This window comes from Streptococcus toyakuensis (genome assembly GCF_024346585.1).
GTDB lineage: Bacteria > Bacillota > Bacilli > Lactobacillales > Streptococcaceae > Streptococcus > Streptococcus toyakuensis.
Genome location: NZ_AP024523.1, coordinates 366,384 through 597,069 on the forward strand (window position 1 = coordinate 366,384; position 230,686 = coordinate 597,069).

At 39.4% G+C, this 230,686-nt stretch carries 228 protein-coding genes, 20 tRNA genes, 3 rRNA genes, 15 pseudogenes, 1 riboswitch and 2 other annotated features (2 of these 269 only partly in view); of the genes and pseudogenes, 196 read left to right on the forward strand and 70 right to left on the reverse strand.

The window, feature by feature from the left end; translation table 11 throughout:
- The 36 genes and pseudogenes from STYK_RS01895 to STYK_RS02070 all read left to right on the forward strand — a co-directional run.
- Positions 1 to 86 carry the final stretch of a bacteriocin class II family protein gene (locus STYK_RS01895; protein WP_261233410.1) on the forward strand. The gene continues 145 nt to the left of window position 1, outside the view, so only the last 86 of its 231 coding nucleotides appear in the window; its start codon lies beyond the left edge, outside the window; it ends in the stop codon at positions 84 to 86.
- Positions 87 to 88: 2 nt separating this feature from the next.
- Positions 89 to 208 (forward strand): PncF family bacteriocin immunity protein, encoded by a 120-nt coding sequence (locus STYK_RS01900; protein WP_033679746.1) that lies wholly within the window; start codon positions 89 to 91, stop codon positions 206 to 208.
- Between the two features lie 300 nt (positions 209 to 508).
- On the forward strand, positions 509 to 739 hold the full coding sequence (locus STYK_RS01905; RefSeq protein WP_261233410.1) for a bacteriocin class II family protein: 231 nt from the start codon (positions 509 to 511) through the stop codon (positions 737 to 739).
- Between the two features lie 2 nt (positions 740 to 741).
- Entirely contained in the window at positions 742 to 861 is a 120-nt protein-coding gene (locus STYK_RS01910) for a PncF family bacteriocin immunity protein (RefSeq protein WP_033679746.1), read from the forward strand.
- 298 nt (positions 862 to 1,159) lie between these two features.
- Positions 1,160 to 1,396, forward strand: coding sequence for a Blp family class II bacteriocin (locus STYK_RS01915; protein WP_033684811.1), 237 nt, complete (start codon positions 1,160 to 1,162; stop codon positions 1,394 to 1,396).
- Positions 1,397 to 1,415: 19 nt separating this feature from the next.
- Positions 1,416 to 1,820, forward strand: a complete 405-nt coding sequence (locus STYK_RS01920) for an immunity protein (RefSeq protein WP_261805133.1) — start codon at positions 1,416 to 1,418, stop codon at positions 1,818 to 1,820.
- 160 nt (positions 1,821 to 1,980) lie between these two features.
- A complete protein-coding gene (locus STYK_RS01925) occupies positions 1,981 to 3,015 on the forward strand; it encodes a DUF6568 family protein (protein ID WP_261805134.1) in 1,035 nt (344 codons plus the stop codon).
- A 440-nt stretch (positions 3,016 to 3,455) separates the two neighbouring features.
- Entirely contained in the window at positions 3,456 to 3,704 is a 249-nt protein-coding gene (locus STYK_RS01930; RefSeq protein ID WP_064276253.1) for a hypothetical protein, read from the forward strand.
- A 364-nt stretch (positions 3,705 to 4,068) separates the two neighbouring features.
- Positions 4,069 to 4,425, forward strand: a complete 357-nt coding sequence (locus STYK_RS01935) for a hypothetical protein (protein WP_064276254.1) — start codon at positions 4,069 to 4,071, stop codon at positions 4,423 to 4,425.
- Positions 4,426 to 4,636: 211 nt separating this feature from the next.
- Positions 4,637 to 4,870, forward strand: a complete 234-nt coding sequence (locus STYK_RS01940; protein ID WP_064276255.1) for a ComC/BlpC family leader-containing pheromone/bacteriocin — start codon at positions 4,637 to 4,639, stop codon at positions 4,868 to 4,870.
- A gap of 31 nt (positions 4,871 to 4,901) precedes the next feature.
- A complete protein-coding gene (locus STYK_RS01945) occupies positions 4,902 to 5,591 on the forward strand; it encodes a CPBP family intramembrane glutamic endopeptidase (protein ID WP_261036268.1) in 690 nt (229 codons plus the stop codon).
- 227 nt (positions 5,592 to 5,818) lie between these two features.
- Positions 5,819 to 6,045 (forward strand): annotated as a pseudogene (locus STYK_RS01950) (ComC/BlpC family peptide pheromone/bacteriocin).
- A gap of 14 nt (positions 6,046 to 6,059) precedes the next feature.
- On the forward strand, positions 6,060 to 6,380 hold the full coding sequence (locus STYK_RS01955; protein WP_000645118.1) for a hypothetical protein: 321 nt from the start codon (positions 6,060 to 6,062) through the stop codon (positions 6,378 to 6,380).
- Between the two features lie 28 nt (positions 6,381 to 6,408).
- Positions 6,409 to 7,098, forward strand: a complete 690-nt coding sequence (locus STYK_RS01960; RefSeq protein WP_261805135.1) for a CPBP family intramembrane glutamic endopeptidase — start codon at positions 6,409 to 6,411, stop codon at positions 7,096 to 7,098.
- Between the two features lie 41 nt (positions 7,099 to 7,139).
- Positions 7,140 to 7,388, forward strand: coding sequence for an immunity protein BlpZ (gene blpZ / locus STYK_RS01965; RefSeq protein WP_061759576.1), 249 nt, complete (start codon positions 7,140 to 7,142; stop codon positions 7,386 to 7,388).
- 30 nt (positions 7,389 to 7,418) lie between these two features.
- A complete protein-coding gene (locus tag STYK_RS01970) occupies positions 7,419 to 8,030 on the forward strand; it encodes a CPBP family intramembrane glutamic endopeptidase (RefSeq protein ID WP_261036264.1) in 612 nt (203 codons plus the stop codon).
- A gap of 160 nt (positions 8,031 to 8,190) precedes the next feature.
- Entirely contained in the window at positions 8,191 to 8,985 is a 795-nt protein-coding gene (ccrZ, locus tag STYK_RS01975; RefSeq protein ID WP_261036263.1) for a cell cycle regulator CcrZ, read from the forward strand.
- Positions 8,982 to 9,617: a tRNA (guanosine(46)-N7)-methyltransferase TrmB gene (gene trmB, locus STYK_RS01980; protein ID WP_261805136.1), complete on the forward strand. Its 636-nt coding sequence runs from the start codon at positions 8,982 to 8,984 to the stop codon at positions 9,615 to 9,617. Before ccrZ ends, trmB begins: the two co-directional genes overlap by 4 nt.
- A gap of 126 nt (positions 9,618 to 9,743) precedes the next feature.
- Positions 9,744 to 10,223 carry a ribosome maturation factor RimP gene (rimP, locus tag STYK_RS01985; RefSeq protein ID WP_080977204.1) on the forward strand — a complete coding sequence of 160 codons (480 nt, stop codon included), beginning with the start codon at positions 9,744 to 9,746 and terminating at the stop codon, positions 10,221 to 10,223.
- A 43-nt stretch (positions 10,224 to 10,266) separates the two neighbouring features.
- Positions 10,267 to 11,403, forward strand: coding sequence for a transcription termination factor NusA (gene nusA, locus STYK_RS01990; protein ID WP_000032285.1), 1,137 nt, complete (start codon positions 10,267 to 10,269; stop codon positions 11,401 to 11,403).
- 21 nt (positions 11,404 to 11,424) lie between these two features.
- Positions 11,425 to 11,718, forward strand: coding sequence for an RNase P modulator RnpM (gene rnpM / locus STYK_RS01995; RefSeq protein WP_020903127.1), 294 nt, complete (start codon positions 11,425 to 11,427; stop codon positions 11,716 to 11,718).
- The gene (locus STYK_RS02000; RefSeq protein WP_001041390.1) at positions 11,711 to 12,010 is read left to right on the forward strand and encodes a YlxQ-related RNA-binding protein; all 300 of its coding nucleotides are present in this window, start codon (positions 11,711 to 11,713) and stop codon (positions 12,008 to 12,010) included. The genes rnpM and STYK_RS02000 overlap by 8 nt, the downstream gene beginning before the upstream one ends.
- Before the next feature lie 16 nt (positions 12,011 to 12,026).
- Complete coding sequence (gene infB, locus STYK_RS02005) at positions 12,027 to 14,816, forward strand: translation initiation factor IF-2 (RefSeq protein ID WP_261805137.1); 2,790 nt, start codon at positions 12,027 to 12,029, stop codon at positions 14,814 to 14,816.
- A gap of 166 nt (positions 14,817 to 14,982) precedes the next feature.
- Positions 14,983 to 15,333 carry a 30S ribosome-binding factor RbfA gene (gene rbfA, locus STYK_RS02010; protein WP_001273601.1) on the forward strand — a complete coding sequence of 117 codons (351 nt, stop codon included), beginning with the start codon at positions 14,983 to 14,985 and terminating at the stop codon, positions 15,331 to 15,333.
- 216 nt (positions 15,334 to 15,549) lie between these two features.
- Positions 15,550 to 15,732 (forward strand): hypothetical protein, encoded by a 183-nt coding sequence (locus STYK_RS02015; protein ID WP_004257575.1) that lies wholly within the window; start codon positions 15,550 to 15,552, stop codon positions 15,730 to 15,732.
- On the forward strand, positions 15,729 to 15,881 hold the full coding sequence (locus tag STYK_RS02020; protein ID WP_004257578.1) for a hypothetical protein: 153 nt from the start codon (positions 15,729 to 15,731) through the stop codon (positions 15,879 to 15,881). The genes STYK_RS02015 and STYK_RS02020 overlap by 4 nt, the downstream gene beginning before the upstream one ends.
- 115 nt (positions 15,882 to 15,996) lie before the next feature.
- A complete protein-coding gene (locus STYK_RS02025; protein ID WP_000368734.1) occupies positions 15,997 to 16,230 on the forward strand; it encodes a DUF1858 domain-containing protein in 234 nt (77 codons plus the stop codon).
- A complete protein-coding gene (locus STYK_RS02030; RefSeq protein ID WP_261805138.1) occupies positions 16,230 to 17,564 on the forward strand; it encodes a DUF438 domain-containing protein in 1,335 nt (444 codons plus the stop codon). The genes STYK_RS02025 and STYK_RS02030 overlap by 1 nt, the downstream gene beginning before the upstream one ends.
- A gap of 9 nt (positions 17,565 to 17,573) precedes the next feature.
- Positions 17,574 to 17,828, forward strand: a complete 255-nt coding sequence (locus tag STYK_RS02035; protein WP_000119706.1) for a DUF1912 family protein — start codon at positions 17,574 to 17,576, stop codon at positions 17,826 to 17,828.
- A 95-nt stretch (positions 17,829 to 17,923) separates the two neighbouring features.
- Entirely contained in the window at positions 17,924 to 18,319 is a 396-nt protein-coding gene (locus STYK_RS02040) for a helix-hairpin-helix domain-containing protein (RefSeq protein WP_000038635.1), read from the forward strand.
- A gap of 282 nt (positions 18,320 to 18,601) precedes the next feature.
- Positions 18,602 to 19,180, forward strand: a complete 579-nt coding sequence (locus tag STYK_RS02045) for a flavin reductase family protein (protein ID WP_261805139.1) — start codon at positions 18,602 to 18,604, stop codon at positions 19,178 to 19,180.
- Positions 19,167 to 19,727: a GNAT family N-acetyltransferase gene (locus STYK_RS02050; protein ID WP_084923442.1), complete on the forward strand. Its 561-nt coding sequence runs from the start codon at positions 19,167 to 19,169 to the stop codon at positions 19,725 to 19,727. Before STYK_RS02045 ends, STYK_RS02050 begins: the two co-directional genes overlap by 14 nt.
- Positions 19,727 to 20,305 (forward strand): AAA family ATPase, encoded by a 579-nt coding sequence (locus tag STYK_RS02055; RefSeq protein WP_084923440.1) that lies wholly within the window; start codon positions 19,727 to 19,729, stop codon positions 20,303 to 20,305. Before STYK_RS02050 ends, STYK_RS02055 begins: the two co-directional genes overlap by 1 nt.
- Entirely contained in the window at positions 20,298 to 22,949 is a 2,652-nt protein-coding gene (locus STYK_RS02060) for a valine--tRNA ligase (protein WP_261805140.1), read from the forward strand. Before STYK_RS02055 ends, STYK_RS02060 begins: the two co-directional genes overlap by 8 nt.
- Positions 22,950 to 22,972: 23 nt before the next feature.
- Entirely contained in the window at positions 22,973 to 23,950 is a 978-nt protein-coding gene (locus tag STYK_RS02065) for a HamA C-terminal domain-containing protein (protein ID WP_261805141.1), read from the forward strand.
- Entirely contained in the window at positions 23,920 to 26,205 is a 2,286-nt protein-coding gene (locus STYK_RS02070; protein ID WP_000375690.1) for a helicase-related protein, read from the forward strand. The genes STYK_RS02065 and STYK_RS02070 overlap by 31 nt, the downstream gene beginning before the upstream one ends.
- 57 nt (positions 26,206 to 26,262) lie before the next feature.
- Here the strand turns inward: STYK_RS02070 and STYK_RS02075 are convergent, their stop codons facing one another.
- A complete protein-coding gene (locus STYK_RS02075) occupies positions 26,263 to 26,667 on the reverse strand; it encodes a hypothetical protein (protein WP_001125911.1) in 405 nt (134 codons plus the stop codon).
- Positions 26,668 to 26,794: 127 nt separating this feature from the next.
- Between STYK_RS02075 and STYK_RS02080 the strand changes: the two genes are divergently transcribed.
- From STYK_RS02080 to STYK_RS02140, 13 genes are all read left to right on the forward strand, one after another.
- On the forward strand, positions 26,795 to 28,015 hold the full coding sequence (locus STYK_RS02080) for a DNA cytosine methyltransferase (protein ID WP_084923437.1): 1,221 nt from the start codon (positions 26,795 to 26,797) through the stop codon (positions 28,013 to 28,015).
- A 71-nt stretch (positions 28,016 to 28,086) separates the two neighbouring features.
- A complete protein-coding gene (locus STYK_RS02085) occupies positions 28,087 to 29,691 on the forward strand; it encodes a hypothetical protein (protein WP_192851949.1) in 1,605 nt (534 codons plus the stop codon).
- A gap of 104 nt (positions 29,692 to 29,795) precedes the next feature.
- Positions 29,796 to 30,383: a DNA-directed RNA polymerase subunit delta gene (gene rpoE / locus STYK_RS02090; protein ID WP_261805142.1), complete on the forward strand. Its 588-nt coding sequence runs from the start codon at positions 29,796 to 29,798 to the stop codon at positions 30,381 to 30,383.
- A 236-nt stretch (positions 30,384 to 30,619) separates the two neighbouring features.
- Positions 30,620 to 32,227 (forward strand): CTP synthase, encoded by a 1,608-nt coding sequence (locus tag STYK_RS02095; RefSeq protein ID WP_000105246.1) that lies wholly within the window; start codon positions 30,620 to 30,622, stop codon positions 32,225 to 32,227.
- Between the two features lie 119 nt (positions 32,228 to 32,346).
- Positions 32,347 to 33,423, forward strand: a complete 1,077-nt coding sequence (locus tag STYK_RS02100; protein WP_192851948.1) for an N-acetylmuramoyl-L-alanine amidase family protein — start codon at positions 32,347 to 32,349, stop codon at positions 33,421 to 33,423.
- A 90-nt stretch (positions 33,424 to 33,513) separates the two neighbouring features.
- A complete protein-coding gene (locus STYK_RS02105; protein ID WP_084923435.1) occupies positions 33,514 to 33,813 on the forward strand; it encodes a DUF4651 domain-containing protein in 300 nt (99 codons plus the stop codon).
- On the forward strand, positions 33,810 to 34,127 hold the full coding sequence (locus tag STYK_RS02110; protein WP_000615777.1) for a thioredoxin family protein: 318 nt from the start codon (positions 33,810 to 33,812) through the stop codon (positions 34,125 to 34,127). The genes STYK_RS02105 and STYK_RS02110 overlap by 4 nt, the downstream gene beginning before the upstream one ends.
- Before the next feature lie 14 nt (positions 34,128 to 34,141).
- The gene (gene ytpR, locus STYK_RS02115) at positions 34,142 to 34,768 is read left to right on the forward strand and encodes a YtpR family tRNA-binding protein (RefSeq protein ID WP_084923434.1); all 627 of its coding nucleotides are present in this window, start codon (positions 34,142 to 34,144) and stop codon (positions 34,766 to 34,768) included.
- 41 nt (positions 34,769 to 34,809) lie between these two features.
- On the forward strand, positions 34,810 to 35,571 hold the full coding sequence (locus tag STYK_RS02120; RefSeq protein ID WP_261805143.1) for an SDR family NAD(P)-dependent oxidoreductase: 762 nt from the start codon (positions 34,810 to 34,812) through the stop codon (positions 35,569 to 35,571).
- 77 nt (positions 35,572 to 35,648) lie between these two features.
- Positions 35,649 to 36,044: a single-stranded DNA-binding protein gene (locus STYK_RS02125; RefSeq protein WP_261805144.1), complete on the forward strand. Its 396-nt coding sequence runs from the start codon at positions 35,649 to 35,651 to the stop codon at positions 36,042 to 36,044.
- A 155-nt stretch (positions 36,045 to 36,199) separates the two neighbouring features.
- On the forward strand, positions 36,200 to 36,484 hold the full coding sequence (groES, locus tag STYK_RS02130; RefSeq protein ID WP_261805145.1) for a co-chaperone GroES: 285 nt from the start codon (positions 36,200 to 36,202) through the stop codon (positions 36,482 to 36,484).
- 15 nt (positions 36,485 to 36,499) lie between these two features.
- Complete coding sequence (gene groL / locus STYK_RS02135) at positions 36,500 to 38,122, forward strand: chaperonin GroEL (protein ID WP_143952463.1); 1,623 nt, start codon at positions 36,500 to 36,502, stop codon at positions 38,120 to 38,122.
- 138 nt (positions 38,123 to 38,260) lie between these two features.
- Complete coding sequence (locus STYK_RS02140) at positions 38,261 to 39,028, forward strand: epoxyqueuosine reductase QueH (RefSeq protein WP_261019251.1); 768 nt, start codon at positions 38,261 to 38,263, stop codon at positions 39,026 to 39,028.
- Between the two features lie 70 nt (positions 39,029 to 39,098).
- Here the strand turns inward: STYK_RS02140 and ntdP are convergent, their stop codons facing one another.
- A complete protein-coding gene (gene ntdP / locus STYK_RS02145) occupies positions 39,099 to 39,632 on the reverse strand; it encodes a nucleoside tri-diphosphate phosphatase (RefSeq protein ID WP_261805146.1) in 534 nt (177 codons plus the stop codon).
- Between the two features lie 88 nt (positions 39,633 to 39,720).
- The gene (gene recX, locus STYK_RS02150) at positions 39,721 to 40,497 is read right to left on the reverse strand and encodes a recombination regulator RecX (protein WP_261805147.1); all 777 of its coding nucleotides are present in this window, start codon (positions 40,495 to 40,497) and stop codon (positions 39,721 to 39,723) included.
- Positions 40,498 to 40,534: 37 nt separating this feature from the next.
- Here recX and rlmD point away from each other — a divergent pair, with 37 nt between their 5' ends.
- The 23 genes from rlmD to STYK_RS02265 all read left to right on the forward strand — a co-directional run bounded on the left by rlmD (position 40,535) and on the right by STYK_RS02265 (position 48,663).
- Positions 40,535 to 41,890 carry a 23S rRNA (uracil(1939)-C(5))-methyltransferase RlmD gene (rlmD, locus tag STYK_RS02155; RefSeq protein WP_023948262.1) on the forward strand — a complete coding sequence of 452 codons (1,356 nt, stop codon included), beginning with the start codon at positions 40,535 to 40,537 and terminating at the stop codon, positions 41,888 to 41,890.
- Between the two features lie 61 nt (positions 41,891 to 41,951).
- Positions 41,952 to 42,023, forward strand: a tRNA-Glu gene (locus STYK_RS02160).
- A gap of 243 nt (positions 42,024 to 42,266) precedes the next feature.
- A 16S ribosomal RNA gene (locus STYK_RS02165) occupies positions 42,267 to 43,812 on the forward strand.
- 51 nt (positions 43,813 to 43,863) lie between these two features.
- A tRNA-Ala gene (locus STYK_RS02170) sits at positions 43,864 to 43,936 on the forward strand.
- 125 nt (positions 43,937 to 44,061) lie between these two features.
- Positions 44,062 to 46,962: ribosomal RNA gene (locus STYK_RS02175) — 23S ribosomal RNA — on the forward strand.
- 76 nt (positions 46,963 to 47,038) lie between these two features.
- Positions 47,039 to 47,154: ribosomal RNA gene (rrf, locus tag STYK_RS02180) — 5S ribosomal RNA — on the forward strand.
- Together the 16S, 23S and 5S rRNA genes with 19 tRNA genes alongside form the textbook arrangement of a ribosomal RNA operon.
- A gap of 4 nt (positions 47,155 to 47,158) precedes the next feature.
- Positions 47,159 to 47,231, forward strand: a tRNA-Val gene (locus STYK_RS02185).
- A gap of 2 nt (positions 47,232 to 47,233) precedes the next feature.
- Positions 47,234 to 47,306: transfer RNA gene (locus STYK_RS02190), tRNA-Asp, on the forward strand.
- A gap of 24 nt (positions 47,307 to 47,330) precedes the next feature.
- Positions 47,331 to 47,403: transfer RNA gene (locus STYK_RS02195), tRNA-Lys, on the forward strand.
- Between the two features lie 5 nt (positions 47,404 to 47,408).
- Positions 47,409 to 47,490: transfer RNA gene (locus STYK_RS02200), tRNA-Leu, on the forward strand.
- Between the two features lie 18 nt (positions 47,491 to 47,508).
- Positions 47,509 to 47,581: transfer RNA gene (locus STYK_RS02205), tRNA-Thr, on the forward strand.
- 22 nt (positions 47,582 to 47,603) lie between these two features.
- Positions 47,604 to 47,675: transfer RNA gene (locus STYK_RS02210), tRNA-Gly, on the forward strand.
- 7 nt (positions 47,676 to 47,682) lie between these two features.
- A tRNA-Leu gene (locus tag STYK_RS02215) sits at positions 47,683 to 47,768 on the forward strand.
- 11 nt (positions 47,769 to 47,779) lie between these two features.
- Positions 47,780 to 47,853, forward strand: a tRNA-Arg gene (locus STYK_RS02220).
- A 15-nt stretch (positions 47,854 to 47,868) separates the two neighbouring features.
- Positions 47,869 to 47,942, forward strand: a tRNA-Pro gene (locus STYK_RS02225).
- Between the two features lie 5 nt (positions 47,943 to 47,947).
- Positions 47,948 to 48,021 (forward strand) — tRNA-Met (locus STYK_RS02230).
- Positions 48,022 to 48,034: 13 nt separating this feature from the next.
- Positions 48,035 to 48,108, forward strand: a tRNA-Ile gene (locus tag STYK_RS02235).
- 12 nt (positions 48,109 to 48,120) lie between these two features.
- Positions 48,121 to 48,210, forward strand: a tRNA-Ser gene (locus STYK_RS02240).
- Positions 48,211 to 48,220: 10 nt separating this feature from the next.
- Positions 48,221 to 48,294: transfer RNA gene (locus STYK_RS02245), tRNA-Met, on the forward strand.
- Positions 48,295 to 48,297: 3 nt separating this feature from the next.
- A tRNA-Phe gene (locus tag STYK_RS02250) sits at positions 48,298 to 48,370 on the forward strand.
- 20 nt (positions 48,371 to 48,390) lie between these two features.
- Positions 48,391 to 48,461, forward strand: a tRNA-Gly gene (locus STYK_RS02255).
- A 34-nt stretch (positions 48,462 to 48,495) separates the two neighbouring features.
- Positions 48,496 to 48,569, forward strand: a tRNA-Ile gene (locus STYK_RS02260).
- A 6-nt stretch (positions 48,570 to 48,575) separates the two neighbouring features.
- A tRNA-Ser gene (locus tag STYK_RS02265) sits at positions 48,576 to 48,663 on the forward strand.
- A 177-nt stretch (positions 48,664 to 48,840) separates the two neighbouring features.
- Here STYK_RS02265 and tnpA read toward each other — a convergent pair.
- From tnpA to STYK_RS02280, 3 genes are all read right to left on the reverse strand, one after another.
- Entirely contained in the window at positions 48,841 to 49,305 is a 465-nt protein-coding gene (gene tnpA, locus STYK_RS02270; RefSeq protein ID WP_261805148.1) for an IS200/IS605 family transposase, read from the reverse strand.
- 266 nt (positions 49,306 to 49,571) lie between these two features.
- Positions 49,572 to 50,507: a bifunctional biotin--[acetyl-CoA-carboxylase] ligase/biotin operon repressor BirA gene (gene birA / locus STYK_RS02275; protein WP_261805149.1), complete on the reverse strand. Its 936-nt coding sequence runs from the start codon at positions 50,505 to 50,507 to the stop codon at positions 49,572 to 49,574.
- A complete protein-coding gene (locus STYK_RS02280) occupies positions 50,504 to 51,364 on the reverse strand; it encodes an AraC family transcriptional regulator (RefSeq protein WP_000959991.1) in 861 nt (286 codons plus the stop codon). The genes birA and STYK_RS02280 overlap by 4 nt, the downstream gene beginning before the upstream one ends.
- Before the next feature lie 107 nt (positions 51,365 to 51,471).
- Between STYK_RS02280 and STYK_RS02285 the strand changes: the two genes are divergently transcribed.
- From STYK_RS02285 to STYK_RS02345, 13 genes and pseudogenes are all read left to right on the forward strand, one after another.
- A complete protein-coding gene (locus tag STYK_RS02285) occupies positions 51,472 to 53,634 on the forward strand; it encodes an alpha-galactosidase (RefSeq protein WP_261805150.1) in 2,163 nt (720 codons plus the stop codon).
- Between the two features lie 34 nt (positions 53,635 to 53,668).
- On the forward strand, positions 53,669 to 54,919 hold the full coding sequence (locus STYK_RS02290) for an extracellular solute-binding protein (RefSeq protein WP_060628735.1): 1,251 nt from the start codon (positions 53,669 to 53,671) through the stop codon (positions 54,917 to 54,919).
- 18 nt (positions 54,920 to 54,937) lie between these two features.
- Complete coding sequence (locus STYK_RS02295) at positions 54,938 to 55,810, forward strand: carbohydrate ABC transporter permease (protein WP_261052658.1); 873 nt, start codon at positions 54,938 to 54,940, stop codon at positions 55,808 to 55,810.
- A gap of 16 nt (positions 55,811 to 55,826) precedes the next feature.
- Positions 55,827 to 56,660: a carbohydrate ABC transporter permease gene (locus STYK_RS02300; RefSeq protein WP_261020800.1), complete on the forward strand. Its 834-nt coding sequence runs from the start codon at positions 55,827 to 55,829 to the stop codon at positions 56,658 to 56,660.
- A gap of 306 nt (positions 56,661 to 56,966) precedes the next feature.
- Complete coding sequence (gene gtfA, locus STYK_RS02305) at positions 56,967 to 58,409, forward strand: sucrose phosphorylase (RefSeq protein WP_261805151.1); 1,443 nt, start codon at positions 56,967 to 56,969, stop codon at positions 58,407 to 58,409.
- Positions 58,410 to 58,546: 137 nt separating this feature from the next.
- Positions 58,547 to 59,740 carry an O-antigen ligase family protein gene (locus STYK_RS02310; RefSeq protein WP_227325837.1) on the forward strand — a complete coding sequence of 398 codons (1,194 nt, stop codon included), beginning with the start codon at positions 58,547 to 58,549 and terminating at the stop codon, positions 59,738 to 59,740.
- Positions 59,741 to 59,884: 144 nt separating this feature from the next.
- Positions 59,885 to 60,328 (forward strand): MarR family winged helix-turn-helix transcriptional regulator, encoded by a 444-nt coding sequence (locus STYK_RS02315; RefSeq protein WP_020903524.1) that lies wholly within the window; start codon positions 59,885 to 59,887, stop codon positions 60,326 to 60,328.
- Between the two features lie 34 nt (positions 60,329 to 60,362).
- Positions 60,363 to 60,554: pseudogene (locus STYK_RS02320) on the forward strand (nuclear transport factor 2 family protein); the annotation flags it as partial.
- A 14-nt stretch (positions 60,555 to 60,568) separates the two neighbouring features.
- The gene (locus STYK_RS02325; RefSeq protein ID WP_004259046.1) at positions 60,569 to 61,297 is read left to right on the forward strand and encodes an ATP-binding cassette domain-containing protein; all 729 of its coding nucleotides are present in this window, start codon (positions 60,569 to 60,571) and stop codon (positions 61,295 to 61,297) included.
- Positions 61,290 to 62,807, forward strand: a complete 1,518-nt coding sequence (locus STYK_RS02330; RefSeq protein WP_261048375.1) for an ABC transporter permease/substrate-binding protein — start codon at positions 61,290 to 61,292, stop codon at positions 62,805 to 62,807. The genes STYK_RS02325 and STYK_RS02330 overlap by 8 nt, the downstream gene beginning before the upstream one ends.
- A 154-nt stretch (positions 62,808 to 62,961) precedes the next feature.
- Entirely contained in the window at positions 62,962 to 63,678 is a 717-nt protein-coding gene (locus STYK_RS02335; protein WP_084946772.1) for an ABC transporter ATP-binding protein, read from the forward strand.
- 1 nt (position 63,679) lies between these two features.
- Positions 63,680 to 64,762, forward strand: a complete 1,083-nt coding sequence (locus STYK_RS02340) for an ABC transporter permease (RefSeq protein ID WP_084946775.1) — start codon at positions 63,680 to 63,682, stop codon at positions 64,760 to 64,762.
- Positions 64,763 to 64,801: 39 nt separating this feature from the next.
- Complete coding sequence (locus STYK_RS02345) at positions 64,802 to 65,425, forward strand: TetR/AcrR family transcriptional regulator (protein ID WP_261048381.1); 624 nt, start codon at positions 64,802 to 64,804, stop codon at positions 65,423 to 65,425.
- A gap of 205 nt (positions 65,426 to 65,630) precedes the next feature.
- On the opposite strand, the pseudogene STYK_RS02350 reads toward STYK_RS02345, so the two are convergent.
- Together STYK_RS02350 and STYK_RS02355 are read right to left on the reverse strand one after the other, a co-directional pair.
- Positions 65,631 to 66,090: pseudogene (locus STYK_RS02350) on the reverse strand (HXXEE domain-containing protein); the annotation flags it as partial.
- A 31-nt stretch (positions 66,091 to 66,121) separates the two neighbouring features.
- Complete coding sequence (locus STYK_RS02355; RefSeq protein WP_261048382.1) at positions 66,122 to 66,661, reverse strand: TetR/AcrR family transcriptional regulator; 540 nt, start codon at positions 66,659 to 66,661, stop codon at positions 66,122 to 66,124.
- Positions 66,662 to 66,793: 132 nt separating this feature from the next.
- Here STYK_RS02355 and STYK_RS02360 point away from each other — a divergent pair, with 132 nt between their 5' ends.
- The 3 genes from STYK_RS02360 (at position 66,794) to STYK_RS02370 (ending at position 69,315) form a co-directional block, all read left to right on the forward strand.
- Positions 66,794 to 67,684, forward strand: coding sequence for a cation diffusion facilitator family transporter (locus STYK_RS02360; protein WP_261805152.1), 891 nt, complete (start codon positions 66,794 to 66,796; stop codon positions 67,682 to 67,684).
- Between the two features lie 239 nt (positions 67,685 to 67,923).
- On the forward strand, positions 67,924 to 68,277 hold the full coding sequence (gene nmlR, locus STYK_RS02365; protein WP_001022624.1) for a stress response transcriptional regulator NmlR: 354 nt from the start codon (positions 67,924 to 67,926) through the stop codon (positions 68,275 to 68,277).
- Positions 68,278 to 69,315, forward strand: a complete 1,038-nt coding sequence (locus STYK_RS02370) for a zinc-binding dehydrogenase (protein ID WP_004259103.1) — start codon at positions 68,278 to 68,280, stop codon at positions 69,313 to 69,315. It abuts the gene before it with no gap.
- Between the two features lie 67 nt (positions 69,316 to 69,382).
- Here STYK_RS02370 and galR read toward each other — a convergent pair whose 3' ends face one another.
- A complete protein-coding gene (gene galR / locus STYK_RS02375) occupies positions 69,383 to 70,384 on the reverse strand; it encodes a DNA-binding transcriptional regulator GalR (RefSeq protein ID WP_261052675.1) in 1,002 nt (333 codons plus the stop codon).
- Between the two features lie 163 nt (positions 70,385 to 70,547).
- On the opposite strand from galR, the gene STYK_RS02380 reads away from it, so the two are divergent.
- The 3 genes from STYK_RS02380 (at position 70,548) to STYK_RS02390 (ending at position 73,700) form a co-directional block, all read left to right on the forward strand.
- Positions 70,548 to 71,726 (forward strand): galactokinase, encoded by a 1,179-nt coding sequence (locus STYK_RS02380; protein ID WP_261805153.1) that lies wholly within the window; start codon positions 70,548 to 70,550, stop codon positions 71,724 to 71,726.
- Between the two features lie 18 nt (positions 71,727 to 71,744).
- The gene (locus STYK_RS02385; RefSeq protein ID WP_261805154.1) at positions 71,745 to 73,226 is read left to right on the forward strand and encodes a UDP-glucose--hexose-1-phosphate uridylyltransferase; all 1,482 of its coding nucleotides are present in this window, start codon (positions 71,745 to 71,747) and stop codon (positions 73,224 to 73,226) included.
- Between the two features lie 69 nt (positions 73,227 to 73,295).
- A complete protein-coding gene (locus STYK_RS02390; protein WP_000651223.1) occupies positions 73,296 to 73,700 on the forward strand; it encodes a PaaI family thioesterase in 405 nt (134 codons plus the stop codon).
- Positions 73,701 to 73,737: 37 nt separating this feature from the next.
- Here STYK_RS02390 and STYK_RS02395 read toward each other — a convergent pair whose 3' ends face one another.
- The 4 genes from STYK_RS02395 to STYK_RS02410 all read right to left on the reverse strand — a co-directional run bounded on the left by STYK_RS02395 (position 73,738) and on the right by STYK_RS02410 (position 77,257).
- Positions 73,738 to 75,000 (reverse strand): nucleobase:cation symporter-2 family protein, encoded by a 1,263-nt coding sequence (locus tag STYK_RS02395; RefSeq protein ID WP_261805155.1) that lies wholly within the window; start codon positions 74,998 to 75,000, stop codon positions 73,738 to 73,740.
- Complete coding sequence (locus STYK_RS02400) at positions 75,000 to 75,581, reverse strand: xanthine phosphoribosyltransferase (RefSeq protein WP_261805156.1); 582 nt, start codon at positions 75,579 to 75,581, stop codon at positions 75,000 to 75,002. The genes STYK_RS02395 and STYK_RS02400 overlap by 1 nt, the downstream gene beginning before the upstream one ends.
- A gap of 130 nt (positions 75,582 to 75,711) precedes the next feature.
- Positions 75,712 to 75,807, reverse strand: a riboswitch (purine riboswitch).
- A gap of 224 nt (positions 75,808 to 76,031) precedes the next feature.
- A complete protein-coding gene (locus STYK_RS02405; RefSeq protein WP_101782369.1) occupies positions 76,032 to 76,418 on the reverse strand; it encodes a bleomycin resistance protein in 387 nt (128 codons plus the stop codon).
- Positions 76,419 to 76,429: 11 nt separating this feature from the next.
- Positions 76,430 to 77,257 (reverse strand): exodeoxyribonuclease III, encoded by an 828-nt coding sequence (locus STYK_RS02410; RefSeq protein WP_261805157.1) that lies wholly within the window; start codon positions 77,255 to 77,257, stop codon positions 76,430 to 76,432.
- A 219-nt stretch (positions 77,258 to 77,476) separates the two neighbouring features.
- Between STYK_RS02410 and STYK_RS02415 the strand changes: the two genes are divergently transcribed.
- The 28 genes from STYK_RS02415 to trpA all read left to right on the forward strand — a co-directional run bounded on the left by STYK_RS02415 (position 77,477) and on the right by trpA (position 108,614).
- Complete coding sequence (locus STYK_RS02415; protein ID WP_261805158.1) at positions 77,477 to 78,376, forward strand: CPBP family intramembrane glutamic endopeptidase; 900 nt, start codon at positions 77,477 to 77,479, stop codon at positions 78,374 to 78,376.
- Positions 78,360 to 78,647 carry an autorepressor SdpR family transcription factor gene (locus tag STYK_RS02420; RefSeq protein ID WP_000006509.1) on the forward strand — a complete coding sequence of 96 codons (288 nt, stop codon included), beginning with the start codon at positions 78,360 to 78,362 and terminating at the stop codon, positions 78,645 to 78,647. Before STYK_RS02415 ends, STYK_RS02420 begins: the two co-directional genes overlap by 17 nt.
- A complete protein-coding gene (locus tag STYK_RS02425; protein WP_082242398.1) occupies positions 78,628 to 79,269 on the forward strand; it encodes an SdpI family protein in 642 nt (213 codons plus the stop codon). The genes STYK_RS02420 and STYK_RS02425 overlap by 20 nt, the downstream gene beginning before the upstream one ends.
- 126 nt (positions 79,270 to 79,395) lie before the next feature.
- A complete protein-coding gene (locus STYK_RS02430; RefSeq protein ID WP_000675332.1) occupies positions 79,396 to 79,851 on the forward strand; it encodes a DUF3290 family protein in 456 nt (151 codons plus the stop codon).
- Positions 79,848 to 80,483, forward strand: a complete 636-nt coding sequence (locus STYK_RS02435) for a DUF421 domain-containing protein (RefSeq protein ID WP_020901636.1) — start codon at positions 79,848 to 79,850, stop codon at positions 80,481 to 80,483. The genes STYK_RS02430 and STYK_RS02435 overlap by 4 nt, the downstream gene beginning before the upstream one ends.
- Positions 80,484 to 80,537: 54 nt before the next feature.
- Positions 80,538 to 82,283, forward strand: coding sequence for an ABC transporter ATP-binding protein (locus tag STYK_RS02440; protein ID WP_033684820.1), 1,746 nt, complete (start codon positions 80,538 to 80,540; stop codon positions 82,281 to 82,283).
- A complete protein-coding gene (locus tag STYK_RS02445; protein ID WP_261805159.1) occupies positions 82,273 to 84,015 on the forward strand; it encodes an ABC transporter ATP-binding protein in 1,743 nt (580 codons plus the stop codon). Before STYK_RS02440 ends, STYK_RS02445 begins: the two co-directional genes overlap by 11 nt.
- A 183-nt stretch (positions 84,016 to 84,198) precedes the next feature.
- The gene (locus STYK_RS02450) at positions 84,199 to 84,891 is read left to right on the forward strand and encodes a sugar transferase (RefSeq protein WP_049502473.1); all 693 of its coding nucleotides are present in this window, start codon (positions 84,199 to 84,201) and stop codon (positions 84,889 to 84,891) included.
- A gap of 42 nt (positions 84,892 to 84,933) precedes the next feature.
- The gene (locus STYK_RS02455) at positions 84,934 to 86,160 is read left to right on the forward strand and encodes a DegT/DnrJ/EryC1/StrS family aminotransferase (RefSeq protein WP_261805160.1); all 1,227 of its coding nucleotides are present in this window, start codon (positions 84,934 to 84,936) and stop codon (positions 86,158 to 86,160) included.
- A gap of 921 nt (positions 86,161 to 87,081) precedes the next feature.
- Positions 87,082 to 89,190: a glycosyl hydrolase family 28-related protein gene (locus tag STYK_RS02460; RefSeq protein WP_125393369.1), complete on the forward strand. Its 2,109-nt coding sequence runs from the start codon at positions 87,082 to 87,084 to the stop codon at positions 89,188 to 89,190.
- Positions 89,174 to 89,920: a protein phosphatase 2C domain-containing protein gene (locus tag STYK_RS02465; RefSeq protein WP_023935650.1), complete on the forward strand. Its 747-nt coding sequence runs from the start codon at positions 89,174 to 89,176 to the stop codon at positions 89,918 to 89,920. The genes STYK_RS02460 and STYK_RS02465 overlap by 17 nt, the downstream gene beginning before the upstream one ends.
- A gap of 57 nt (positions 89,921 to 89,977) precedes the next feature.
- On the forward strand, positions 89,978 to 90,619 hold the full coding sequence (locus STYK_RS02470; RefSeq protein WP_261805161.1) for a phosphate signaling complex PhoU family protein: 642 nt from the start codon (positions 89,978 to 89,980) through the stop codon (positions 90,617 to 90,619).
- Between the two features lie 12 nt (positions 90,620 to 90,631).
- Complete coding sequence (gene galT, locus STYK_RS02475) at positions 90,632 to 92,107, forward strand: UDP-glucose--hexose-1-phosphate uridylyltransferase (RefSeq protein WP_261023639.1); 1,476 nt, start codon at positions 90,632 to 90,634, stop codon at positions 92,105 to 92,107.
- 12 nt (positions 92,108 to 92,119) lie between these two features.
- A complete protein-coding gene (galE, locus tag STYK_RS02480; protein WP_261805162.1) occupies positions 92,120 to 93,130 on the forward strand; it encodes a UDP-glucose 4-epimerase GalE in 1,011 nt (336 codons plus the stop codon).
- Between the two features lie 183 nt (positions 93,131 to 93,313).
- Positions 93,314 to 93,973, forward strand: a complete 660-nt coding sequence (locus STYK_RS02485) for a DUF1868 domain-containing protein (protein WP_000793811.1) — start codon at positions 93,314 to 93,316, stop codon at positions 93,971 to 93,973.
- A gap of 24 nt (positions 93,974 to 93,997) precedes the next feature.
- Entirely contained in the window at positions 93,998 to 95,065 is a 1,068-nt protein-coding gene (locus tag STYK_RS02490; RefSeq protein WP_000738380.1) for an extracellular solute-binding protein, read from the forward strand.
- Between the two features lie 102 nt (positions 95,066 to 95,167).
- Positions 95,168 to 96,178 (forward strand): ABC transporter ATP-binding protein, encoded by a 1,011-nt coding sequence (locus tag STYK_RS02495; protein WP_000589137.1) that lies wholly within the window; start codon positions 95,168 to 95,170, stop codon positions 96,176 to 96,178.
- 11 nt (positions 96,179 to 96,189) lie between these two features.
- A complete protein-coding gene (locus STYK_RS02500) occupies positions 96,190 to 97,881 on the forward strand; it encodes an ABC transporter permease (protein WP_166732130.1) in 1,692 nt (563 codons plus the stop codon).
- A 2-nt stretch (positions 97,882 to 97,883) separates the two neighbouring features.
- Positions 97,884 to 98,594 (forward strand): MgtC/SapB family protein, encoded by a 711-nt coding sequence (locus STYK_RS02505; RefSeq protein ID WP_001149044.1) that lies wholly within the window; start codon positions 97,884 to 97,886, stop codon positions 98,592 to 98,594.
- A 686-nt stretch (positions 98,595 to 99,280) separates the two neighbouring features.
- Complete coding sequence (locus tag STYK_RS02510; RefSeq protein WP_000410752.1) at positions 99,281 to 100,276, forward strand: LacI family DNA-binding transcriptional regulator; 996 nt, start codon at positions 99,281 to 99,283, stop codon at positions 100,274 to 100,276.
- A gap of 220 nt (positions 100,277 to 100,496) precedes the next feature.
- Positions 100,497 to 100,720 (forward strand) — a binding site (T-box leader).
- A 162-nt stretch (positions 100,721 to 100,882) separates the two neighbouring features.
- A complete protein-coding gene (trpB, locus tag STYK_RS02515) occupies positions 100,883 to 102,061 on the forward strand; it encodes a tryptophan synthase subunit beta (RefSeq protein ID WP_000208440.1) in 1,179 nt (392 codons plus the stop codon).
- Positions 102,058 to 102,283: a binding site (T-box leader), on the forward strand. Its footprint overlaps the gene before it by 4 nt.
- Before the next feature lie 71 nt (positions 102,284 to 102,354).
- Positions 102,355 to 103,716, forward strand: coding sequence for an anthranilate synthase component I (gene trpE, locus STYK_RS02520; RefSeq protein WP_261805163.1), 1,362 nt, complete (start codon positions 102,355 to 102,357; stop codon positions 103,714 to 103,716).
- Positions 103,713 to 104,279, forward strand: a complete 567-nt coding sequence (locus STYK_RS02525) for an aminodeoxychorismate/anthranilate synthase component II (protein WP_223336281.1) — start codon at positions 103,713 to 103,715, stop codon at positions 104,277 to 104,279. Before trpE ends, STYK_RS02525 begins: the two co-directional genes overlap by 4 nt.
- Positions 104,280 to 104,289: 10 nt before the next feature.
- Entirely contained in the window at positions 104,290 to 105,294 is a 1,005-nt protein-coding gene (gene trpD / locus STYK_RS02530) for an anthranilate phosphoribosyltransferase (RefSeq protein WP_261805164.1), read from the forward strand.
- The gene (gene trpC / locus STYK_RS02535; protein WP_261805165.1) at positions 105,291 to 106,058 is read left to right on the forward strand and encodes an indole-3-glycerol phosphate synthase TrpC; all 768 of its coding nucleotides are present in this window, start codon (positions 105,291 to 105,293) and stop codon (positions 106,056 to 106,058) included. The genes trpD and trpC overlap by 4 nt, the downstream gene beginning before the upstream one ends.
- The gene (locus tag STYK_RS02540) at positions 106,045 to 106,644 is read left to right on the forward strand and encodes a phosphoribosylanthranilate isomerase (RefSeq protein WP_042768741.1); all 600 of its coding nucleotides are present in this window, start codon (positions 106,045 to 106,047) and stop codon (positions 106,642 to 106,644) included. The genes trpC and STYK_RS02540 overlap by 14 nt, the downstream gene beginning before the upstream one ends.
- Complete coding sequence (gene trpB, locus STYK_RS02545) at positions 106,622 to 107,845, forward strand: tryptophan synthase subunit beta (RefSeq protein ID WP_261805166.1); 1,224 nt, start codon at positions 106,622 to 106,624, stop codon at positions 107,843 to 107,845. Before STYK_RS02540 ends, trpB (STYK_RS02545) begins: the two co-directional genes overlap by 23 nt.
- Positions 107,838 to 108,614 carry a tryptophan synthase subunit alpha gene (gene trpA, locus STYK_RS02550; RefSeq protein WP_261805167.1) on the forward strand — a complete coding sequence of 259 codons (777 nt, stop codon included), beginning with the start codon at positions 107,838 to 107,840 and terminating at the stop codon, positions 108,612 to 108,614. The genes trpB (STYK_RS02545) and trpA overlap by 8 nt, the downstream gene beginning before the upstream one ends.
- Here trpA and STYK_RS02555 read toward each other — a convergent pair.
- A pseudogene (locus tag STYK_RS02555) lies at positions 108,586 to 108,687 on the reverse strand (prepilin peptidase); the annotation flags it as partial. The gene trpA and the pseudogene STYK_RS02555 sit on opposite strands and share 29 nt — an antisense overlap.
- A 120-nt stretch (positions 108,688 to 108,807) precedes the next feature.
- On the opposite strand from STYK_RS02555, the pseudogene STYK_RS02560 reads away from it, so the two are divergent.
- Positions 108,808 to 109,538: pseudogene (locus STYK_RS02560) on the forward strand (spr1630 family ClpXP-sensitive toxin).
- Positions 109,539 to 109,552: 14 nt separating this feature from the next.
- Complete coding sequence (locus STYK_RS02565) at positions 109,553 to 110,704, forward strand: spr1629 family repressor/antitoxin (RefSeq protein ID WP_000481755.1); 1,152 nt, start codon at positions 109,553 to 109,555, stop codon at positions 110,702 to 110,704.
- Between the two features lie 51 nt (positions 110,705 to 110,755).
- On the opposite strand, the gene STYK_RS02570 is transcribed toward STYK_RS02565, so the two are convergent.
- Positions 110,756 to 111,415 carry a prepilin peptidase gene (locus STYK_RS02570; protein WP_261805168.1) on the reverse strand — a complete coding sequence of 220 codons (660 nt, stop codon included), beginning with the start codon at positions 111,413 to 111,415 and terminating at the stop codon, positions 110,756 to 110,758.
- A gap of 69 nt (positions 111,416 to 111,484) precedes the next feature.
- Here STYK_RS02570 and STYK_RS02575 point away from each other — a divergent pair, with 69 nt between their 5' ends.
- The gene (locus STYK_RS02575; protein WP_261805169.1) at positions 111,485 to 111,940 is read left to right on the forward strand and encodes a GNAT family N-acetyltransferase; all 456 of its coding nucleotides are present in this window, start codon (positions 111,485 to 111,487) and stop codon (positions 111,938 to 111,940) included.
- Positions 111,941 to 112,092: 152 nt separating this feature from the next.
- Here STYK_RS02575 and STYK_RS02580 read toward each other — a convergent pair whose 3' ends face one another.
- The 5 genes from STYK_RS02580 to STYK_RS02600 form a co-directional block, all read right to left on the reverse strand.
- The gene (locus STYK_RS02580; protein ID WP_049497560.1) at positions 112,093 to 112,296 is read right to left on the reverse strand and encodes a CsbD family protein; all 204 of its coding nucleotides are present in this window, start codon (positions 112,294 to 112,296) and stop codon (positions 112,093 to 112,095) included.
- A 23-nt stretch (positions 112,297 to 112,319) separates the two neighbouring features.
- On the reverse strand, positions 112,320 to 112,928 hold the full coding sequence (locus tag STYK_RS02585; protein ID WP_049497563.1) for an Asp23/Gls24 family envelope stress response protein: 609 nt from the start codon (positions 112,926 to 112,928) through the stop codon (positions 112,320 to 112,322).
- A 65-nt stretch (positions 112,929 to 112,993) separates the two neighbouring features.
- On the reverse strand, positions 112,994 to 113,155 hold the full coding sequence (locus STYK_RS02590) for a DUF2273 domain-containing protein (protein ID WP_000455067.1): 162 nt from the start codon (positions 113,153 to 113,155) through the stop codon (positions 112,994 to 112,996).
- Positions 113,156 to 113,166: 11 nt separating this feature from the next.
- Positions 113,167 to 113,739: an alkaline shock response membrane anchor protein AmaP gene (gene amaP / locus STYK_RS02595; protein WP_261805170.1), complete on the reverse strand. Its 573-nt coding sequence runs from the start codon at positions 113,737 to 113,739 to the stop codon at positions 113,167 to 113,169.
- 76 nt (positions 113,740 to 113,815) lie between these two features.
- Positions 113,816 to 114,052 carry a GlsB/YeaQ/YmgE family stress response membrane protein gene (locus tag STYK_RS02600; protein ID WP_049522036.1) on the reverse strand — a complete coding sequence of 79 codons (237 nt, stop codon included), beginning with the start codon at positions 114,050 to 114,052 and terminating at the stop codon, positions 113,816 to 113,818.
- A 285-nt stretch (positions 114,053 to 114,337) separates the two neighbouring features.
- Here STYK_RS02600 and mgaSpn (STYK_RS02605) point away from each other — a divergent pair.
- Positions 114,338 to 114,831, forward strand: a pseudogene (gene mgaSpn, locus STYK_RS02605) (virulence factor transcriptional regulator MgaSpn); the annotation flags it as partial.
- A 55-nt stretch (positions 114,832 to 114,886) separates the two neighbouring features.
- Here the strand turns inward: mgaSpn (STYK_RS02605) and STYK_RS02610 are convergent.
- On the reverse strand, positions 114,887 to 115,567 hold the full coding sequence (locus tag STYK_RS02610) for an IS6-like element IS1216 family transposase (RefSeq protein WP_001015311.1): 681 nt from the start codon (positions 115,565 to 115,567) through the stop codon (positions 114,887 to 114,889).
- Positions 115,568 to 115,628: 61 nt separating this feature from the next.
- On the opposite strand from STYK_RS02610, the gene STYK_RS02615 reads away from it, so the two are divergent.
- From STYK_RS02615 to STYK_RS02625, 3 genes are read left to right on the forward strand one after another with little or no spacing between them, the layout of a single operon-like run.
- The gene (locus STYK_RS02615; protein ID WP_261805171.1) at positions 115,629 to 115,805 is read left to right on the forward strand and encodes a hypothetical protein; all 177 of its coding nucleotides are present in this window, start codon (positions 115,629 to 115,631) and stop codon (positions 115,803 to 115,805) included.
- A 41-nt stretch (positions 115,806 to 115,846) separates the two neighbouring features.
- Positions 115,847 to 116,518 (forward strand): hypothetical protein, encoded by a 672-nt coding sequence (locus STYK_RS02620; protein ID WP_261805172.1) that lies wholly within the window; start codon positions 115,847 to 115,849, stop codon positions 116,516 to 116,518.
- The gene (locus STYK_RS02625; protein ID WP_261805173.1) at positions 116,508 to 116,927 is read left to right on the forward strand and encodes a hypothetical protein; all 420 of its coding nucleotides are present in this window, start codon (positions 116,508 to 116,510) and stop codon (positions 116,925 to 116,927) included. Before STYK_RS02620 ends, STYK_RS02625 begins: the two co-directional genes overlap by 11 nt.
- A 48-nt stretch (positions 116,928 to 116,975) precedes the next feature.
- On the opposite strand, the pseudogene mobP2 reads toward STYK_RS02625, so the two are convergent.
- The 21 genes and pseudogenes from mobP2 to STYK_RS02730 form a co-directional block, all read right to left on the reverse strand.
- Positions 116,976 to 119,344 (reverse strand): annotated as a pseudogene (gene mobP2, locus STYK_RS02630) (MobP2 family relaxase).
- Positions 119,345 to 119,362: 18 nt separating this feature from the next.
- Positions 119,363 to 119,923, reverse strand: a pseudogene (locus STYK_RS02635) (hypothetical protein).
- Positions 119,924 to 119,933: 10 nt separating this feature from the next.
- Positions 119,934 to 120,383, reverse strand: coding sequence for a hypothetical protein (locus STYK_RS02640; RefSeq protein WP_261805174.1), 450 nt, complete (start codon positions 120,381 to 120,383; stop codon positions 119,934 to 119,936).
- A 10-nt stretch (positions 120,384 to 120,393) separates the two neighbouring features.
- Positions 120,394 to 121,182 (reverse strand): DNA/RNA non-specific endonuclease, encoded by a 789-nt coding sequence (locus STYK_RS02645; RefSeq protein ID WP_261805175.1) that lies wholly within the window; start codon positions 121,180 to 121,182, stop codon positions 120,394 to 120,396.
- 2 nt (positions 121,183 to 121,184) lie between these two features.
- The gene (locus STYK_RS02650) at positions 121,185 to 121,532 is read right to left on the reverse strand and encodes a hypothetical protein (protein ID WP_049510603.1); all 348 of its coding nucleotides are present in this window, start codon (positions 121,530 to 121,532) and stop codon (positions 121,185 to 121,187) included.
- Positions 121,525 to 121,858: pseudogene (locus STYK_RS02655) on the reverse strand (hypothetical protein). The gene STYK_RS02650 and the pseudogene STYK_RS02655 overlap by 8 nt, the downstream one beginning before the upstream one ends.
- A gap of 402 nt (positions 121,859 to 122,260) precedes the next feature.
- A complete protein-coding gene (locus tag STYK_RS02660) occupies positions 122,261 to 122,548 on the reverse strand; it encodes a hypothetical protein (protein WP_084939918.1) in 288 nt (95 codons plus the stop codon).
- 33 nt (positions 122,549 to 122,581) lie between these two features.
- Positions 122,582 to 122,938, reverse strand: coding sequence for a hypothetical protein (locus STYK_RS02665; protein ID WP_261805176.1), 357 nt, complete (start codon positions 122,936 to 122,938; stop codon positions 122,582 to 122,584).
- A gap of 417 nt (positions 122,939 to 123,355) precedes the next feature.
- Entirely contained in the window at positions 123,356 to 124,357 is a 1,002-nt protein-coding gene (locus STYK_RS02670; RefSeq protein ID WP_261805177.1) for a hypothetical protein, read from the reverse strand.
- Positions 124,358 to 124,409: 52 nt separating this feature from the next.
- On the reverse strand, positions 124,410 to 124,634 hold the full coding sequence (locus STYK_RS02675; RefSeq protein ID WP_261805178.1) for a multidrug transporter MATE: 225 nt from the start codon (positions 124,632 to 124,634) through the stop codon (positions 124,410 to 124,412).
- Between the two features lie 9 nt (positions 124,635 to 124,643).
- Positions 124,644 to 124,874 (reverse strand): hypothetical protein, encoded by a 231-nt coding sequence (locus STYK_RS02680; protein ID WP_009730751.1) that lies wholly within the window; start codon positions 124,872 to 124,874, stop codon positions 124,644 to 124,646.
- Positions 124,867 to 125,313: a thioredoxin domain-containing protein gene (locus STYK_RS02685; protein ID WP_261805179.1), complete on the reverse strand. Its 447-nt coding sequence runs from the start codon at positions 125,311 to 125,313 to the stop codon at positions 124,867 to 124,869. The genes STYK_RS02680 and STYK_RS02685 overlap by 8 nt, the downstream gene beginning before the upstream one ends.
- The gene (locus STYK_RS02690) at positions 125,310 to 125,732 is read right to left on the reverse strand and encodes a hypothetical protein (RefSeq protein ID WP_009730753.1); all 423 of its coding nucleotides are present in this window, start codon (positions 125,730 to 125,732) and stop codon (positions 125,310 to 125,312) included. The genes STYK_RS02685 and STYK_RS02690 overlap by 4 nt, the downstream gene beginning before the upstream one ends.
- Positions 125,733 to 125,747: 15 nt before the next feature.
- Positions 125,748 to 125,951 carry a hypothetical protein gene (locus tag STYK_RS02695; protein ID WP_261805180.1) on the reverse strand — a complete coding sequence of 68 codons (204 nt, stop codon included), beginning with the start codon at positions 125,949 to 125,951 and terminating at the stop codon, positions 125,748 to 125,750.
- Positions 125,952 to 125,959: 8 nt separating this feature from the next.
- The gene (locus tag STYK_RS02700; protein WP_261805181.1) at positions 125,960 to 126,121 is read right to left on the reverse strand and encodes a hypothetical protein; all 162 of its coding nucleotides are present in this window, start codon (positions 126,119 to 126,121) and stop codon (positions 125,960 to 125,962) included.
- An 88-nt stretch (positions 126,122 to 126,209) separates the two neighbouring features.
- Complete coding sequence (locus tag STYK_RS02705; RefSeq protein ID WP_261805182.1) at positions 126,210 to 127,712, reverse strand: primase C-terminal domain-containing protein; 1,503 nt, start codon at positions 127,710 to 127,712, stop codon at positions 126,210 to 126,212.
- Positions 127,713 to 127,743: 31 nt separating this feature from the next.
- Positions 127,744 to 127,989 (reverse strand): synthase, encoded by a 246-nt coding sequence (locus STYK_RS02710; protein WP_261805183.1) that lies wholly within the window; start codon positions 127,987 to 127,989, stop codon positions 127,744 to 127,746.
- Positions 127,990 to 128,032: 43 nt separating this feature from the next.
- Positions 128,033 to 128,344, reverse strand: coding sequence for a hypothetical protein (locus STYK_RS02715; RefSeq protein ID WP_261805184.1), 312 nt, complete (start codon positions 128,342 to 128,344; stop codon positions 128,033 to 128,035).
- A gap of 24 nt (positions 128,345 to 128,368) precedes the next feature.
- A pseudogene (locus STYK_RS02720) lies at positions 128,369 to 129,040 on the reverse strand (DUF2786 domain-containing protein).
- Between the two features lies 1 nt (position 129,041).
- Entirely contained in the window at positions 129,042 to 129,503 is a 462-nt protein-coding gene (locus tag STYK_RS02725; protein WP_009730759.1) for a hypothetical protein, read from the reverse strand.
- A 3-nt stretch (positions 129,504 to 129,506) separates the two neighbouring features.
- Positions 129,507 to 130,007 (reverse strand): modification methylase Sau96I, encoded by a 501-nt coding sequence (locus STYK_RS02730; protein WP_261805185.1) that lies wholly within the window; start codon positions 130,005 to 130,007, stop codon positions 129,507 to 129,509.
- Between the two features lie 280 nt (positions 130,008 to 130,287).
- Between STYK_RS02730 and STYK_RS02735 the strand changes: the two genes are divergently transcribed.
- From STYK_RS02735 to nrdE, 7 genes and pseudogenes are all read left to right on the forward strand, one after another.
- Entirely contained in the window at positions 130,288 to 131,925 is a 1,638-nt protein-coding gene (locus STYK_RS02735) for an LPXTG cell wall anchor domain-containing protein (protein ID WP_315972288.1), read from the forward strand.
- A 212-nt stretch (positions 131,926 to 132,137) separates the two neighbouring features.
- Positions 132,138 to 133,804, forward strand: a pseudogene (locus STYK_RS02740) (hypothetical protein).
- Positions 133,805 to 134,085: 281 nt separating this feature from the next.
- The gene (locus tag STYK_RS02745; RefSeq protein WP_014612064.1) at positions 134,086 to 134,793 is read left to right on the forward strand and encodes a YoaK family protein; all 708 of its coding nucleotides are present in this window, start codon (positions 134,086 to 134,088) and stop codon (positions 134,791 to 134,793) included.
- 267 nt (positions 134,794 to 135,060) lie between these two features.
- Positions 135,061 to 137,058 (forward strand): methionine--tRNA ligase, encoded by a 1,998-nt coding sequence (gene metG, locus STYK_RS02750; protein ID WP_261805186.1) that lies wholly within the window; start codon positions 135,061 to 135,063, stop codon positions 137,056 to 137,058.
- A 531-nt stretch (positions 137,059 to 137,589) separates the two neighbouring features.
- Positions 137,590 to 138,603 carry a class 1b ribonucleoside-diphosphate reductase subunit beta gene (nrdF, locus tag STYK_RS02755; RefSeq protein WP_003055629.1) on the forward strand — a complete coding sequence of 338 codons (1,014 nt, stop codon included), beginning with the start codon at positions 137,590 to 137,592 and terminating at the stop codon, positions 138,601 to 138,603.
- A 3-nt stretch (positions 138,604 to 138,606) separates the two neighbouring features.
- Complete coding sequence (nrdI, locus tag STYK_RS02760; RefSeq protein WP_014612066.1) at positions 138,607 to 139,080, forward strand: class Ib ribonucleoside-diphosphate reductase assembly flavoprotein NrdI; 474 nt, start codon at positions 138,607 to 138,609, stop codon at positions 139,078 to 139,080.
- Positions 139,064 to 141,250, forward strand: coding sequence for a class 1b ribonucleoside-diphosphate reductase subunit alpha (gene nrdE, locus STYK_RS02765; protein ID WP_003055626.1), 2,187 nt, complete (start codon positions 139,064 to 139,066; stop codon positions 141,248 to 141,250). Before nrdI ends, nrdE begins: the two co-directional genes overlap by 17 nt.
- Positions 141,251 to 141,598: 348 nt before the next feature.
- On the opposite strand, the gene STYK_RS02770 is transcribed toward nrdE, so the two are convergent.
- Complete coding sequence (locus tag STYK_RS02770; protein WP_001015311.1) at positions 141,599 to 142,279, reverse strand: IS6-like element IS1216 family transposase; 681 nt, start codon at positions 142,277 to 142,279, stop codon at positions 141,599 to 141,601.
- Between the two features lie 75 nt (positions 142,280 to 142,354).
- On the opposite strand from STYK_RS02770, the pseudogene mgaSpn (STYK_RS02775) reads away from it, so the two are divergent.
- The 4 genes and pseudogenes from mgaSpn (STYK_RS02775) to STYK_RS02790 form a co-directional block, all read left to right on the forward strand.
- Positions 142,355 to 143,344 (forward strand): annotated as a pseudogene (gene mgaSpn, locus STYK_RS02775) (virulence factor transcriptional regulator MgaSpn); the annotation flags it as partial.
- 361 nt (positions 143,345 to 143,705) lie between these two features.
- On the forward strand, positions 143,706 to 144,719 hold the full coding sequence (locus STYK_RS02780) for a LacI family DNA-binding transcriptional regulator (protein ID WP_223336293.1): 1,014 nt from the start codon (positions 143,706 to 143,708) through the stop codon (positions 144,717 to 144,719).
- A 108-nt stretch (positions 144,720 to 144,827) separates the two neighbouring features.
- Positions 144,828 to 146,138 carry an ABC transporter substrate-binding protein gene (locus STYK_RS02785; RefSeq protein WP_060628702.1) on the forward strand — a complete coding sequence of 437 codons (1,311 nt, stop codon included), beginning with the start codon at positions 144,828 to 144,830 and terminating at the stop codon, positions 146,136 to 146,138.
- A 96-nt stretch (positions 146,139 to 146,234) separates the two neighbouring features.
- Positions 146,235 to 146,570: pseudogene (locus STYK_RS02790) on the forward strand (carbohydrate ABC transporter permease); the annotation flags it as partial.
- 31 nt (positions 146,571 to 146,601) lie between these two features.
- Here the strand turns inward: STYK_RS02790 and STYK_RS02795 are convergent.
- Positions 146,602 to 147,950, reverse strand: a protein-coding gene (locus tag STYK_RS02795; protein ID WP_261804640.1) for an IS3 family transposase whose coding sequence is annotated in 2 segments (ribosomal slippage) — positions 146,602 to 147,509 and positions 147,509 to 147,950 — 1,350 coding nt in all. Because the reading frame shifts where the segments join, the coding sequence is not laid out codon by codon here.
- 56 nt (positions 147,951 to 148,006) lie between these two features.
- On the opposite strand from STYK_RS02795, the pseudogene STYK_RS02800 reads away from it, so the two are divergent.
- From STYK_RS02800 to STYK_RS02810, 3 genes and pseudogenes are all read left to right on the forward strand, one after another.
- Positions 148,007 to 148,576, forward strand: a pseudogene (locus STYK_RS02800) (carbohydrate ABC transporter permease); the annotation flags it as partial.
- Between the two features lies 1 nt (position 148,577).
- Positions 148,578 to 149,423, forward strand: coding sequence for a carbohydrate ABC transporter permease (locus STYK_RS02805; protein WP_261805187.1), 846 nt, complete (start codon positions 148,578 to 148,580; stop codon positions 149,421 to 149,423).
- Positions 149,424 to 149,432: 9 nt separating this feature from the next.
- The gene (locus STYK_RS02810) at positions 149,433 to 150,752 is read left to right on the forward strand and encodes a glycoside hydrolase family 32 protein (protein ID WP_261805188.1); all 1,320 of its coding nucleotides are present in this window, start codon (positions 149,433 to 149,435) and stop codon (positions 150,750 to 150,752) included.
- A 207-nt stretch (positions 150,753 to 150,959) separates the two neighbouring features.
- Here STYK_RS02810 and STYK_RS02815 read toward each other — a convergent pair.
- Together STYK_RS02815 and STYK_RS02820 are read right to left on the reverse strand one after the other, a co-directional pair.
- Positions 150,960 to 151,032, reverse strand: a tRNA-Lys gene (locus STYK_RS02815).
- 264 nt (positions 151,033 to 151,296) lie between these two features.
- The gene (locus STYK_RS02820) at positions 151,297 to 152,568 is read right to left on the reverse strand and encodes a replication-associated recombination protein A (protein ID WP_261805189.1); all 1,272 of its coding nucleotides are present in this window, start codon (positions 152,566 to 152,568) and stop codon (positions 151,297 to 151,299) included.
- Positions 152,569 to 152,687: 119 nt separating this feature from the next.
- Here STYK_RS02820 and STYK_RS02825 point away from each other — a divergent pair, with 119 nt between their 5' ends.
- The 7 genes from STYK_RS02825 (at position 152,688) to pepF (ending at position 158,783) form a co-directional block, all read left to right on the forward strand.
- Positions 152,688 to 153,158 carry a DUF3013 family protein gene (locus tag STYK_RS02825; protein ID WP_000257122.1) on the forward strand — a complete coding sequence of 157 codons (471 nt, stop codon included), beginning with the start codon at positions 152,688 to 152,690 and terminating at the stop codon, positions 153,156 to 153,158.
- An 18-nt stretch (positions 153,159 to 153,176) separates the two neighbouring features.
- Entirely contained in the window at positions 153,177 to 154,244 is a 1,068-nt protein-coding gene (locus STYK_RS02830; RefSeq protein ID WP_173213091.1) for a M50 family metallopeptidase, read from the forward strand.
- A gap of 1 nt (position 154,245) precedes the next feature.
- Positions 154,246 to 154,677 carry an NUDIX hydrolase gene (locus STYK_RS02835; protein WP_173213090.1) on the forward strand — a complete coding sequence of 144 codons (432 nt, stop codon included), beginning with the start codon at positions 154,246 to 154,248 and terminating at the stop codon, positions 154,675 to 154,677.
- A complete protein-coding gene (locus STYK_RS02840; RefSeq protein ID WP_173213089.1) occupies positions 154,670 to 155,143 on the forward strand; it encodes a GNAT family N-acetyltransferase in 474 nt (157 codons plus the stop codon). The genes STYK_RS02835 and STYK_RS02840 overlap by 8 nt, the downstream gene beginning before the upstream one ends.
- 137 nt (positions 155,144 to 155,280) lie before the next feature.
- On the forward strand, positions 155,281 to 156,231 hold the full coding sequence (gene prmA / locus STYK_RS02845) for a 50S ribosomal protein L11 methyltransferase (protein ID WP_315972281.1): 951 nt from the start codon (positions 155,281 to 155,283) through the stop codon (positions 156,229 to 156,231).
- 1 nt (position 156,232) lies between these two features.
- Entirely contained in the window at positions 156,233 to 156,976 is a 744-nt protein-coding gene (locus STYK_RS02850) for a 16S rRNA (uracil(1498)-N(3))-methyltransferase (protein WP_247939726.1), read from the forward strand.
- A gap of 10 nt (positions 156,977 to 156,986) precedes the next feature.
- Positions 156,987 to 158,783 (forward strand): oligoendopeptidase F, encoded by a 1,797-nt coding sequence (gene pepF / locus STYK_RS02855; protein WP_261805191.1) that lies wholly within the window; start codon positions 156,987 to 156,989, stop codon positions 158,781 to 158,783.
- Positions 158,784 to 158,951: 168 nt separating this feature from the next.
- Here the strand turns inward: pepF and STYK_RS02860 are convergent, their stop codons facing one another.
- A complete protein-coding gene (locus tag STYK_RS02860; protein WP_261805192.1) occupies positions 158,952 to 159,341 on the reverse strand; it encodes a nuclear transport factor 2 family protein in 390 nt (129 codons plus the stop codon).
- Between the two features lie 150 nt (positions 159,342 to 159,491).
- On the opposite strand from STYK_RS02860, the gene STYK_RS02865 reads away from it, so the two are divergent.
- Entirely contained in the window at positions 159,492 to 159,824 is a 333-nt protein-coding gene (locus STYK_RS02865; protein WP_000182730.1) for a winged helix-turn-helix transcriptional regulator, read from the forward strand.
- Positions 159,825 to 159,835: 11 nt separating this feature from the next.
- Complete coding sequence (locus tag STYK_RS02870) at positions 159,836 to 160,627, forward strand: DUF2785 domain-containing protein (RefSeq protein ID WP_045611099.1); 792 nt, start codon at positions 159,836 to 159,838, stop codon at positions 160,625 to 160,627.
- Positions 160,628 to 160,734: 107 nt separating this feature from the next.
- On the opposite strand, the gene STYK_RS02875 is transcribed toward STYK_RS02870, so the two are convergent.
- Positions 160,735 to 161,499, reverse strand: a complete 765-nt coding sequence (locus STYK_RS02875; protein ID WP_261805193.1) for a (S)-acetoin forming diacetyl reductase — start codon at positions 161,497 to 161,499, stop codon at positions 160,735 to 160,737.
- Positions 161,500 to 161,754: 255 nt separating this feature from the next.
- Between STYK_RS02875 and STYK_RS02880 the strand changes: the two genes are divergently transcribed.
- On the forward strand, positions 161,755 to 162,423 hold the full coding sequence (locus tag STYK_RS02880) for an MIP/aquaporin family protein (RefSeq protein WP_261805374.1): 669 nt from the start codon (positions 161,755 to 161,757) through the stop codon (positions 162,421 to 162,423).
- A 57-nt stretch (positions 162,424 to 162,480) separates the two neighbouring features.
- Here STYK_RS02880 and queF read toward each other — a convergent pair whose 3' ends face one another.
- The 7 genes from queF to STYK_RS02915 all read right to left on the reverse strand — a co-directional run bounded on the left by queF (position 162,481) and on the right by STYK_RS02915 (position 166,031).
- Positions 162,481 to 162,972 (reverse strand): preQ(1) synthase, encoded by a 492-nt coding sequence (gene queF, locus STYK_RS02885; RefSeq protein WP_084911471.1) that lies wholly within the window; start codon positions 162,970 to 162,972, stop codon positions 162,481 to 162,483.
- Between the two features lie 18 nt (positions 162,973 to 162,990).
- Complete coding sequence (queE, locus tag STYK_RS02890; protein ID WP_261805194.1) at positions 162,991 to 163,707, reverse strand: 7-carboxy-7-deazaguanine synthase QueE; 717 nt, start codon at positions 163,705 to 163,707, stop codon at positions 162,991 to 162,993.
- Complete coding sequence (gene queD / locus STYK_RS02895) at positions 163,700 to 164,143, reverse strand: 6-carboxytetrahydropterin synthase QueD (RefSeq protein ID WP_261026732.1); 444 nt, start codon at positions 164,141 to 164,143, stop codon at positions 163,700 to 163,702. The genes queE and queD overlap by 8 nt, the downstream gene beginning before the upstream one ends.
- The gene (gene queC / locus STYK_RS02900) at positions 164,143 to 164,796 is read right to left on the reverse strand and encodes a 7-cyano-7-deazaguanine synthase QueC (protein ID WP_124787224.1); all 654 of its coding nucleotides are present in this window, start codon (positions 164,794 to 164,796) and stop codon (positions 164,143 to 164,145) included. The genes queD and queC overlap by 1 nt, the downstream gene beginning before the upstream one ends.
- Positions 164,797 to 164,997: 201 nt before the next feature.
- On the reverse strand, positions 164,998 to 165,312 hold the full coding sequence (gene trxA / locus STYK_RS02905; RefSeq protein ID WP_001029581.1) for a thioredoxin: 315 nt from the start codon (positions 165,310 to 165,312) through the stop codon (positions 164,998 to 165,000).
- A 15-nt stretch (positions 165,313 to 165,327) separates the two neighbouring features.
- A complete protein-coding gene (locus STYK_RS02910) occupies positions 165,328 to 165,549 on the reverse strand; it encodes a DUF4649 family protein (protein ID WP_000570255.1) in 222 nt (73 codons plus the stop codon).
- Positions 165,550 to 165,650: 101 nt separating this feature from the next.
- On the reverse strand, positions 165,651 to 166,031 hold the full coding sequence (locus STYK_RS02915) for a MarR family winged helix-turn-helix transcriptional regulator (RefSeq protein ID WP_042750621.1): 381 nt from the start codon (positions 166,029 to 166,031) through the stop codon (positions 165,651 to 165,653).
- A 281-nt stretch (positions 166,032 to 166,312) separates the two neighbouring features.
- On the opposite strand from STYK_RS02915, the gene STYK_RS02920 reads away from it, so the two are divergent.
- Positions 166,313 to 166,687 (forward strand): CidA/LrgA family protein, encoded by a 375-nt coding sequence (locus tag STYK_RS02920; RefSeq protein WP_000781325.1) that lies wholly within the window; start codon positions 166,313 to 166,315, stop codon positions 166,685 to 166,687.
- Entirely contained in the window at positions 166,684 to 167,379 is a 696-nt protein-coding gene (locus STYK_RS02925; RefSeq protein WP_261805195.1) for an LrgB family protein, read from the forward strand. The genes STYK_RS02920 and STYK_RS02925 overlap by 4 nt, the downstream gene beginning before the upstream one ends.
- Before the next feature lie 28 nt (positions 167,380 to 167,407).
- Here STYK_RS02925 and STYK_RS02930 read toward each other — a convergent pair whose 3' ends face one another.
- The 9 genes and pseudogenes from STYK_RS02930 to STYK_RS02965 form a co-directional block, all read right to left on the reverse strand.
- The gene (locus STYK_RS02930) at positions 167,408 to 167,530 is read right to left on the reverse strand and encodes a chlorohydrolase (RefSeq protein WP_164925512.1); all 123 of its coding nucleotides are present in this window, start codon (positions 167,528 to 167,530) and stop codon (positions 167,408 to 167,410) included.
- Positions 167,531 to 167,585: 55 nt separating this feature from the next.
- A protein-coding gene (locus tag STYK_RS02935) for an IS3 family transposase (RefSeq protein ID WP_261804648.1) occupies positions 167,586 to 168,934 on the reverse strand; the annotation gives its coding sequence in 2 pieces (ribosomal slippage) (positions 167,586 to 168,493 and positions 168,493 to 168,934; 1,350 coding nt in all).
- Between the two features lie 97 nt (positions 168,935 to 169,031).
- The gene (gene gggC / locus STYK_RS02940) at positions 169,032 to 170,579 is read right to left on the reverse strand and encodes a streptosactin export ABC transporter GggC (protein WP_261805196.1); all 1,548 of its coding nucleotides are present in this window, start codon (positions 170,577 to 170,579) and stop codon (positions 169,032 to 169,034) included.
- Positions 170,572 to 171,771: a streptosactin maturase GggB gene (gggB, locus tag STYK_RS02945; protein ID WP_261805197.1), complete on the reverse strand. Its 1,200-nt coding sequence runs from the start codon at positions 171,769 to 171,771 to the stop codon at positions 170,572 to 170,574. Before gggB ends, gggC begins: the two co-directional genes overlap by 8 nt.
- A gap of 53 nt (positions 171,772 to 171,824) precedes the next feature.
- Positions 171,825 to 171,932, reverse strand: coding sequence for a streptosactin (gggA, locus tag STYK_RS10320; RefSeq protein WP_447466043.1), 108 nt, complete (start codon positions 171,930 to 171,932; stop codon positions 171,825 to 171,827).
- A gap of 77 nt (positions 171,933 to 172,009) precedes the next feature.
- Positions 172,010 to 172,874: pseudogene (locus tag STYK_RS02950) on the reverse strand (Rgg/GadR/MutR family transcriptional regulator).
- 269 nt (positions 172,875 to 173,143) lie between these two features.
- Entirely contained in the window at positions 173,144 to 173,911 is a 768-nt protein-coding gene (locus STYK_RS02955) for a hypothetical protein (RefSeq protein ID WP_049535005.1), read from the reverse strand.
- 15 nt (positions 173,912 to 173,926) lie between these two features.
- Positions 173,927 to 174,622 (reverse strand): ABC transporter ATP-binding protein, encoded by a 696-nt coding sequence (locus tag STYK_RS02960; RefSeq protein ID WP_004256110.1) that lies wholly within the window; start codon positions 174,620 to 174,622, stop codon positions 173,927 to 173,929.
- A gap of 4 nt (positions 174,623 to 174,626) precedes the next feature.
- Positions 174,627 to 174,992 carry a GntR family transcriptional regulator gene (locus STYK_RS02965; protein ID WP_061425668.1) on the reverse strand — a complete coding sequence of 122 codons (366 nt, stop codon included), beginning with the start codon at positions 174,990 to 174,992 and terminating at the stop codon, positions 174,627 to 174,629.
- A 139-nt stretch (positions 174,993 to 175,131) separates the two neighbouring features.
- Between STYK_RS02965 and nrdR the strand changes: the two genes are divergently transcribed.
- The 13 genes from nrdR to recG all read left to right on the forward strand — a co-directional run bounded on the left by nrdR (position 175,132) and on the right by recG (position 188,788).
- Entirely contained in the window at positions 175,132 to 175,605 is a 474-nt protein-coding gene (gene nrdR / locus STYK_RS02970) for a transcriptional regulator NrdR (protein ID WP_001203672.1), read from the forward strand.
- The gene (locus STYK_RS02975; protein ID WP_261805198.1) at positions 175,606 to 176,775 is read left to right on the forward strand and encodes a replication initiation and membrane attachment family protein; all 1,170 of its coding nucleotides are present in this window, start codon (positions 175,606 to 175,608) and stop codon (positions 176,773 to 176,775) included. It begins immediately after the preceding gene.
- Positions 176,776 to 177,672 carry a primosomal protein DnaI gene (dnaI, locus tag STYK_RS02980; RefSeq protein WP_261805199.1) on the forward strand — a complete coding sequence of 299 codons (897 nt, stop codon included), beginning with the start codon at positions 176,776 to 176,778 and terminating at the stop codon, positions 177,670 to 177,672.
- Complete coding sequence (locus STYK_RS02985; RefSeq protein WP_261805200.1) at positions 177,669 to 178,382, forward strand: NADPH-dependent oxidoreductase; 714 nt, start codon at positions 177,669 to 177,671, stop codon at positions 178,380 to 178,382. Before dnaI ends, STYK_RS02985 begins: the two co-directional genes overlap by 4 nt.
- Before the next feature lie 13 nt (positions 178,383 to 178,395).
- Entirely contained in the window at positions 178,396 to 179,706 is a 1,311-nt protein-coding gene (gene der, locus STYK_RS02990) for a ribosome biogenesis GTPase Der (protein WP_261805201.1), read from the forward strand.
- An 84-nt stretch (positions 179,707 to 179,790) separates the two neighbouring features.
- Entirely contained in the window at positions 179,791 to 180,126 is a 336-nt protein-coding gene (locus STYK_RS02995) for a hypothetical protein (RefSeq protein ID WP_261805202.1), read from the forward strand.
- A gap of 33 nt (positions 180,127 to 180,159) precedes the next feature.
- Positions 180,160 to 180,450 (forward strand): hypothetical protein, encoded by a 291-nt coding sequence (locus tag STYK_RS03000; RefSeq protein ID WP_261805203.1) that lies wholly within the window; start codon positions 180,160 to 180,162, stop codon positions 180,448 to 180,450.
- Between the two features lie 145 nt (positions 180,451 to 180,595).
- Complete coding sequence (gene secA, locus STYK_RS03005; RefSeq protein ID WP_261072929.1) at positions 180,596 to 183,109, forward strand: preprotein translocase subunit SecA; 2,514 nt, start codon at positions 180,596 to 180,598, stop codon at positions 183,107 to 183,109.
- A gap of 80 nt (positions 183,110 to 183,189) precedes the next feature.
- Positions 183,190 to 184,221 (forward strand): 3-deoxy-7-phosphoheptulonate synthase, encoded by a 1,032-nt coding sequence (locus STYK_RS03010; protein WP_049500894.1) that lies wholly within the window; start codon positions 183,190 to 183,192, stop codon positions 184,219 to 184,221.
- Between the two features lies 1 nt (position 184,222).
- Positions 184,223 to 185,254 carry a 3-deoxy-7-phosphoheptulonate synthase gene (locus tag STYK_RS03015; RefSeq protein ID WP_261043773.1) on the forward strand — a complete coding sequence of 344 codons (1,032 nt, stop codon included), beginning with the start codon at positions 184,223 to 184,225 and terminating at the stop codon, positions 185,252 to 185,254.
- Positions 185,255 to 185,298: 44 nt separating this feature from the next.
- Positions 185,299 to 185,661, forward strand: a complete 363-nt coding sequence (acpS, locus tag STYK_RS03020; protein ID WP_261805375.1) for a holo-ACP synthase — start codon at positions 185,299 to 185,301, stop codon at positions 185,659 to 185,661.
- Positions 185,651 to 186,754 carry an alanine racemase gene (gene alr / locus STYK_RS03025; RefSeq protein WP_261805204.1) on the forward strand — a complete coding sequence of 368 codons (1,104 nt, stop codon included), beginning with the start codon at positions 185,651 to 185,653 and terminating at the stop codon, positions 186,752 to 186,754. Before acpS ends, alr begins: the two co-directional genes overlap by 11 nt.
- Positions 186,755 to 186,772: 18 nt before the next feature.
- Positions 186,773 to 188,788 (forward strand): ATP-dependent DNA helicase RecG, encoded by a 2,016-nt coding sequence (recG, locus tag STYK_RS03030; RefSeq protein ID WP_261805205.1) that lies wholly within the window; start codon positions 186,773 to 186,775, stop codon positions 188,786 to 188,788.
- 558 nt (positions 188,789 to 189,346) lie between these two features.
- Here recG and STYK_RS03035 read toward each other — a convergent pair.
- Positions 189,347 to 190,261: an Rpn family recombination-promoting nuclease/putative transposase gene (locus STYK_RS03035; protein WP_261805206.1), complete on the reverse strand. Its 915-nt coding sequence runs from the start codon at positions 190,259 to 190,261 to the stop codon at positions 189,347 to 189,349.
- A gap of 147 nt (positions 190,262 to 190,408) precedes the next feature.
- Here STYK_RS03035 and STYK_RS03040 point away from each other — a divergent pair, with 147 nt between their 5' ends.
- The 13 genes from STYK_RS03040 (at position 190,409) to STYK_RS03100 (ending at position 202,018) form a co-directional block, all read left to right on the forward strand.
- Positions 190,409 to 190,579 carry a hypothetical protein gene (locus STYK_RS03040; protein WP_261805207.1) on the forward strand — a complete coding sequence of 57 codons (171 nt, stop codon included), beginning with the start codon at positions 190,409 to 190,411 and terminating at the stop codon, positions 190,577 to 190,579.
- A gap of 90 nt (positions 190,580 to 190,669) precedes the next feature.
- Positions 190,670 to 191,650: an acetylxylan esterase gene (locus STYK_RS03045; RefSeq protein WP_261805208.1), complete on the forward strand. Its 981-nt coding sequence runs from the start codon at positions 190,670 to 190,672 to the stop codon at positions 191,648 to 191,650.
- Between the two features lie 201 nt (positions 191,651 to 191,851).
- Positions 191,852 to 192,550, forward strand: coding sequence for an N-acetylmannosamine-6-phosphate 2-epimerase (locus tag STYK_RS03050; RefSeq protein ID WP_001135679.1), 699 nt, complete (start codon positions 191,852 to 191,854; stop codon positions 192,548 to 192,550).
- 24 nt (positions 192,551 to 192,574) lie between these two features.
- Positions 192,575 to 193,027, forward strand: a complete 453-nt coding sequence (locus STYK_RS03055) for a YhcH/YjgK/YiaL family protein (RefSeq protein WP_261084332.1) — start codon at positions 192,575 to 192,577, stop codon at positions 193,025 to 193,027.
- Between the two features lie 18 nt (positions 193,028 to 193,045).
- Complete coding sequence (locus STYK_RS03060; RefSeq protein ID WP_261805209.1) at positions 193,046 to 194,383, forward strand: ABC transporter substrate-binding protein; 1,338 nt, start codon at positions 193,046 to 193,048, stop codon at positions 194,381 to 194,383.
- A gap of 78 nt (positions 194,384 to 194,461) precedes the next feature.
- Positions 194,462 to 195,346 (forward strand): carbohydrate ABC transporter permease, encoded by an 885-nt coding sequence (locus STYK_RS03065; RefSeq protein WP_000237988.1) that lies wholly within the window; start codon positions 194,462 to 194,464, stop codon positions 195,344 to 195,346.
- Positions 195,346 to 196,179: a carbohydrate ABC transporter permease gene (locus tag STYK_RS03070; protein ID WP_000730332.1), complete on the forward strand. Its 834-nt coding sequence runs from the start codon at positions 195,346 to 195,348 to the stop codon at positions 196,177 to 196,179. The genes STYK_RS03065 and STYK_RS03070 overlap by 1 nt, the downstream gene beginning before the upstream one ends.
- A gap of 17 nt (positions 196,180 to 196,196) precedes the next feature.
- A complete protein-coding gene (nanB, locus tag STYK_RS03075; protein ID WP_261805210.1) occupies positions 196,197 to 198,290 on the forward strand; it encodes a neuraminidase NanB in 2,094 nt (697 codons plus the stop codon).
- A gap of 12 nt (positions 198,291 to 198,302) precedes the next feature.
- Complete coding sequence (locus tag STYK_RS03080; protein ID WP_000241736.1) at positions 198,303 to 199,406, forward strand: Gfo/Idh/MocA family protein; 1,104 nt, start codon at positions 198,303 to 198,305, stop codon at positions 199,404 to 199,406.
- 68 nt (positions 199,407 to 199,474) lie between these two features.
- Positions 199,475 to 200,392 (forward strand): dihydrodipicolinate synthase family protein, encoded by a 918-nt coding sequence (locus STYK_RS03085; RefSeq protein ID WP_261805211.1) that lies wholly within the window; start codon positions 199,475 to 199,477, stop codon positions 200,390 to 200,392.
- Between the two features lie 17 nt (positions 200,393 to 200,409).
- Positions 200,410 to 201,294, forward strand: coding sequence for an ROK family protein (locus STYK_RS03090; RefSeq protein WP_261805212.1), 885 nt, complete (start codon positions 200,410 to 200,412; stop codon positions 201,292 to 201,294).
- A gap of 96 nt (positions 201,295 to 201,390) precedes the next feature.
- On the forward strand, positions 201,391 to 201,678 hold the full coding sequence (gene relB / locus STYK_RS03095; RefSeq protein WP_261805213.1) for a type II toxin-antitoxin system RelB/ParD family antitoxin: 288 nt from the start codon (positions 201,391 to 201,393) through the stop codon (positions 201,676 to 201,678).
- A complete protein-coding gene (locus STYK_RS03100; protein WP_261805214.1) occupies positions 201,668 to 202,018 on the forward strand; it encodes a type II toxin-antitoxin system RelE/ParE family toxin in 351 nt (116 codons plus the stop codon). The genes relB and STYK_RS03100 overlap by 11 nt, the downstream gene beginning before the upstream one ends.
- Positions 202,019 to 202,079: 61 nt before the next feature.
- On the opposite strand, the gene STYK_RS03105 is transcribed toward STYK_RS03100, so the two are convergent.
- A complete protein-coding gene (locus STYK_RS03105; RefSeq protein WP_261805215.1) occupies positions 202,080 to 202,931 on the reverse strand; it encodes a MurR/RpiR family transcriptional regulator in 852 nt (283 codons plus the stop codon).
- 192 nt (positions 202,932 to 203,123) lie between these two features.
- Between STYK_RS03105 and pbp2b the strand changes: the two genes are divergently transcribed.
- From pbp2b to STYK_RS03190, 17 genes are all read left to right on the forward strand, one after another.
- A complete protein-coding gene (gene pbp2b, locus STYK_RS03110) occupies positions 203,124 to 205,181 on the forward strand; it encodes a penicillin-binding protein 2B (RefSeq protein ID WP_261805216.1) in 2,058 nt (685 codons plus the stop codon).
- A 10-nt stretch (positions 205,182 to 205,191) separates the two neighbouring features.
- Positions 205,192 to 205,788 carry a recombination mediator RecR gene (recR, locus tag STYK_RS03115; protein ID WP_261805217.1) on the forward strand — a complete coding sequence of 199 codons (597 nt, stop codon included), beginning with the start codon at positions 205,192 to 205,194 and terminating at the stop codon, positions 205,786 to 205,788.
- Between the two features lie 174 nt (positions 205,789 to 205,962).
- Positions 205,963 to 207,006, forward strand: coding sequence for a D-alanine--D-alanine ligase (locus STYK_RS03120; protein WP_261805218.1), 1,044 nt, complete (start codon positions 205,963 to 205,965; stop codon positions 207,004 to 207,006).
- A gap of 84 nt (positions 207,007 to 207,090) precedes the next feature.
- Positions 207,091 to 208,464, forward strand: a complete 1,374-nt coding sequence (locus STYK_RS03125) for a UDP-N-acetylmuramoyl-tripeptide--D-alanyl-D-alanine ligase (protein WP_261805219.1) — start codon at positions 207,091 to 207,093, stop codon at positions 208,462 to 208,464.
- Between the two features lie 94 nt (positions 208,465 to 208,558).
- Entirely contained in the window at positions 208,559 to 209,263 is a 705-nt protein-coding gene (locus tag STYK_RS03130; RefSeq protein ID WP_254753905.1) for a YwaF family protein, read from the forward strand.
- Positions 209,264 to 209,475: 212 nt separating this feature from the next.
- A complete protein-coding gene (gene ftsA / locus STYK_RS03135; RefSeq protein ID WP_140224369.1) occupies positions 209,476 to 210,855 on the forward strand; it encodes a cell division protein FtsA in 1,380 nt (459 codons plus the stop codon).
- 17 nt (positions 210,856 to 210,872) lie between these two features.
- Entirely contained in the window at positions 210,873 to 212,129 is a 1,257-nt protein-coding gene (gene ftsZ / locus STYK_RS03140) for a cell division protein FtsZ (protein WP_045605920.1), read from the forward strand.
- Positions 212,130 to 212,133: 4 nt separating this feature from the next.
- Positions 212,134 to 212,805 (forward strand): YggS family pyridoxal phosphate-dependent enzyme, encoded by a 672-nt coding sequence (locus STYK_RS03145; protein WP_004261850.1) that lies wholly within the window; start codon positions 212,134 to 212,136, stop codon positions 212,803 to 212,805.
- A gap of 9 nt (positions 212,806 to 212,814) precedes the next feature.
- Complete coding sequence (locus STYK_RS03150; protein WP_000053356.1) at positions 212,815 to 213,348, forward strand: cell division protein SepF; 534 nt, start codon at positions 212,815 to 212,817, stop codon at positions 213,346 to 213,348.
- On the forward strand, positions 213,348 to 213,611 hold the full coding sequence (locus STYK_RS03155) for a YggT family protein (protein ID WP_004257761.1): 264 nt from the start codon (positions 213,348 to 213,350) through the stop codon (positions 213,609 to 213,611). Before STYK_RS03150 ends, STYK_RS03155 begins: the two co-directional genes overlap by 1 nt.
- Positions 213,608 to 214,393, forward strand: a complete 786-nt coding sequence (locus STYK_RS03160) for a YlmH family RNA-binding protein (protein WP_261805220.1) — start codon at positions 213,608 to 213,610, stop codon at positions 214,391 to 214,393. The genes STYK_RS03155 and STYK_RS03160 overlap by 4 nt, the downstream gene beginning before the upstream one ends.
- Before the next feature lie 8 nt (positions 214,394 to 214,401).
- Positions 214,402 to 215,277, forward strand: a complete 876-nt coding sequence (locus STYK_RS03165; RefSeq protein WP_045605923.1) for a DivIVA domain-containing protein — start codon at positions 214,402 to 214,404, stop codon at positions 215,275 to 215,277.
- A gap of 252 nt (positions 215,278 to 215,529) precedes the next feature.
- Positions 215,530 to 218,322 carry an isoleucine--tRNA ligase gene (gene ileS, locus STYK_RS03170; protein ID WP_261805221.1) on the forward strand — a complete coding sequence of 931 codons (2,793 nt, stop codon included), beginning with the start codon at positions 215,530 to 215,532 and terminating at the stop codon, positions 218,320 to 218,322.
- 146 nt (positions 218,323 to 218,468) lie between these two features.
- Positions 218,469 to 219,161, forward strand: a complete 693-nt coding sequence (locus tag STYK_RS03175) for a phosphoglycerate mutase (protein WP_000240129.1) — start codon at positions 218,469 to 218,471, stop codon at positions 219,159 to 219,161.
- Positions 219,162 to 219,213: 52 nt separating this feature from the next.
- Positions 219,214 to 221,625 carry a glycoside hydrolase family 95 protein gene (locus STYK_RS03180; RefSeq protein WP_261805222.1) on the forward strand — a complete coding sequence of 804 codons (2,412 nt, stop codon included), beginning with the start codon at positions 219,214 to 219,216 and terminating at the stop codon, positions 221,623 to 221,625.
- A 130-nt stretch (positions 221,626 to 221,755) separates the two neighbouring features.
- Positions 221,756 to 222,457, forward strand: a complete 702-nt coding sequence (locus tag STYK_RS03185) for an ABC transporter ATP-binding protein (RefSeq protein WP_049494632.1) — start codon at positions 221,756 to 221,758, stop codon at positions 222,455 to 222,457.
- A 1-nt stretch (position 222,458) separates the two neighbouring features.
- Positions 222,459 to 225,167: an ABC transporter permease gene (locus tag STYK_RS03190; RefSeq protein WP_261805223.1), complete on the forward strand. Its 2,709-nt coding sequence runs from the start codon at positions 222,459 to 222,461 to the stop codon at positions 225,165 to 225,167.
- A 95-nt stretch (positions 225,168 to 225,262) separates the two neighbouring features.
- Here the strand turns inward: STYK_RS03190 and tpx are convergent, their stop codons facing one another.
- From tpx to STYK_RS03210, 4 genes are all read right to left on the reverse strand, one after another.
- On the reverse strand, positions 225,263 to 225,754 hold the full coding sequence (tpx, locus tag STYK_RS03195; protein WP_000256026.1) for a thiol peroxidase: 492 nt from the start codon (positions 225,752 to 225,754) through the stop codon (positions 225,263 to 225,265).
- A gap of 422 nt (positions 225,755 to 226,176) precedes the next feature.
- Complete coding sequence (gene psaA / locus STYK_RS03200; RefSeq protein WP_172930281.1) at positions 226,177 to 227,106, reverse strand: metal ABC transporter substrate-binding lipoprotein/adhesin PsaA; 930 nt, start codon at positions 227,104 to 227,106, stop codon at positions 226,177 to 226,179.
- Positions 227,107 to 227,137: 31 nt separating this feature from the next.
- Positions 227,138 to 227,986 (reverse strand): metal ABC transporter permease, encoded by an 849-nt coding sequence (locus STYK_RS03205; RefSeq protein ID WP_000559787.1) that lies wholly within the window; start codon positions 227,984 to 227,986, stop codon positions 227,138 to 227,140.
- Positions 227,983 to 228,705: a metal ABC transporter ATP-binding protein gene (locus tag STYK_RS03210; protein ID WP_000619142.1), complete on the reverse strand. Its 723-nt coding sequence runs from the start codon at positions 228,703 to 228,705 to the stop codon at positions 227,983 to 227,985. The genes STYK_RS03205 and STYK_RS03210 overlap by 4 nt, the downstream gene beginning before the upstream one ends.
- A gap of 177 nt (positions 228,706 to 228,882) precedes the next feature.
- Here STYK_RS03210 and pepO point away from each other — a divergent pair, with 177 nt between their 5' ends.
- On the forward strand, positions 228,883 to 230,686 hold the 5' portion of the coding sequence (gene pepO / locus STYK_RS03215; RefSeq protein WP_261805224.1) for an endopeptidase PepO. Its footprint extends 89 nt past the window's final position; the window shows 1,804 of its 1,893 coding nt (coding positions 1–1,804); it begins with the start codon at positions 228,883 to 228,885; its stop codon lies off the right edge, out of view.

Genomic DNA, 230,686 nt, shown 5'->3' on the forward strand with positions numbered 1-230,686 from the left:
CAAGAACATGGCAAGGTGCAGCAGCTGGTGCTGCAGGAGGAGCTATACTTGGAGGTGTAGCTTATGCAGCCACATGTTGGTGGTAATTATGGATTTTAAAAGTTTTATTATTGGTTTAGTAGTTGGTATATTAGGCCCCTATATGGATGATTTAATTAGAAAAATATTTTCAAAATCTCCCAAAAAGAATAAGGATAGCACTTTCTAAAAAATCAATTTCTCCCCTGTATTTGCTAGATTAATTTACAGGGGAGTTTCTTTAATATTATTTCGTCTGTCAAAGTGATATGGGATAGCAGGGTGAAAAGTTTACCAACAAGTCGGTATCAAGACAATATAAAGAGGAAAGTATGTTTTTCATGCTTGCTTTTTTTAATTTTTTTACAATTCAAGACGTTTCGATGACAATTCAAGATTTGGATGAAAAATTTTAAAAAACAATGATATACTAAACTTGTCAAAGTTGCAACAGTACAAAAAATTAAAAATAAAAAAAGGAGTATTTGTCATGAATACAAAAATGATGGAACAATTTGAGATTATGGATACTGATATGCTTACTTGCGTTGAAGGTGGCGATTGTAATTGGGGAGATTTTGCAAAAGCAGGTGTTGGAGGAGGAGTAGCAAGAGGTCTTCGGCTAGGAATTAAAACAAGAACATGGCAAGGTGCAGCAGCTGGTGCTGCAGGAGGAGCTATACTTGGAGGTGTAGCTTATGCAGCCACATGTTGGTGGTAATTATGGATTTTAAAAGTTTTATTATTGGTTTAGTAGTTGGTATATTAGGCCCCTATATGGATGATTTAATTAGAAAAATATTTTCAAAATCTCCCAAAAAGAATAAGGATAGCACTTTCTAAAAAATCAATTTCTCCCCTGTATTTGCTAGATTAATTTACAGGGGAGTTTCTTTAATATTATTTCGTCTGTCAAAGTGATATGGGATAGCAGGGTGAAAAGTTTACCAACAAGTCGGTATCAAGACAATATAAAGAGGAAAGTATGTTTTTCATGCTTGCTTTTTTTAATTTTTTTACAATTCAAGACGTTTCGATGACAATTCAAGATTTGGATGAAAAATTTTAAAAAACAATGATATACTAAACTTGTCAAGGTTGCAACAGGACAAAAATTAAAAATAAAAAAGGAGTATTTGTCATGGATACAAAAATGATGTCACAATTTTCTGTTATGGATAATGAAATGCTTGCTTGCGTTGAAGGTGGAGATATTGATTGGGGAAGAACAATTGCTTGTGGAGCAGGGATTGCGTATGGCGCACTTGATGGGTATGCAACAACTTATGGTTCGACATTTCTATTGGGACCATATGCTATAGGAACAGGAGCAATTGGTGCTGTGCTAGGTGGGATTGGTGGTGCACTTACCTGTTAGCATAGGAAAGGAGATAGTAATGAAAAAAATATTTGCAACAAAACACAATGTTTTCTTAGTGAGGTTGTTGTTCGGACAGATACCTTTGGTTGTTTCTACTTATCTATTTCTATCTCGTCAGTTTTTAAATTTTTCCGTAGTTTTCCAATTTCTTTTAGTAGTTATTAACTTGGCTTCTATTTTGGCTACTGTTTATCTCACTAGGGAAATGAGGGTAAGAGAGTTTGAAGATGATGATTTGGTTAGTCCTAGAACCAATCAACTCATGTTCGTCGGCTTGACAGGTTTTATGTCTATTATTTGTTTGTATAGAGGTGTCACAGCAGGAGAATCTTACCAACAAATAATCGCTTATATTTGCGCTATTCTCTGCTTGGTTGTCATGTTTTTACTCATTTGGGGCTTGAAGTATTATAAAAAGTAGAGCTTGATGAAGTATAAAGGGGTAAGTGTTTTTGAAATACTTACCCTTTTATAATGAATTTTTTGCAATTCAAGATGTTTCGATGACCATTTAAGATTTAGATGAATTTGTAATCTTAAATAAGGTAAGATAAAGATAACAAATGTAAAGGAGTATTCTTATGAAGAAACAAAAGATAAAATCACTATTACTTGTACCACTTGTATTTGCATCTATTACTACAGGTATTGTATATGCAGAAGAACATCCTACTTCATCTATTCAGGCGAATGATAGTTCTGTTGTGGCACCAGATTTGCCATCGGCTAAGGAAAAGGTGGAGCATAAACCTTCCGTTGTAACTCCCGAAGAGTATGAACAGAATGTTGCGGACTTTAAAAAGGTAGATATTGAAGCTGTACGTCAATCTTTTACAGAGGACCAATTGGAACATACTATTTATTTTGGTAGAAAAACTTGCTCTCATTGTCGTCAATTTTCTCCTGAATTGAAAGAATTTAATAACTTGATTGAAAAGAAGTTAGAGTATTATGATTTGGATGGTAAGGATTTTGATGGGGAAGCGAGAGAGTTTCTATTTAAAAAAGTCGGTATTCCAGGAACACCAACAATTTTGTATTTAAAAAATGGACATCCGATATCTGGATGGGTTGGTGGCGGAGCAACTGCACAACAGGTGTATGATTATATGTACTCGAGAAACTCACCTAAGCAAGCGGAGACAGTGAAATCTTCTGAAGAGACAGTAACTGAAAGTGTCCGTGATGAGAAAACCAGAAATGACAGCATGAGTATTAGTGACAAAGTTGTGAGTGACAGCAAAGGTATGAGTGATGAAAAAAGAACCGAAATGAAAATATCCAATGATAATCCCAAATCTAATAGTGAAAATAGTGGGAAAGTGGAGAGTACAAACTCAACTTCTAAAGCTAAAACTACTCAATCTGACAATTTAGCAATGTTAGACAATAAGAATCAATTGGAAACTCCCAAACCTATTTTTGATGTTGCTCAAGAAAATAAAGCTCCTTCAACTGATGTTAAGGGGACTGATTATGTAAGCAAATCTATTACTTCGAATGAAAAATTATTACCGAAAACAGGAGAGAAAGAAAGTTACCAACTGCTTCGGCTAGCTGTCGCGTTTTTTATGACTTATGCAATGATTAAAGTGAAACAAAAAATTCATAAATAAAAATAGATGGTAAACAGGTGCAATGATATTATTTGTTTGTAATAACATATAGCTAACATTTGCCTATAGACACGAGTGAGGAAATAGATGTATTTAGTTTATATATAAAAGATTATAATTGTATATGAAATGGACTGAATGGTAAAAGGTCAAGTATTTCCGAAATGCTTTCTTTTTCGATTATTTTAACGCCTCAAGATGTTTTGATGACTATTTATGATTTGGATGGAAAATTTCAAAGAATAGTAGTATACTAACATTGTTAAGATTGTATCCGAAAGTGGAATACCAACTCTTATAGAGGAGAAAACTAACCACTTTTAGAGAATTAAATAGTAGTTGATGTATAGGTAAAAAAGCATGGTAAATAGTTAGTATTAATGGTAAATAGTTAGTATTAGCGGAAGTAGAAACAAGAAAAATACGAACGGAAAAATACAATGAAAAAGAGTAGAAAAATTAAAAGAGCAGTGCATAGCATTGCGAACGGGGGAGCATATTTTTTAATCGTTGCACTCCTAATTAATGTGGTTCTTGTCTATTTTTCAGAAGATTTTGACCCAAGGTGGGCAAAAGTTGTACAAATAGTTGGAACACCGTTTTCTTTAGGTTTAGGTTTTTTCATTTATGGTGAAGGCGTAAAAGCACTAAACGAATATAAAAAAGAAGACGACGAGAAGGGGAAATAATAATTAAAAAAACTGAAACAGTACTAAAAAATGTAAAATAAAGGGGGAAAAATGGCGAGTAAAAAGAAGTTACTTGGAGAAGAGTTTGGGAAGATGGTGTTGTCAAGGACGATAGCGACCTATGAAAAAGCAATCAACGCTGAAAAATAACATTTTCAGATGAAAAGATGGAGGAGCTAGACAACATACTATCTAATGGAATGGGGTTGCTTGATGGAGTACAAGCATACGGTATTCTAACAGGACGAAAATAAAAAAAGCATTCCTCGTGAATACAAAAACAATGTTTCAATTAGCAGAAGTTAACAGATAAAGTTTGTCTTTATCGAGCCTGACTTTTACCAGAGTATGTGAGGTATATTAAATGAATAAGAAATCCTTTTTTATCATCTGCTCTACGTTGATTATAGCATCGAATCTTCTCATGATTTCCGTGGTGAACAAGGGAGAAGAAACAGGGAGCAATCTGTTTGTGATTGCTATAGCCTGTGTTATGTTACCAGCCTTTTTATATGCAGTTGAAAATCAACTGACTTCATTGGTAAGAGTAGAATCAATACTCCTGATTCAGCTGACAGTTATATCCCTACTCCGTCTTATCAACAGAATAGGGAGGACGCCTGAAATCCTCAACATTATCATTACCCTTATCGCTTTGGCAAGTGGGACAGCTGCTATCCTTGTTGCGATTATGAGAATATATGAGAACATACGGAAGTGAGGGTGAGTAGTTTTCTATTTTGTATTTTCACATTGTCAAGTTCCCTCAGGGCAAGTATGTTTTTCATGCTTGCTTTTTTAAATTTTTTAACAATTCAAGATGTTTTGATGACCATTTATGATTTGAATGAAAAAAATTAATAAACAGTGATATACTAAACTTGTCAAAGTTGCAACAGGACAAAAATTAAAAATAAAAAGGAGTATTTGTCATGGATACAAAAATGATGGAACAATTTGAAATTATGGATACTGAAATTCTTGATCATATAGAGGGTGGGGATGTATCTGATATTTATAAAGGGTACGCTTATCAGGAAGGTCCATTTGGTGCTTACCCTTCTATATTAAAAAATTCAGGTCCTTTTCCAGTAAGTGGGTACTGCCCGCGTGGTTATCATGACCGTGGTTATATAGGAGCAGGTTTCCATTTATGTGGAATATAGGCTGAAATATAAGAAATGAGGAAGAGTTTCTATGAAAAAGTATCAGCTTCTACTCAAAATAAGTGCAGTTTTCTCTTACTTATTTTTCGTATTTGGACTTGCTAAGCTGACGCTTATTGTTCAAAATTATTGGCAATTTTCTTCCCAGATTGGCAATTTCGTCTGGATTCAAAATCTCTTGAGTTTGCTATTTAGCGGAGTCATGATTTGGATTCTGGTTAAGACAGGTCATGGTTATCTCTTTCGCATTCCGAGAAAAAAATGGCTTTGGTATTCGATTTTGACAGTATTAGTGGTAGTGCTCCAGATCTCTTTTAACGTTCAGACAGCTAAACATGTTCAGTCAACTGCTGAAGGTTGGGCTGTATTGATCGGTTATAGTGGGACCAACTTTGCTGAGCTAGGTATCTATGTAACCCTGTTTTTTCTGACTCCACTGATGGAAGAGTTGATTTATAGGGGATTACTGCAACACGCCTTTTTTAAGCATTCGAGATTTGGCATTGATTTGCTTCTTCCGTCAATTTTATTTGCTCTTCCTCATTTTTCAAGCCTGCCTAGTTTGTTAGATATCTTCGTCTTTGCAACATCTGGCATCATCTTTGCTAGTTTGACCCGCTATACCAAGAGCATTTATCCTTCCTATACGGTGCATGTGATCAATAATATTTTCGCAACATTACCATTTTTGCTTACTTTTTTACACAGGGTATTTAGCTAAAAATAGTAGATTAAAAATAATTATCGATTTTAAGAAGTGAATAATGGAATTTAATATTATTCACTTCTTATTAGTTGATTGGGAAGATTGTACTCTTTGAGTAATTTAAGATGTTTTGATGATAATTCAAGATTTGTATGAAAAACTTTAACAAATAGTGTTATACTAAAATTGCCAATTGCAACAGGATAACAATTAAAATTAAAAATAAAAAAGAGGTATTCGTTATGAATACAAAAACGATGTCACAATTTGAAATGATGGATACTGATATGCTTGCGAAAGTTGAAGGAGATTTCGGAGGTTGGGGAGATATGATTTCTGGTTTATTGGGTGGGCTAGCACTTTCTCCAACTTTGGATCAATTAATGGTAAGTGGCCTATTATACATCCTTCAAAACCATGTAGTCCTTATGGTATTGGGGGAACTCCAAACTCATGTAATGGTATTTAAAAAGGATTGAAACTATGAAGGCAAAATATGGGAATCAAATTGTTGATGTTTGGGAAATTGGTCAAGCGACTCCTAAACCAAGTTGGGTAGAGGAAGCTTTTCAAAAAAATTATATGGTTTGGTTGGATAATCATGTGCGCATTCTAATGGCAGGTCTTAATACTTCTCTCGCAACGAATATCAAGTTTGGTCTAGTTGGAACAGTTGGAGGAGGATTCGCTGGTTATGGGATGTATGTTCTTGGTTATCCAGGTGATTATATAGATATCACCAATCATAGAGTTGTTTCTGCTAAAACATTTCACAAAAGTTATCAAATTTTAGAAAATGATTAGATATCATTTAATTGTAATGGAGAAAGCTATGAAAAAACATCCTATTCTTTTCAAAGCGAGTGCAATTCTTTCTTATTTGTTTCTGTTTTTCGGACTGTTTTGGACAACCCGATTTTGGAGCAACTATTGGGAGTTCTCGTCTTGGGTAGGAAATCTTATCTGGATTCGAAACATCATCAGCCTTCTCTTTATCAGCTTGATGGTTTGGATTTTGGTCAGGTCGGGCCATGCTTATCTCTTTCGCATCCCTAGGAAAAAGTGGTTGAGCTATTCTGTCCTGACGGTGTTAGCAGCTGTTGTGCTTATCTGTTTTAACTATCTGACAGCTAAACACGTTCAGGGGACGAACGAAGGGTGGAATTTGTTTATTGTCTATAGTGAGACCAATTTTGCGGAGTTCGGTGTTTACCTAACTTTAATCGTACTAGGACCTCTGATGGAAGAATTGGTATGTAGGGGATTGCTTCAACATGCCTTCTTTAAGAATTCGAGGTGGGGGCTGGATCTTCTCTTTCCGTCATTCTTATTTGCCTTGCCCCATTTTTCTAGCTTGCCAAGTCTCGCAGATATTTTTGTCTATACGGCAGTGGGTTGTCTATATGCCTGGCTGACACGTTATACGAAGAGTATCTATCCTTCTTATTCGATTCATATTGTTAATAATATCATCGCAAACTTACCATTTTTGCTCACTTTTCTACACAGGGTCCTGGGCTAAAAAACCAGAAGACTTGCTTTTCAGCCATAGAGGAGGTTATTATGTATAAACACTTATTTTTCCTAGATTCCAAAACCTTAGACTGGTTGACACCCTATATTCTAGTCTTGGCTTCTGACACCATTGCTTTTAATGTTTTTGTGTTAACCTTTGTATCTGCGGTGGTCTTTAATTCCCTAAATTCCATGCTAGCTTTAATGGCTATCTTCTTAGGGGCTGGCTATGTGGTCGGATTTTGGTTACTAAAATGGTTTGTTTTGGAAAGGTTAGAGCTAAAGGATGACGTGTAGGGAAGTCTGTTTGTTGAGGAGGATATTTTTATGGAGTTTTTTGATAAATTTCATGCCTTTTGTTTTGGATTTTTAGTACTACTAATCGTCATTACAGTGCCTTATACGATTAACCATGGGGATTTTTTTCAAAATGAATCTGAATTGATTATTGTAAGTCTTCTAGTAACCTCGCTAAGTGTTGCTTATGCTAGAAAGTTTGAAATGATTTCTTTTGGGATGTTAAGCAAGAAAGAACTTTTGCTTTTCGTTGCAATCTTTCTTCTGAGTGTACTTGAGACGCTGGTTTATATTCATTTCTTCGCTGTTTCTTCTGGCGCAGGAGTTCAACACTTATCGGAAGTCAGCAGAGGAATTTCTCTGTCTTTGATTTTGACTTCCTCAGTTTTTGGCCCCATCCAGGAGGAACTCATTTTCAGAGGACTTCTTCAAGGTGCCGTTTTTGACAATTCTTGGTTAGGGCTTGTGCTAACTTCCTCTCTTTTTTCTTTCATGCATGGACCTTCTAATGTCCCTTCGTTTATTTTTTATCTACTTGGGGGCTTGTTGCTGGGCTTTGCTTATAAAAAGAGCCAAAACTTATGGGTTTCTACTCTAGTTCACATGTTTTACAATGCTTGGCCACTCTTATATTATTTATAAAAATCATGAAAAGGTAAGCAGAAGACGGTGCTTGCCTTTTCTTTCTACAATGATACCCAAGCCAATCCAGAGGCTTTTCTTTGAGAATCGGGCGTGGAGCGGTTGACGAATAGGCCAAAAACTAGTAGAATAGTAAGGAAACTTTATACGGAGGAAAGAAATGGATTTGGGTGATAATGAGCTAACACTGACTCCCATACCTGGGAAAAGTGGTAAGGCTTATATGGGTAGCTATCCTGATGGGAAGCGCATCTTTGTAAAAATGAACACCTCTCCAATCCTACCTGGTCTAGCTAGAGAACAAATTGCTCCACAATTATTATGGAGTCGCCGTTTGGCAGATGGGCGTGATATGTGTGCTCAAGAATGGTTGACAGGCAAGATATTGACCCCCTATGATATGAATCGTAAACAAATCGTCAATATTTTAACCCGTCTTCATCGCTCACGTCCGTTGATGACACAGTTGAGTCGTTTGGGATATGCCATGGAAACACCTGTAGATTTACTACAGTCTTGGCAGGAAACTGCTCCAGATGCTTTGCGTAAAAATCATTTTATCAGTGAAGTGATGGCTGATTTACGTCAGACTATTCCAGGATTTAGAGAGGACCATGCGACCATTGTCCATGGAGATGTACGACATAGTAATTGGATTGAGACAGACAGTGGCTTGATTTATTTGGTGGATTGGGATTCGGTTCGTTTGACCGACCGCATGTTTGATGTGGCCCATATGCTCTGTCATTATATTCCAGAACATCAGTGGAAGGAATGGTTGACCTACTACGGTTACAAGTACAATCAAACAGTATTAAGTAAATTGTATTGGTACGGTCAGTTCTCTTATTTGAGCCAGATTTCCAAGTATTATATGAACCAAGATTTAGAAAATGTCAATCGGGAGATCCATGGCTTGCGTCACTTCCGAGACAAGTATGGAAAGAGAAGATGAGAGTTAGAAATCGTAAAGGGGCGACAGAATTACTAGAGGCAAATCCCCAGTATGTGGTCCTCAATCCCTTGGAAGCCAAGGGGAAATGGCGGGACTTGTTTGGCAATGATAATCCCATTCATGTGGAAGTTGGAAGTGGAAAGGGTGCTTTTGTTTCAGGTATGGCTAAGCAAAACCCTGACATCAACTATATCGGGATTGATATTCAAAAGTCTGTTTTGAGCTACGCTTTGGACAAGGTGCTTGAAGTTGGAGTGCCTAACATCAAGCTCTTGTGGGTAGATGGTTCTGACTTGACCGACTACTTTGAAGACGGTGAGATTGATCGTTTGTATCTGAACTTTTCAGATCCTTGGCCGAAAAAACGCCATGAAAAGCGTCGTTTGACCTACAAAACCTTCTTGGATACCTTCAAACGTATCTTGCCTGAAAATGGAGAAATTCATTTCAAGACGGATAACCGTGGCTTGTTTGAGTACAGCCTAGTGAGCTTTTCTCAGTATGGCATGAAGCTCAATGGTATCTGGCTAGACTTACATGACAGTGATTTTGAAGGCAATGTCATGACAGAATACGAGCAAAAATTCTCCAACAAGGGGCAAGTTATCTACCGAGTTGAGGCAGAATTTTAAGAAATAGCCTGAAATCAGGCTGTATAAGTGCTTTTGCTTTACATAAGTTGGCAAATGTGCTATACTAAGAGTAAGAATATGAGAAAGAGAGGCGGGGAAATATCTTCGCCTCTTGCTTATGAGGAGGTGGACGCAATCGCAACAATCGTAGAATTAGTCAGAGAAGTTGTAGAACCTGTCATAGAAGCGCCTTTCGAACTCGTGGATATCGAGTATGGAAAGATTGGCAGTGACATGATTCTCAGTATTTTTGTAGATAAACCTGAAGGAATTACCTTGAACGACACGGCAGACTTGACAGAAATTATCAGTCCTGTCCTAGACACCATCAAGCCAGATCCCTTCCCAGAACAATATTTCCTAGAAATCACCAGTCCAGGCTTGGAACGTCCTTTAAAAACCAAGGATGCCGTCGCTGGAGCGGTTGGGAAATACATCCATGTCGGGCTCTACCAAGCCATCGATAAGCAAAAGGTCTTTGAAGGAACCTTGTTGGCCTTCGAAGAGGACGAGTTGATCATGGAATATATGGACAAGACGCGTAAGAAAACGGTCCAAATTCCATACAGTTTAGTATCAAAAGCACGTTTAGCAGTAAAATTATAGAAAAAGAAAGGATAGCTTTTGAGGATTCAAAAGTGAAGAAAACATGAGTAAAGAAATGCTAGAGGCCTTCCGCATTTTGGAAGAAGACAAGGGAATCAAAAAAGAAGACATCATCGACGCAGTAGTAGAGTCGCTTCGTTCCGCTTATCGCAGACGCTATGGTCAATCAGACAGCGTAGCTATTGATTTCAATGAAAAAACAGGTGATTTCACAGTCTATACTGTTCGTGAAGTTGTGGATGAAGTCTTTGATAGCCGTTTGGAAATCAGCTTGAAAGATGCTCTTGCCATTAATTCAGCCTACGAGCTTGGTGACAAGATCAAGTTTGAAGAAGCACCTGCTGAGTTTGGTCGTGTAGCAGCTCAATCTGCCAAACAAACCATCATGGAAAAAATGCGCAAGCAAACACGTGCCATCACTTACAATACTTACAAAGAACATGAGCAAGAAATCATGTCTGGTACAGTAGAACGCTTTGACAACCGCTTTATCTATGTCAACCTCGGCAGCATCGAAGCCCAATTGTCAAAACAAGACCAAATTCCTGGTGAAGTTTTTGCTTCTCATGATCGTATTGAAGTTTATGTTTACAAGGTTGAAGACAACCCTCGTGGTGTCAACGTCTTTGTTAGCCGTAGCCATCCAGAAATGATCAAACGTTTGATGGAGCAAGAAATTCCAGAAGTTTATGATGGAACTGTTGAAATCATGAGCGTGGCTCGTGAAGCTGGTGACCGTACTAAGGTTGCAGTTCGTAGCCATAATCCAAACGTGGACGCTATCGGAACAATCGTTGGACGCGGTGGAGCGAATATCAAGAAGATCACTAGCAAATTCCACCCAGCTCGTTACGATGCCAAGAGCGACCGTATGGTCCCAATCGAAGAAAATATCGACGTTATCGAGTGGGTAGCAGATCCAGCTGAATTTATTTACAATGCCATCGCTCCTGCTGAAGTGGACCAAGTTATCTTTGACGAAAACGACAGCAAACGTGCCTTGGTTGTTGTACCAGACAACAAACTTTCTCTTGCTATCGGTCGTCGTGGGCAAAACGTTCGTTTGGCAGCTCACTTGACTGGTTACCGTATTGATATCAAGTCTGCTAGTGAATTTGAAGCCATGGAAGAAGCTGGTTCGGTAGATTTGGAAGCAGAAAACGATACTGTAGAAGAATAAAAGCTGCTAGAGGAGGGAAAGATGAAAACGAGAAAAATCCCTTTGCGCAAGTCTGTTGTGTCTAACGAAGTGATTGATAAGCGTGATTTGCTCCGTGTTGTCAAAAACAAAGAAGGACAAGTCTTTATCGATCCGACAGGCAAGGCCAATGGCCGCGGCGCTTATATTAAGCTAGACAATAAAGAGGCCCTAGAGGCCAAAAAGAAGAAAGTCTTTAACCGTAGCTTTAATATGGAAGTTGATGAAAGCTTTTATGACGAGTTGATCGCTTATGTGGATCACAAAGTGAAAAGAAGAGAGTTAGGACTTGAATAAGCAAAAGATAAGCAATCTCTTGGGACTTGCTCAGCGAGCAGGGCGGATTATATCGGGTGAAGAATTGGTGGTCAAAGCCATTCAAGACGGCAAGGCCAAGTTGGTCTTTCTTGCCCATGATGCTGGACCCAATCTGACCAAGAAGATTCAAGATAAAAGTCATTATTATCAAGTAGAAATTGTAACCGTGTTTTCAACACTGGAATTAAGCATAGCAGTCGGAAAATCGAGAAAGGTTTTAGCTGTAACAGATGCTGGATTTACAAAGAAAATGAGGTCTCTTATGGAATAGAAGAGGAGGACATGATTTGTCTAAGAAAAGATTGTACGAAATCGCAAAAGAACTTGGAAAAGAAAGTAAAGAAGTTGTAGCGCGTGCAAAAGAGTTGGGCTTGGATGTGAAAAGCCACTCATCAAGTGTGGAAGAAGCTGTCGCTGCAAAAATCGTTGCTAGCTTTAAGCCTGCTGCTCCGAAAGCAGAAGCAAAACCTGCAGCACCAAAAGCAAGTGTAGAAAAGAAAGCCGAAAAATCTGAGCCAGCTAAACCAGCTGTAGCCAAGGAAGAGGTAAAACCAGCTGAGCCAGTTGCTCCTAAAACAGAAAAAGTAGCAGCTAAACCGCAAAGCCGTAATTTCAAGGCTGAGCGTGAAGCCCGTGCCAAAGAGCAGGCAGAACGACGCAAGCAAAATAAGGGCAATAACCGTGACCAACAACAAAATGGGAACCGTCAGAAAAATGACGGCCGTAATGGTGGAAAACAAGGTCAAGGCAACCGCGACAATCGTCGTTTTAATGACCAAGCTAAGAGACAGCAAGGTCAGCAAAATCGTGGAAACGATCGCCGTCAACAAGAGGACAAACGTCCAAATCAAGCGGCTCCACGCATTGACTTTAAAGCCCGTGCAGCAGCATTGAAAGCAGAGCAAAACGCAGAGTACGCTCGTTCAAGCGAGGAACGTTTCAAGCAGACTCAGGCTGCCAAAGAAGCCTTGGCTCAAGCTAACAAACGCAAGGAACCAGAGGAAATCTTTGAAGAAGTGGCTAAGTTAGCTGAACAAGCACAACAAGTTCAAGCAGTGGTTGAAACAGCTCCTGTGAAAAAAGAAGTTGCAGTGGATACACGTCGTAAGAAGCAAGCCCGACCAGACAAAGAACGTGACGATTACGATCGCGAAGAAGATGGTCCTAGAAAACAACAAAAGAATCGAAGTAGTCAAAATCAAGTGAGAAATCAAAGAAATAGTAACTGGAATAACAACAAGAAGAACAAAAAAGGCAATAACAAGAACAATCGTAATCAGGCTCCAAAACCTGTTACAGAGCGTAAATTCCATGAATTGCCAACAGAATTTGAATATACAGATGGTATGACCGTTGCGGAAATCGCAAAACGTATCAAACGTGAACCAGCTGAGATCGTTAAGAAACTCTTTATGATGGGCGTCATGGCCACACAAAACCAATCCTTGGATGGGGAAACAATTGAGCTCCTCATGGTGGATTATGGTATCGAAGCCAAACAAAAAGTTGAAGTGGATAATGCCGACATCGAACGTTTCTTTGTCGAAGATGGTTATCTCAATGAAGATGAATTGGTTGAGCGTCCACCAGTTGTAACTATCATGGGGCACGTTGACCACGGTAAAACAACACTCCTAGATACCCTTCGTAACTCTCGTGTTGCGACAGGTGAAGCAGGTGGTATCACTCAGCATATCGGTGCCTACCAAATCGTTGAAAATGGCAAGAAGATTACCTTCCTTGATACACCAGGACACGCGGCCTTTACATCAATGCGTGCGCGTGGTGCATCTGTTACCGATATTACTATTTTGGTTGTAGCGGCAGATGACGGGGTTATGCCTCAGACTATCGAAGCCATTAACCACTCAAAAGCGGCGAACGTTCCAATCATCGTAGCCATTAACAAGATTGATAAACCAGGTGCCAACCCAGAACGCGTTATCGGTGAATTGGCAGAGCATGGAGTTATGTCAACTGCTTGGGGTGGAGATTCTGAATTTGTTGAAATCTCAGCTAAATTCAATCAAAACATCGAAGAATTGTTGGAAACAGTCCTTCTTGTGGCTGAAATCCAAGAGCTTAAGGCAGACCCAACAGTGCGTGCGATCGGTACGGTTATCGAAGCGCGCTTGGATAAAGGAAAAGGTGCGGTAGCAACCCTTCTTGTTCAACAAGGTACCTTGAATGTTCAAGACCCAATCGTTGTCGGAAATACCTTCGGTCGTGTCCGTGCTATGACCAACGACCTTGGTCGTCGTGTTAAGGTTGCAGGGCCATCAACACCAGTTTCAATCACAGGTTTGAACGAAGCACCGATGGCGGGTGACCACTTTGCTGTTTACGAGGATGAAAAATCTGCGCGTGCGGCTGGTGAAGAACGTGCCAAACGTGCCCTTATGAAACAACGTCAAGCTACCCAACGTGTCAGCCTTGAAAACCTCTTTGATACGCTTAAAGCTGGTGAACTCAAATCAGTTAACGTTATTATCAAGGCCGACGTACAAGGTTCTGTTGAAGCCCTTTCTGCCTCACTTCAGAAAATCGATGTGGAAGGTGTTAAAGTTACCATCGTCCACTCAGCGGTCGGTGCAATCAACGAATCAGACGTGACCCTTGCTGAAGCTTCAAATGCTTTTATCGTTGGTTTCAACGTACGCCCTACACCACAAGCTCGTCAACAAGCAGAAGCTGACGATGTGGAAATCCGTCTCCACAGCATTATCTACAAGGTTATCGAAGAGATGGAAGAAGCCATGAAAGGGATGCTTGATCCAGAATTCGAAGAAAAAGTTATCGGTGAAGCAGTTATCCGTGAAACCTTCAAGGTGTCTAAAGTGGGAACTATCGGTGGATTCATGGTTATCAACGGTAAGGTTACCCGTGACTCTAAAGTCCGTGTTATCCGTGACGGTGTCGTTATCTATGATGGTGAACTCGCAAGCTTGAAACACTACAAAGACGACGTCAAAGAAGTTACAAACGGTCGTGAAGGTGGATTGATGATTGATGGCTACAATGATATCAAGACTGATGATGTGATTGAGGCATACGTCATGGAAGAAATCAAACGATAATAGAGAAACGATAGCCAATTTGACTCGTCGTCAACAGCGCCTTGATGAACCTTCAGTTCTATCTAAGGCTTGTTTCCTAGATTCAAATGGCTCTAGTTCCTCTATCTAATAAAAATAGCTAGGTCTGCTGGCCTAGCTTTTGGTTCAAAGTAGAGAAAGGAATATCATGGCAAATCATTTCCGTACGGATCGTGTGGGCATGGAAATCAAACGTGAAGTCAACGAGATTTTGCAAAAGAAAGTCCGTGATCCGCGTGTCCAAGGCGTGACCATCACAGATGTTCAGATGCTAGGTGACTTGTCTGTTGCTAAGGTTTACTACACCATTTTGAGTAACCTTGCTTCGGATAATCAAAAAGCTCAAATCGGGCTTGAAAAAGCAACTGGTACCATCAAACGTGAACTTGGTCGCAATTTGAAATTGTACAAAATCCCAGATTTGACCTTCGTCAAAGACGAGTCCATCGAATATGGAAACAAGATTGACGAAATGCTACGCAATCTGGATAAGAACTAAAGAAGAGGGGAAACCCTCTTTTTTGGTGGAGGAAAAAGCAATAAAACATGCTGGCGGAATCTTTCCAGAGTTAAACATTATTAAAAAGCTTTATAAAATTCAACTTGTATGATATTATAGGAAATGAAAGAGTGAGATAAAACGATTTTTCAGCAATAGCCAGCAAGGCTGGTATCGTTAACATTTTCAAAGTGCAGTTAAACGAGGGAAGATAATATGGGACTCATAAAAACTCTAGCTAAAACTTACGGGAATTACTTTTTGACCATGCAAGGTGTAAAAGTCATGAAAACGATAAAGAAAGATGACCATGTCGTTGTTGGTCTGGGGAAACTTTTTATTGCAGACAAGTTAATGGATACGGCTCGGTGGCTCATCAAGCCAGAGGAGAGAGAATGAAATTTTTCTGGGCGATTCTTGCTATTCTTTTTATCAAACCGATTATTGGGATTGTGAAATTCTTGTGGATGATTATCTCTTTTGCAGTCCAATTGCTGTTTTACAAGATAGTGTTTAAGATATTGGATTGGCTCTTTAAACTTATTTAGATAGTAATTCAAGTCGTGGGGAACTAGCAAGTCTTGTACTGCTAGTTTTTTAATCTCTTTCCTTATGGTATAATAAAATAAATAATATCATTTATAAACGATAATGGAGGTCGTCATGGACAATATCATCGATGTGTCAATTCCTGTTGCAGAAGTGGTGGATAAGCATCCAGAAGTCTTGGAAATCCTAGTGGAGTTGGGTTTTAAACCCCTTGCTAATCCCCTGATGCGTAATACTATCGGTCGTAAAGTATCACTCAAACAGGGTTCTAAGCTCGAAGGAACTCCTATGGATAAGATTGTCCGCACACTGGAAGCAAATGGCTACGAAGTGATTGGATTAGACTAATGGCAGATGAACGGATTCATGTCCTACGGGATATTTTGTTAGAATTGCATAATGGCGCCTCTCCTGAGTCGGTTCAGGAGCGCTTTGATGCGACCTTTACAGGTGTTTCAGCTATCGAGATTTCCCTTATGGAGCACGAGCTGATGAACTCAGACTCAGGTGTCACCTTTGAAGATGTCATGGAACTCTGTGATGTTCATGCCAATCTTTTTAAAAATGCTGTTAAGGATGTCGAAGTTGCAGATACCGAGCACCCAGGTCACCCAGTTCGGATTTTCAAAGAAGAAAATCTAGCCCTCCGTGCAGCCTTGATTCGCATTCGTAGATTGTTAGATACCTATGAGTCTATGGAAGATGAAGAGATGCTTGCGGAGATGTGCAAGGGCTTGGTGCGTCAGATGGGACTTGTAGGTCAATTTGACATCCACTACCAGCGCAAGGAAGAGCTCTTTTTCCCCATCATGGAGCGCTATGGACACGATTCACCTCCCAAAGTTATGTGGGGAGTGGATGATCAGATCAGGGAACTCTTTCAAACAGCTTTAGCGACAGCCAAGTCACTACCTGAAGTGTCGATTTCCACTGTAAAAGATACTTTTGAAGCCTTTGCGACAGAGTTTGAAAGTATGATTTTCAAGGAAGAATCCATCCTCCTCATGATTCTCCTTGAGTCCTTTACTCAGGATGACTGGCTTCAGATTGCGGAGGAGAGCGACACCTATGGTTATGCCATCATCCGTCCGTCTGAGAAATGGGTGCCAGAAAGACAGAGTTTTGTTGAGGAAAAGATTGCAGAGGAGCCTATTCAGCTAGATACGGCAGAGGGACAAGTTCAGCAGGTTATCGATACGCCAGAAGGACAGTTTACCATTACCTTTACCCCTAAGGAAAAGGAAGCAGTGCTGGACCGCCATAGTCAACAGGCTTTTGGCAATGGCTATCTCTCAGTCGAGCAGGCCAATCTCATTCTCAATCATCTCCCTATGGAGATTACTTTTGTCAATAAAGACGATATTTTCCAGTATTACAATGACAATGCGCCAGCTGATGAGATGATCTTCAAACGAACACCGTCCCAAGTTGGGCGCAATGTCGAACTCTGCCATCCACCTAAGTACTTGGACAAGGTCAAGACCATCATGAAGGGGCTTCGTGAAGGAAGCAAAGATAAGTATGAAATGTGGTTCAAGTCTGAGTCGCGAGGCAAGTTTGTCCACATCACCTACGCAGCAGTGCACGATGAAGAGGGAGAATTCCAAGGTGTGCTGGAGTATGTTCAGGATATTCAACCCTACCGTGAGATTGACACAGACTATTTCCGTGGATTAGAATAAGGAGAAAAAATGAGTTACGAACAAGAATTTATGAAGGAATTTGAAGCCTGGGTCAATACCCAGATTATGATTAACGATATGGCGCACAAGGAAAGCCAAAAAGTCTACGAAGAAGACCAAGACGAGCGTGCCAAAGATGCCATGATTCGCTATGAAAGTCGCTTGGATGCTTATCAGTTCTTGCTTGGTAAGTTTGAAAACTTCAAAGCAGGCAAGGGATTCCATGATTTGCCAGATGGCTTGTTTGGTGAGCGAAATTATTAAACGAGATAGATTCTTGATTTTTTACTAAAATCTTGATAGAATATTTATATTAAATCCTTGTCAGAACAGGGATTTTTTATTGAAAGGATTTTATCATGTCAAAGAAACTCAATCGTAAAAAACAATTACGAAATAGCCTCCGTCGCGCAGGTGCCTTTTCAAGTACTGTGACTAAGGTTGTAGAAGAGACAAAAAAAGTCGTGAAACGTGCAGAGCAATCAGCAAGCCAAGCTGGTAAGGCTGTTTCTAAAAAAGTTGAGCAAGCAGTAGAAGCTACCAAAGAGCAAGCTCAAAAAGTAGCCAATTCTGTAGAAGATTTTGCAGCAAACTTGGGTGGACTTCCACTTGACCGTGCTAAAACCTTCTATGATGAAGGAATCAAGTCTGCTTCAGATTTCAAAAACTGGACTGAAAAAGAACTCCTTGCCTTGAAAGGAATCGGCCCAGCTACCATCAAGAAATTGAAAGAAAATGGCATCAAGTTCAAGTAATTTTTCTTGTGCCTTGCATTTCCGAAAAAATCTTGCTACAATAGAGCCATTAGAGGTGTTTTGAATCTCACATTTTACAGAAAGTGGCGGTGCTGAGAAGTCCACAAATGTGTCAAAACTGGTTGCTAATGGATGAAAAATTGAAATAAAAGTGTCTTTTTGTTTTAAAGACGAGAGTTGCGGGCTCTGCCCGAAATTGGGTGGTACCGCGGATAAGCACATTCGTCCCTGTCATGTAGATGGCAGGGCTTTTCTTTTGCGTCTTAGTCAAAGGGGGTTGTTATGAAGCAATCTTTTAAAACAAGTAAACTCTATTATGGTTTTCCTATCTTCATTTTGGGGTATCAGGACCAGAATTTTGGACACAAGATAACGACCTGCAGCTCCTCTTATAGTCTGGGAGATTGGCTAGTCATCGGTGTTGGTTCTGAGGAAAATGCGGCTGAGCAAATCAAGCATTACCAGAAGTTTAGTGTGAATATTCCTGATGAAAATCTCATGCTCGAGATGGAGCAGGCTGGTTTTATCAGTCATCGAGAGAAATTGAAACACCTGCGACTAGACTACGAGATTTCTGAAAGGACTCAGGCACCGATTTTAGAGGCTTGTCCAGTCGTGTTGGACTGTCAGGTAGATCGGATTATCGAGGAAGATGGAATCTGTCATATCTTTGCCAAGATTATCGAGCGACTTGCTGATCCAGATCTCTTGGATGAGAAAGGTCATTTTAAAAATGACCGTTTTTCACCGACTTACTTTATGGGGGACGGTCACCAGCGCGTTTATCGCTATTTAGATAATCGTGTTGACCCTATGGGGAGCTTCATAAAGAAAGCGAGGAAGAAGGATGACAAGAGCTGAATTACCAGAACGATTAGAAACCGAACGTCTCGTCCTACGAGTTCGTACAGTGGCAGATGCTGAGGATATCCATACCTACGCTAGTCTCCCAGAGGTCTCTTACCCAGCAGGCTTTCTACCCGTCAAGACTTTGGAAGATGAGATTTATTATCTGGAGCATATCCTTCCTGAGCGCAAACAAAAGGAAAATCTCCCAGCTGGCTATGGAATTGTCGTCAAAGGAACTGATAAAGTCATTGGTTCTGTTGACTTCAATCACCGTCACGAAGATGATGTTCTTGAGCTCGGCTATACCTTGCACCCCGACTATTGGGGTAGAGGATATGTACCAGAAGCAGCGCGAGCCTTGATTGATTTAGCCTTTAAAGAACTTGGTCTTCACAAGATTGAACTAACTTGCTTTGGATATAACCTTCAAAGTCAACGAGTCGCGGAAAAGCTTGGCTTTACCCTCGAAGCTCGTATAAGAGATCGCAAAGATGCCCAAGGCAATCGCTGTGATGATTTGAGATATGGCTTGCTGAGGAGTGAGTGGGAGGTGATTTGATGCATCTTTTCATCATTGGTGCTCCAGCCTCAGGAAAAATGACGATTGGTCAAGAACTGTCTCGACTGACGGATTCTACCCTCTTTTATAACCATCAAGCCATCGATTTTGCACTAGAAATCTATCAGGACTACACAGAGGAAATGTGGGAATTTGTTCGTGGAATTACCTTTTCTTTCCTTAGAGCTAGTGCTCGGAATCAGCGATATGTGATTTTAACAGACGTAATTGATTTTTCAAATCAGTACCAGCTGATGTATTTGAAGCAAATTCAAGATTTGTTGAATGACTATCATCAAGAGATTCTTTTTGTTGAATTGGAAACAAGCCTTGAAGAGCGCTTACATCGAAATCGAACGGAGAATCGATTAAAGCACAAACCCTTAAAACGACATATTGAGGTATCTGAAAGAGAAATTTTAGAGACAGCTGAAACCATTCAATTAAATTCCCAACATCAACCGAATGAGTTGCACCACTACTTTAAAATAAATAATACGAATTTATCTGCAGAAGAAGCTGCTAAGCAAATTCAAAATAAAATAAATACAATAGAGAAAGGACAAACACATGTCTAAAGAACTTTCACCTAAATACAATCCAGCCGAGGTTGAGGCTGGTCGTTACCAAAAATGGCTTGATGCTGATGTTTTCAAGCCTTCAGGCGATCAAAAAGCCAAGCCTTATTCAATCGTGATTCCACCACCAAATGTAACCGGTAAGCTTCACCTTGGTCACGCTTGGGATACGACTTTGCAGGATATCATTATCCGTCAAAAACGTATGCAAGGTTTTGATACCCTTTGGCTTCCAGGGATGGACCATGCGGGGATTGCAACTCAAGCTAAAGTTGAGGAGCGCTTGCGTGGAGAGGGCATTACACGTTATGACCTAGGTCGTGAGAAATTCCTCGATAAGGTCTGGGAATGGAAAGACGAATATGCCACTACTATCAAGGAACAATGGGGCAAGATGGGGCTCTCTGTCGACTACTCTCGCGAGCGTTTCACTCTTGATGAAGGCTTGTCAAAAGCTGTTCGCAAGGTCTTTGTGGACCTTTACAAGAAAGGCTGGATCTACCGTGGTGAGTTTATCATCAACTGGGACCCAGCAGCTCGCACAGCCCTTTCTGATATCGAGGTTATCCATAAGGATGTCGAAGGTGCCTTCTACCACATGAACTATATTCTAGAAGACGGCTCACGCGCCCTTGAAGTGGCAACAACTCGTCCTGAGACTATGTTTGGGGATGTTGCCGTTGCGGTCAATCCAGAAGATCCACGCTACAAGGACTTGATAGGAAAAAACGTCATCCTTCCAATCGCTAATAAATTGATCCCAATCGTTGGAGACGAACACGCAGACCCTGAGTTTGGGACTGGTGTCGTGAAAATCACGCCTGCCCACGATCCAAACGACTTCTTGGTTGGTCAACGTCATAACTTGCCACAAGTCAACGTGATGAACGACGACGGAACTATGAATGAGCTTGCCTTCGAGTTTGCAGGTATGGACCGTTTTGAAGCTCGTAAGGCAGTCGTTGCCAAGTTGGAAGAAATTGGTGCCTTCGTTAAAATCGAAAAACGTGTCCACAGTGTTGGTCACTCAGAGCGTACAGGTGTTGTGGTTGAACCACGCTTGTCTACTCAATGGTTCGTTAAGATGGACCAATTGGCTAAGAATGCTATTGCCAACCAAGACACAGAGGACAAGGTAGAATTCTACCCACCTCGTTTCAACGATACCTTCCTCCAATGGATGGAAAATGTTCACGACTGGGTAATCTCTCGTCAGCTCTGGTGGGGTCACCAAATCCCTGCTTGGTACAATGCTGAGGGTGAAATATATGTCGGCGAAGAAGCTCCAGAAGGCGACGGTTGGACTCAGGACGAAGATGTCTTGGATACTTGGTTCAGTTCTGCCCTTTGGCCGTTCTCAACTATGGGCTGGCCGGATGTCGACTCAGAAGACTTCAAACGTTATTATCCAACATCAACTTTGGTGACTGGTTATGATATTATCCCGTTCTGGGTATCTCGAATGATTTTCCAAGGTTTGGAATTTACTGGCAAATCGCCATTCAAAAATGCATTGATTCATGGTCTGATTCGTGACGAGGAAGGCCGTAAGATGTCTAAATCACTGGGCAATGGGATTGATCCGATGGATGTTATTGATAAGTACGGAACAGATAGCCTGCGTTGGTTCCTTTCAAACGGTTCTGCACCAGGTCAAGACGTGCGCTTCTCTTACGAGAAAATGGATGCTTCATGGAACTTCATTAACAAGATCTGGAACATCTCTCGCTACATCCTCATGAACAATGAAGGCTTGACCCTTGAGCAAGCAACTGCCAATGTGGAAAAAGTTGTCAACAAGGAAGCTGGAAACGTCACTGACCGCTGGATTCTCCACAACCTCAATGAAACCATCGGAAAAGCAACTACCAACTTTGACAAGTTTGAGTTTGGTGTGGCTGGTCACATCCTCTACAACTTTATCTGGGATGAGTTTGCGGACTGGTACGTTGAGTTGACTAAGGAAGTCCTTTACAGCGATAATGAAGAAGAGAAAGTTATCACACGTTCTGTTCTCCTTTATACTTTGGACAAGATTCTTCGTCTCCTTCACCCAATCATGCCATTCGTGACAGAGGAAATCTTTGGGCAAATCTCAGAAGGCTCTATCGTGACAGCAGCATACCCAACTGTTAATCCAGCCTTTGAAGACCTCGCTGCTCACACAGGTGTAGAGAGCCTCAAAGACTTGATCCGTGCCGTTCGTAATGCGCGTGCGGAAGTAAACGTAGCACCAAGTAAGCCAATCACCATCCTTGTTAAGACAAGCGATAGCGACTTGGAAGCCTTCTTTAACAGCAATGTCAACTACATCAAACGCTTCACAAATCCAGAACACTTGGAAATCGCATCAAACATCCCTGCACCTGAACTCGCTATGTCAAGTGTCATCACAGGAGCAGAAATCTACCTGCCACTCGCAGATCTCCTAAATGTCGAAGAAGAACTAGCTCGTCTCGACAAGGAACTGGCTAAATGGCAAAAAGAACTGGACATGGTCGGCAAGAAGCTCTCTAACGAACGCTTCGTAGCCAATGCCAAACCAGAAGTCGTCCAAAAAGAACGCGACAAACAAGCCGACTATCAAGCTAAGTACGACGCGACTGTAGCACGTATCGATGAGATGAAGAAGTTGGTGAAATAAACACAGAAACACGGTGATGAACCGTGTTTTTTTGGTATAATGAAATCAATATTTATTGGGTCGGGAGTGGGATATCGAGAGATAATCTTAGAAAATTAATAAATAGTGCAATAGTAAAATATACTTTTCCTATTATACTTACTGACGAACAAGAACAAGTAACTTCAATTAATAAGAGTAATTTAACAACTGCTGGAAAGGATGAATATTGTTTTAAAGGCAATGATAATGACATTTCAAAGATAATTTATAATGGAATTGTTGAATTCGCTGAGAATGAATTTAAGATTGATTATGATAATTTGGATAGAGAACAAACAAAGGTGATCAAAACTAAATTAAAATATAATGAAAACGATTTCTCTCAAACAAAACTTCAATACGGATTTTATGGGGAAGTACTTTTAGATTTATTTTTAAGAAATTATTTTCATACGGATGTTCTAATTGCTAGAGGTTATTTTTATTCACCTCTTGAAAAGTCTGAACCAAAAGGGTTTGATGCTTTTCATATTATTGATAATAAAGGAAATTTAGAACTCTGGTTTGGAGAAGCAAAATTTCATCAAAGTTTTACATCTGGAATCAACTCTGTACTTTTCAAGATAAATTATTCTATTTCAGATGACTATTTGAATAATCATATGTTTGCAATTATTAATGAGAAAGATAATATCTCTCATTTGCATCCAATTTTAGAAGGAATAATTAAAAAATGGGAAGATAATCCTGATATTATTCTTACCGATGAATTACAAAATAATAATATTGAATTAGTGTATCCTGTTTTTATTGCATATCAAAAACAGCAAACCTACGATTACGAAAAATCAATTGCATCCAGTGTAGATAAAATCAATAGGGAGTTAGGAAAATATTCGTTAAATTTAGCTATTAAAATAAAGGTTAGTATATTTGTAATGCTCTTACCTGTTGATGATTCTAATAAATTAAAGGAAGAAGTGATTGAATGGATAGAAACGAAAGAACCGCTCATCTAATTAAGGAATTGAATTTATACAAACGATACCCTGAAAGAAGAGGTATCTTTGTCAAGGCAACTTGTGACTATTACGACGCTGTTAAAATAGACGAACTTACAAGTAGTGATTTAAATTTTTTGCGTTATATAGCAAATGAAGCTGGAGTACCACAATACTTTGAGCTACTTGAAAGAAAATATCAAGAAGGTAATGAAATAAATCAAGAGGATATGAATTTATTATCCATAAGCTCGTTTTTAAATGAAGCACATTTAACTTTGAATAATTATATGTTACATAAATATCAAAAAGAAGTTCTAGAATTATTTGAATTCCATTTTGATAATAGGTATATCCTTTCTGCCCCAACTTCATTTGGTAAAACTTTTATTGTTTATGCAATTATAAAAAAGATGGGATATTCTAACATATTGTTAATTTTTCCTACTATTAGCTTGTTATCAGAAAATTATTTAAAGTTGCAAAATGATGAATTTTTCTCTACATATAAAATACATACACTAAGCGAAATATCCGAGGAAGAACTTGGCGAAAAAAATATTTTTATTTACACTCCTGAACGATATCTGTCATTTTTAGATAATAATACTAGATATTTTAATTTTTCTTTCGTAGATGAAATATATAAAATAGATAATGATTTCATTATAGATAATGATACTCCAGAAGAAAATGAAAGGGATACTGCCTATAGACTTGCTTTAGAATATGTATGTCGCAATAGTAAAGATATTTTGCTTGCTGGGCCTTATATTCAATTTCAAAAACTTGAAACAGAAATAAATTCATTTAATAATTTTACTCTATTTAACAAATTTAAAATACTTGAATATAATGATGTTGAGATTGTGTCTAAGAATATTACACATATTGATAGAAATAAGTTTGAACTTGGAAATATAAAATATAGATTAGATCATGGTGCTTCATCATTACAAGATAAAGTAATACAAACAATTGTAAAAATAGATGATAATACTTTGATTTATTGTGGAAGAAAGTCAGAGGTAGAAAGACTAGCAAATCATTTGTTGGAAAATGATGAATATCTTTCTCTTATCTCAGAAAAACATTATAGCGAAGATGAGGAACTATATTCTATTTTTTTGAATCATGTGGGAAACACCTTTGGGTATGATTGGATTCTATATAGAGCACTTGAAAAGAGAATCGGAATTCATCATGCAGGGATACCAAAATATATTCAGAATGAATTAATTAATTTGTTCAATAAAGGTGATTTACAATGTCTTTTTTCTACAACAACAATTACTGAAGGTGTGAATACGACTGCCAAAAATTTGATTGTTACTGCTATCAAAAAGGGGAAAAAGAGACTAAAACAGTTTGATGCTAAAAATATTGCTGGGAGAGCAGGTCGTTTTAATGTCCATTATAGTGGTAATGTTATTGATTTAACAAAACAATTTGAAACTCTAATTAATTCGCAACAGGCAGAAATTGAACATAAAAATTATGATAATCGTAACAATAAAACTGACATTGATTTAGAAGTAACTTTAGATGAATTTTTGACAGATGATGATAGAAAGTTTAAAGATGAAATCAATGAGGCAAAACAAGAATCGGGATTACCAAATTTTATTTTTCATTCATATAAAGCGATAGGCCCTTTGGATAAAATCTCTATTTATAATCGAATTAAAAAAATGTCTCCAGCAGAGTTTCAAAAAATCGAACAATTAAAGCGAGTCTTAAATACATCTAAAGGTAAAGAAATTCATTGGGAAGGATTTCAAACGGTTATTAATATTTGTTCTGAATTTGTTTCTAATTCTGATTTAAAACAATTAATGGAAAAGAAAGTTGGGAAAAAACAGTTCTCTTTAATTGTTATACAGTTAGCAAGTTATTTACAGAATGGATTTTTAGGAACAGTGGATTACTATGTAGAGGAACAGAAACTGAGTAAAGATAAAGCAATTAGTAGAACCTCTAAATTAATTTATACTACATTTAAATATCATCTTGTAAAGTATTTAGGAGTATTTGATTTATTATATAGATTCCATTATTCACAAGTTTATAGAAAAGATTTTGACAATGTTGCTGGAATTCAAATTCTTCTACAAAGGCTAGAGTATAATGCTCTTACTAATACTGCTCGAAAATTAAGTGATTTTGGAGTACCTTTTGAATTAGTAAGATATTATGATAGAGTAGTAGAGAATAAAAACTTTGATTTGTATGAGAGTTATGTCGATGAAAAGATTCAAAATCTACTTAAGTGAGAGAATAAAAATAAGAACCTCATTATTATCATGAGGTTCTTATTTGTGTAATTACATTTAGAGAATCGTCAATATAATATCGTCGGGACTAGTCCACTCTACTTTGATTCTTGTCCCAACGGTTACATTCATTTGATTGAACCAGTCGTTAAAAGCTCTCAAGTTTCTGTGACCAGAAAGATTTTTAGCATAGGGATCTCCACCCCGAGAATTTCCTGATGATTTTACTATTCCAACGAAGTATCCATCTGTTGATCTAGCATTAAATATATTTTGTCCTAAAACATCTTTTCCTTGAGTATGTTTAGAATTAAATATTCCATACTGATGTGCTGCTGAACTTGGAATTGGGATATAACATTCTCCTGTTATCTGAGGACGAGAATTTGTATTCCTGTATGTGCCCCAGTCAATATTAGTTTTTTTAAGTTCTACTATGAATTGGTCTCCTTGTTTTGGCATTATGCACCTCCTTAAGTTTATATATTCATTATATCATATATATATGGAAAATGTTTATATTTCAGTATTAATTTAAAAATGATATACTAGTATAGTTAAACAAATTTCTTAGAAAGCAGGTTACTACATGACAAATTCTGTAAGTTCGAACCGACCTGAGAAGTACAATATTGCAGCCTTCTTCTCAGGTGTTGGAGGAATTGAGTTGGGATTTGAACAGACCAACGAGTTCAGAGTGGTGTACGCCAATGAATTTGATAAGTATGCGCGTCAGACTTATCAATTAAACCATCCAGATACCTATTTGGATGGTCGTGATATTCACGATGTTCAGCCAGAGGACATTCCAGCTGAGCGCGTGGATGTGATTATGGGAGGTTTCCCTTGTCAGGCCTTTAGCATTGCGGGTTATCGCAAGGGATTTGATGATGATCGTGGGGATCTTTTCTTCGAATTGCTTCGCATGATTGATGGATGCAAACCTCGTGCCATTTTCATCGAAAATGTCAAGAACATGGTCGGTCATGACCATGGTAATACCTTCAAGGTTATTCGTGAAGCCTTGACTGAGAACAACTACTTTATTAAGTGGAAGGTTCTCAACGGGAAAGACTATGGGAATATCCCACAAAACCGTGAACGAATCTACATCGTTGGTTTTGATACTAAGGAAGCTTATGATTTGTTTGAATTTCCAGAGGAAATTAAGCTGACTACGAGTCTTCAGGATGTGATTAACTTTGATGATAAGCTAGACGAGGTCTACTACTACCGTGAAGGCAAGCAGAATTTCTACGACCAGTTGAAGTTTGAAGTTACCAGTCAAGACACCGTTTACCAATGGCGCCGTCAGTATGTCCGTGAAAATAAAAACGGCGTTGTTCCTACCTTGACAGCCAATATGGGAACAGGTGGACACAACGTTCCATTGATTTTGACAGACAGCGGTGAGATTCGCAAGTTGACACCGAAAGAAACCTTTAATGTTCAAGGCTATCCTAAATCCTTTAAAATCCCAGAAGGAGTTTCCAATGGTCAGCTATACAAGCAGGCTGGAAATAGCGTAGTCGTTCCCGTGATTAAACGCATCGCGAAAAATGTTGCCAAGGCCTTGAATGACAGCCAAGGGCAATCTCAACTTAACCGCTCAGGAAAATTCGCTATTATCTACACCAAGATGAATGGACAATTTGAAGGGCAATCCTATGTCAAGGACTTTGTAGATAGCTATGATCAAGCTCTTGAAAAAATCCAATCTTATGATGATGGTCTAGCCCTTCTGTCTGGTGAAGATTATTTAAAATTGGTTAAAAAACGAGGCAATCTTGAATTTTACAGTATTAATTAACGAATATATAAAGAGGATTAGTGAAAAACTAATCTTCTTTTGATATACTGAAAATAGAAAAGAGGGTGCTTATGTGGGAATATCTAAAGTCTGAACAAAAAGAAAAATACAAAACCTTAATTACCAACTTCGCTAGCTTGAGCCAAGCTTTCTCTCAAAAGGCTGAGTCCGAAGATGAGGGACAAACAGAGAATTATGTTGCTCCGATTGTTAATTCTAAATTTCAAGAAACAGTCTTCCAGAAGGCTTTTAATGCGGTTGGGGAAGATATTGCAAATACCTCCTATGATGCCTCTGTCGTTGTGGATGAAAATCATAAATACCTAGTGGGTATTAAGTCTTTTGGGATTAATTCTGGAGACCAAAAGATCGCTCAGTTTAAGAAGGATTCTCAAGATTGGACGGACTTGTTGGGTGATATCAAATTCCATGCAGATATCTCAGCAGATAAAGAAACGGCAGACAAGCAAAACTATCAACGCTATGAAGAGTTGGCACGAAAGATTGCGTCCTTAAGAAATCAGAGAATCGAATCTTCTAAGGCACAAATCAAGGGATTTAGTTCGGACTCGGTCAATGTTGAAGCAGTTTATCACGTTCTGATGCCAACACCAAAGGGAGAAAATCCTAAGATTTTTGTCGGTGAAACATCTTATTTGCCAGTTGATATTGATAATCTGGTCATTGAAGGATCAACTACCAAAAACAATCCAACCAATTTTCGATTTACGGATGGGCAACACCACTACAAGTACACGGCAGCTGACAGTCAGCTCCACATGACTTTTAATAATAAAGACATTGTGGTAGATACTTGGGATGTCCATTATATCGAAGATCCTTTTTCGCTATTTGAAAATCTTCATTTACTGACAGCTGAAAAGGATAAAACTGAGATCTTAGAAACAGTGTCTTGGGCTATTACAGATAAACATGGAAATGTGGAAGAAAACTCTGGTTTCAATGCCTTTAACGGTGGATCAAAACTAGCCAAAAAAGATCGTTTACCACGGATTTTAAAGATTCAGAATAAATTCAAGGACAATTTAGCTCCTGAAGAACTAGCTTTTGTGACTTTCTCCCTAGAAGAAATTCTCTTGAAAAAGTGGACCAGTAAGGAAGAAAAAGTTCAGATGAAGGCGATTCGTGAGAACTTGATTCACTTTGCCCATAATACTGGCAATGAAAAACTCATTAAAGAAATTGAACAGCTAGTTTATCGTCCAGTTAGCGAAGTTTACATCCCGCTACCTGATTCCAAAAACTTCCATGACGAAAGGCCCGACTTCTTTGGTTCTGGATTTGGAACTTTTGAACCTGGGACTAAAAAACTAGCTCTATCCAAAGAGGAAAGAACCTTTAAACTACGCTTTTTATCTTCTGGTGATGTTATTAATGCCTATATAAATCAAGAAGCTGGTAAGGCAATTCAGTCAACCGATAAGCAAGAAATTCTTGGCAATTGGATCTTACGTGGCGTTTTCCAGTTGAAGGAACGAGAAGTCTTGACAGGTCAACGACTCAATGAACTGGAAATCAACGGTATTCGTTTGACTAAGTTTAAAAATGGAGAAATCGGTATTGAATTCATCTGGATTGATATTGAAAATCCACCTAGCGATGCCATCGGCTGGGTAGCAAAAAAATCAAAAGTCCTGTTACTTTCCCCCATTTAACCTTTGACTATTCCTCAAAATTATCGTACAATAAAGAGTACATGATAAAATGAGGTCAGAGTTTGTTCGCTCTGGCGATAGTAGTATAAATGAGGAGAAACGCTTTGGAATTAGAAGTATTTGCTGGGCAAGAAAAAAGTGAACTATCTATGATTGAGGTAGCGCGTGCTATCTTGGAACTTCGTGGTCGTGATCACGAGATGCATTTTAGCGATCTTGTAAACGAAATTCAAAACTACCTTGGAACATCAAACAGCGATATCCGTGAAGCTTTGCCTTTGTTCTACACAGAGTTGAACTTTGACGGTAGCTTCATCTCACTTGGAGATAACAAATGGGGTCTTCGTTCATGGTATGGTGTAGACGAAATCGACGAAGAAATCATCGCTCTTGAAGAAAATGACGACGATGAAGTAGCACCAAAAGCTAAGAAAAAACGTGTCAATGCCTTCATGGATGGTGATTCAGATGCCATTGACTATAATGCGGATGATCCAGAAGACGAAGACGCATACGAAGCAGATCCAGCACTTTCATACGATGATGAAAATCCAGATGATGAGAAAAATGAAGTGGAAGCTTACGATGCGGAAATCAACGAAATCGCTCCTGATGACTTGGGTGAAGACGTGGATCTCAACGAAGAAGACGACGGGTTTTCAGATGATGATACTGAAAACATCGAGGAATAAAAGTTAGCTATTGACAATTATCCTATTTTTAGGTATCATATTGTTCGGGCACCTCTTTTAGAGGTCGGGGCTCCCTAGTTCTTAGGGAGCTATTTTTGTTTTTTCAAGAAGTTATCTTCTTGTATTTTGGTTGTGAATCTGGTGCAGTCGTTCCAGATTATTCTTATTAGTAGGGTCTTGTTTTCTATGTCCCCTCGTAGTTAACAAGGCCTTGAGCATTTTAGAAAGAGGAATCTATGTCTACGAAATATATTTTTGTAACTGGTGGTGTGGTATCGTCTATTGGGAAAGGGATTGTAGCAGCAAGTCTGGGTCGTCTCTTGAAAAATCGAGGTCTTAAAGTAACCATTCAAAAGTTTGACCCTTATATCAATATTGATCCGGGAACCATGAGTCCTTATCAGCACGGGGAAGTTTTTGTGACAGATGACGGAGCTGAGACAGATTTGGACTTGGGTCACTATGAACGCTTCATCGATATCAATCTTAACAAATATTCCAACGTGACAACTGGTAAAATTTACAGTGAAGTTCTTCGTAAGGAACGTCGTGGAGAATATCTTGGGGCAACTGTTCAGGTCATTCCTCATATCACAGATGCCTTGAAAGAAAAAATCAAGCGCGCCGCTCTAACGACAGACTCTGATGTCATTATCACAGAAGTTGGTGGAACAGTAGGAGATATTGAGTCCTTGCCATTCCTAGAGGCCCTTCGTCAGATGAAGGCAGATGTGGGGGCGGATAATGTTATGTACATCCACACAACCTTGCTTCCATACCTCAAGGCTGCTGGTGAAATGAAAACCAAACCAACCCAACACTCTGTCAAAGAATTACGTGGATTGGGAATCCAGCCGAATATGTTGGTTATTCGTACAGAAGAGCCAGCTGGTCAAGGAATTAAAAACAAACTAGCCCAGTTCTGTGATGTGGCACCAGAAGCTGTTATCGAATCATTGGATGTTGAACACCTTTACCAAATTCCACTGAATTTGCAGGCTCAAGGTATGGATCAAATTGTCTGTGACCATTTGAAATTAGACGCACCAGTAGCGGATATGACAGAGTGGTCAGCTATGGTGGACAAGGTCATGAACCTCAAGAAACAAGTCAAGATTTCCCTTGTCGGTAAGTATGTTGAGTTGCAAGATGCCTACATTTCTGTGGTTGAAGCCTTGAAACACTCTGGTTATGCCAACGACGCAGAAGTTAAGATCAATTGGATCAATGCCAATGATGTGACAGCAGAGAATGTGGCAGAGCTTTTGTCTGATGCAGACGGAATCATCGTACCAGGAGGTTTTGGTCAACGTGGTACGGAAGGTAAAATCCAAGCCATTCGCTATGCGCGTGAAAATGATGTTCCAATGTTGGGAGTCTGCTTGGGCATGCAGTTGACTTGTATCGAGTTTGCTCGTCATGTTTTGGGGCTTGAAGGTGCCAATTCTGCAGAGCTTGCACCAGAAACAAAATACCCTATCATTGATATCATGCGTGATCAGATTGATGTTGAGGATATGGGTGGAACCCTTCGCTTGGGTCTTTATCCATCTAAGTTGAAACGTGGCTCTAAAGCAGCGGCCGCTTATCACAATCAAGAAGTGGTGCAACGCCGTCACCGTCACCGTTATGAGTTTAACAACGCCTTCCGTGAGCAGTTTGAGGCAGCAGGATTTGTCTTCTCAGGAGTTTCTCCAGACAATCGTTTGGTCGAAATTGTGGAAATTCCTGAAAATAAATTCTTTGTAGCGTGTCAGTATCACCCTGAACTGTCAAGCCGTCCAAATCGTCCAGAAGAACTCTACACTGCCTTTGTCACTGCAGCAGTTGAGAACAGTAATTAGCCAAATCAGAACCTTTGAGAAGAATCTCAGAGGTTTTTTGCTTGCATATTTAGGATAATATTTGCAAATTAAAAACATAGTGATATAATTAACATAAAAAATCCTAAGGAGGATCTACGATGAAAAAAATCACATTATTTGGTTTGTCTCTAGCTGGTCTAGCTTTACTGGCTTTTCCACATTCAGGTCAGGCATTTGAGCTTAAAGAAGAATGGGTTGTTAAGTGTGGAGTACAGTATCAAGATGGCAAGATTCTTCGGTTTAACAATGGTCATGAAGTGGATATCAAAGTCTTGGATTTGCCAAAAACCGAGAAAATCGAGTGGACGGTCAGTCTCGATGGTCAAGATCAGACTGTCAATTTCCTAGGTCAAGAAAAGGACAAGTCTATGATCGGGGAAGAAGGGCGTTACCTGAATTTCTATGTTCCATATGGCTATAGAGGAGATATCAAGGTCGAGGCTAAGAGCGGAAACGAAGTAAAGACCTGGTCAACGAAAGTTGTGGATGATATTCATAATGATAGTGGAAAGAGAGGTTACTATCGTATTGAAGAATCAAATGATCAATACACCTACCTCGATGCTAAATGGGATTATCAAACCAAGACTTACACTGCTGCCTTACCAGAGACTGTTAATGGTCAAAAAGTTTTTGCTTGGGCAAATTATGATAATGACGAGTTGAAGCTAGAAAAACCAAAATCTATCAGTCATAAATATGATGATGGAGGATCTTTCAAAGAACTTTATCCAATTGTAAAAGCAGAAAGTTGGCTAAAATCAAATCAAAACTGGTACTATCAAAAACAAGGTCAATTAGTGCATAAGGATTGGGTTTATGACAAGGGAACTTGGTACTTTATGAATGATAAAGGAGTCATGTTCAATCAAACTTGGCTTTATCAAGGTAGCAACTGGTATGCCTTTAAATCATCAGGAGCCATGATTGCGAGTGACTGGCTTTACTATCAAGGCAAGTGGTACTATTTATCAACTTCAGGAGCTATGAAAGCAAGCGCTTGGATTTATGACAAGGGAGAATGGTATTATGTAAGTTCTTCTGGTGCCATGCTAGCGAATAATTGGGTCAAAGATAATGGCAAGTGGTATTATCTGGCTTCATCAGGTAAGATGCTTCGCAATACCTATACACCTGATGGTTACTACGTTGGCAACTCAGGTGCCTGGCAATAAGAATAAGAAGTCCTTTTCCTTAAAGGAAGGGGCTTTTTACTTGCGTTTCTGCTGCTTCCTCATTTGTCCTAAAACCTTTTTTGTGTTAAAATGAATGGTATGAAAGCTAAAAAAATGTGGATTGCAGGTCTGGCTCTGCTTGGTATTGGGAGCCTTGCCCTTGCTACGAAAAAAGTTGCAGATGACCATAAGCTCATGAAGACTCAGGAAGAGTTGACAGCGATTGTACGAGACCATTTTTCAGACATGGGGGAAATTGCGACCCTCTATGTTCAAGTTTATGAAAGCAGTCTAGAGAGCTTGGTTGGTGGCGTCATTTTTGAGGATGGCCGTCATTATACCTTTGTCTATGAAAATGAAGACCTAGTCTATGAGGAGGAAGTCTTATGATACAACCAGCAAGTTTAGAAGAATTGGCATCTTTAGTAGAAAAAGATGGCAAGAAGGTCTTTCTTTTTGTAGCAGACTGGTGTGGCGATTGTCGTTATATCTATCCTGCCTTACCAGAAATTGAGGAGACCAATCCAGAGTTCACCTTTATTCGTGTGGACCGAGACCAGTATATGGATTTGGCCAAACTCTGGGATGTTTACGGGATTCCTAGCCTTGTTGTTCTAGAAAAGGATAAGGAAATCGGCCGTTTTGTCAATCGCGACCGTAAAAGCAAGCAACAAATTAACGACTTTTTAGCAGGACTGAAATAGGAGAAAAGGAAACAATGATTTTTACATATAACAAAGAACATGTCGGTGATGTCCTTATGGTCATCGTGAAAAATAGCGGAGATGCCAAACTGGATGCGGAGCGCAAAGGCAAGGTAGCCCGTGTTTTTCTCAAAGATAATGGGGAAACAGTGGCGTGGAATATTTTCGAAGTTTCAACTTTCTTTGAAATCGCAGAGCGCGGTCAAGTATTTTTATCAGATGAGCAAGTCGCTCGTTTGAACCAAGAATTACAGGCAGAAGGCTTTACAGAAGAAATTGTTAATGACAAGGAACCTAAGTTTGTTGTTGGTGAAATCGTTGAGATGGTAGCCCATCCAGATAGTGACCACCTCAACATCTGCCAAGTTGCAGTCGCAAGTGACAAGACAGTGCAAATCGTTGCAGGGGCTCCTAATGCGCGTGTTGGATTGAAAACCATTGTAGCTCTTCCTGGAGCTATGATGCCAAAAGGCAATCTTATTTTCCCAGGTGAGCTTCGTGGTGAAAAGAGTTTTGGCATGATGTGTAGTCCTCGTGAATTGCATCTGCCAAATGCTCCGCAAAAACGTGGTATTATTGAATTATCAGAAGACCAAGTTGTCGGAACTCCATTTGATCCAGCTAAACACTGGACTGCCTAAGAAGTTGTTAATATCTGATAGACTAGCTAGAAGGAAATAAGATGGCAAAAAATGTTGTGATTACAGGAGCGACATCAGGAATTGGTGAAGCGATTGCGCGTGCTTATCTGGAACAGGGGGAGAATGTCGTTCTAACTGGACGACGGATAGACAGACTAGAAACTCTTAAGGCGGATTTTGCAGAAGCCTTCCCAAATCAAAATGTCTGGACTTTTCCACTAGATGTGACGAATATAACCATGTTGAAGACTGTTTGCCCCAATATTCTAGAAACGATAGGGAATATTGACATCTTAGTTAATAACGCCGGTCTGGCTCTAGGTTTAGCACCCTATCAGGATTATGAAGAGCTGGATATGTTAACAATGTTAGATACCAATGTTAAAGGTTTGATGGCAGTCACTCGCTGTTTCTTGCCAGCAATGGTAAAAGCCAATCAAGGACATATCATCAATATGGGCTCAACCGCAGGAATCTATGCCTATGCGGGTGCAGCAGTTTATTCAGCTACCAAGGCAGCGGTTAAGACCTTTTCAGATGGACTGCGAATTGATACCATCGCAACGGATATCAAGGTGACGACCATTCAGCCTGGGATTGTCGAAACAGATTTCTCAACTGTTCGTTTTCATGGTGATAAAGAGCGGGCTGCGTCCGTTTACCAAGGAATAGAAGCCTTGCAAGCTCAGGATATTGCAGACACAGTAGTCTATGTGACCAGTCAGCCTCGCCGTGTTCAGATTACAGATATGACCATTATGGCCAATCAACAGGCGACAGGTTTCATGATTCATAAAAAATAAGAAATTTCCTCGAAAAGTTACAAATTTCTGTAACTTTTTTTGATTTCCTACGAATAGATAAGTAGGAGGAAGAAAATATGTATAATAAAGTTATCATGATTGGGCGTTTAACGTCTACACCAGAATTGCACAAAACCAACAATGACAAGTCGGTAGCGCGAGCAACTATCGCTGTCAACCGTCGTTACAAAGACCAAAACGGTGAACGTGAAGCTGATTTTGTCAATATGGTCCTTTGGGGTAGACTAGCAGAAACTTTGGCAAGCTACGCAACCAAAGGTAGTCTTATTTCTGTGGATGGAGAACTTCGTACCCGTCGCTTTGAGAAAAATGGTCAGATGAACTATGTGACTGAAGTACTTGTCACAGGATTCCAACTCTTGGAAAGTCGTGCCCAACGTGCCATTCGTGAAAATAATGCAGGACAGGATTTGGCAGATTTGGTCTTGGAAGAGGAAGAATTGCCATTTTAAGAATTAAAAAGTCTGAGTTGGTCTCAGGCTTTTTATCTTGAGAAAGTCAGACTTTTTTCTTGATTATTTCTGACTAAGTGATACAATAGAACTATGAATTAGCACTCAGGTATAAAGAGTGCTAATAATATCTATCTCATTATGGAGGAAATCAGATGTTGAAACCATTAGGGGACCGTATGGTCTTAAAAGTAGAAGAAAAAGAACAAACTGTTGGAGGCTTTGTTCTCGCAGGTTCAGCCCAAGAAAAAACCAAAACAGCCCAAGTTGTGGCTACTGGACAAGGTGTTCGTACCTTGAACGGTGACTTGGTTGCTCCAAGTGTTAAAACTGGAGACCGTGTCTTGGTTGAAGCCCACGCAGGTCTTGATGTCAAAGATGGCGATGAAAAGTACATCATCGTAGGCGAAGCTAACATTTTGGCAATCATTGAGGAATAGAAGGAGAAAGTAAGTATGTCAAAAGAAATTAAATTTTCATCAGATGCCCGTTCAGCCATGGTTCGTGGTGTCGATATCCTTGCAGACACTGTTAAAGTAACCTTGGGACCAAAAGGTCGCAATGTCGTTCTTGAAAAGTCATTCGGTTCACCCTTGATTACCAATGACGGTGTGACCATTGCCAAAGAAATCGAATTGGAAGACCATTTTGAAAATATGGGTGCCAAATTGGTATCAGAAGTAGCTTCAAAAACCAATGATATCGCAGGTGATGGAACTACAACTGCAACTGTTTTGACCCAAGCAATCGTCCGTGAAGGAATCAAAAACGTCACAGCAGGTGCAAATCCAATCGGTATTCGTCGTGGGATTGAAACGGCAGTTGCTGCAGCAGTTGAAGCCTTGAAAAACAATGCTATTCCTGTTGCCAACAAAGAAGCTATCGCTCAGGTTGCAGCCGTATCTTCTCGTTCTGAAAAAGTTGGTGAGTACATCTCTGAAGCCATGGAAAAAGTTGGCAAAGATGGTGTCATCACTATCGAAGAGTCACGTGGTATGGAAACAGAACTGGAAGTTGTGGAAGGAATGCAGTTTGACCGTGGTTACCTTTCACAGTACATGGTGACAGATAGCGAAAAAATGGTGGCTGACCTTGAAAATCCGTACATTTTGATTACAGACAAGAAAATTTCCAATATCCAAGAAATCTTGCCACTTTTGGAAAGCATTCTCCAAAGCAATCGTCCACTCTTGATTATTGCGGATGATGTAGATGGCGAGGCTCTTCCAACCCTTGTTTTGAACAAGATTCGTGGAACCTTCAACGTAGTAGCCGTTAAGGCACCTGGTTTTGGTGACCGTCGCAAAGCCATGCTTGAAGACATTGCCATCTTGACAGGCGGAACAGTTATCACAGAAGACCTTGGTCTTGAGTTGAAAGATGCTACTATTGAGGCGCTTGGTCAAGCAGCGAGAGTAACTGTGGACAAAGATAGCACTGTTATCGTAGAAGGTGCTGGAAATCCCGAAGCGATTTCTCACCGTGTTGCAGTTATCAAGTCTCAAATCGAAACCACAACTTCTGAATTTGATCGTGAAAAATTGCAAGAACGCTTGGCAAAATTGTCAGGTGGTGTAGCGGTTATTAAGGTCGGAGCAGCAACTGAAACTGAGTTGAAAGAAATGAAGCTCCGCATTGAAGACGCCCTCAACGCTACTCGTGCAGCTGTTGAAGAAGGAATCGTTGCAGGTGGTGGAACAGCCCTTGTCAATGTGATTCCAGCCGTGGCTGATTTGGAATTAACAGGAGACGAAGCAACAGGCCGCAATATTGTTCTCCGTGCCTTGGAAGAACCTGTTCGTCAAATTGCCCACAATGCAGGATTTGAAGGATCTATCGTTATCGATCGTTTGAAAAATGCTGAACTTGGTACAGGCTTCAACGCAGCAACTGGCGAGTGGGTCAACATGATTGAAGAGGGAATCATCGACCCAGTTAAAGTGAGCCGTTCAGCCTTACAAAATGCAGCATCTGTAGCTAGTTTGATTTTAACAACAGAAGCAGTAGTAGCCAATAAACCAGAACCAGCAGCCCCAGCTCCAGCAATGGATCCAAGCATGATGGGCGGCATGATGTAAGCTTTCTATAGAAAACAACTTATAAAAAACACAAAAGGAGGGAATGCCTACCCCTCCTTTTTATGCTATTCACTTCTAAATAGATTTGAGCTCTCCTAATTTATATGATAAAATAAGACTAGAAAAAAGGAGAAGAACATGATTGATGTAGAAGAAATTCTGAGCAAGATGAACCCCAATCAGAAGATTAATTATGACCGTGTCATGCAGAAGATGGTACAAGTATGGGAGAAAAATGAGCAACGGCCAACCATTCTCATGCACGTTTGCTGTGCCCCTTGCAGTACCTATACCCTCGAATATTTGACCAAGTATGCAGATGTGACAATCTATTTTGCCAATTCTAATATCCATCCCAAGGCAGAATACCATAAGCGTGCCTATGTGACTAAAAAGTTTGTCAGTGATTTCAATGAGCGAACTGGCAATAGCGTTCAATACCTAGAAGCTCCTTATGAACCTAACGAATATCGTAAACTGGTTCGAGGTTTGGAAGAAGAGCCTGAAGGTGGCGACCGTTGCAAGGTTTGCTTTGACTACCGACTGGATAAGACAGCTCAAGTGGCTATGGACTTGGGCTTTGACTACTTTGGCTCAGCCTTGACCATCAGTCCTCATAAGAATTCTCAAACCATTAATAGTATCGGAATCGATGTGCAAAAAATTTATACAACCCACTATCTTCCAAGTGATTTCAAGAAAAATCAAGGCTACAAACGTTCGGTAGAGATGTGTGAAGAGTATGATATCTATCGTCAATGTTATTGTGGATGCGTCTATGCAGCCCAGGCTCAGAATATTGATTTGGTTCAGGTTAAGAAAGATGCCACAGTTTTCTTGCTGGATAAGGATGTTGAAAAAGACTATTCCCATATCAAATTTACAGTTACAAAATTAGATATATAAGGATAAGCCTAGCTGTAAAGCTGGGTTTTTAAAATAAAAAAACCGGGGTCTTACCCCCAGTTTGACAACTTTACCGATTCTTTAGTTCTACATAGCGCTTGTACCAAATGTTTACATAGGCTTCTGAGAAAGGACCTCGTCCATTGTTAATCCAATCAACAAGAATTTTGACATGTTCTTTTAAAATATAGTCCAAGTCATCAGAATACTTCATTTTGCGTTTGTGACGCTCATACTCCTCAACGTCCAAGAGACGTTTCTCTCCATCTGTAAAAATTTTAACATCCAAATCGTAATCAATATACTTCAGTGCTTCTTCATCCAGATAGTAGGGGCTAGCTATATTGCAATAGTAGGAAATTCCATTATCGCGAATCATGGCAATGATATTAAACCAATATTTCTTGTGAAAGTAAACAATAGCCGGTTCTCGAGTGACCCAACGACGACCATCACTTTCGGTAACCAGTGTATGATCGTTGACACCAATAATGGCGTTTTCTGTTGTTTTTAGTACCATGGTGTCCCGCCAAGTTCGGTGGAGACTCCCATCATGCTTATAACTTTGAATTGTAATAAAGCCGCCTTCTTTTGGAAGCTTCATAACTAACCAACTTTCTACAATTTATAAGTTTATCATTTACTATTGTATCATAAATCGGTCTAATTTTTTTGAATTTTACACGAAAATGTTAAAGATATTCTCTGAGAGCGCTGGCTATATCCGAAAAATCATAGCCTTTTCGAGCTAAAACTTGGGTTAATCGTTGCTTTAGTTCGTAACCTTCATATTTGCGAGCGTATTTAGCATATTGTTTATCCAGTTCTTTAAAAATGAGCTCTTGAGTCGTTTCTTGGTCGACTTGACTGTCCAAGTCGTCAAAGGTATTCTTAGCATCAGAATAGGAGAAGCCTTTGTTCGTTAAGTTTTGGATAATCTTATCTTGCAAGGCACGAGCGGGAAGCTTTCCCGTGTATTTTTTTAGAAGTTTCTCCGCCACACGTTGAGCAACCTCCGAAAAATCAAAATCCTTTAAAACATCTTCAATAGTTGCTTTGGCAATCCCTTTTTGAGACAGTTTTTGAGCCAGCACATAAGGTCCCTTATCTCCAGAAAGTTGATTGGCATTGATGATAGAGTAGGCATACTGACGATCATTAATCCAGTTATCTTCTTTAAGATTAGCGATAACTTGACTAGTGATTTTTTCATCAAGATCATACTTTTTCAGATACTCACAAACTTCCTTTTCGGTTCGAGCTTTAAATGATAGATGATAGAGGGCGAGATTTTTACCATAAGAGAACTGGGCAAAGTCCTGAATCTCGGTAAGTTCCTCTTTACTAATGACCCTATCTCGAGATAGCATAAAACGGACAATGGTATCTTCCGTGATATAAGAGGTTTGCTGTCCATCTAGTTCCATCAAGTAGAAACGTTTTTTCTTTTCAAGTTTTGTGATTTTCATAGTTCTATTATACCCTAAAATGTGATAAGATAGGGGTATGAATCTGAAAGTCAAACAAAAGATACCTTTAAAAATCAAGCGGATGGGCATCAATGGTGAGGGAATTGGTTTTTACCAGAAAACCCTCGTTTTTGTGCCTGGCGCCCTCAAAGGAGAAGACATCTATTGTCAAATTACTTCTATTAAACGTAACTTTGTAGAGGCAAAACTACTGAAGGTCAACAAGAAGTCTAAATTCCGTGTTGTGCCTGCTTGTACTATTTACAATGAATGCGGAGGCTGCCAAATCATGCACCTGCATTATGATAAGCAGCTGGAGTTCAAGACGGACTTACTTCACCAAGCGCTAAAAAAATTTGCCCCTGCAGGATATGAAAACTATGAAATCCGCCCGACGATTGGAATGCAGGAACCCAAGTACTATCGTGCTAAGTTACAATTTCAGACTCGAAAATTTAAAAATCAGGTCAAGGCAGGTCTGTATGCACAAAACTCTCACTATTTAGTAGAGTTGAAAGACTGCCTGGTACAAGACAAGGAAACCCAAGTGATTGCTAATCGTCTAGCAGAATTACTTACTTATCACCAGATTCCAATCACGGATGAGAGAAAAGTTCTAGGTGTTAGAACGATAATGGTCCGACGAGCAAGAAAGACTGGACAGGTTCAGATTATTATTGTTACAAACCGTCAGCTTAATTTAACCCAACTAGTAAAAGACTTAGTTAAAGATTTTCCAGAAGTTGTGACAGTGGCTGTGAATACAAATACAGCTAAAACCAGTGAAATTTATGGTGAAAAGACAGAGATTATCTGGGGAGAAGAGAGTATTCAAGAAGGTGTACTCGATTATGAATTTTCACTATCTCCTCGAGCTTTCTATCAACTGAATCCTGAACAAACAGAAGTCCTTTATAGCGAGGCAGTAAAAGCGCTGGATGTTAGTAAAGAAGACCATTTGATTGACGCATATTGTGGAGTTGGAACAATTGGTTTTGCCTTTGCAAAGAAAGTAAAAACACTCAGAGGTATGGATATTATTCCAGAAGCTATTGAAGATGCCAAGCGAAATGCTAAAAGAATGGGATTTGACAATACTCATTATGAAGCTGGAACGGCAGAAGAGATTATTCCTCGCTGGTATAAGGAAGGCTACCGAGCAGATGCTCTGATTGTGGATCCACCACGTACAGGTCTGGATGATAAGTTATTAGATACTATTCTTACCTATGTACCAGAAAAAATGGTCTATATTTCTTGCAATGTTTCGACCTTGGCTCGTGATTTAGTACGTTTAGTAGAAGTCTATGATCTCCATTATATCCAGTCGGTCGATATGTTCCCGCATACAGCTCGAACGGAAGCTGTTGTAAAATTAATAAAAAAAGTTTAAAAAAAGTGTTGACAAAGTTAGAAAAGTCGGTATAATAGTAAGAGTTGAAAATAACAGCTCAGGTCCGTTGGTCAAGGGGTTAAGACACCGCCTTTTCACGGCGGTAACACGGGTTCGAATCCCGTACGGACTATGGTATGTTGCGGATGGAAGCACTTGATGAAAAAAGATTAAAAAAGTTTCAAAAAAGTGTTGACAAGCGAAAGCACCTGTGATATACTAATATAGTTGTCGCTTGAGAGAAGTGAGTGACAAAGACCTTTGAAAACTGAACAAGACGAACCAATGTGCAGGGCACTACAACTAAGGTTGTAGTACTGAACAATGAAAAAAACAATAAATCTGTCAGTGACAGAAATGAGTGAGAACTCAAACTTTTAATGAGAGTTTGATCCTGGCTCAGGACGAACGCTGGCGGCGTGCCTAATACATGCAAGTAGAACGCTGAAGGAGGAGCTTGCTCTTCTGGATGAGTTGCGAACGGGTGAGTAACGCGTAGGTAACCTGCCTGGTAGCGGGGGATAACTATTGGAAACGATAGCTAATACCGCATAAGAGTAGATGTTGCATGACATTTGCTTAAAAGGTGCAATTGCATCACTACCAGATGGACCTGCGTTGTATTAGCTAGTTGGTGGGGTAACGGCTCACCAAGGCGACGATACATAGCCGACCTGAGAGGGTGATCGGCCACACTGGGACTGAGACACGGCCCAGACTCCTACGGGAGGCAGCAGTAGGGAATCTTCGGCAATGGACGAAAGTCTGACCGAGCAACGCCGCGTGAGTGAAGAAGGTTTTCGGATCGTAAAGCTCTGTTGTAAGAGAAGAACGAGTGTGAGAGTGGAAAGTTCACACTGTGACGGTATCTTACCAGAAAGGGACGGCTAACTACGTGCCAGCAGCCGCGGTAATACGTAGGTCCCGAGCGTTGTCCGGATTTATTGGGCGTAAAGCGAGCGCAGGCGGTTAGATAAGTCTGAAGTTAAAGGCTGTGGCTTAACCATAGTACGCTTTGGAAACTGTTTAACTTGAGTGCAAGAGGGGAGAGTGGAATTCCATGTGTAGCGGTGAAATGCGTAGATATATGGAGGAACACCGGTGGCGAAAGCGGCTCTCTGGCTTGTAACTGACGCTGAGGCTCGAAAGCGTGGGGAGCAAACAGGATTAGATACCCTGGTAGTCCACGCCGTAAACGATGAGTGCTAGGTGTTAGACCCTTTCCGGGGTTTAGTGCCGCAGCTAACGCATTAAGCACTCCGCCTGGGGAGTACGACCGCAAGGTTGAAACTCAAAGGAATTGACGGGGGCCCGCACAAGCGGTGGAGCATGTGGTTTAATTCGAAGCAACGCGAAGAACCTTACCAGGTCTTGACATCCCTCTGACCGCTCTAGAGATAGAGTTTTCCTTCGGGACAGAGGTGACAGGTGGTGCATGGTTGTCGTCAGCTCGTGTCGTGAGATGTTGGGTTAAGTCCCGCAACGAGCGCAACCCCTATTGTTAGTTGCCATCATTCAGTTGGGCACTCTAGCGAGACTGCCGGTAATAAACCGGAGGAAGGTGGGGATGACGTCAAATCATCATGCCCCTTATGACCTGGGCTACACACGTGCTACAATGGCTGGTACAACGAGTCGCAAGCCGGTGACGGCAAGCTAATCTCTTAAAGCCAGTCTCAGTTCGGATTGTAGGCTGCAACTCGCCTACATGAAGTCGGAATCGCTAGTAATCGCGGATCAGCACGCCGCGGTGAATACGTTCCCGGGCCTTGTACACACCGCCCGTCACACCACGAGAGTTTGTAACACCCGAAGTCGGTGAGGTAACCGTAAGGAGCCAGCCGCCTAAGGTGGGATAGATGATTGGGGTGAAGTCGTAACAAGGTAGCCGTATCGGAAGGTGCGGCTGGATCACCTCCTTTCTAAGGAAAAGGAACTGCGCATTGGTCTTGTTTAGTCTTGAGAGGTCTTGTGGGGCCTTAGCTCAGCTGGGAGAGCGCCTGCTTTGCACGCAGGAGGTCAGCGGTTCGATCCCGCTAGGCTCCATCGGTGAGAGATCACCAAGTAATGCACATTGAAAATTGAATATCTATATCAAATAGTAACAAGAAAATAAACCGAAAACGCTGTAGTATTAATAAGAGTTTATGACTGAAAGGTCAGAAAAATAAGGTTAAGTTAATAAGGGCGCACGGTGGATGCCTTGGCACTAGGAGCCGAAGAAGGACGTGACAAACGACGATATGCCTTGGGTAGCTGTAAGTAAGCGATGATCCAGGGATTTCCGAATGGGGGAACCCAACAGGTACTACCTGTTACCCACATCTGTTAAGGATGTGAGGAGGAAGACGCAGTGAACTGAAACATCTAAGTAGCTGCAGGAAGAGAAAGCAAAAGCGATTGCCTTAGTAGCGGCGAGCGAAACGGCAGAAGGGCAAACCGAAGAGTTTACTCTTCGGGGTTGTAGGACTGCAATGTGGACTCAAAGATTATAGAAGAATGATTTGGGAAGATCAGCCAAAGAGAGTAATAGCCTCGTATTTAAAATAGTCTTTGTACCTAGCAGTATCCTGAGTACGGCGGGACACGTGAAATCCCGTCGGAATCTGGGAGGACCATCTCCCAACCCTAAATACTCCCTAGTGACCGATAGTGAACCAGTACCGTGAGGGAAAGGTGAAAAGCACCCCGGGAGGGGAGTGAAATAGAACCTGAAACCGTGTGCCTACAACAAGTTCGAGCCCGTTAATGGGTGAGAGCGTGCCTTTTGTAGAATGAACCGGCGAGTTACGTTATGATGCGAGGTTAAGTTGAAGAGACGGAGCCGTAGGGAAACCGAGTCTGAATAGGGCGAATTAGTATCATGACGTAGACCCGAAACCATGTGACCTACCCATGAGCAGGTTGAAGGTGCGGTAAGACGCACTGGAGGACCGAACCAGGGCACGTTGAAAAGTGCTTGGATGACTTGTGGGTAGCGGAGAAATTCCAAACGAACTTGGAGATAGCTGGTTCTCTCCGAAATAGCTTTAGGGCTAGCGTCGACATAAAGATTCTTGGAGGTAGAGCACTGTTTGGGTGAGGGGTCCATCCCGGATTACCAATCTCAGATAAACTCCGAATGCCAATGAATTATGGTCGGCAGTCAGACTGCGAGTGCTAAGATCCGTAGTCGAAAGGGAAACAGCCCAGACCACCAGCTAAGGTCCCAAAATAATTGTTAAGTGGAAAAGGATGTGGGGTTGCACAGACAACTAGGATGTTAGCTTAGAAGCAGCTATTCATTCAAAGAGTGCGTAATAGCTCACTAGTCGAGTGACCCTGCGCCGAAAATGTACCGGGGCTAAAACAATTTACCGAAGCTGTGGATACCTTTATAGGTATGGTAGGAGAGCGTTCTATGTGTGATGAAGGTGTACCGTGAGGAGTGCTGGAACGCATAGAAGTGAGAATGCCGGTATGAGTAGCGAAAGACAGGTGAGAATCCTGTCCACCGTAAGACTAAGGTTTCCAGGGGAAGGCTCGTCCGCCCTGGGTTAGTCGGGACCTAAGGAGAGACCGAAAGGTGTATCCGATGGACAACAGGTTGATATTCCTGTACTAGAGTATGTAGTGATGGAGGGACGCAGTAGGCTAACTAAAGCAGACGATTGGAAGTGTCTGTCTAAGCAGTGAGGTGTGAACTGAGTCAAATGCTTAGTTCTATAACATTGAGCTGTGATGGGGAGCGAAGTTTAGTAGCGAAGTTAGTGACGTCACACTGCCAAGAAAAGCTTCTAGCGTTTAAACATACTCTACCCGTACCGCAAACCGACACAGGTAGTCGAGGCGAGTAGCCTCAGGTGAGCGAGAGAACTCTCGTTAAGGAACTCGGCAAAATGACCCCGTAACTTCGGGAGAAGGGGTGCTGACTTTAAGTCAGCCGCAGTGAATAGGCCCAAGCAACTGTTTATCAAAAACACAGCTCTCTGCTAAATCGTAAGATGATGTATAGGGGGTGACGCCTGCCCGGTGCTGGAAGGTTAAGAGGAGTGCTTAGCGCAAGCGAAGGTATGAATTGAAGCCCCAGTAAACGGCGGCCGTAACTATAACGGTCCTAAGGTAGCGAAATTCCTTGTCGGGTAAGTTCCGACCCGCACGAAAGGCGTAATGATTTGGGCACTGTCTCAACGAGAGACTCGGTGAAATTTTAGTACCTGTGAAGATGCAGGTTACCCGCGACAGGACGGAAAGACCCCATGGAGCTTTACTGCAGTTTGATATTGAGTGTCTGTACCACATGTACAGGATAGGTAGGAGTCTATGAGATCGGGACGCCAGTTTCGAAGGAGACGATGTTGGGATACTACCCTTGTGTTATGGCCACTCTAACCCAGATAGGTGATCCCTATCGGAGACAGTGTCTGACGGGCAGTTTGACTGGGGCGGTCGCCTCCTAAAAGGTAACGGAGGCGCCCAAAGGTTCCCTCAGAATGGTTGGAAATCATTCGCAGAGTGTAAAGGTATAAGGGAGCTTGACTGCGAGAGCTACAACTCGAGCAGGGACGAAAGTCGGGCTTAGTGATCCGGTGGTTCCGTATGGAAGGGCCATCGCTCAACGGATAAAAGCTACCCTGGGGATAACAGGCTTATCTCCCCCAAGAGTTCACATCGACGGGGAGGTTTGGCACCTCGATGTCGGCTCGTCGCATCCTGGGGCTGTAGTCGGTCCCAAGGGTTGGGCTGTTCGCCCATTAAAGCGGCACGCGAGCTGGGTTCAGAACGTCGTGAGACAGTTCGGTCCCTATCCGTCGCGGGCGTAGGAAATTTGAGAGGATCTGCTCCTAGTACGAGAGGACCAGAGTGGACTTACCGCTGGTGTACCAGTTGTCTTGCCAAAGGCATCGCTGGGTAGCTATGTAGGGAAGGGATAAACGCTGAAAGCATCTAAGTGTGAAACCCACCTCAAGATGAGATTTCCCATGATTTTATATCAGTAAGAGCCCTGAGAGATGATCAGGTAGATAGGTTAGAAGTGGAAGTGTGGCGACACATGTAGCGGACTAATACTAATAGCTCGAGGACTTATCCAAAGTAACTGAGAATATGAAAGCGAATGGTTTTCTTGATTTGAATAGATATTCAATTTTGAGTAGGTATTACTCAGAGTTAAGTGACGATAGCCTAGGAGATACACCTGTACCCATGCCGAACACAGAAGTTAAGCCCTAGAACGCCGGAAGTAGTTGGGGGTTGCCCCCTGTGAGATATGGAAGTCGCTTAGCTCTAGGGAGTTTAGCTCAGCTGGGAGAGCATCTGCCTTACAAGCAGAGGGTCAGCGGTTCGATCCCGTTAACTCCCATAGGTCCCGTAGTGTAGCGGTTATCACGTCGCCCTGTCACGGCGAAGATCGCGGGTTCGATTCCCGTCGGGACCGTTTAAGATAACGGAAGTTATTTTAGACTCGTTAGCTCAGTTGGTAGAGCAATTGACTTTTAATCAATGGGTCACTGGTTCGAGCCCAGTACGGGTCATATATGCGGGTTTGGCGGAATTGGCAGACGCACCAGATTTAGGATCTGGCGCTTAACGGCGTGGGGGTTCAAGTCCCTTAACCCGCATTAAGATATAATAAATGAGCCGGCTTAGCTCAGTTGGTAGAGCATCTGATTTGTAATCAGAGGGTCGCGTGTTCAAGTCATGTAGCCGGCATTTTTAGATAGAAGAAAACAGTGCGAACGTAGTTCAGTGGTAGAACACCACCTTGCCAAGGTGGGGGTCGCGGGTTCGAATCCCGTCGTTCGCTTAGAGAGGCCGGGGTGGCGGAACTGGCAGACGCACAGGACTTAAAATCCTGCGATTGGTAACGATCGTACCGGTTCGATTCCGGTCCTCGGCATAATATAATGAGCACCCTTAGCTCAACTGGATAGAGTACCTGACTACGAATCAGGCGGTTAGAGGTTCGACTCCTCTAGGGTGCATTTTTCTATTTAACTCGGGAAGTAGCTCAGCTTGGTAGAGTACTTGGTTTGGGACCAAGGTGTCGCAGGTTCGAATCCTGTCTTCCCGATATATGGCGGTGTAGCTCAGCTGGCTAGAGCGTCCGGTTCATACCCGGGAGGTCGGGGGTTCGATCCCCTTCGCCGCTATAATGATCTTGTTGGACCTTTAGCTCAGCTGGTTAGAGCTCTCGGCTCATAACCGAGTGGTCGTAGGTTCAAGTCCTACAAGGTCCATTTGAATAGTATGGAGGATTACCCAAGTCCGGCTGAAGGGAACGGTCTTGAAAACCGTCAGGCGTGTAAAAGCGTGCGTGGGTTCGAATCCCACATCCTCCTTTTGTATTAACGCGGGATGGAGCAGCTCGGTAGCTCGTCGGGCTCATAACCCGAAGGTCGTAGGTTCAAATCCTGCTCCCGCAATAAGGCTCGGTAGCTCAGTTGGTAGAGCAATGGATTGAAGCTCCATGTGTCGGCGGTTCGATTCCGTCTCGCGCCATTTTTATTTATAGTTTTTATGCGGGTGTAGTTTAGTGGTAAAACTACAGCCTTCCAAGCTGTTGTCGCGAGTTCGATTCTCGTCACCCGCTTTGAACTTTGTTCAAATTACCAAGTTTTTAACTTGGGCGCGTAGCTCAGGTGGTTAGAGCGCACGCCTGATAAGCGTGAGGTCGGTGGTTCGAGTCCACTCGTGCCCATTAATAGGAGAATTACTCAAGAGGCTGAAGAGGACGGTTTGCTAAATCGTTAGGTCGGGTAACTGGCGCAAGGGTTCGAATCCCTTATTCTCCGTTTAAATGAGAGTTTAGTACTCTTTTTTTAGACTAATCATGACCACCCGTCAAACGAGTGGTTTGTACCAGGGCTATAAGCCCAAATTACCAGCCAGCGCCTAAAGACGCTGGCTTTCACTTTGTTCAAGCCTTATTGCTCTTGACTCGTCACTTGCCTCTCAAAGAGGCTTTAGTATTACTTACCACTATCCCTAAAGAGAGCCTCATATTCTTTTACACTTAATTTATCTAGTGCTATATCATGCTTTTCCTGTTCTTGAATATATTTCTTAATTGTGGCTTCATTAATCCCTACTGTACTCACATAATAACCTTCCGCCCAGAAATGCCGATTCCCAAACTTGTACTTGAGATTGGCGTGTTTGTCAAACATCATGAGTGCACTTTTTCCTTTTAAATAACCCATGAAACTCGAAACTCTTGTCCTTGGTGGAATACTTACTAACATGTGTACATGATCTGGCATTAAGTGACCCTCGATAATTTCAACTCCTTTATAACTACACAAGCGATGAAATATTTCGCCTAAACTACTTCGATATTGATTATAGATTACTTTTCGTCTATACTTAGGGGTGAACACAATGTGATACTTACAGTGCCACTTTGTGTGCGATAAACTATGAGCCTTTTGTGCCATATTTTTCTCCTTTCGCTTTACAATTGGCTTGAACACCTTTATTGTATCGCGTTCGGAGTTTTTTTGGTATAACCTTCGACGCGCACCCGCATAGCGGGTGGTTTTTTTGTCTCGCACCTAACGGAGCGAGACGGACTAATAGTCACATAATAAAAAAACTTCAGATTCTAAAAACTTAATTGTATGCCTCTTTGTCAACTGTAGTGGGTTGAAGAAAAGCTAAAATCTTTATATATTGTCGATTTTATGGTTGTGCTAGTTTATTATTACTTCCAACCCTTGAGTGAAATTTCTCCGCTATTTAGCCAGATTTCTTTTCCGTTATCACATTGAACTAAAAGTTTTCCATTTTCTGAGATTTCTTTTGCAAATCCTTTGTAGTCTTTCTGATCTAGTGTAAAAGTCACTTCTTTTCCTAGAACGAAGGACTGCTTTTTGTATAGGTATAATAGCTCTTCTGCTGGTGTTTCGAAGAAAGCACGCCATATTTCTATGATTAATTCATTTCTTGTTATAGGAGCTGGTGCGTTAAATAAACTAGCAGCTTTTTCTTTTAATTCTTGAGGGAAGTCTTTAATAGTAAAGTTGATTCCTACTCCAATAATGATATCTGTGACTAGGCCTGATTCTACAGACGTCATTGCCTCAGTGAGGATTCCTCCAATTTTATGATTTTTGAGGTAGATATCATTGACCCATTTTATGTCGACATCTATTAAAGTTAGGTTCTTAATGGCTTTGTAGATAGCTCCTGCTACAAGTAGTGTGTAGGATGGTAATTGGTCATAGGGGAGATTTGGTTTAAGATGGAGTGTCATATAAATGCCACCTTGGGGTGAGTAGAAAGAACGTTGAAAACGGCCTCGGCCAGCTGTTTGATAGGAAGCTAGATAGAGGGTGTTTGCTTCATTTCCTAAATCAATTGCTTCTTTTGCATCGAGTTGTGTTGATCTTGTTTCGGGTTTAAAACTGATTTTAATTGGAAGATTTTGTTCTAGAAGTTCTGGAAGAATAAGGTCACCATTCACCAGTTTATAGCCTTTGTTTTTGATACTATCAATTTCAATGCCTTCTTGTTCTAAACGCTTGATGGCTTTCCAAATTGATGTTCGGGTCAGTGATAGTTCTTCTGCAATCTTTTCTCCGCTGATATAGTCGGTTTCTTTAGCTAGAATTTTGTAGACGGCTTGGTAGGATTTCATAGTGTTTCCTTTCTCACTAGTTGGTGTTGAGAATATTCTTTTCTTGTTTGACTTGGAGTCTGATTAAAGTATTGTTTATAAGCTTTAGAAAAATGTAGTGGATCTGAAAAGCCTACCGAGTATGCAATTACCTTGATTGACTCTTGGGTATTTTCGAGGAGTTGTTTAGCTCGATACATTCGAACGTATAGTAGGTATTCTTTTGGAGATAAGGTGTTAAATTCTTTGAATACGCTTGATAAGTAGCTTCTGTGAACGGATAGTTCTTTTGCTAAATCTTGAATTGTAAGTGATTGAGGATAGTGGCTATCAATTAATCGTTTGCATTCAAGATAGAGTTGGTGGGTCGATGAAATATTCTTTTTCTTCTGATTGGGAGCAATAGTTCCCAGATGAAACATCAGTTCATGGAGTTGTCCCATGATATGGAGTTGAGCTAATTCATTTGATTTGGTAATCTGAGCGAAGCGGACAATGTCTGAGATGAGTTTTGCAGTAGTCTGGGTATGACAAGTTTCAGATTGGATGAGATAAGATTGGTCAGAAATTTGAGAAAGAGCAAAATAATCAGGAGCTTTCCCTCCAGTGATTCCTAACCAGTAGTAGGCCCAAGGTTCTTTACTATCTGCTTGATAAAAGGTTAGTTCATCTGGTTTTAATAGAAAGAAATCTCCTTCTTTTAAATCAACAATTTTACCCTTGTAATGAAATTTTCCTTGTCCTTTAGTAATGTAATGTAGGACGTATGTATCTCGAATTGTTGGACCAAAAGAGTAATTTGGTGTGCATTCCTCATATCCATAAAAGCTTAGGGAAAGGTCAATTGTTCCAGTCTGGTATTCTGAAAAAACTAGCATGTGCTACCTCCTACCTAACATTTTACCATATTCTTGAGACATTTTTCTATTTCGGAAAGCGTTTTCAGATGATAAAATATAATCTATAAAGTGATGAGGTGAAGTAAATGGGAATTAGGATAGAGAATAATCTATTTTATGTTGAAAGTAAAAATCTAAGTTTGATTATTGAAAATCGAAATGGCTACTTACTTTTGAAACATTTAGGAAAGACTATTAAGAACTATAAAGGTTCCAATAGTGTTTATGAACGGGACCATGCCTTTTCAGGAAATCCAACAGCTACTAATCGAACCTTTAGTTTAGATACTCAACGTCATATTTTTGGGCAACATGGCTTAGGAGATTTTAGGAAACCAACTATACAGATTCAGCATAGTGTAACTGAAGTAACAGACTTTCGATTTGTAGAAGCAAAAAGTTTAAAAGGTCAGAATGGTCCACAGGGCTTACCTTCTCCACATAGCATGGATAATACAGAGACTCTTGTCTTAATGTTAGAAGATTCTAAGGCTCAACTTAGTCTGAATTTGTATTATACTGCTTTTGATAATGATTCGACTATTGCTAGCTACAGTAAATTAGTGAATAATAGTAATCAGGAAGTTGTCATTCATAAAGACTTTTCTTTTATGGCTGATTTTCCAGCGGCAGCTTACGAAATCGTAACTCTGCAGGGTGCTTATGCTCGTGAAAAGACTGTTCGACGTCAACAGGTAGAACAAGGAATCTTTTCAATTAGTTCGAACCGTGGAGCTTCTGGGCATGCTCAAACACCAGCTCTTCTACTCTGTGATCAAGGAATCACAGAGGATGCAGGGAATGTGTTTGCTATTCAACTAATGTATAGTGGAAACTTTGAAGCTTTTGTTCAAAAGAATCAATTGAATGAAGTTCGGCTGGCTATTGGGATTAATCCGGAAAACTTTTCTTGGAAGTTAGACCCTGAGGAATACTTTGAAACACCGGTAGCTTTAATGACCTATTCAGACAAGGGATTAACTGGTGTTAGTCATGCAAGTCAGAATTTTGTACTGAAGCACATTATGCCAAGTAAATTTTCTACAAAAGAACGCCCAATTCTAATTAATAACTGGGAAGCTACTTACTTTGACTTTCAGAGAGAAAAACTGTTAGAGCTAGCTGATGAAGCTAAGAAAGTTGGCATTGAACTTTTTGTATTAGATGATGGTTGGTTTGGCAATCGTTTTGATGATAATCGTGCTTTAGGTGATTGGGTTGTTAATGAGAAAAAACTGGGTGGAAGCCTAGAAAGTCTGATTTCAGCTATCCATGAAAGAGGTTTGCAGTTTGGGCTTTGGTTAGAACCTGAAATGATTTCTGTAGATAGTGATTTGTATCGTAAACATCCTGACTGGGCTATTCAGGTTCCTGGTTATGAGCATACTTATTCTCGGAATCAATTAGTACTTAATCTTGCCAATCCTCAGGTAGTAGAATACTTGAAAAATGTCTTAGATCAACTCCTATCTTATCATGAGATTGATTACATTAAATGGGATATGAATCGTAATATGACCAACCTAGGAAATGGCTTTACTTATCTAGAGACAAAGATGCAATCTCATCAGTACATGCTGGGGCTTTACGAACTCGTTTCTTATCTGACAGAGAAGCACAGCCATATTCTCTTTGAGTCCTGCTCTGGTGGTGGTGGACGAAATGATCTTGGTATGATGCGTTATTTCCCACAAGTCTGGGCTAGTGATAATACTGATGCTATTGCACGTTTACCAATTCAATACGGATCATCTCATCTCTATCCAACCATTTCTATGGGGGCTCATGTGTCAGCAGTACCGAATCATCAGATGGGGCGAACGACACCATTAGAAACACGTGGACATGTAGCAATGATGGGAAATTTGGGATATGAGCTTGATTTGACAAGTTTATCAGATGAAGAGAAAGCTGAGATTGCTAATCAGGTGAACTTGTATAAAGAATTGCGACCAGTAGTCCAGTTGGGAAACCAGTATAGGTTAATCAATCCCGATGCTAAATCCAATGAAGTAGCTGTACAATTTAACTATGGAAATCAAACGATTGTAAGCTACGTCCGAGTTTTATCTGTTGTAGAGACCATGGAAACAACTTTAAAATTAAAAGATTTGGTTGAAGAGGGACTGTATGAATTACAGGAAAATGGAGTAGTTTACTCAGGTGCAGAACTCATGTATGCAGGTTTAACTGTTATCTTATCCCAGGGAGATTTTTTGAGTAAACAGTATATTTTTAGAAGACTATAATAAAGGTGTATAAATTTATAAAGGAGGCTTTCCAATGAAATGGTATAAGAAAGCAGGTTTTCTTTTAGTCGCTGGTGCTAGTTTACTAGGTCTAACAGCTTGTGGTCAGAATAATCAATCGACTGATGGAAAGGTAACGATTGAATTTTTTAACCAGAAGACCGAAATGGCGGATACTTTGCAAAAAATTGTAGATAATTTTGAAAAGGATCATCCTACTATTGATGTAAAACTGACGACTGTTCCGGCAGCTGGAATTGTTCTGAAGACTCGGATTTTATCAGGAGATGTTCCAGATATTGTTAATATCTATCCTCAAAATATGGATTTTCAGGAGTGGGCAAAAGCAGGTTACTTTGCAGATATGACAGGGAAATCTTATCTTGAGAATATTAAGAATGACTATGCAGAAAAGTATGCAATCAATAACAAGATTTATAGTGTGCCTTTAACTGCTAACCTTTATGGAATCTATTACAATAAAACAAAGTTTAAAGAATTAGGACTTGAGGAACCGAAGACTTTTAAAGAGTTTCAAGAGATTGTTAAAAAGATAAAAGATAGTGGGAATTCTCCGTTTGCAGTTGCAGGCAATGAAGGATGGACATTAAACGGTTATCACCAACTTTCTCTCATTACCATTACAGGCAGTGGAGACGCAGCTAATAACTATCTTCGCTTTTCAAAACCAAATTCTATTTCTGTAGATGATGCTATTTTAAAAGCAGATGCAGAACGACTAGATTTGTTGGCGGATAATGCTCAAGATGGATGGCGTGGTGCCTCTTATAATGATGCGGTGGTAGCATTCTCGAATGAAAAAGCCTTGATGATGCCACAAGGATCATGGGCATTAGCGGCAATTAATCAACAGGATCCAAAATTTAATGTGGGGATGTTTGCCTTCCCAGGAGAAGAAGTAGGAAAAGAAGTCACTGTTGGTGCAGGGGACATGGCATTATCAACTTCAGCTACGACCAAACATCCTAAAGAAACCGAAGAATTTATCAGCTATATGACTAGTTCAAAAGCTATGCAAGCATATTATGATGTGGATGGATCACCAGTTGCGGTGAAAGGTGTACAGGAAAAAGAAGATTCAGCACTTGCAGAGATTTCTAAACTAGCATTTACGGATAAACATTATGTTTGGTTGGGCCAACACTGGAATTCTGAAGAAGATTTTTTCAATCTAAGTGCAGGTTACTTGATGGATAAAAATCTGAAAAATATGGCAAACAATCTCAATGCTTTCTTTAATCCAATGAAGGCAGATTTGGACTAGAATAGGAGTTAAGATGATATGGCTATTCGAAAAATTTTAAATAAATACTGGGGTTGGACTTTTTTGCTCATCCCGCTTGCATTACAAGCTATCTTCTTTTACTTTCCGATGGTACAAGGTGCTTTCTATAGTTTGACTAACTGGACTGGATTGACCTATAATTATAAATTTGTTGGTCTGAATAACTATAAATTGCTGATGATTGATGGGAAATTCTTCACAGCCATTGCTTTTACTTTGATTTTAACCCTGGCATTGATTATTGGAGAGATTACAATTGGGATGGTTGTCGCTCGAGCCTTAAATTCTAAGATGAAAGGGCAGACCTTCTTTAGAGCATGGTTCTTTTTCCCGGCGGTTTTGTCTGGTTTGACAGTTTCCTTGATTTTTAAACAATTCTTCAACTATGGTCTTCCAACGATTGGAAAAATTTTAGGGATTAGTTTTTTACAAGAAAGTCTATTAGGAACACCAATCGGTGCGGTAGTGGCAACTATTTTTGTTCTTCTATGGCAAGGAGTAGCAATGCCAATTATCTTCTTTCTTGCTGGTCTTCAGAGTATTCCATCTGATATTTTGGAGGCGGCATCAATTGATGGTGCAACAAGCAAACAAACTTTTTGGAAGATTGAATTACCATATTTGCTACCAACCATTTCTATGGTTTTTATCCTAGCTCTTAAGTCCGGTTTGACAGCCTTTGACCAAATTTTTGCTTTGACGAGTGGTGGTCCTAATAATGCTACAACGTCTCTTGGTCTTTTAGTCTATAACTATGCCTTCAAGAGTAATCAATATGGATATGCGAATGCAATTGCCTTGATTTTATTCTTAATTATTGGAATTGTTTCTCTGATCCAAATCAAACTATCAAAGAAATTTGAAATCTAATAGGGGAGTCTTACACATGAAAAAAGAAGAAAAATTGAATCAGTTTTGGAAGTATGTCCTCTTGATAGTAGGTGGTATTCTCATACTTGTTCCTTTGTTGGTAACGGTTTTTAGTTCCTTCAAGACAACCAAGGATATCATGAATCATTTCTTTGGTTTGCCCAATCCTTTTACATTAAGCAATTATGAACGATTGATTTCGGATGGGATTGGAGGCTATTTCTGGAATTCAGCTGTTATTACGGTATTATCATTGATTGTAGTAGCCTTCTTTATACCAGCTGCAGCTTATTCCATTGCTCGAAATATGTCTAAGAAAAAAGCCTTTGCAATTATGTATTCGCTCTTGATCTTAGGGATATTTGTTCCATTTCAGGTGATTATGATTCCTATCACAGTTATGATGAGCAAACTCGGCCTGGCAAATATGTGGGGGTTGGTACTACTCTATCTAACTTATGCAATTCCACAGACCCTCTTCTTGTATGTCGGTTATATTAAAATCAGTGTACCAGATAGTTTAGATGAAGCTGCAGAAATTGATGGGGCTGATCGATTTACAACTTACCGTCGAATTATTTTTCCAATGCTGAAGCCCATGCATGCTACAACCTTGATTATCAATGCATTATGGTTCTGGAATGACTTTATGTTGCCATTGTTGATTTTGAATAAGGATTCCAAGCTGTGGACTTTGCCTCTCTTCCAGTACAACTACCAAGGTCAATATTTTAATGACTATGGGCCAAGTTTTGCATCCTATATTGTGGGAATTGTAACAATTACTGTCGTCTACCTCATCTTCCAAAAACATATTATTTCAGGAATGAGCAACGGAGCAGTGAAGTAAGAAGAACTCATGGAATCTATAGTCTCTGACACAGAGGATGGGTTCAGCTTATTGACAATTCAAGAGAAAAATAAAGTAGTACTTAGTTTATCACAGTCTATATTAGTACGAGTTTGATGATAAACAGAGATTTAATACTCAATGAAAATCAAAGAGCAAACTAGGAAGCTAGCCGCAGGCTGTACTTGAGTACGGTAAGGCGACGCTGACGTGGTTTGAAGAGATTTTCGAAGAGTATAACATGAATTTGATTTACGAAGCCAAGTCATATGAGGCTTGGCTTCAATTAGAAAAAGGAGAGTAATGATGCCGATTCAGAATAAAACCATGTTGATTACCTATTCAGATAGTTTGGGAAATAATCTTAAAGACTTATATGAGAATTTGGAAGAGCATTTTGGTGATGCTATTGGGGGAGTTCACCTTCTACCATTTTTCCCATCAACAGGTGATCGTGGATTTGCGCCAGTTGACTATGACGAAGTGGATTCAGCTTTTGGTGATTGGGAGGATGTTAAGCGTTTAGGTGAGAAATATTATCTTATGTTTGACTTTATGATTAATCATATTTCTCGTCAATCTAAGTATTATAAGGACTATCAAGAAAAACATGAAGCCAGTGAATTTAAAGATCTCTTTTTAAACTGGGATAAGTTTTGGCCAGAAAACCGTCCGACACAGTCTGATGTAGATTTAATTTACAAGCGTAAGGATCGTGCACCAAAGCAAGAGATTGTTTTTGAAGATGGGTCAGTGGAACATTTGTGGAATACCTTTGGTGAGGAGCAGATTGATCTTGATGTGACCAAAGAAGTAACGATGGAATTTATCCGTAAGACCATTCAGCACTTGGCAAGTAATGGGTGTGATTTGATTCGTCTAGATGCCTTTGCTTATGCAGTGAAGAAATTGGATACTAATGATTTCTTTGTAGAACCAGATATTTGGGATTTATTGGACAAAGTTCGAGATATCGCTGCTGAGTATGGGACAGAGCTTTTACCTGAGATTCATGAACACTATTCGATTCAGTTTAAAATAGCAGACCATGATTACTATGTTTATGATTTTGCTCTTCCAATGGTGACACTTTATACTCTTTACAGTTCCAGAACAGAGCGTTTGGCTAAGTGGTTAAAGATGAGCCCAATGAAGCAATTTACGACGCTAGACACCCATGATGGGATTGGAGTGGTGGATGTCAAGGATATCCTGACAGATGAGGAGATTGACTATGCTTCAAATGAACTCTATAAGGTTGGAGCTAATGTCAAACGTAAGTACTCTAGTGCAGAGTATAACAATCTAGATATCTACCAAATCAATTCAACTTACTATTCTGCGCTTGGAGATGATGATGTTAAGTATTTTCTCGCTCGTCTAATTCAAGCTTTTGCCCCAGGTATTCCTCAGCTTTACTATGTAGGTCTATTAGCAGGCAAGAATGATTTGAAATTATTAGAAGAAACTAAAGAAGGTCGAAATATTAATCGTCATTACTATAGCAATGAGGAAATAGCAGAAGAAGTCCAACGTCCCGTAGTGAAGGCCCTTCTCAATCTATTTTCTTTCCGTAATCGTTCAGAAGCATTTGATTTAGAAGGAACTATTGACGTTAAAACACCAACAGCCCACAGCATTGTAATCAAACGTCAAAATAAAGATAAGTCCGTAACAGCAGTAGCAGAAATTGATTTGCAAAATCAGACTTATCGGGTAATTGAGAACGGAATTGAAGTAACATTTTGAAGCCTTGATATGGTTGATAAAATAGGGTTTTTATTTTAGAAAACGTTTCCTTTGTTTTCCAATTGCTAAAAAAGTGGTACAATATAGGGTAGCTTACTATTATCTGAATCAATTGATTTGGAGAGAAAGGATTCATTTTGAAATCAATAGGCTTTATTGAAAAGCTGAAAGGGTTGTCTAGTAAAGAGCTGATTTTATTGGGAATTATCCTGAGTATCTTTTTACCCTTTTATCTTTTTGTAGTTGTATTCTGTTTATATATTATCAGTTTAATTTTTACAGGGGATATGAAAAGTATTCTTCAGAAAATGGGGGAGCATCCGATGCTGCTTCTTTTTCTTGGCTATAGTACTGTTATATCCGTTTTTGCACAAAATTGGATGGGAGTTGTGGCTTCGGTAGGAATTTTTCTTTTTACTATTTTCTTTTTGCACTATCAGTCGATTTTATCACATAAATTCTTTCGCTTGATTTTGCAACTCGTCTTATTTGGTAGTGTATTGTCAGCTGCTTTTGCGAGTTTAGAGCATTTCCAAATTGTGAAGAAATTCAATTATGCTTTTCTTTCACCCAATATGCAGGTATGGCATCAGAATCGTGCAGAAGTGACCTTCTTTAATCCTAATTATTATGGAATTATTTGTTGTTTCTGTATCATGATTGCCTTCTATCTGTTTACAACGACCAAGTTGAATTGGTTGAAAGTATTCTGTGTGTTTGCAGGCTTTGTGAATCTCTTTGGATTGAACTTTACGCAAAATCGAACTGCCTTTCCTGCTATTATCGCTGGAGCCATTATTTATCTCTTTACGACCATTAAAAACTGGAAGGCCTTTTGGCTTAGTATTGGAGTCTTTGCGATTGGCTTGAGTTTCCTCTTTTCCAGTGATTTGGGAGTTCGGATGGGAACTTTAGACTCTTCTATGGAAGAACGCATTTCTATCTGGGATGCTGGGATGACCTTATTTAAGCAAAATCCTTTTTGGGGTGAAGGGCCATTGACCTACATGCACTCTTATCCTCGGATACATGCTCCTTATCATGAACATGCTCATAGTCTTTATATTGATACGATTCTGAGCTACGGAATTGTGGGGACCATTTTATTAGTTTTGTCTTCTGTTGCTCCTGTTCGCTTGATGATGGATATGAGTCAGGAGTCGGGGAAACGTCCGATTATCGGTCTTTATCTATCTTTCCTTACAGTGGTTGCTGTGCACGGAATCTTTGACTTGGCTCTCTTCTGGATTCAGTCAGGTTTCATTTTCTTACTAGTTATGTGCAGTATTCCGTTGGAGCATCGAACTTTGGTATCGGACATGACGGATTAAGTTTATAAGATTAAAATCTTCTATCTTGGGTAGGAGATTTTTTTACTGGGAAAAATTATTTCCAAATCGAAATAGTTGACAGTTAGAACGATGAGTGTTACAATTGTTTTATTCTTTTCGATATCGAAATAAATTGGAGGTGTTATGAAGGATAGTCATTTGCTAGCCCATCATATTCGTTTGTTGAATGGGCGGATTTTTCAAAAGTTACTGAGCCAAGACCCTGAAGCTCTTTATCGGAGTGAGCAGGGCAAGATTTTAGCGGTTTTATGGAATAGTGAAACTGGCTGTGCAACTGCAACAGATATTGCGCTTGCGACTGGGCTTGCTAACAATACACTGACGACGATGATTAAAAAACTAGAGGAACAAAATCTTGTAGCTATTAGTCCATGTGGAGAAGATAAGCGTAAGAAGTATTTGGTTTTAACAGAGTTGGGGCAGTCTCAGAAAGAAGTGGGGTATCGTGTCAGTCAGAAATTGGATACGATCTTTTACAAAGGATTTTCAGAGGAAGAAATTCGTCAGTTTGAAGCCTTTCAAGAAAGAATTTTGGATAATCTGAAAGAGGAGGAAAATGAGGTTTAAAATGGAGCAAATTAGCTGTTTATAAGTAAAGACCACTTTTGACTTTGTTTTCCAACTCTTAGGACAAGGAAACTATGTGGTTAGCTATGGTCAGACTCAGATTGGTGGAGTTGCCTATGCCCAGTATGACATCTTCCGTCTAGAAAACGGGAAAATTGTGGAACATTGGGATAATAAGGAAGTCATGCCTAAGGTAGAAGACTTGACCAATAGAGGGAAGTTTTAAATTGAGGATACAGAATGATTGAATACAAAAATGTGGCGCTACGCTACACAGAAAAAGATGTCTTGAGAGATGTTAATTTACGGATTGAGAATGGCGAGTTTATGGTTTTAGTTGGTCCATCTGGATCAGGTAAGACGACCATGATCAAGATGGTCAACCGCCTCTTGGAACCGACTGATGGAAATATTTATATGGATGGCAAGCGTATCAAAGACTATGATGAGCGTGAACTTCGTCTTTCTACTGGTTATGTTTTACAGGCCATTGCTCTCTTTCCAAATCTAACGGTTGCTGAAAATATTGCCCTGATTCCTGAGATGAAGGGCTGGACTAAGGAAAAAATTGCTCAGAAAACAGAAGAGCTTTTGGCCAAGGTTGGCTTGCCAGTAGCTGAGTATGGGCATCGTTTACCTAGTGAACTATCTGGTGGGGAGCAACAGCGTGTTGGAATTGTACGGGCTATGATTGGTCAGCCTAAGATTCTCCTCATGGATGAACCTTTTTCGGCTCTTGATGCTATTTCGAGAAAACAGTTGCAGATTCTGACGAAAGAATTGCATAAAGAATTTGGGATGACAACGATTTTTGTAACCCATGATACGGATGAAGCTCTGAAATTGGCGGACCGTATTGCTGTCTTGCAGGATGGAGAGATTCGTCAGGTGGCGAATCCCGAGACGATTTTAAAAGCTCCTGCAACAGATTTTGTAGCAGACTTGTTTGGAGGTAGTGTACATGACTAATTTAATTGCAACTTTTCAGGATCGTTTTAGTGATTGGTTGACAGCTCTATCTCAACATTTGCAGTTGTCACTTTTGACCTTGTTGCTGGCCATCTTTATAGCGATTCCCTTGGCTGTTTATCTTCGATATCATGAGAAGTTAGCGGATTGGGTCTTACAGATTGCAGGGATTTTCCAGACCATCCCGTCTCTGGCCTTGTTAGGGCTCTTTATTCCCTTGATGGGAATTGGAACCTTGCCGGCTTTGACAGCTCTAGTGATTTATGCGATCTTTCCGATTTTACAAAATACCATCACTGGACTCAAGGGAATTGATCCAAGTCTACAAGAGGCTGGGATTGCCTTTGGGATGACTAGGTGGGAGCGTCTCAAGAAGTTTGAAATTCCACTTGCTATGCCTGTTATGATGTCTGGGATTCGGACGGCAGCGGTCTTGATTATCGGTACGGCAACCTTGGCGGCCTTGATTGGTGCAGGGGGACTGGGTTCCTTTATCCTTTTGGGAATTGACCGTAATAATGCCAGTCTGATTTTGATTGGGGCACTTTCTTCCGCAGTGCTTGCCATTGCCTTTAACTTCCTACTAAAAGTGATGGAAAAGGCAAAATTGCGGACGATTTTCTCTGGTTTTGCCTTGGTGACCATATTGCTTGGTTTGTCTTATAGTCCAGCTCTTTTGGCTCAAAAAGAGAAAGAAAACTTGGTTATTGCTGGGAAATTGGGACCGGAACCAGAAATTTTGGCCAATATGTATAAACTCCTTATTGAAGAAAATACCAGCATGACTGCGACTGTTAAACCGAATTTTGGGAAAACAAGCTTTCTTTATGAAGCTTTGAAAAAAGGCGATATTGACATCTATCCTGAATTTACTGGTACGGTGACTGAAAGTTTGCTGCAACCATCACCTAAAGTGAGTCATGAGCCAGAGCAGGTTTATCAGGTGGCGCGTGATGGTATTGCCAAACAGGATCATCTAGCCTATCTCAAACCCATGTCTTATCAAAATACCTATGCTGTAGCTGTTCCAAAAAAGATTGCTCAAGAATATGGCTTGAAGACCATTTCGGACTTGAAAAAAGTGGAAGGGCAGTTGAAGGCTGGATTTACACTCGAATTTAATGACCGTGAAGATGGAAATAAGGGCTTACAATCAATGTATGGTCTCAATCTCAATGTAGCTACGATGGAACCAGCCCTTCGCTATCAGGCTATTCAGTCAGGTGATATTCAAATCACGGACGCCTATTCGACTGATGCGGAATTGGCGCGTTATGATTTGCAGGTCTTGGAAGATGACAAGCAACTCTTCCCACCTTATCAAGGAGCTCCACTGATGAAAGAAGCTCTTCTCAAGAAACATCCAGAGTTGGAAACAGTTCTCAATAAATTGGCTGGTAAAATTACTGAAAGCCAGATGAGCCAGCTCAACTACCAAGTCGGTGTTGAAGGCAAGTCAGCAGAACAAGTAGCCAAGGAGTTTTTGGTTCAAGAAGGTCTTCTAAAATAGAAGCAGATTTCCTTATAAATTTTTAAAAATCTTCGATTTGTATTCGAGGATTTTTTGTTATGAAAATTTTACTTTCACTTGACAAGTGAGTGGGCACTCACTATAATAGTTTTATATTCTAAGAGTGAGTGAACACTTACCTAGGAGGATTCAAATGAAAACATTGCTACATTTACAAGATTTAGAAAAATCTTTTGGTCGTCAAATGGTCTTAGATCACGTTGGTTTTGATTTACAGCCTGGAGAAATCATTGGTCTAATTGGTCCATCAGGTGCTGGTAAATCAACTATGATTAAAACTATGCTAGGAATGGCAAAGGCGGATAGCGGTATCGCTTTAGTCTTGAATCATACTATGCCAAATCGTCATATTTTAGGTGATATTGGCTATATGGCTCAGTCTGATGCTCTTTATGAGGCCTTGTCAGGACAAGAAAATTTAGAATTTTTCGGTCAGCTAAAAGGTCTTTCCAAAAAAGATTTAAAGGATGAAATTGCCCATGTAGCTCAAGTGGTCGATCTAACAGATCACTTAAATAAGGCAGTATCTGGTTATTCCGGAGGGATGAAACGACGCTTGTCGCTAGCCATTGCGCTTTTAGGAAATCCGCAACTCTTGATTTTAGACGAACCAACGGTTGGAATCGACCCTTCTCTTCGAAAGAAAATCTGGGAAGAATTAATCATGCTTAGAGACAAGGGGGTAGGAATTCTAGTAACAACCCATGTCATGGATGAAGCAGAGCTGACAGATAAGGTTGGTCTCTTGTTAGGTGGAAACATCATTGCCTTTGATACACCAAAAAATCTTAAAGAAAGTTATGGTGTGTCAAGTATTGAAGAAGTCTTTTTGAAAGTAGAAGGAGAGTAAGATGAGAACTCTAGCTATTACGAAAAAAGTGATAAAAGAATTGCTTCGTGACAAACGAACCCTTGCCATGATGTTTGTAGCCCCAGTTTTTATCATGTGGTTGATGAACCTTATGTTTTCAGCTAGCACAACCGTGAATATTAAACTAGCGGCACAAAATCTTCCAACTAGTTTGGTGACGAAAATGGATGATTTGGATCATGTTAGTGTACAGACTTACAATGATCTCAATCAAGCGAAGAAAGACTTAGCTGATGAAAAAGTAGATGCGGTGGTTTCTTATAAAAATGGTGAATATCAGGTCGATTATGCAAATACAGATGCCTCTAAAACATCTATGACTCGACAAGTATTGCGAACCAGTATCGCTAGTGAAGGAAGTAATCAATTACTAGCTCGTATCAAGCAAGCTCTCCCAAACTTGAATTTGGAGGTAAAAGCACCGGAAATCAGGGAATCCTACCAATATGGTGATGAAAATACAAACTTCTTTACAAGTATGATTCCAGTTTTGATAGGCTTTGTAGTTTTCTTTTTTGTTTTTTTGATTTCAGGAATGGCACTTTTGAAAGAGCGTACCAGTGGTACACTAGAGCGTTTATTAGCAACTCCAGTCAAACGTTCTGAAATCGTATATGGTTACATGTTGTCTTACGGTATCATTGCGATTTTTCAGACAGCAGTGGTAGTTCTAGCAGCCATTTGGTTATTAGATATAGAAGTTGTCGGAAATCTATTTAATGTTATAATAGTTAATGTAGTACTGGCTCTTGTAGCTTTGGCCTTTGGAATTCTCTTATCTACCTTGGCGAAATCAGAATTCCAAATGATGCAATTTATTCCTCTTGTGATTATGCCGCAGCTCTTTTTCTCAGGAATTATTCCATTGTCATCAATGGGAGACTGGGCTCAGACGGTCGGTTTATTTTTGCCTTTGACCTACTCAGGTGATGCGATGAGTCAGATTATTCTTTACGGACGTGGTATTGGAGATGTTTTGCCAAATATCGGCGTTCTACTGATTTTCCTTGTCATTTTGACAATTCTCAATATTGTAGGATTACGACGTTATCGTAAAGTTTAAAGAAAAACACAAAAAAATACTAAAAGGGATGAATGTTTAATGGATAAGACAATTTTTGAATCATTTGAAGATTACTTAGAGGAAGCAAATTATCCTCAAGGGAAGAAAAAAATCATGCGGTCGGCAGTAGATCTCATTTCGACCAAAGGCTATAATGGCACCTCCACCCTTCAAATAGCTGAGCATGCTGGATTCAGTCAGGCTACGTTATTTAAGTATTTTAAAACGAAAGTCGATTTGTTAACGGCTATTTTACACCCTGTAGTTCCAGGACTATTTGGAAGTTTTTTTGAAAAACTGTTAACTTTTGAAACGACAGAAGAAAAAGTTCATTATCTTGTCCATAATCGAATGACCTATCTAAAAAATAATCGTGCTCTGATAAAAATCATTCTTCATGAAACATTCTCTAATAATAAACTAAGAAATGAACAGAAATTTATATGGAATACTATCCAGGATAAACTTCTGATGCTCCACAAGGAATTGTTGGAAGATCCACGTGTTAATCCTGAATTAACGATTTCTCAAATGGTTCGCATCTGTATGGGTCCTTTGTTAGCTTACTTCTCTCAACTATATGTCGTTGGCGACAATGGCGAATTGAGAGAAGAGGACTTAGACTTGTTAGAAAAACAAATCTTAGGTGGTTTGTGGAAGTAGCAAGTTTCTAAATATAGAATGAAAAAACAACTTTTAAAAGTTGTTTTTTGTTTAATTGGATTTTATACTCAATGAAAATCAAAAAGCAAACTAGGAAGCTAGCCGCAGGCTGTACTTGAGTACGGCAAGGTGAAGCTGACGTGGTTTGAATTTGATTTTCGAAGAGTATTAGTTTTTTTCTGCGCGAGATATTATCTGTATTAGCTTTTTGATTTATCTGATGTAGACTCATAAATGATAATACATGATTTAATAGGATAAGTAATAAGGTGAAAAGTGAGTATCCGTACAGTTCAATAGGTATGTCATTAATATAGTATAGAGAAAACAAACTTGTAAAAAAAACGTTAATAAGCCAGGTACATATTTTTAATAAGAATTGTTTGAATCAGACGCCCAAACACGTGGTAGATATAAGCGATTACGCTGGTCACGTAGATGGTATAGTTGTGAAACTGATAACTAAGAAAAAGTGATAGGAGCAGAATTAGAAACTGCTCCATGACAATGGTGTTGAAAGCAAAAGGAGTGTAATAATTTAGGATTCGATTACCTGGAAACTGTGAGGATAGTTTGTTGAAAAAGGCTGGTATTCATAGGATTTCTTCCAGTTCATGAAGCATAAATAAACTCGGAAAAAGGAAATAAAATTGTAGGGTAGACATGAAAGCCGGTCCTTTCTAGATAACATGAGGTTCATTTAGAGTTTGCGTGTAGTATCTCCAAATAAAACTGGACAACTTCCTGGTCTGTAAAGTCTTGTCCTTTTTTGAGCCACCAGGTCAATGTCTCGATAAAGTTGGACACGACTAAGTGTTGGAGGTAAGAAATAGGTAGACTCGGGTGACCTTCTTTTAAATCATCAGCTAGCACGGAATAGACATGGTGTTCTAGTTCTTTATGGAGTTGACGGAGGAAGTAGTCATTTTTGGAAAATAGCAGACTAGTGATATGGTCTTGGTTTTTCTGAAAATGCAGAAAGAGGTGGGCGAGGTAATCTTTGGTTGAAATGGCTTGCTCTCTTTCAAAGAGATGATGGAAGAGGTAGCGACAGAGCTCATCCAGAAGTAGCTCCTTGCTCTCATAGTGACAGTAAAAGGTAGAACGTCCCACATCTGCGAGATCAATGATATCCTGAACAGTAGTAGCCTCGTAGCCCTTAGCATTCAAAAGTTGTAGAAAAGCTTGATAGATAGCTTTTTTTGTTTTACTGATACGGCGGTCAATCTTAGTCATATGGACATTTGAGGCAAATTGTTCAGAACTGAATAAAGCTGACGCTTTGCTTCTATCCTTTCTTTGAGTTTTAGTGGATAATGATAATGAACAAGATGTTCATGAATCTATTATAACAAAGGAATGAGAAATATGAAGGCAAAATATGCTATTTGGTTAGCTTTTTTCTTAAATTTGACTTATGCCATTGTCGAGTTTATTGCAGGTGGAGTATTTGGTTCGAGCGCTGTTCTTGCTGACTCTGTGCATGACTTGGGAGATGCGATTGCAATTGGAATATCAGCTTTTCTAGAAACCATCTCTAATCGTGAAGAAGATAATCAGTACTCCTTGGGTTATAAGCGGTTTAGTCTGCTAGGAGCCTTGGTAACAGCGATAATACTCATGACAGGATCTGTTCTAGTCATTTTGGAAAATGTTACGAAGATTTTAAATCCGCAACCAGTCAATGACGAGGGGATTCTCTGGTTAGGGATTATTGCGATTACTATTAATGTGTTAGCGAGTCTAGTGGTTAGTAAGGGAAAGACAAAGAATGAGTCTATTCTGAGTCTGCATTTTCTGGAAGATACCTTGGGTTGGGTGGCTGTTATCTTGATGGCCATTATTCTTCGATTTACGGATTGGTATATCCTAGATCCGCTTTTGTCCCTTGTCATTTCTTTCTTTATTCTTTCAAAAGCCCTTCCACGTTTTTGGTCTACAGTCAAGATTTTTTTGGATGCTGTGCCGGAAGGTATTAATATCAAGCAAGTAAAGAGTGGCCTGGAGCGATTGGACAATGTGGCTAGCCTTAATCAGCTTAATCTCTGGACTATGGATGGTTTGGAAAAAAATGCCATTGTCCATGTTTGTATAAAAGAAATGGGGAATATGGAAGCTTGTAAAGAATCTATTCGAATTTTCCTCAAAGATTGTGGTTTCCAAAATATTACCATTGAAGTGGATGCTGACTTAGAAACCCACCGAGAACATAAGCGTCAGGTGTGTGACTTGGAGCCGAATCATGGGCATCGTCATTAGAAAAAAATGAAAAATACTTGGGTACTATCTTATTTGGAATAGAGTAATTTTTTTATTATTTAGATATATTAAAAGATTGGTAAGTTAAGAGCATTGTATAAACTCCATTACATGATTGATAATTATAAAAAATTTTTCGATTAGATACAAAATGCTTGACTTGGAGTCAACTCAAAGTTATATAATAAGATAAGTGAGTTAGAATAGCTTAAATTCAGTGAATGAGAGGAGGTTAGTGTATGAATATTAAATCTGCTAGTGACTTGTTGGGAATTTCAGCGGATACGATTCGGTACTATGAACGGGTTGGTCTTGTGCCACCGATTACTCGAACTGCAACTGGAATTCGTGATTTTCAAGATCATGATATTGAAGCTCTGGAATTTATTAAGTGTTTTCGTTCGGCAGGTGTCTCTGTAGATAGTTTAGTTGACTATATGTCTCTCTACCAAAAGGGGGATGAAACGCGAGAGAAAAGGCTTGGTATTTTAGAAGAGGAAAAGAAAAAATTAGAGGAGCGCTTGTCTCAGTTACAGGTGGCTTTAAATCGCTTAAATCTCAAAATTAAACTTTACAAGGAAGGAAAAATTTAAATGAAATCAGCAGTATATACAAAGGCAGGTCAGGTTGGTCTTGCTACAATTGAACGTCCGCAAATTATAGACGCAGATGATGCGATTATTCGTGTAGTTCGTGCGTGCGTTTGCGGATCGGATCTATGGAGGTACCGTAATCCAGAAACGAAAGCTGGACACAAAAATAGTGGACACGAAGCGATTGGGATTGTCGAAGAAACTGGGGAATCCATTACGACGGTGAAACCAGGTGACTTTGTCATTGTCCCTTTTACCCATGGATGTGGTGAATGTGATGCCTGTCTTGCTGGCTTTGACGGTTCTTGCGATAATCATATTGGTAATAACTTGGGAGGCGATTTTCAGGCGGAATATATTCGTTTTCACTATGCAAACTGGGCGCTGGTTAAAATCCCTGGACAACCTTCTGACTACACAGAAGGTATGCTAAAGTCCCTCTTGACTCTTGCAGATGTTATGCCGACAGGCTATCATGCGGCGCGTGTTGCTAATGTTCAAAAAGGGGATAAGGTTGTGGTCATTGGTGATGGTGCTGTAGGTCAATGTGCTGTCATCGCGGCGAAGATGCGTGGTGCGTCGCAAATTATCCTCATGAGTCGTCATGAAGATCGTCAAAAGATGGCTCTGGAGTCGGGTGCGACAGCTTTTGTAGCTGAGCGAGGTCAAGAAGGTATTGCCAAGGTGCGTGAAATTCTCAGTGGCGGAGCGGACGCAGCACTTGAATGTGTTGGTACGGAGGCTGCTGTAGAACAGGCGCTAGGTGTCCTTCATAATGGAGGGCGTATGGGATTTGTAGGAGTCCCACACTATAATAATCGTGCTCTTGGTTCGACATTTATGCAAAATATCTCTGTAGCAGGTGGGGCAGCTTCTGCGACAACATATGATAAGCAATTTTTACTAAAAGCCGTCCTTGATGGTGATATCAATCCAGGCCGTGTCTTTACTTCAAGCTATAAATTAGAAGATATTGATCAAGCTTATAAAGATATGGATGAACGTAAGACCATTAAGTCTATGATTGTGATGGCCTAAAAAAGAAAATCCTAATGGAGATTTGAGACTCTCTATTAGGATTTTTTGTCATTTTTAATTTGTGGAGTTATGGCAGAGTACTCTCTCTCAATGTCAGTCTGGTTCCCAGCATGGTTAGGCTAGGGATTTTCCGACCGTGGAGTACTTCCTTATTAAGAATATCCATACCTGCTCGGCCCATTTCTTCGGTATAGACGGTGATGCTAGAGAGGGGAGGATAGACTTGCTTGGTCAGGCTAGTATCGTTAAAGGAAATAAGACTGACGCGGTCTGGCAGGTTGATTCCAGCTTCTTGGAGCGCACGGAGGGAACCGATAGCTAAACTATCGCTGGCTGCGAAAAAGGCTGGCGGGAGTTGATCTCCCAAGTTCTGAATGGCTTCCTTCATCAAGTCATAGCCAGACTGGGCGGTAAAGCTTCCTTGAAAGACCAGTTCATCATGATAAATTCCCTTCGCTTGACTGTAGTTTCTGAAATTTTCCAGCCGCTTATCCTCAATGATTTCTTCTTGGTCGGTTGTTTCCTCAAGCCCTGTTAGAATCCCAATACGGTCCATCCCTTGACTGAGGAAATAATCGACAACCTGTTTCATGGCAGTGTAAAAGTCCGTGATAATGCAGGTGTGTCCCAGTGAGAGGGTATCACTGTCTAGAAAGACAAGAGGCTTTTGGTATTCTTCAAAGGCAGAGATCTGAGCTCGACTAAACTTTCCGATGCAGAGAATCCCGATGACTTCCTCGCTCAGTGTAAAAGGATGGTCATTAAAATAGCGTAAAATATCATAGTCCAGTTCTTGGGCTCTTTTTTCTATGCCTAGGCGAATCTGGTAGTAGTAGAGATCGTCTAGCTCCCCTTGTTCGCTGACCCATTGGATAATGGCAATCTTTTGCTTGGGCTTGTGGGACTCGCCTGTCTTGAGGTGCTTGGTGTAGCCCAGCTCTTCAGCAACAGTTAAAATACGGTGTCTGGTTTCTTCTGTAACAGATAGACTCTGGTCGCGATTGAGGACACGGGATACGGTCGCGATAGAGACAGAGGCTAGCTGTGCAATGTCTTTTAAGGTAGCCATAAATCCTCCTTGATTAGATTAGTATATCATATTTTTCTGCTTTTTACCGATAGTTTAGTAAAATTTTAGTAAAAAGGATTGACCTTGGAAAATCCCTTGGATACAATAGAAGAAAACGATTACACGTTAAGGTGACTTAACGGACAGTAAAAGGAGAAATCATATGACACAACATCTTACTGCTGAAACTCTTCGCAAAGACTTTCTTGCTGTTTTTGGTCAAGAAGCAGACCAAACTTTCTTTTCACCAGGTCGTATCAATTTGATTGGTGAACACACAGACTACAACGGTGGGCACGTTTTTCCTGCTGCTATTTCCTTGGGAACTTACGGTGCAGCTCGTAAGCGTGACGACCAAGTTTTACGTTTCTACTCAGCTAACTTTGAGGACAAGGGTATTATCGAAGTGCCTCTCGCCGACCTCAAGTTTGAAAAAGAGCACAACTGGACCAACTATCCAAAAGGTGTCCTTCATTTCTTGCAAGAAGCTGGACACGTGATTGACAAAGGTTTTGATTTTTATGTTTATGGGAATATCCCAAATGGTGCTGGCTTGTCTTCTTCAGCATCCCTTGAACTCTTGACAGGAGTCGTGGCAGAGCATCTCTTTGATTTAAAATTAGAGCGTCTCGATTTGGTTAAAATTGGAAAACAAACAGAAAATAACTTTATCGGAGTCAACTCTGGTATCATGGACCAATTTGCTATTGGTATGGGGGCTGATCAACGTGCTATTTACCTTGATACCAACAACTTAGAGTATGATTTGGTACCACTTGATTTGAAGGACAATGTCGTTGTTATCATGAACACTAACAAACGCCGTGAATTGGCGGATTCTAAATACAATGAACGTCGTGCTGAGTGTGAAAAAGCAGTGGAAGAATTGCAAGTTGCTTTAGATATTCAGACCTTGGGTGAATTGGATGAGTGGGCCTTTGACCAATACAGCTATCTGATTAAAGATGAAAATCGTTTGAAACGTGCTCGCCATGCTGTGCTTGAAAACCAACGTACCCTCAAAGCTCAAGTAGCCCTTCAAGCAGGAGATTTGGAAACATTTGGTCGTTTGATGAATGCGTCACACGTTTCTCTGGAGCATGACTATGAAGTAACTGGTTTGGAATTGGATACTCTTGTTCACACAGCTTGGACACAAGAAGGTGTTCTCGGTGCTCGTATGACAGGGGCAGGTTTTGGTGGATGTGCCATTGCCTTGGTTCAAAAAGATGCTGTTGATGCCTTTAAGGAAGCTGTTGGCAAACACTACGAGGAAGTAGTTGGATACGCTCCAAGCTTCTATATCGCTGAAGTTGCAGGTGGCACTCGCGTCCTTGACTAGTCAAAAGGAGGCTCTATAGTGACCTTAGTAGATAAATTTGTAACACATGTCATTTCTGAAAGTTCATTTGAGGAAATGGATCGAATCTACCTGACCAATCGTGTCTTGGCACGAGTGGGAGACGGTGTTTTGGAAGTTGAGACCAATCTGGATAAAGTGATTGACCTCAAGGACCAGCTGGTTGAGGAAGCTGTTCGATTAGAAACGATTGAGGATAGTCAGACTGAGCGTGAAATCCTCGGTGCTGAACTGATGGACTTGGTGACCCCTTGTCCAAGTCAGGTCAATCGTGACTTTTGGGCAACCTACGCCCGATCTCCTGAGCAATCGATAGAGGATTTTTACCAACTCAGTCAGAAAAATGACTACATCAAACTCAAGGCCATTGCTAAAAATATTGCTTATCGTGTTCCATCTGATTACGGTGAACTTGAAATTACTATCAATCTCTCTAAGCCTGAAAAGGATCCCAAAGAGATTGCGGCAGCCAAGTTGGTGCAAGCTAGTAATTATCCTCAGTGTCAGCTTTGTCTAGAGAATGAGGGCTATCATGGTCGGGTCAACCACCCAGCTCGTAGCAACCACCGTATTATCCGCTTTGAAATGGCGGGTCAGGAGTGGGGGTTCCAGTATTCGCCCTATGCTTACTTTAATGAGCACTGTATTTTCTTAGATGGCCAGCATCGTCCCATGGCTATCAGTCGTCAGAGTTTTGAGCGTCTGCTAGCTATCGTAGAGCAGTTTCCGGGCTATTTTGCTGGATCTAATGCCGACTTGCCGATTGTGGGGGGCTCTATTCTAACTCATGATCATTATCAGGGAGGCCGTCACGTATTTCCTATGGAATTGGCTCCCTTGCAAAAGACTTTCTCTTTTACTGGTTTTGAACAGGTCAAGGCTGGGATTGTCAAGTGGCCTATGTCTGTCCTACGTTTGACTTCGGATTCCAAAGAGGAACTAATCAACTTGGCTGACAAGATTTTGCAGGAATGGCGCCAGTATTCAGATCCTGCAGTGCAGATTTTGGCAGAAACAGACGGGATACCGCATCATACCATTACACCTATAGCGCGTAAGCGTGATGGACAGTTTGAGTTGGACTTAGTCTTGAGAGACAATCAGACTTCTGCAGAACATCCTGATGGCATCTATCATCCTCACAATGATGTTCAACATATCAAGAAGGAAAATATCGGCTTGATTGAGGTCATGGGCTTGGCAATCTTGCCACCACGTCTAAAAGAAGAAGTGGAGCAAGTCGCTAGCTATCTTGTAGGAGAAGCTGATACGGTTGCCTCTTATCATCAGGAATGGGTAGACCGACTTAGAGCCCAATATCCAGACATAACAGATAAAGAAAAAGCTCTTGAAATCGTCAAGGACTCTGTTGGTGCTATCTTTGCGCGTGTACTTGAGGATGCAGGAGTCTACAAGCAGACGGAACAAGGGCAGACAGCCTTTATGCGCTTTGTGGAACAGGTCGGAATTTTACCAGACTAGGAGCTTTCTCCTTGCATAGTCCTATAAAAAGTAGTATCATAGTGTCGTTTGAAATATCAGGAGGAAACGATGAAAGATTTTCATTTTGACGCTATATCTGCCTTTGAAAATTACGAAATTGAACAAATGAGAGATGGTCACGTTGTGGTGACGACCAAAGTAGTGGACTCGTCGCTCAACTACTATGGCAATGCCCATGGAGGCTATCTCTTTACCCTTTGTGACCAGATCAGCGGTTTGGTGGTCATCTCGCTGGGGCTAGATGGAGTGACACTCCAGTCCTCTATCAACTACCTTAAGGCAGGAAAACTCGACGATGTGCTGACCATTAAAGGAGAATGTGTCCATCAAGGTCGTACAACCTGTGTCGTGGATGTTGATATTACCAATCAAGAGGGCAGAAATGTCTGCAAGGCAACCTTCACCATGTTTGTCACAGGCCAGCGGTCAGAAGATAGACAGGTAAGGATATAGATATAGATAAACAAAAAGAGGCTCGCACCTCTTTTTCTTATTTCTTTTTATGATTTAATACTGCATTGAGGACAATGGCGAGTAGACTGGCTACGACGATTCCGTTTGAGAAGAACATTTGGAAGGCTGTCGGCATGCTGATAAAGAGATTACTGTTGTTGAGTCCGACACCTGCAGCGATGGAAACTGCTGCGATAAGAAAGTTGTGTTCATTGTTAGCAAAGTCAACACGAGCGAGGATTTGCATCCCTTGAATAGATACAAAACCAAACATCACCAGCATGGCACCACCGAGGACAGGGCTTGGAATGATTTGGGCAAGGGCGCCAAACTTAGGAAGGAGTCCAAGGAGAACCAGGAAACCAGCTGCGTAGTAGATTGGCAGGCGAGTCTTGATACCTGACAATTTAACCAAACCAACGTTTTGTGAAAATCCTGTGTAAGGGAAGGTGTTAAAGATTCCTCCGAGAAGTACGGCCAAACCTTCTGCGCGGTAACCGTTGCGAAGGCGCGTGCTGTCGATTGGGTCTTTCGTGATATCAGACAAGGCTAGGTAAACACCAGTCGACTCAACCATAGATACTGTTGCGATGATACACATCATTACAATAGATGAGATTTCAAAGGTTGGCATCCCAAAGTAGAGTGGAGTTGGGACATGGACAAGTGGTGCTGCTGCAACAGGAGAGAAGTCAACCAAGCCCATGCTGGCAGCAATGGCAGTTCCAACAACCAGACCAATCAAAATAGAGATAGACTTGATAAATCCTTTGGTAAAGATGTTAATCAAGAGGATAATTAGAACAGTGATAGCTGCAAGCAAGAGACATTGACTAGTTGGCTCTGGAACGTTATTTCCCATATTTCCAATAGCGACAGGAATCAAGGTTAAACCAATCGTGGTAATAACAGATCCTGTTACGATAGATGGGAAGAGATTGGCAACTTTTGAGAAGATGCCTGAAACAAGAACCACGTAAATCCCTGATGCGATAAGGGCACCAAACATAGCACCACTACCATGGCTTTGCCCAATCATAATCAAGGGAGCGACGGATTGGAAAGCAACTCCAAGAACGACTGGGAGTCCAATCCCAAAGTATTTGTTGAGTTGGAGTTGGAGGAAGGTTGCCACCCCACACATGAAGATATCTGTGGAAATCAGGTAGGTCAACTGCTCAGTTGAATAGCCAAGGGCTGTCGCAATCATGATAGGAACCAGGATGGATCCTGAGTACATGGCTAGTAAGTGTTGCAAGCCAAGAACGGCTGCTTGCGAATGTTTTTCTTGAGTTTGCATTAGAGATCTGCCTCCTTAAATACGACTTGACCATTTTCAAAACGATCCAAACGAGCGAGTGATAGAACAGGGTAGCCTGCTTTTTCAAGCAAATCACGGCCATCTTGGAAAGATTTTTCAATCACGATACCGATAGCTTCGACTGTGGCACCAGCTTGTTCGATGATTTGAATCAAGCCTTTGGCAGCTTGGCCATTAGCAAGGAAATCGTCGATAATCAAGACCTTGTCCTCTGGTGAGAGGAATTTTCCAGCGATAGAAACGGTGCTGCTCACTTGCTTGGTAAAGGAGTAAACTTCGGCAGTTAAGATACCTTCGTTCATAGTGATGTTCTTAGCTTTTTTAGCAAAAATCATGGGAACGTTTAAGGCCTCAGCTGTAAAAACGGCTGGGGCAATACCTGACGCTTCAATGGTTACGACCTTAGTAATGCCAGCAGAAGCAAATTTTTCCGCAAAGACCTTACCAATCTCTCGCATCAAGCTAAAGTCAACTTGGTGGGTTAAAAAGGAATCCACCTTGAGGATGTTATCACCCAAGATATGCCCATCCTTGAGGATGCGCTCTTCTAATAGTTTCATAAGACCTCCTAAAGTCTAAAAGCCACTACGTTTTCTTGTTTCAGATTTCTATATAGTAAAAACCGATAGAAAAAGGACCTACTTAATCTCTAAGCAAGTCCCTAAAATAGGCATGTCGAAAAAGACCATCCCCTCAAGCTGACTTACTTATTGTTAGGTGTTCCGGCACCTTGTAGAAACGTCGTGCCAATTCACGACATAAACAAGTAAAACGATATTTAATTTTAAATAGGCTTGTTCCAATGTTTTTATTTTACACCAAATGACTTTAGAAATCAAATGTTTTGTTAGTGTTTTGTAATAAAAAACGAACAAATTGAAGAAAAATGGACAAATTATCAATTTTAGGCTAACATTTAGAAGATTTTTCCATCATCAAAGGCACATTATCAAGATTCTTCAAGACCTGACAATATGCCTTTTTCTGATTTGAAAGATTTTTTCTATTGTCTACTCGCTAAATCTTAAAAAATAGCCATCTGGATCTAAAACTGCAAATTCATGAGGATATATAAAGCTATCTCCTACTCGAAATTCTCTTTTTGTCAGGGGACGATGGATAGGATAGTCAGCTTCCAGCAGTTTTTGGTGGAGCTGAGGAACATTTGCAATGCCAAAGGAAATATTGACACCGCGCCCGAAAGGATAGGTCAGCTGAGCTAATTCTTCTGCGCTTCCTTCTTCTAGCATAAGTTGGCAGTCTTCAAGCGAGAGGAAGAGAAATTTCTCCTCTGGACGCTCGTATTCGACAGAGAATCCTAGCAGGTCGCAGTAGAAGTGGCGTGATTTTTCGATGTCAGATACTACAAATTCAGGAATGACAGCTTGATAGTCCATTCACTTTCTCCTTAGAGTTCAATCTCCATGACAATGGGTGTGTGGTCTTGGCGAGCACCTGAGTCAATCATATCGGATTTAGTGACCTTGTCAGCCACGCGGTTGCTTGTCAGCCAGTAGTCGATTCTCCAGCCTGTATTGTTGATTTTAGAAGTCTTGCTGCGCTGTGCCCACCAAGTGTAGCGTTCGGGGACATCGCCGTGAACATGACGGAAAGTATCGGTAAATCCAGTTGCCAAGAGGTTGGTAAATCCAGCACGTTCCTCGTCTGTAAATCCTGGTGAACGGCGGTTGCTGGCAGGATTTGCAAGGTCGATTTCATTGTGGGCTACATTGTAGTCACCGGTTGCAAGGACTGGTTTTTCTTTGTCTAGTTCAGCCAAATATTCCGCATATTTGACATCCCAGACTTGACGTTCTTCCAAGCGTTTGAGTCCATCGCCAGCATTTGGTGTGTAAACTTGGGTTACGAAAAATTCATCAAATTCTAGAGTGATGATACGGCCTTCCAAGTCCATGGTAGACGGAGCACCGATTTCTGGGAAAGTGACAGTGGGTGTGAGTTCTTTCTTATAGAGGAACATGGTTCCAGCATAGCCTTTACGGGCAGGCTCTTGAGAAGAACGCCACGTGTTTTCGTAGTCTGGGAAGAGTTCTTCTAAAATTTCCAAGTGTTTCTTTGTAGGCCCTTTGGCAGAAAGCTTGGTTTCTTGGATAGCAATGATATCAGCATTTTCAGCGACCAAGGTTTGTAGGACTTCTTGGGACAATTTGGCACGAGCTGAGTCACTAGTTAGGGCAGCATTGAGGGAATCAATATTCCATGAGATAAGTTTCATAAAGTTACCTTTTTCATTCAGATTATAGATTTTATTATACCAAAAAAAGGCCTATTTCCCCAACGTATGGTTTGAAAATTACTCTTTAGACTTTATTCTGAGAAAATAAAAATTCCCTAAACTATTTAGAAAAAAATCTAAATAGATCTTGTGTTTAGAATGGAAAGGTGTATAATGTTATTTAGAAAAACATCTAAATAGAAAGTGAAGTGTACAAATATGTCAAATAAGAGAACAATCCTTCTTTTTGTGGTCTTGGCTTATGGCCTTGCTTGGATAGTATGGTTGACACTATGGCTAAGTGGTGTTGGTCTAAATTCTCCATGGAGTCAACTTGCTAGTATTGTAGCCATGTGGATGCCTGCACTTGCAGTCTTTCTCTTAGGGAAAATCACGAATCAACCTAGTGGAATCAAATCTAAATTAGTTGTGAATCTCAAGAGCAACTGGCACTTTTACTTACTAGCTATCTGGTTACCAGCAGTCATCAGTTTTTTAGGAGCGGGACTTTATTTTCTTGTATTCCCTAGCAATTTCAGCCTTGGTTTTGAATCTATTCAAGCCATCTTACAAGAAAAAGGTGTCTCTCAATCAGCCATTCCCTTATCTTTCTTAGCCTTGATTCAAATCCTAGCTAGTTTGACCTACGCTCCTTTTTTTAATAGTTTTTTTGCATTGGGAGAGGAAATTGGTTGGCGTGGCTATCTTTACCCAGCTCTAAGAGGACGCTTTTCAATAGTCCAGACTCATGTCTTGCTTGGTCTCATTTGGAGTCTTTGGCATCTACCAATCAATTTGCAAGGATATAATTATGGTCTTACTTATTTTGATTATCCTGTTTTGGGAGTTGTTGCTATGTTTCTATTTTGTTTTAGCCTAGGAATATTGTTGAGCTGGTTGTTGGAAAAGACAGGTTCTATCTGGGCTTCTGCCCTATTTCATGGGGCAATCAATGCAACTGCCGGTATTGGGTTACTATTTCAATTACCAGGAGAAAAAGTTTCAAACCTCTTGATTTTAGGCCCATCACCGACCGGAATGCTATCAGTTCTACCTTGCTTATTCCTAGCCCTACTAATATTACAAAGGGAAAGGAGTCATTATGAGTTTTGCAAATAGTTTTAAAGCTTTATCTCATCCAGTTAGGAGAGAGATTTTAAATTTACTCAAAGCAGGTAGATTATCTGCAGGAGAAATTGCCAGTCAATTCGAGTTGACAGGTGCAACTATTTCACACCATCTCACGATTTTGAAAGCAGCGGATTTGATTCATGAAATGAAAGAAAAAAACTTTATTTATTATGAGTTAAATACATCGGTTTTAGAGGATATAATGGTTTGGCTAGCAGATCTGAAAGGAGATCATTTTGATGAAGATAAAAATCAATAAGAAATTGGTATTATTTACGAGCATTCTCATCCTACTACCTTCCCTTGTAGGTTGTGTTTTCTGGAATCAATTACCAGAGGAGATACCCACTCATTTTAATCTACTGGGGCAAGCGGATGGCTACAATCATAAAATGTCTGCTATCTTTGGATTACCTACTCTCATGCTTTTGATGCATTGGTTGCTTCTATTTTTAATGATTAAGGATCCTAAATCTAGCAATATCAGTTCAAAAATACAAGTTTTGATTTACTGGATTATTCCCTTTGTATCTTGTCTATTAATGATTTCTATCTTCGGAGAATCTTTGGGTTATTCCATGATGAGTGGGCTACTAGCTCAGATTTTTATGGGAGTCGTGATGATCGTAATTGGAAATTATCTACCAAAAACACACCGAAATTATATAATCGGTATTCGACTACCGTGGACCTTGGAGAATGATGAAAACTGGAGAAAAACGCATCGTCTAGCTGGAAAAATTTGGGTATTAGGAGGATTGTTATTGTTTCTAAATTCCTTTGTTCAACTATATGTTTACTGGGTGTTTTTCTTGACACTTCTACTTGTGGTGTTGATGCCTGGTGTTTATTCATATCAATTATCAAAATCAGAATCTTGAAATAGCTACTGTAGTCATTAGTTAGAGAAGTTGGTCTGATAAGTCTATTTCCCCAACGTATGGCTTGAAAAATCACTCTCTTTCGTTTATAATTAAGAATGATTTTATGAAAGGGAGTGAAAATAAATGAAATTTTACTCATATGACTATGTGCTTAGCCAAATCAGTCAACAAAATGGAATCATGATTGGCTTTGGAATTGTTCTCCTAGCTATCACAGGATTTTTTGCCTTTAAGGCCTATCGAGATAAAAAGGGGACTAAGTTTCGGGAATTGGTCATGATTTTGGCCTTGACCTTAGTGGCCATGCTTTTAGTGACAATTTCAAAATACCAGACCAATCAAGCCTCTAACAATCAATTTCAAACCTCCCTTCATTTCATAGAGGTTGTTTCCAAAGACTTGGGGGTGGATAAATCAGAAGTTTACGTTAATACTTCAGCTGCCACTGATGGAGCGCTTGTCAAGGTAGGTCCAAATTTCTACCGCGCCATGAACGGGAGCCAACCAGACAAGTATCTTTTAGAGAAATTAGAATTGAATCAAACAGACGCTATTGAATTGGTGGAGGTAAACAAATGACACTCAACTATATGGAAATTTTAATCAAACTGGCCTTGGGTCTTTTCTCTCTTGTTTTTGTTATTAATGTGACAGGAAAGGGGAATCTAGCACCTAACTCTGCTACAGACCAAATTCAGAACTATGTTCTTGGTGGTATCATCGGTGGGGTAATTTACAATAGTTCAATCAGTATCCTGCAATACACAGTGATTTTGATGATGTGGACGATTTTGGTTTTGACCCTAAAGTGGCTCAATAACAATGTTCGCTTTGTCAAACGCTTGATTGATGGGAAACCAACTCTCCTCATCAAAAATGGGCAGATTGACCCAGAAGCCTGTCGTTCAGTTGGCTTGTCTGCATCGGATGTAGCCCTCAAACTTCGTAGCCAAGGGATTTTCCAGATGAAGCAAGTTAAACGAGCTGTGCAAGAACAAAATGGCCAACTCATCGTGGTTCAAATGGGAGATGAAAATCCTAAGTATCCAGTTGTGACTGACGGTGTGATCCAAGTCGATGTCTTGGAATCGATTGGTCGTAGCGAAGAGTGGTTGCTTGATAACCTCAGCAAACAAGGACATGACAATGTGGCCAATATCTTTATCGCTGAGTATGACAAGGGTGCCGTCACAGTTGTAACCTATGAATAAGAAAAACCTGGGGTCTTGGCCTCAGGTTTCCATTTGCAATCAGAAAGGGATTTTATGTCCATTATTCAAAAACTTTGGTGGTTTTTCAAGTTAGAAAAACGCCGTTATCTAGTCGGAATTGTGGCCCTGGTCTTGGTTTCCGTCCTCAATCTCATTCCACCTATGGTCATGGGGCGGGTGATTGATGCCATCACATCGGGACAATTAACCCAGCAGGACCTCCTTCTTGACCTATTTTACTTGCTACTTGCTGCCTTTGGGATGTACTATCTGCGCTATGTTTGGCGTATGTATATCCTCGGTACTTCCTACCGTTTGGGACAGATTATGCGCTCTCGCTTATTTGAGCATTTCACAAAAATGTCTCCAGCCTTTTATCAAACCTATAGGACGGGGGACCTGATGGCACACGCAACCAACGATATCAATGCCTTAACGCGTCTGGCAGGGGGAGGGGTTATGTCAGCGGTGGATGCCTCAATCACAGCTTTAGTGACCTTGTTGACCATGCTCTTTAGCATTTCATGGCAAATGACCTTGGTTGCCATTCTTCCCCTGCCTTTCATGGCCTATGCGACCAGTCGTCTAGGTAGAAAGACTCACAGAGCCTTTGGAGAGTCCCAAGCTGCCTTTTCTGAACTCAATAACAAGGTGCAGGAGTCTGTATCAGGTATCAAAGTGACCAAATCTTTCGGTTATCAGGCAGACGAGCTGGAGTCTTTTCAGGCAGTCAATGAATTGACCTTCCAAAAGAACCTGCAAACCATGAAATACGATAGTCTCTTTGACCCCATGGTTCTCTTGTTTGTTGGCTCCTCCTATGTTTTAACGCTTTTGGTCGGTTCCTTGATGGTTCAGGAAGGGAAAATCACGGTTGGAAATCTGGTTACCTTTATCAGCTACTTGGATATGCTGGTTTGGCCTCTTATGGCTATCGGTTTCCTCTTTAATATCACTCAGCGAGGGAAGGTTTCCTACCAGCGGATTGAGGAACTCTTGTCTCAGGAATCACCTGTACAAGATCCTGAGTTTCCTTTAGATGGCATTGTAAACGGGCGCTTGCAGTATGATATTGATAGCTTTGCCTTTGAAAATGAGGAAACACTGACGGATATTCACTTTAGCTTGGAAAAAGGGCAAACACTGGGCTTGGTCGGTCAGACAGGCTCTGGGAAAACATCTTTGATCAAACTCCTCTTGCGTGAATACGATGTGGACAAGGGAGCCATTTATCTAAATGGTCATGATATTAGAGATTATCGTCTGACAGACCTTCGTAGTCTCATGGGCTACGTTCCTCAGGACCAGTTCCTCTTTGCGAATTCAATCTTAGACAATATACGCTTTGGCAATCCTAACTTGCCCCTTTCAGCGGTCGAGGAAGCGACTAAGCTAGCTCAAGTTTATCAAGACATTGTAGACATGCCTCAGGGATTTGATACGTTGATTGGTGAAAAGGGAGTCAGTCTTTCTGGAGGTCAAAAGCAGCGTCTGGCCATGAGTCGGGCTATGATTTTAGATCCTGATATCTTGATTTTGGATGATTCTTTGTCGGCTGTGGATGCCAAGACGGAGTATGCGATTATCGACAAACTCAAGGAGACGCGAAAGAACAAAACAACCATTATCACGGCTCATCGCCTGAGTGCAGTTGTCCATGCAGATCTGATTTTAGTCCTGCAAAATGGTCAAATTATCGAACGAGGCAGGCACGAAGACTTGCTAGCTTTGGATGGCTGGTATGCCCAAACCTACCAGTCTCAGCAGCTGGAAATGAAAGGAGAAGAAGATGCAGAATAAGAAAGAACAATGGGCTGTATTGAAGCGCTTGATGTCTTATCTCAAGCCTTATGGACTCCTTACCTTTTTGGCACTCAGTTTTCTCCTAGCGACGACGGTCATCAAAAGTGTCATTCCCCTTGTGGCTTCCCACTTTATCGACCAGTATCTCAGCAATCTCAATCAACTCGCTGTGACCGTTTTGCTGGCCTACTATGGCCTTTATATCCTACAAACTCTGGTCCAGTATGTCGGCAATCTTCTCTTTGCGCGCGTGTCTTACAGTATTGTTAGGGATATTCGTCGCGATGCCTTTGCCAATATGGAAAAGCTGGGCATGTCTTATTTTGACAAGACGCCAGCAGGCTCTATCGTCTCTCGTTTGACAAATGACACCGAGACCATCAGTGATATGTTTTCGGGAATTTTGTCCAGCTTTATCTCAGCAGTTTTCATCTTTCTGACAACTCTTTATACCATGTTGGTGTTGGATTTTCGTTTGACTGCATTAGTCTTGCTCTTTCTCCCCTTGATTTTCCTTTTGGTCAATCTCTATCGGAAAAAATCAGTGAAAATCATTGAGAAAACCAGAAGTCTCTTGTCAGATATCAATAGCAAGCTGGCTGAAAACATCGAGGGAATCAGAATAATCCAGGCCTTTAATCAAGAGAAGCGCCTGCAGGCGGAATTCGATGAAATCAACCAAGAACACTTGGTCTATGCCAACCGTTCTGTAGCCTTGGATGCCCTCTTTTTGCGCCCTGCCATGAGTTTGCTGAAACTCCTAGGATACGCTGTTTTGATGGCCTATTTTGGCTATCGTGGTCTTTATCTGGGAATAACGGCAGGAACCATGTATGCCTTTATCCAGTATATCAATCGTCTCTTTGATCCCTTGATTGAAGTGACGCAAAACTTCTCAACCCTGCAAACGTCTATGGTTTCTGCAGGTCGTGTCTTTTCCCTGATAGACGAGAGGACCTATGAACCTCTTCAAGAAAATGGCCAGGCTAAAGTCAAAGAAGGCAATATCCGTTTTGAACATGTGTGTTTTTCTTATGATGGGAAACATCCGATTCTGGATGATATTTCCTTCTCCGTTAATAAGGGTGAGACCATTGCCTTTGTGGGGCATACAGGTTCTGGGAAATCTTCTATTATCAATGTCCTCATGCGCTTTTATGAATTCCAGTCAGGGCGAATTCTCTTGGATGATGTGGATATCAGGGATTTCAGTCAGGAAGAGCTGAGAAAAAACATTGGTCTGGTCTTGCAGGAACCCTTTCTTTATCACGGGACTATCAAGTCCAATATCGCCATGTACCAAGAGATCAGTGATGAGCAGGTCCAGGATGCGGCAGCCTTCGTGGATGCAGATTCCTTTATTCAGGAACTTCCTTTGGGTTATGATTCCCCTGTTTCTGAGCGTGGCTCCAGTTTTTCAACTGGACAGCGCCAGCTTCTTGCCTTTGCTAGAACAGTCGCCAGTCAGCCTAAAATTCTGATTTTGGATGAAGCGACAGCCAATATTGACTCTGAAACAGAAAGTTTGGTTCAAGCTTCTCTGGCTAAGATGAGACAGGGACGGACAACCATTGCCATCGCTCACCGCCTTTCGACCATCCAAGACGCCAACTGTATTTATGTTTTGGATAAGGGACGCATTATCGAGAGTGGAACTCATGAGGAACTCTTGGCTTTGGGAGGAACCTACCACAAGATGTATAGCTTGCAGGCAGGGGCCATGGCCTAATACTCTTTGAAAATCTCTTCAAACTAGGTCATCTTTATCTGCAACCTAAAAGCTGTACTTTGATTTTCATTGAGTAAAAGAAGGAAATCCTTCAAATTACAGATTTCTTTCACCGCCTTTTCCATTTTGTGGTATAATGAAAAATGTTGACAAATAGTATAATAAAAACAAAGGAGAAACAGCATGCTGAAATGGGAAGACTTGCCCGTGGAAATGAAATCAAGCGAGGTTGAGTCTTACTACCAGCTTGTCTCTAAAAGGAAGGGTTCGCTGATTTTCAAGCGTTGCTTGGATTGGGTTCTAGCCTTGGTTGTACTTGTTCTGACCTCTCCCATCTTTCTCATCTTGAGCATTTGGATCAAGTTGGATAGCAAGGGGCCAGTGATTTACAAGCAAGAGCGCGTGACCCAGTACAATCGACCTTTCAAGATTTGGAAGTTCCGTACCATGGTGACGGATGCGGATAAACAAGGGAGTCTGGTGACTTCTGCTAACGATAGCCGCATTACCAAGGTTGGCAATTTTATCCGCCGTGTCCGTTTGGACGAACTGCCTCAGTTGGTCAATGTTCTTAAAGGTGAGATGTCCTTTGTAGGGACGCGTCCTGAAGTGCCTCGTTACACAGAGCAGTATAGCCCTGAGATGATGGCAACCTTGCTTTTGCCAGCAGGGATTACCTCTCCAGCCAGCATCAACTACAAGGATGAGGACACTATCATCAGTCAAATGACGGAGAAAGGTCTGTCGGTTGACCAAGCCTATGTCGAACACGTCCTTCCTGAAAAGATGCGCTATAACCTCGCCTATCTCCGAGAGTTTAGTTTCCTTGGAGACATCAAAATCATGTTTCAAACCGTGTTTGAAGTGCTAAAATAAAGTAGTCATGAGAGAATGAGTACAGATAAAAGGAGCAAATCAATGCCAAATTACAATATTCCATTTTCACCACCCGATATTACGGAAGCAGAAATTGCTGAAGTAGCGGATACCCTGCGTTCTGGTTGGATTACAACAGGTCCTAAGACAAAAGAACTGGAGCGTCGCTTGTCTCAATATACACAGACGCCTAAGACTGTCTGTCTTAACTCTGCGACTGCCGCTCTTGAGTTGATTTTACGCGTCTTGGAAGTGGGACCTGGTGATGAAGTCATCGTTCCAGCCATGACCTATACAGCTTCATGTAGTGTCATTACGCATGTGGGAGCAACCCCTGTCATGGTGGATATCCAAGCAGATACGTTTGAGATGGACTATGACTTGCTCGAGCAAGCCATTACTGAAAAGACCAAGGTGATTATCCCAGTAGAACTTGCAGGTATTGTTTGCGACTATGATCGTTTGTTCCAAGTTGTGGAGAAAAAACGTGATCTCTTTACTGCGTCAAGCAAGTGGCAAAAAGCCTTTAACCGTATCGTGATTGTTTCTGATAGTGCCCATGCTTTGGGATCTACTTATAAAGGACAACCAGCTGGTTCTATCGCTGACTTTACTTCCTTCTCATTCCATGCTGTTAAGAACTTTACAACGGCTGAGGGAGGAAGTGCGACTTGGAAGGCCAATCCAGCGATTGACGATGAAGAGATGTACAAGGAATTTCAAATCCTTTCCCTTCATGGTCAAACTAAGGATGCTCTTGCTAAGATGCAACTGGGTTCATGGGAATACGATATCGTCACACCAGCCTACAAGTGCAATATGACCGATATCATGGCGTCACTTGGTTTGGTACAATTGGACCGTTACCCAGCTTTGCTACAACGTCGTAAGGACATCGTGGACCGTTATGATCGTGGTTTTGCTGGTTCTCGCATCCATCCATTGGCACATGAGACTGACACAGTCGAGTCTTGTCGTCACCTTTACATCACCCATGTAGAAGGAGCAAGTTTAGAAGAACGCAATCTTATTATCCAAGAATTGGCCAAAGCAGGAATTGCAAGTAACGTACACTACAAACCGCTTCCTCTCTTGACAGCCTATAAGAATCTTGGCTTTGATATGGCGAATTATCCTAAGGCCTATGCCTTCTTTGAAAATGAAATTACCCTCCCTCTTCATACAAAATTAAGAGATGAAGAAGTGGACTATATTATTGAGACTTTCAAAACAGTTTCTGAAAAAGTGCTAACTTCATCAAAAAAATGACAAACTACAGTCAAGTAATAGTGATTCTGTTTCTAAAAAGTCTAATTGAGTGTAAAACTGTTGTTTTCAATTGAAAGTCCTATAGTAAAATGAAATAAAAACAGGACAAATTAATCAGGATAGTCAAATTAATTTCTAGCAATATTTTAGAAGCAAAAGTGTACTCTTATAGTTTCAATATACTGTATGGTTTGAAATGAGATGTGAGCAATTTGGTGTAGCATTTAGAATTTTTATTAGGCATCATTTAGAAAATGTAGTGTCTTGTTCTAGTTTTCAATTCACCCTATTTTTTGAAAGACGCGAGTTTCCACGAATGAGGTTGTGGAAACTCGCGTCTTTCTTTTTTGTTTTCAGAATATTGTTCAAAGTTTTGAGACTATTTTTCATGTTCTAGTCATTCTTTTGAAATAATCTATAAAACACGTGTCTACAATGATCTATATGTCCTATTCCAGTATTTTAGAAGAACTGCGTCTATTTTTATAGAGCTTGAATCTAGCTTTTATAGAAAATCTATTTAAGAAATATATTGTATTGTTTTGATTTCAATCCGCTATATGAACGATATTCATGTAAATATACCTGGTGAATGCTTGCATGACAAGATATTTGTTCTTGTATTTATAAATTAGTATTTTACGAGATATCAACATGCTTTAAATACAGTGAATAGGATATTTTTATGTTCAAGCTAAGAAAGATAGTAATCACTTTTGAATGGAAGGTTAAAGAATTATTAGAAGTATGGTTAGATATATAAATGGTCACGCTTTCACAATTTTGATATTTTATTGTGTTATTCCTTGACAATTTTGATTTAAAAATATATTATAAAGAAAATGACAGCGGTGTCATTTTCTGGTATGGAATTTATATGAATATTAAATTAGGACATAATATTTTTAATTGGAGGCTAATATGAAATCTTTTCAACAAAATGAGGTTTTCTCTATTCGTAAGTCTAAGGTGGGAGTTTGCTCAGTTCTCTTAGCGGTTTTATTTATTGGAACACAAAGTGTTTTAGCTAATGAAGTAGTTGGTGAAACTTCTTCGTCTAAAGATAATATGCAAATGAACTCTTTGTTGAGTAGCACATCTACATCATTATCTGCGGAACCCCATTCTGATACTCTCAGTCTTGATAACAATTCAAGTTTAAGTACTGATAATAATGGAGGAGTGAGTATTAATCAAAATAAACCTGATATAACAAATGATACTATGATGGGTAACATCTCTGGGATGGAAGTGAATACTATTTTAAGTACTAATCTGAACGAAGACGTAGCTTTGAATGTAAAAGATTATGGAGCAATAGGTGACGGGGTTAATGATGATCGTCAAGCAATTCAAGATACAATAGATGCTGCAGCTAAAGGACTAGGCGGAGGAAATGTATATTTTCCTGAAGGAACTTATTTAGTAAAAGAAATTGTTTTTTTAAAAAGTCATACACACTTAGAATTGAATGAGAAAGCTACAATTCTAAATGGTATAAATATTAAGAATCACCCTTCTATTGTTTTTATGACAGGTTTATTTACGGATGATGGTGCGCAAGTAGAATGGGGCCCAACAGAAGATATTAGTTATTCTGGTGGTACTATTGATATGAACGGTGCTTTGAATGAAGAAGGAACTAAAGCAAAAAATCTACCACTTATAAATTCTTCAGGTGCATTTGCTATTGGGAATTCAAATAACGTAACTATAAAAAACGTAACATTCAAGGATAGTTATCAAGGGCATGCTATTCAAATTGCAGGTTCGAAAAATGTATTAGTCGATAATTCTCGTTTTCTTGGTCAAGCTTTACCTAAAACTATGAAAGATGGGCAAATTATAAGTAAGGAGAGTATTCAGATTGAACCATTGACTAGAAAAGGTTTTCCTTATGCTTTGAATGATGATGGGAAAAAATCTGAAAATGTTACTATTCAAAATTCATATTTTGGTAAAAGTGATAAATCTGGAGAATTAGTAACAGCAATTGGTACACACTATCAAACATTGTCGACACAGAACCCCTCTAATATTAAAATTTTAAATAATCATTTTGATAACATGATGTATTCTGGTGTACGTTTTACAGGATTCACTGATATTTTAATTAAAGGAAATAGATTTGATAAGAAAGTAAAAGGAGAAAGTGTACATTATAGAGAAAATGGTGCAGCCTTAATAAATGCTTTTAGTTATAAAAATGTAAAAGATGAACTTGATTTAAATAAGAAAGTCGTTATTACTGAAAATACATTTTATATTTCTGATCCTAAAACAAAGGCTATTAGAGTAGCAAAAGATAGTGCAGAATATTTAGGAAAAGTATCAGATATTACTGTAACAAAAAATGTAATTAATAATAATTCTAAGGAAACAGAACAACCAAATATTGAATTATTACGAGTTAGTGATAATTTAGTAGTCTCAGAGAATAGTATATTCGGTGGTAAAGAAGGAATTGTTATTGAGGATTCAAAGGGTAAAATAACCGTTTTAAATAACCAATTTTATAATTTATCCGGTAAGTATATATCATTCATCAAATCTAATGCAAATGGGAAAGAACCAGTTATACGTGATAGCGATGGTAATTTCAATATTGTAACGGAGAATGGGCTTTACAAAATTGTAACAAATAACTTAAGTGATAAAAACGAAAAAGAAAAAAACAAAGAGGAAAAATTTAAAACAAGTTCATATGTGCATGAAAAACAATCTAATTCAAATAATGTAATTGATAGTAACCAGAAGAAAGGAGAGTTTAACTCAAGTAAAGATAATAGACAAATTAATGACAAGATTGACAATAAACAAGATAATAAGATAGAAGAAGTGAACCATAAAATAGTTGGAGATGGCAGAGAAACTGAAAATCATATTAATAAATCTAAAGAAATAGTAGAGGTAAAACAAAAATTACCAAAGACTGGTTCGAACAAGATTATGGAACTATTCTTAACAGTGACAGGAATTGGTTTACTTTTGACACTAAAAGGGTTGAAGTATTATGGTAAAGATAAATAAAATTTGTTCGATACAAGGAAGTTCCGTAGAAAATGAGGATGCTGTAGGTTCACAAAATCAGTATTTTTGGATTATTGATGGAGCTACAGATTTATATAATTCTAAAGAGGAGATAGGTTATTCAGTCTCAGAAGTTGTACATATTTTATCAGAAAGTTTGTCGGTTAATTGTAAAGAATCAAAAACTCTTAAACAAATATTTGAAACTGCTTTACTCGAGGTTAAAGATGAAATCGGTTTAAACTCATATGAATTAACAGAGTATTATCGCTTACCAACATTTGCTTTTATATTTGCTAAACTTTCAGAAAAAAAGTTGGAGTATATGATGCTAGGTGACTGCGTCATGTTAGTAAACGAAATGGAAATAACTGATCATAGAGTAGATAACTTATTTGAAAAAGGGAAAAATGAGATAAAAGACTCAATTGGTACAAATAGTGTTTTAAATAAAAAAATTATTTTACAAAAAATCAGAAAATTATCTAATCAACCGAGTGGGTACTGGATAGGTTCGTTGGATGAGAGATTTTTAGACCATGCTATTATTAATCAAATAGATGTTACTAGTGAACAAATTGTTTTAATGAGCGATGGCTTTTATGAATTCTATCAAAATAATCAAAATAAAACTTTTGAAGAGTTAATTAAGATGAGATTTAATTCTTCTGCTATTGATCCAATCTATGGAAAGAAAGATGATGCAAGTATTCTAGTTATTGATGTTTGATATATTGTTTAAAATATTAATTGTTACTATTGAACTTTGTTAAGAAGAGGTACCTAAATGTTAAGGTTATATTTAGAAAATGAAATTATAGAATTATCAAATAATTTAGAGACCATTTGGGTATCTGTGCTTGATAAATATGAGAAGTTATTTGAATATTTATCAAATGAAGAACGAATAGAATTGATTAAAGAAGATTTAATCATAAATGAGTCAGTTCTAAATGTTGATAAAAAAGGATATGAGTTAATTTGTTTACAACATCCCGTTTCATATGACTTAAGAAGAATTATTAGTGTAATAAAAATATCAACTGACATTGAACGTATTGGGGATAGAATTGTTGAAATTTTAAAAAATCTACAGATTATTCAAAACAATGAAATTTTGAAGAAAATTATTTCAGAAATAAAAATACTTCATGAAGTTATCGGACTGCATATGAATAGGGCTATATCTTGTTATAGAGAGGAACAATCTGGATGTTTAGATATGGTTGTTATACAAAAACAGAATGAGATAGAAGAGCTTAGTATAAATATTGAAAAGAAAATCATGAATTACATATTTGAAGATGATGGGAATGTTTCTGAAGTAATTGGTGCTTTAGCTATTATTCATCACCTTGATAAAATTGCTCATACTACGCAATCAATTTATAAATGGATAATGTATAGAAAATATGGGAACATAAATTAGAAAGAAAAATATATGAAAACAATTATTGATAATTTTGTTGATAGAGTAATTGAATACGGAATGTATAATGAAATTGACAAAATATATGTGAAAAATAGAGTACTAGCGTTAATAGGTGAGGAGGGAACTGATCGCATTTCCGATGAAAATGACCTGAAACAAATAAAAGATTACTTAGTGGAAATCGCCTTAAAAAACGGTAAAATTAAAGATTTAATCGAGGAAAAGGAATGTTTAGGAGCAGAGTTAATGAATTTCATAGTTCCTTTACCGAGTCGATTAAATGATATTTTTTGGAGTTCATATGATATATCACCTCAAGAAGCAGTTGAAGAGTTTTATAAGTTAAGTAAAGATAGTGATTATATTAAAACTTCTGCTATTGCTAAGAATATTGAGTTTCGAGCATCAACTAAATACGGAGAGCTAGAGATTACGATAAATTTGTCAAAACCCGAAAAAGATCCAAAAACAATTGCTGCTGAAAAATTAGTAAAAGCAACTAATTATCCCAAATGTTTACTATGTATGGAAAATGAAGGATATCAGGGGCGAATAAATTATCCAGCACGTTCGAATCATAGAATTATTCGGTTGAAACTTGGTGACGAAGTATGGGGATTCCAGTATTCTCCCTACTCATATTTTAATGAGCATGCGATATTTTTAAATAGTCAACATGTACCAATGGCTATTACCTCTAAAACATTTGAACAATTATTGGAGATTGTTGATATTTTGCCAGGATATTTTGCTGGTTCAAATTCTGATCTTCCTATCTCAGGAGGCTCCATTCTTAGTCATAACCACTACCAGGGAGGGAAACATATTTTCCCAATGGAAAAAGCAAAATTTGAGAGTGAATTTCGTTTTAAAGACTTTGAGGATGTTAATGCTGGTATTGTAAAATGGCCAATGTCAGTAATTAGGTTACAAAGTGAAAATAAAAATCGATTGTTAGATTTAGCTAATAAAATTCTAAATAAGTGGAGGGAATATTCAGATTTAGAAGTAGACATCATTGCTATGACTGAAGATGTCCCACACCATACGGTGACTCCTATTGCTCGTAAAGTGGACGGGAGATATGAATTAGATATTGTTCTAAGAGATAATCATACTACTGAACAATACCCAGATGGTGTTTTCCATCCTCATCAAGATGTACAACATATTAAAAAGGAAAATATCGGGTTAATCGAAGTGATGGGACTTGCGATATTACCACCTCGTTTGAAACCAGAGTTAGAAGAAGTTGGAAAATATCTTTTAGGAGAGGATAACGCAATTGCGGATTATCATTTAGAATGGGCCGACCAATTGAAAGAAAAATATCCTCGCATTAATAAAGAAGAGGTTAATAGCGTAGTTCAACACGAAGTAGGACAAGTGTTTGCGAGAGTTCTGGAAGATGCAGGAGTTTATAAGAATACACCGTCTGGGCATGAAGCGTTTATGAGATTTGTTAAGTCGGTTGGAATTAATTAGGAGGAAACCCAAATGGCAATATTGGTAACAGGCGGAGCTGGTTATATTGGTAGCCATACCGTAGTAGAATTACTAAATTTAGGAAAGGAAGTCATCATTGTCGACAACCTTTCGAACTCTAGCATCTTGGTGCTAGACCGTATTGAAGCAATTACAGGAATACGTCCCGTGTTTTACGAATTAGATGTTTGTGATAAACAAGCATTGAGAAAGGTATTTGAAAAAGAATCGATTGATGCTGCAATTCATTTTGCAGGTTATAAAGCTGTCGGAGAATCCGTGCAAAAGCCTGTGATGTACTACAAAAATAATATTATGAGTACATTAGCACTTGTTGAAGTGATGTCAGAATTTAATGTTAAAAAGATTGTCTTTTCTTCAAGTGCGACTGTATATGGAATTAACAATCAGTCACCCCTAATTGAGACGATGGAAACAAGTGCGACAAATCCTTATGGGTATACGAAAGTGATGCTTGAACAAATTTTAAAAGATGTTCATGTGGCAGATTCAGAATGGAGTATTGCGTTGCTTCGTTATTTCAATCCAATTGGTGCTCATGAGTCGGGGTTGATTGGAGAAGATCCATCAGGTATTCCTAACAACTTAATGCCTTTTATTGCACAAGTAGCGGTAGGTAAGCGACCAGAGCTAAGTGTTTTTGGAGATGATTATGATACGGTAGATGGTACTGGTGTTCGCGATTATATCCATGTAGTGGATTTAGCGATAGGGCATATAAAAGCTTTAGAAAAAGTATCTGAAAAAACAGATGTTTATATTTATAACCTTGGTTCAGGAGAAGGCACAAGTGTATTACAACTTGTAAATACATTTGAAAGTGTTAATAAGGTTCCAATTCCGTATAAAATTGTACCAAGACGATCAGGAGACGTTGCGACTTGTTATGCAAATGCAGACAAAGCATATAAGGAATTAAATTGGAGGACAACAAAATCGATTGAAGACATGTGTAGAGATACATGGAATTGGCAATCAAAAAATCCCAATGGCTATAATTGATGATACTGTCTATATGAGTGCTGTATTTTGGAAAAATTACTTAACCTTTTAATGAAATGCATATTTAATGAAAGATAAATTTTTTTAAAAAAATGTTTGAAAGCGCTTGACAAAGGAAACGGTTTCATTGTATAATGTAAACAAGATGACACCGATGTCAAATATAAAAAAGAAGGTCTTTATATGAAAAACTTAACAAAAATTAAGTTCAAAGAGAATGGGGAATTTAATCATTTCCCTGGGAATACAGTTGTAGCAAATCTTTATACTAAACAAGATTTGATGGAAGTTGTTGATATTATTCAATCACGTTATAGAGAATTACCATTTATCGATAAGTTTACTTTAACTCCAAGGAATTCTATTCACATGACTGTAATTGAATTGTTGTGCCATGAAAATCGTGAAACGGAGTTTTGGAGCAGTAATCTTCCTCTAGATACACCTTTACAGGAAATACATGATTACTTTGCTAAACAACTTGAAATTTTTCCATTGTTGGATGAAGAAATTCATATGCGTGTAACTGAAATGGGAAAACAAAACATACTAGTTGAACCTGCAGATGAAGCTTCTGCAAAGAGATTAGAAGAAATTCGTACTTATGTCTCAGAAAAAGCAGGTGTTCGTTTCCCTAATCATGATAGATATCAATTCCATATTTCAATTGGGTATCTTCGGATTCCTCTAACCGAAGAGGAGGAAGAAGAGTTTACTAAAGTCAGAGCAGAATTAACTGAAATTTTATTAGAGAAGATTCCAACTATTACTGTAAACCGTATTGACTATACTGTATTTGAAGATATGAGACAATTTGTTCCATATCACGAAAAATTTAAATAAAATAATAAAAAAGGAGAACTTATCATGAAAAAAATGAAAGTTTGGTCTACTGTACTTGCAACGGGAGTTGCTCTTACTACACTTGCTGCTTGCTCTGGCGGTTCAAATTCTACGACTGCTTCTTCATCTGAAGAAAAAGCTGATAAAAGTCAAGAATTAGTAATCTATTCGAACTCAGTCTCAAATGGTCGTGGTGATTGGTTAACTGCTAAAGCAAAAGAAGCTGGTTTTAATATAAAAATGGTTGATATCCCTGGCGCTCAATTAGCAGACCGTGTTATTGCCGAGAAGAATAATGCAGTTGCAGATATGGTATTTGGAATTGGTGCTGTTGATTCAAATAAAATTAGAGATCAAAAATTACTAGTACAGTACAAGCCTAAATGGTTAGATAAAATTGATCAATCTTTATCAGATAAAGATAATTATTATAATCCTGTGATTGTTCAACCATTAGTTTTAATTGGAGCGCCTGATGTAAAAGAAATGCCTAAAGATTGGACTGAATTAGGTAGTAAATATAAAGGTAAATATTCAATTTCTGGGCTCTCAGGTGGAACAGGACGGGCAATTCTAGCAAGTATCTTAGTTCGATACCTTGATGATAAAGGTGAATTAGGTGTTTCTGAAAAAGGTTGGGAAGCAGCAAAAGAATATCTGAAAAATGCATACACTCTTCAAAAGGGAGAAAGTTCAATTGTTAAGATGTTAGACAAAGAAGATCCAATACAATATGGAATGATGTGGGGTTCTGGTGCATTAGTTGGACAAAAAGAACAAAATGTTGTTTTCAAAGTTATGACTCCTGAGATTGGTGTACCATTTGTAACTGAACAAACTATGGTTTTAAGCACTAGTAAAAAACAAGCGTTAGCTAAAGAATTTATTGATTGGTTTGGTCAAACAGAAATTCAAGTAGAATATAGTAAGAACTTTGGATCTATTCCTGCAAATAAAGATGCCCTAACAGAGTTACCTGAAGATACGAAAAAATTTGTGGATCAAGTGAAACCACAAAATATTGACTGGGAAGCTGTTGGAAAACATTTGGATGAATGGGTAGAAAAAGCTGAATTAGAATACGTACAATAAGAAATAAGAGTTAATTTTTATGTCCAAGTCTCTCTATTATTTCTAAATTTATAGAAGAAATAAAGAGAGGCTTTTGGTTTAGTAATAGAGGGAGTTAGTGAGATGATTAAATTTGATAATATTCAAATTAAATATGGTGATTTTGTTGCAATTGATAATCTAAATTTAGATATACATGAAGGGGAATTCTTTACATTTCTTGGGCCTTCAGGATGTGGTAAATCAACTACTTTGAGAGCATTGGTAGGTTTTCTAGATCCATCATCAGGAAGTATTGAAGTTAATGGAACAGATGTCACTCATTTGGAACCTGAAAAGCGTGGAATTGGTATTGTATTTCAATCTTATGCGCTATTTCCAACTATGACTGTTTTTGATAATATTGCATTTGGTTTAAAAGTTAAGAAGGTAGCTCCAGATGTTATTAAAGCTAAAGTATCAGCAGTAGCAGCAAAAATTAAGATCTCTGATCAACAGTTACAGCGTAATGTATCAGAATTATCTGGGGGTCAACAACAAAGGGTAGCATTGGCTCGTGCTCTGGTTCTTGAACCTAAAATTCTTTGTCTAGATGAACCATTGTCAAACCTTGACGCAAAATTACGTGTAGATTTGAGAAAAGAGTTGAAAAGACTTCAAAAAGAGTTAGGTATTACTACTTTATATGTTACTCATGACCAAGAGGAAGCCTTAACTTTATCTGATAGAATTGCAGTCTTTAACAATGGATACATCGAACAGGTCGGTACACCTGTAGAGATTTATCATAATTCTCAAACTGAATTTGTATGTGATTTTATTGGCGATATTAATGTTTTGACCGATGAAACAGTCCACGAAGTATTACTTAAAAATGCAAGCGTTTTCTTAGAAGATAAAAAAGGATACATTCGATTAGAGAAAGTTCGATTCAATCGTGAAACTGAACAAGATTTCATTCTAAAAGGAACAATTATTGATGTTGAGTTTTCTGGAGTTACAATTCACTATACAATAAAAGTTTCTGAAAGTCAGATTCTTAATGTAACAAGTATTGATAGTCAGGCTGCTATTAGATCTGTCGGAGAAAGTGTGGACTTATTTATCACACCATCAGACGTTCTGCAATTTTAAGGAGGTGCAGTATGCGTCATAAATTAAATTTAAAAGATTGGCTTATTCGTTTAGGGTTAATCTGGTTCTTAGTAACATTTATTATTTATCCAAACTTTGATCTAGTAGTGAATGTATTTGTAAAAGGAGGAGAATTTTCCCTTGATGCTGTACATCGTGTTCTAAAATCTCAGAGGGCACTTCAGAGTATTATGAACAGTTTTAAGTTAGCATTTTCACTCATTATTACAGTTAATGTCGTAGGTATTCTTTGTGTTCTATTTACAGAGTACTTTGATATTAAAGGTGCTAAAATTTTAAAATTAGGTTATATGACCTCTTTAATTTATGGAGGAGTGGTTTTAGCGACTGGATATAAATTTGTCTATGGTCCATATGGATTGATTACAAAATTTTTACAAAATGTTATCCCTTCTTTAGACCCTAACTGGTTTATTGGGTATGGTGCAGTCTTATTCATTATGACATTTTCAGGAACTGCTAATCATACATTGTTTTTAACAAATACAATTCGAAGCGTTGACTATCACACTATTGAGGCTGCTCGAAATATGGGAGCAAAACCATTTACTGTTTTCCGAAAAGTAGTGTTACCAACCTTAATTCCAACTCTATTTGCACTTACTATTATGGTTTTTCTTAGTGGTTTATCTGCAGTAGCAGCACCCATGATTGTTGGTGGTAAAGAATTTCAAACTATAAATCCAATGATTATTACATTTGCAGGGATGGGGAATTCTCGTGATTTAGCTGCCTTACTTGCAATTATTTTAGGTATTGCAACTACAATTTTGCTTACTATCATGAATAAGATAGAAAAAGGTGGAAATTATATTTCTATCTCTAAGACTAAAGCGCCTCTTAAAAAACAAAAAATTGCGTCTAAGCCTTGGAATATCATTGCTCACATTGTAGCATATGGATTGTTCACAGTTTTCATGCTTCCACTAATTTTTATAGTATTATACTCATTTACAGATCCAGTTGCAATTCAAACAGGTAACTTAACATTATCAAACTTTACTTTAGAAAATTATCGCTTATTCTTTAGTAATAGTGCGGCATTCTCTCCATTCTTGGTCAGCTTTATTTATTCTATTATTGCTGCGACAACAGCAACAATTCTCGCAGTTGTATTTGCTCGTGTTGTCAGAAAACATAAATCTCGTTTTGATTTCTTATTTGAATATGGTGCTCTACTTCCTTGGTTACTACCAAGTACACTTTTAGCAGTAAGTTTATTATTTACTTTTAATCAGCCACAATTTCTTGTCTTGAATCAGATTTTGGTAGGTAGTTTGGTAATTCTACTTATTGCATATATAGTTGTAAAAATCCCATTTTCTTATAGAATGGTACGTGCTATTTTATTTAGTGTTGATGATGAGATGGAAGATGCAGCAAGAAGTATGGGTGCTTCACCTTTTTATACTATGATGAAGGTTATCATTCCATTTATTTTACCGGTTGTTCTCTCTGTTATTGCTTTAAACTTTAACTCTTTATTAACTGACTTCGACTTATCTGTATTCCTTTACCATCCCCTAGCTCAACCATTAGGTATTACGATTCGATCTGCAGGTGATGAAACAGCAACATCTAATGCACAAGCTCTGGTATTTGTTTATACAATTGTATTAATGATAATTTCTGGTTCTGTTTTATACTTTACTCAGAGACCAGTTAGTAGAAAAAGGAAATAATAATGCAAGCAACAAGCTTAGGACTATCATATATCGAAATTGTATTAAGAATTGTACTTTCATTAGTTATTGGTGGTGTAATTGGTTTAGAGAGAGGAAGTAAATCTCAACCAGCAGGTATTCGTACACATAGTATTGTTTGTCTGGCTGCATGTTTAATTATGATGACTAATGAGTATGTATCTTATAAATTTGGTACAGGAGATCCTACACGCTTAGGTGCGCAGGTTATATCAGGTGTTGGTTTTCTTGGGGCTGGAACAATACTTATTACAGATAAAAAGAAAATAACTGGTTTAACAACTGCAGCCGGAATATGGGCTTCAGCTGGAATCGGTCTAGCTATTGGTGTTGGTTTTTATGAAGGAGCCATACTAGGAGCAATGTCTGTTTGGAGTGTTATAACTATGTTCCAACCTTTAAAAAAATATCTTCAAAGTCGTTCAAAGATAATCGAATTGTATATCGTTGTTAGATCTACAGAGGCATATAATCGGGTACTAGTATACTGTGCTGAGAATGGCATTAGAATGACTGATTCTAGAACTGCATTTGGAGATGTTAATTCAGAAAGAATTGAATATTTTGATGTTCCAGACAAAAAAATCGCGTCATTTATTACTCTGGAATTATCAGGTAGATTTGAGCACCTTAAACTAATGGAAGAAATTGCTAATATTGTTGGTGTGATTTATGTTGAGGAAATCAGCTAATCTAGGGATAAACAAAGGGACGGATTATTCTAGTCCTTTTGTTTTCTTTAAATAATAAGAAATATAAGGGCACATCTAAAAACTCAATTTCAATACTTTTAAACATTGATGTATCAACGTTTTCTGAGCAATAAAAATAGAAAATCGGTAGTTTTTAGAGGTGTCCATAATAATTTTTGAAGAAAAGGATCTAACTAATTTGAGAGTATATAAAGTGGATTTTGATGCAGGAAAAATAACTTATTTTGATGACTATAATCTCATACAGGTATACCACTTCCATTCATTTTATGATGTTTGTGAGATGGTGTTCGCTTGTCATTTACCATTTGAAGAAATGCTTAGAAATGTTATTGTTAAGGAGAAAGCTGTTCCCATATTAGAGTGTTATATTGAACAGATAATGAATACATTTCTAAATACAGAAAGATTTACTGAAAATGATTCCTTGGAATTTTCAGGTAGTGTATTTTCTTATCCGGTGATTTGTAATGCAGTTTACAAAATAGTACAAAACAGTGAATTGAATTGTAAAATTTATGTTACTAGTACTGAAAGTTAATGTAGATTTAGTGAAGTATTTCCTCCAGATGTAAACTAGATTAAAAGATTAGAATGTAATTTTCTTGTTAAAATAATTTAAATATTGTATAGTTATAGTGAAGGTTTATGACAGGAGTATTTTAATGGAAAAAGGGAAAAAGGTAACGATATATGATATTGCACGTTTGTCTGGTTTTTCTCCAAAGACAGTTTCACGTGTAATAAATGGAGGGAATAGAGTAAAACCTGAGACTTATAATGCCATAAAAAAAGTCATCGATGAGTTATCCTATATTCCAAATGCCTATGCTCAGAATTTAACGAAGAAAGAAACCACGAATATTTTAATATCTGTGAAGAAGATTGATTCTTTTCCTTTAATCTGGTTTCAAACACTTTTAGATAAAGTTTTACAAACTTGTAGACAATTTGGAGTAAATGCTATTGTTGAATATTTTGGAGAGGAAGATTCGATTAGTAATTCAATTATTTCAAGTATTGGTAGCCTTGTAGATGGAGTGATTGTCTTTTATGAGGGGGAGAATGATATTCGAATCCAATATTTAAAGAAAAATAATATGCCTTTCATTGTCTTTGGAGAGTCTCAAACACCTGGAGTAGTTTACGTATCTAACAATAACTTTCAAGCTACTTATGATATGATGAAAGTAGTTTTGGAAAAGAATTTTAAAGATATGTGGTTACTTATGGGAGGTGAGTCTTATGTAAATAAGGATCGAGAGAGAGGAGTGAGAACTTTTTTAAAGGATAATAATTATTCTATGGATTTGAAGGTAGTTTATGGTTTAACTACAATAGAGTCAGTTTATTCCTTTGCTGTGAATGATTTGTCTTTTGGAAATTATCCAGATATTATATTTGTTTCAGGCGATGAAAAAGTTCAGGGACTAATTCGTGCGTGTTACGAAAAAGGAATAGCGATTCCGGATAATATATCCGTTGTTGGATTTGATAATATTCCAATTTCACAGTATTACACTCCTGCTTTATCTACAATTTCTCCTAATTATGTTAAATTAGCTCAAGAAATGATTGAAGGGGTATTAGCAATTATAAAGGGGGAAAGTGTCACATCTGTTGAAGTTTCTACTAAACTTGTTAGGAGACAGAGTTTCTAGTATTGTTTAATTCTTGAAAATCCTAATGGAAAAGATGGAGTGTTCTAAAGTAAGTTCTGTTTAGCATCTATTCAGTTTCTATTGAGTTGGATCCAATTTCCAACAAGTGGGACATTTTCACGTTCGATTTACTAAAGACATTATCACATTCGAATCACACATCTTTCAAAAAAATCGTAAAAAAGTCTTGACAAAGAAAAAACAAAGTATTAAAATAAGTTCAACAAATCAGAAAAGTAACTATTTTTGATCTTCAGGGAGCCTGTGGTGATTGTGAACAGGTGGTTGAAAGTAGTGAAAGTGGGCTGATTTTAAAAATGAATTTGAAACAATGAAAATTCGGTGCGCACACCTTACAGTGCAACTTGTTGTTAGACAAGGCAGAGATGTAAAGGGATAGTCCCTTTATAATTGAGGTGGCACCGCGTTACCAACGCCCTCACACGGAATTTAATTCTGTGTGTGGGCTTTTTTCTATCCGTCGTTTTGTTTATCTTTTATTAGGGTGTTAAGTCGCTTTGATGAACTTGAGTTCTATCTGCAGCTCCTTCCTACTACTAAAAGCAAACAAAAAGGCCGGATTCATACAGAAAGAGGAAAAATTTTATGACAACTAAAGGTTATTTTGGACAATTTGGTGGTAGTTTTGTACCGGAGCCGATTCAGGCTTTGTTAGATGAGTTGGAAGTGACATTTGACAAGTATAAGGATGATCCAGAATTTTTGGCAGAATTTCGCCATTACTTAAAGGACTATTCAGGTCGCGAAACACCGCTCTATTTTGCGGAAAGTTTGACAGACCACTTAGGTGGCGCTAAGATTTATCTCAAGCGCGAAGACCTGAACCACCTTGGTTCTCACAAGCTCAACAACGTTTTAGGACAAATCCTTCTTGCCAAACGTATGGGCAAAAAACGAGTGATTGCGGAAACAGGAGCTGGTCAGCACGGTGTTGCGACAGCAGCGGCTGCAGCCAAGTTTGGGATGGCCTGTGATGTCTACATGGGAGCAGAGGATGTGGAACGTCAACGTCTCAATGTTTTCCGTATGGAGATGATGGGAGCAACTGTTCATGCAGTTGAAACGGGAACACGAACTCTTAAGGATGCGGTTGATGCAGCCTTTGGAGCATGGATGAATGACCTTGAAGCCTTCTATGTTCTGGGATCTGCTGTAGGTCCTCACCCTTATCCTACAATTGTTCATGAATTCCAAAAGGTCATCAGTGAAGAATCTCGTCGTCAAATCTTAGAAAAAGAAGGCCGTTTACCAGACTACGTTATTGCCTGTGTAGGTGGTGGTTCCAATGCCATTGGTGCTTTTTCACAGTATGTGGCTGATGAAGAAGTTAAATTGGTTGGGGTCGAAGCTGCTGGTCATGGACTTGACACAGACAAGCACGCAGCTACTATGACAAAAGGTAGTATCGGAATTGTCGACGGCATGAAGACCTATGCAGTCTTTAAGGAAGATGGAGAGCTAGCTCCAGTTTACTCTATCTCAGCTGGTTTGGACTATCCAGGGGTTGGTCCAGAACACGCCTACTTCAAAGATTCAGGTCGCGTGGAATATGTCGCTGCGACGGATGAAGAAGCTGTTCAGGCTCTCCTCCTTCTCAGCAAGACTGAAGGAATTATCCCAGCGATTGAAAGTTCGCATGCCATCGCAGAAGCAGTTAAACGTGCACCGAAACTAAGTAAAGATGAGATTATCATCATCAATGTCTCTGGTCGTGGAGACAAGGATGTAGCTGCTATTGCAGACTACCTTGAAGCTAAAAAATAAGAGATGGAAAAATTACAGTCTTTTCTCTCACAGAGAGCTTGTGGTTACTGGAAACAAGCAGAGAAAGCTGTAAGGTTGGGTCCATCTGAAACGAGAGAAGAAAACATAATTCTCAAGGGAGTGCCCTTTATCGCACAGCCTGTTACAGGAGGTTTCTGAGACAGGAATGAGAGATAGGAGAAATCCTATAATTGAGGTGGCACCGCGAATTTCGTCCTCACGCAAGTTATTTTGCGTGGGGATTTTTCATACAGTCGTCACGAACTAGAATTAGAACTGAAAGGGAAAATACAATGGAACGAATCATTCATGGAGATGTCTTATCACCAATCTTGGCTTATATGCGCCTAAAGGGGCAACACAAGGTTATTTTAGAAAGTATTCCGAGAGACAAGGAAACAGCTCGTTTTTCTATCCTAGCCTATAATCCTGTTTTTGAGATTAAGTTTGAAAATGGGGTCCTTTATCAAAATGGGCAAGTGATTGATCGTGATCCCTTGGATTGTCTTTATGAAGTGACTCATAAGAGCCAACACCATTCAGACCTCCCTTTTGGTGGGGGAGCCATTGGATTTGTTGGCTACGATATGATTTCGCTTTATGAAGAAATTGGTCAAATCCCTCAAGATACAATTGGGACTCCAGACATGCATTTCTTTGTCTATGAGAGTTACATGGTCTTTGACCACAAGAAGGAAAAAATTCATGTCATCGAGGATGCTCTCTATAGTGAGCGTAGTCAAGAAGACTTGGAAAAAGCCTTAAACCAAGTGCTTGAGGAATTACGCATCCCTGCTCCAAATGAATTTGAAGACTTGGATCTATCTCCGTTAGACTTCAAACCGCATATCGCTCCTCAAAAATTTGAGGAAATGGTGGAAACAGCTCGTGACTTGATTCGTAATGGCGACATGTTCCAGTGCGTACTCAGTCAGCGCTTCTCAGCAGAAGTTACTGGAAATCCATTTGACTTCTACAGAAATCTCCGCGTGACTAATCCTTCTAATTACCTTTATTTCTATGATTTTGGAGATTATCAAATCATCGGTGCCAGTCCAGAAAGTTTGGTTTCTGTCAAAAACGGCATCGTAACAACCAATCCGATTGCAGGTACGCGACCAAGAGGAGCTACGGATGAAGAAGACAAGGCTTTGGCGACAGACCTGCTTTCGGATGAGAAGGAAACAGCAGAGCATCGGATGTTAGTAGACTTGGGACGAAATGATATTGGTCGCATCTCTGAAACGTCCAGTGTCCAAGTCACCAAGTATATGGAAGTGGAGCTCTTTCGCTATGTTATGCATTTGACCAGCGTGGTCAAGGGGCGTTTGCTTCCAGAACTCACTGCCATGGATGCCTTGAAAGCAACACTTCCTGCTGGAACCGTTTCTGGAGCACCAAAGATTCGAGCGATGAGACGCATCTATGAACTGGAAACAGAAAAACGTGGCGTATACGCAGGAGCAATCGGCTACTTATCTGCGACGGGTGATATGGATTTCGCCATTGCCATCCGAACGATGATTCTCAAAAATCAAACAGCCTATGTGCAGGCTGGGGCAGGGATTGTCTACGACTCCATCGCCCAAAATGAATACCAAGAAACCATTAACAAGGCTAAATCTATGACTAGAATTGGAGAACTAAGACCATGATTTTATTGATTGACAACTATGATTCTTTTACCTATAATTTGGCCCAATACATTGGGAATTTTGCAGAGGTACAGGTCTTGAGAAATGATGATCCCAAGCTGTATGAAGAAGCTGAAAAAGCAGATGGTCTGGTCTTTTCGCCCGGCCCAGGTTGGCCAGTTGATGCTGGAAAGATGGAAGACATGATTCGTGATTTTGCTGGCAAGAAGCCGATTCTTGGGATTTGTTTGGGCCACCAAGCCATTGCAGAAGTCTTTGGCGGTAAGTTGGGCTTGGCTCCCAAAGTCATGCATGGGAAACAGAGCAATATCAGCTTTGAAGCGCCATCTGTTTTGTATCAAAGTATCGAGGATGGCCGTGCAGTCATGCGTTATCACAGTATTTTGATTGAAGAAATGCCAGAAGACTTTGAAGTGACAGCTCGTTCGACTGATGACCAAGCCATCATGGGAATTCAACATAAAAACCTACCGATTTATGGCTTCCAGTACCATCCAGAGAGCATTGGAACGCCAGATGGCTTGTCTTCTATTCGGAATTTTATCGAGAAGGTTGTAAAGTGAGGAAACTAGGATGAAAGAGATTATTGAAAAACTAGCAAAATTTGAAAATTTATCAGGTGTGGAAATGACGGATGTCATTGAGCGTATCGTAACTGGGCGTGTAACGGAGGCGCAGATTGCTTCTCTCCTCTTAGCTCTTAAGATGAAGGGGGAAACACCTGAAGAACGCACAGCCATTGCCCAAGTCATGAGAGGGCATGCCCAACATATTCCAACTGTAATTCATGATGCTATGGACAACTGTGGTACAGGTGGGGACAAGTCTTTTAGTTTTAATATTTCCACAACTGCAGCCTTTGTCTTGGCTGGTGGCGGTGTTCATATGGCAAAGCACGGTAACCGCTCGATTTCTTCTAAATCTGGTTCTGCAGATGTCCTTCAAGCCTTGGGCATCAACCTAGACCTCAAACCAGCTGAACTAGGTAAGGTCTTTGATAAAACTGGCATCGTCTTTCTCTTTGCTAAAAATATGCACCCAGCAATGAAATACATCATGCCAGCTCGTTTGGAATTGGGAATTCCAACGATCATGAACTTGACTGGTCCACTGATTCACCCAATGGCTTTGGAAACACAGCTTCTTGGAATTAGTCGTCCAGAACTTCTAGAAAGTACAGCTCAGGTTTTGAAAAACATGGGTCGTAAACGTGCCATCGTGGTTGCTGGGCCAGAAGGATTGGATGAAGCTGGTTTGAATGGAACAACCAAGATTGCACTTCTTGAGAATGGCGAAATCACCTTGTCAAGCTTTACTCCAGAGGATTTGGGGATGGAGCGCTACGCTATCGAAGATATCCGTGGTGGCAATGCTCAGGAAAATGCAGAAATTTTGCTCAGCGTTCTTAAAAATGAACCAAGTCCATTCTTGGAAACGACAGTTTTAAATGCTGGTCTTGGTTTCTATGCTAATGGTAAGGTAGATAATATCAAGGATGGAGTTGCCTTAGCTCGTCAAGTCATTGCTAGTGGCAAGGCTCTTGAAAAACTCAGACTGTTACAGGAGTACCAAAAATGAGTCAGGAATTTTTAGCACGAATCTTGGAGCAAAAAGCGCGTGAGGTTGAGCAGATGGAGCTGGAGCAAATCCAGCCCCTGCGCCAGACCTATCGTTTGGCAGAATTTTTGAAGAATCACCAGGATCGTTTACAGGTAATCGCTGAAGTTAAGAAGGCTAGCCCTAGTCTGGGAGATATCAATCTCGATGTGGATATTGTGCAACAGGCCCAGACTTATGAAGCGAACGGAGCAGTGATGATTTCTGTTCTGACAGATGAAGTTTTCTTTAAAGGGCATTTGGATTATCTGCGGGAGATTTCCAGTCAGGTACAGATTCCAACGCTCAACAAGGACTTTATCATCGATGAAAAGCAAATCATCCGTGCTCGCAATGCAGGTGCAACAGTCATCTTACTCATTGTGGCTGCCTTGTCAGAAGAACGCCTTAAGGAACTCTACGACTACGCGACAGAGCTTGGTCTGGAAGTCTTGGTGGAAACCCACAATCTAGCTGAACTAGAGGTAGCTCACAGACTCGGTGCTCAGATTATCGGAGTTAATAACCGAAACTTGACCACCTTTGAGGTCGATTTGGAGACCAGTGTAGACTTGGCTAAACACTTCAAAGATGATTGCTTGTATATTTCTGAATCGGCTATTTTCACAGGGCAGGATGCAGAGCGAGTAGCACCATACTTTAACGGCATTTTAGTAGGGAGAGCTCTCATGCAGGCAGAAGATGTAGCCCAGAGAATCAAGGAGTTGCAGATTGACAAAGGTTAAAATTTGCGGATTATCGACCGAGGAAGCGGTGGAAACAGCCGTTTCAGCAGGAGCCGACTACATCGGTTTTGTCTTCGCACCTAGCAAAAGACAGGTGACCTTGGATCAGGCTGCTGAGCTGGCAAAGATTATTCCGTCAGACGTAAAAAAGGTTGGGGTATTTGTTTCACCAAGTCGGGTAGAACTGCTAGAAGCTATTGACAAAGTTGGTTTAGACTTGGTTCAAGTTCACGGTCAGATAGCGGATGATGTGTTTGAGGATTTGCCCTGTGACAGCATTCAGGCTGTGCAGGTGGATGGAGAGGGGCATGTGCCTCATTCTCAGGCAGATTATCTCCTCTTTGATGCCCCTGTGGCAGGAAGTGGCCAGACCTTTGACTGGGGGCAACTAGATACTACTGGACTAAATCAGCCCTTCTTTATCGCAGGTGGGCTTAAGGAAGACAATGTAGTACAAGCAATTCAACACTTTACTCCCTATGCAGTAGATGTATCGAGCGGAGTGGAGACAGATGGACAAAAAGATCATGAAAAGATTAGAAGATTTATAGAGAGGGTAAAGAATGGCATATCAGGAACCAAATAAAGATGGATTTTACGGAAAATTCGGAGGACGTTTCGTCCCAGAAACATTGATGACAGCAGTTTTGGAGTTGGAGAAGGCCTACCGTGAAAGTCAGGCAGATCCAAGTTTCCAAGAGGAATTAAACCAACTTTTGCGCCAGTATGTGGGGCGTGAAACTCCTCTTTACTACGCAAAAAACTTGACCCAGCATATCGGCGGAGCCAAGATTTATCTTAAACGTGAAGACCTTAACCATACAGGGGCCCACAAGATTAACAATGCCTTGGGACAAGTTCTTCTGGCTAAACGCATGGGTAAAAAGAAAATTATCGCTGAAACAGGTGCTGGTCAGCACGGTGTGGCAACTGCAACTGCTGCAGCCCTCTTTAACATGGAATGTACTATCTACATGGGTGAGGAAGATGTCAAACGCCAAGCCCTCAATGTGTTCCGTATGGAGCTTTTGGGAGCTAAGGTTGAGGCAGTGACAGATGGTTCGCGCGTGCTCAAGGATGCGGTCAATGCAGCCCTTCGTTCATGGGTAGCTAATATTGATGATACCCACTATATCCTTGGTTCTGCCTTGGGGCCTCATCCATTCCCAGAAATCGTTCGTGACTTCCAAAGTGTCATCGGTCGAGAGGCTAAACAACAGTACCGTGACTTGACAGGACAAGATCTGCCAGATGCCCTAGTAGCCTGTGTTGGTGGTGGTTCAAATGCTATCGGGCTCTTCCATCCATTTGTAGAAGATGAATCAGTAGCTATGTATGGGGCTGAAGCGGCTGGACTTGGTGTGGATACGGAGCACCATGCAGCTACCTTGACCAAGGGTCGTCCTGGTGTTCTTCACGGTTCTCTCATGGATGTGCTCCAAGATGCCCATGGTCAAATTCATGAAGCCTTCTCTATCTCAGCAGGTTTGGACTATCCTGGTATCGGTCCTGAACATTCTCACTACCACGATATCAAACGTGCCAGCTATGTTCCTGTGACTGACGAGGAAGCCTTGGAAGGATTCCAACTCTTGTCTCGTGTGGAAGGGATTATCCCAGCCTTGGAATCTAGCCATGCTATCGCCTTTGCGGTGAAATTGGCCAAAGAACTTGGACCAGACAAATCCATGATTGTCTGCCTATCGGGTCGTGGGGACAAGGATGTAGTCCAAGTCAAGGACCGCTTGGAAGCAGATGTAGCAAAGAAGGGAGAAGCTCATGCCTAAGACACTAACAGAAAAATTAAATGCTATTAAAGCAACTGGAAAAGGAATTTTCGTTCCCTATATCATGGCTGGAGACCATGAGAAAGGTTTGGATGGTCTAGCTGAAACAATCCACTTTTTAGAAGATTTGGGTGTTTCGGCTATTGAAGTGGGTATTCCCTTTTCAGATCCTGTCGCAGATGGACCTGTTATCGAAGAAGCTGGCTTGCGCAGTTTAGCCCACGGGACCTCTACCCAGGCTTTGGTTGAAACCTTGAAAACCATTCAAACAGAGGTTCCACTTGTCATCATGACCTACTTCAACCCCCTCTTTCAGTACGGTGTGGAGAATTTTGTCAAAGATTTGGCAGATACAGCGGTTAAGGGCTTGATTATTCCAGACCTGCCTCATGAGCATGCCAACTTTGTAGAACCATTTTTGGCAGATACAGACATCGCCTTGATTCCTCTAGTTAGTTTGACGACAGGAATTGAGCGCCAGAAAGAGTTGATTGATGGGGCAGAAGGATTTGTCTATGCCGTTGCTATCAATGGGGTGACAGGGAAATCAGGCAATTACCGCGCAGACTTGGACAAGCACTTGGCACAATTGCATCAAGTGGCCGACATCCCCGTCTTGACAGGTTTTGGTGTATCTAGTCAAGCCGATGTTGAACGCTTCAATGCGGTATCAGATGGCGTTATCGTCGGTTCAAAAATTGTAAAAGCTCTCCACGAGGGAGAGCCGATTCAGGACTTTATCAAACAAGCAGTAGCTTACCAAAAATAATCACACAAGCAGCGAGTAAGAGGAAAGGCACAAAAGGAAGTCTTTCCTTTTTCTTTTGCAGGAGAAAGGCTAGTTTTAGATATCATTTGCCAAATTACTCTGATATGAAACTTTAAGAAAAAGCTAATTATTGTAGTAATTTCTTTAAGAAAATGATATAATTCATTAAAAAGTATTCGGAGGAGGAAGAATTATGTTAAATCAGGATCTCTTTGATTCGCTCAAGGCACAAAAATTGTAGATACTTTGATGAAAGGTCAAAAAGATTATGTCGATGAACGTCTAGAAAAAAGAGAGACAATGATAGTGTCGAATGGTTATGCATGGACGCGACCTAATCATATTGATACTGCATTTGCGTCAGCAGATTTGTTTGAGTATAAATTACAATTAGCAGGACAGACTTGGGGATATTTAGAATTTGAAACAAATACAGAAAAATATGGGAAAGTATTGTTAATTATAAAGGGTAAGAAGCGACTTACGAACCAATTTCCTTTGGTACAAAAAAATAAGAGTGGCTACTTATTTGAATATGCTCAGATTAATACACTTTATCTTAATCAACATTCTTCCTATAAAAATGATGAAGATAGTCATTCTTTTCCAATTCAGATGGAGTTAGTTTCTGATGAAATGATTCAAGAAATTGAACAAGCTACTAAAAATTCGAATATCGAAAAATTTATGATTTTAACTTATGAGGCGGACTCAGCAAACAATATTATATCTGTAGATGTTGTTATGCCTGATGCACGAACTGGTCAGTTACACTTGATTCAAGATTTATCTGAGTATATTCAATCAAGTTCGTACCATTTCGAAGAAGCTAAATACCAAGATATTCCTAATTTTTCAGAATTATCGGAAACAGAAGATTTTGAAATTATTCCAAGAATAGAAAAACAAGAAGGTCAAAAGTAGTAAGGAGTATGTAAATGTTTAATGGTCGGGTATTGAAAGAATTACGGCTGTTAAATGGTTTAAGTAGAGCAGAATTGGCTCAGAGAATTAATTTAACGGAACAAGCCATTTGGCAGTTTGAGTCTAACGAAACTAAACCTAAATTATCAACCAAAATGCATTTGGCCAACCAATTTCATGTTGATTTAACTTATTTTGAACAAGAAGAAGAAAGTATTCGATTTGATTCTTCTGTAATTGCCTTTAGAAATGCAGACCTAGCAACACGGAAAACAATAGATATTCAAACTATGTATTTACATAAGGTAGATAGTTTGATTGATTATTTTGAAAGTTTTGTAATTATACCTAATATTACAATTCATGACCTAAGTAATGTAGTGAGTGAATCTTATCATAAGGGAGAATCCATTGAGGAATTGGCTCTTTATGCCAGGGAAAAATTAGGTATTTCAAAAGATAATCATGATTTGCTTTATAAATTAGAACGTTCAGGCATCTATATCGTGGAACGATTAATTAATGGGCAAGCTGATGCTTATAGCGCATGGTCAAAATTGGGAAGACCTTATATTGTGTTGGGGACGAATAAATCATCTGTACGTCGAAATTTTGACTTAGCTCATGAACTAGGACATATTCTTTTACACAAATATAAAGATATGAATGAAGATGGCGATCGTTTGGAGCAAGAAGCAAATTATTTTGCATCATGTTTTTTATTGCCAAAAGAAGAGTTTTTGGTCAAATTTGAAGAGAGGGTTGGCAAGCGTGTCAGCAATCCTGATAGTTATATTTTATTGAAGTCGGATTTGAATGTTTCGATACAGGCTTTAGAGTATCGAGCTTTTAAGTTAGGATTATTGACTCCAAAGCAACATTCTTACTTTTATCGTCAAATTGCGCAAAAAGGTTACAAAATGATTGAACCTCTGGATGATCAAATTTTTGTTAAAAAACCAAGCAAAGTAAAGAGTATTCTGGACGTCGTTTTGAGTAATCATCTAGTCAGTCTAGCGACTATAATGTCTAAACAAAGTATTCGTTTACAGTTTATAAGCGAAATATTTTCAGTCGAAATGAAATTTTTTGATCAGTATAAAGAAGATAAAAGAACAGATCGATTTGATAACATCATTCCTTTGTACAAAAGAAATAATTTATAATTCAACTGTGAAATAATTTCATGAAGGACATATGGCAGAAATTGGACTTTATCAAACAAGCAGTAGCTTACCAAAAATAATCACACAAGCAGCGAGTAAGAGGAAAGGCACAAAAGGAAGTCTTTCCTTTTTCTTTTGCAGGAGAAAAGCTAGGATGCCAGTTGCAGAAGCAAACTGAATCAAGATGAGCAACTCCGTTACGCTAAAGACGAGAGAGCAGGAAGCTAAAAAGAGAAAATCCCCTGCACCCATGCGGATATCGATAAAATGAGCCAACATTCCAAGGACAAGGAAGAAGATCATGACCAGATTCCAGCCAGAGGAAGCCATGAGGATTAGTTGGAAAGTCATCCAGACCAGTAAGGGGTATTCCTGATGACGAAAGTCGTAGATGCCCAAGGTCAAACCAGCGGTGATTAGGATGACTTGACTCAAGGAAAGTAATTCCCAAGAGTAAAGCAGAAAGAGGAGCCCTAAGCCTAGTTCAAAGAGGGCATACCAGACTGGATAAGGATCCTTGCAGTAGCGACAGCGAAAGCGATTGAGTACCTGAGAGAGAATCGGAATCAAATCTAAGGGACGCAAGCGAGTCTGACAGGAATCGCAGTGACTAGCTGGACTGATAATGGATTGCTCTGGAAAACGGTCAATGACCAAACCAAGAAAGGAAGCGAGAATGCTCCCGACAAGAAAAAAATAAAAATCAATCATACTTATTTATTCGTAAAAAATAGGAGAAGTAGTATAATGGAGAAACATAGATAAGGTGGTGAGGCAAAGATGACAATTCGATTTGAAGAAAAGGTGAGTATAGAAAACGCTCAACTCCTATGCCAATGGTCCAACTCCCTTGGCAAATCCTTTCAAGAACAATGGATGGGAACAATGATTCCTTTTCCCTTGACAATTCAAGTTTTGCAAGATTTGGAAGGAACCTTTTCAATCTTTGAAGGACAAGAGTTTATCGGGCTTATCCAGAAAATCAGGCAAGAAGACAGCAATCTTCATATTGGAAGATTTTTTATCAATCCCCAGAAACAGGGGCAAGGCTTAGGTAGCCAGGCTTTAAGGAAATTTCTTAGTTTGGCCTTTAAAAATGGAGATATAGATAGTATTTCTCTAAATGTCTTCGAGGCAAATCAAAGAGCTTACAATCTTTACCAAAAAGAAGGATTTAGGATCGTGGAAATCATTGAAGCACCAGAACGGAAATACATTATGAGAAAGTTTAGATAGAATGCAAAAAGTTTGGATTCCAAAGATATTCTGAATAACCATTACTTTTGATACAGTTTCATATTTAGTTAGATTTTTATAAACAAAAAAGAGAACGTCAGTACACTAACGTTCTCTTTTTTTGTTCTAAAATGATATATAAAGTCTAAACCTTATTTTTCTTCTTTATGAAGCATATTTTTGACACCTTCGATAGCGCCTTCTACAGCGTCTTTGGCATCTTCAGCAACTTCTTTTACTTTAGAAACAACTTTTTCAGTTGTTCCTTCTTTTTCCACTTTTTCATCACCGATGGCTTTTCCAACACCTTCTTTAATAGAACCTTTAGCTTGATTTAATTTTTCTTCTACTGACATGATTAATTCTCCTTTTAATTAGATTATTTTACGCGAGAGTTTTCTTGAGCTACTGTTCCAGTTGCTGCATTTTTAACGTTTTCGAAACCTTCACCAACTTTTTCTTGAACAGTAGATACACCGCTACCAAGACCAGATTTTACTTTTTCAAATTGTTCTGAAGCGAATTCTCCAGTTGATTCAGCAACATCAGATACGCGGTCTTGAAGGCTTACTGAGTCCGCTTCGTATTGTTCTTTAGTTTTGATATCGATAACGTTTACGTTTACTTCAACAACTTCCAATTCAGTCATCTTGCTAACTTCAGCAACAACAACATCTTTGATTTGTTTGTATAGATCAGGAACATTCTTTTGGTATTCAACTACAACGTTAAGATCAACAGCAACTTGTGACTTCCCAACTTCAACGTTAACTCCATTAGTTACATTATCAGAATTAACAAGTTTGTCTTTTAAGTTAGAGAAGAAGCCACCGTCGATTTCCAAAAGACCTGAAATGTTTTCTAGAGATAGACCGATGATTTTTTGAATTACTTTATCTTCATAAGTAAGTTCACCTTTAACATCTTGAGATACAACAGTAGAATTTTTCTTTTCTACATTAACATTAGTGTTTTTTTCGTTTGACATAGGAAACTCCTTTATTAAATTATTTATTATTAACTTATTTATTTTCTATATAGATAGTTATTTATCTATATAGTTTTTTCGATATATAATCCAGCTGCCACTCCCAGTGCTCCTAAAATCAATACAAATATTGTTTTGAAGAAGCCAAAGGAGACAATCAAACAAGCGAGAAATACGCCTATGAGACCAGCGATAATTGGATATCGATATTGTTTAAGCCATTCCATTTTTTACTTCCTTACTTCACACGACTAGCAGTTTTTTTCTTTTGAGCTTTAGGCTGTGGCTGATAGTCTTTTACCAAGACGTCCAATTTCACCTGACGCTCAATACCAAAGAATTGCTTTAATCCATTAGCTATTTCATATTGAATTAGTTGGCATCTGTCAGCGATGTTGTCCGAAGGAAGAATTTTACCTTCTACATGAACGAAACATTTATTTTTTCGTAAATTTACATGAACAGTTGGGTTCTTGATCAATCCATGATCACTCACCAAACTTCTAACAAAACCTTCAATTGCCGAATTCTTTAATTTTAATGTATCGTTTTTAGTTTCAAGTTGAATTTCCAAATAACGTTTAGGATAAAACAACACAACTAACATCGATAACAAAACTAAAGTTGATAGAGCCACTATTCCCCAGAATATATATCTAGAGAGATAGAATTCAACGAAATGATTCTGTCTCCAGCTAAATAGCTGAATGCCTAGATCACTAACTTGATGATAATCTATCAAAACAGGAAGGAAAATTGTCAAGATTAAAATACAGAAAATAATTAAAAATATTTTCTTTGTTTTTGACATATACAATCCTTTCGATTTAACATTAAACTATTTTTACCCGTCTAATCTATTTAAAAATAGTTTATTCTACAAGTAATTATTTTTTACCTGTAAAGAATGATACTACAGTAACAACAATTGCTGCTCCTGCAATAGATGGGATCAAAGCCATTCCAGCGATGGATGGGCCCCAACTACCTAAAAGGGATTGTCCTACAGATGACCCGACTAAACCAGCGAATACATTTGCGACGATTCCCATAGAACTACCTTTTTTAGTGATTCTACCTGCTACAAGTCCAATAAGACCTCCAGCAATAATTGACCACAACATTGCCTACCCTCCTTTATTATTTTAATTTCAAAAAATCAAATTCTTTGATTGTTGATATTATATAATTTTTAAAACTAAAAATATAATCTTTCGACTTGGATTTGATTCTGTATTCATGTCCTCAATAGACGGTAAAATGAGAAAATTGTTTATATATTGCCTCCGTACTGTTATTATACGAAATAAAGAATCTTAGTAAAAGTCGTTATAGCATGCTATACCTATTCTTTGTGGTATAATTGCAAGAGGTGAAATCCGATAATTTATAAAGAGAGAAAGACATTCATGAGAGATTTATTATCTAAAAAAGTCATAGGCAATTAGAATTATTAGAATTATTATTTGAACATAAACGATGGTTTCATCGTTCTGAACTAGCAGAGTTATTAAATTGTACAGAACGTGCAGTCAAAGATGATCTATCCCATGTTAGATCTGCTTTTCCTGACTTGATTTTTCATTCTTCGACTAATGGTATACGCATTATTAATACCGATGATAGTGATATTGAAATGGTTTACCATCATTTCTTTAAGCATTCAACTCATTTTTCGATTTTAGAATTTATCTTTTTTAATGAAGGTTGTCAAGCTGAAAGTATTTGTAAAGAATTTTATATCAGTTTATCTTCGCTCTATCGTATTATTAGCCAAATCAATAAAGTGATTAAAAAGCAATTTCAATTTGAAATCAGTCTGGCTCCTGTACAAATCATTGGAAATGAGAGAGACATTCGTTACTTTTTTGCACAATATTTTTCAGAAAAATATTATTTCCTAGGGTTCTGTTGCAAAGTTTTAAATAAAGAATAAAATCCCTTACGGTATCTATGATTTAAGCTGGGATTCCCAATAATACCTTGATTTCAGTACAGACCGAAAACCCGAAGAGAGTGCCTTCTTTTCGGGTTTTCTTATATAATCCTCGAATGGCTTCCATGCCTTTAATCGTGGTAGAGGCAGTGCGTAAACTTCGATAGAATTTATTGCGTCTCTTTACTGGACGATGGTCTTGTTCAATCAAATTATTCAGGTATTTAATGGTACGATGTTCTGTCCCTTGATAAAAGCCGTATTCTTTTAGTTTCTTAAAGGCACTTGTAATAGAGGGGGCTTTATCTGTGACTACAACCTTCGGTTCATCAAACTGCTTCACTAACCGCTTAAGAAAAGCATAGGCTGCTTGTGTGTCCCGTTTTTTACGTAACCAAATATCCAAGGTTAAACCATCTGCATCGATGGCTCGATACAAATAATGCCATTTTCCTTTAATTTTGATGTACGTTTCATCCATTTTCCATGAATAAAAGGATTTTTTATTTTTCTTTTTCCAAATTTGATAGAGTAGTTTGCCATATTCTTGCACCCAACGATAAATCGTCGTATGAGAAACGTTAATGCCACGATCATATAAGATTTCTTGAACTTCACGATAGCTAAGGTTATAACGAAGATAGTAGCCCACGGCTACAATAATCACATCCTGCTGAAATTGCTTTCCTTTAAAATGATTCATCGTCATTCCTCCTGCTATCTTTTTCTATTATTCTACCTTATTTGATAGTAGATTTAAAACTTTGCAACAGAACCATTCAAGTTTTTGGGATGATTTTGAACGCAGTTTTTATGAGGGAATCCTCGAAGAACTAGACATCGAATTTGACTTCACTGATGAAGATGCGAATTGGGATGCCACATGGGATGAGGTCACTAAAGCTATCGAAGATTTAAAGAAAGCACAAGAAAGCAAATAGAAAAAGAAAGGGAGAGCAAAAGGCTCTCATGGTAAAACAAAATGGCATCAAAACAAATTCTAGTTGAAGGTATGACAGAGCAAGAGATTCGAGATATGTTCAATAAATATCGAGTTGCAACAATCAATTTTATTAAACCATATAAAGATAAACTAATCGTGAATTTTGAATATCTTTGGGAACGCAACACAAAGAACTATCCTTATTTTAGTCGAACGCTTGATTACTTTCTTAAGGAAAGCAATAAAAAATATTTGCAACATTTGTATAATCGTCTGTGGACTGAAGCTGAACAAGAGAATTTTGGTGGCTCACGGATTCTATTTAAACTAGATGGTAAAAGTTATCAAATTGTAAGCAAAATAAATCTTCCTGATGGTGATTACATTCCGCTTTCACCAATTACAATTATTGATATTTTTGAAACAGATACATATTTAGTTGATAAGGAATATCAATTAACAGATGAAGAAGTTATGCAGGATATTTTTGGTCAGACAGAAAGTAATGTTGAACGACAGTTAAAAGAAGTACTAATTGGTATTTTTGAAACAGACTACAAGGATGAACAAACATTTGAAGAATTCGCAGATGGCTGGGATTTTTGGATTGACAAAGACGGAGAGATTTTAGTAGAGGGGCGTGGCATGAAACCGATTGATGGAGTTGAAAAAATTGGATATGCTGATAATGGAGAAGTATATGCATATTAACACATCACAAGTTGAGGCAGTCTTGATGAATAAGGCTGTCTCAGCATATCGTTTATCAAAAGAAATAGGCATACAAGAGAGTTCTATCTCTCTCTTGAGGAATGGGAAAAAAGATTTTAGTAAGTTAAGCCTTGAGTTCGCTATGAGAGTCCAATCATGGATAGACGAAGGTAATTACCATTTCAGTTACGACTATAGCGAATTGATAGAAGATTTAGAGGCAGATATAGACGAGGGACTGACAGACGAATATCTCTATATTGTGAGAGGAGACTATATTGAATTGCTAGAAAAATGTCCTATCATCGAATACTACTGTACTGCTGAGGAGATTGAGCAGGGTGATCTTGCAGAAAAAGTCTTGACTACTTCGGTTTTGGCAGAAATGAAAGCAGATAATGAATTGTAAAAAAGCCGTGAGAAATCACGGCTTTTATTTGGCTCCAAGTACCTCCCTTTATATACTGTGCCCTTTTTCCTCAAGTTCTTGCCTCTCATCGCTTCTCTCACGTTCCATAAGAGCTTTTTTATTTGCACGTTGGGCCCTTTGAAGAGAGTTTGTCAAATTTCTCATGAAATCTGTATTGATGATTGCTTTACCTTGGGATTGTTGGACGTTTTTTCTTTGCAGGTTCTTCCTTTCTTGCATTTTATGTGAAACAGCTTGAGCTAACTGACTTTTCTGATTACTTTCTTCCTCTGGCAATATTTTTTGATAGAGTGATTTGAGTTCAGAAAATCCTTTCGCATTCTCCTGTTTTAATTTTTGAATAGTCGCTTGATCAGTCGTTTGTGAAATTTCCTTGTTTCGACTGTAAATCTGATGTTTCAGCTGAAAAATTAAGATATGGGTCTGTAGCTCTTCTATATAGCTATCTTTCGTAACAGGATAGCCCTTTAGAATAGTCAGCACTCCTTCATCTTGGAGAGGTTGAACTGCTGCTAATTCTCCCTTCAGACGTTTAATAGGTGCTTGAATTGCTAACGAATCAGCTTTTTCTACTGAAAATGAAACACTATCTTCAAACTGGTTAGCAAGAGATTGTTTTAGAGATTGGTCTGCTTCACCTAGTTTATAATTTGGAGTCAGTTGCAATTCAGTCAGCTTCAGTCTTTGTTGAATTTCTTTCTTTTTCAATTCAACAAATGGCTTATCGGTTTCAAGTGGTTGAATTTGATCAAAAAGAGTTTTACGAACTAATAAGCTACTCTGTTTTTCCTCCAATAAACTCAATTTTAAAGCATAGCGAAATGTTCCTAACTCCTGGCGCTCTTTTAATGATCGATCACTTTTCTTTTTAGCTGCTTCTACAAGATCTTTCAAATCAGCTGAAGAAAATAGCGACAAGTCTCTTAAACTAAGTTGCTTCTCCAGTAAGTCTTCTTTCATTTGACTCACATCATAAACTAATTCCGTAACATATTCAGGACGTCCCAAACCTGTTCCGTGTTTATCATAAGCAGCATAGACTGGTTTTGTGATTTCAATAGGTTTTGCTCCATCTTTCAAATCATAACCCAGTTTTTTCCAGGAATCTAGTGTTTTGATGACACTTGCGTTAGGATCCTGGGCTAAAATTAATTTTTGATTCTTTACTGAGAAATTGGCCAAATTTTTTTCCAGCCGAACGTCAGCTATTTCAGGAGCATTCTCACGAAATAGGTGCAAAATTTTATTTGCTAGTCGTTCTCTCAATTCCTTCTCTCGACTCGCAATTAATTGCTGCAGATGATAGCCTGCAGCCTCCTGTTGTGTTTTCTCAAAACGACCATCAACTTTCCGAATCTTTTCGTAGGTTGATTTTTTTCAGCTGAATAAGCTCCTCTATAAGTTTCTAGGAAGTCCTTCGTTTCTTTCAGAAATTCTTGATAGAGCTCTTTCCCATCATTTTCTAAATAGGAATCCAGATAGCGGTCGATGAAGAATTTACTGACTGCAAAATCTCTTGCATTTGATCCATAACGCCATTTTTTATCCATTGGCAAATGGTTGTAAGCCTGCTCCAAAAAATTTTTTTCAGCCGAAGAACGAACCTTCTGATCTCTAAAGACAGAATTGATCAACTCACTTCTGATATTGGCCAAAATTTGTTCTCTTCTAACAATCATTCCTCTAGTCTGTTCATTTAACAGGCCATGAAAAACATCACTTTTAAAACGCTCAATGGTTTTTTGGGAAAAGTTCCCTCTGTACTCCATTCGTCCACGAGGTCGATAGAAAATTTTTTCTCTTGCAGACTCGACTTCTGATAAACCAAAATGCACATGAATATTATCCGTATTCAAGTGAATGTTAGCCCACCAAAATGATGAATCAGATAAGCCTTCTTTTTCAATCAACCTCGGCAATGCTTCACGTATGACCGACTTGATAGCTTGCTGATCGACTTTTCCAGTTTCCAGATCATATAATCCCTCTTTGGCCAAAAAATCATTATCAAAAGAGATAACACCCTGCCATAGAAGAGAGCCATTTTGATAAGCCTGTTCTAACTTACTTTTCAATTCAGTTACTTTGCTACGCTGCAAGTAATTGGCTTCTTTTGTAAAAATCGCTGTCATCTCTTCATTTTGGTTTTCAGTAGCATAAGAACGATTCATGTAATCGATGTATTCCTGGAAATTAAGTTTTGTTTCTGGAACTTCAGCTTGGATTTTTTGTAGTTCATCTTCAGTTAGAGACTCAATATTTTGTCTGTGTGTTTCTAAATTTAATTCATTATCAACCTCAACAGCTTCATCTCTATTAGTGTAGTCTACAAAGCCACTATTTGCTTCAGTGTATTGCAGCATGGAGGTAATACTTGGACTAGAAGATACGTTCATTATTTTCCTCTCTTTGAATTAAAATAATCCATTTTTCCTTAAAAGAGCGTAGTCTTTTAATAACGGTTGTAATTCTTCAGGTTCAACTTGAAAATCATTGATCCACCGTCCTGATTGAGAAATATGTAATTCTTTTTGTTCTTCAACAAATTGCATGGGTATCAATAAAACATTTGGTTTTTCTAACTCTGAACCACTTTCTCGTTCTAAAAAGGCGACAATAAAATCTTGATTTCCTTTTGTCCTCAATTGCCAGTGATGGGAGTTCCCATTTTTCCTTTTATATAATGAACTATATTTTACATCAATCATTAGACCATCTAGTCAAAAATCATATACTGGATTATTTTTCTTGAAATACTTATTCGCATCCGTTGCATCTGGAACATACTTTTGAAAAAGCTCCTCGGCCATTCCCCCGAGTTTAGCTGTCCTAGAACCATATTGAATTTTATCTTGAATTTTCAGGCAGCCGCTCTTAATCAATTTCAAATGAGCTATATGAGTAGGCAGCCCTGACTGTCTCACCGCTTCATGAAAATCTCCTGTTTCTAAATAGATCTTAACAACATCTACCATTTACTATACCTCAATGAGAATGTTTGATTGTTTGACCACGTGCAACATCTTCTTGAATAACATCGTTAATCCGTGCCATTAATTCATGCTGTGTAGGATCCAGTCGTGAATGAATAGATTCCAAATCTTGAACATCAAAATCATCTTTCGTAATAGCATGAAAGTTGGTTAGTGTTAAATAGAGAATTTGATCAAGTTGACGATGAATTGCCTTGTTGTCATTTCCAGAATCAAAGGCATCCCCCAAATTTTTTTCCAGCTGAGTCAGTCGCTCATAGAAATTTTTTCCTTCTCCTAATTCAATAAAGAGTTTATAAAAAACTTCAATCAAAGTGACAAGCGTTGCTGAATTATTTCGATATTGTTTCTGCAAAGCAGACGATTCTTTCAAGTAGGATTTTATTGCCTTAAATTTTTCATGTGTTTCTTCGCTAAAATATAAGCTAAGTCTTGGATTCATTTTTCCCTCCTCAATTTTTCTGAGATGATCCTGTCAAATAATTGATTTTGTATCCTGGTTGAATATTAAAGATATATACATCAAATGAGATCTCATCATCTTCAATACTCTGTGCTTCCATACGAACTCCTCTAGCAACTAATTCCACATTTCTAAATATAGGTGTTACTCGATAGCGGACATGGTGGTTCGTATTTTTTATGTAGTTAGCAATTTTATTTTCATAGTAGACCATTGATGATTGTTCATCTTCAAAATTTGCATTTAAAGCACGTGTACCTGTAAATAAATTTTTAGCATTCGCATTCTCTCCACTTAATTGAAAACCAATTAAGTGAGAACGATTATATAAATAATCTTCTTTTCCGTTGAAAATTATTTTTTTATTTTTCCATCCTGTTGGTGTGATAGACGAAATAGATTCTCTATCTTCAGTTGACATCAAATCTTTTCCCAACATCGCTTCAGCAATTCCTACACGATTTAAAAAATCTAGATCAGAATATTTTTCCCAGCTGCCATTTTCTAAACTCAATTCGCTCTTTGTAAATTGTGATTTTTCATTGACGACAATCACCTGATTTTTTCCATCATACTCCTTCGATTTCAAATCATCATTTTTCAGAGTAGGATTCAAATTTGAGTCGGAATTTTTTTCTTCAGCTGAATCGGCTATGTTCAATTGATTCGGGATATCATTTTGTGTTAAGCCAGATTTGATAGCATTAAAATTGTTAGGTTGTACGATAAAGATTGCAAGAAAAATGAGAATGATGAACAGAGATTTATTCTTCTTCATTTTCAAACACCACCTGACCGTCGTTCAGCTTCAAGTGCAGATACATCATCCATAAAATGTAACCAATTTGTAGTTAGATCATTTACAATATCTTGTTTAACATTTAAAGCTGAAAGAGAAATTTCATTCTTCAACATCAAATCTAAAATCTGACTTTGTTGTTTTTTGATGACAGATAATGTTTCCGCAAATTGGTTATTGTACAAATTCAATCCGTCATTCATTACGATATTTTGAACTTGCGATAACATAAACTCATTAAAGCTTGGATAGTTATATTTTTTGGAAATATCTCGAAGTTGTTCAAACATATCATCAGGTATATTTCTGATTTTGATTTCTTTAGGCATCACTTTCCACCTCTCCTTCATACTCTAACCAACGTGAAATATGATCGCCATAACGATTCATTTTTTTCAAATTCAGATAGTATCCTGGTCTGTTTTTTCATTTGTTCCAGAACATGGTCAGAAGCTAATTTCATATTTTCCAAATGAGCAACATATAAATCTTGAGCACGATTAAATTTTCCGTATTCAATTTTTTCACGACAGATTGAGAGCAGAAAATCATTAAATGACTTAGCTTTATTTTTTTCTGCGAGTGCTTTTAGATAATTAATTTCATCATCAGTAAGCCCTCTAATCTCAATTCGATTTTGTTTTATATTTGCCATTATTTCAAATTTTCCTTTCTAAAAAACAGCGCCCTTCTTTTTTCTTTTGTCGAAGCAAAAGCCAAAAGAAGCAAAAAAGAAAACTTCAACCTCGCAACATCACGAACCGACACGGTTCTATTTTTGCGGTTTTTCAACACACTAACACACACAGAGGGACTAAGGTCCTTTTTAGGTGTGTTGTGTTAGAAAAGAGCATAAGGGAAACTGTCCCCACGAAGCGTGTGGAGTTGATAGTATCAACGTTTCCGGTACCGGTAATTTTCTCGGTTTCACCTACTTACACACACACTATACTTACCTTTACATACTTTGTAGGTGTTATACTTACACCGTTTTTCTTCTTTACATACTTTTACTTACACTATTTTTGACTTCATTGAGAAGTTAAAAACTCAAAAATTACGACTGATTTTCAGCTGGAAAGTTTCCTTCTTCACGATTTTTCTTAGCTGCTAAACGTTGTTCTTTTTCATCTTCTTTGATAAGGTTTAATTCCATTTTTAACTCTTCAAAAATTGATTCATACGACTGATTTTTATTTTTCTTCAATTGAATTTGAACATAAATTTTACCAATTTGTTTTTGAAGATTCTCTTCTGCTTCTTTACGTTCCTGTTCCAAAAGGGCAACTCTTTTCTTTGCCTCTTCTAGTTGATTATCAATTTTTTTTAAATCATTTTTGGCCATGATTACTTCTCCTTTTTTCTAATTTCGTATTTCTTATTTCCTTAATTTATTTCCTGCAAAGCTGGTAATTTTTTCTTTTATAATTTGAAAGTTGCTCCACAAATCGCCATCTAATTTTTTCAAATCAATCACATAAACTTCATGATCATTTTTCTTGATGGTTAGTGTGAAAGAACGTTCATTAATTTTAATTTCCTGTAGAACGAGGTACATTGAAGAAAACATTTCTCCTTTATACCCTGGATTACTATGATAGGTTATTCCATATTCATCAATATCCAGCGCAACCCATTTTTGTTTTCTAAGCAAACCTTTTGTACTTGTGAATACAGTACGATGCTTTCTAACTGATTGATTCTCCCTTGGTGCTAATTTAAGTTGTTCTTTCATTTTTCTGCCTTTCTTTTTTTGATTTATTCTAGTATAAAAGATAACTAAAAAAATTTTTTAAAGGGACAATCATAAAAAATAAACCCCCTTAATTCAAAAATTAAGGAGATTCATTCTCTTTATTCACTATCGTTTATCTTATCCCACAAGGGTTGGAACCAAATAGAGCTTAACAATGGACGATATAATATCTTTGTCAAAATTGTAGAAATTAAAATACTAAACCATAGTACACTCATGGTATCGTAATAATAAAGAATTGTAGAAGAGTTAAGATTTACAAACCACTGATAAGTAAGAAAGGCCGACACAGTAAGTAAAATATATAGAGTGAAGCAACAATCAATCATTATAAAAAACATTACATGGTAAAGCTTTTTAAAACTTTTCTTTGATTTCATTTCATTTTACCTCACTTTAATTCATTTCTACAGTTTCAATAGGATTTGAAAATTCAAATGTTCCATCTTTAACTGCCTGTTTTTTCTTGTCCAAAGACTCCAATTTAGCCTTCAACTTTTCAATGTTTTTATAGGCTGTTTCGATGGTTCTATTCTTCGTTTCGATGTTAGTATCCAGCGTAGCAATATTCTTTTGATTGGCTTCGAGATCATCACCTGTTAGATATTTTGCTTCTGCTTGAAGACTCGCTTTTCGTGAATTATCATCTTCAATTGATTCCTTTAATTGAGCAATTGAGGTTGTCAATTTTTGAGACTGTTCATTCTGGAAATTGATCTCTTTTTCTATTTCCTGAAGAGTAAATTCTTCTCTGGAGACAACCTCAATAGCTTTAATTTCAAGCTGAGTATTTTGAGGAGTTACAAAGAATTGTACAGTGTCATCTTCTTCAGATTTCTTCTGAGAAACCTTTTTAGAATCACTGGATGGCGATGAAATATTCACATCAATTGAGCTAGAAGAGACTGTCTGATTCGTCACATCGATTGCAAATGCGCCAAAATTTTTCGGAACTCCTTTAATAATAACTGATACTTTATTATCAATGATTGGCACAACATCCATCTCTATTTTTGAGTCTTTATGCTGCGCATAGAGTTTCCATTTCAATCGTTTGGCATCGATGCCCCGATCTATCGAAGTCGTAGCATCTTTCGTCTCAAATTGTAAAACAATAATTCCAGTATCTGGTGAATATTCCTGGCTGACCAGTTTCATTTCACCACTGCCATTCGCAAAAATCTGCTTTGTTTTGAGTTGTTCTGAGGTATATGTTTGTCTTTGTGGTGAGAAAATCGCTCCCATCAAAAGACTTAACCAAGTCACAAACAACATTGAGAAAATGACGAGTTTTCTCTTAATAATATTCTCTTGAAACCAAATTTTAGTCTTAATAAATGGTTTCAAAATTGGGCTAGATTTTATCTTTTCAATCCAGCGTTTGATTGCATCTATCATAATGGATATATCCTTTCTACTTTATGTGAATTTTTGTTTTTAGAACAATACCTTATCTCCGATCCTCATGCTTCTTATATCCTTTCCAAATAAATGAAACCTTACTTTTCGGCCAAACACTTTTTAGTAACATTAAGAACGCTAATGGCAACCTTTTCGTTTTGATTTCATTTCCAAAGTTATCACATATAGTTATCCTGAAGAGCGGTACGAACCAGATCGCAATCAAGAAGGTTCCAACCACGCCATGCGCAATAGCATTTAAAATTTGATACATACTGCCTCCTTAAATACAACCTAACTTTTCAGGTGCCAAATCCAATGTTAGCCAAAGGGCCTCATCTTGCGAAATATGTGTTAGTCTTCCTCCCTCATCATTAAAACGATGTAGGGTAAACGTTCCATCTGATAATTTTCCTAAAACAACCATTCCTTCATTTGTCCTAGTACGCCATAGTTCCCAATCATTTTGAAAAGCTGTCTCAGCCCATTTACTCAGTTTTACCCTTTTAGTCATTTATGGCCTCCTGAATACCTTTCTCATCTGCTACAATCTTTTCCTCTGAATCTCTTAAAGCATATAGATATTTCTTTATTTTTCCCTTACGGATCTTGATGATAGTTGCAGCTTTTTCAACCTGGTATTTTTCTACCAACTTTTGACCTTCTTCTGTCTGAGTGTCAATGTAAAATGTAGGATAGGAACCTTTATTGGCTGCATCTACAACGACACTTTTTCCAACCTGACAGTAAGGACAATCTTTTTTATAAAATACTAGATTTACATTTTGATCAAGTACAGTATTCTGGTATTCCTTCTGAGTAAGGTGAGGATCATAATCTAAGATAAAATGATCTTTATACAACCTATATCCTCCTAAAACTGCGAGACTCACGACTAAAATGACAAGAAGAGCTCCTAGAGCTAACTTAACATGCGTAAAAAGCTCTTTCATCCTATCTCCTCCTCATCCATAAAATCAAATATGGAACCTTGAACATAATCAATCTTGGCCAATTCTTTTATTTCTGATTTCAAGTTAGTGAACGTTGTCATCACTTCTTGAAAGAGTAAAGGATCAAATTCCTCAGAATCCAATACACGAACAATTGGCAACATTGGATAATGATCTCTCAACTCCTCCTGCAGGTAATCTGAAATCATTTTATCATTCGAGATAACACTATCTACTCTAATGATCGCTGGAATGCTAGAAATACTCTCCTCGTTTTGATAAAAAGTTAAAGCCACATCCCCTGCAGAAACAGAATCAAATTTTAAGTTATCCGATGAAAGTTTAAAATAATAAGCCAATGCTTCCTGACCAACCCCTGTTAGGTAGTATCCTCTAATAATTTTGAATAACTCTGACATCGACCTTTCCCCTTCCTAACAAACTTTTAAAAGCCTAAACGGAGCTTGATACACCTCAGGATAGTGAATCAGTCTCTTTTTTCTTTGTTCAGGAAGTGGTTTACGGTAATGCTTTTGAAGATACTGAAAAGCTAATCCCAAGGTATCAAAAACTAAAACTTTATTCTCCCCATTACAAATATAGTCACCTAATTCAAAACTGAAAATTACATACTTCATTCTTCTTCTCACTTTCTATTTTCGCCAACCATTGCCAATAGATCTGTTTCTAATTCAAAATCATATCCGTTTTCAAAACGAACTTGTTGACGAATCCCTAGAAGTGAGAAAACTAATAAAGATCCTCCAACAAATATAAGACTAAATAGTCCAGCTAAAATCAAAATCATATCATTCCTCCATAGATTATTTTATATACATTTATATCTTGGTAGTAATCGTAGATATAAATGTAAGGCAGTCTGCGGGTTTTTAAAATTATCCAATATCAAGCTCAAATAGAGATAGTTGTTGTGTTTGTTTAAAGCCATCCTTAACCCTTTCTATCACTCTCTGAGTGAACTCTATACTTTCTTCAAAGAAAGCAGCAATATTGACCATATAAGCCTCCTGACGTTCTTTCTTCACCTTGATAAGGGAAAGCAAGATTGCTTTGATAGAGGCTAATCTGATGCCTCCTCCACGGCCGTGTTTGACTGTGAAGAAGATCTTTTGTTCTGTTTTGAGAGCCTTCAATAATTTATCCAATGAACGCTCAGGAATGTTCAACTTCTCTCGTATCTCTTTTTTCGTCGTCTGGATAAATGGATCCTCAGATTGATAGAAACCTTCTAAATAGGCCATTACGTCTGTTTTCCATTCATAGAGATGACTATTCTTCCTGTCAGCACGTTTCTTCTTAAACTTGTACCAACGTTGCTTCACAAAGAGATCTGAAGCCTTGAGTTCCTGATTGACCCATGCTTTACATAAAGTCATCACATAGTCACGACTAGCAGCTTCATATTTTCCTGAGTAGGCGCTTGTGATAATCTTATGATATTCAGCTGAAGAGAGTGGTTCGTCTAGATTCGCATTAAAACTAGAAAGAACCTCCTCACACTCTTCCTGATCAATTCCTGAAGAGAAGTTGGCTAAAGCTAGCGTGAAAAGAACGTTGTTTCTTCCCATCAAGGCTTTTCCACCTTTGATATTCCCCTCTCTCATCAGCAATTGATACCAGGGCTCACCAATCTGTTTCACCCCTTCAGAGCCCGAAATAACCGTCAAATTGGGCTTTTTACTTGGGAAAGGAAGTTCTGATTGCTTCATTGACCAATCTAACCACTCCTGGAATGAATAGGTATAGTCAGGTTCAAAGAATTCGACATTATCAGTTCGAGGAATACGAGCAATCCCAAAATGGTTACAAGTCAAATCTACTGGTAAAGTTTGAGCAAAGTAATTTCTTAAATTTTGAGAGATAGCTTTGGCCACCTTCACCACTCGAAATTGAGAATGAGCTGTAACATAAGCTGATTCTGAGAGGACAAAATAGGCTTGAAATCCCTTATCAGATTTTAGAATCAACGTTGGCATAAAACCTAGCTCCAGAGAAGCTGTTAAAATATCTCCTGTCGTCATTTCTTCAGCTGCAGAGGTAATATCAAAATCAATGTAGAATGTGTTAATCTGTCTTAGATTATCTTCAGAGTGGCCACGTGTAATCCGTCGACCAGCATCACTATAGCTTCCATAGCAATATACGTTAGGAGTCCAGTGTGTAAACTGATCCTGGTTCTCAAGCAATGATTCGACAGAGGTTAAAACAACACCACGTGCCTTCACCATATTTGCTTTTGAACGATAAGCAAATACAGACCCTCGTCTTCCTTCTTCAGCTGAAGAGATGAGCTGTAGATGACTATTCTTAAATTTTTGTGTTCTTAATCCGTCTTTTGTGATGATGGATAAGCATTTTAATAAATCAATCTTTTTCATGATTTTTAGTTCTCTCATATCCCTTCACTAGTTATAGTTTGAAGTCCAATACACTTATAAAATATGGTGCCAACTCTTTATATGAGAAGTAAATCATTACCCCTCCTACAATAATTAAAAAGATACTCACCATCCATCCCAAATCAGTTAGATGTACAAAGAAGTCTTTTTCACCAGTCAAATCAAATCCGATATCTGTATTTTTAGCTATAATAAATACTCCACTGAACGAAATGCACACTCCTACAACAAACAATACAATAAACCCAAAAATCATGTAATTTCCTCCTACCCTCTTCTGAGGTTTTTTATTTTAACACTTAAATTTTATTTAAGCTCTTAATGTGTGCATCATAAACACACTTTTTCAACTCGAAGAAAACGCTCATATTTTCTTCGATAAACAAGCTCTTTTTCACCTCTCCGTCTGCGTAAAACAGACCGTTTAAGAGAAAATTTATTTTCTCTTGAAAAATGTCATCTAACATCAACTTACTTTTCTCCAAGCAAGCTACCAAATGCGATGAATTGTTTGCGTAACGCATCGGCATCCCAAAAGCGCTTTCCACGCTTTTAAAATCAAAGCTAGTAAGGGGTATTTGTGTAATTTTGTTCCAATCTGTATTTTTCATAGTTCTTTCCTCCTATGTTCATTCTCATTTATTCAATAATTCTTCTGATAACAACCTGGTCTCTTTTGCGTGTTCCAAACCAGCAATATACGCCTCATAATCAACTTCAATTTCGATTTTTAGGCTTCTACTCTCTAATTTCCCCATACGTAGTCGTTGTTCTTCCAAAACTTCTGCTGGGATTTTTACCATCAAACCAAATTCTTCTGATGATTGAGCCTGGTCCTGAAAACGTTGATCTATTCCGTTTAAGAAACCTAGTAAGTACGATTTCTTATAGTCTTTCTATCTTGCTCTTGATACTGTAGGAAAAAGTCGTTTCAGCCGATATTTAAGGTATAAAAGCGCACCTTCATAAACCTTACTACAAAATTCAGCATCAGATTGATATCCGAAGAAAACTATCTGTGTGATGCCGTCTTCAGGAAGTCGCCTTCTTATCGTTTTACATCTAAAATTTTCACCTAAAATACCTGCCAACTTTTCTTGCCACCATGGAAGTCTGTATTCCCATGTTCCTATTGTTTCACCAATATCTTTTTGAGTTTTACTATTCGTTAAATCATTCATAGAAAGATTATGCTTCACCATAAGTCTTTGAGCCATCAGAAGGGCAGTCTGCCCTTCTTCATCGTTTGGTGCATCGTAAGCTAACTCTAAAAGATTTTGTATCTTCTCAATAATTTTATTATCCATATCAATCCACATGTTTATACTTTCTAGGCAAAGAACTAGCGTAATGTTTTGAATCATTGACCTTTGCATTATAAAAAATCATATTATTCCCAATAATTTCTTGCCATTTAGGAATCTCCTCACGATAAATGCGATTAAGTCCATAAAAGTTCCTTACAATAAATCTAACAGCTCCAATATGATCTCCTAAACCAACCACACACAACACATCATGTTCCATATCATATACCCAATGACTTTTTGAATTTGTCAGTATTTCCCAAGCAAATTCCCAATCTCTCTCAAGCCAATCATGCCCTGGTCTGTAATAAACTTTTGTCTGACAAGATTCATCATTAAATCCATAAAAACAGTGGCTACACAGCGTTCTGTTTTTATCTACCCACCAACAAGGACCATACTTTTCATTGATGCAAGGTGTAACCCAGTCGCAAGAACATCGTCTACAAATACCCGTTTCCATTTTCTATCCCTCATTTATTCTCATACTTTTAGGTAGCTTTTTACTCGGTAAACAGTAACCTTCGGATAAGTCCCTTTTGCTATAAAATTCAGGACTATTTGTCATGATGTGATCACTTCTTTTCCATCCTCGACGAAGTTGTTTGTAAGATAAAGAAACACGCTTCTCAATCTCTTTAAAACTAAATCCCAATTTCAAATAGGTTGTTACAATAGTTGTAGCATGTTCTTTGGACTCTTCGCTTCTTGTTCTTCGCTGAAAGTTTATCTGCTTATCTTCTTCATTTAATGCTATCTGATAGGCAATAAACAACTTCCGCATTTCCATAATTTTATGTTGCCAGGCCAAGCTGTAAGGTTGTCCTGAATATCGATTCACTAAGTCCTTTACGGGTTGTTTAAATTTCAGCTGAAGAGGATCAAACTCCCCAAGATCTGAGAATGGATCAATAAAACCTAATGGTTCGCTTTGAGTTAATTCATTGTATAGCGCTTCTCTGTCCATCCTGATTTATCTCCTTCTGTCAAATGCACGTCATTGAGTCAAACAAACTTAATTGGATGGTTTTAGGCGCTTGTTCGCTATTTCCACTCTTATCATGATCGATAACGTCAAAGATTTCTAACGTGTCTAAATTCATTACAATCTCTAATCCTATCATCATTGAACTCCTTTCAAATAGAATTTTAAGCGAACAAAAAAGAGAACAGATTTCTCTGTTCTCCTAAAAATATTGAATTATTTGATTTTCTAAAAACTCTTACCACTTACCTTTTATTATATGGTGGGAGACTTTGCAGGTAACATTGCCATTGCTAAATTAGGGGACCATTTACCAAAAACTATCGGCAATGACTTGGTGCATCTGACACTGACAGATGGCAATTATCAGAAAAAAGTTGGTTACGAGGATAATCTTGACATGGTAGCAACTGATACCGGATTGGTTACCAACCAAGCTCAGCTAGCCGTCAGCCACCGCAATCGTCCTCACAGTCAATTGGTGACACTAAATCAAGACTTCTTTATTTCACCAAATGACGATGGTAATAAAGACTTTGTAGCTTTCAAAGGATTGCCAAACAAGACCTATAATAACTTACAGGTCACGGTTTTTGCTGCAGAAAATCAACAACGTTTAACGCCTATTTGGTTCAGTCAACCAGGTGCGGACCTATCAGATATTGAAAGTACTGCTTGGCGTGGGATCACTGCTGGAGGTGAGAAAGTTCTATCTGGCAGTTACCAATACGTTATCACCTATCAAGATGCCAATAATCACGCGCAGGAGAAGGTCTTCAAAGTATCAGTGAATCATAACAAACCAATCCTGACGCAAGGGAGTTTCCGTAAGGATGATGACGTTGAGTTCTTCACTCCAGGGCAGCCACAGGCGATTAGTAGCTCAGGGATTGCTCGTGTCGAGGTGTTCTATCTCACTAAGAAAAATGGTCGACTATTTGATGTCGTCGAGTCCCAACATTCTGTTTCCGTTACTGATAACAAGGTTCTGATTCCTCAAAATGAAGACGGCTCTTACACCATTCCAACAGTAGAGGGCGTGTCTCCGGGAGATTATTATTACCTTGTGGAAGATAAGGCTGGTAATGTTGCCTTTACGACATTACCCAACCTAAGAGCGGTGGGTCAAGAAAGAGGAGTCTTAAGTTTGGCGCTAGATGTGAATGTTCTAGAAGGAAAACACCCAATTAGCTTTACCTATCTTGTCCGCGATGCAACTGGTAAACCGATTGAGACTTTGGATTATTTCAACCACTCATCTAACAGCCTGATATTACCATTTGGACAATATACAGTTGAACTGTTAACTTATGACACTAATCTTGTTGAGCTGCAATCTGACAAGGTAGTTAGCTTTACCTTAACGGAACATAACCCTTTCCAACACATTGCCTTTGCGATGGCAAAAATGGATTCTTCTCAAGTGACGGTTCATTTTGATCACTTGTTACCAGAAGGCAGTCAGGTTAGTCTTAAAACGCTTCAAGGCCACTTGATTCCTCTCAACCAATCTCTATATGTTCCAAAGGCTTATGGAAAAACAGTTAGAGATGGCAGTTATCAACTTGTGGTAACCCTGCCAAAAGGCTATCGTATTGAGGGAGAGACAAGGGTGCAGGCTAAACAAAATGAAGTTCATGAGTTAGCCTTACGCCTAGTGAAGGATGCAAGTGAGCAGTTGCTTGTCTCAGATAATCATCAACAGGGACTTACCTCAGTTGAGACGAACACAGAGAGTTCTGCGGTACCGACGGTGGTAAGCTCTTCACAAAATCAGAAAAAGTCAGAAGCGGCAGTTCAATTACCAACAACAGGTGATAAGGCACTGGTGAAATGGAGTATACTTGGCTTCTTACTGATTAGCTTAGCCGCTCTATTTAGCCGTAAAAAAATGGATTAACATTTCTGAAGGTTTAAAACTAAAAAAACTAGTACTTTTGTTTAAATTGAAGGCAAGTATCTAACAGACGAAGAAAAGTTGAAGAGGGAGTGGTAAAAGGCCATTCCCTCTTTGATTTTTAAGGTTTCTTAACATTTTTTAAGGTGAAATATGATAAAATACAATAAAGAAAAGCTTTTAGATTAAGAGTTTCATTTGGTTAGGAGATTATTATGATGAAAAAAAGGCTATCGCTGATATTATTTGGGCTAGACTTCCTCTTGCTAGCAGCATGTTACTGGATTTACTTGCCAGCTTTAAATATATGGAGTTTAGCTTTCTGGTCTTTTGTGATTTTTGGTCTGATTCTATTATTAATCACTTTGGTTATCCTATCAGCCTTTGACATGACAACGACGGTAACCCGTTCCTTTAAACAAGGGCTTGGTCGTAAAGATGTCACGGGCAGTTTTTCCAAGCATTCCTTAACGGGTTTGGTGAAGTGGCTGACCTTAGTCATTGTAACGCTTGTAGGGATTCTCTTATTGATTACAGTGGTTAACACAAAACTCTTTCGTGCCAAGTCTTATGCCCAGGTTATTGAGGTTAAAAATGCCGACTTCAACAAGGATTTTCCAGAAACGGATTTATCAGCGCTAGCTTTATTGGACCGTGATTCTGCCGAAAAAATTGGCGATACTTATTTAGGAACCATTGATAAAGTTTCTCAGTTTGTATTTCAGACGAATACCGTCAGATCACTATCGGTAAGCGCCCTTACCGCGTCTCACCTCTGGAATACAAGTCTTTTTGGAAATGGGTGACCAACCGTCAAGAGGGAATTGATTACTATGTCAAGGTTAATCAGACTACAGGTAAAGCAGAGCTAGTCAAATTAAACAAGGCCATGAAGTATTCTCATTCAGAATATCTCTTGCGTGACACCATGAGGCATTTGCGTTTCCAATACCCAATGACCATTTTTGCTGATCCATCTTTTGAGGTAGACGATAACGGCAATCCTTATTATGTCGCAACAACTTATGCACCAAAATTTGGCTTATCCTCACAAGACCCAACAGGAGTCATCTTATTGGATGCTGTTAGTGGGAAATCTAAATACTATAACTTGAAATCAGTACCTGGATGGGTAGACCGTGTTTACTCTTCTGAGAATGTGTTGGAAAGGGTTAATGACCATTACACCTATCAAAATGGCTACTGGAATACCGTCTTTAGTCAAACAGGCGTCAAACAAACGACTGATAGTTACAATTACATCACCATTGGTTCTGACATTTACCTCTACACAGGTATTACATCAGCAACGGCCGATTCGTCAAATCTTGGCTTTATCTTGGTTAATATGCGGACAAGAGAAATTACCAATTACAAGTTGGCTTCGGCCACTGAACGTTCTGCCATGAAATCTGCAGAAGGAGAAGTGCAAGAGAAAAACTATTCGGCAACTGCACCGACGCTTGTTAAACTGAATGACAAAGCCTATTATTTGATTTCATTAAAAGACGCAGCAGGTCTCGTTAAGTCCTATGCCCTTGTAGATGCTGAAGATTACCAGCAAGTTACCGTTAATAATAACATTCAGACCCTCATCGCTCAGTTTACGGATCGTGATACCAGCTCCTTGTCCTCAGCCACTGTTTCTCATAAAAAAGCTAAGATGGTTTCGGGACAGGTTGAACAATTAGCCAGCCAAATCATTTCAGGAACAACCGTTTATTACCTTGCTTCTGATGGCAATGTGTATAAAGTCAAAGCAAGTAGTGAGACGACAGATCTTTTGCCCTTCTTAAAAGTTGGCGATCACTTCGAAGCAGAATTGATAGATGATCATTTTCTTAAAGGATTTACCATAGTGGAACCAAATGACCAGCAATAATAGGAGAGACAATCAAAAAAGCAAGTGACAAACTTGCTTTTTTGATGTCAGAATAGGGAAGTAAAGCTGCTGAGGAAGTAGCTGAGAGGATTGATTTAACAGGCTTTATGTGCTATACTAAGCCTATCATTTGGAGGGTCATCACCTTTGTTAAGAACTGACTACTAGTGATGTGCTTACCGAGAAAGGTAGTAAACTCTCCTTAAAGCGAGCAAAATACTGTTCTTCAGTATTTTTTCTTTTGCAATGTGAGGTTAGAAAAGGGGATTAAAAGGGTAATTATGTCGAGAAAGAAACGAAAAAAATATCAAGTTTATGAGGGGTTGCGATGTGCCATGATGCTCTGTTTTATCAGTGGCTATGTCAATGCCTTCACCTATATGACCCAAGGCAAACGCTTTGCCGGTGTGCAAACAGGGAATCTGTTATCTTTTGCTATCCGTTTGTCAGAAAAGCAACTGGAAGAGGCACTACAATTTTTACTTCCCATGCTCGTTTTTATGCTTGGACAGTCTTTTACCTACTTCATGCACCGCTGGGCAAAGCAAAAAGGACTGCACTGGTACTTATTATCAAGCTTTATCTTAACAGGGATTGCTTTTGGAACAGCCTTATTCACGCCTTTTCTCCCTTCCAATTTTACGGTGGCAGCCTTGGCTTTTTTTGCCTCTATTCAAGTGGACACCTTTAAGACCTTACGAGGGGCTAGCTATGCTAATGTCATGATGACAGGAAACATCAAAAATGCCGCCTATTTATTAACCAAGGGACTTTATGAAAAGAATCAAGAAATTACCCATATTGGCCGCAACACCTTGATTGTGATTTTAGCCTTTGCCTGCGGAGTGGTTTGCTCCACCATCTTGTCCTTAACTTATGAAGAATATGCTCTCACACCTATCTTGATTCCGCTGCTGTATGTCAATTATTTATTGGCTCAGGAATTCTACCATATTCAAACGAAAATCAAACCCATTAAAAGAGCTTAAGCCGAAGTCACATCAATTGATTTAAAGCCTCTATCTTTGAAGAGATAACAGTTTTTCCTTAGAAAGGTAGGTTTTGCTCATCTCTAAAATATGGTATAATAAACCATTAATGGCTGTTTGTTTTCAGCTAACCTTTTCTTAACAGGAGACTGATAAAGAAGGTTTCATTTGCCTTGATAAACGGTGTTTCAACAGAAAACCACGAGGTCTGATACGATATATCTCAATCCTACTTTCATTTGAGTATGATTTTGAAAGGAAACTATGATGAAAAAACCATTTTACATTACGACACCCATCTACTACCCATCTGGTAAACTACACATCGGTTCTGCCTATACCACCATTGCCTGTGATGTTTTGGCACGCTACAAGCGCCTGATGGGACATGAAGTCTTCTATCTCACAGGACTTGATGAACATGGGCAAAAGATTCAAACCAAGGCAGCAGAAGCAGGTATTAGCCCTCAAACTTATGTTGATAACATGGCAAAGGATGTCAAAGACCTTTGGCAATTGCTAGATATTTCTTATGATAAATTTATCCGGACAACTGACGATTACCACGAAGAAGTCGTTGCTGCTGTTTTTGAAAAATTACTGGCGCAAGATGACATTTACCTTGGTGAATACTCTGGTTGGTATTCTGTCTCTGATGAAGAATTCTTCACTGAAAGCCAACTAGAAGAAGTTTTTAGAGATGAAGACGGTAAGGTTATTGGAGGGATTGCTCCTTCTGGTCACCAAGTAGAGTGGGTATCAGAAGAATCTTACTTCCTACGCCTTAGCAAGTACGCTGACCGCCTCGTAGCCTTCTTTAAAGAGCAACCTGACTTTATCCAACCAGATGGTCGTATGAATGAAATGTTGAAAAACTTTATTGAGCCAGGTCTAGAAGATTTAGCAGTCAGTCGCACTACCTTCACTTGGGGTGTACCTGTTCCATCAAATCCAAAACACGTGGTTTATGTGTGGATTGATGCCCTCTTAAACTATGCGACAGCCCTTGGTTATGGTCAAATGGACCATGCTAACTTTGACAAATTCTGGAATGGAACGGTTTTCCATATGGTTGGAAAAGATATCTTGCGTTTCCACAGTATCTACTGGCCAATCTTGCTGATGATGCTTGATCTACCAATGCCAGAACGCTTAATTGCTCATGGTTGGTTTGTTATGAAAGACGGTAAAATGTCTAAATCAAAAGGTAATGTGGTTTACCCAGAAATGTTAGTTGAGCGATTTGGACTTGATCCTCTTCGTTATTACCTCATGCGTTCCTTGCCGGTTGGTTCAGACGGTACCTTTACCCCTGAAGATTATGTGGGTCGTATTAACTATGAATTGGCCAACGATCTTGGTAATTTATTGAATCGTACCGTTGCGATGATCAACAAGTATTTTGATGGCACGGTGCCAGCTTACGTTGACAACGGGACTGCCTTTGATACTGAGTTAAGTCAGTTGATCGATGCTCAGTTGGCCGACTATCATAAGTACATGGAAGCGGTGGATTACCCACGCGCCTTAGAAGCCATTTGGACTATCATTGCTCGTACCAACAAATACATTGATGAGACAGCTCCTTGGGTGCTAGCTAAAGAAGATGGAGACAAAGCTCAATTGGCCAGTGTCATGGCACACTTGGCAGCCAGCTTGCGTGTGGTTGCTCATTTGATTCAACCATTTATGATTGAAACATCAGCTGCTATCATGGCACAACTTGGTTTGGAACCTGTTTCTGATTTGTCAGTTCTTGCTTTAGCAGATTTTCCTGACAATACAAAGGTTGTTGCCAAAGGGACACCGATTTTCCCACGTCTTGACATGGAAGCTGAAATCGACTATATCAAAGCTCAAATGGGTAGTAGCTCAGCTATTTCCCAAGAAAAAGAATGGATACCTGAAGATGTCGAGCTCAAATCTGAAAAAGACGACATCAAATTTGAAACCTTCGATGCTGTGGAAATTCGTGTGGCAGAAGTCAAGGAAGTATCAAAAGTGGAAGGTTCCAATAAATTGCTTCGTTTTAGATTAGATGCAGGGGATGGGGAAGACCGTCAAATCTTGTCAGGTATTGCCAAATTCTATCCCAACGAACAAGAATTAGTTGGCAAAAAACTACAAATTGTTGCTAATCTCAAACCTCGTAAAATGATGAAAAAATACATCAGTCAAGGGATGATTCTATCAGCAGAGCATGGGGATCAGCTAACGGTTTTAACCGTTGATCCATCTGTCGCAAATGGAAGTGTGATTGGTTAAATTCCAGAAGTTGCTAACTGAAACTATTTTAAGCATTACAAAACATGAAAAAGGTCGTGGACAATTGTCCCGGCCTTTTGTCTTGCATACATACAGACATATAAAAACCTTGGTTTTGTCACTCTAGAATTACCTTTTGTCCCTTAAAAAATGATTCTGTTCGTTTGTTTGTTATTTTTTACATAAGCTTTACAACTACAGTATGACGGTGTTGGAGAAGTTGTGCTACTATATATTGTCACAAAAATATTGCAAAGCACTATATCTTGTGGTATAATGGTTTTATAAAAAATTAAGTATGCTTAATTTTTCGAGAAAAAACGAACAGTGATGGTTGTTCAATAAGACAGTTGATAGCATTCTAAATAGGAATGTTCAAGCACCTAACATTTACCAATAGAAAAGCGCTGCTTAAATGCAAGTCTTTTTGTGCTACTTAAAACTCAGTGACGTTCTTTCTCTCATCTAGTGACATCTTAGGCTTAATGGCACTAGTTACTCTTGTGAAAATATAAGCCTTGAAGGAGACGAATGACTCAACATTACTATGAGCGATCTCAATCGCCAATTGATTACGCCTTATCTAAGACCAAAAAGCAGTTGCGTTCGGTTAACTGGAATCACCTCAATGACGACAAGGATTTGGAGGTTTGGAACCGTGTCACCCAGAATTTTTGGTTACCTGAAAAAGTCCCTGTTTCTAATGACCTAACCTCTTGGCGGTCTCTAGGTGAGGACTGGCAGCAATTAATCACCAGAACTTATACTGGCTTAACGCTGCTAGATACGGTGCAAGCAACTGTTGGAGATGTGGCACAAATTCAGCATTCACAAACAGACCATGAGCAAGTCATCTACACGAATTTTGCCTTTATGGTTGCCATTCACGCACGGTCTTACGGGACAATTTTTTCGACTCTTTGCAGCAGCGAACAAATTGAAGAAGCTCATGAATGGGTGGTTTCCACTCAAAGTCTACAAGAACGAGCGCGTGTCTTAATCCCCTACTATACTGGCAATGATCCGTTGAAGTCAAAAGTGGCAGCAGCTATGATGCCAGGTTTCTTATTGTACGGCGGCTTTTACCTTCCTTTTTACTTATCAGCTCGCGGGAAAATGTCAAACACCTCTGATATCATTCGCCTCATTTTGCGGGATAAGGTGATTCACAATTATTACAGTGGCTATAAATACCAACAAAAAGTAGCGGGTCTTAGTCCAGAAAAACAGGCTGAGATGAAGACCTTTGTGTTTGACTTGCTCTATGAGTTGATTGATCTTGAAAAAGCTTATTTAAAAGAATTGTACGATGGTTTTGACTTGGCAGAAGACGCTATTCGTTTCAGCCTCTATAACGCTGGAAAGTTTCTTCAAAATTTGGGATACGAGTCGCCATTTACAGAAGAAGAAACACGCGTTTCACCAGAAGTTTTTGCCCAGTTATCCGCGCGTGCAGATGAAAATCATGACTTTTTCTCAGGGAATGGTTCTTCTTATGTCATGGGCATAACAGAAGAAACCACCGATGACGATTGGGAGTTTTAAGGGATGGCAGAGCTGATTATTGTTTATTTTTCATCTAAGTCCAATAACACCCATCGCTTCGTGCAAAAATTAGGGTTGCCCGCCCAACGTATCTCGATAGATGATAGCCCAGTTGAGGTAGGTGTTGACTACCTACTGATTGTACCAACCTATGCTGCGGGCGGTTCAGATGCTAAAGGAGCAGTGCCTAAACAGGTCATTCATTTTCTCAATAACCCTACTAATCGTAAGCATTGTAAGGGAGTGATTTCTTCTGGAAATACCAATTTTGGAGATACCTTTGCCATTGCAGGACCTATCATTTCTCAAAAATTACAGGTGCCTCTTTTACACCAATTTGAGCTATTAGGGACCACTACAGATGTCAAAAAGGTACAGACGATCTTTGCCCGCTATCGACATCAGAAACACCCGAAACTTAAAAACAGACCGATGAATACAATACAGAAAGGACAACCTCATGTCACACCCCAATGAGTCATACCTCTCATTCAATGCCTTAACCCGCTTTAAAAAAACAGACGGAAGCTACCATTTTGATAGCGATGCCATTGCTGTTGAGCGCTACCTAGACGAACAGATTTCTCCCAATCTAATGATGTTTCCATCTTTAGAAGAGAAACTAGCTTATCTCATTAAGGAAGGTTATTATGAGCAAGCTATCTTTGATCTCTATCCTGATGACGTTATCAAGGAAGCCTTTCAATATGCCTACCAACAAGACTATCGTTTTTTAAACTTGATGGGAGCCATGAAATTTTACCAATCTTATGCCTTAAAAACTTTAGATGGCAAGTATTATCTAGAAACAGTTGAAGACCGTGTGGTCATGAATGCTCTCTTTTTAGCAAATGGGGATCAAACGTTACTATTTAACTTGATAAAGGACATGTTACACAGGCGATTTCAACCAGCAACACCAACTTTTTTAAATGCTGGTAAAAAACGACGGGGAGAATATATCTCTTGCTATCTGCTGCGTATTGAAGATAATATGGAATCCATTTCACGGGCAATAGGGACCAGTCTTCAACTGTCTAAGAGAGGAGGAGGGGTGGCCTTATGCTTGACCAACCTTCGAGAAATTGGGGCACCAATAAAAGGAATTGAAAATCAGGCAACGGGTATCGTTCCTGTCATGAAATTATTAGAAGATTCCTTTTCCTACGCCAACCAATTAGGACAGCGTCAAGGTGCAGGTGCCGTTTACCTACATGCCCATCACCCAGAAGTTCTTACCTTTTTGGATACTAAAAGAGAAAATGCCGATGAGAAAATTCGTATCAAGTCACTAGCCTTAGGGTTAGTTATTCCAGATATTACCTTTCAATTGGCAAAAGAAAACAAAGAAATGGCCCTCTTTTCGCCATACGATATTAAACGCGTTTATGGTAAGGACATGTCAGACATTTCCATCACAGAGGAATATAACAAACTGCTAGCCAATCCAGCCATTAAAAAGACCTATATCAGCGCTAGAAAACTTTTCCAATTGATTGCAGAATTGCATTTTGAGTCTGGATACCCTTACCTCTTGTTTGATGATACAGTCAATCAGCGTAATCCTCATGCTCAAAAAGGACGGATTGTCATGTCAAACTTATGTTCTGAAATTGCTCAAGTGAGTACAGAAAGTACCTACAACGATGATCTGAGCTTCAAAGACATTGGAGAAGACATTTGTTGTAATCTGGGGTCAATCAATATCGCTGAAGCCATGACTGATGCCAAACATTTTAGCCAGCTAATCACGACAAGTATCAGAGCTTTAGATCAAGTATCAAGAGCTTCTGATTTGTCTTGCGCCCCTTCTATTGAAAAAGGCAATGCAGCTAATCACGCTGTTGGTCTAGGAGCAATGAATTTACATGGCTTTTTGGCAACTAATCATCTTTACTATGATTCAGAAGAAGCTGTTGACTTTACAGATTTGTTTTTCCATACTATGGCCTATCACGCTTTTAAAGCCTCTTGTCAATTGGCTAAAGAAAAGGGGGCTTTTGCAGATTTTGAACGGTCGACCTATGCCGATGGTTCTTACTTTAAGCAGTATGTGATAGAAGATGCCAAACCTAAAACAAAACGGATTGCTGCCTTGTTAAAAAGTTATGGCTTCCAATTACCAACTGTTGCTGATTGGAAGGCATTGGTAAGGGATATTCAAACCTATGGCTTAGCCAATGCACATTTATTGGCCGTCGCTCCGACAGGGTCAATCAGTTACTTATCTTCTTGCACTCCAAGTTTACAGCCAGTTGTTGCTCCTGTTGAAGTGCGTAAAGAGGGGAATTTAGGTAGAATTTATGTCCCGGCTTATCAGATTAATCAAGAAAATTATGCTTATTATGAACGTGGGGCCTATGAAATGGGTCCAGAACCCATTATTAAGATTGTAGCAGCAGCTCAAAAACATGTGGATCAAGCTATTTCATTGACTTTATTTATGACTGATCAGGCTACCACACGTGATCTTAACCGTTCTTATATTCAAGCTTTTAAACTAAAATGTGCTTCGATTTACTATGTTCGAGTGAGACAAGAAGTTTTAGCAGGCAGTGAACAATACGACGAGGATAGCCAGTTGGATAGTGTAGATAAAAATGGACTTACAGACACAATCAATGAGTGTCAAAGTTGCATGATTTAGAGGAGTTGCATTGAAAAGTAAGTAAAGGAGTTTGAGAGCGATCTCAGCTCCTTTTAGCCTTTTTAAAATCGCATTAGAACAGAAGTTATTCTCACTGATTATCCTTAAACGAACAACTGTCGAAATAGTTAGAAAATTTTGAAAAACTATGGTATTTCTTCTAAATTTTGTTATAATAAAAACCAACTATTCAAATGAAGAGCGTTAATACCTGGTCATTAGGATTGCTACACTCATTTGAAAGGGTATAACTTATGGAAAGGATGCTAGTCAGGGGATTAGCATAAGTGGTCGGGTTCTGTTGCAAAGTTTTAAATAAAGAATAAAATCCCTTACGGTATCTATGATTTAAGCTGGGATTCCCAATAATACCTTGATTTCAGTACAGACCGAAAACCCGAAGAGAGTGCCTTCTTTTCGGGTTTTCTTATATAATCCTCGAATGGCTTCCATGCCTTTAATCGTGGTAGAGGCAGTGCGTAAACTTCGATAGAATTTATTGCGTCTCTTTACTGGACGATGGTCTTGTTCAATCAAATTATTCAGGTATTTAATGGTACGATGTTCTGTCCCTTGATAAAAGCCGTATTCTTTTAGTTTCTTAAAGGCACTTGTAATAGAGGGGGCTTTATCTGTGACTACAACCTTCGGTTCATCAAACTGCTTCACTAACCGCTTAAGAAAAGCATAGGCTGCTTGTGTGTCCCGTTTTTTACGTAACCAAATATCCAAGGTTAAACCATCTGCATCGATGGCTCGATACAAATAATGCCATTTTCCTTTAATTTTGATGTACGTTTCATCCATTTTCCATGAATAAAAGGATTTTTTATTTTTCTTTTTCCAAATTTGATAGAGTAGTTTGCCATATTCTTGCACCCAACGATAAATCGTCGTATGAGAAACGTTAATGCCACGATCATATAAGATTTCTTGAACTTCACGATAGCTAAGGTTATAACGAAGATAGTAGCCCACGGCTACAATAATCACATCCTGCTGAAATTGCTTTCCTTTAAAATGATTCATCGTCATTCCTCCTGCTATCTTTTTCTATTATTCTACCTTATTTGATAGTAGATTTAAAACTTTGCAACAGAACCTTTCCTAGAATGGCCATTTGAAAATTTTTCGTCAGAGCCCTTGTCTCAATTGCTAGAATTGGTTTATAAGGAAACAAGCTTTCCAATGAATTTGTCAACTCATAGAATGCTAAAATTGCTCCTAGTTACGAACCTATATAGAATAAAGTTTGGTCATTTCATGGAAGTAGAGAAAGACTCTTTTAACGATCAAAGTTTGGATTTTTTAATGCAGGCAGAAGGAATAGAAGGTGTTGCTAAGAATTTTGAATTAGAATACAATATCTCTTTAGATGAAGAAGTTGTTTGCCAATTATTTGTGTCTTACTTTCAAAAAATGTTTTTCATAGATGAAAGCCTCTTTATGAAATGTATAAAAAAGGATAGCTATGTTGAAAAATCTTACCATCTATTGAGTGATTTTATTGATCAGATTTCAGTCAAGTATCAGATTGAGATTGAGAATAAGGATAATCTGATTTGGCATCTGCATAATACCGCACATCTGTATCGTCAAGAGTTGTCCACTGAGTTTATTTTATTTGATCAAAAAGGGAATACAATCAGGAACTTTCAAAATATTTTTCCTAAATTTGTTTTAGATGTAAAAAAAGAGCTTTCTCATTATTTAGAGACTCTTGAAGTTTGTTCTAGTTCAATGATGGTAAATCATCTATCTTATACCTTCATCACTCATACCAAACATTTGGTGCTTAATCTACTACAAAATCAGCCAAAGCTGAAGGTTCTGGTTATGAGTAATTTTGATCAGTATCATGCAAAATCCGTTGCAGAGACACTTTCTTATTATTGCAGCAACAATTTTGAACTTGAAGTTTGGACTGAATTAGAATTATCAAAGGAATCTTTAGAAGAATCGCCTTATGATATCATCATTTCTAATTTTATTATTCCTCCGATTGAAAATAAGAGACTGATCTATTCAAATAATATAAACACGGTCTCACTCATATCTTTGTTAAATGCCATGATGTTTATTCGATTAGATTAGTAACCTAAAATAAAAAATGCTATTTCGCGTTTTGAACTGTACCTCAAAAGTTAGACAGAAAAAATCTAATTTTTGGGGTGTTTTTATTAAGAAAAGACCTTCAATCATTTAAGCAAAATGTACATCTAGAGTCATAGTCCTCTAAAACTCTTGCTTTTTTTGTAGAAGATACGAAAAAAACCTTGATTCCAAGGCTTTTCCTGTTTTATGTAGATGTTTACATATGAAAATTGAAGTATTTTCAAAAGCTAATTGGAGTGATTTTATTCATGATGGGAAAAAGGGTCTGGACAAAAATGATTGAGAAATAGTTGCTAAAAAAGCGTTTGCATGATACTATATATTGAAAGGAGGTGATAAGATGGTAGAACAAAGAAAATCAATTACCATGAAAGATGTTGCTTTAGAAGCAGGAGTTAGTGTTGGAACAGTTTCACGTGTGATTAATAAAGAAAAAGGCATTAAAGAAGTAACCTTAAGGAAAGTTCAAAGGGCTATAAAAACATTGGACTATATCCCTGATAATTATGCTCGAGGTATGAAAAAGAATAGAACAGAAACTATCGCTTTGATTATTCCGAGCATATGGCATCCGTTTTTCTCGGAGTTTGCCTATCATGTTGAGAAAGAGTTATTAAAATATAATTATAAATTATTTATTTGTAACGCTGATAGCGATTCACAAAATGAAATCGAATATATCGAAATGTTGAAACAAAATAAAGTGGATGGAATTATTGGTATTACATATTCTGATATTGACAAATATATTTTATCTGATTTACCGTTTGTAAGTATAGATAGACATTTTTCGGAAAATGTATGCTATGTTACTTCAGCAAATTACAAAGGAGGACAAACTGCAGCAGAGGAACTGGTTAGAAGGGATAATAAGCACCTTGCTTTTATTGGTTCAATTAATATGTATGAGAATGAGACTATACTCAGAAGTAAAGGATTCAGAGAAAAAGCTAAGGAATTAGGAGTAGATGTCTATAATTTTGAAATGAAAGAACCTTTAATAAATCCTGAAGATCAGATAAGAATTTTTTTGCAATCTCATAAAGAAATTGATGGTATATTTACAATAAATGATATGATGGCTCTGAGAGTTATTAGTGTTATGAAAGAACTGGGGAAAATAGCACCTGATGATTACCAGATAATTGGGTTTGATGGTTTAAAAACTTCTGTCGATCAATCTTATCTAGTGTCTACAATAGTTCAAGATATTGGTATGATGGCAAAAGAATCTGTTGCAATGATACTGAAAATGATTAAGCGGGAAGAGATTCTAGAAAAACGAATCGTAATTCCCACATATTTTTGGGGAGATAAAACAACAAAAAAAATTAAAAAAGCGCTTGACAATTAATGAAAGCGCTGTTATAATATAATCAACAAATGAAACGTTTCAAAAACAGGCTAGAGGCTTGTTTAAAAAATAAATAAAAAATGAAACGTTTCAAAAAGGAGGAAAATAATGCGTAAAGGTACAATGTTATCTGTTGTTGCGGGGCTATCGTTAGCTATACTTGCAGGTTGTAGTGGAGGAACTAACTCAAAACAAGCGAGTTCTTCAAATGATATTAAAGTCTGGGTACAATTCTCTGACGAAACCAATGAAGGAAAAGCTTGGCAAAAAGTTGTTGACAACTTTAATCAATCAGGAAAAAGTAAGTACAAAGTTGTAACTGAGTATATTCCTCGTAGTGGTAGTGGTGGAGGATATGAAGACAAGGTTAATGCTGCTATCACGACTAATAGTCTTCCAGATGTTATTACCCTTGATGGACCAAATACGGCAGCTTATGCAAAATCTAAAGTGATTACTCCGCTAGATGATTATCTAAAAGATAATAATATGGATGATGTTTTGGACAGTATTAAACAACAAGGAACTTATGATGGCAAATTCTATGCATTTGGATTTTCTGAATCGAATGTTGGTGTTTATTACAACAAAAAAATGTTCAAAGAGGCCGGAATTGCGGAATCAGAGCTTCCAACGCTAGAAAAGCCATGGACATGGGATGAATTTAATACGATTGCTAAAAAATTGAAAGATCATTATAACAAACCGGCAATTGATTTTCGTATTAATTCAAACGATGAAATGTTACCATATGCTTATATGCCGTTGATTTGGTCAAATAATGGTTCTGTCGTAAACGAAGATGGAACAAAGGCAGAAGGATACTTCAACTCAAAAGAGAGTGTAGAAGCAGTTCAATTCATTCAAAATCTTGTAAAAGAAGGTTATACAACTGTTAGTCCAGTCGAAAAAGGTTTTGAAACAGGAGAGTATCCAATGCTTTTGAGTGGTTCTTGGACGATTGCTGACATGAATACAAACTACAAAGATATTGATTTTGGTATCCTTCCTTACCCAGTATCTAGTAAGACGAAAAAATTAGTATCCCCTTCAGGTAGTTGGCAATTAGCTGTTACGACAAAATCTGATAAAAAAGAGGCAGCATCTGAATTTGTTAAATTTGCTACAAATACAGAATCAAGTGAAATTATTAGCTTGGGGAATTCGGTCCTTCCGATTCGTAAATCTACAATTGAAAATATCAAAGATAAAGTGTCCGAACCAATGCGTTTCTTGATGGAACAAAATTCAAAAACAGCTCATGCTCGCCCAGTTGTCGTAGCATATCCTCAGGTTTCTAGAGCTTTTCAACAAGCGATGCAAGATATCAGCTATTATGAAGAAAATCCAAATGTGCAAAAAGTCTTGGATACTCGTACAAAAGAAATGCAAACTGCTATTGATCAGTCACTCAAATAATCTGTAAAAAAGAAGGTGGAAGGAAAATGTTTGGAACTACCTTCCCCTTTCTTGTTAATAGCCTAGTTTGATATATAATGATTAAAGGAGATGGATATGAGTAAAGAAACTGTTGTGGATACAAAAAGACGTGAAAAAATAAAGGATAACATACTAGGTTATAGTTTTTTAGCTCCAGCTTTAATTTTATTAGGTATCTTTTTAGTAATTCCAGTTGGAATGGTCATTTATTATGCTTTTACAGATTATTATTTGTTGACACCAGATGAAAGAAAATTTGTTGGACTTGAAAATTTTATTCGATTAACAAAAGATCCGATTTTCTTAAAGAGCTTCTTGAATACTTTGAAATTTGTTGTTTGGATTATTCCAGTTCAATTGGGAGCGGCCTTAGGAATGGCTTTGATTGTTAATAAAAAGCGCAAAGGGAATTGTACTGACCCCAAAAAGTTAGACAATTAATTTATCCAAAGGATTTAGTTCTGTATTGCACAGGGCTAAGTCCTTTTAGTTTTACCTTAATTCGTTTATTGTTGTAGTAATCAATATAGTCTACAATGGCTTGTTCCAATTGCTTAAGCGACTGAAATGACTTCTCATAACCATAAAACATCTCCGATTTCAGAATGCCAAAGAAAGATTCCATCATGCCGTTGTCTGGGCTGTTACCTTTACGTGACATGGATGCTTGAATTCCCTTACCCTCTAGAAACTGATGATAAGAATCGTGTTGATATTGCCAGCCTTGGTCACTATGGAGAATCGTATTCTCGTAGCGCTTCTCTGTGAATGCTTGTTCCAACATTGTTTTTACTTGTTCTAAGTTGGGTGAAGTTGAAAGATTATAGGCGATAATTTCGCTATTAAAGCCATCTAAAACTGGTGATAAGTAAAGCTTTTGAGCGCTTGCTGGAATGGCAAATTCTGTCACGTCCGTATAACACTTTTCCATTGGTTTAGCTGCTTCAAATTGGCGTTGAATAAGGTTGTCTGCTTTCTTGCCAACATCTCCTTTATGAGAAGAATACTTGCGTTTCTTGCGGATTCTAGCTTGTAAATTGAGCACTTTCATCAAGCGTTGAACTCTTTTATGATTGACCACATAACCACGATTTCTTAATTCTAAATGGATTCGACGATATCCGTAATTTCCTTTTTGTTCGGTAAAAATAGCTTGAATTTCAGCTTTAAGCTTTTGATCCTTATCTGGTTTGTCTAGCTGTTTCAAATGATAGTAGTAGGTCGAACGAGCGAGTTTAATGGTTTTTAGAAGAATATCTAACGAAAAATCAGTGATTAATTCTTGAACAATTTCTGTCTTTCTTCTTTCTCTTTTTCCTCCTTCAAGCGGAGTTCTCTCAACTTTTTTAGGACAGCATTCTCCGCTCTCAGATACTCGTTTTCTGCTTGAAGTCGTTCTAACTCTGTCATCTCTTCGGGTTTCTTCTTTGGTTTACGTCCCATTTTAGATGGTCTCCCTTTTGTTTTCTCAACAATAGTATACCCGTTTTTCTTGTATTGTGCCATCCAATTTGGAAGCATACCACGATTTGGGAGAGCATATTCGAGAGAAACTCTATCTTTAGTCCAGCCTTCATGTAAGACTTTATGAATCATTTCTTGTTTTAAATCAGGAGAATAGTAACGATTTTTCCCTTTTTTGACGAACTCTATTCCGTAACGATCAATCAATTTAATCATGTACCTAATATTAGAATTGTTTATCCCAAATTTATTTGAAAGCTTCTCCAAGCTATAGCCTTGTTTTCTAAGTTCATAGATCTGAACTTTATCATCATAAGTTAATTTCATAATAAAAACACCCCAAAAGTTAGATTTTTTCTGTCTAACTTTTGGGGTGCAGTTCAAATATGTTTTTTAAAGTGGCTTTTTTTGCTCCAGTTGTCATGTCCTTGGTAGTTATTTCTATTCTTTGGCTTTATCTTTCAAATCCAAATAGTGGCTTATTAAATGCTATTTTAAATAAGGTAGGTATTGCTTCTCAACCTTTCTTGACTAGTCCTAAACAAGCTATGTATGCAATTGTTTTTGTTTCTGCTTGGCAGGGTGCAGGTTATCAGATGCTTTTATTTTTAGGAGGAATGCAGAATATTCCACAAGATGTCTATGAAGCTGCTGAATTAGATGGATTCTCAAAATGGGCTCAGTTTCGTTATATCACGATGCCCCTACTAAAACCAACAGCCCTGTTTGTATTGTTAACAACTTTAATTTCTGCTTTTAAGCTGATTGTACAACCAATGGTTATGACGCAAGGTGGGCCATTAAACTCAACAATTACTATGGTGTACTATATTTATCAACAAGGTTTTACTGATCGTCTTGTAGGATATTCTAGCTCAATCGCTTTAGTATTTACAACGTTAATTGGTATGATTAGCTTAGTACAACGTCGCGTTCTGAAGGAGGATGACTAAGATGAAACGATTTAAACCAACAACAATCTTAGAATATATTCTGTTAACCCTATTGGCAGGACTCTTCCTTTTTCCTATGGTTTGGATAGTAGTTTCAGCTATGAAGCCAGAAGCGGATGTTTATAAAAATTTGACTAGTTGGCAAGCCTTCTTACCAAGTTTAAATCCCGCTGATTGGTTTAAACCTTATCAGGAAGTATTTGAGCGCTTTAGTATTTTTACATATCTAGGGAACAGCATTTTTTATGCTGGAACGTTTGCTATTGGTTCTATTATTGTCAATGCACTGGCCGGTTTCGCTTTTGCAAAAGTCAATTTTTCAGGTAAGAAAATTTTATTTGGTTTCTTACTTGCTTTACTTATTATTCCAGTAGAAACTGTATTAATTCCACAATTTACCATTATCAATTCCTTAGGTTTGGTCAATAATCGTCTTGCAGTTATTATTCCAGGATTGGCGAGTGTATTTAATATTTACTTATTTAGGAATTTCTTTATTGCAATTCCAGAAGAGATTCTTGAGTCTGCAAAGATGGATGGAGCAAGTATCGTTAGAATTTTCTTTAGAATTATGCTTCCAATGTCTAAACCTGCAGTTGCTACAGTTGGTGTTTTATCATTTATTTCAAGCTGGAATGATTATATTTGGCCATTGATGGTTTTGACAGATTCTTCTAAATTTTCAATGCAGGTTGCAATTACAACTATTAATACAACTCAACCAGTTTATATCAATCAGGTAATGGCTGTATTAACTATTTCAACGATTCCGTTGATTTTGGTCTATGTAGTCGCTCAGAAATATATTGTTCAAGGTCTGGGTGGTTCCGGAACTGGAATAAAATAGGATATACTTATGATAAATAAAACATTTACAGTAGAAAAAGCCAATCATTTTATAGCAGAAAATAAACATCTGGTTAATACTCAATATAAACCTGAGGATCACTTCTCTGCTGAGATTGGCTGGATCAATGATCCGAATGGATTCGTCTATTTTCGTGGGGAATACCATCTCTTTTATCAGTTTTATCCTTATGATAGCGTTTGGGGGCCAATGCACTGGGGCCATGCTAAAAGTAAGGACTTGGTGACTTGGGAGCACTTGCCAGTGGCACTTGCTCCTGACCAAGACTACGACCGCAATGGTTGTTTCTCAGGGTCAGCTATCGTTAAAGACGATCGCCTCTGGCTCATGTATACTGGACATATCGAAGAAGAATCCGGTGTCCGTCAAGTGCAAAATATGGCATTTTCAGACGACGGTATTCACTTTGAAAAGATTTCCCAAAATCCAGTTGCGACAGGTGCAGACTTGCCAGCTGAGGTGATTGCTGCTGATTTCCGTGATCCAAAACTCTTTGAAAAAGATGGACGCTATTACTCCGTAGTAGCTGCCAAACACAAGGATAATGTGGGCTGTATCGTTCTACTAGGATCCGATAACCTAGTAGAATGGCGGTTCGAATCCATCTTTTTAAAAGGGGTAGAACACCAAGGCTTTATGTGGGAATGCCCAGATTACTTTGAGTTAGATGGGAAGGATTGCCTTATTATGTCACCCATGCGTTATCAGCGTGAGGGAGACTCATATCATAACATCAACTCATCGGTTTTGTTTACGGGTAAGGTAGATTGGGGAGAAAAACGTTTTATCCCAGAATCAGTTCAAGAAATTGATCATGGGCAAGACTTCTATGCGCCTCAAACATTCTTGGACGATCAAAATCGTCGTATCCTGATTGCTTGGATGCAGACATGGGGGCGTACCCTTCCAACCCATGACCAAGAACACAAGTGGGCATGTGCCATGACTTTACCTAGAATTCTAAGGTTGGAAGATGGCAAACTAAGACAATTCCCTGTTAAAAAAGGCCAATATCAAATCCAAATAGATAAAGATTGTCATTACCACTTAGGAAATGATACAGATTATCTTGAATTTGGTTATGACAGTAATGCGCAGCAAGTTTACATTGATCGTAGCCATCTTGCCCAAAAGATTTTAGGTGAAGAAGAACAGGACACTAGTCGACGGTATGTAGATATTGAAGCTAAAGAATTGGATGTTATTTTAGATAAAAATTCCATCGAGATTTTTGTCAATCAAGGCGAAGCAAGCTTGACTGCAACTTATTACTTAACAGTGCCAGCTAAGCTATCACGAATCGATTAAAAATTAAGTTATTTCTCCTAAAGAAAAAGTTCTCTTTCTAGCAAAATGGAAAGAGAACTTTTTGTGTTTTGGGTATATAAGCTTAGTTTATAGTATTTGTAAAATTGGTGTTGGATTATGATTTAAGCTAGTTTTCTAAAGAATTTGAAAAAAATTTTATTTAAGCAAAAAAACCTTGGTTCCAAGGCTTTTCCTGTTGTATTTAGATGCCCCCTACAGGGATCGAACCTGTGACCCACGGATTAAGAGTCCGCTGCTCTGCCAGCTGAGCTAAGGAGGCAAATAAAAAAGCTGTATTGGTGCCGAAACTTCACGGTTTGTATTGAACCCGCGCAATTAAGCAGGTGGGCAACTCGCTCTAACTGAAGCTGTTTCCGTGTGAGACGGCCTACATGCTGTTAGAAGACTTTTGTTTCCCTAATAATACAAAAAATAGTCGGTCAACACTTAAGTGTGAAGTCGTACACCACAGCGTTTCTATGTTTATATGATACCACTTTTTCAAAAAAAATCAAGAGGAAAGTGCAATTTTTTGAAAAGGATTTCAGATTTTTCGCAAATGGTCGATAGCTTCCTTTCTTTGAGCCAAAGCCCGTTCATATTTACCAGTATCTTCTGCTTGGAAATAGTGATGATTACGAATTTTTTCTGGCAGATAGTCTTGCTTGACCCAATTTCCAGGATAGTTGTGTGGATAGAGATAGTCTTGGGCATTCCCCAGTTCCTTGCTTCCACTGTAGTGCCCATCACGCAGGTGTCGTGGAATGGGCAAATGACCTGATGTTTTGAGGTCAGCAAGTGCCTTATCCATAGCTACATAGGCTGAGTTGGATTTTGGAGAAAGTGACAAATCAATGACGACATTGGCAATGAGAATGCGGGCTTCTGGGAAACCAATCTTTTGAGCGGCATCCAGAGCAGTCACGGTGTGAATCTGGGCTTCAGGATTGGCTAAGCCGATATCTTCATAGGCGATAACAGTCAAGCGACGAGCGAGACTGGGCAAATCACCAGCCTCAATCAAGCGGGCAGCATAGTGGAGACTGGCATCCACATCTGAGTCACGGATAGACTTTTGCAGGGCTGAGAGAACATCATAGTGACCATCTCCATCCTTATCCATAGTGATGTAGCTCCGCTGCAGGCTATTTTCCATGATGTCTAGGGTGATATGGCGAATGCCCTTGTCATTTTCAGGGGTAGAGAGAACTGCCAAATCTAGTGAGTTAAAGGCAGAGCGCAGGTCTCCGTTTGTAGAGGTTGCGATGAAATCCAGCGCATCCTCATCTAGTTCTACTGGAAAATCAAAACCACGCTCAGGGTTACTTAGAGCTATCTGAAGAGCCTCTTTGACGTCTTGGTTAGACAGAGGTTCCAACTCAAAAATTTGAACACGGCTACGAATGGCTGGAGTGACAGAAAAGAAAGGATTTTCAGTCGTAGCCCCAATCATGATGACCAGTCCACTTTCCAAGAGAGGCAAGAGGAAGTCTTGCTTGGTTTTATCTAGTCTATGAATCTCGTCTAGTAATAGGACGAGACCACCAGAGAATTTCGCCTCTTCCGCAATTTCTTGCAGTCGCTTTTTACTATCAACTGTCGCATTGAAAGTTCGAAAGGCATACTTGGTCGTTCCAGCGATGGCAGAGGCAATACTGGTTTTGCCGATTCCCGGAGGGCCATATAGAATCATGGAGGACAGGCGGTTGGCTTCCACCATGCGGCGGATGATTTTTCCAGGTCCGACCAGATGCTCCTGACCGATTACCTGGTCGATGGTTTTAGGGCGCATGCGAAGCGCGAGATTGTCTAGCATAGCAGTCCTTTCTAACGTGGATTTTCTGATGTATATGTGGTAAGATGGTAGTATCTATTTTAGCATATTTCCGAGCAATCGGGGCGATTTAAGAGTCGCATAGATAGAAAGAGGACAAAATGGCAACATATGGATTTTTAGATGTTTTAGAGGAAGAGTTGGAGAAGAACTTTCCCTTTGACTTTGAGATTAGTTGGGACAAACGCAACCACGCAGTTGAAGTGAGTTTTCTATTGGAAGCGCAAAATGCTGCAGGTGTGGAGATGGTAGATGAAGACGGAGAGGTTTCGTCAGATGACATTCTCTTTGAAGAAGCAGTTCTTTTCTACAATCCTGCCAAATCAACCGTCAATGAGGAAGACTATTTGACGGTCATCCCTTACTTGCCTAAAAAAGGCTTTTCTCGCGAATTTCTAGCTTATTTTGCTCTATTCCTCAAAGACACTGCAGAGGTTGGACTAGATGCCCTTATGGACTTTTTGGAAGACCCAGAGGCAGAAGAATTTGTCATGGAATGGAACCAAGAAGTCTTTGAAGAAGGAAAAGTCGGCTTGGAAGAGGGAGAGTTTTATCCTTATCCGAGATACTAGGAGTTGGATGGAGATTTTATGAAGAAAATTGGGATTTATTTGGTTTATGTGCTAGCTATTGTCTGTATTATGCTGGCTTTTGCTTGTGGAACAATCGCATTTGCAGAGTTGGGGTATTCCGCAGTTTTAGTCTTTACTTTTGGTTATGCCTTCGCTCTTCTAAGTATATATTTAATCTTTATTCTTCATGAGCTGGGACATGCTTTTTGTGGTTACTTGACAGGCTATCGGCTGGTGGCTTTTGGATTAGGACATTTTATTTTGACCAAAAAGTCAGGCAGGTTTCATCTTAGTAGAACAGCCATTCTGAAAAATGTTGGTGCTCAATACATTGGTTTAAAAGAGGATGAAAGCGATCAAAGAATCATCTTGATGCTTTCAGGAGGCTTGATGGTTCATCTCAGCTTGATATTATTGGCGATATTGTTTGTATTTTTGACAAGAAGCTGGTATTTTGCAGGGACTTGGATTTTTCTTAATTTGTCTTTCTTCCTAAATAACATTTTGCCAGTCGGCATCACCGATGGCGCAAAAATTTGGGAATTGCTACAACACCCTGAAAATACGAAATATGCCTACCTGATGTTGAGGCATTCTGCCCAGACCTTGCTAGCTCCTCAAGAATATGATTTAAAAGACTTTGTCATGTCTGTTGATGAGGAGGTGAGAGGGAGTTTTGCAGAAAGTGTTCAGACTCTTCAGGGGTTGGTATTCATATTGGATGATAATATAGAGCTTGCAAAGCAAGAGTTTCAGTCTGTGCTAGAGAAAACAGATAATCCAATGTCTAAAACTATTTCTCAATTATACCTTCTTCAAATTGTTCTGATAGAAGGAGATAATAAGAAAGCGGAAGAATATGCAAGTATTCGAGGGGTTAAATCCTTTTTATCTCTAAAAACAGCAGATATGCAGATCATTCAAGCTTGGTATCAATTTAAGGTAAGGAAAGATGTAGTTCAAACTCACAAGGCTATGAAGATTGCTAGACAGAAAATGAATAGCAGCCGGATGTTACGGGATGAGAAAAGCTATTATCAAAATTGGTTAGCCGAGCTGGAAAAGGAATTAACCGAAGGAGTCTAATATGGAAATAGAGATTTTTGATTTCACAGGCTGTAAGATTGCTTTGTTTTGTGGGGATAGGCTCTTGACTATCTTACGCGATGATAAGGCAAGCATTCCCTGGCCCAATATGTGGGAACTTCCAGGCGGTGGACGCGAAGGTGATGAAAGTCCTTTTGAGTGCGTGGCGCGTGAAGTTTATGAAGAACTTGGTGTTTATCTGACTGAGGATTGTCTGCTTTGGAGCAAGGTTTACCCAAGTATGCTCTATGATGGTCGGCACTCTGTCTTTATGGTTGGTCAGCTAAGTCAAGAACAGTTTGACAATATCACCTTTGGAGATGAAGGACAAGCCTATAAACTGATGAACATTGAGGAATTTTTGACATCCAGTCAAGTTGTCCCTCAGTTGCAGGAGAGATTGAGGGATTATTTGGAGGAAGAGTATGATTAGACTTGAACGAGCAGGGGCAGAGGATTTAGAAACCGTAATTGCAATTCAAAGAGCTAGTTTTAAGGCTGTTTATGATAAATACCAAGATGAATACGATCCTTATCTGGAGGACAGTGAACGAATTAAGTGGAAACTAGTCGAGCGTCCCAATAGCTATTACTACTTTGTGAAAGAAAAGGACGAAAAAATCGGATTTTTACGAGTTCAGACCAATGAAGAGTTGACGGAGGCTTGGTTGGGAACGGCAGCGATTTTGCCCCAGTATCAAGGAAAAGGTTATGGCTCTGAGGGATTGCGCTTGCTAGGAGAGGAATTTCCAACCGTTAGACAGTGGAATTTGTGTACGGTATTACAGGATGAAGGTATGGTTGCTTTCTATGAGAAGAACGGCTACCATCAAACTCATATCGAGCCTGAAAAAGAAGGTATGGATATGGTTTACATGAAAAAATTGATTGACAAATAGAAAGGATGGTTCGGTTACATTTCTAAACTGAACCCGCCCTAAACACTGTGCCAAAAAGATAAACTTCTCTTAGACACAAGCGTCTTCAGAGAATTTCCTATTTTGGATTTGTGTTTTACGGGCTTGGTATCTTAATGATGGAAACATGGCAAGAGTTAAAAGTTACAGTGAAGCGTGAGGGGGAGGAATTGGTTTCCAATCTCTTGATTGAACTAGGTGCCCAAGGGGTAGCAATCGAAGACAGCATGGACTATGTGGGAAATGTGGATCGTTTTGGTGAGATTTTCCCAGAGGTAGAGCAGCAAGAAGAAATCGTTGTGACAGCCTACTACCCTGACACGGTGGATGTAGCAGTGGTTGAGTCGGACTTGCAGGCTCGCCTAGCAGAATTGACAGATTTTATGGATTTGGGTGAGGTCAAGATGGGGACGACTGCATTGGCTGAGGAAGACTGGGCAGACAACTGGAAGAAGTACTATGAACCAGCTCGAATTACTCATGACTTGACTATCGTGCCGTCTTGGACAGACTATGAGGCTACTGCTGGAGAAAAGATTATCAAGCTGGATCCTGGTATGGCCTTTGGAACAGGGACCCATCCGACGACCAAGATGAGCCTTTTTGCCTTGGAACAGGTTCTTCGTGGTGGGGAAACAGTGCTGGATGTGGGGACTGGTTCAGGGGTTCTCTCTATTGCCAGCTCGCTGCTTGGTGCCAAGGAAATCTTTGCATATGACCTAGATGATGTGGCAGTTCGAGTCGCTCAGGAAAATATTGAGCTAAACCCTGGTATGGAAAACATCCATGTAGCAGCAGGAGACTTGCTTAAGGGAGTTGAGATTGAGGCAGATGTGATTGTGGCTAATATCTTGGCGGATATCCTCGTTCATCTGACGGATGATGCTTATCGTTTGGTTAAGGATGAAGGCTACCTGATCATGAGTGGGATTATCAAGGACAAGTGGGACATGGTGCGCGAGTCGGCTGAGTCAGCTGGATTTTTCCTCGAAACTCACATGGTTCAAGGGGAATGGAATGCCTGTGTCTTTAAGAAAACCAAGGATATTTCCGGTGTGATTGGAGGCTAGCATGCAACAGTATTTTGTCAAAGGCAGTGCTATCTCTCCTGTCACCATCGAGGACAAGGAAACCAGCAAGCATATGTTTCAGGTTATGCGCTTGAAAGAAGATGATGAAGTGACCTTAGTCTTTGATGATGGTATCAAGCATTTGGCGCGCGTCTTGGATGTTGAAAATCGTCAGTTTGAGTTGGTTGAAAAGTTAGCTGACAACGTGGAATTACCAATCCAGGTGACCATCGCATCTGGCTTTCCCAAGGGCGACAAGCTCGAGTTTATCACTCAAAAAGTAACTGAACTGGGCGCCAGCCAGATTTGGTCCTTCCCTGCCGATTGGTCGGTCGCCAAATGGGATGGCAAGAAATTGGGTAAAAAGATTGAAAAACTAGAAAAAATTGCCCTTGGAGCAGCAGAACAAAGCAAGCGTAATCTAGTACCAAGTGTCACACTTTTCGAGAAAAAATCAGACTTTCTAGCTCAACTGGACCAATTTGACTCTATCGTAGTGGCTTATGAAGAGTCGGCCAAAGAAGGAGAAGCCGCTGCGCTTTTACAAGCAGTTAATGGACTCGAGAAGGGAGCCAAATTGCTCTTTATCTTTGGTCCAGAAGGTGGTCTGTCACCTGCAGAAATCGAAAGTTTTGAAGCTAAGGGAGCAGTCTTGGCAGGTCTTGGTCCTCGTATTTTGCGAGCAGAAACAGCACCGCTTTACGCCTTATCAGCCCTTAGTGTTTTATTAGAATTAGAGAAATAAGAGGAAGAAAATGGAACAAAAACACCGTTCAGAATTTCCAGAGAAGGAACTCTGGGACTTAACAGCCCTATACCAAGACCGTGAGGATTTCTTGCGTGCAATCGAGAAAGCTCGTGAAGACATCAACCAATTTAGCCGTGACTACAAGGGTAATCTTCATACTTTTGAGGATTTCGAGAAGGCCTTTGCGGAATTGGAGCAAATCTACATTCAGATGAGCCATATTGGCAACTATGCTTTTATGCCTCAGACGACGGACTATAGCAATGACGAATTTGCCAATATTGCCCAAGCTGGGATGGAATTTGAAACAGATGCCAGCGTAGCCTTGACCTTCTTTGACGATGCCTTGGTGGCAGCAGATGAGGAAGTCTTGGACCGTTTGGGTAAATTGCCACATTTAACAGCTGCCATTCGTCAGGCTAAAATCAAAAAAGCCCACTACTTAGGGGCAGATGTGGAGAAGGCCTTGACCAATCTCGGTGAAGTTTTTTACAGTCCGCAGGATATTTACACTAAGATGCGAGCTGGGGATTTTGAAATGGCTGACTTTGAAGCCCATGGCAAGACCTATAAAAACAGCTTTGTGACCTATGAGAATTTCTACCAAAATCACGAGGATGCTGAGGTTCGTGAGAAATCCTTCCGTTCCTTCTCAGAGGGACTTCGTAAGCACCAAAATACGGCTGCAGCAGCCTATCTGGCTCAGGTCAAGTCTGAAAAACTCTTGGCTGATATGAAGGGATACGACTCTGTCTTTGACTATCTTCTAGCTGAACAAGAAGTGGACCGTGTCATGTTTGACCGCCAGATTGACCTCATCATGAAGGACTTTGCACCAGTCGCTCAGAGATACCTCAAGCATGTTGCCAAGGTAAATGGTCTTGAAAAGATGACCTTTGCAGACTGGAAATTGGATTTGGACAGCGCCCTCAATCCTCAAGTGACTATTGACGACGCCTATGACTTGGTCATGAAATCGGTAGAACCTTTGGGGCAAGAATATTGTCAGGAAGTTGCTCGCTATCAAGAAGAGCGCTGGGTGGACTTTGCTGCTAACAGTGGCAAGGATTCCGGCGGTTATGCGGCGGATCCATATCGCGTGCATCCTTATGTTCTCATGAGCTGGACAGGCCGTTTGAGCGATGTCTATACCTTGATTCATGAAATCGGGCATTCTGGTCAATTCATCTTTTCAGACAATCACCAAAGCTACTTTAATGCCCACATGTCGACCTACTATGTTGAAGCACCGTCAACCTTCAATGAATTACTCCTCAGTGACTACTTGGAGCACCAATCTGACGACCCACGTCAAAAACGCTTCGCTTTGGCTCACCGTTTGACAGATACATATTTCCATAATTTTATCACTCACCTATTAGAAGCAGCCTTCCAGCGCAAGGTTTATACACTGATTGAAGAAGGGGAGACCTTTGGAGCAAGCAAGCTCAACAGCATTATGAAGGAAGTTTTGACAGATTTTTGGGGCGATGCCATTGAAATCGACGACGATGCAGCTTTGACTTGGATGCGCCAAGCTCACTATTATATGGGCTTGTATAGTTACACCTACTCAGCTGGACTTGTGATTTCGACTGCAGGTTACCTTCATCTGAAACATTCAGAAACTGGAGCTGAAGATTGGCTCAATCTCCTCAAATCAGGTGGTAGCAAGACACCACTTGAGTCAGCTATGATTATCGGTGCTGATATTTCAACAGATAAACCACTCCGTGATACCATCCAATTCTTGTCTGACACAGTTGATCAGATCATCGCCTACAGTGCCCAGTTGGGAGAGTAAATTAAAAGAGTCTGGAACAAAAGTCTAACCTTAAATATAAAAAGCGAACAAAACGAGTTATCTGAAACTCAGAATTCTGTCTTGTTCGCTTTTTTTCTAATCTATCGATTTTAAAAATTTATAATAAAGAATTCCTAAAATCAAAATTTTTTGTCCTGGCCTCTTAAATTATCCCCAAAAGCTATCTTCTTCAGTTTGATCTGAAGAGAAGAGCCAAACTTCTTTGATTTTTCCGTCTTCAATGCGGAAGAGGTCAATCCCGTTCATATTGAGTTCAGTACCATCAGCACGTGTTCCAAGAAAAGTAACATTGGCTGCGATTAAATCCTCATTGTCAGAAACCCAATTTGTTACCACCTTAAAGGTTCCATTAGTTTTCTCAGCAAATGTAGCTAGGTGAGTTCCTAGCTTGTCCTTACCAACAACTGTACCAGATATACTATGAGTACCAGGTTGATGCCAGACAATATCGTCTGCCATCGTTTCAAAGACACCAGGAAAGTCACCAGCAATTAAAGCTTGGTTATAAGCGTTGAAAATTTCTAAGTTTGTTGACATATCTATTCTCCATTTCTTTTTTATGATATAATTGTAACAGTTACAAACAAAAAAACAAGTAGAGACTTTTTTGATAGCTAGTATCAAAAGTAGTACTATTATTGATACTAAAAGATAAATTTTTTTTAAAAAATAGAAAGAAGATATTTTATGACAAATAAAGTGAGTGAGTATGGTATTTGTCCATTTGCGACAACGCAGAGGGTTTTAACGGGGAAATGGGCACTGGTAATCATTTATCAGTTGAGTACGGGTACCAAACGATTTAAAGAATTGCAGAGATTATTGCCTGGGATTACTCAAACTATTTTGACTCGTCATCTCCGTCAATTAGAAAAGGATAAGATTGTTCAACGAAAGGTCTATGCCGAAGTTCCACCACGAGTTGAGTACAGCTTAACCGAAATGGGGCAGGAATTCAGAGTTGTTTTAGATGCTGTCGAGAAATGGGGTCTAGATTATATCAAGTTGCTAGAAATGTAGAGGTATTGACCATGTATCAAGAGTTACTTAGAAAAATAACAGGAGAAAAACCAAGTTATAACCAGGAAGAAATCCAATGGTTGCTTGATCATTTGGGAGATTCTTCTCCAGAAATTCGCGATGACCTTGTTTTTACAAGCTTTGCTAGAGGGATTCAGGAAGAGCTATTTACACAGGAACAATTTCATTTCATTGCTGAAGGGATTTCATCTGATGGAGGGTTAGATAAAGAGATTGATAAGGTAGGCTTGTCAACCCTTGAACGTTCTTTTAGGGCGCTTATTTATGCAAATCTCTTGTCTGCTGATGCCAACCAGCAATCGATTTTCTATCAGAGATTAAAAGTAGAAATTCGTAATGTCCTTTTAAATCAAGGCTTGCACTATCTTTCAAAAGAAAAGGATACAACGGGTTTTTCAAGTCAGTATGGTTGGGTTCATGCTTTTGCACATGGAGCCGATTTACTGACAGAGGTAGTTTGTCATCCAGACTTTCCTAAAAACAGAGTTCATGAAGTATTTGATATACTTGGCCAACTATTTAAAAGAGTTTCGATTCGCTTTACAGATGATGAGGATTGGCGTTTAGCAAGAGTGATCTATGAACCTATTTTACAAGGGAAGTTGGAGCAAGAGCAAGTAGCTTCTTGGATAAAAGCTGTTGATTTTCCGATAGAAGAAAGGGAGGATTTTTACAAATTTTCAAACTTTAAGTCCTGTCTGTTGGAAGTCTATGTTCAACTTGACCAGAGAAATAGTTTACAAGATGACTTGAAAGACGCTATCCAGTCTTTTCAATACTAGGGATAAGCTAATATTACTTTTTGAAAGAGTTTCTATTGTATCCTCCTAACTAATAATGAAAACTAATAAAAGAGGTTGAATCATTTTTCAACCTCTTTTTGTGTATCTTAATGGAATTGCATACCACCATCAACGATAATGGTTTGTCCTGTAATGTAGTTTGAATCTGGTCCTGCAAGGAAGCTGACGGCTGCAGCCACATCTTTTGGTTCAGATAGACGTTTTAGAGTAATATCTTTTGCAAATGTCTGCATACCCCACTCGTCATCTTTTCCTGCATTTTTACCAACTTCATGAGCGATGTCGTACATCATTGGTGTTTTCACAATACCTGGTGCGTAGGCGTTAACAGTGATTCCTGAGTCTGCTAAATCACGTGCTAATGTTTGCGTAATTCCACGAACAGCAAATTTGGTTCCACCATAAACAGTTAGATTTGGGTTACCGACTACACCGGCTTGAGAGGTTGCGTTGATAATTTTACCTCCGTGGCCAAGTGCTTTAAATTGCGCTTGTGCAGCTTGTGAACCCCAAATGACACCACCAACGTTGATACCGAAAGTACGTGTAAATTGTTCCTCAGTAATTGTATCAAGAGGAGTAGTTGGAGCAACACCAGCATTATTTACGACAACATTCAAATCACCAAAATGGTCAACAACTTTTTGAAATGCTTGGGCAACTTCTGCCTGTTTCGAAACATCAGCTACGACAGCAAAGGCATTTTCAGCTGATAATTCGGCAACAGCCTTTTTGGCTGTTTCGGGATTGTAGTCTAAGACTCCTACCTTAAAGCCATCTTGAACCAATCGTTTTGCGATTGCAAAACCGATTCCTTGACCTGCACCTGTGACAATGGCAATTTTAGACATATGATTCCTCCTTGGTATCCACGATACCATTCAAACGTTCATAAAAGAACAGCAAAGTTGTAAAAATTAGTTCAAATTAGGGAATAAATAACTTATTAGAACTATATTGATATTATATACCTTTAGAAAAAATGTTTCAAATAAACACTACCGTTTTTATAGAATTTTATCCTGAAAATTTCCAAACAATTTTCTTGAAACCCTTTCCCTCTTTTGATAGACTAGTACCTAGTTTTTGAAAAAAGGAGAAAGAAAATAAAAAAATTTGTTGCTGAGTTAATCGGTACTTTCATGCTTGTGTTCGTTGGGACAGGAGCTGTTGTTTTTGGAAATGGTCTTGATGGTCTTGGTCACCTTGGAATCGCCTTTGCCTTTGGTTTGGCAATTGTTGTTGCAGCTTACTCAATCGGAACTGTTTCAGGTGCTCACTTGAATCCAGCTGTTTCAATCGCTATGTTTGTAAACAAACGCTTGTCATCTTCAGAACTTGTCAATTACATCCTTGGACAAGTTGTTGGAGCTTTCTTAGCATCTGCTTCTGTCTTCTTCCTCTTGGCTAACTCAGGCATGTCAACTGCTAGTCTTGGTGAAAATGCCTTGGCAAACGGTGTCACTGTCTTTGATGGTTTCTTGTTTGAAGTCATCGCAACTTTCTTGTTTGTCTTGGTTATCATGACCGTGACTTCAGAAAGCAAGGGAAATGGCGCGATCGCTGGTTTGGTGATTGGTTTGTCATTGACAGCCTTGATCCTTGTGGGCTTGAATATTACTGGGCTTTCAGTAAATCCAGCCCGTAGCTTGGCACCAGCTGTTTTGGTAGGTGGTGCAGCCCTTCAACAAGTTTGGATTTTCATCCTTGCACCAATCGCTGGTGGAGTTCTTGCAGCCCTCGTTGCGAAAAACTTCCTTGGAACAGAAGAATAATTGAAACTCAAAAAGCCTTGCTCCTCATCTCGAGGAACAGGGCTTTTTCGTTTGAGTTTAACGGTTGTCAATCTTCTCTGGGTAGAGGTCGTGTTGGAAGAGGCGTTGTTCTGCCAAGCCCTCATACTTGGTTCCAGGTCTACCGTAGTTGTAGTAAGGGTCGATTGAAATTCCACCGCGAGGTGTAAATTTTCCCCAAACCTCTAAATAGCGAGGGTCTAGCAAGTTAACCAAGTCTTTCCCGATGGTGTTGATACAGTTTTCGTGGAAATCTCCATGATTTCGGTAACTAAAGAGGTAGAGTTTGAGGGATTTTGACTCGACACAGAACTTGTCAGGAATGTAGGAAATATAAATGGTCGCAAAGTCTGGCTGAGCGGTAATAGGGCAAAGTGAGGTAAATTCAGGACAGTTAAATTTGATGAAATAGTCATTTTCCACATGACGATTGTCAAAGGATTCCAGGACTTCTGGTTGATATTCGAAAATGTAGTTGGTTTCTTTGTTGCCTAGTAGGCTTAGGTTTTTCATTTCTTCTTGTTGTGACATGATTTTTTCTTTCTAATTTTAAACACCACGTTGGTTATCGTAGAGGAGGGTATGGAGTTGAGGAAGGACGCGGACATTGCCCCAGCTATCGTCGGCAGCGATGCGTTCCCAGAGTTCTTTGAGACGGTCCAGTTGGTCTTGGATAATATTGCCTGTGACCTTGGGCTCAGGATTTCCTGCAGATAAGAAAAGGACATCTGGTTGGTAGCGTTCTTGTATGCCTTTAGCAAAAGCTAAATCTGCATCATCAAAGACAGGGATTTTAAAGGTGACCTTGTCTGGATCCAGTTGGGAAACGATAAAGTCCAAGGTCTCGAAGTTGACTTCCATCTTGGATGAAGGAGGTTTGGGACTGAGAGTGACCTGGTCGATATCTTTCAACCAATTTTGCCAGCGAGAGCCTTGAGTTTCAACAGCCAGAGTGACACCGCGTTCCTTGAGCTTGGTGACCAGTTCAGCCATATTGGCTGCTAGGATAGCAGGATTGCCCCCAGATAGGGTTACATAGTCGTAGCTCCCCAATTTATCCAAGGCAGCAATGACCTCGTCAGCAGTCATACGAGTTGGCTTTTCAGAGCCATCCCAAGTAAAGGCAGAATCGCACCAGTCGCAGTGGTAGTCGCAACCAGCAGTGCGGACAAACATGGTTTTCTGCCCGATTGCACGGCCTTCGCCTTGAAAGGTTGGGCCGAAAATTTCCAGAACTGGTAGTTTGAGGACACGTTCCCTAGTCATCTAACCACTCCCGTCTAAACTCCGCAAAGGAAGTCGGAGTTTCATAGAGGCGAACGTATTCCAAACGAAGACCGCGTTCGTCGGGCAACTCTTGATTCATGGTTTGGAAAATCCAGTAAACCATATTTTCAGCAGTCGTGTTCATATAGGGAAGAGTTTCGTTTAGATAGCGATGATCCAAGTGGGGCTCTAAGTAGTTCTTGTATATAGCTTTGATGTCTCCAAAATCGTAGGTCATGCCACGTTCATCTAAAAATCCACTGACAGCAATCTGCAAATGATAGGTGTGGCCGTGCAGGGATTTGCATTTTCCCTCATAGTGAAAGAGGTGGTGGGCAGCGTCGAAAGTAAACTCTTTTGATACCAAGGTTCTGTGAGGATTGTAGACAAGCGACTCCCCAGTTTCCTGTTTGATTTCTTTAGGTGCAAAAAACATTAGGCCTCTCCTTTCTGTGAGAGATAAACATCTAGACCATGCTGACGTAGGTGGCAGGCTGGGCAATCTCCACAGCCACTCCCGATAATTCCGTTGTAGCAGGTTAAGGTCTTTTCACGAACATAGTCAAAGGCACCGAGTTGGTCGGCTAATTCCCAAGTTTCAGCCTTGTCTAGCCACATGAGAGGTGTTTGGATAACAAAGTCGTATTCCATAGCAAGGTTGAGGGTAACATTAAGAGATTTGACAAAGACATCCCGACAATCAGGGTAGCCTGAGAAGTCTGTTTCGCAGACACCTGTCACGATATCTTTCATGCCCCGTTGTTTGGCAAGAACTGCCGCAAAGGATAGAAAGAGGTGGTTGCGACCGTCAACAAAGGTATTGGGAACCTCTCCCTCTTTTTGCTCAATCTCCAGATCAGAAGTCAAGGCATTTTCAGTGATTTGCCCCAGCAGAGACATATCTAGGATATGATGACGAATCCCCTGTTCCTTGGCGATTTCTCTAGCGACTTGAATTTCGAGATGATGGCGTTGGCCGTAGGCAAAGGTGACGGCTTCGACCGTTTCATAGTGTTCTTTAGCCCAAAAGAGGCAGGTTGTAGAATCTTGACCGCCACTAAAGACGACCAAGGCTGATTGACGTTTCATAGTACTCCTTCCGAAATGAGAAATGTTCAGAGCACGCAAAAAGCTCCCTTGAGGGAGCTAAAAAATACCAAGTAGAGGTTTTTTTTAGCGATGGCATGTCCCAAACATCGTAATATTCTACATACAGTCTAGCATATTTTTTGAAAAATGGCAAAGGGCAAGAAAAAAGAGACCAGAGCAAGTACTTGGTCTCTAATGTGATTAGCTCAATTCAGCAACAATGGCCTTGATTTGTTCTGCTGTGTGAACACCAGCAACTTGTTTGACTACTTGGCCGTCTTTTTTGAAGAGAAGGGTTGGGATAGACATGATTCCAAAAGCACGAGCTGTGTTTGGATTTTCATCAACGTCCATTTTAACGATTTTCAAGACATCTTCTGAAAGTTCTTCAGATAATTTGTCCAAGATTGGACCTTGCATACGACATGGACCACACCAAGTTGCCCAGAAGTCTACCAAGACCAAACCGTCTTTTGTTTCTTGTTCGAATGTTGCATCTGTAATTGCTTTTGCCATTGTATTTCTCCTTTTTTAGTTATATTGGCTTAAATCTTGTTTCTTGAGATAGAAGAAGATATCTCCGTAAGTTCCATGGTAGTCCAAATCATGACCGTTGTAAGTCAATTTTTGAACAGGGTAGTAGTCTGCGACGCCGATAAGACAAGCTTGTTGTGAACGATCAAAGTCTTCATAAGATTCGAACGTTACAGTTCTTTCGTTCTTGCTGGCATCTAGATAGGTAATTTCAATCATTTTAAAAACTCCTTTGTTTAATGATGACTTTATTTTACTCCTTGTAAAATAGAATGTCAAGAAAAATGATTGCGCACGCAACTTTTTTTAAAAAAATCATCTTAAATCAAGAAATCCAAACCAGTTTCCAAGCTTTCTTCGACAGCCTTTTGTAGTGTGGCTAGTGTTTTTTGCCCATCACTTGTCAGGCAGATAAAGCTAGAGCGTCTATCTTGATCACAACACATGCGACTAAGCAGACCGCAATTTTTAGCTTCCAAGCGAGCCACCATCCGAGAAACAGCGCTCGGGCTCAGATGAAGCTTATCTGGTAGGTCAATCTGGCGTAGAGATTTTTCTTGGGCCAAGTCCAGGTAGTAGAGGAGGTAGAACTCTTTCAAGGTTAGACTTTGCTCGCTCTGCTGGGCAATAGTCTCTTCCAAGAGACTTTCAATTTCTTTTTGACGCCGATTGAAGTCAAACCATTTTTCCAAATAGGTCATAGTATCTCCTTTCTTTTTAGAGTTATAAATAGAAGAAGGTCCATTCACGGACAGTCTCTGCATCACAAGATGATTGCGCATGCAATAATTATACTACTTTTCAAAAGAGCTGGCAAGAAGGATGCTGGCATCTTTTATCCTAAATCATGCCTGTTTTCACAAGTCTTTAATTGTCTGTATTCGCTTTTCTCCCTATTTTTATTAATTTTTGCGTATTTCCTTGAAATTTTCTGAAAAAAGAGTAAACTGGTATGCAAGAAGTCTATTTCGTGGAGTTTAGGATGAAATTATATGTTCAATTAATGATTCTCTTTGTGATTTCTCTAATCGGAGAGGGGATCTCTAGTTTCTTTCATTTGCCCATCCCAGGCAGTATTATCGGGTTAATTATTCTCTTTTTAGCCCTACAATTCAAGTGGCTGAGAACTAGGCATGTTAACATGGTGGGGAATTTCTTGCTGGCCAATATGACCATTCTCTTTTTGCCGCCAGCAGTGGGAATCATGGAGAAGTTTGATGTGATTGCTCCCTATCTTTTGCCCATTGTTTTGATTGTCTTTTTTGCAGCAGTCATCAATATTATCCTCATAGCCTTGGTAGTTCAGTTTATCAAGAGACGGTTTGAGGGAGATTATGAGAAAGGAGATGCCAAATGAGTGAATTTGTTTCCAATCCCCTGTTTGGGCTTGCCCTGTCTATCCTAGCTTATCTAATGGGAATGCTGATTTACAGACGTTTTCCCCATCCATTGACAACGCCCTTGCTTTTGTCAGCCATCTTTATTATCATCTTTCTAAAAGTGACAGGTATTTCTTACCAAGATTACTACCAAGGTGGGGTTTATTTGAACAACTTGATTGTCCCATCGACTGTTGCTCTAGGGATTCCGCTTTATAAGAGTTTTCATTTGATGAAGCACCATGCACGAAGTATTCTCTTTGGTAGTCTGTTAGCAGTAGTTGTCAATACCTCTTTCACGGCCCTTGTAGCTAAGATTTTTGGCATGGACTTTTTCCTAGCCATTTCTCTCTTTCCTAAGTCAGTAACAACCGCTATGGCAGTGGGAATTACAGAAAAATTGCAAGGTTTGACGACTGTGACCTTGGTGGTAGTAGTGGCGACTGGGATTTTAACCAGTGTCATCGGACCAACCCTTTTGAAGTGGTTGAAAATTGACGATCCAGTAGCTGTTGGTCTTTCCCTTGGAGGAACAGGCCATGCAGTCGGAACAGGCACAGCCTTTCGATACGGCTCTGTAGCAGGAGCTATGGGTGGTTTGGCTATCGGTGTCACAGGTATTCTCTATGTCTTTGTCAGTCCTATTGTAGCCAGTTTGATATTGAGTTAATACTCTTCGAAAATCTCTTCAAACCGCGTCAACTTCCATCTGCAACCTCAAAACAGTATTTTGAGCTGACTTCGTCAGTTCTATCCACAACCTCAAAACAGTGTTTTGAGCAACCTGCGGCTAGTTTCCTAGTTTGTTCTTTGATTTTCATTGAGTATAAAAAGCAACAGCTGAATGTACTGACCCCAAAAAGTTAGACAATTAATTTATCCAAAGGATTTAGTTCTGTATTGCACAGGGCTAAGTCCTTTTAGTTTTACCTTAATTCGTTTATTGTTGTAGTAATCAATATAGTCTACAATGGCTTGTTCCAATTGCTTAAGCGACTGAAATGACTTCTCATAACCATAAAACATCTCCGATTTCAGAATGCCAAAGAAAGATTCCATCATGCCGTTGTCTGGGCTGTTACCTTTACGTGACATGGATGCTTGAATTCCCTTACCCTCTAGAAACTGATGATAAGAATCGTGTTGATATTGCCAGCCTTGGTCACTATGGAGAATCGTATTCTCGTAGCGCTTCTCTGTGAATGCTTGTTCCAACATTGTTTTTACTTGTTCTAAGTTGGGTGAAGTTGAAAGATTATAGGCGATAATTTCGCTATTAAAGCCATCTAAAACTGGTGATAAGTAAAGCTTTTGAGCGCTTGCTGGAATGGCAAATTCTGTCACGTCCGTATAACACTTTTCCATTGGTTTAGCTGCTTCAAATTGGCGTTGAATAAGGTTGTCTGCTTTCTTGCCAACATCTCCTTTATGAGAAGAATACTTGCGTTTCTTGCGGATTCTAGCTTGTAAATTGAGCACTTTCATCAAGCGTTGAACTCTTTTATGATTGACCACATAACCACGATTTCTTAATTCTAAATGGATTCGACGATATCCGTAATTTCCTTTTTGTTCGGTAAAAATAGCTTGAATTTCAGCTTTAAGCTTTTGATCCTTATCTGGTTTGTCTAGCTGTTTCAAATGATAGTAGTAGGTCGAACGAGCGAGTTTAATGGTTTTTAGAAGAATATCTAACGAAAAATCAGTGATTAATTCTTGAACAATTTCTGTCTTTCTTCTTTCTCTTTTTCCTCCTTCAAGCGGAGTTCTCTCAACTTTTTTAGGACAGCATTCTCCGCTCTCAGATACTCGTTTTCTGCTTGAAGTCGTTCTAACTCTGTCATCTCTTCGGGTTTCTTCTTTGGTTTACGTCCCATTTTAGATGGTCTCCCTTTTGTTTTCTCAACAATAGTATACCCGTTTTTCTTGTATTGTGCCATCCAATTTGGAAGCATACCACGATTTGGGAGAGCATATTCGAGAGAAACTCTATCTTGAGACCAGTTTTCATGTAGAACTTTATCAATCATTTCTTGTTTTAATTCAGGAGAATAGTAACGATTTTTTTCTTTTTTGACGAACTCTATTCCATAACGATCAATCAATTTAATCATGTACCTAATATTAGAATTGTTTATCCCAAATTTATTTGAAAGCTTCTCTAAGCTATATCCTTGTTTTCTAAGTTCATAGATCTGAACTTTATCATCATAAGTTAATTTCATAATAAAAATACCCCAAAAGTTAGATTTTTTCTGTCTAACTTTTGGGGTGCAGTTCAATTCGGGTTCCTTGCTTTTTAAAATCGTATGTTATAGACTATTACTTTTCTTTGCTTAAATGAATGACTTGGTCATAGTGTTTTAAGTCTTCTTCCGTGTAGTGGTGAATGACTTCAATGACTGTCTGAGGTAGGGAGAAGAGCAAGTCACTAATCTTTCTGCTATTTTCCAAGTCAAGATTGGCCTTAATCTCATCTGCTAAGATGAGTTGGCTATCGTGGTAGAGGGCGCGAGCAATTTCGAGGCGTTGTTTCTCACCACCAGACAGACTATCATTACTGAGCATTCTATTTTTCAAATGTTCTAATCCTGTTTTTTTGAGGATATGATTTAAAGTCTCTGGATTTTTATCCAGTCCTAGAAGGATATTGTCGTCCAGAGAGAGCGTATCAAAGTAATGGCTATCTTGGAGAATATAGGAACTAATACTTGTGATTTCTTTCCGTGACAGATTTTGACCAGCAAAGCTAATCTGACCACTTGTTGGTGTCTCTTCTCCATGAATGATATTGAGCAGGGTTGTCTTACCAGAGCCACTTTCCCCAATAATGGCAATTTTTTCTCCATGCTTGATGTGCATGGAAATCGGAGACAGGAGGATATTTCCCTCTTTTTCTAGGGAGATGCTGTTAAGTTGGATAGGGAAAATATTTTCTATGCTTCTAGGCGAGAAGGAGTCAGACTGGACTAGAAGTTTTTGGTATTTCTTGAGAAGAGTTCGAGTCGCTTTTCGGGTGTTGGTAAAGTAAGCCAACTCTTGGAATTGATAGCCGATATTATGGGAAACTAGATAGATGGCCACAAAACTCGCCGCATCTAAATAATTATAGTAGGTCATAAAGCCACCGATGACGATTGGTGTGACAGAACAAAAGGCATCGATGCTATTGATAAAGAGACTGTTTAAGGTTCGTTGTTTTTCATAGTTGATTTCGGCATCTAGACTGGTTTGTAATTGCTTTTGATAGCGAGCAAAAAAGTAGTCTTGCCCCTGATAATGGCGAATTTGTTGGCTACCGCCAATAAAATTTGTCAAGCTTGCTAAGTAGCTCTGGTTAACAGTTGACCGCTTTTCAGAAAGTGAGTCCAAACGTTTTGATCCGATAGCACTGCAGAGGACTGGAAAGGAGTAGAAGAGAATGAAAATCAAGCCCAGGTAAAAATTACTCCACAGGGCATAGAGGATGGACACAGTTGTAAAGCCCAGAGAAGAAATGATGATGACCGTTGGCTCAATATAGCTTTCTTCTAGTTGCTTGACGTCGTTTTCTAGGTCAGACAAAATATCCTTTTCATCAATCTCATAACTGTTTAAAAATCGCTTGAAAATAGCACTCTTGATTCCATATTTGAAATCAGTAATCAAACGGGCGTAGTAATAGCGTTTCCCAGCCAAGCCTAGTAAGAGGATAAGATTACCAAGGATTCCTAAAATCAAAACTTTCCAAAGAAGGCCTAGTTCTTGATTGGTAAAACTAGCAACAATATTCTGAACAAGGGCTGGCGTGATAATTGCTTCCAGCCAAGTAATGGCAATAGAAAAGAAGTAAAGTACGAGGTGCTTCTTGGAAAAGAAATTTTTAAGCATAGCGGATAAACCTTTTGAAATTATTAACGAGTTTAGATATTTTGGATTGATCTTGTGAAAGATAAATAATTTCTTTAATACAATATTCCATTAATTCAGGCTTATGACATTCTATAAATTGTCCATCTTCGTTAATTACTGAAGAATAACCATCAATGATATTGGCAACGCATTCAAGACACATACCTTTACACCAACAATCTTTACATTGTTGGAAGTATTCTTTATTATTAAATAGCTCTGCTTTAGAGCTATTATGAGTTCCCCAAAATCTAAAACACAATTTTTTGCTACCATCAACATCAAAAGTTATGGTATTTGAAGGATCTATATCGTCGCAGAATGTATGATTAGTACTCTTATAAATCATAGAAATTAAAACATCATATAAGATGGGACTTATAAAAGCTTTTTCATTATTTTCAACAATATTATTTATAGAATCAGTAATGAATTTTTTCCTATCTACTAAGCTTTTTTCCATTTCTTTAACCACAAGCACCTTATTTTTACTAAATACGTCATTGATGTTAAAGTGTACATCCATATTTGTAAAATATTGGAAAATATCATCTCTACTTAGAGAATGTAATTGATGTAGTCTAGTGTATGTTGAAGCAATTTCAAAATTAGTGTAGTTTATAGTTTTTAAATAGTGGATAAATTTAGTAGTTTTACGATGGCTACCTTTACCTCTTAATTTATCATGTATAAATTCTGGACCATCTAGACTAATAGTTAGATATGGTTGGAAATTATCTATTATTTTTTTAACATTATTATTTAGTACTGTTCCGTTAGTCACGGTTTCTATTTTAAGTATAGTTGTAAATTTGGAAAATTCTTTAATAATGTATTCGAATAATTGAGTATTAAGAAAAGGTTCTCCACCAAATAGGATAAGTCTATTAATTTGTGTTATACCTCTAAATTTGACTTCGTTAATAATATTATCAGCAGTATCTAGAGTCATGATTTTATTATCCATGCCGTAATTTCCACCATCCGCATAACAGTAAGAACAGGATAAATTGCAACTGTTAGATATGTTAATAACAATTTTTTGTAAAACATTTTTGGGGATGTAGGGGGGGCTTATAGGAGGTAGTTCCCTCTGCTGAAGAAGTAGATAATGTGAATTTCTCACTATCGAAATAATAATCCCCAATGTTAGTATATATTTTTTTAGCATAATATCACCATTATAAAATAAAGGAGACGAGTGAGAACTCGTCTCATAGAAAACTATCGTCCGCCACCACAAGAATGGCTTGGACCACAATGACCTGGTACGGAGTAAGTTTGATCTGTATCTAATAGATCTTCAAGGTCAATAATTTGCACTGTTCTCATATTTTCACCTCTTTAATTTGATGATTTAATGATACTCTTTTTGAAATAATAATTAAAAATTTTCCCATATAAGAAAATTATTTCAGTTCTTCTATTACCTTTGCTAAATGTTTTTCAAATTTTTTTGCTAAGCTATCGCTGTGGACTAACTTCATCGTTGCTATGCACTTTCTCATTTCTAAAACAGAACGTTTATTTTTGTCTTTTTTTTAAAGTGTATAAGTTTTCGGCATAGTGAAAAACTAATTTTTCATATATCTCAGTTTCTGTGAAATAACAATGTTTTAGTTGCTTTTTAAAATATAAAGAATCTAAAAATTCCTCTCTTTCTATACACGTGATATATCCATTTAGTAACATGGTAGCAAGCAATCTACGATAATGTGGTAAATCTCTGTAGAATTCGGAACGTTGACACATTTCTCTTGATAAGCACATCATAGTAGGGTGAGATAATACATCTAGAGTATTCATAAACAAAAGTAATTCATAGCATCCCCAGTATTCCACAGAAAAAAGATAGTCAGATAGATATTTAATATCAGATTCATGGTAATAGATTTTTTCTGACAAATCTTGTAAGCGAATTTTAACTAGAATGGTATTCAGAGTATAGAATTTCTCTCTTTTTGTAGTCTTTTCAAGTTGAGAAATAAGCAGTTTTTCCATTCCTGAAATATCTCTTTTAGAGCTTAGAAGTCGAATTTGCTCTAATAATTCATTTATTTCATCCCTATGAAAGTCATTTGCAGCATACATAAATTCTTCGACAGGCATATTAATAGCATCTAATGCTTGCATAAATTTACCAATCGTCAGATCAGAATTTTCTCTTTCAAATCTAGAAATATGTGATGTGGATAGACCATGTTTTGCAACATCTTTTAATGTTAATCCACGTGATTCTCTAAATTGTTTAAAAATTTTTCCGTAATTTTTCATTTGTGTTACCTCAATTGCTTATATGGGAATTTTTTAGTATGTTTTCAAAATATTATATCATATATAAAAAAAGAAAGTGAGGTTGTTTATATGAATAAAAAGATGATTGTAACCCTGGTTCTATGTATTCTAGAGTCAATAATTGTTATTGGCGTTGGCTAAAACCAAAATTAGTTAGCAATAATCTAAAAAACACAGAAAATCAATTTTTTATTAATTTGATTTTCTGTGTTTTTCTTAAATAGATGTTATCCTTTTTGATTATGAAACTATTGCAAATTAACCTTGTTTTTCAAGATATAGTAGATTCCGAGGTAGTAGATAGCTATGAAAATGAGTTCCTCGATAATGGATGTACTTGCTCCCATATAGAAATTATCATTAAATCCTGCAAGTGAATTGACATAGAAGTTAGTACTGGTATTGAAGAAAACTCCAATAAATCCTATGACGATTTGGATACCAATGTAGGCTGCAACAGCAAGTGCGGTACGGTATTCATTGAACAGTTGTCCAATGGAAATGGCCAAGTAAATGCAGAGGATTCCAGAAATAGTATTTAGTAGGAAGGATAACCCCACAAGAGAGAGTTTAGGAAGGTATGTTTCTACAAGTGGAAACCAGTCATAATGTGACATCCAATCTGGAACCGTTATAGTCACAATAAGAAAAGCACTTAGAGCCAGTACAGCCGAGCTAAGTATAGACCAGATGAAGGCTCCGACTAATTTAGCTGTGATGATATAGTGCTCAGAAACTGGCAAGGTCAAAGTCAGATAGCCTTGGCGATCATAGACACTACCTTTGAAGCGTTTGATAATCAAGAAAATGGTTGAAATCCAAAGTGTAATTATCAAGCCGCCAAAGACGAGAGCCAGAAAGATAAATAGGAAAGGTTGGCTATCTTTGAAAGATATATAAGAATAGTAGTGTCCTTGCATTCCTAGGGGGACTGAAAGGACTAGCACGGCTGCATAGAGGGCTAAATACCACTTGTTAACATTTTTAAATTCGTAGCGAACTAAATTCCAAAACATAATAATCTCCTTTGCTTAGGCCTTAAATTCCTGACGGAAGAGTTGGTCAATGGATTCACCTGACTCATAGCGAATGTCATCTACATTTCCTTGACGGACGACTTTTCCATCTTTGAGGAAGACAATTTCATCCAAGATTGGCTCGATATCAGAAATCAAGTGAGTAGAAATCAAAACGGTAGAAGTTGGGGAGTAGTTATTGATAATGGTATTGAGGATATAATCACGGGCTGCTGGATCCACCCCACCAATGGGTTCGTCTAGAACGTAGAGACGAGCATCACGGCTCATAACCAAAATCAGTTGTACCTTTTCCTTATTCCCTTTTGATAATTTCTTGAGACGACTATTTTCATCAATACCTAGGTCTGCAAGTAGATGATGGGCACGTTCAAGATTGAAATCTTTATAGAAGGTCTTGAAGTAGGTTAGGGCTTCTTTGACCTTCATTTGCTCATTGAGATAGGTCGTATCCGGCAAATAAGCTACGATGGCCTTGGTTGCTGGACTTGGGTCCATGTCGTTGATGAGGACACGTCCTTGATCTGGTTGTAAGAGACCATTGATTAGTTTAATCAGGGTTGTTTTTCCTGAGCCGTTTGGCCCAAGAAGACCAACAATTTTTCCAGCTGGGATGTCAAGGGAAACATTTTCAAGGGCTGGTGTTGCTCCATAAGATTTGGATACATTTTCAAATGCTAGTAATGACATAGGCTTAAACTCCTTTAATATAATCGCCGACTACGCCTGGTAGTTCTTCTTTTTCATAGCCAAAATGGGTCATGGAGGAAACGAAGTGTTCCAATTCTTCTTCTGATAATTGTTTGCGCGATTGGGCGATCAGCTCCTTATCTTCAGTCACAAATCGTCCAGTTGTGCGCTTGCTGTAGACAAATCCTTCTCGTTCAAGGTCTGACAAGGCTCTTTGGATGGTGTTTGGATTGACACCAGCCTCGCTAGCTAGCTCTCTCACGGTTGGAAGTTGTTGATTGGGTTCCAGTGTATGGGAAACAATCTGAAGCTTGATTTTCTCCATGATCTGTAAATAAATGGTTTTTTTGTTGTCAAATGTCCAGGACATCTTGGTCTCCTTTCTTTTATCCTTTTGTCTTAATTAAATAATACAACAAAACAAAAAACTTGTCAAGCAAAAAGAAGAATTGTTTTGGGAATCGTTTAAAAAATGGTATAATGAAAAGAAAACGATAAGGAGGGAAAGGATGCGTTGTCCAAAATGTGGGGCTACCAAGTCAAGTGTTATCGATAGTCGCCAAGCAGAAGAAGGGAACACCATTCGTAGAAGACGTGAGTGCGATGAATGCCAGCACCGTTTTACAACCTACGAACGAGTAGAAGAAAGAACCTTAGTGGTTGTTAAAAAAGATGGCACACGGGAACAATTCTCTAGAGATAAAATCTTTAATGGGATTATCCGCTCAGCCCAGAAACGTCCTGTGTCAAGTGATGAAATCAACATGGTAGTCAATCGTATCGAACAGAAACTCCGTGGTCGAAATGAAAATGAAATTCAAAGTGAGGACATTGGTTCACTCGTCATGGAGGAGTTGGCTGAGTTGGATGAGATTACCTATGTACGTTTTGCCAGTGTCTATCGTAGTTTTAAGGATGTGAGTGAGTTAGAGAGCTTGCTCCAACAAATCACCCAGTCCTCTAAAAAGAAAAAGGAAAGATAAATGAAGCCAATTGACCGTTTTTCTTATCTAAAGAATAATCGGGTGTCGCAAGATACCTTATCTCTGGTACAGTGCTACCTCCCGATTATCGGTCAGGAGGCACTGAGCCTTTATCTTTATACCATCAGTTTTTGGGATAATGGCAGAAAGGAACACCTCTTTTCAAACATTCTCAACCATCTTAACTTTGGAATGGATAGATTGATAAAATCTTTGAAAATCCTATCCGCTTTCAATCTCTTAACACTCTATCAAAAAGGGGATACCTATCAGCTAGCCCTCCATGCTCCTCTATCTAGTCAGGACTTCTTAGAACATCCTGTTTATCGCAGACTTTTGGAGAAAAAGATTGGCGATGCAGCGGTGGAGGATTTGAAGGTTGAAAGTGCTGACGGTGAAGTAATACCCGTCTCACTCAATCAAGTCTTTCCAGATTTGGCAGAACTAGGAAGTCAAGAAGACCTTGGTCTCAAGAAGAAAGTGGCCAACGATTTTGACTTGGACCATTTTCGTCAGCTGATGGCTCGAGATGGGCTTCGCTTTGCGGATGAGCAGTCCGATGTCTTAAACCTCTTTGCCATCGCCGAGGAGAAGAAATGGACTTGGTTTGAGACCTATCAATTGGCCAAGTCAACAGCTGTTTCCCAGGTTATTTCAACCAAACGCATGCGGGAAAAAATCGCTCAAAAACCGATTTCTTCTGACTTTAATCCTAAGGAAGCAACCATTATCAAAGAAGCCAAAAGTAAAACTGCCCTGCAGTTCTTGGCAGAAATCAAGCAAACACGCAAGGGGACCATTACCCAAACAGAAAGAGAACTCTTGCAACAGATGGCTGGTTTGGGCTTGCTGGACGAAGTCATCAATATCATTCTCTTGTTGACCTTTAATAAGGTGGATTCGGCAAATATCAATGAGAAATATGCCATGAAAGTAGCCAATGACTATGCCTATCAAAAGATTCATTCGGCAGAAGAAGCAGTCATGCGAATCCGTGAGCGTGGGCAGAAGAGTCAGGCTCAAAAAGGCAGTAAACCCGGTCCTGCTAAGTCCAATGTACCCAAGTGGAGCAATCCAGATTATAAGAATGAAACCAGCGAGGAAACTCGTCTGGAACTAGAACGTAAGAAACAAGAACTATTAGCTCGATTAGAAAAAGGAGGAGATTAGATGGAAAGTGTCGGAGACGTACTCAAGCGTCAACCTAGCCGTTTTCATTATCAAGATTTGGTCCAGAAAATCATGAAGGACCCTGATGTTGCGGCCTTTATCCAGCAAGAATCCCTCAGCCCAGAGGAATTGAATCGCAGTATCTCCAAATTTAACCAGTACATTACCGAGCGTGACAAGTTTCTACGTGGGGATACGGATTATATTGCCAAAGGCTACAAGCCGATTTTGGTTATGAATCATGGTTATGCGGACGTTTCTTATGAAGAAACTCCAGAACTAATCGCGGCTGAAAAAGAAGCGGCTATTAAGAACCGTCTCAAGTTAATCAATCTGCCAGCCAGTCTTAAGAAAGCTAGTTTAGCTCAAGTAGATTTGGATGATTTGGGGCGCTTGCCAGTTTTTGAAAAGCTATTAGCCTTCGTGGAACAATATCCAGCTATTCGAAAAGGTCTTTACTTGTATGGAGACTTTGGTGTGGGCAAAAGTTTCATGGTGGCTGCCTTGGCTCATGATTTATCAGAAAAACGTGGTGTTTCATCAACTCTCCTCCACTATCCTAGCTTTGTCATTGATGTCAAAAATGCTATCGGTGATGGTAATGTCAAGACCTTGGTAGATGAGATTAAATTGTCTGAAGTCCTGATTTTAGATGATATTGGTGCCGAGCAATCAACAGCTTGGGTGCGGGATGAAATCCTGCAGGTCATTCTCCAATATCGGATGCAGGAAAATTTACCGACCTTTTTCACCTCCAACTTCAACTTTGAAGATTTGGAGCTGCATTTCGCTAAAGGGAAGCATGGAAATGACGAGACCTGGGAAGCCAGACGGGTCATGGAACGTATCCGTTATTTGGCTGAGGAGACTCGTTTAGAAGGAGTAAACCGTCGATGACAGAAATGATTAAACTGATGAAGGCTCACACTTCAGTGCGCAGATTTAAGGAGCAAGCCTTTCCTCAGGAAGACTTGACTGAAATCCTGACAGCAGCCCAAATGGCATCGTCTTGGAAGAATTTTCAATCCTACTCTATGATTGTAGTCCGAAGTCAAGAAAAGAAAGATGCCTTGTATGAATTGGTGCCTCAAGAAGCCATTCGCCAGTCAGCTGTTTTCCTTCTCTTTGTCGGAGATTTGAACCGAGCGGAAAAGGGAGCCCAGCTTCATACTGACAACTTCCAACCCCAAGGTGTAGAAGGTCTCTTGATTAGTTCAGTCGATGCGGCTCTTGCTGGTCAAAATGCCCTGCTGGCAGCTGAAAGCTTGGGCTATGGTGGTGTGATTATCGGTTTAGTTCGATACAAGTCAGAAGAAGTGGCAGAGCTCTTTAACCTGCCTGACTACACCTATCCTGTCTTTGGGATGGCACTAGGTGTGCCAAATCAAGAACATGAAGTCAAACCTCGCTTGCCATTGCATCAGGTGGTTTTTGAGGAAGAATATCAGGAACAAACAGTTGATGTGATTGAGTCTTATGACCGTGTACAGGCGGACTATGCTGGGGCGCGTGCGACTACAAGCTGGAGTCAACGTCTAGCAGAACAGTTTGGTCAAGCTGAACCAAGCTCAACTAGAAAAAATCTTGAACAGAAGAAGTTATTGTAGAAAGTGAGAAATTATGGCCCTACCAACTATTGCCATTGTAGGACGTCCCAATGTTGGGAAATCAACCCTATTTAATCGGATCGCTGGTGAGCGAATCTCCATTGTAGAAGATGTCGAAGGAGTGACACGTGACCGTATCTATGCAACGGGTGAGTGGCTCAATCGTTCCTTTAGCATGATTGATACAGGAGGAATCGATGATGTCGATGCTCCTTTCATGGAACAAATCAAGCACCAGGCAGAAATTGCCATGGAAGAAGCTGATGTTATCGTCTTTGTCGTGTCCGGTAAGGAAGGAATTACCGATGCGGACGAATACGTAGCCCGTAAGCTTTATAAGACCCATAAACCAGTTATCCTCGCAGTCAACAAGGTGGACAACCCTGAAATGCGAAATGATATCTATGATTTCTATGCCCTCGGTTTGGGTGAACCCCTGCCTATCTCATCTGTCCATGGTATCGGTACAGGGGATGTGCTAGATGCCATCGTAGAAAATCTTCCAAATGAATATGAAGAAGAAAATCCAGATGTCATTAAGTTTAGTTTGATTGGTCGTCCAAACGTTGGAAAATCAAGCTTGATTAATGCTATCTTGGGCGAAGACCGTGTCATTGCTAGTCCCGTTGCTGGAACAACTCGTGACGCCATTGATACACACTTTACAGATACAGATGGTCAAGAGTTTACCATGATTGATACGGCTGGTATGCGTAAGTCTGGTAAGGTTTATGAAAATACAGAGAAATACTCTGTCATGCGTGCCATGCGTGCTATTGACCGTTCAGATGTGGTCTTGATGGTCATCAATGCGGAAGAAGGCATCCGTGAATACGACAAGCGTATCGCAGGATTTGCCCATGAAGCTGGTAAAGGAATGATTATCGTGGTCAACAAGTGGGATACGCTTGAAAAAGACAACCATACTATGAAAAACTGGGAAGAAGATATCCGTGAGCAGTTCCAATACCTGCCTTACGCACCGATTATCTTTGTATCTGCTTTGACCAAGCAACGTCTCCACAAACTTCCTGAGATGATCAAGCAAATCAGCGAAAGTCAAAACACACGGATTCCATCAGCTGTCTTGAACGATGCAATCATGGATGCCATTGCCATCAACCCAACACCGACAGACAAAGGAAAACGTCTTAAGATTTTCTATGCGACTCAAGTGGCAACCAAACCACCGACCTTTGTCATCTTTGTCAACGAAGAAGAACTCATGCACTTTTCTTACCTGCGTTTCTTGGAAAATCAAATCCGCAAGGCCTTTGTTTTTGAGGGAACACCAATCCATCTCATCGCAAGAAAACGTAAATAAAAAAGTAGAATCTGGAATGACATTTCCAGATTTTTTTGATAGAATGAAGTTGAAGAAAACGCTATCAAACGGAGGGGGCTGGTGATGAAACATTTGTTTAAATTGATAATCTTATTTCCCTGGTTTTACTTTTTCAGCTGGATTGACAAGGCTAATAGAGATAGTAAATTTTTCCCAATTTTTTACTATTTTTACTGGTTTTACATCCCCCTCTATGCTCTTTTTAGCCTTGCTTGGACAGTTATTTCAGTTCTGTTTTTCAATATCGTCTTGAGAAATGTGACAGATATCAAGTTATGGGGCATTTGGTTTCTTTTTATTCTGCTAGCTATTGGTCTGAATAGGTTAACTTATTTCTGTTTCAAAAAAATGCTTAGACTAAGAAAGGAGTTAGGAAAGTCTAAAGGTGGGAGGCATTGATTTATATCGGTTTCTATTTATAGGAGGTGGCTTATGGCACATCTAACGTCATTTATTACACGCTATTCCAAGGTCTATATTGGTTTAGTTCTGCTAATCTGGCTTGCTTTCTTCTTTCTTCCTTGGGGCAGTCCGATTCTGGGGGGGGGGAAGATTGACCTCTTCAGCATACAGAAAGTCTTGCTAGTTTTTGGCATTCTGTCCATTTTGATGGCTTTGCTGTCCAAGAAAGTCAGTCTCTTTGTTTTTGGATTGATCTGCTGTTTTTCTCTTTGGATTAACCTATTTATTCTATTTGCGATTTTGCCGATTTTTGGCAATTAAAGCATCATAAAAGTCAGAGAGGTTAGCTTGGAAACTAGCCTCTTTTTCCTTTTCAAAATGGGGATTCTTCCTTGAAAATAATCAGTAATTGTGCTAAAATTAAAAGAACATTCTAAAATATTCGGAATTTAAAGTAAGGAAAAACATGGCTAATATTTTAAAAACAATTATCGAAAATGATAAAGGAGAAATCCGTCGTCTGGAAAAGATGGCCGACAAGGTTTTCAAATACGAAGACCAAATGGCTGCTTTGACTGACGACCAACTAAAAGCAAAAACAGTTGAATTTAAAGAACGTTATCAAAATGGAGAATCACTAGATTCATTGCTTTATGAAGCATTTGCGGTTGTCCGTGAAGGTGCCAAACGTGTCCTAGGTCTCTTCCCATATAAGGTTCAGGTCATGGGAGGAATCGTTCTTCACCATGGTGACGTGCCAGAAATGCGTACAGGGGAAGGGAAAACCTTGACTGCGACCATGCCCGTATACCTCAATGCTCTTTCAGGTAAAGGGGTGCACGTAGTTACGGTCAATGAATACCTATCAGAACGTGACGCGACTGAGATGGGTGAATTGTACTCTTGGCTTGGTTTGTCAGTAGGGATTAACTTGGCTGCCAAATCTCCAATGGAGAAAAAAGAAGCCTATGAGTGTGATATTACTTACTCAACCAACTCAGAAATCGGATTTGACTACCTTCGTGATAACATGGTCGTTCGCGCTGAAAACATGGTACAACGTCCGCTTAACTATGCCTTGGTCGATGAGGTTGACTCAATCTTGATTGACGAGGCGCGTACACCTTTGATCGTATCAGGTGCTAATGCAGTTGAAACCAGTCAGCTCTACCACATGGCAGACCACTATGTAAAATCTTTGGACAAAGACGACTACATCATCGATGTGCAGTCTAAAACAATTGGTTTGTCTGATTCAGGGATTGATAAGGCTGAAAGCTACTTCAAGCTTGAAAACCTCTATGACATCGAAAATGTAGCTCTGACTCACTTTATCGATAACGCCCTTCGTGCCAACTACATCATGCTTCTCGATATTGACTATGTGGTCAGTGAAGAGCAAGAAATCTTGATTGTCGACCAATTTACAGGTCGTACCATGGAAGGTCGTCGTTATTCTGATGGATTGCACCAAGCGATTGAAGCCAAAGAAGGTGTGCCAATTCAGGATGAAACCAAGACATCTGCCTCAATCACTTACCAAAACCTCTTCCGTATGTACAAGAAATTGTCAGGTATGACGGGTACAGGTAAGACTGAGGAAGAAGAATTCCGTGAAATTTACAACATTCGTGTTATTCCAATCCCAACAAACCGTCCTGTTCAACGTATTGACCATCCAGACTTGCTTTTTGCTAGCATTGAAGCTAAGTTTAAAGCAGTTGTCGAAGACGTTAAGGCTCGCTACCAAAAGGGTCAACCTGTCTTGGTTGGTACAGTAGCGGTTGAAACTAGTGATTACATTTCTAAGAAATTGGTCGCTGCTGGTGTTCCTCACGAAGTCTTGAATGCCAAAAACCACTATAAAGAAGCTCAAATCATCATGAATGCTGGTCAACGTGGTGCTGTTACCATTGCGACTAACATGGCTGGTCGTGGTACCGACATCAAGCTTGGTGAAGGTGTTCGCGAATTGGGAGGACTTTGTGTTATTGGTACAGAGCGCCATGAAAGCCGTCGTATTGATAACCAGCTTCGTGGACGTTCAGGTCGTCAAGGAGATCCAGGTGAGTCACAATTCTACCTATCTCTTGAAGATGATTTGATGAAACGCTTTGGTTCTGAACGCTTGAAGGGAATCTTTGAACGTTTGAACATGTCTGAAGAGGCGATTGAGTCTCGTATGTTGACACGTCAAGTTGAAGCAGCACAAAAACGTGTCGAAGGAAATAACTACGATACTCGTAAACAGGTCCTTCAATACGACGATGTCATGCGTGAACAACGTGAGATTATCTATGCTCAACGTTACGATGTCATCACTGCAGACCGTGACTTGGCACCTGAAATTCAGGCTATGATCAAACGTACGATTGGTCGTGTCGTTGATGGTCATGCGCGTGCGAAACAAGATGAAAAACTAGAAGCAATTTTGAACTTTGCTAAGTACAACTTGCTTCCAGAAGATTCGATTTCAATCGAAGACTTGTCAGGTTTGTCTGATAAGGCCATTAAGGAAGAACTCTTCCAACGTGCCTTGCAAGTTTACGATAGTCAGGTTTCAAAACTACGCGATGAAGAAGCAGTCAAAGAATTCCAAAAAGTTTTGATTCTACGAGTGGTAGATAACAAGTGGACAGATCATATCGATGCCCTCGATCAATTGCGTAATGCGGTTGGACTTCGTGGTTATGCTCAGAACAACCCAGTTGTTGAGTATCAAGCAGAAGGTTTCCGTATGTTTAATGATATGATTGGTTCGATTGAGTTTGATGTGACACGTTTGATGATGAAAGCACAAATTCATGAACAAGAAAGACCACAAGCAGAACACCATATCAGTACAACAGCGACTCGCAATATCGCTGCCCACCAAGCAAATATGCCAGAAGATTTGGATTTGAGCCAGATTGGACGGAATGAACTTTGCCCATGTGGTTCTGGTAAGAAGTTTAAAAACTGTCACGGTAAAAGACAATAAAATGAGATAGTTTAGAGGCGGATACCTTGTGAAAAGTAAATTTTTACTTGGTATCCGTTTGATTTATAAGGAGATGAGTTATGGTATTTACAGCAAAAAGTCCTAAAATTAATATTGAAGAAGTTCGTGCCTTATCAAAATTAGAAGGCCAAGCTTTGGAGAGAAAATCTCAGCGCGATCAAGAGCTAGAAGCCATTATACGTGGAGAAGACCAGCGAATTCTCTTGGTAATCGGGCCATGCTCATCTGACAATGAAGAAGCTGTTCTTGAATACGCTAAGCGTTTGGCAGCTTTGCAAGAAGAAGTGGCAGACCGTATCTTTATGGTTATGCGTGTTTACACTGCCAAACCTCGTACTAACGGAGATGGCTATAAGGGCTTGATTCACCAGCCTAATGCGACAGAAGCGCCTAGTCTTATCAACGGAATCAAAGCCGTTCGCCATCTCCACTATCGTGTCATCACAGAAACAGGTATGACGACAGCTGATGAAATGCTTTATCCTGAAAATCTTCCGCTAGTAGATGATTTGATTTCTTACATGGCGGTTGGTGCTCGTTCGGTTGAAGACCAGCAACACCGCTTTGTGGCAAGTGGGGCAGATTTTGCGACTGGTTTTAAAAATCCAACCTCTGGAAATCTCAATGTCATGTTTAATGGGATTTACGCTGCTCAAAACAAACAAAGTTTCCTTTTCCTAGGAAAAGAAGTGGAAACAACTGGGAACCCACTTTCGCATGCTATTCTTCGTGGAGCAATCAATGAGTATGGTAAGAATATTCCCAACTACTACTATGATAATTTGATGGATACCATTGCCCAGTATGAGAAAATGGGCTTGGAAAATCCCTTTATCATCGTGGATACCAATCATGACAACTCTGGTAAGCAATACATGGATCAGATTCGAATTGTCCGTCAGACCTTGATTAACCGTGATTGGAATGAAAAAATCAAGCAGTACGTTCGTGGCTTTATGATTGAATCTTATCTAGAAGACGGCCGTCAAAACGAACCAGAAGTATTTGGCAAGTCTATCACAGACCCTTGCCTAGGCTGGGAAAATACGGAAGCCCTTGTCAGAGAAATCTACCAAACGCTAGGAGAATAGTATGGCATTTATTGAAAAAGGTCAAGAAATCGATATTGAAGCAATCAAGGCAGAAACCCAATTGTCTACGGAAGCCTTGCGACTAAAGGAACGTCGTGATAGAGAATTGGCAGACATTATTTCAGGAGAAGATGACCGTATCCTTTTGGTGATTGGTCCTTGCTCTTCTGATAATGAAGAGGCTGTCTTGGAATATGCCCGCCGTTTATCTGCCTTGCAAAAGAAGGTGGCGGACAAGATTTTCATGGTTATGCGTGTTTATACTGCTAAACCTCGCACCAACGGAGACGGCTATAAAGGTTTGGTTCACCAACCAGATACCTCTAAGGCTCCAAGTCTGATTAACGGCTTGCAGGCGGTGCGCCAGTTGCACTACCGCGTGATCACAGAGACTGGTTTGACAACGGCAGACGAGATGCTTTATCCGTCAAATCTGGTCTTGGTAGATGATTTGGTTAGCTACCATGCTGTAGGAGCTCGTTCTGTGGAAGACCAAGAGCACCGCTTTGTGGCCTCAGGGATTGATGCACCGGTCGGGATGAAAAATCCAACTTCTGGAAATTTGGGTGTCATGTTTAATGGCATCTATGCTGCTCAGAACAAACAGACCTTCCTCTTCCATGGTCAAGAAGTTGAGACTTCAGGAAATCCCTTGGCCCACGTCATCCTTCGTGGAGCAGTCAATGAATATGGGAAAAATGAGCCTAACTTTTACTACGAAACTTTGCTAAATGCCATTGAACGCTATGAAACCATGGGACTTGAAAATCCCTTTATCCTCATTGATACCAACCATGATAACTCAGGCAAGCAATATATGGAGCAGATTCGAATTGTTCGTCAGACCTTGCAAAATCGTGACTGGAATGAGAAAATCAAAAAGACGGTTCGAGGCTTTATGATTGAATCCTACCTGGCAGATGGTCGTCAAAACCAACCAGAGGTCTTTGGTTGTTCTATTACCGACCCTTGCCTAGGTTGGGAAAATACAGAGGCCTTGGTAGAAGAAATCTATGCTACCTTGACAAAATAAGTGAAAAGGATGGAGTTGGGGAATCTCAACTCCTTTTGATGAGAATGATAGTTGGACACGGAATTGACATCGAAGAATTGGCTTCGATAGAAAGCGCAGTTACACGACATGAAGGTTTTGCTAAGCGCGTGCTGACCGCTAAGGAAATGGAGCGGTTTAACAGTCTTAAAGGGCGCAGGCAAATTGAATATTTGGCTGGTCGCTGGTCGGCTAAGGAGGCCTTTTCCAAGGCCATGGGAACGGGTATTGGGAAGCTCGGTTTTCAGGATTTGGAAGTCTTGAATAATGAACGCGGGGCGCCTTATTTTAGTCAGTCACCATTTTCAGGAAAGATTTGGCTATCTATCAGCCATACAGCTCAGTTTGTGACAGCCAGTGTCATTTTGGAGGAAAATCATGAAAGCTAGTCCGCATAGACCAACCAAGGCTCTGATTCATTTGGAAGCTATTCGACAAAATATTCAGCAAATGGAGGCTCATATCCATCAAGGAACGCTCAAATTCGCAGTAGTCAAGGCTAATGCCTATGGGCATGGGGCTGTTGCTGTTGCCACGGCGATTCAAGATGATGTTGATGGTTTTTGCGTTTCCAATATTGATGAAGCTATTGAACTCAGACAGGCTGGACTCAGCAACCGAATCCTCATTTTAGGAGTTTCTGAAATCGAAGCTGTTTCTCTTGCTAAAGAATACGACATCACCTTGACAGTGGCTGGACTGGAGTGGATCCAAGCCCTCTTAGATAGGGAAGCAGACCTATCAGGTTTGACAGTCCACCTCAAGATTGACTCAGGCATGGGACGGATTGGTTTTAGAGAGGCTAGTGAGGCTGATCAGGCTCAAGACTTGCTCCAACAACATGGTGCTCGTGTTGAAGGGATTTTTACCCACTTTGCTACTGCAGATGAGGAATCAGATGACTACTTTAATGCCCAGTTAGAACGGTTTAAAACTATTTTAGCTAGTATGAAGGAAGTTCCAAGACTGGTTCACGCAAGTAATTCGGCAACGACTCTTTGGCATGCAGAGACTATTTTCAATGCGGTTCGTATGGGAGATGCCATGTATGGTCTTAACCCTAGCGGAGAGGTCTTGGACTTGCCCTATGACTTGAAACCAGCCTTGACCTTGGAATCTGCTCTAGTTCATGTCAAGACAGTTCCAGCTGGAGCTTGCATGGGCTATGGAGCGACCTATCAGGCGGATAGCGAGCAAGTCATCGCGACCGTTCCAATCGGCTATGCGGATGGTTGGACGCGAGATATGCAAAATTTCACTGTCTTGGTTGATGGGCAAGCTTGCCCAATCGTTGGGCGAGTTTCTATGGACCAAATCACCATTCGTCTACCTAAGCCTTATCCCTTAGGAACCAAGGTGACCTTAATTGGCTCCAATGGGGGCAAGGAGATAACGGCTACTCAGGTAGCGACCTACCGTGGGACTATTAACTACGAGGTGGTTTGTCTTCTCAGTGACCGCATTCCGAGAGAATATTATTAAAGAAGAAAGGAGTGGAGCATGAATCTACATCAACCCTTGCATGTCTTACCTGGTGTGGGACCAAAGTCAGCAGAAAAATACGCCAAACTAGGAATTGAAAACTTGCAAGATCTTTTGCTCTACTTTCCTTTCCGTTATGAAGACTTCAAGACCAAACAGGTGCTGGAACTGGAAGACGGTGAGAAAGCGGTTCTTTCTGGTCAAGTTGTGACTCCTGCCAGTGTCCAGTATTATGGTTTCAAGCGCAATCGTCTGCGCTTTAGCCTCAAGCAGGGAGAAGTTGTTTTTGCGGTGAATTTCTTTAACCAGCCCTATCTAGCTGATAAGATAGAGTTGGGAGCAACTCTTGCTGTCTTTGGAAAATGGGATCGAGCTAAGGCTAGTCTGACTGGGATGAAGGTCCTGGCTCAGGTGGAAGATGACCTCCAACCTGTCTATAGATTGGCTCAGGGAGTCAGTCAGGCCAGTCTGGTCAAGGTTATTAAGACAGCCTTTGATCAGGGGTTGGACCTCTTGATAGAGGAAAATCTTCCCCAGTCTTTACTAGACAAATACAAACTTATGTCCCGTTGCCAAGCAGTTCGTGCTATGCATTTCCCTAAGGATTTGACGGAATACAAGCAGGCCCTTCGCCGTATTAAGTTTGAAGAACTCTTTTATTTCCAAATGCAGTTGCAGACGCTCAAGTCTGAAAATAGAGTTCAGGGAAGCGGCTTGGTTCTGAATTGGTCTCAGGAAAAGGTGACAGCAGTTAAAGCAAGTCTTCCTTTTGCTCTGACCCCAGCTCAAGAAAAGAGTTTGCAGGAAATTTTGGCCGACATGAAGTCCGACCACCACATGAATCGACTCTTACAAGGAGATGTGGGGAGCGGAAAAACGGTGGTTGCTGGCTTGGCCATGTTTGCGGCAGTGACAGCTGGGCACCAGGCTGCTCTCATGGTACCGACAGAAATCCTTGCAGAGCAACACTTTGAAAGTCTACAGAGTCTCTTTCCAGATTTGAAACTGGCTCTCTTGACAGGATCCTTGAAAGCTGCAGAAAAAAGAGAAGTCTTGGAGACTATTGCTAAGGGTGAGGCTGATTTGATTATCGGAACCCATGCTCTGATTCAGGATGGGGTGGAGTATGCTTGCCTTGGTTTGATTATCATCGATGAGCAGCACCGTTTTGGTGTGGGTCAAAGGCGGATTTTACGGGAAAAAGGAGACAATCCAGATGTCCTCATGATGACAGCGACTCCGATTCCACGGACGCTAGCCATCACAGCCTTTGGCGATATGGATGTTTCCATTATCGACCAGATGCCAGCAGGTCGAAAACCCATTGTGACACGCTGGATCAAGCATGAGCAACTACCTCAGGTCTTGACTTGGTTAGAGGGGGAAATCCAAAAAGGTTCTCAAGCCTATGTCATCTCTCCCTTGATTGAAGAATCAGAAGCTCTGGATTTGAAAAATGCCATTGCCTTATCAGAGGAGTTGACGGCGCATTTTGCAGGAAAGGCAGAGGTAGCTCTTCTACATGGTAAGATGAAGAGTGACGAAAAAGACCAGATCATGCAGGATTTCAAAGAGAGAAAAACGGATATTCTGGTTTCAACGACGGTTATCGAGGTTGGAGTTAACGTTCCCAATGCGACCGTCATGATTATCATGGATGCCGATCGCTTCGGTCTCAGCCAGCTTCACCAGCTCAGAGGTCGTGTCGGTCGGGGGGACAAGCAGTCCTATGCTGTTCTCGTTGCCAATCCTAAGACGGATTCTGGGAAAGACCGCATGCGCATTATGACAGAAACCACTAATGGATTTGTCCTTGCGGAGGAAGATTTGAAAATGCGTGGTTCAGGTGAGATTTTTGGAACCAGACAGTCAGGTCTCCCAGAGTTCCAAGTAGCTGATATTATCGAAGATTTTCCGATTTTAGAAGAAGCCAGAAAGGTTGCTAGCTATATTAGTTCGATAGAAGGTTGGCAAGAGGATCCGGAGTGGCGCATGATTGCCCTTCATTTGGAAAAGAAAGAACATTTAGATTAAGCTTTCTCTAAGGAAATCTTAAGCTAGCTTTCAGGTTTGGCCCTTATACTAGAGTCATCAAAAAGAAACGAGGCCTCTCACATGACAGTAACGATTAAAGTAAATTACAAAACCACTTTCCAAAAGAAAGAAGTAAAAAGCTAAGACTGGATAGGAGAAAAAAGAGCGAAATGCTCTTTTTTCGTTTCTAAAAGCACAATTTATTGAATCTAAAATAGCACACTGCGGATTCTAAAAAAATTCTAGAAATTATAGTAGATTGAATCCGAAATAGTCCACCGAGTTTTCTAAAACATTGTTAGAAATTAGTTTGAATTCCGCAATTAATTTGTTCAGTTTTTATTTCATTTAACTATAATTTGACTTTCCTAATTTCTTTGTTCTTATCTTATTTCAATACACCATATCTTACTATTTCAGAACCCACATCTAGCATAACTAAAAAACAGATTCTTCCATCTATTACGGAAAAATCTGTCATTGATTTAATGATTTACAAAAACTCCAACCACGGCTTGCGAACCCTGTCCTTACTGGTTTCTCTATATTTTTTAGTTCTTATTTATGATGCTCTTTCAATAGTTCTTCAAACTCAGAGACAGTCATACCCAACTGTTGACTGGCAACTTCAGAAGGCAAAAGACCTTGACGGACTAGATTTAGTAGCATAGACAAACTTCCTTCAACTTTTCCACGCTCCAGTCCCTGTTCAATCCCTTCTGCCCTAGCAGTTTCCAAGGCATAGTCCTGTGCTAACAATGCCTGTTCTTCGCGCATACGTAGTTGACTAAACATTTTCCTGTCCTCCTCGGACCAGCTCTTATAGTCTAGCAGTTGGTCTGCCTGGCTAATGGCTCGCTCAGGTTGCTGGGTAAAGGGTTTGTTCCCGAAAAACTCCAACCACGGTTTGCGAACCTCGTCTTTGCTGGTTTCTCTATATTTTTTTAATTCCAAGAACGCCATCTTGACTAGATGGTTTTCCTGACCATTGTTGGTAATGGTTAAAACTTCACCTGTCGTGTCCTCCCTCATACTGAAGCTATGAAAAGCTAATTCATCTTGGAAATAATTACTATCTACAATAGCTATTGCGTAAACAGGTGCGATATGCTTGTAACTCTGGTGGGTATCACCTTCACGTTGGCGAATTTTTTCGAGATTCTGATTGACCTGACTGCAAAGGTAAGCCCATAGGCGATTGATGAAAAAATTCTGATGATGAACTTGAATTTCAATAATAACCTGTGTGCCATTATCCAACTCCGCCAAAACGTCTATACTAGTATAGAAATCCTGGGCCGAGTACGGCATGGAAGGTAAGACATGAATATTGCTTCCTTCCAAAATGGTCACATTTTTGGCTGGCAAGTCCAGCATATCGCGAATAAATTGACAAGTGACTTCTGGATTGCTAAAAATTTTCTTAGCTACCAAGTCATTGGTTGGGCTGATGCCTGGATGTCTGAGAATCATCCATTCCCTCCTTCTATTATACCATAGTTTTAAATCTAATTTTGCTAGATTCGATGGTTCTATCTATTTATTCGTAAAAAAGCGTAACTTCTCAAAGTAACTTCCCTCTCTCTCCCAAAACTGGAAGTTAGTTTTAGAAGTGACCCAATGAAAATCAAAGAGCAAACTAGGAAACTAGCCGCAGGTTGCTCAAAACACTGTTTTGAGGTTGTAGATGGAACTGACGTAGTCAGCTCAAAACACTGTTTTGAGGTTGCAGATAGAACTGACGAAGTCAGTAACATATATATACGACAAGGCGAAGCTGACGTGGTTTGAAGAGATTTTCAAAGAGTATTACCCTTCTTTCTTGCATTGCTTTTCTAGATATGCTACAGTGGTGGTAGCGATTACAAAAAGGAGCATGTTATGAAAAATCCAGCTTTGTTAGAAGAAATCAAGACTTATAGAGGACGGGATGAGGTTCCAGAAGACTTTGATGCTTTCTGGGATGGGGAAGTAAAAAAAGTTTCAACGCTTCCAGCTTATCAGTTGGAGGAAAGAGATTTTCACATTCCTCAAGTCAAGTGCTATGAATTAACATTTGAAGGAACCAATGAAGCCAAGGTATATGCACGAGTTGTTCTTCCAAAGAGTGAGGAGAAGGTTCCGATAATCTTCCATTTCCATGGCTATATGGGACGTGGCTGGGACTGGGCTGACATGCTAGCTTATACTGTGGCTGGTTACGGTGTTGTTTCCATGGACGTTCGAGGCCAGTCGGGCTATTCACAAGACGGTTTGCGTTCTCCTTTAGGAAATACGGTTAAGGGGCATATTATCCGTGGTGCTGTGGAAGGTCGGGAGCATCTCTTTTATAAGGATGTTTATCTGGATATTTACCAGTTGGTCGAAATTGTTGCTAGTCTGCCTCAGGTAGATGAGAAGCTCCTTTCTAGCTATGGTGCCTCACAAGGAGGGGCTCTAGCCTTGGTTGCAGCAGCGCTCAATCCTCGAATTCAGAAAACAGTTGCTATCTATCCCTTCTTGTCAGACTTCAGACGGGTGCTTGAGATTGGTAATACTAGCGAGGCTTACGACGAATTGTTCCGTTATTTCAAGTTTCACGATCCCTTCCATGAAACAGAGGAGGAAATCATGGCGACTCTTGCCTATATCGATGTGAAAAATCTTGCCCATCGTATCAAGGGTGAGGTTAAGATGATTACGGGCTTGGATGACGATGTTTGCTATCCTATTACCCAGTTTGCGATTTACAACCGTCTGACCTGTGATAAGGCCTATCGCATCATGCCTGAGTATGCCCATGAAGCCATGAATGTATTTGTCAATGACCAGGTATACAACTGGCTATGTGGTAGCGAGATCCCTTTTAAGTACGTAAAATAATGAATGAGAGAGCATGGTAGCTCTCTTTTTTGTAGTTTAATAAAAACGATTTAAAATAGATAATTCTCTGAAACTACTTTCAGAAACAGCTGTTCTATAAAATACTTTTGAAATTGAAATCTATTCTACCACAAAGTATTGAAAGCGCTTTAAAAATAGTCTATAATGAACTCATAAGAACAAAGAAAAGGAGGAAAGAGGATGCCACAGATTACTAAAGAAGCTTTGATTGCACAAATCAAAGATGGAATCATCGTTTCTTGTCAGGCCCTTCCTCACGAACCGCTCTATACAGAAGCGGGAGGAGTCATTCCATTGCTGGTCAAAGCGGCTGAGCAAGGTGGAGCAGTCGGTATCCGAGCAAATAGTGTTCGCGATATCAAGGAAATCAAGGAGGTTACAAACCTTCCAATCATTGGGATAATAAAACGAGATTATCCACCGCAAGAACCCTTCATCACTGCTACTATGAAAGAAGTTGATGAACTGGCAGAACTGGACATCGAGGTCATTGCTCTGGATTGTACCAAGCGTGAACGCTATGATGGTTTGGAGATTCAAGAGTTCATTCGTCAGGTTAAGGAAAAATATCCTAACCAGCTCTTGATGGCTGATACAAGTACTTTCGAGGAAGGATTGGCAGCCGTTGAAGCAGGAATTGACTTTGTCGGAACAACCTTATCAGGATACACATCTTACAGTCCTAAAGTGGATGGTCCCGATTTTGAATTGATCAAAAAACTCTGTGATGCTGGTGTAGATGTCATTGCAGAAGGAAAAATTCATACACCAGAACAAGCCAAACAAATCCTAGGATATGGAGTGCGAGGTATTGTTGTTGGTGGCGCTATTACTAGACCAAAAGAGATTACAGAACGCTTTGTTGCTGGTCTTAAATAAAAAATAAAGAAAGGGGGATTGAGTATGATTATTACTAAAATCAGCCGTTTAGGAACTTATGTGGGAGTAAATCCACATTTTGCAACATTAATAGATTTTCTAGAAAAAACAGGACTAGAAAATTTGACAGAAGGTCCGATTGATATCGATGGTGATCGATTATTTGGTAATTGCTTTACTTATCTAGCAGACGGTCAAGCAGGAGCCTTCTTTGAAACTCACCAAAAATATTTGGATATTCATTTAGTTTTGGAAAACGAAGAAGCCATGGCTGTTACGTCGCCAGAAAATGTAAGCGTTATCCAAGAATATGATGAAGAAAAAGACATTGAATTATACACAGGGAAAGTGGAACAGTTAGTTCATTTGAGAGCTGGCGAATGCCTTATCACTTTTCCAGAAGATTTACATCAACCCAAGGTTCGTATAAATGATGAACCTGTGAAAAAAGTTGTCTTTAAAGTTGCGATTTCTTAATGTAGAAAGGGAAGAACAATGAAAAAAATGAGAAAGTTTTTATGTCTAGCTGGAGTTGCGCTAGCAGCCGTTGCCTTGGTAGCTTGTTCAGGAAAAAAAGAAGCTACAACTAGTACTGAACCACCGACAGAATTATCTGGTGAGATTACAATGTGGCACTCCTTTACTCAAGGACCACGTTTAGAAAGTATTCAAAAATCAGCAGATGCCTTCATGCAAAAGCATCCGAAAACGAAAATTAAGATTGAAACATTCTCTTGGAATGACTTCTATACTAAATGGACTACAGGTTTAGCAAATGGGAATGTGCCAGATATCAGTACAGCTCTTCCTAACCAAGTAATGGAAATGGTCAACTCAGATGCTTTGGTTCCGCTAAATGATTCTATCAAGCGTATTGGACAGGATAAATTTAACGAAACTGCCTTAAATGAAGCAAAAATCGGAGATGATTACTACTCTGTTCCTCTTTATTCACATGCACAAGTCATGTGGGTTAGAACAGATTTATTAAAAGAACATAATATTGAGGTTCCTAAAACTTGGGATCAACTCTATGAAGCTTCTAAAAAATTGAAAGAAGCTGGAGTTTATGGCTTGTCTGTTCCGTTTGGAACAAATGACTTAATGGCAACACGTTTCTTGAACTTCTACGTACGTAGTGGTGGTGGAAGTCTTTTGACAAAAGATCTTAAAGCAGATTTGACAAGCCAACTTGCTCAAGATGGTATTAAATACTGGGTTAAAATGTATAAAGAAATTTCACCTCAAGATTCTTTGAACTTTAATGTCCTTCAACAAGCTACCTTGTTCTATCAAGGAAAAACAGCATTTGACTTTAACTCTGGCTTCCATATTGGAGGAATTAATGCCAACAGTCCTCAATTGATTGATTCGATTGATGCCTATCCTATTCCAAAAATCAAAGAATCTGATAAAGACCAAGGAATTGAAACCTCAAACATTCCAATGGTTGTTTGGAAAAATTCAAAACATCCAGAAGTTGCTAAAGCATTCTTGGAATCACTTTACAATGAAGAAGACTATATTAAATTCCTTGATTCAACTCCAGTAGGTATGTTGCCAACTATTAAGGGAATTAGCGATTCTGCAGCCTATAAAGAAAATGAAACTCGTAAGAAATTTAAACATGCTGAAGAAGTGATTACTGAAGCTGTTAAAAAAGGTACTGCTATTGGTTATGAAAATGGACCAAGTGTACAAGCTGGTATGTTGACTAACCAACACATTATTGAACAAATGTTCCAAGATATCATTTCAAATGGAACAGATCCTATGAAAGCAGCAAAAGAAGCAGAAAAACAACTAAACGATTTATTTGAGGCTGCTCAGTAGATGTAAAAGACTAGAAAATAGGTGGGCTAGTGAGCTGAAAAGCCCTAGCCCAATCTTGTAAAAGAAGGGAGAAGGAGAATGGTTAAAGAACGTAATTTAACTCGCTGGATATTTGTTTTGCCAGCTATGATTATCGTAGGATTACTCTTTGTTTATCCGTTTTTCTCGAGTATTTTTTATAGCTTTACCAATAAGCATTTGATTATGCCTAATTATAAATTTGTTGGTTTAGCTAACTATAAAGCTGTGCTATCAGATCCCAACTTCTTTAATGCGTTCTTTAATTCAATTAAGTGGACCGTTTTCTCATTAGTTGGTCAAGTTTTAGTAGGGTTTGTATTGGCTTTAGCTCTTCACAGAGTACGCCACTTCAAGAAATTATATAGGACCTTATTGATTGTTCCTTGGGCATTTCCTACCATCGTTATTGCCTTTTCTTGGCAGTGGATTCTAAACGGGGTTTATGGCTACTTACCTAATCTAATCGTAAAATTAGGTTTAATGGAACATACGCCTGCATTTTTGACAGATAGTACATGGGCATTCCTATGTTTGGTGTTTATCAACATTTGGTTTGGAGCGCCGATGATTATGGTTAATGTACTTTCAGCTTTGCAAACAGTACCCGAAGAACAATTTGAGGCTGCTAAGATAGATGGTGCTTCAAGTTGGCAAGTTTTCAAATTTATCGTCTTTCCACATATTAAAGTGGTTGTAGGGCTTCTAGTTGTTTTGAGAACTGTATGGATCTTTAATAACTTTGACATTATCTACCTAATTACAGGTGGTGGACCAGCCAATGCTACAACGACGCTTCCGATTTTTGCCTACAACCTAGGTTGGGGAACTAAATTGTTGGGTCGTGCTTCAGCAGTTACAGTATTGCTCTTTATCTTCTTGGTGGCAATTTGCTTTATCTACTTTGCTATCATCAGTAAGTGGGAAAAGGAGGGTAGAAAATAATGAAGAAGAAATCCGGTATTTATTTAGATATTCTCTCACATGTACTCTTGATTGGTGCGACCATCGTTGCAATTTTCCCATTGGTATGGATTATCATATCTTCTGTCAAAGGTAAAGGGGAATTAACTCAGTATCCAACACGATTTTGGCCTGAACAATTTACATTGGATTATTTCACTCATGTTATCAATGATTTGCATTTTATTGATAACATTCGAAACAGTTTAATCATTGCCTTAGCTACAACTGTTATTGCGATTATTATTTCTGCTATGGCAGCCTATGGTATTGTTCGATTCTTCCCTAAATTGGGAGCAATCATGTCAAGACTACTTGTCATTACCTACATTTTTCCACCAATTTTGCTAGCAATTCCCTATTCAATAGCCATTGCTAAAGTTGGATTAACAAATAGTTTATTTGGCTTGATGATGGTTTATCTATCTTTTAGTGTTCCATATGCGGTTTGGCTTTTAGTTGGATTTTTCCAAACAGTTCCAATTGGAATTGAAGAAGCAGCTAGAATTGATGGTGCAAATAAATTTGTTACTTTTTATAAAGTTGTGCTACCGATTGTAGCACCAGGTATTGTAGCAACAGCTATTTATACATTTATCAATGCTTGGAATGAATTCCTGTATGCTTTGATTTTGATTAACAATACAGGAAAGATGACAGTAGCAGTAGCCCTTCGATCACTTAACGGTTCAGAAATTTTAGACTGGGGAGATATGATGGCTGCATCTGTTATTGTAGTTCTTCCATCAATCATTTTCTTCTCAATTATCCAAAATAAGATTGCAAGTGGATTGTCAGAAGGATCTGTGAAGTAGACGAAAGAAGGAAAAAAATGAATAAGAGAGGTCTTTATTCAAAACTAGGAATTTCTGTTGTAGGCATTAGTCTTTTAATGGGAGTCCCCGCTTTGATTCATGCGAATGAATTAAACTATGGTCAACTGTCTATATCTCCTATTTTTCAAGGAGGTTCATATCAACTGAACAATAAGAGTATAGATATCAGCCCTTTGTTATTAGATAAATTATCTGGAGAGAGTCAGACAGTAGTAATGAAATTTAAAGCAGATAAACCAAACTCGCTTCAAGCTTTGTTTGGTCTATCTAATAGTAAAGCAGGCTTTAAAAATAATTACTTTTCAATTTTCATGAGAGATTCTGGTGAGATAGGTGTAGAAATAAGAGACGCCCAAAAGGGAATAAATTATTTATTTTCTAGACCAGCTTCATTATGGGGAAAGCATAAAGGACAGGCAGTTGAAAATACACTCGTATTTGTATCTGATTCTAAAGATAAGACATACACAATGTATGTTAATGGTATAGAAGTGTTCTCTGAAACAGTTGATACATTTTTGCCGATTTCAAATATAAATGGTATAGATAAGGCAACACTAGGAGCTGTTAATCGTGAAGGCAAGGATCATTATCTTGCAAGAGGAAGTATTGATGAAATCAGTCTATTTAATAAAGCAATTAGTGATCAGGAAGTTTCAACTATTCCCTTGTCAAATCCATTTCAGTTAATTTTCCAATCAGGAGATTCTACTCAAGCAAACTATTTTAGAATACCGACATTATATACATTAAGTAGTGGAAGAGTTCTATCAAGTATTGATGCACGTTATGGTGGGACTCATGATTCTAAAAGTAAGATTAATATCGCGACTTCTTATAGTGATGATAATGGGAAAACGTGGAGTGAGCCAACTTTTGCTATGAAGTTTAATGACTATGAGGAGCAGTTAGTTTACTGGCCACGAGATAATAAATTAAAGAATAGTCAAATTAGTGGAAGTGCTTCATTTATAGATTCATCCATTGTTGAAGATAAAAAATCTGGGAAAACGATCTTATTAGCTGATGTTATGCCTGCTGGTATCGGAAATAATAATGCAAATAAAGCTGATTCAGGTTTTAAAGAAATAAACGGTCATTATTATTTAAAACTAAAGAAGGATGGAGATAATGATTTCCGTTATACAGTCAGAGAAAATGGTGTCGTTTATGATGAAACAACTAATAAACCTACAAATTATACTATAAATGATAAGTATGAAGTTTTAGAGGGAGGAAAGTCTTTAACAGTTGAACAATATTCGGTTGATTTTGATAGTGGCTCTTTAAGAGAAAGGCATAATGGAAAACAGGTTCCTATGAATGTTTTCTACAAAGATTCGTTATTTAAAGTGACTCCTACTAATTATATAGCAATGACAATTAGTCAGAATAGAGGAGAGAGTTGGGAACAATTTAAGTTATTGCCTCCGTTCTTAGGAGAAAAACATAATGGAACTTACTTATGTCCCGGACAAGGTTTAGCATTAAAATCAAGTAATAGATTAATTTTTGCAACATATACTAGTGGCGAACTAACTTATCTCATTTCTGATGATAGTGGTCAAACATGGAAGAAATCCTCAGCTTCAATTCCGTTTAAGAATGCGACAGCAGAAGCGCAAATGGTTGAAATGAGAGATGGTGTGATTAGAACATTCTTTAGAACTACTACAGGTAAGATTGCCTATATGACTAGTAGAGATTCTGGAGAAACATGGTCAGAAGTTTCGTATATCGATGGAATTCAACAAACTTCATATGGTACACAAGTATCTGCAATTAGATACTCTCAATTAGTTGATGGAAAAGAAGCAGTCATTTTGAGTACACCAAATTCTAGAAATGGCCGTAAGGGAGGTCAATTAGTTGTCGGTTTAGTCAATAAAGAAGATGATAGTATCGATTGGAAATACCACTATGACATTGATTTGCCTTCGTATGGTTATGCTTATTCTGCGATTACAGAATTGCCAAATCATCACATAGGTGTATTGTTTGAAAAATATGATTCATGGTCAAGAAATGAATTGCATTTAAGCAATGTAGTTCAGTATATAGATTTGGAAATTAATGATTTAACAAAATAAAGGAGAAAAAACATGGTTAAATACGGTGTTGTTGGAACAGGATATTTTGGAGCTGAGTTGGCTCGTTATATGCAAAAGAATGATGGAGCAGAGATTACTCTTCTCTATGATCCAGATAATGCAGAGGCTATTGCAGAAGAATTGGGAGCAAAAGTAGCAAGTTCCCTAGATGAGTTGGTTTCTAGCGATGAAGTAGATTGTGTTATCGTCGCAACTCCAAATAATCTTCATAAGGAACCGGTTATTAAGGCTGCACAACATGGCAAAAATGTTTTCTGTGAAAAACCAATTGCGCTTTCTTATCAAGATTGTCGCGAGATGGTAGATGCATGTAAAGAAAATAATGTAACCTTTATGGCAGGACATATTATGAACTTCTTTAATGGTGTCCATCATGCAAAAGAACTAATTAATCAAGGAGTCATCGGAGACGTTCTATATTGTCACACAGCTCGTAATGGTTGGGAAGAACAACAACCGTCAGTATCATGGAAAAAAATTCGTGAAAAATCAGGTGGTCACTTGTATCACCATATTCATGAATTGGATTGTGTGCAATTCCTTATGGGTGGCATGCCTGAAACTGTAACCATGACGGGTGGAAATGTAGCCCATGAAGGTGAAAATTTCGGTGATGAAGATGATATGATTTTTGTCAATATGGAATTTTCTAATAAGCGATTTGCTTTGTTAGAATGGGGTTCAGCTTATCGTTGGGGCGAACATTATGTTTTGATTCAAGGAACGAAAGGTGCTATCCGCTTAGACTTATTCAACTGTAAAGGAACTCTTAAGCTAGATGGACAAGAAAGCTATTTCTTGATTCACGAATCTCAAGAAGAAGATGATGATCGTACTCGTATCTATCATAGTACAGAGATGGACGGAGCAATTGCTTATGGTAAACCAGGTAAACGTACTCCATTATGGCTATCATCTGTCATTGATAAAGAAATGCGCTATCTGCATGAGATTATGCAAGGAGCTCCAGTATCAGAAGAATTTGCAAAACTATTGACAGGTGAAGCTGCTCTAGAAGCAATTGCTACTGCAGATGCTTGTACCCAATCTATGTTTGAAGATCGCAAAGTAAAATTGTCAGAAATTGTAAAATAAACAGAATGTAAAGGGGATGAAAAATTTATTTTCTCCCCTCGTTTCGGAAATAAGTTAGGAGAAAATCTATGTCAGATTTGAAAAAATACGAAGGTGTCATTCCAGCCTTCTACGCATGTTATGATGAACAAGGAGAAGTAAGCCCAGAACGTACGCGTGCCTTGGTTCAATACTTCATTGATAAAGGTGTTCAAGGTCTCTATGTCAATGGTTCTTCTGGCGAATGTATCTACCAAAGCGTTGAAGACCGTAAGTTGATTTTGGAAGAAGTTATGGCAGTTGCCAAAGGTAAATTAACTATTATTGCCCACGTTGCTTGCAACAATACCAAAGATAGTATGGAACTTGCTCGCCACGCAGAAAGCTTAGGTGTAGATGCCATTGCAACGATTCCACCGATTTACTTCCGCTTACCAGAATACTCAGTTGCCAAATACTGGAACGATATTAGTTCTGCAGCTCCAAACACAGACTATGTCATCTACAACATTCCTCAATTGGCAGGTGTTGCTTTGACTCCAAGTCTTTATACTGAAATGTTGAAGAATCCTCGTGTTATCGGTGTGAAGAACTCTTCTATGCCAGTTCAAGATATCCAAACTTTTGTTAGCCTTGGTGGAGAAGACCATATCGTCTTTAATGGTCCAGATGAGCAGTTCCTAGGAGGACGCCTCATGGGTGCTAAGGCTGGTATCGGTGGTACTTACGGTGCTATGCCAGAACTCTTCTTGAAACTCAACCAATTGATTGCGGATAGAGATTTAGAAACAGCGCGTGAATTGCAGTATGCTATCAACGCTATCATTGGTAAACTCACTGCTGCTCATGGAAATATGTACGGTGTCATTAAAGAAGTCTTGAAGATTAATGAAGGATTGAATATTGGTTCTGTTCGTTCACCATTGACACCAGTGACTGAAGAAGATCGTCCAGTTGTAGAAGCAGCTGCAGCCTTGATTCGTGAAACCAAGGAGCGCTTCCTCTAATCCATAAGGAGGTATTTATGACACACTACGTTGCAATTGATATCGGTGGAACCAACATCAAATATGGTTTGATCGACCAAGAAGGCCAACTTGTTGAATCGCATGAAATGCCAACAGAGGCGCATAAAGGTGGACCTCATATCTTACAAAAGACCAAAGATATCGTAGCCAGCTATTTAGAACAAGGCCCAGTAGCAGGTGTTGCTATTTCTTCTGCAGGAATGGTGGATCCAGATAAGGGTGAGATTTTCTATGCTGGGCCTCAGATTCCCAACTATGCAGGAACTCAGTTCAAGAAGGAAATCGAGACTAGCTTTAATATTCCTTGTGAAATTGAAAATGATGTCAACTGTGCAGGTCTTGCTGAAGCGGTATCTGGTTCAGGCAAGGGAGCGAGTGTGACACTTTGCTTGACCATTGGAACCGGTATCGGTGGTTGCTTGATTATGGATGGGAAAGTCTTCCATGGTTTTAGCAATTCAGCCTGCGAAGTCGGTTATATGCATATGCAGGATGGAGATTTCCAAGACTTGGCCTCTACGACAGCCTTGGTGGAGTATGTAGCAGCAGGTCATGGAGATCCAGCTGATCAGTGGAATGGCCGACGTATCTTTAAGGAAGCTACCGAAGGAAACAAAATTTGCATGGAAGGCATTGACCGGATGGTAGACTATCTAGGAAAAGGTCTGGCAAATATTTGCTATGTGGCCAATCCAGAAGTAGTCATTCTTGGTGGCGGTATCATGGGACAAGAGGCAATCCTCAAACCCAAGATTCGCACAGCCTTGAAGGCGGCCTTGGTACCAAGTCTAGCTGAAAAAACACGATTAGAATTTGCCCATCACCAAAATACAGCAGGTATGTTGGGAGCTTATTATCATTTCAAAACAAAACAATCCTAGTTTGGCTCAGCCAAACTAGGATTTTCTAATCAAATTCCCTTGACTTTCTTTATAATTGTGAGATAATAAATAAAATATATAAAGGAGTTATATAAAATGGCTATAGCGGATTCAAATAAAATTGTGACCTTCCAAGCTAATAGAGAATTAGTAAATGATGCCATGGAAGTGTTAAAAGAAAAAAATCTCTCTCTTTCATCGGCACTCAGATTATTTTTAAAGAATGTTGCCGTAACAAATGAAGTAGATTTACTGAGTGAAGAGGAATTAGAGAGGGAGTATTTGTTTAGACAATTACAAGCAGAAGTTCAAGAAAGTTATGCCAAAATTGAGGCTGGAAATTACTTGACAGATGAGGATGTCGTGACACGCTATGGATTATAAAAAATATAGGATTTTGTATTCTCCTAGAGTGATTGATAGTTTGGATAAAATATATCAGTATATAGCAGAGGAAATCGGTTCTGTAGAGGCTGCGAGACGAAAAGTGGAGAGTATCAGAAAAGATATTAATCGTCTAGAAATTTTCCCCCAAGCTGGATTTGATGCCGATGAAAAATTTGGTAAGAAATTAGATCCTCGCTACCAAACGCGAGGATTGACCTTGAGTAAGAATTACATCGTATTATATACAATTGTTGAGGATACCGTCAGACTTGCTTATTTACTCCCTTCAAAAAGTGATTACATGAAATTATTCAAGACTAAATCAAGATATGAGTAATTCATAATCTTGAAGAGGTATGTTTGGTGATGAATAAAAATCCTAGTTAGGTTCAACCAAACTAGGATTTTCTGACACGTTTTTGTCTACGATAGCCGTTGAGTTTCTTATTTTCCCAGTAGCTATTAAAGATTTTTTCCTTGCTTTCACGATTGATTTCCAAAAAGTAGGCATAAATCAAATCGATAAAGAAGAGCATTGGAAGTTGAGCGGATATTCGTTGAATGTAGGATGACTGGCTGTGGCTAGCAACAAGAACAGTCTCTGTATAAGCCTGACTATCTTTATTGGGAACACTTGTAAAGAGTACAGTTTTTGCCCCCATCTCCTTAGCGTCTAATAGACTATCTAAAATAGAAGGAGTTGTGCCAGAAAGTGAGAAACCGAGTACGAGACAATTCTCATCCATAATGCTGGTCGTCCAAGCAAAACCGTCTTGATCGGTCAAGGCCTCGCAGACCACACCCAGACGCATAAAGCGTAATTTCATTTCACGAGCTACGAGGCCAGAACTCCCTGTTCCGAAGAAGTAGACGCGTTCAGCATCTTCGATTAATTGGGCAATTCGTTCTAGTTGGACTTCGTCAATCAAGTCCTGTGTTTGTTCCCGCATACTACTATAACTCCTGAGGACTCGTTTTGTCAGTGGACTATGTTTGTGAGAATGGGTGTCTTGTTTCTCTGCTTGGTGTTGGTATTGGAAAATAAATTCTCGGTAGCCAGTAAAGCCACACTTTTTAGCAAAGCGGGTCAGAGCAGCTTGAGAAATATGTAATTTTTGGGTGACTTGTTGAGAAGATAAATCATCTGTAATCGTTTCAGCTTGCAAAAAATAGCGAGCGATTTCTTGCTCTAGGTCTGTCATTTCTTCAAAATGTGAATCAATGACAGTTGCGATATCTGGTTTGTCCATAGGGAAGGCTCCTTTAAATGAGTCGTATTGGAAAAAGGCTAGATTATTGAACTTTTACATTCATTATAACATATAATATAGGGATGAATAAATAAAAACGTATCTTGCCGTAAAAACGAAAAAAGCTTCTTTCTTTTCCATAATTTTCTGCTCAAATTGTGGTACAATTAAGAGTAAGATTTTAAGTTAGAAATGAGACTGATTTGTATGAGAAAATTTAACAGCCATTCGATTCCGATTCGGCTTAATTTATTGTTTTCAATCGTCATTTTACTCTTTATGACCATTATTGGTCGTTTGTTGTATATGCAGGTTTTGAACAAGGATTTTTACGAAAAAAAGCTAGCCTCAGCTAGTCAGACCAAGGTCACAACCAGTTCTGCCCGTGGGGAAATTTATGATGCTAGTGGAAAACCTTTGGTAGAAAATACGTTAAAGCAGGTTGTTTCCTTTACGCGTAGCAATAAAATGACGGCTACAGACTTAAAAGAAATAGCTAAAAAGTTACTGACTTATGTGAGCATCAGTTCGCCAAATTTGACAGAACGCCAGCTGGCTGATTACTATTTGGCTGATCCTGAAATCTATAAAAAAACAGTGGAAGCTCTCCCAAGTGAGAAACGCTTGGATTCAGATGGCAATCGTCTATCCGAATCAGAACTGTATAACAATGCGGTCGATAGTGTCCCAACAAGTCAACTAAACTATACAGAGGATGAAAAGAAAGAAATCTATCTTTTTAGTCAGTTAAATGCTGTTGGAAACTTTGCGACAGGAACCATTGCGACAGATCCTCTAAATGATTCTCAGGTGGCTGTTATTGCCTCTATTTCAAAGGAGATGCCTGGCATTAGTATTTCTACTTCTTGGGATCGAAAGGTTTTGGAAACTTCCCTTTCTTCTATAGTAGGGAGTGTATCCAGTGAAAAAGCTGGTCTCCCAGCGGAAGAAGCAGAAGCCTATCTTAAAAAAGGCTATTCTCTAAATGACCGTGTTGGAACCTCGTATTTGGAAAAGCAATATGAAGAGACCTTACAAGGAAAACGCTCGGTAAAAGAAATCCATCTGGATAAATATGGCAATATGGAAAGCGTGGATACAATTGAGGAAGGTAGTAAGGGAAACAATATCAAGCTGACCATTGATTTGGCCTTCCAAGATAGTGTGGATGCTTTGCTGAAAAGTTATTTCAATTCCGAGCTAGGAAATGGTGGAGCCAAGTATTCTGAGGGTGTGTATGCAGTCGCCCTTAACCCCAAAACAGGTGCTGTTTTGTCTATGTCAGGACTCAAACATGACCTGAAAACGGGAGAGTTGACTCCTGATTCCTTGGGAACGGTAACCAATGTCTTTGTCCCAGGTTCGGTTGTTAAGGCCGCTACCATCAGCTCAGGTTGGGAAAATGGTGTTTTATCAGGAAACCAAACCTTAACAGATCAGCCTATTGTTTTCCAAGGTTCAGCTCCAATTTATTCTTGGTATAAATTGGCATATGGATCTTTTCCTATTACAGCTGTGGAAGCCTTGGAGTATTCATCCAATGCTTACATGGTTCAAACCGCTCTTGGAATCATGGGCCAGACCTATCAACCAAATATGTTTGTTGGAACCAGCAATTTGGAAACAGCTATGGGAAAACTTCGTGCGACCTTTGGCGAATATGGCTTGGGGGCTGCGACCGGAATTGACCTACCAGATGAATCTACTGGATTTGTTCCCAAAGAGTATAGCTTTGCTAATTACATTACTAATGCCTTTGGGCAGTTTGATAACTATACGCCCATGCAGTTGGCTCAGTATGTAGCAACTATTGCAAATGATGGTGTTCGTGTGGCTCCTCGTATTGTTGAAGGCATTTATGGAAATAATGATAAGGGAGGCTTAGGCGACTTGATTCAGCAACTGCAACCGACAGAGATGAATAAGGTCAATATTTCTGAATCGGATATGGCAATCTTGCACCAAGGATTTTACCAAGTATCGCATGGAACTAGACCCCTTACGACAGGACGGGCGTTTTCAGATGGCGCCACTGTTTCTATCAGTGGTAAGACCGGTACAGGTGAAAGCTATGTAGCTGGTGGTCAAGAAGCTGATAATACCAATGCCGTGGCCTATGCTCCAACAGAAAATCCTCAAATTGCAGTTGCAGTAGTCTTTCCTCATAATACCAATTTAACCAAAAATGTTGGGCCAGCAATTGCTCGCGACATTATCAATTTATATAACCAACACCATCCAATGAATTAGAAAGGAAGCCATGCTTTATCCAACACCTATTGCTAAGTTGATTGACAGTTATTCCAAACTTCCTGGTATTGGGATTAAGACAGCAACCCGTCTAGCCTTTTATACTATTGGAATGCCGGATGATGACGTCAACGAATTTGCTAAAAATCTCCTTGCAGCCAAGCGAGAATTGACCTATTGCTCTATTTGTGGGCGTTTGACAGATGATGATCCTTGTTCTATCTGTACCGATCCTAGCCGTGACCAGTCTACGATTCTGGTTTTGGAGGATAGCCGAGATGTCGCTGCCATGGAAAATATCCAAGAATACCACGGACTCTATCATGTCTTGCACGGATTGATCTCCCCTATGAATGGGATTAGTCCTGACGATATCAATCTCAAGAGCCTTATGACTCGTCTTATGGATAGTGAGGTTTCAGAGGTAATCGTAGCAACCAATGCCACAGCAGATGGTGAAGCGACATCCATGTATCTTTCACGTTTGCTCAAGCCAGCTGGTATCAAGGTTACGCGTCTAGCACGAGGTCTCGCTGTCGGAGCGGACATTGAGTACGCGGATGAAGTGACGCTCTTACGAGCCATTGAAAATCGAACAGAGTTGTAAGTGTAGACAAATTAACACACTCAATTCATTTATACAAAAATCATGGAGACCGACAGTTGTTTTATCGGTCTCTTTTTAGATTTATTGAAGACCAGTATCAGGTTCAAGTTTCAAAAAAGAAGCAAATATGATATACTAAAGAACGAGTATTCTATTAGAATTGGAACAAATAATATGAAACAAACGATTATTCTTTTATACGGTGGACGTAGTGCAGAGCGTGAAGTCTCTGTTCTTTCAGCTGAGAGTGTCATGCGTGCGGTCAACTACGACCGTTTCACGGTCAAGACTTTCTTCATCAGCCAGTCAGGTGACTTTATTAAAACGCAAGAATTTAGCCAGACTCCAGGTCAAGAGGATCGTCTTATGACCAATGAAACTATTGATTGGGATAAGCAAGTTGCACCAAGTGCTATATACGAAGAGGGAGCAGTGGTCTTTCCAGTCCTTCACGGTCCGATGGGAGAAGATGGCTCAGTTCAAGGCTTCCTCGAAGTTTTGAAAATGCCTTATGTTGGTTGTAACATATTGTCATCTAGTCTTGCCATGGATAAAATCACCACTAAGCGTGTTTTAGAATCTGCAGGCATTGCCCAAGTTCCTTATGTGACCATTGTCGAAGGCGATGATGTGACTGCTAAAATCGCTGAAGTTGAAGAAAAATTGACTTATCCAGTCTTCACCAAACCGTCAAACATGGGTTCAAGTGTCGGTATTTCTAAGTCTGAAAATCAAGAAGAACTCCGTCAAGCTTTGAAACTTGCCTTCCAATATGATAGTCGTGTCTTGGTTGAGCAAGGGGTGAATGCCCGTGAAATCGAGGTTGGTCTCTTGGGCAACTACGATGTCAAGAGTACGCTGCCAGGAGAAGTAGTCAAGGATGTTGCTTTCTACGACTACGATGCCAAGTATATCGATAACAAGATTACTATGGATATTCCAGCCAAAATCAGTGATGATGTGGTAGCTGTCATGCGTCAAAATGCAGAAACGGCCTTCCGTGCGATTGGTGGCCTCGGTCTCTCTCGTTGCGATTTCTTCTATACAGATAAGGGCGAGATTTTCCTAAACGAGCTTAATACCATGCCAGGTTTCACCCAGTGGTCTATGTATCCACTACTTTGGGACAATATGGGAATTAGCTACCCAGACCTAATCGAGCGTTTGGTTGACCTTGCCAAGGAAAGTTTTGACAAGCGCGAAGCGCATTTGCTATAAAAATGAAAGAGAGGGTAGAAGCCAGAACCATCACTGCCAGGTGATTAGAGTTCTCGGACTTCGACCCTTTTTAAAGGAGTAGAAATGAAACTTACAATTCACGAAGTTGCCCAAGCTGTTGGAGCTAAAAATGATGTCAGCATCTTTGAGGATGCTCAGTTAGAAAAGCCTGAGTTTGACAGTCGTTTGATTGGGACAGGAGATTTGTTTGTGCCACTTAAAGGTGCGCGTGATGGTCATGACTTTATCGAAACAGCCTTCGAAAATGGTGCAGCAGTAACCTTGTCTGAGAAAGAGGTCGCAAATCATCCTTACATTTTAGTAGATGATGTTTTGACTGCCTTTCAACAACTAGCTGCCTACTATCTTGAGAAAAAGGGAGTTGATGTCTTTGCTGTTACAGGTTCAAATGGCAAGACAACGACCAAGGATATGTTGGCGCACTTGCTTTCAATAACCTACAAAACCTACAAAACACAAGGAAACTACAATAACGAGATAGGCCTTCCTTACACAGTTCTCCACATGCCTGAAGGAACAGAAAAGTTGGTCTTGGAGATGGGGCAGGATCACTTGGGAGATATTCATCTCTTATCAGAATTGGCTCATCCAAAAACAGCTATCGTGACCTTGATTGGGGAAGCTCATTTGGCCTTTTTCAAAGACCGTTCTGAGATTGCTAAAGGGAAGATGCAAATTGCAGATGGTATGGCATCGGGTTCCTTGCTTTTGGTACCAGCAGACTACATTGTAGAGAACTACTTGCCAGCTGATAAAAAGGTGGTCCGTTTTGGTCAAGGAGCAGAGTTAGAAATCACAGACTTGGTTGAGCGCAAGGATAGTCTGACCTTTAAGGCCAATTTCTTGGAGCAAGTCCTTGATTTGCCAGTGACTGGTAAGTACAATGCTACCAATGCTATGATTGCATCCTATGTTGCCCTACAAGAAGGAGTTTCAGAGGAGCAAATTCGTCAGGCCTTCCAAAATATTGAATTGACGCGTAACCGTACCGAGTGGAAGAAATCAGCCAATGGAGCAGATATCCTATCAGATGTTTACAATGCCAATCCAACCGCTATGAAGCTGATTTTAGAGACTTTCTCTGCCATTCCAGCCAATGAAGGGGGCAAGAAAATTGCAGTGTTGGCGGATATGAAGGAACTTGGTGACCAGTCTGTTCAACTCCATAACCAGATGATTTTGAGTATCTCGCCAGATGTGCTTGATACCGTAATTTTCTATGGAGAAGACATTGCTGGATTGGCCCAATTGGCTAGTCAAATGTTCCCAATTGGCCACGTTTTCTACTTCAAGAAAACAGAAGACCAAGACCAATTTGAAGACCTAGTCAAGCAGGTCAAGGAAAGCCTTGGAACCAATGACCAAATCCTGCTCAAAGGCTCTAACTCTATGAATCTAGCCAAGTTAGTAGAAAGTTTAGAAACTGAAGACAAGTAATTTTGTCAAACATTTACGTATTTCTAAATCCATTTTTGATAAATAGCATGGTATAATAAAATGCAGGAAAATTTTGAATCATGAGGAAGACTAGATGAATTTATGGGATATTTTCTTTACGACCCAAGCAACCGAACCACCCAAATTTGACCTTTTTTGGTATGTCAGTATATTTACACTTTTAGCCTTAACTTTTTATACAGCCTATCGCTATCGTGAAAAGAAGGCTTACCAACGATTTTTCCAGAGTTTACAGGCAGTTCAGTTAATCCTCCTTTATGGTTGGTACTGGATCAATCATATGCCGTTGTCAGAAAGTTTACCTTTTTACCATTGCCGTATGGCTATGTTTGTGGTGCTTTTGCTTCCTGGTCAGTCTAAATATAGGCAGTATTTTGCATTGCTAGGAACATTTGGGACATTAGCAGCCTTTGTTTATCCAGTTCCAGATGCCTATCCTTTCCCACATATTGCGATTTTATCCTTTATCTTTGGGCACCTAGCTCTTTTGGGGAATTCTCTGGTCTATCTATTGAGACAGTATGACGAACGATTGCTGGATGTGAAGGGAATTTTTCTTATGACCTTTGCCCTAAATGCCTTGATTTTTGTGGTCAATTTAGTAACTGGTGGAGATTACGGATTCTTGACAAAACCACCATTGGTTGGAGACCATGGCTTAGTAGCTAATTATTTAATCGTTTCCCTGGCCTTATCAGCAGCGATTACGTTAACAAAGAAAATCTTAGAACTATTTTTACAACAAGAAGCAGAAAAAATGATTGCAAAGAAAGCTTGATTTTAAGCTTTCTTTTTTCATAAATCTGTTTTTTATAATTTGTTTGGAAAATATAAAAAGCTTATGAGCGAATGTGAAAAAATGGTAAGTAAATTTAGGAAAAACTAAGCACGATTGGATTTTTTGTGTTATAATATTCTGTGAATAGCTATGCCCTATTTTAGCTATATTGAATAGAAGTTTGAAACTTGGAAGAGAGAGGATGCGATGTAATGGCTAGAGATGGTTTTTTTACAGGCTTAGATATCGGAACTAATTCGATTAAAGTATTGGTTGCCGAGCTTAGAAATGGTGAACTTAATGTAATTGGTGTAAGTAATGCCAAGAGTAAAGGTGTAAAGGATGGGATTATCGTTGATATCGAAGCAGCAGCAACTGCTATCAAGTCAGCTATTTCCCAAGCAGAAGAGAAAGCTGGCATTTCAATCAAATCAGTGAATGTTGGTTTGCCTGGAAATCTTTTGCAAGTAGAACCAACTCAAGGAATGATTCCAGTTACATCTGATACAAAAGAAATTACAGATCAAGATGTTGAAAATGTTGTCAAATCAGCCTTGACAAAGAGTATGACACCAGATCGTGAAGTCATTACTTTCATTCCTGAAGAATTTATCGTAGATGGTTTCCAAGGGATTCGTGACCCACGTGGGATGATGGGTGTTCGTCTTGAAATGCGTGGTTTACTTTATACAGGTCCACGTACTATTCTTCACAATTTACGCAAGACAGTTGAGCGCTCAGGTGTACAGGTTGAAAATATTATTATTTCACCATTGGCTTTGGTTCGTTCAGTCTTGAACGAAGGGGAGCGTGAATTTGGAGCTACGGTGATTGATATGGGAGCAGGTCAAACAACTGTTGCTACAATCCGTAACCAAGAACTCCAGTTTACAAATATTCTTCAAGAAGGTGGAGATTATGTCACAAAAGATATCTCTAAAGTCTTGAAGACTTCACAGAAATTAGCTGAAGGATTGAAATTAAACTATGGTGAAGCCTACCCTTCACTTGCAAGCAATGAAACCTTCCAAGTTGAAGTAATTGGTGAAGTAGAGCCTGTAGAAGTTACAGAAAGCTACCTAGCAGAGATTATTTCAGCCCGCATTAAGCACATTTTTGAACAAATCAAACAAGAGTTGGAAAGAAGACATTTGTTGGATCTTCCAGGTGGGATTGTTCTGATTGGTGGAAATGCTATTTTACCAGGTGTTGTAGAACTTGCACAGGAAGTCTTTGGCGTTGGTGTCAAACTTTACGTTCCAAATCAAGTTGGAATCCGTAATCCTGCCTTCGCTCATGTGATTAGCTTGTCTGAATTTGCTGGTCAATTGACTGAGGTGCATTTATTAGCACAAAGAGCAGTCAAGGGTGAGGATACTTTGCGTCACCAACCAATTAATTTTGGTGGGATGATTCAACGCGTTACGCAAGTAGCACAACCTACCCCTATTCAACCAGTTCAAAATACTGAGGTAGAGCAATCAGCTTCTACGAACGTAGTTGCTCCGAAAGAAGATAAAGTATCTTCTCAAAATAAACCAAAAATCGCAGATCGTTTCCGTGGCTTAATCGGAAGCATGTTTGATGAATAAAAGAGGAAAAATAAACTATGACATTTTCATTTGATACAGCAGCAGCTCAAGGTGCAGTTATTAAAGTAATCGGTGTTGGTGGAGGTGGCGGTAACGCCATTAACCGCATGGTTGACGAAGGTGTTGCAGGCGTAGAATTTATCGCAGCAAACACAGATGTACAAGCTTTGAGTAGTACAAAAGCTGAGACTGTAATTCAGTTAGGCCCTAAATTGACTCGTGGTTTGGGTGCTGGCGGTCGACCTGAAGTTGGTCAAAAGGCAGCTGAAGAAAGCGAAGAAGCCTTGACTCAAGCTATTACTGGAGCAGATATGGTCTTCATTACTGCAGGTATGGGAGGTGGCTCTGGTACTGGTGCAGCTCCTGTTATTGCCCGCATTGCTAAAGATTTAGGTGCTCTTACAGTTGGTGTTGTGACACGTCCTTTCGGTTTCGAAGGAAGCAAACGTGGTCAGTACGCTGTAGAAGGAATCAATCAACTTCGTGAGCATGTAGATACTCTATTGATTATTTCAAACAACAACTTGCTTGAAATTGTTGATAAGAAAACTCCACTTCTTGAAGCTCTTAGCGAAGCAGATAACGTACTTCGCCAAGGTGTTCAAGGGATTACGGACTTGATTACAAATCCTGGTTTGATTAACCTTGATTTTGCCGATGTGAAAACAGTTATGGCAAATAAAGGAAACGCCCTAATGGGTATCGGTATCGGTAGTGGTGAAGAACGTGTGGTAGAAGCAGCTCGTAAGGCAATCTACTCACCACTTCTTGAAACAACTATTGACGGTGCTGAGGATGTTATCGTCAACGTTACTGGTGGTCTTGATTTAACCTTGATTGAGGCAGAAGAAGCATCAGAAATTGTTAATCAAGCAGCTGGTCAAGGAGTAAACATTTGGCTCGGAACATCTATCGATGAAAACATGAAAGATGAAATCCGTGTTACAGTCGTTGCAACTGGTGTTCGTCAAGATCGTGTTGAAAAAGTTGTGGGCCATGCACCAAGACAAGCTGTCCGTCATGAACAAGCAAGTCCTAATCATGCACACAATCATAATCGTCAGTTTGATATGGCTGAAACTGCAGAAATTCCAAGTCCAGCGCCTCGTCGCACAGAAACTTCTCAAACTTCAGCATTTGGTGATTGGGACTTGCGTCGTGAGACAATTGTTCGACCAACTGATTCAGTGGTATCACCAGTTGAACGTTTCGAAGCGCCATCTTTACACGATGAGGATGAATTAGACACTCCTCCATTTTTCAAAAATCGTTAAGTAAATGAATTTGAAAGAAAATACAGAACGTGTTTTTCAACAAATAAAAGATGCAAGTCAGCAGTCAGGAAGAGAAGCCAATTCTGTTTCGGTTGTTGCTGTTACAAAATATGTAGACGTACCGACAGCGGAGGCTTTGCTTCCGCTAGGTGTGCATCATATTGGTGAAAATCGTGTGGATAAATTTCTTGAGAAATATGAAGCTTTAAAAGATAGAAATATTACCTGGCATTTGATTGGAACCTTGCAAAGACGCAAGGTCAAAGATGTCATTCAGTATGTTGATTATTTCCATGCTTTGGATTCATTAAAGCTAGCAGAGGAAATTCAAAAAAGAAGTGACCGAGTTGTTAAGTGTTTCTTACAAGTGAATATCTCAAGGGAAGAGAGCAAACATGGTTTTTCAAGGGAAGAACTACTGGAGCTCTTGCCAGAATTGGCCACCTTAGATAAAATTGAATATGTCGGCTTGATGACCATGGCTCCTTTTGAAGCTAGTAGTGATGAGTTGAAAGAAATTTTTAAAGCTACGCAGGATTTGCAACTAGAAATTAGAGAAAAACAAATTCCCAATATGCCAATGACGGACTTGAGTATGGGTATGAGTCGTGACTACAAGGAAGCGATTGAATTTGGCTCAACATTTGTCAGAATTGGTACAGCATTTTTTAAATAGGAAAGAAATATGTCTTTAAAAGATAGATTTGATAAATTTATAGATTATTTTACAGAAGATGGAGAAGATGTTGGTACTGCATATCAGCCTAAAGCTGAAGAGCCGATTGTGACTCCAGTCCCTTCTGTTCAAGAGTTGCCTCAACAAGCTGGTAGCACGCCATCTAAAGATAAAAACATCACTCGTCTTCATGCCCGTCAACAAGAGTTGGCTATGCAAAGTCAACGTTCTACTGATAAGGTGACAATTGATGTTCGTTATCCACGTAAATACGAAGATGCCACAGATATTGTTGATTTATTAGCTGGCAACGAAAGTATTTTGATTGATTTTCAATATATGACAGAAGTTCAAGCACGTCGTTGTTTGGATTATCTGGATGGGGCGCGTCACGTTTTAGCTGGTAACATGAAAAAGGTAGCATCTACTATGTACCTGCTGACACCAGTTGATGTTGTCGTCAATATTGAAGACATCAAAATTCCAGATGAATCACAAAATGGTGAATTTGGCTTTGATATGAAACGTACGAGAGTGAGATAATGATCTTTCTCATTCGTTTTGTTCAAAATGCAGTGGATATCTATTCACTGATTTTAATCGTGTTTGCTCTGATGTCTTGGTTTCCTAATGCTTATGAATCACGTCTTGGACGCTTGATTATTAGTTTAGTGAAACCGATAATAGCTCCCTTGCAACGTTTACCCCTCCAGATTGCAGGTCTTGACTTGTCTGTCTGGATTGCGGTATTACTAGTTCACTTCCTAGGGGAACAGTTGATTCGACTTTTAGTGATTTTTCTATGAACAAGATGATTTATCAACACTTTTCTAAGAATGATTCATCTTTTATTGATAAGGGAGTAGAATGGATAAAAAAGGTAGAAGATTCTTATTCTCCTTTTTTAACACCCTTTGTAAATCCCCATCAAGAAAAGATTTTAAAGGTTCTAGCATCAACCAACGGCATCTCCTACATGAGCAGTCGGCAGTTTCTTGAAACTGAATATGTACGGGTACTCCTGTATCCTGATTATTTTGAGCCGGAATTCTCTGATTTTGAGCTATCCTTGCAAGAAATTGTCTATCCTAATAAGTTTGAACGCTTAACGCATGCAAAAATATTAGGGACTGTTTTAAATAAGCTGGGAATTGATAGGAAGCTATTTGGTGATATCTTAGTCAACGAAGAGAGGGCACAGATTATCATTAATCGACAGTTTATGCTCCTTTTTCAAGACGGCATTACGAAAATTGCTCGTTTACCGGTTCGTCTAGAAGAACGGGATTTTACTGAGAGAATTACTACAGTAGAAGATTATCAAGAATTAGATATTTGTATTGCTAGTTCTAGATTAGATGTTTTTCTAGCAGGTGTCTTTAAGCTGTCTAGAAATCAGGCAAGTCAGTTAATTGAAAAACAGGCAGTCCAAGTTAATTACCATTTAGTTGAAAAATCAGATTATGCAGTCCAAGTTGGTGATCTGATTAGTGTAAGGAAATTTGGTCGATTGAAACTCGTTAGAGATAATGGGCAAACAAAAAAAGATAAAAAGAAATTAACGGTCCAATTGTTATTAAGTAAGTGAGGAAAAATATGCCAATTACATCGTTAGAAATCAAAGATAAAACTTTTAGCACACGCTTCAGAGGGTTTGATCAAGAAGAAGTAGATGAGTTTTTAGATATTGTAGTCCGTGATTATGAAGATTTGGTTCGCTCTAATCATGATAAGGATTTACAAATTAAGAGTTTGGAAGAGCGTTTGTCTTACTTTGATGAGATGAAAGATTCATTGAGTCAATCTGTATTGATTGCACAAGATACAGCAGAGCGAGTAAAACAAGCTGCAACGGAACGTTCAAACAATATTATCCAACAAGCAGAGCAAGATGCCCAACGTTTGTTGGAAGAAGCTAAGTACAAGGCAAATGAAATTCTTCGTCAAGCAACTGACAATGCTAAGAAAGTTGCTGTTGAAACAGAAGAATTGAAGAACAAGAGTCGTGTCTTCCATCAACGTCTTAAATCTACAATTGAGAGCCAGTTAGCAATTGTTGAATCTTCAGATTGGGAAGATATTCTTCGCCCAACAGCGACTTATCTTCAGACAAGTGATGAGGCCTTCAAAGAAGTGGTCAGCGAAGTCTTAGGTGACTCTGTCTTACAACAACATCCAGAGGAAGAACCAATTGATATTACTCGCCAGTTTTCTCCCGAGGAAATGGCTGAGTTGCAAGCGCGTATCGAAGCGGCTAATAAGGAACTTGCAGAAGCCGAAGCAAGAGCTGAGCAGGAACAAGTGGTTTCACCAGCTCCGGTTGTTGAAGAAAGTCCAGCTCATCCAGTTGGTCCAATGTATGAAGAGCCAGAAGTAGCTCCAAGCCATTATTCAGGACCAACACCAGCTACTGAAGCTGTAAGCTCAGAACCAGGTTTTGCGGCACCGCAAGAATCTGTTACAATTTTATAAGAAATAATCTGAGAACAATATCTTATCCTTATATTTCCAGCGAGCAGGAGATGGTGTGAGTCCTGCATTCCCTAACGATAAGATTATCCTCTCAAAAACTCAAGTCTGAATGAAGTAAGATTTGACGTTCCCCACGTTACGGGATAAGAGGGAGAAAGACTAAATCTTTTTCCGAATAAAGGTGGTACCACGATTTTCGTCCTTTTTGGCAGTCGTGGTTTTTAATTTGTTATTATTTATAAAGGAGATACCATGAAACTCAAAGATACCCTTAACCTTGGGAAAACAGCTTTCCCAATGCGTGCAGGCCTTCCTACCAAAGAGCCAGTTTGGCAAAAGGAATGGGAAGATGCAAAACTTTACCAACGTCGTCAAGAATTGAACCAAGGAAAACCTCATTTCACCTTGCATGATGGCCCTCCATACGCGAACGGAAATATTCACGTTGGACACGCTATGAACAAGATTTCAAAAGATATCATTGTTCGTTCTAAGTCTATGTCAGGATTTTATGCTCCTTATATTCCAGGTTGGGATACACATGGTCTGCCAATCGAGCAAGTTTTGGCAAAACAAGGTATCAAACGCAAAGAAATGGACTTGGTTGAGTACTTGAAACTTTGCCGTGAATACGCTCTTTCTCAAGTAGATAAACAACGCGAAGACTTCAAACGTTTGGGTGTTTCTGGTGACTGGGAAAATCCATATGTGACTTTGACTCCTGACTATGAAGCAGCTCAAATCCGTGTATTTGGTGAGATGGCTAATAAAGGTTACATCTACCGTGGTGCTAAACCAGTTTACTGGTCTTGGTCATCTGAGTCGGCTCTTGCTGAAGCGGAGATTGAATACCATGATTTGGTTTCAACTTCCCTTTACTATGCCAACAAGGTAAAAAATGGTAAAGGTGTTCTAGATACAGATACTTATATCGTAGTCTGGACAACAACTCCATTTACCATCACAGCTTCTCGTGGTTTGACTGTTGGTGCAGATATTGATTACGTTTTGGTTCAACCTGCTGGTGAAACTCGTAAGTTTGTGGTTGCTGCAGAATTATTGACTAGCTTGTCTGAGAAATTTGGCTGGGCTGATGTTCAAGTTTTGGCAACTTACCGTGGTCAAGAATTGAATCATATCGTAACAGAACACCCATGGGATACAGCTGTAGATGAATTGGTTATCCTTGGTGACCACGTTACAACAGATTCTGGTACAGGTATTGTCCATACCGCCCCTGGTTTTGGTGAGGACGACTACAATGTTGGTATTGCTAATGGTCTTGAAGTCGCAGTGACTGTTGACGAACGTGGTATCATGATGAAGAATGCTGGTCCTGAGTTTGAAGGTCAATTCTATGAAAAGGTAGTTCCAACTGTTATCGAGAAACTTGGTAACCTCCTTCTTGCCCAAGAAGAAATCTCTCACTCATACCCATTTGACTGGCGTACTAAGAAACCAATCATCTGGCGTGCAGTACCACAATGGTTTGCTTCAGTTTCTAAATTCCGCCAAGAAATTTTGGATGAAATTGAAAAAGTGAAATTCCACTCAGAATGGGGTAAAGTTCGTCTTTACAACATGATTCGTGACCGTGGTGACTGGGTTATCTCTCGTCAACGTGCTTGGGGTGTTCCACTTCCTATCTTCTACGCTGAAGACGGTACAGCGATTATGACTGCTGAAACTATTGAACACGTGGCTCAACTCTTTGAGGAACATGGTTCAAGCATTTGGTGGGAACGTGATGCTAAGGACCTCTTGCCAGAAGGATTTACTCATCCAGGTTCACCAAATGGCGAGTTCAAAAAAGAAACTGATATCATGGACGTTTGGTTTGACTCAGGTTCATCATGGAATGGAGTTGTGGTAAACCGTCCTGAGTTAACTTACCCAGCAGACCTTTACCTAGAAGGTTCTGATCAATACCGTGGTTGGTTCAACTCATCACTCATCACATCTGTTGCCAACCATGGCGTAGCACCTTACAAACAAATTCTGTCACAAGGTTTTGCTCTTGACGGTAAAGATGAGAAGATGTCTAAATCTCTTGGAAATACCATTGCTCCAAGTGATGTTGAAAAACAATTTGGTGCAGAAATCTTGCGTCTTTGGGTAACAAGTGTAGACTCAACCAACGACGTGCGTATCTCTATGGATATCTTGAGTCAAGTCTCTGAAACTTACCGTAAGATTCGTAACACTCTTCGTTTCTTGATTGCTAACACATCTGACTTTAACCCGTCTCAAGATGCAGTAGCTTACGATGAGCTTCGCTCAGTTGATAAGTACATGACTATTCGCTTTAACCAGCTTGTTAAGACCATTCGTGATGCTTATGCAAACTTTGAATTCTTGACAATCTACAAGGCCTTGGTGAACTTTATCAACGTTGATTTGTCAGCCTTCTACCTTGATTTTGCTAAAGACGTTGTTTATATCGAAGGTGCCAAATCATTGGAACGCCGTCAAATGCAGACTGTCTTCTATGACATTCTTGTCAAAATCACCAAACTCTTGACACCAATCCTTCCTCACACTGCGGAAGAAATCTGGTCATATCTTGAGTTTGAAGAAGAGGACTTCGTTCAATTGTCAGAATTGCCAGAAGCAGAAACTTTTGCTAATCAAGAAGAAATCTTGGATACATGGGCTGCCTTCATGGACTTCCGTGGACAAGCTCAAAAAGCCTTGGAAGAAGCGCGTAATGCAAAAGTTATCGGTAAATCGCTTGAAGCACACTTGACAGTTTATCCAAATGAAGTTGTGAAAACTCTACTCGAAGCAGTAAACAGCAATGTAGCTCAACTTTTGATTGTATCTGACTTGACCATCGCAGAGGGGCCAGCTCCAGAAGCTGCCGTTAGCTTCGAAGATGTAGCCTTTACTGTTGAACGTGCTGCAGGTGAAGTATGTGACCGTTGCCGTCGTATCGACCCAACAACAGCAGAACGCAGCTACCACGCAGTCATCTGTGACCACTGTGCAAGCATCGTAGAAGAAAACTTTGCAGACGCAGTCGCAGAAGGATTTGAAGAGAAATAAGGTTTGTTGTATGATACAAATAAGGAAAAGGATTGTCAAACAGTCCTTTCCTTTTTGGTTTTGACTAGCTTTTTTGTGAAAAATTGTGTAAAATAGAATAGATAAACGAGGGAAAACCTCGGAAAATTTAAAGGAGAATCCATCTAATGGTAAAATTGGTTTTTGCTCGCCACGGTGAGTCTGAATGGAACAAAGCTAACCTTTTCACTGGTTGGGCTGATGTTGATTTGTCTGAAAAAGGTACACAACAAGCGATTGACGCTGGTAAATTGATCAAAGAAGCTGGTATCGAATTTGACCAAGCTTACACTTCAGTATTGAAACGTGCGATCAAAACAACTAACTTGGCTCTTGAAGCTTCTGATCAATTGTGGGTTCCAGTAGAAAAATCATGGCGTTTGAACGAACGTCACTACGGTGGTTTGACTGGTAAAAACAAAGCTGAAGCTGCTGAACAATTTGGTGATGAGCAAGTTCACATCTGGCGTCGTTCATACGATGTATTGCCTCCAAACATGGATCGTGATGATGAACACTCAGCTCACACTGACCGTCGTTACGCTTCACTTGACGACTCAGTTATCCCAGATGCTGAAAACTTGAAAGTGACTTTGGAACGTGCCCTTCCATTCTGGGAAGATAAAATCGCTCCAGCTCTTAAAGATGGTAAAAACGTATTCGTAGGAGCTCACGGTAACTCAATCCGTGCTCTTGTAAAACACATCAAAGGTTTGTCAGATGACGAAATCATGGACGTGGAAATCCCTAACTTCCCACCATTGGTATTCGAATTTGACGAAAAATTGAACGTCGTTTCTGAATACTACCTTGGAAAATAAAAAATTGTAAGTCTAGGATTGATTTCTAGGCTTTTTATGTTAGTATGGAAGTATGATAAGGAATAAAAAACAGGATTATGTGCTGACCTACAAGCAACCAGCGTCAACAACATATAAGGGTTGGGAAGAAGAGGCCTTACCGATAGGTAATGGTTCTATAGGAGCTAAAGTCTTTGGGCTTATAGGGGCTGAGCGGATTCAATTCAATGAAAAAAGTCTCTGGTCTGGAGGTCCACTTCCTGATAGTTCCGATTATCAGGGTGGAAATTTTCAGGATCAGTATGCTTTTTTAGCTGAGATTCGGCAGGCTTTGGAGAAGAAAGATTACAATATTGCTAAGGAACTGGCTGAACAGCACCTAGTCGGGCCCAAAACGAATCAATATGGGACCTATCTGTCCTTTGGGGATATTTATATTGAGTTTAGTAATCAAGGCAAGACTTTGTCTCAGGTGACGGATTACCAGAGACAGCTTAATATCAGCAAGGCGCTTGCGACGATTTCTTATGTCTATAAGGGAACGAAATTTGAACGTGAAGCTTTTGCGAGTTTTCCAGATAATATCTTGGTTCAGCGCTTTACTAAGGAAGGGGCGGAAACTCTAGATTTTACTATAGAACTGTCGCTAAGTCGTGATTTGGCTTCTGATGGAAAGTATGAGCAGGAAAAATCTGATTACAAGGAATGCAAGTTGGATATTACTGATTCTTATATCTTGATGAAGGGAAGAGTTAAGGACAATGACCTGCAGTTTGCTAGCTGTTTATCTTGGGAAACAGATGGGGATATTAGAGTTTGGTCAGATAAGGCTCAGATATCAGGAGCCAGTTATGCCAATCTTTTCTTGGCTGCTAAGACTGATTTTGCCCAAAATCCTGCTAGTAATTATCGCAAGAAAATAGATTTAGAGAAACAGGTTAAGGACTTGGTGGAGATAGCTAAAGAAAAGGGCTATACCCAATTGAAATCAAGGCATATTGAGGACTACCAAGCTTTATTCCAGCGTGTTCAATTGGATTTGGGAGCTGATTTTGAATCATCCCCTACGGATGATTTGCTAAAAAATTATAAGCCACAAGCGGGGCAGGTTTTGGAGGAGCTATTCTTCCAGTATGGACGGTATTTATTGATTAGTTCTTCTAGAGATTGCCCAGATGCCCTACCAGCTAACCTACAGGGAGTATGGAATGGGGTCGATAATCCTCCTTGGAATTCGGACTATCACTTAAATATCAATCTGCAGATGAATTATTGGCCAGCCTATGTGACTAACCTCTTAGAAACGACCTTTCCGATCATAAACTATATAGATGATTTGCGTGTCTATGGTCGCCTAGCAGCTGCAAGGTATGCAGGAATTGTCTCTCGGGAAGGAGAGGAGAATGGTTGGTTGGTCCATACCCAAGCGACCCCTTTTGGCTGGACGGCACCTGGTTGGGATTACTATTGGGGTTGGTCACCAGCTGCCAATGCGTGGATGATGCAAACTGTTTATGAAGCCTATTCATTTTATATGGACCAAGACTATCTTAGGGAGAAAATTTATCCCATGTTAAGGGAAACAGTTCGTTTTTGGAATGCCTTTTTACATAAGGATCAGCAGGCGCAGCGTTGGGTGTCTTCTCCGTCTTACTCACCAGAACATGGGCCGATTTCGATTGGCAATACCTATGACCAATCTCTGATTTGGCAGTTATTTCATGATTTTATTCAGGCTGCTCAAGAATTAGGGCTGGATGCGGATTTGTTGACTGAAGTCAAAGAAAAATTTGATTTACTAAATCCTCTGCAAATCACTCAATCTGGTCGAATCAGGGAGTGGTATGAGGAGGAAGAGCAGCATTTTCAAAATGAGAAAGTGGAGGCTCAGCATCGGCACACTTCCCATCTAGTGGGACTCTATCCTGGAACTCTCTTTAGCTACAAGGTACAAGAGTATCTTGAAGCGGCGCGTGCTAGCCTTAATGATCGTGGAGATGGCGGCACAGGTTGGTCTAAGGCCAATAAGATCAATCTTTGGGCGCGTCTAGGAGATGGCAATCGAGCCCATAAATTATTAGCAGAGCAGTTAAAGTCATCTACCTTGCCAAATCTTTGGTGTAGCCACCCTCCTTTTCAGATAGATGGTAATTTTGGTGCTAGCAGTGGAATGGCAGAAATGTTACTCCAGTCTCATACAGCTTATCTGGTACCTCTAGCCGCCCTACCCGATGCATGGTCAACAGGTTCCGTTTCAGGCTTAATGGCACGTGGACATTTTGAAGTTAGCATGAGGTGGGCGGATAAAAAACTCTTACAGTTGACCATTTTATCAAGAAGTGGGGGAGATTTGCGAGTCTCTTATCCAGATATTGAAAAAAGTGTGATTGAAGTGAATCAAGAAAAAATAAAAGCGAAATGCATGGGGAAAGATTGTATTTCAGTGGCGACAGCAGAAGGTGATTTTGTTCAATTTTATTTTTAAGAAGGTGATAGAAGGCAGTAATTTGATACTGCCTTTTAATAAGGATTTAAGAATGTAAGCAGTTTCCAACTAGTTGAAAAAGCGTTATAATGGTAGTAGGAAGTAATTTGTTTGAGAGAGGGTGGGTCTGATGGCTTATATTGAGATGAAACACTGTTACAAGCGTTATCAGGTTGGGGACACGGAGATTGTGGCCAATCGCGATGTGAATTTTGAGATTGAAAAGGGTGAATTGGTGATTATTCTAGGTGCATCTGGTGCAGGCAAGTCAACAGTTCTCAATCTCCTAGGGGGAATGGATACCAATGATGAGGGGGAAATCTGGATTGATGGTGCCAATATTGCAGACTATAGTTCCCACCAGCGAACCAATTACCGCCGCAATGATGTCGGTTTTGTTTTTCAGTTTTATAACCTAGTTTCCAATTTGACTGCTAAGGAAAATGTGGAACTGGCTTCTGAAATCGTGACGGATGCCTTGGATCCTGAACAGGTCTTGACAGATGTAGGTCTGGCTCATCGTCTCAATAACTTTCCAGCTCAGCTTTCTGGAGGGGAGCAACAGCGAGTCTCCATTGCACGCGCGGTAGCCAAAAATCCTAAAATTCTCCTTTGTGACGAACCGACAGGTGCCTTGGATTATCAGACGGGCAAGCAGGTTTTGAAAATCCTCCAAGATATGTCTCGTCAAAAGGGAGCGACGGTGATTATCGTGACTCACAATGGAGCTTTGGCGCCCATTGCTGATCGCGTGATTCATATGCACGATGCCAGTGTCAAGGATGTGGTGATCAACCAGCATCCTCAGGATATCGATAGTTTGGAGTACTAGCATGATCAAGCGAAAAACCTATTGGAAGGACTTAATTCAGTCCTTCACAGGCTCCAAGGGGCGTTTTTTATCCATCTTGACCTTGATGATGTTGGGTTCTTTAGCCCTAGTAGGCCTCAAAGTGACTAGCCCCAACATGGAGGCGACAGCTAATGCTTATTTAAGAGCTGCTCAAACCTTGGATTTGGCAGTTATGTCTAATTATGGTTTGGATCAAGAAGATCAAGAAGAACTAAAACAGACGCAGGGCGCAGAGGTTGAGTTTGGCTATTTGACAGATGTGACTATGGATAATGGGCAGGATGCCATTCGGCTGTACTCCAAACCAGATCGAATTTCAACCTTTCAGCTAAGAAAGGGACGACTTCCGCAGTCAGATAAGGAAATCGCCTTGGCAAGTCATTTGCAAGGTCAATATCGTGTGGGACAGGAAATTAGCTTTAAAGAAAAAGAAGAGGGTCATTCCTCTTTAAAAGACCATACTTATACCATTACTGGTTTTGTGGATTCAGCTGAAATCCTCTCCCAGCGAGATATGGGCTACGCAGGAAGTGGAAGTGGGACTCTGACAGCCTATGGGGTGATTTTACCTAGTCAGTTTGATCAGAAAGTTTACAATATAGCTCGTTTGAAATATCAAGATTTAGCAGGCTTAAATGCTTTTTCAGCAGCTTATGAAGAGAAATCCAAGCAACGTCAGGAAGATCTTGAACAAGTTTTATCAGATAATGGCAAGGCACGTCTGCAACTCTTGAAAAAAGAAGGACAAGAGTCTCTAGGCAAAGGCCAAGAAACCCTTGATAAGGCTGAGACTAATCTGCAGGAAGGCAAGCGTCGTTTAGCAACTGCTCAAGCTCGTTTACAGGCTCAGGAAAGTCAACTAGCCTTGCTGCCTCAAGCACAGAGAGACCAGGCTAGTGCTCAACTTACCCAAGCCAAGCAGGAATTGAGCAAGGAAGAGGACAAACTCAAGCAGGCTGAACAAAATCTAGCCCAAGAAAAGGAAAAACTAGAAAAACATCAGCAAGTCTTGGATGATTTAGCTGAGCCCAAGTATCAAGTCTATAATCGTCAGACCATGCCTGGCGGTCAAGGCTACCTCATGTACAGTAATGCTTCAGCCAGTATTCGGGCAGTAGGCAATATCTTTCCTGTAGTGCTTTATGCTGTAGCAGCCATGGTGACCTTTACAACTATGACTCGCTTTGTGGATGAAGAGCGAACACATGCAGGGATTTTTAAGGCCTTGGGTTATCGCAGTAAGGATATTATCGCCAAATTTCTCCTCTACGGTCTAGTAGCTGGGACTGTAGGAACAGCTCTAGGTAGTATACTTGGACATTATTTACTAGCCGGTGTAATTTCAAGTGTCATTACAAAAGGCATGGTGGTGGGAGAAATCCAGATTCAGTTCTATTGGAGCTATAGCTTACTGGCTCTTGGTTTGAGTTGGTTGGCGAGTGTGTTACCAGCCTATCTGGTGGCTCGGAGGGAACTTCATGATGAAGCAGCCCAGCTTTTACTGCCTAAACCTCCTGTTAAAGGAGCTAAAATCTTACTGGAGCGCATCGGTTTTATCTGGCGTCGTCTCAGTTTTACCCATAAGGTAACAGCCCGTAATATCTTCCGTTATAAACAGCGGATGTCGATGACGATTTTTGGTGTGGCAGGTTCAGTCGCTCTGCTCTTTGCCGGTTTGGGAATTCAATCCTCTGTAGCAGGAGTTCCGTCTAGACAGTTTCAACAAATCCAACAGTATCAAATGATTGTCTCTGAAAATCCTAGTGCGACCAATCAGGACAAGGCAGAACTGGAAGAGATGTTGAAAGGGCAGGACATCCAAGACTACCAGAAAATTTATTCTAAGACGCTAGACAAGGATTTCAAAGGTAAGGCTGGTCTTCAAACTATTACCCTTATGATGACAGAGAAGGAGGATTTGACGCCCTTTATCCATCTGCAACATCATCAGCAAGAGCTGACATTAAAAGATGGGGTCGTTATCACAGATAAACTCGCCCAGCTGGCAGGTGTTAAGGTTGGACAGACTTTAGAAATTGAAGGTAAGGAGCTAAAGGTCGCTGCTATTACTGAGAACTACGTAGGTCATTTTATCTATATGAACCAAGCTAGCTATGAGCAAATTCACGGCCAGCTACCCCAAGCCAACACTTATCTGGTTTCGCTAAGGGATACCAGTGCAACTAGTATCGAAAGGCAGGCCGGCTTACTTATGAATCAATCTGCGGTGTCCAGCGTTGTCCAAAATGCTTCAGCCATTCGACTCTTTGACTCGGTCGCAAGTTCACTCAATCAGACCATGACCATCTTGGTCATCGTATCGGTTCTGTTGGCTATTGTTATCCTTTACAATCTAACCAATATCAACGTGGCTGAGAGAATCCGTGAACTCTCCACTATCAAGGTTCTCGGTTTTCATAACAATGAAGTCACTCTCTACATTTACCGTGAGACGATTGTGCTGTCCCTTGTGGGAATTGTCCTTGGTCTAGCAGCTGGTTTCTATTTACACCAATTTTTGATTCAAATGATTTCTCCTGCGACTATTCTCTTTTATCCGCAGGTAGTCTGGGAAGTCTATGTAATCCCAGTGGTAGCAGTAAGCACCATTTTGACCTTGCTTGGATTCTTTGTCAATTATCATCTGAGAAAGGTTGATATGCTTGAAGCATTGAAATCTGTAGAGTAAGGCAGTTGGTTTTATCTGATTGACCTTATATTTACTCGTAAACAAAAATCCTCCGTTTCAAAGAGTAGGGAACTCTTTGTGACAGAGGATTTTTTCTATAGGGCTTTAGCAGCTGCAATTGCGGCTTCGAAGTTTGGTTCAGAGTTAATATTATCCACGTATTCAACGTAGCGAATCGTATTGTCAGTATCGAGGACAAAGACTGCGCGTGCCAATAGGTGCCACTCATTGATTAAGAGGGCATAATCACGTCCAAAGGAATGGTCGAAATAGTCTGAGAGCATGATGGCATTTTCAATGCCTTCAGCACCGCACCAACGTTTCTGGGCAAACGGTAGGTCCATGGAAACAGTCAAGACAACCGTATTGTCCAGTCCAGCCAGTTCTTCATTAAAGCGACGCGTTTGAGTTGAGCAGATACCTGTATCGATAGAAGGCACGACACTCAAGACTTTTTTCTTGCCATCAAAATCAGCCAGAGATTTTTTAGAAAGATCTGTTGTAGTGAGAGAAAAATCAAGCGCCTTATCGCCGACTTGTAGTTGTTTACCTGTAAAGCTCACAGGATTTCCGAGAAAAGTTACCATAGGATACTCCAATCTTTTTTCTTCCATTTTAGCTGAAACAGTCGGAATTTTCCAATGATTTGACCGGAAATATGGACATAGAAAAAAACGCCAGTTCATGTGAGAATGACGTTTTTCAGATTTTTTATCTATTTGATATTTCTCGAAGGTAGTGCGGACGGGAGCAACTTCCTTCGGAATTTCATCCCTAATTTTTGAGCCCTAGGTCTCAAAAATTCCGTCCTAGATAAGATCAAAGTTCTTATCTAGGATACCACTACAGTGAGAAATATCTGGTAAAAACTCACTTCGTTCGTACTGATTTAAGAAATCTTTATTCTTATAAACGCTGTTTTGTAGCTAGAGATAGAACTAACAAAGCTAATATTAGAAGTAATGTAAAGAGAGACAAGAACCTAGTAATAGATAAACTAATATCTAGATTATTTTGCCAATCCTTCAGCAATCTTATCAAGGTTGTATTTCATCATGTTGTAGTAGCTGTCGCCTTCTTTACCTTGTTCTGCGATAGAGTCAGTAAAGATTTGTGCGTAGATTGGGATGTTTGTGTCTTGAGAAACAGTTTTCATTGGACGGTCATCCACACTTGATTCTACAAAGAGTGATGGAACTTTTGTTTGGCGAAGTTTTTCAACCAAGGTCTTGATTTGTTCAGGTGTTCCTTCTTCTTCAGTGTTGATTTCCCAGATGTAAGCACTTGGGACACCATAGGCTTTAGAGAAGTATTTGAATGCTCCTTCGCTGGTTACAATGAGTTTCTTTTCAGCAGGGATGTTATTAAATTTATCCTTACTTTCTTTATCAAGTTTGTCTAACTTATCAGTATATTCTTTGAGATTTTTTTCATAGAATTCCTTGTTGTTAGGATCTTTGGCGCTCAATTGTTTAGCGATATTTTTAGCAAAGATAATCCCATTTTCAAGGTTGAGCCAAGCGTGTGGGTCTTCTTTACCTTTTTCATTTTTTCCTTCAAGGTAGATAACATCAACACCTTCACTGACTGCAAAGTAGTCTTTGTTTTCAGTCTTCTTGGCATTTTCTACCAATTTTGTAAACCAGGCATTGCCACCTGTTTCAAGGTTGATACCGTTATAGAAAATGAGGTCTGCCTCAGAAGTTTTCTTAACATCTTCAGGAAGTGGTTCGTATTCGTGTGGGTCTTGCCCAATCGGAACGATACTATGAAGATCAATTTTGTCACCAGCAATATTTTTAGTAATATCAGCGATGATTGAGTTTGTAGCAACAACTTTTAGTTTTTGACCAGAAGCTGTATCTTTTTTTCCGCTAGCACATGCTACAAGAGCAATGACGGAAAGAAAGAGAACGAGTAATGTACCTAATTTTTTCATTAGATCCTCCAATTTATTGGGGCTTTACCCCTTATTTTAACAAATGTTTATTTTTTAGTTTCAAATATCGTTGTTTTGGAGCGATAAAGAAGCTAATGAGAAAGAAACTAGCGGCTGTAAGCACGATACTAGAACCTGCCGCAACATTAAAACTATAGCCAATAAAGAGTCCCAAAACTGAAGCAGTAGCTCCAAAGGTTGAGGAAAGGAAAATCATACTTTTCAGGCTATTAGCATACAGATAAGCAGTTGCAGCTGGGGTAATCAGCATGGCTACAATCAGGATAGTTCCGACACTTTGCATGGCTGTCACAGACACGAGAGTCAAGAGTACCATGAGAAGGTAGTGATAGAAATTGACAGGCATTCCCATGGCTTTAGCCAAGAGTTCATCAAAGGAAGTTATCAAGAGTTGCTTGAAGAAAATCCAGATTAACAAGAGAATGACTGCACCCACACCCATAGTAATAAACATATCCGTATCTTGGACGGCCAGGATATTACCAAAAAGGATATGGAAAAGGTCAGTTGAACTTTTAGCGACACTAATCAAGATGATACCGAGGGCTAAGAAAGAAGAAAAGGTAATGCCGATGGCGGTATCGCTTTTGATAATCGAGTTTCCCTTGATGTAGGTAATGATGATGGCAGCTAGCAGTCCAAAGACAATGGCTCCGATAAAGAAGTCAAGGCCCAAGATAAAGGAGAGGGCTACACCTGGTAAGACAGCATGTGAAATGGCATCTCCCATGAGTGACATCCCGCGTAGAATGATGAAACATCCCACAGCTCCAGCTACGACCCCGACGACAATAGCTGTTATCAAGGCATTTTGTAGGAAATGGAATTTTTGCAATCCATCGATAAATTCTGCAATCATAGGTCACCTCCATTGAAAAAGAGTCGATTACCGTAAGCTTCTTTTAGATTGGTTTCGGTAAAGGTTTCTTTGGTTGGACCAAAGGCAATCACTTCTCGATTAACAAGCAAGACTTGATCGAAGTAGTGGGGAACCTTGCTGAGGTCGTGGTGGACGATGAGAACCGTCTTCCCAGCTTTTTTCAGATCTCTCAGCGTATTCATGATGATTTCCTCACTGACAGAGTCAATCCCAACAAAGGGTTCATCCAAGAGGATATAGTCGGCTTCCTGTACCAAACATCTGGCAATCAAGACCCGCTGGAATTGACCTCCAGACAGTTGACTGATTTGACGTTCAGCGTAGTCAGCTAGACCGACGATTTCAAGGGCTTCTTTCACTTTCTTCCAATGTTTAGCCTTTAAACTTCGAAAGAGAGGGATAGAGGGAAAGAGTCCTAACGAGACGCATTCCTTGACCTTGATGGGAAAGTTGTAGTCGATATTGATTTTTTGTTCGACATAGGCAATTCGATGTAAGGATTTTTTAACTTCCTTGTCATCGAGAAATGCCTGACCTTGATGTGGGATAATTCCCAGCATCCCTTTTAATAATGTTGATTTTCCAGCACCGTTTGGGCCAATGATACCTGTAATTGTCGGTCCATGGAGCACTAGTGAAATATCCTTAAGTGCCAACGTTTCTTTGTAGGAGACACTGAGGTTTTCGATACGTATCATAAACTTATATTCCTCCTGTCTCTTAATATACATTAAAAAAAAAATTAAGTCAAGTTAATTTTTGAAAAAATTAAAATAATAACTGAAAAATAATGGGAAACATCTATTCATTTTTAATTGCATTCCCAAGCAATTTTTGTTAAGCTAAAAACAAGTACAAATGAAAGCGAGAACACGATGACACGTTATCAAGATGATTTTTATGATGCAATCAATGGAGAATGGCAACAGACAGCTGAAATCCCAGCAGATAAGTCTCAAACGGGAGGTTTTGTTGATTTAGACCAGGAAATTGAAGACCTGATGTTGGCGACAACAGACAAGTGGTTGGCAGGAGAAGAGGTGCCTGAGGATGCTATTTTAGAAAATTTTGTCAAATACCACCGCCTAGTTCGTGATTTTGACAAGAGAGAGGCTGACGGTATCACACCTGTTTTACCTCTTCTTAAAGAATTCCAAGAATTGGAGACTTTTGCAGATTTTACAGCTAGACTAGCAGAGTTTGAGCTTGCAGGAAAACCAAACTTCCTTCCTTTTGGTGTATCACCAGACTTTATGGATGCCAGAATCAACGTTTTGTGGGCTAGCGCTCCAAGCACGATCCTGCCAGACACGACCTACTATGCAGAAGACCATCCTCAGCGCGAAGAGCTCTTAACTCTTTGGAAAGAAACTAGCGCAAATCTTCTCAAGGCTTATGATTTCTCTGATACAGAAATTGAAGATTTGCTAGAGAAAAGACTAGAATTGGACCGCCGAATTGCAGCAGTAGTTCTTTCTAATGAAGAAAGTTCAGAGTATGCTAAACTCTACCATCCATATTCATATGAAGATTTCAAGAACTTTGCGCCTGCCCTACCTCTGGATGATTTCTTCCAAGCCGTTCTTGGACAAGTACCAGACAAGGTTATCGTAGATGAGGAACGCTTCTGGCAAGCAGCAGACCAATTCTATAGTGAAGAAGCTTGGCCTCTCCTCAAGGCAACCTTGATTTTGAGTGTTGTCAATCTCTCAACCAGCTATTTAACAGAAGAAATCCGTGTCTTGTCAGGTGCCTATAGCCGTGCGCTTTCAGGAGTTCCAGAAGCCAAAGACAAGGTCAAGGCAGCTTATCAACTAGCACAAGGTCCTTTCAAACAAGCCTTGGGTCTCTGGTATGCCCATGAAAAATTCTCTCCAGAAGCTAAGGCAGATGTAGAGAAAAAAGTGGCAACCATGATTGATGTCTATAAGGAACGCTTGGCTAAAAATGACTGGCTGACTCCTGAAACTCGTGATAAGGCCATCGTCAAACTCAATGTCATCAAGCCTTATATCGGTTACCCTGAAGAATTGCCAGAACGCTACAAGGACAAGGTAGTGGATGAGACTGCTAGTCTTTTTGATAATGCTCTAGCCTTTGCGCGTGTGGAAATCAAGCACAGTTGGAGCAAGTGGAACCAGCCTGTAGACTACAAGGAATGGGGCATGCCTGCTCATATGGTCAATGCCTACTACAATCCACAGAAGAACCTGATTGTCTTTCCAGCGGCTATTTTACAAGCACCTTTCTATGATTTGCATCAGTCATCTTCTGCTAACTACGGTGGTATTGGTGCAGTTATTGCCCATGAAATTTCTCACGCCTTTGATACCAATGGAGCTTCCTTTGATGAAAATGGTAGCCTCAAGGATTGGTGGACAGAGAGCGACTATGCTGCCTTCAAGGAGAAAACACAAAAAGTCATTGACCAATTTGATGGACAAGATTCTTATGGAGCAACCATCAACGGTAAATTGACTGTATCAGAAAACGTGGCTGACTTGGGAGGAATCGCAGCAGCGCTTGAAGCAGCTAAGCGAGAACCAGACTTCTCAGCAGAAGAATTCTTCTACAACTTCGGTCGCATTTGGCGCATGAAAGGTCGCCCAGAATTTATGAAACTTTTGGCTAGCGTCGATGTACATGCACCAGCTAAACTCCGTGTCAATGTACAAGTAC

Bases quoted from the DNA above. Each gene is read 5' to 3' on its own strand.
- STYK_RS02975 (WP_261805198.1), top strand. From the start codon at position 175,606: ATGAAGCCAATTGACCGTTTTTCTTATCTAAAGAATAATCGGGTGTCG.
- STYK_RS02820 (WP_261805189.1), bottom strand. From the start codon at position 152,568: ATGCTAGACAATCTCGCGCTTCGCATGCGCCCTAAAACCATCGACCAG.
- STYK_RS03080 (WP_000241736.1), top strand. From the start codon at position 198,303: ATGGTTAAATACGGTGTTGTTGGAACAGGATATTTTGGAGCTGAGTTG.
- STYK_RS01925 (WP_261805134.1), top strand. From the start codon at position 1,981: ATGAAGAAACAAAAGATAAAATCACTATTACTTGTACCACTTGTATTT.
- STYK_RS02325 (WP_004259046.1), top strand. From the start codon at position 60,569: ATGATTGAATACAAAAATGTGGCGCTACGCTACACAGAAAAAGATGTC.
- nanB (WP_261805210.1), top strand. From the start codon at position 196,197: ATGAATAAGAGAGGTCTTTATTCAAAACTAGGAATTTCTGTTGTAGGC.
- STYK_RS03100 (WP_261805214.1), top strand. From the start codon at position 201,668: ATGGATTATAAAAAATATAGGATTTTGTATTCTCCTAGAGTGATTGAT.
- STYK_RS03085 (WP_261805211.1), top strand. From the start codon at position 199,475: ATGTCAGATTTGAAAAAATACGAAGGTGTCATTCCAGCCTTCTACGCA.
- STYK_RS02830 (WP_173213091.1), top strand. From the start codon at position 153,177: ATGAAGAAAATTGGGATTTATTTGGTTTATGTGCTAGCTATTGTCTGT.
- STYK_RS02045 (WP_261805139.1), top strand. From the start codon at position 18,602: ATGAAGCAATCTTTTAAAACAAGTAAACTCTATTATGGTTTTCCTATC.
- STYK_RS02015 (WP_004257575.1), top strand. From the start codon at position 15,550: ATGGGACTCATAAAAACTCTAGCTAAAACTTACGGGAATTACTTTTTG.
- STYK_RS02575 (WP_261805169.1), top strand. From the start codon at position 111,485: ATGACAATTCGATTTGAAGAAAAGGTGAGTATAGAAAACGCTCAACTC.
- STYK_RS02505 (WP_001149044.1), top strand. From the start codon at position 97,884: ATGCAAGCAACAAGCTTAGGACTATCATATATCGAAATTGTATTAAGA.
- STYK_RS02625 (WP_261805173.1), top strand. From the start codon at position 116,508: ATGCATATTAACACATCACAAGTTGAGGCAGTCTTGATGAATAAGGCT.
- STYK_RS02660 (WP_084939918.1), bottom strand. From the start codon at position 122,548: ATGGCCAAAAATGATTTAAAAAAAATTGATAATCAACTAGAAGAGGCA.
- STYK_RS02120 (WP_261805143.1), top strand. From the start codon at position 34,810: ATGGCAAAAAATGTTGTGATTACAGGAGCGACATCAGGAATTGGTGAA.
- groL (WP_143952463.1), top strand. From the start codon at position 36,500: ATGTCAAAAGAAATTAAATTTTCATCAGATGCCCGTTCAGCCATGGTT.
- STYK_RS02040 (WP_000038635.1), top strand. From the start codon at position 17,924: ATGTCAAAGAAACTCAATCGTAAAAAACAATTACGAAATAGCCTCCGT.
- STYK_RS03205 (WP_000559787.1), bottom strand. From the start codon at position 227,986: ATGATTGCAGAATTTATCGATGGATTGCAAAAATTCCATTTCCTACAA.
- STYK_RS02640 (WP_261805174.1), bottom strand. From the start codon at position 120,383: ATGAATCCAAGACTTAGCTTATATTTTAGCGAAGAAACACATGAAAAA.
- STYK_RS02095 (WP_000105246.1), top strand. From the start codon at position 30,620: ATGTCTACGAAATATATTTTTGTAACTGGTGGTGTGGTATCGTCTATT.
- STYK_RS02460 (WP_125393369.1), top strand. From the start codon at position 87,082: ATGAAATCTTTTCAACAAAATGAGGTTTTCTCTATTCGTAAGTCTAAG.
- psaA (WP_172930281.1), bottom strand. From the start codon at position 227,106: ATGAAAAAATTAGGTACATTACTCGTTCTCTTTCTTTCCGTCATTGCT.
- STYK_RS02425 (WP_082242398.1), top strand. From the start codon at position 78,628: ATGAAGATAAAAATCAATAAGAAATTGGTATTATTTACGAGCATTCTC.
- STYK_RS03015 (WP_261043773.1), top strand. From the start codon at position 184,223: ATGGCATTTATTGAAAAAGGTCAAGAAATCGATATTGAAGCAATCAAG.
- STYK_RS02670 (WP_261805177.1), bottom strand. From the start codon at position 124,357: ATGATAGATGCAATCAAACGCTGGATTGAAAAGATAAAATCTAGCCCA.
- STYK_RS02370 (WP_004259103.1), top strand. From the start codon at position 68,278: ATGAAATCAGCAGTATATACAAAGGCAGGTCAGGTTGGTCTTGCTACA.
- STYK_RS01935 (WP_064276254.1), top strand. From the start codon at position 4,069: ATGAATAAGAAATCCTTTTTTATCATCTGCTCTACGTTGATTATAGCA.
- STYK_RS02070 (WP_000375690.1), top strand. From the start codon at position 23,920: ATGGATAGAAACGAAAGAACCGCTCATCTAATTAAGGAATTGAATTTA.
- birA (WP_261805149.1), bottom strand. From the start codon at position 50,507: ATGAAATCCTACCAAGCCGTCTACAAAATTCTAGCTAAAGAAACCGAC.
- STYK_RS02695 (WP_261805180.1), bottom strand. From the start codon at position 125,951: ATGAAGTATGTAATTTTCAGTTTTGAATTAGGTGACTATATTTGTAAT.
- queC (WP_124787224.1), bottom strand. From the start codon at position 164,796: ATGAAACGTCAATCAGCCTTGGTCGTCTTTAGTGGCGGTCAAGATTCT.
- STYK_RS02510 (WP_000410752.1), top strand. From the start codon at position 99,281: ATGGAAAAAGGGAAAAAGGTAACGATATATGATATTGCACGTTTGTCT.
- STYK_RS02415 (WP_261805158.1), top strand. From the start codon at position 77,477: ATGTCAAATAAGAGAACAATCCTTCTTTTTGTGGTCTTGGCTTATGGC.
- STYK_RS02960 (WP_004256110.1), bottom strand. From the start codon at position 174,622: ATGTCATTACTAGCATTTGAAAATGTATCCAAATCTTATGGAGCAACA.
- STYK_RS01905 (WP_261233410.1), top strand. From the start codon at position 509: ATGAATACAAAAATGATGGAACAATTTGAGATTATGGATACTGATATG.
- STYK_RS02860 (WP_261805192.1), bottom strand. From the start codon at position 159,341: ATGTCAACAAACTTAGAAATTTTCAACGCTTATAACCAAGCTTTAATT.
- STYK_RS01900 (WP_033679746.1), top strand. From the start codon at position 89: ATGGATTTTAAAAGTTTTATTATTGGTTTAGTAGTTGGTATATTAGGC.
- STYK_RS02290 (WP_060628735.1), top strand. From the start codon at position 53,669: ATGAAATGGTATAAGAAAGCAGGTTTTCTTTTAGTCGCTGGTGCTAGT.
- nrdI (WP_014612066.1), top strand. From the start codon at position 138,607: ATGGCAGAGCTGATTATTGTTTATTTTTCATCTAAGTCCAATAACACC.
- STYK_RS02835 (WP_173213090.1), top strand. From the start codon at position 154,246: ATGGAAATAGAGATTTTTGATTTCACAGGCTGTAAGATTGCTTTGTTT.
- STYK_RS01915 (WP_033684811.1), top strand. From the start codon at position 1,160: ATGGATACAAAAATGATGTCACAATTTTCTGTTATGGATAATGAAATG.
- STYK_RS02060 (WP_261805140.1), top strand. From the start codon at position 20,298: ATGTCTAAAGAACTTTCACCTAAATACAATCCAGCCGAGGTTGAGGCT.
- STYK_RS02085 (WP_192851949.1), top strand. From the start codon at position 28,087: ATGTGGGAATATCTAAAGTCTGAACAAAAAGAAAAATACAAAACCTTA.
- STYK_RS03125 (WP_261805219.1), top strand. From the start codon at position 207,091: ATGAAACTTACAATTCACGAAGTTGCCCAAGCTGTTGGAGCTAAAAAT.
- STYK_RS01970 (WP_261036264.1), top strand. From the start codon at position 7,419: ATGGAGTTTTTTGATAAATTTCATGCCTTTTGTTTTGGATTTTTAGTA.
- STYK_RS02680 (WP_009730751.1), bottom strand. From the start codon at position 124,874: ATGACTAAAAGGGTAAAACTGAGTAAATGGGCTGAGACAGCTTTTCAA.
- STYK_RS02450 (WP_049502473.1), top strand. From the start codon at position 84,199: ATGCTGAAATGGGAAGACTTGCCCGTGGAAATGAAATCAAGCGAGGTT.
- queE (WP_261805194.1), bottom strand. From the start codon at position 163,707: ATGACTAGGGAACGTGTCCTCAAACTACCAGTTCTGGAAATTTTCGGC.
- STYK_RS01920 (WP_261805133.1), top strand. From the start codon at position 1,416: ATGAAAAAAATATTTGCAACAAAACACAATGTTTTCTTAGTGAGGTTG.
- rlmD (WP_023948262.1), top strand. From the start codon at position 40,535: ATGAATCTGAAAGTCAAACAAAAGATACCTTTAAAAATCAAGCGGATG.
- STYK_RS02500 (WP_166732130.1), top strand. From the start codon at position 96,190: ATGCGTCATAAATTAAATTTAAAAGATTGGCTTATTCGTTTAGGGTTA.
- STYK_RS03160 (WP_261805220.1), top strand. From the start codon at position 213,608: ATGAACAAGATGATTTATCAACACTTTTCTAAGAATGATTCATCTTTT.
- STYK_RS02650 (WP_049510603.1), bottom strand. From the start codon at position 121,532: ATGCCTAAAGAAATCAAAATCAGAAATATACCTGATGATATGTTTGAA.
- recR (WP_261805217.1), top strand. From the start codon at position 205,192: ATGCTTTATCCAACACCTATTGCTAAGTTGATTGACAGTTATTCCAAA.
- STYK_RS02035 (WP_000119706.1), top strand. From the start codon at position 17,574: ATGAGTTACGAACAAGAATTTATGAAGGAATTTGAAGCCTGGGTCAAT.
- STYK_RS03155 (WP_004257761.1), top strand. From the start codon at position 213,348: ATGATCTTTCTCATTCGTTTTGTTCAAAATGCAGTGGATATCTATTCA.
- STYK_RS03070 (WP_000730332.1), top strand. From the start codon at position 195,346: ATGAAGAAGAAATCCGGTATTTATTTAGATATTCTCTCACATGTACTC.
- STYK_RS02700 (WP_261805181.1), bottom strand. From the start codon at position 126,121: ATGATTTTGATTTTAGCTGGACTATTTAGTCTTATATTTGTTGGAGGA.
- STYK_RS03190 (WP_261805223.1), top strand. From the start codon at position 222,459: ATGATCAAGCGAAAAACCTATTGGAAGGACTTAATTCAGTCCTTCACA.
- STYK_RS03090 (WP_261805212.1), top strand. From the start codon at position 200,410: ATGACACACTACGTTGCAATTGATATCGGTGGAACCAACATCAAATAT.
- STYK_RS02440 (WP_033684820.1), top strand. From the start codon at position 80,538: ATGTCCATTATTCAAAAACTTTGGTGGTTTTTCAAGTTAGAAAAACGC.
- galT (WP_261023639.1), top strand. From the start codon at position 90,632: ATGAAAACAATTATTGATAATTTTGTTGATAGAGTAATTGAATACGGA.
- STYK_RS02730 (WP_261805185.1), bottom strand. From the start codon at position 130,007: ATGGACAGAGAAGCGCTATACAATGAATTAACTCAAAGCGAACCATTA.
- STYK_RS02610 (WP_001015311.1), bottom strand. From the start codon at position 115,567: ATGAATCATTTTAAAGGAAAGCAATTTCAGCAGGATGTGATTATTGTA.
- STYK_RS02910 (WP_000570255.1), bottom strand. From the start codon at position 165,549: ATGATTGAAATTACCTATCTAGATGCCAGCAAGAACGAAAGAACTGTA.
- STYK_RS02675 (WP_261805178.1), bottom strand. From the start codon at position 124,634: ATGTATCAAATTTTAAATGCTATTGCGCATGGCGTGGTTGGAACCTTC.
- trpA (WP_261805167.1), top strand. From the start codon at position 107,838: ATGCCTAAGACACTAACAGAAAAATTAAATGCTATTAAAGCAACTGGA.
- STYK_RS02590 (WP_000455067.1), bottom strand. From the start codon at position 113,155: ATGGAATGGCTTAAACAATATCGATATCCAATTATCGCTGGTCTCATA.
- STYK_RS02805 (WP_261805187.1), top strand. From the start codon at position 148,578: ATGAAACGATTTAAACCAACAACAATCTTAGAATATATTCTGTTAACC.
- gggC (WP_261805196.1), bottom strand. From the start codon at position 170,579: ATGCTTAAAAATTTCTTTTCCAAGAAGCACCTCGTACTTTACTTCTTT.
- STYK_RS02125 (WP_261805144.1), top strand. From the start codon at position 35,649: ATGTATAATAAAGTTATCATGATTGGGCGTTTAACGTCTACACCAGAA.
- STYK_RS03050 (WP_001135679.1), top strand. From the start codon at position 191,852: ATGCCACAGATTACTAAAGAAGCTTTGATTGCACAAATCAAAGATGGA.
- nrdE (WP_003055626.1), top strand. From the start codon at position 139,064: ATGTCACACCCCAATGAGTCATACCTCTCATTCAATGCCTTAACCCGC.
- STYK_RS02525 (WP_223336281.1), top strand. From the start codon at position 103,713: ATGATTTTATTGATTGACAACTATGATTCTTTTACCTATAATTTGGCC.
- recX (WP_261805147.1), bottom strand. From the start codon at position 40,497: ATGAAAATCACAAAACTTGAAAAGAAAAAACGTTTCTACTTGATGGAA.
- STYK_RS02710 (WP_261805183.1), bottom strand. From the start codon at position 127,989: ATGATTTTTGGGTTTATTGTATTGTTTGTTGTAGGAGTGTGCATTTCG.
- STYK_RS02055 (WP_084923440.1), top strand. From the start codon at position 19,727: ATGCATCTTTTCATCATTGGTGCTCCAGCCTCAGGAAAAATGACGATT.
- STYK_RS02850 (WP_247939726.1), top strand. From the start codon at position 156,233: ATGCAACAGTATTTTGTCAAAGGCAGTGCTATCTCTCCTGTCACCATC.
- STYK_RS03175 (WP_000240129.1), top strand. From the start codon at position 218,469: ATGGTAAAATTGGTTTTTGCTCGCCACGGTGAGTCTGAATGGAACAAA.
- STYK_RS02490 (WP_000738380.1), top strand. From the start codon at position 93,998: ATGAAAAAAATGAAAGTTTGGTCTACTGTACTTGCAACGGGAGTTGCT.
- STYK_RS02585 (WP_049497563.1), bottom strand. From the start codon at position 112,928: ATGTCAAACGAAAAAAACACTAATGTTAATGTAGAAAAGAAAAATTCT.
- galR (WP_261052675.1), bottom strand. From the start codon at position 70,384: ATGGCTACCTTAAAAGACATTGCACAGCTAGCCTCTGTCTCTATCGCG.
- relB (WP_261805213.1), top strand. From the start codon at position 201,391: ATGGCTATAGCGGATTCAAATAAAATTGTGACCTTCCAAGCTAATAGA.
- STYK_RS03180 (WP_261805222.1), top strand. From the start codon at position 219,214: ATGATAAGGAATAAAAAACAGGATTATGTGCTGACCTACAAGCAACCA.
- ftsZ (WP_045605920.1), top strand. From the start codon at position 210,873: ATGACATTTTCATTTGATACAGCAGCAGCTCAAGGTGCAGTTATTAAA.
- STYK_RS02930 (WP_164925512.1), bottom strand. From the start codon at position 167,530: ATGAAAATCAAAGAACAAACTAGGAAACTAGCCGCAGGTTGCTCAAAA.
- STYK_RS02715 (WP_261805184.1), bottom strand. From the start codon at position 128,344: ATGAAAAATACAGATTGGAACAAAATTACACAAATACCCCTTACTAGC.
- amaP (WP_261805170.1), bottom strand. From the start codon at position 113,739: ATGTCAAAAACAAAGAAAATATTTTTAATTATTTTCTGTATTTTAATC.
- STYK_RS03000 (WP_261805203.1), top strand. From the start codon at position 180,160: ATGGCACATCTAACGTCATTTATTACACGCTATTCCAAGGTCTATATT.
- STYK_RS03105 (WP_261805215.1), bottom strand. From the start codon at position 202,931: ATGGACAAACCAGATATCGCAACTGTCATTGATTCACATTTTGAAGAA.
- STYK_RS03065 (WP_000237988.1), top strand. From the start codon at position 194,462: ATGGTTAAAGAACGTAATTTAACTCGCTGGATATTTGTTTTGCCAGCT.
- ytpR (WP_084923434.1), top strand. From the start codon at position 34,142: ATGATTTTTACATATAACAAAGAACATGTCGGTGATGTCCTTATGGTC.
- rnpM (WP_020903127.1), top strand. From the start codon at position 11,425: ATGAAAACGAGAAAAATCCCTTTGCGCAAGTCTGTTGTGTCTAACGAA.
- STYK_RS01955 (WP_000645118.1), top strand. From the start codon at position 6,060: ATGAAGGCAAAATATGGGAATCAAATTGTTGATGTTTGGGAAATTGGT.
- STYK_RS02620 (WP_261805172.1), top strand. From the start codon at position 115,847: ATGGCATCAAAACAAATTCTAGTTGAAGGTATGACAGAGCAAGAGATT.
- STYK_RS03060 (WP_261805209.1), top strand. From the start codon at position 193,046: ATGAAAAAAATGAGAAAGTTTTTATGTCTAGCTGGAGTTGCGCTAGCA.
- STYK_RS02390 (WP_000651223.1), top strand. From the start codon at position 73,296: ATGAAAGATTTTCATTTTGACGCTATATCTGCCTTTGAAAATTACGAA.
- STYK_RS02340 (WP_084946775.1), top strand. From the start codon at position 63,680: ATGAGAACTCTAGCTATTACGAAAAAAGTGATAAAAGAATTGCTTCGT.
- ftsA (WP_140224369.1), top strand. From the start codon at position 209,476: ATGGCTAGAGATGGTTTTTTTACAGGCTTAGATATCGGAACTAATTCG.
- STYK_RS02420 (WP_000006509.1), top strand. From the start codon at position 78,360: ATGAGTTTTGCAAATAGTTTTAAAGCTTTATCTCATCCAGTTAGGAGA.
- trpC (WP_261805165.1), top strand. From the start codon at position 105,291: ATGAGTCAGGAATTTTTAGCACGAATCTTGGAGCAAAAAGCGCGTGAG.
- STYK_RS03210 (WP_000619142.1), bottom strand. From the start codon at position 228,705: ATGATACGTATCGAAAACCTCAGTGTCTCCTACAAAGAAACGTTGGCA.
- STYK_RS03120 (WP_261805218.1), top strand. From the start codon at position 205,963: ATGAAACAAACGATTATTCTTTTATACGGTGGACGTAGTGCAGAGCGT.
- STYK_RS02075 (WP_001125911.1), bottom strand. From the start codon at position 26,667: ATGCCAAAACAAGGAGACCAATTCATAGTAGAACTTAAAAAAACTAAT.
- STYK_RS02080 (WP_084923437.1), top strand. From the start codon at position 26,795: ATGACAAATTCTGTAAGTTCGAACCGACCTGAGAAGTACAATATTGCA.
- secA (WP_261072929.1), top strand. From the start codon at position 180,596: ATGGCTAATATTTTAAAAACAATTATCGAAAATGATAAAGGAGAAATC.
- STYK_RS02405 (WP_101782369.1), bottom strand. From the start codon at position 76,418: ATGGACTATCAAGCTGTCATTCCTGAATTTGTAGTATCTGACATCGAA.
- STYK_RS01945 (WP_261036268.1), top strand. From the start codon at position 4,902: ATGAAAAAGTATCAGCTTCTACTCAAAATAAGTGCAGTTTTCTCTTAC.
- rbfA (WP_001273601.1), top strand. From the start codon at position 14,983: ATGGCAAATCATTTCCGTACGGATCGTGTGGGCATGGAAATCAAACGT.
- nusA (WP_000032285.1), top strand. From the start codon at position 10,267: ATGAGTAAAGAAATGCTAGAGGCCTTCCGCATTTTGGAAGAAGACAAG.
- STYK_RS02430 (WP_000675332.1), top strand. From the start codon at position 79,396: ATGAAATTTTACTCATATGACTATGTGCTTAGCCAAATCAGTCAACAA.
- recG (WP_261805205.1), top strand. From the start codon at position 186,773: ATGAATCTACATCAACCCTTGCATGTCTTACCTGGTGTGGGACCAAAG.
- STYK_RS02745 (WP_014612064.1), top strand. From the start codon at position 134,086: ATGTCGAGAAAGAAACGAAAAAAATATCAAGTTTATGAGGGGTTGCGA.
- STYK_RS03055 (WP_261084332.1), top strand. From the start codon at position 192,575: ATGATTATTACTAAAATCAGCCGTTTAGGAACTTATGTGGGAGTAAAT.
- nrdF (WP_003055629.1), top strand. From the start codon at position 137,590: ATGACTCAACATTACTATGAGCGATCTCAATCGCCAATTGATTACGCC.
- STYK_RS02400 (WP_261805156.1), bottom strand. From the start codon at position 75,581: ATGAAACTATTAGAAGAGCGCATCCTCAAGGATGGGCATATCTTGGGT.
- STYK_RS02105 (WP_084923435.1), top strand. From the start codon at position 33,514: ATGAATGGTATGAAAGCTAAAAAAATGTGGATTGCAGGTCTGGCTCTG.
- trpB (WP_000208440.1), top strand. From the start codon at position 100,883: ATGACAACTAAAGGTTATTTTGGACAATTTGGTGGTAGTTTTGTACCG.
- STYK_RS03165 (WP_045605923.1), top strand. From the start codon at position 214,402: ATGCCAATTACATCGTTAGAAATCAAAGATAAAACTTTTAGCACACGC.
- STYK_RS03145 (WP_004261850.1), top strand. From the start codon at position 212,134: ATGAATTTGAAAGAAAATACAGAACGTGTTTTTCAACAAATAAAAGAT.
- STYK_RS02100 (WP_192851948.1), top strand. From the start codon at position 32,347: ATGAAAAAAATCACATTATTTGGTTTGTCTCTAGCTGGTCTAGCTTTA.
- STYK_RS01910 (WP_033679746.1), top strand. From the start codon at position 742: ATGGATTTTAAAAGTTTTATTATTGGTTTAGTAGTTGGTATATTAGGC.
- STYK_RS02345 (WP_261048381.1), top strand. From the start codon at position 64,802: ATGGATAAGACAATTTTTGAATCATTTGAAGATTACTTAGAGGAAGCA.
- STYK_RS02110 (WP_000615777.1), top strand. From the start codon at position 33,810: ATGATACAACCAGCAAGTTTAGAAGAATTGGCATCTTTAGTAGAAAAA.
- STYK_RS02360 (WP_261805152.1), top strand. From the start codon at position 66,794: ATGAAGGCAAAATATGCTATTTGGTTAGCTTTTTTCTTAAATTTGACT.
- STYK_RS02785 (WP_060628702.1), top strand. From the start codon at position 144,828: ATGCGTAAAGGTACAATGTTATCTGTTGTTGCGGGGCTATCGTTAGCT.
- STYK_RS02965 (WP_061425668.1), bottom strand. From the start codon at position 174,992: ATGTCCTGGACATTTGACAACAAAAAAACCATTTATTTACAGATCATG.
- STYK_RS03185 (WP_049494632.1), top strand. From the start codon at position 221,756: ATGGCTTATATTGAGATGAAACACTGTTACAAGCGTTATCAGGTTGGG.
- STYK_RS03035 (WP_261805206.1), bottom strand. From the start codon at position 190,261: ATGATTCTCAGACATCCAGGCATCAGCCCAACCAATGACTTGGTAGCT.
- trpD (WP_261805164.1), top strand. From the start codon at position 104,290: ATGAAAGAGATTATTGAAAAACTAGCAAAATTTGAAAATTTATCAGGT.
- alr (WP_261805204.1), top strand. From the start codon at position 185,651: ATGAAAGCTAGTCCGCATAGACCAACCAAGGCTCTGATTCATTTGGAA.
- STYK_RS01940 (WP_064276255.1), top strand. From the start codon at position 4,637: ATGGATACAAAAATGATGGAACAATTTGAAATTATGGATACTGAAATT.
- STYK_RS01930 (WP_064276253.1), top strand. From the start codon at position 3,456: ATGAAAAAGAGTAGAAAAATTAAAAGAGCAGTGCATAGCATTGCGAAC.
- trmB (WP_261805136.1), top strand. From the start codon at position 8,982: ATGAGAGTTAGAAATCGTAAAGGGGCGACAGAATTACTAGAGGCAAAT.
- STYK_RS02875 (WP_261805193.1), bottom strand. From the start codon at position 161,499: ATGTCTAAAATTGCCATTGTCACAGGTGCAGGTCAAGGAATCGGTTTT.
- pepF (WP_261805191.1), top strand. From the start codon at position 156,987: ATGGAACAAAAACACCGTTCAGAATTTCCAGAGAAGGAACTCTGGGAC.
- pbp2b (WP_261805216.1), top strand. From the start codon at position 203,124: ATGAGACTGATTTGTATGAGAAAATTTAACAGCCATTCGATTCCGATT.
- ccrZ (WP_261036263.1), top strand. From the start codon at position 8,191: ATGGATTTGGGTGATAATGAGCTAACACTGACTCCCATACCTGGGAAA.
- STYK_RS02690 (WP_009730753.1), bottom strand. From the start codon at position 125,732: ATGTCAGAGTTATTCAAAATTATTAGAGGATACTACCTAACAGGGGTT.
- STYK_RS02025 (WP_000368734.1), top strand. From the start codon at position 15,997: ATGGACAATATCATCGATGTGTCAATTCCTGTTGCAGAAGTGGTGGAT.
- STYK_RS02280 (WP_000959991.1), bottom strand. From the start codon at position 51,364: ATGCTAGTTTTTTCAGAATACCAGACTGGAACAATTGACCTTTCCCTA.
- STYK_RS02985 (WP_261805200.1), top strand. From the start codon at position 177,669: ATGACAGAAATGATTAAACTGATGAAGGCTCACACTTCAGTGCGCAGA.
- trxA (WP_001029581.1), bottom strand. From the start codon at position 165,312: ATGGCAAAAGCAATTACAGATGCAACATTCGAACAAGAAACAAAAGAC.
- blpZ (WP_061759576.1), top strand. From the start codon at position 7,140: ATGTATAAACACTTATTTTTCCTAGATTCCAAAACCTTAGACTGGTTG.
- STYK_RS02030 (WP_261805138.1), top strand. From the start codon at position 16,230: ATGGCAGATGAACGGATTCATGTCCTACGGGATATTTTGTTAGAATTG.
- STYK_RS02395 (WP_261805155.1), bottom strand. From the start codon at position 75,000: ATGCAAACTCAAGAAAAACATTCGCAAGCAGCCGTTCTTGGCTTGCAA.
- STYK_RS01960 (WP_261805135.1), top strand. From the start codon at position 6,409: ATGAAAAAACATCCTATTCTTTTCAAAGCGAGTGCAATTCTTTCTTAT.
- STYK_RS03150 (WP_000053356.1), top strand. From the start codon at position 212,815: ATGTCTTTAAAAGATAGATTTGATAAATTTATAGATTATTTTACAGAA.
- STYK_RS02915 (WP_042750621.1), bottom strand. From the start codon at position 166,031: ATGACCTATTTGGAAAAATGGTTTGACTTCAATCGGCGTCAAAAAGAA.
- STYK_RS02810 (WP_261805188.1), top strand. From the start codon at position 149,433: ATGATAAATAAAACATTTACAGTAGAAAAAGCCAATCATTTTATAGCA.
- STYK_RS02580 (WP_049497560.1), bottom strand. From the start codon at position 112,296: ATGTCAGTAGAAGAAAAATTAAATCAAGCTAAAGGTTCTATTAAAGAA.
- STYK_RS02435 (WP_020901636.1), top strand. From the start codon at position 79,848: ATGACACTCAACTATATGGAAATTTTAATCAAACTGGCCTTGGGTCTT.
- STYK_RS02685 (WP_261805179.1), bottom strand. From the start codon at position 125,313: ATGAAAGAGCTTTTTACGCATGTTAAGTTAGCTCTAGGAGCTCTTCTT.
- gggA (WP_447466043.1), bottom strand. From the start codon at position 171,932: ATGAGAACAGTGCAAATTATTGACCTTGAAGATCTATTAGATACAGAT.
- STYK_RS02570 (WP_261805168.1), bottom strand. From the start codon at position 111,415: ATGATTGATTTTTATTTTTTTCTTGTCGGGAGCATTCTCGCTTCCTTT.
- STYK_RS02600 (WP_049522036.1), bottom strand. From the start codon at position 114,052: ATGTTGTGGTCAATTATTGCTGGAGGTCTTATTGGACTTGTAGCAGGT.
- STYK_RS02445 (WP_261805159.1), top strand. From the start codon at position 82,273: ATGCAGAATAAGAAAGAACAATGGGCTGTATTGAAGCGCTTGATGTCT.
- ileS (WP_261805221.1), top strand. From the start codon at position 215,530: ATGAAACTCAAAGATACCCTTAACCTTGGGAAAACAGCTTTCCCAATG.
- STYK_RS03045 (WP_261805208.1), top strand. From the start codon at position 190,670: ATGAAAAATCCAGCTTTGTTAGAAGAAATCAAGACTTATAGAGGACGG.
- STYK_RS02565 (WP_000481755.1), top strand. From the start codon at position 109,553: ATGTTTAATGGTCGGGTATTGAAAGAATTACGGCTGTTAAATGGTTTA.
- STYK_RS02780 (WP_223336293.1), top strand. From the start codon at position 143,706: ATGGTAGAACAAAGAAAATCAATTACCATGAAAGATGTTGCTTTAGAA.
- trpB (WP_261805166.1), top strand. From the start codon at position 106,622: ATGGCATATCAGGAACCAAATAAAGATGGATTTTACGGAAAATTCGGA.
- STYK_RS03130 (WP_254753905.1), top strand. From the start codon at position 208,559: ATGAATTTATGGGATATTTTCTTTACGACCCAAGCAACCGAACCACCC.
- STYK_RS02315 (WP_020903524.1), top strand. From the start codon at position 59,885: ATGAAGGATAGTCATTTGCTAGCCCATCATATTCGTTTGTTGAATGGG.
- STYK_RS02665 (WP_261805176.1), bottom strand. From the start codon at position 122,938: ATGAAAGAACAACTTAAATTAGCACCAAGGGAGAATCAATCAGTTAGA.
- gggB (WP_261805197.1), bottom strand. From the start codon at position 171,771: ATGCTAAAAAAATATATACTAACATTGGGGATTATTATTTCGATAGTG.
- STYK_RS02050 (WP_084923442.1), top strand. From the start codon at position 19,167: ATGACAAGAGCTGAATTACCAGAACGATTAGAAACCGAACGTCTCGTC.
- ntdP (WP_261805146.1), bottom strand. From the start codon at position 39,632: ATGAAGCTTCCAAAAGAAGGCGGCTTTATTACAATTCAAAGTTATAAG.
- acpS (WP_261805375.1), top strand. From the start codon at position 185,299: ATGATAGTTGGACACGGAATTGACATCGAAGAATTGGCTTCGATAGAA.
- STYK_RS02295 (WP_261052658.1), top strand. From the start codon at position 54,938: ATGGCTATTCGAAAAATTTTAAATAAATACTGGGGTTGGACTTTTTTG.
- STYK_RS03040 (WP_261805207.1), top strand. From the start codon at position 190,409: ATGAAAATCAAAGAGCAAACTAGGAAACTAGCCGCAGGTTGCTCAAAA.
- STYK_RS02335 (WP_084946772.1), top strand. From the start codon at position 62,962: ATGAAAACATTGCTACATTTACAAGATTTAGAAAAATCTTTTGGTCGT.
- trpE (WP_261805163.1), top strand. From the start codon at position 102,355: ATGGAACGAATCATTCATGGAGATGTCTTATCACCAATCTTGGCTTAT.
- prmA (WP_315972281.1), top strand. From the start codon at position 155,281: ATGGAAACATGGCAAGAGTTAAAAGTTACAGTGAAGCGTGAGGGGGAG.
- STYK_RS02645 (WP_261805175.1), bottom strand. From the start codon at position 121,182: ATGAAGAAGAATAAATCTCTGTTCATCATTCTCATTTTTCTTGCAATC.
- STYK_RS02925 (WP_261805195.1), top strand. From the start codon at position 166,684: ATGAGTGAATTTGTTTCCAATCCCCTGTTTGGGCTTGCCCTGTCTATC.
- STYK_RS02995 (WP_261805202.1), top strand. From the start codon at position 179,791: ATGAAACATTTGTTTAAATTGATAATCTTATTTCCCTGGTTTTACTTT.
- STYK_RS03010 (WP_049500894.1), top strand. From the start codon at position 183,190: ATGGTATTTACAGCAAAAAGTCCTAAAATTAATATTGAAGAAGTTCGT.
- STYK_RS02285 (WP_261805150.1), top strand. From the start codon at position 51,472: ATGGGAATTAGGATAGAGAATAATCTATTTTATGTTGAAAGTAAAAAT.
- STYK_RS02870 (WP_045611099.1), top strand. From the start codon at position 159,836: ATGTATCAAGAGTTACTTAGAAAAATAACAGGAGAAAAACCAAGTTAT.
- STYK_RS02725 (WP_009730759.1), bottom strand. From the start codon at position 129,503: ATGGAAACGGGTATTTGTAGACGATGTTCTTGCGACTGGGTTACACCT.
- STYK_RS02455 (WP_261805160.1), top strand. From the start codon at position 84,934: ATGCCAAATTACAATATTCCATTTTCACCACCCGATATTACGGAAGCA.
- STYK_RS02865 (WP_000182730.1), top strand. From the start codon at position 159,492: ATGACAAATAAAGTGAGTGAGTATGGTATTTGTCCATTTGCGACAACG.
- nrdR (WP_001203672.1), top strand. From the start codon at position 175,132: ATGCGTTGTCCAAAATGTGGGGCTACCAAGTCAAGTGTTATCGATAGT.
- STYK_RS02330 (WP_261048375.1), top strand. From the start codon at position 61,290: ATGACTAATTTAATTGCAACTTTTCAGGATCGTTTTAGTGATTGGTTG.
- tpx (WP_000256026.1), bottom strand. From the start codon at position 225,754: ATGGTAACTTTTCTCGGAAATCCTGTGAGCTTTACAGGTAAACAACTA.
- STYK_RS02955 (WP_049535005.1), bottom strand. From the start codon at position 173,911: ATGTTTTGGAATTTAGTTCGCTACGAATTTAAAAATGTTAACAAGTGG.
- STYK_RS02840 (WP_173213089.1), top strand. From the start codon at position 154,670: ATGATTAGACTTGAACGAGCAGGGGCAGAGGATTTAGAAACCGTAATT.
- groES (WP_261805145.1), top strand. From the start codon at position 36,200: ATGTTGAAACCATTAGGGGACCGTATGGTCTTAAAAGTAGAAGAAAAA.
- metG (WP_261805186.1), top strand. From the start codon at position 135,061: ATGAAAAAACCATTTTACATTACGACACCCATCTACTACCCATCTGGT.
- STYK_RS02020 (WP_004257578.1), top strand. From the start codon at position 15,729: ATGAAATTTTTCTGGGCGATTCTTGCTATTCTTTTTATCAAACCGATT.
- galE (WP_261805162.1), top strand. From the start codon at position 92,120: ATGGCAATATTGGTAACAGGCGGAGCTGGTTATATTGGTAGCCATACC.
- STYK_RS02495 (WP_000589137.1), top strand. From the start codon at position 95,168: ATGATTAAATTTGATAATATTCAAATTAAATATGGTGATTTTGTTGCA.
- STYK_RS02770 (WP_001015311.1), bottom strand. From the start codon at position 142,279: ATGAATCATTTTAAAGGAAAGCAATTTCAGCAGGATGTGATTATTGTA.
- STYK_RS02920 (WP_000781325.1), top strand. From the start codon at position 166,313: ATGAAATTATATGTTCAATTAATGATTCTCTTTGTGATTTCTCTAATC.
- STYK_RS02355 (WP_261048382.1), bottom strand. From the start codon at position 66,661: ATGACTAAGATTGACCGCCGTATCAGTAAAACAAAAAAAGCTATCTAT.
- STYK_RS02705 (WP_261805182.1), bottom strand. From the start codon at position 127,712: ATGAAAAAGATTGATTTATTAAAATGCTTATCCATCATCACAAAAGAC.
- STYK_RS02825 (WP_000257122.1), top strand. From the start codon at position 152,688: ATGGCAACATATGGATTTTTAGATGTTTTAGAGGAAGAGTTGGAGAAG.
- tnpA (WP_261805148.1), bottom strand. From the start codon at position 49,305: ATGGCACAAAAGGCTCATAGTTTATCGCACACAAAGTGGCACTGTAAG.
- STYK_RS02410 (WP_261805157.1), bottom strand. From the start codon at position 77,257: ATGAAACTTATCTCATGGAATATTGATTCCCTCAATGCTGCCCTAACT.
- STYK_RS02300 (WP_261020800.1), top strand. From the start codon at position 55,827: ATGAAAAAAGAAGAAAAATTGAATCAGTTTTGGAAGTATGTCCTCTTG.
- der (WP_261805201.1), top strand. From the start codon at position 178,396: ATGGCCCTACCAACTATTGCCATTGTAGGACGTCCCAATGTTGGGAAA.
- STYK_RS02485 (WP_000793811.1), top strand. From the start codon at position 93,314: ATGAAAAACTTAACAAAAATTAAGTTCAAAGAGAATGGGGAATTTAAT.
- STYK_RS02140 (WP_261019251.1), top strand. From the start codon at position 38,261: ATGATTGATGTAGAAGAAATTCTGAGCAAGATGAACCCCAATCAGAAG.
- gtfA (WP_261805151.1), top strand. From the start codon at position 56,967: ATGCCGATTCAGAATAAAACCATGTTGATTACCTATTCAGATAGTTTG.
- STYK_RS02470 (WP_261805161.1), top strand. From the start codon at position 89,978: ATGTTAAGGTTATATTTAGAAAATGAAATTATAGAATTATCAAATAAT.
- STYK_RS02465 (WP_023935650.1), top strand. From the start codon at position 89,174: ATGGTAAAGATAAATAAAATTTGTTCGATACAAGGAAGTTCCGTAGAA.
- queF (WP_084911471.1), bottom strand. From the start codon at position 162,972: ATGTCACAACAAGAAGAAATGAAAAACCTAAGCCTACTAGGCAACAAA.
- dnaI (WP_261805199.1), top strand. From the start codon at position 176,776: ATGGAAAGTGTCGGAGACGTACTCAAGCGTCAACCTAGCCGTTTTCAT.
- nmlR (WP_001022624.1), top strand. From the start codon at position 67,924: ATGAATATTAAATCTGCTAGTGACTTGTTGGGAATTTCAGCGGATACG.
- queD (WP_261026732.1), bottom strand. From the start codon at position 164,143: ATGTTTTTTGCACCTAAAGAAATCAAACAGGAAACTGGGGAGTCGCTT.
- STYK_RS02380 (WP_261805153.1), top strand. From the start codon at position 70,548: ATGACACAACATCTTACTGCTGAAACTCTTCGCAAAGACTTTCTTGCT.